Source organism: Blautia sp. SC05B48, assembly GCF_005848555.1.
In the GTDB taxonomy this organism is placed as follows: domain Bacteria; phylum Bacillota; class Clostridia; order Lachnospirales; family Lachnospiraceae; genus Blautia_A.
In genome coordinates this window covers 1035687-1266372 of record NZ_CP040518.1, presented here as the reverse complement: position 1 = coordinate 1266372, position 230686 = coordinate 1035687, and the positions used below count along the sequence as shown (strand labels likewise).

Annotated in this window: 207 protein-coding genes, 1 tRNA gene, 3 rRNA genes, 10 pseudogenes and 1 riboswitch (2 of these 222 only partly in view); of the genes and pseudogenes, 202 read left to right on the top strand and 19 right to left on the bottom strand. The window is 44.2% G+C overall.

What is annotated here, in order from left to right:
- The 20 genes and pseudogenes from EYS05_RS17990 to EYS05_RS05695 all read left to right on the top strand — a co-directional run.
- Window positions 1–401, top strand: a pseudogene (locus tag EYS05_RS17990) (tyrosine-type recombinase/integrase) (it extends 834 nt beyond the left edge of the window).
- A 170-nt stretch (window positions 402–571) separates the two neighbouring features.
- Window positions 572–1051, top strand: a pseudogene (locus EYS05_RS05800) (lysine--tRNA ligase); the annotation flags it as partial.
- A gap of 252 nt (window positions 1052–1303) precedes the next feature.
- On the top strand, window positions 1304–1627 hold the full coding sequence (locus EYS05_RS05790; protein ID WP_004613237.1) for a hypothetical protein: 324 nt from the start codon (window positions 1304–1306) through the stop codon (window positions 1625–1627).
- Between the two features lie 137 nt (window positions 1628–1764).
- A complete protein-coding gene (locus tag EYS05_RS05785; protein ID WP_138276789.1) occupies window positions 1765–2460 on the top strand; it encodes a class I SAM-dependent methyltransferase in 696 nt (231 codons plus the stop codon).
- Between the two features lie 59 nt (window positions 2461–2519).
- Window positions 2520–3029 carry a GNAT family N-acetyltransferase gene (locus EYS05_RS05780; protein ID WP_023924065.1) on the top strand — a complete coding sequence of 170 codons (510 nt, stop codon included), beginning with the start codon at window positions 2520–2522 and terminating at the stop codon, window positions 3027–3029.
- A 37-nt stretch (window positions 3030–3066) separates the two neighbouring features.
- Window positions 3067–3372, top strand: a pseudogene (locus EYS05_RS05775) (class I SAM-dependent methyltransferase); the annotation flags it as partial.
- A 37-nt stretch (window positions 3373–3409) separates the two neighbouring features.
- The gene (locus EYS05_RS05770; protein WP_008981870.1) at window positions 3410–3904 is read left to right on the top strand and encodes an HD domain-containing protein; all 495 of its coding nucleotides are present in this window, start codon (window positions 3410–3412) and stop codon (window positions 3902–3904) included.
- Between the two features lie 110 nt (window positions 3905–4014).
- Window positions 4015–4209 (top strand): GNAT family N-acetyltransferase, encoded by a 195-nt coding sequence (locus EYS05_RS05765; protein WP_138276788.1) that lies wholly within the window; start codon window positions 4015–4017, stop codon window positions 4207–4209.
- A gap of 27 nt (window positions 4210–4236) precedes the next feature.
- Window positions 4237–4680 (top strand): GNAT family N-acetyltransferase, encoded by a 444-nt coding sequence (locus EYS05_RS05760; protein WP_004613236.1) that lies wholly within the window; start codon window positions 4237–4239, stop codon window positions 4678–4680.
- Between the two features lie 192 nt (window positions 4681–4872).
- Window positions 4873–5532: a phosphatase PAP2 family protein gene (locus tag EYS05_RS05755; protein WP_138276787.1), complete on the top strand. Its 660-nt coding sequence runs from the start codon at window positions 4873–4875 to the stop codon at window positions 5530–5532.
- A gap of 22 nt (window positions 5533–5554) precedes the next feature.
- Window positions 5555–6172: a helix-turn-helix domain-containing protein gene (locus EYS05_RS05750; protein WP_138276786.1), complete on the top strand. Its 618-nt coding sequence runs from the start codon at window positions 5555–5557 to the stop codon at window positions 6170–6172.
- Between the two features lie 418 nt (window positions 6173–6590).
- The gene (locus EYS05_RS05740) at window positions 6591–6767 is read left to right on the top strand and encodes a helix-turn-helix domain-containing protein (RefSeq protein ID WP_003864535.1); all 177 of its coding nucleotides are present in this window, start codon (window positions 6591–6593) and stop codon (window positions 6765–6767) included.
- A 120-nt stretch (window positions 6768–6887) separates the two neighbouring features.
- Window positions 6888–7877, top strand: a complete 990-nt coding sequence (locus tag EYS05_RS05735; RefSeq protein WP_138276784.1) for a helix-turn-helix domain-containing protein — start codon at window positions 6888–6890, stop codon at window positions 7875–7877.
- Window position 7878: 1 nt separating this feature from the next.
- Window positions 7879–9269, top strand: a pseudogene (locus EYS05_RS05730) (tyrosine-type recombinase/integrase).
- A gap of 87 nt (window positions 9270–9356) precedes the next feature.
- A complete protein-coding gene (locus tag EYS05_RS05725) occupies window positions 9357–10457 on the top strand; it encodes a Fic family protein (protein WP_195588334.1) in 1101 nt (366 codons plus the stop codon).
- Between the two features lie 736 nt (window positions 10458–11193).
- Window positions 11194–11625: a nucleotidyl transferase AbiEii/AbiGii toxin family protein gene (locus EYS05_RS05720; RefSeq protein ID WP_227752376.1), complete on the top strand. Its 432-nt coding sequence runs from the start codon at window positions 11194–11196 to the stop codon at window positions 11623–11625.
- A 356-nt stretch (window positions 11626–11981) separates the two neighbouring features.
- Complete coding sequence (locus tag EYS05_RS05710; RefSeq protein WP_138276783.1) at window positions 11982–12671, top strand: response regulator transcription factor; 690 nt, start codon at window positions 11982–11984, stop codon at window positions 12669–12671.
- Window positions 12647–13912 carry a sensor histidine kinase gene (locus EYS05_RS05705; RefSeq protein WP_118516084.1) on the top strand — a complete coding sequence of 422 codons (1266 nt, stop codon included), beginning with the start codon at window positions 12647–12649 and terminating at the stop codon, window positions 13910–13912. Before EYS05_RS05710 ends, EYS05_RS05705 begins: the two co-directional genes overlap by 25 nt.
- 177 nt (window positions 13913–14089) lie before the next feature.
- Complete coding sequence (locus EYS05_RS05700) at window positions 14090–14764, top strand: ABC transporter ATP-binding protein (RefSeq protein ID WP_019162957.1); 675 nt, start codon at window positions 14090–14092, stop codon at window positions 14762–14764.
- On the top strand, window positions 14761–17205 hold the full coding sequence (locus tag EYS05_RS05695; RefSeq protein WP_138276782.1) for an FtsX-like permease family protein: 2445 nt from the start codon (window positions 14761–14763) through the stop codon (window positions 17203–17205). Before EYS05_RS05700 ends, EYS05_RS05695 begins: the two co-directional genes overlap by 4 nt.
- A 159-nt stretch (window positions 17206–17364) precedes the next feature.
- Here EYS05_RS05695 and EYS05_RS05690 read toward each other — a convergent pair whose 3' ends face one another.
- Window positions 17365–17601 (bottom strand): DUF6061 family protein, encoded by a 237-nt coding sequence (locus EYS05_RS05690; protein WP_117824044.1) that lies wholly within the window; start codon window positions 17599–17601, stop codon window positions 17365–17367.
- 298 nt (window positions 17602–17899) lie between these two features.
- Here EYS05_RS05690 and EYS05_RS05685 point away from each other — a divergent pair, with 298 nt between their 5' ends.
- Window positions 17900–18598: a transglutaminase-like domain-containing protein gene (locus EYS05_RS05685; RefSeq protein ID WP_138276781.1), complete on the top strand. Its 699-nt coding sequence runs from the start codon at window positions 17900–17902 to the stop codon at window positions 18596–18598.
- Window positions 18599–18736: 138 nt separating this feature from the next.
- On the top strand, window positions 18737–19552 hold the full coding sequence (locus EYS05_RS05680) for a class I SAM-dependent methyltransferase (protein ID WP_118516081.1): 816 nt from the start codon (window positions 18737–18739) through the stop codon (window positions 19550–19552).
- Between the two features lie 8 nt (window positions 19553–19560).
- Here the strand turns inward: EYS05_RS05680 and EYS05_RS05675 are convergent, their stop codons facing one another.
- Together EYS05_RS05675 and EYS05_RS05670 are read right to left on the bottom strand one after the other, a co-directional pair.
- Window positions 19561–20103 carry a TetR/AcrR family transcriptional regulator gene (locus tag EYS05_RS05675; RefSeq protein WP_118516080.1) on the bottom strand — a complete coding sequence of 181 codons (543 nt, stop codon included), beginning with the start codon at window positions 20101–20103 and terminating at the stop codon, window positions 19561–19563.
- Window positions 20090–20728, bottom strand: a complete 639-nt coding sequence (locus EYS05_RS05670; RefSeq protein ID WP_118516079.1) for a DUF3786 domain-containing protein — start codon at window positions 20726–20728, stop codon at window positions 20090–20092. Before EYS05_RS05670 ends, EYS05_RS05675 begins: the two co-directional genes overlap by 14 nt.
- Window positions 20729–21079: 351 nt before the next feature.
- Here EYS05_RS05670 and EYS05_RS05665 point away from each other — a divergent pair, with 351 nt between their 5' ends.
- The 3 genes from EYS05_RS05665 (at window position 21080) to EYS05_RS05655 (ending at window position 22810) form a co-directional block, all read left to right on the top strand.
- Window positions 21080–21454, top strand: a complete 375-nt coding sequence (locus EYS05_RS05665; RefSeq protein ID WP_015526677.1) for a GntR family transcriptional regulator — start codon at window positions 21080–21082, stop codon at window positions 21452–21454.
- 2 nt (window positions 21455–21456) lie between these two features.
- On the top strand, window positions 21457–21915 hold the full coding sequence (locus EYS05_RS05660; RefSeq protein ID WP_243119239.1) for an ATP-binding cassette domain-containing protein: 459 nt from the start codon (window positions 21457–21459) through the stop codon (window positions 21913–21915).
- A gap of 286 nt (window positions 21916–22201) precedes the next feature.
- The gene (locus EYS05_RS05655) at window positions 22202–22810 is read left to right on the top strand and encodes a DUF6664 family protein (protein WP_117802443.1); all 609 of its coding nucleotides are present in this window, start codon (window positions 22202–22204) and stop codon (window positions 22808–22810) included.
- A 52-nt stretch (window positions 22811–22862) separates the two neighbouring features.
- Here the strand turns inward: EYS05_RS05655 and EYS05_RS05650 are convergent, their stop codons facing one another.
- Window positions 22863–23114, bottom strand: a complete 252-nt coding sequence (locus tag EYS05_RS05650; protein WP_015513363.1) for a helix-turn-helix domain-containing protein — start codon at window positions 23112–23114, stop codon at window positions 22863–22865.
- Between the two features lie 132 nt (window positions 23115–23246).
- On the opposite strand from EYS05_RS05650, the gene EYS05_RS05645 reads away from it, so the two are divergent.
- From EYS05_RS05645 to EYS05_RS05490, 32 genes and pseudogenes are all read left to right on the top strand, one after another.
- The gene (locus tag EYS05_RS05645) at window positions 23247–23597 is read left to right on the top strand and encodes a hypothetical protein (protein WP_117802442.1); all 351 of its coding nucleotides are present in this window, start codon (window positions 23247–23249) and stop codon (window positions 23595–23597) included.
- 118 nt (window positions 23598–23715) lie between these two features.
- Complete coding sequence (locus EYS05_RS05640; RefSeq protein ID WP_015513364.1) at window positions 23716–24486, top strand: phospholipase D-like domain-containing protein; 771 nt, start codon at window positions 23716–23718, stop codon at window positions 24484–24486.
- Window positions 24487–24499: 13 nt separating this feature from the next.
- Window positions 24500–25279, top strand: a complete 780-nt coding sequence (locus tag EYS05_RS05635) for a hypothetical protein (RefSeq protein WP_117802441.1) — start codon at window positions 24500–24502, stop codon at window positions 25277–25279.
- A 257-nt stretch (window positions 25280–25536) separates the two neighbouring features.
- Window positions 25537–26445 (top strand): ParM/StbA family protein, encoded by a 909-nt coding sequence (locus EYS05_RS05630; protein WP_158293346.1) that lies wholly within the window; start codon window positions 25537–25539, stop codon window positions 26443–26445.
- Window positions 26433–26726, top strand: a complete 294-nt coding sequence (locus EYS05_RS05625; protein WP_055155764.1) for a hypothetical protein — start codon at window positions 26433–26435, stop codon at window positions 26724–26726. Before EYS05_RS05630 ends, EYS05_RS05625 begins: the two co-directional genes overlap by 13 nt.
- Before the next feature lie 218 nt (window positions 26727–26944).
- On the top strand, window positions 26945–27511 hold the full coding sequence (locus tag EYS05_RS05620) for a hypothetical protein (protein ID WP_117889123.1): 567 nt from the start codon (window positions 26945–26947) through the stop codon (window positions 27509–27511).
- A gap of 81 nt (window positions 27512–27592) precedes the next feature.
- On the top strand, window positions 27593–28894 hold the full coding sequence (gene dcm / locus EYS05_RS05615; RefSeq protein ID WP_305764572.1) for a DNA (cytosine-5-)-methyltransferase: 1302 nt from the start codon (window positions 27593–27595) through the stop codon (window positions 28892–28894).
- A gap of 44 nt (window positions 28895–28938) precedes the next feature.
- On the top strand, window positions 28939–29850 hold the full coding sequence (locus EYS05_RS05610) for an amidoligase family protein (RefSeq protein WP_243119282.1): 912 nt from the start codon (window positions 28939–28941) through the stop codon (window positions 29848–29850).
- Window positions 29851–29935: 85 nt separating this feature from the next.
- Window positions 29936–36265 carry a SpaA isopeptide-forming pilin-related protein gene (locus EYS05_RS05605; protein WP_138276779.1) on the top strand — a complete coding sequence of 2110 codons (6330 nt, stop codon included), beginning with the start codon at window positions 29936–29938 and terminating at the stop codon, window positions 36263–36265.
- 34 nt (window positions 36266–36299) lie between these two features.
- Window positions 36300–36761, top strand: a complete 462-nt coding sequence (locus EYS05_RS05600) for a gamma-glutamylcyclotransferase family protein (RefSeq protein ID WP_006428280.1) — start codon at window positions 36300–36302, stop codon at window positions 36759–36761.
- Complete coding sequence (locus EYS05_RS05595) at window positions 36758–37555, top strand: class B sortase (RefSeq protein WP_055214194.1); 798 nt, start codon at window positions 36758–36760, stop codon at window positions 37553–37555. Before EYS05_RS05600 ends, EYS05_RS05595 begins: the two co-directional genes overlap by 4 nt.
- Window positions 37556–38000: 445 nt before the next feature.
- Entirely contained in the window at window positions 38001–39161 is a 1161-nt protein-coding gene (gene metK, locus EYS05_RS05590; protein WP_138276778.1) for a methionine adenosyltransferase, read from the top strand.
- Window positions 39161–40126, top strand: a complete 966-nt coding sequence (locus EYS05_RS05585; protein WP_117889128.1) for a DUF3991 domain-containing protein — start codon at window positions 39161–39163, stop codon at window positions 40124–40126. The genes metK and EYS05_RS05585 overlap by 1 nt, the downstream gene beginning before the upstream one ends.
- Window positions 40126–40905, top strand: coding sequence for a hypothetical protein (locus EYS05_RS05580; protein ID WP_243119238.1), 780 nt, complete (start codon window positions 40126–40128; stop codon window positions 40903–40905). Before EYS05_RS05585 ends, EYS05_RS05580 begins: the two co-directional genes overlap by 1 nt.
- 66 nt (window positions 40906–40971) lie before the next feature.
- The gene (locus EYS05_RS05575; RefSeq protein WP_227211274.1) at window positions 40972–41784 is read left to right on the top strand and encodes a DNA-methyltransferase; all 813 of its coding nucleotides are present in this window, start codon (window positions 40972–40974) and stop codon (window positions 41782–41784) included.
- Window positions 41785–41932: 148 nt separating this feature from the next.
- Window positions 41933–42256 (top strand): DUF7768 domain-containing protein, encoded by a 324-nt coding sequence (locus EYS05_RS05570; RefSeq protein WP_019162195.1) that lies wholly within the window; start codon window positions 41933–41935, stop codon window positions 42254–42256.
- A gap of 142 nt (window positions 42257–42398) precedes the next feature.
- A complete protein-coding gene (locus EYS05_RS05565; RefSeq protein ID WP_025577043.1) occupies window positions 42399–42776 on the top strand; it encodes a DUF3789 domain-containing protein in 378 nt (125 codons plus the stop codon).
- A 126-nt stretch (window positions 42777–42902) separates the two neighbouring features.
- Entirely contained in the window at window positions 42903–43211 is a 309-nt protein-coding gene (locus tag EYS05_RS05560; RefSeq protein WP_019162193.1) for a plasmid mobilization protein, read from the top strand.
- A gap of 3 nt (window positions 43212–43214) precedes the next feature.
- Entirely contained in the window at window positions 43215–44504 is a 1290-nt protein-coding gene (locus EYS05_RS05555) for a relaxase/mobilization nuclease domain-containing protein (RefSeq protein ID WP_008400045.1), read from the top strand.
- Between the two features lie 5 nt (window positions 44505–44509).
- Window positions 44510–45346: a PcfB family protein gene (locus tag EYS05_RS05550; RefSeq protein ID WP_008400044.1), complete on the top strand. Its 837-nt coding sequence runs from the start codon at window positions 44510–44512 to the stop codon at window positions 45344–45346.
- Window positions 45347–45349: 3 nt separating this feature from the next.
- Window positions 45350–46288: pseudogene (locus EYS05_RS17985) on the top strand (ArdC-like ssDNA-binding domain-containing protein).
- A gap of 96 nt (window positions 46289–46384) precedes the next feature.
- Window positions 46385–46699 (top strand): hypothetical protein, encoded by a 315-nt coding sequence (locus EYS05_RS05540; protein WP_015513376.1) that lies wholly within the window; start codon window positions 46385–46387, stop codon window positions 46697–46699.
- A gap of 30 nt (window positions 46700–46729) precedes the next feature.
- Window positions 46730–46981 (top strand): DUF4314 domain-containing protein, encoded by a 252-nt coding sequence (locus EYS05_RS05535; RefSeq protein ID WP_015513377.1) that lies wholly within the window; start codon window positions 46730–46732, stop codon window positions 46979–46981.
- A 23-nt stretch (window positions 46982–47004) separates the two neighbouring features.
- Window positions 47005–48360 (top strand): VirD4-like conjugal transfer protein, CD1115 family, encoded by a 1356-nt coding sequence (locus EYS05_RS05530; RefSeq protein ID WP_055057445.1) that lies wholly within the window; start codon window positions 47005–47007, stop codon window positions 48358–48360.
- 561 nt (window positions 48361–48921) lie between these two features.
- Window positions 48922–50739 (top strand): reverse transcriptase/maturase family protein, encoded by a 1818-nt coding sequence (locus EYS05_RS05525; RefSeq protein ID WP_055057444.1) that lies wholly within the window; start codon window positions 48922–48924, stop codon window positions 50737–50739.
- Window positions 50740–50846: 107 nt separating this feature from the next.
- Window positions 50847–51138 (top strand): annotated as a pseudogene (locus EYS05_RS05520) (type IV secretory system conjugative DNA transfer family protein); the annotation flags it as partial.
- Window positions 51139–51253: 115 nt separating this feature from the next.
- Window positions 51254–51628 carry a hypothetical protein gene (locus EYS05_RS05515; RefSeq protein WP_006428302.1) on the top strand — a complete coding sequence of 125 codons (375 nt, stop codon included), beginning with the start codon at window positions 51254–51256 and terminating at the stop codon, window positions 51626–51628.
- Window positions 51629–51702: 74 nt separating this feature from the next.
- Window positions 51703–52542: a hypothetical protein gene (locus tag EYS05_RS05510; protein WP_008400038.1), complete on the top strand. Its 840-nt coding sequence runs from the start codon at window positions 51703–51705 to the stop codon at window positions 52540–52542.
- A 12-nt stretch (window positions 52543–52554) separates the two neighbouring features.
- A complete protein-coding gene (locus EYS05_RS05505; protein WP_015513380.1) occupies window positions 52555–52992 on the top strand; it encodes a DUF4313 domain-containing protein in 438 nt (145 codons plus the stop codon).
- An 8-nt stretch (window positions 52993–53000) separates the two neighbouring features.
- Complete coding sequence (locus tag EYS05_RS05500) at window positions 53001–53435, top strand: PrgI family protein (protein WP_117889135.1); 435 nt, start codon at window positions 53001–53003, stop codon at window positions 53433–53435.
- On the top strand, window positions 53428–55758 hold the full coding sequence (locus EYS05_RS05495; protein ID WP_330575611.1) for a VirB4-like conjugal transfer ATPase, CD1110 family: 2331 nt from the start codon (window positions 53428–53430) through the stop codon (window positions 55756–55758). Before EYS05_RS05500 ends, EYS05_RS05495 begins: the two co-directional genes overlap by 8 nt.
- A 31-nt stretch (window positions 55759–55789) precedes the next feature.
- Window positions 55790–57721 carry a lysozyme family protein gene (locus EYS05_RS05490; protein ID WP_138276777.1) on the top strand — a complete coding sequence of 644 codons (1932 nt, stop codon included), beginning with the start codon at window positions 55790–55792 and terminating at the stop codon, window positions 57719–57721.
- A 162-nt stretch (window positions 57722–57883) separates the two neighbouring features.
- On the opposite strand, the gene EYS05_RS05485 is transcribed toward EYS05_RS05490, so the two are convergent.
- On the bottom strand, window positions 57884–58882 hold the full coding sequence (locus EYS05_RS05485) for a helix-turn-helix transcriptional regulator (protein WP_117638850.1): 999 nt from the start codon (window positions 58880–58882) through the stop codon (window positions 57884–57886).
- A 294-nt stretch (window positions 58883–59176) separates the two neighbouring features.
- Here EYS05_RS05485 and EYS05_RS05480 point away from each other — a divergent pair, with 294 nt between their 5' ends.
- The 37 genes and pseudogenes from EYS05_RS05480 to EYS05_RS05305 all read left to right on the top strand — a co-directional run bounded on the left by EYS05_RS05480 (window position 59177) and on the right by EYS05_RS05305 (window position 98289).
- A complete protein-coding gene (locus EYS05_RS05480; RefSeq protein ID WP_015533385.1) occupies window positions 59177–59782 on the top strand; it encodes an MptD family putative ECF transporter S component in 606 nt (201 codons plus the stop codon).
- On the top strand, window positions 59782–60522 hold the full coding sequence (locus tag EYS05_RS05475) for an energy-coupling factor transporter transmembrane component T (RefSeq protein WP_138276776.1): 741 nt from the start codon (window positions 59782–59784) through the stop codon (window positions 60520–60522). The genes EYS05_RS05480 and EYS05_RS05475 overlap by 1 nt, the downstream gene beginning before the upstream one ends.
- Entirely contained in the window at window positions 60522–62015 is a 1494-nt protein-coding gene (locus EYS05_RS05470; RefSeq protein WP_138276775.1) for an ABC transporter ATP-binding protein, read from the top strand. The genes EYS05_RS05475 and EYS05_RS05470 overlap by 1 nt, the downstream gene beginning before the upstream one ends.
- A complete protein-coding gene (locus EYS05_RS05465; RefSeq protein ID WP_059004508.1) occupies window positions 61996–62658 on the top strand; it encodes a hypothetical protein in 663 nt (220 codons plus the stop codon). Before EYS05_RS05470 ends, EYS05_RS05465 begins: the two co-directional genes overlap by 20 nt.
- Window positions 62651–64390 (top strand): ABC transporter ATP-binding protein, encoded by a 1740-nt coding sequence (locus EYS05_RS05460; RefSeq protein WP_138276774.1) that lies wholly within the window; start codon window positions 62651–62653, stop codon window positions 64388–64390. The genes EYS05_RS05465 and EYS05_RS05460 overlap by 8 nt, the downstream gene beginning before the upstream one ends.
- Window positions 64363–66123 (top strand): ABC transporter ATP-binding protein, encoded by a 1761-nt coding sequence (locus EYS05_RS05455; RefSeq protein WP_138276773.1) that lies wholly within the window; start codon window positions 64363–64365, stop codon window positions 66121–66123. Before EYS05_RS05460 ends, EYS05_RS05455 begins: the two co-directional genes overlap by 28 nt.
- Before the next feature lie 145 nt (window positions 66124–66268).
- A complete protein-coding gene (locus EYS05_RS05450) occupies window positions 66269–66988 on the top strand; it encodes a winged helix-turn-helix transcriptional regulator (protein ID WP_138276772.1) in 720 nt (239 codons plus the stop codon).
- Between the two features lie 272 nt (window positions 66989–67260).
- A complete protein-coding gene (locus EYS05_RS18165) occupies window positions 67261–67539 on the top strand; it encodes a hypothetical protein (RefSeq protein WP_306800648.1) in 279 nt (92 codons plus the stop codon).
- Window positions 67514–68803, top strand: a pseudogene (locus EYS05_RS05440) (lysozyme family protein); the annotation flags it as partial. The gene EYS05_RS18165 and the pseudogene EYS05_RS05440, both read left to right, overlap by 26 nt.
- Before the next feature lie 114 nt (window positions 68804–68917).
- A complete protein-coding gene (locus EYS05_RS05435; RefSeq protein WP_138276771.1) occupies window positions 68918–69883 on the top strand; it encodes a helix-turn-helix domain-containing protein in 966 nt (321 codons plus the stop codon).
- Between the two features lie 146 nt (window positions 69884–70029).
- Complete coding sequence (locus tag EYS05_RS05430) at window positions 70030–70632, top strand: MptD family putative ECF transporter S component (RefSeq protein WP_055268004.1); 603 nt, start codon at window positions 70030–70032, stop codon at window positions 70630–70632.
- A gap of 113 nt (window positions 70633–70745) precedes the next feature.
- A complete protein-coding gene (locus tag EYS05_RS05425) occupies window positions 70746–71519 on the top strand; it encodes an energy-coupling factor transporter transmembrane component T family protein (RefSeq protein ID WP_055268006.1) in 774 nt (257 codons plus the stop codon).
- A 2-nt stretch (window positions 71520–71521) separates the two neighbouring features.
- Window positions 71522–72988, top strand: a complete 1467-nt coding sequence (locus EYS05_RS05420; protein ID WP_243119237.1) for an ABC transporter ATP-binding protein — start codon at window positions 71522–71524, stop codon at window positions 72986–72988.
- A 15-nt stretch (window positions 72989–73003) separates the two neighbouring features.
- Window positions 73004–74788 (top strand): ABC transporter ATP-binding protein, encoded by a 1785-nt coding sequence (locus tag EYS05_RS05415; RefSeq protein WP_138276770.1) that lies wholly within the window; start codon window positions 73004–73006, stop codon window positions 74786–74788.
- The gene (locus EYS05_RS05410; protein WP_138276769.1) at window positions 74789–76537 is read left to right on the top strand and encodes an ABC transporter ATP-binding protein; all 1749 of its coding nucleotides are present in this window, start codon (window positions 74789–74791) and stop codon (window positions 76535–76537) included.
- A gap of 18 nt (window positions 76538–76555) precedes the next feature.
- Window positions 76556–76972, top strand: coding sequence for a metal-dependent transcriptional regulator (locus tag EYS05_RS05405; RefSeq protein WP_117802422.1), 417 nt, complete (start codon window positions 76556–76558; stop codon window positions 76970–76972).
- Window positions 76973–77002: 30 nt separating this feature from the next.
- Window positions 77003–77722: a winged helix-turn-helix transcriptional regulator gene (locus tag EYS05_RS05400; protein ID WP_138276768.1), complete on the top strand. Its 720-nt coding sequence runs from the start codon at window positions 77003–77005 to the stop codon at window positions 77720–77722.
- A 272-nt stretch (window positions 77723–77994) separates the two neighbouring features.
- On the top strand, window positions 77995–78435 hold the full coding sequence (locus tag EYS05_RS05395; protein WP_008400020.1) for an ECF-type sigma factor: 441 nt from the start codon (window positions 77995–77997) through the stop codon (window positions 78433–78435).
- A 56-nt stretch (window positions 78436–78491) separates the two neighbouring features.
- Window positions 78492–78986, top strand: coding sequence for a DUF3846 domain-containing protein (locus tag EYS05_RS05390; RefSeq protein ID WP_138276767.1), 495 nt, complete (start codon window positions 78492–78494; stop codon window positions 78984–78986).
- A 525-nt stretch (window positions 78987–79511) separates the two neighbouring features.
- Window positions 79512–79649, top strand: a complete 138-nt coding sequence (locus EYS05_RS17605) for a DUF4240 domain-containing protein (RefSeq protein WP_243119236.1) — start codon at window positions 79512–79514, stop codon at window positions 79647–79649.
- The gene (locus EYS05_RS05385) at window positions 79613–80242 is read left to right on the top strand and encodes a DUF4240 domain-containing protein (protein ID WP_243119234.1); all 630 of its coding nucleotides are present in this window, start codon (window positions 79613–79615) and stop codon (window positions 80240–80242) included. The genes EYS05_RS17605 and EYS05_RS05385 overlap by 37 nt, the downstream gene beginning before the upstream one ends.
- 21 nt (window positions 80243–80263) lie before the next feature.
- Complete coding sequence (locus tag EYS05_RS05380) at window positions 80264–82240, top strand: ATP-dependent DNA helicase (RefSeq protein WP_055155790.1); 1977 nt, start codon at window positions 80264–80266, stop codon at window positions 82238–82240.
- Window positions 82241–82408: 168 nt separating this feature from the next.
- Window positions 82409–83539 carry a tyrosine-type recombinase/integrase gene (locus EYS05_RS05375; protein ID WP_055155791.1) on the top strand — a complete coding sequence of 377 codons (1131 nt, stop codon included), beginning with the start codon at window positions 82409–82411 and terminating at the stop codon, window positions 83537–83539.
- A gap of 6 nt (window positions 83540–83545) precedes the next feature.
- Window positions 83546–85303, top strand: a complete 1758-nt coding sequence (locus EYS05_RS05370; RefSeq protein ID WP_138276766.1) for a tyrosine-type recombinase/integrase — start codon at window positions 83546–83548, stop codon at window positions 85301–85303.
- Window positions 85293–86816, top strand: coding sequence for a tyrosine-type recombinase/integrase (locus EYS05_RS05365; protein ID WP_117802415.1), 1524 nt, complete (start codon window positions 85293–85295; stop codon window positions 86814–86816). Before EYS05_RS05370 ends, EYS05_RS05365 begins: the two co-directional genes overlap by 11 nt.
- Complete coding sequence (locus EYS05_RS05360; protein WP_055155794.1) at window positions 86782–87165, top strand: DUF6262 family protein; 384 nt, start codon at window positions 86782–86784, stop codon at window positions 87163–87165. Before EYS05_RS05365 ends, EYS05_RS05360 begins: the two co-directional genes overlap by 35 nt.
- Window positions 87166–87316: 151 nt before the next feature.
- On the top strand, window positions 87317–88525 hold the full coding sequence (locus EYS05_RS05355) for a hypothetical protein (RefSeq protein WP_055155795.1): 1209 nt from the start codon (window positions 87317–87319) through the stop codon (window positions 88523–88525).
- Between the two features lie 82 nt (window positions 88526–88607).
- Window positions 88608–89012: pseudogene (locus tag EYS05_RS05350) on the top strand (ABC transporter ATP-binding protein); the annotation flags it as partial.
- Window positions 89009–89683, top strand: coding sequence for an ABC-2 transporter permease (locus EYS05_RS05345; protein WP_138276765.1), 675 nt, complete (start codon window positions 89009–89011; stop codon window positions 89681–89683). The pseudogene EYS05_RS05350 and the gene EYS05_RS05345, both read left to right, overlap by 4 nt.
- A 155-nt stretch (window positions 89684–89838) precedes the next feature.
- Complete coding sequence (locus EYS05_RS05340; RefSeq protein ID WP_118626467.1) at window positions 89839–91197, top strand: MATE family efflux transporter; 1359 nt, start codon at window positions 89839–89841, stop codon at window positions 91195–91197.
- A gap of 149 nt (window positions 91198–91346) precedes the next feature.
- A riboswitch (cobalamin riboswitch) is annotated at window positions 91347–91520 on the top strand.
- A 136-nt stretch (window positions 91521–91656) separates the two neighbouring features.
- Window positions 91657–92586, top strand: coding sequence for an ABC transporter permease (locus EYS05_RS05335; protein ID WP_118626465.1), 930 nt, complete (start codon window positions 91657–91659; stop codon window positions 92584–92586).
- 15 nt (window positions 92587–92601) lie between these two features.
- The gene (nikC, locus tag EYS05_RS05330; protein ID WP_243119232.1) at window positions 92602–93465 is read left to right on the top strand and encodes a nickel transporter permease; all 864 of its coding nucleotides are present in this window, start codon (window positions 92602–92604) and stop codon (window positions 93463–93465) included.
- On the top strand, window positions 93446–94237 hold the full coding sequence (locus EYS05_RS05325) for an ABC transporter ATP-binding protein (RefSeq protein ID WP_138276764.1): 792 nt from the start codon (window positions 93446–93448) through the stop codon (window positions 94235–94237). The genes nikC and EYS05_RS05325 overlap by 20 nt, the downstream gene beginning before the upstream one ends.
- 9 nt (window positions 94238–94246) lie before the next feature.
- Complete coding sequence (locus tag EYS05_RS05320) at window positions 94247–95185, top strand: oligopeptide/dipeptide ABC transporter ATP-binding protein (RefSeq protein WP_138276763.1); 939 nt, start codon at window positions 94247–94249, stop codon at window positions 95183–95185.
- A 29-nt stretch (window positions 95186–95214) separates the two neighbouring features.
- Entirely contained in the window at window positions 95215–96783 is a 1569-nt protein-coding gene (locus EYS05_RS05315) for a nickel ABC transporter substrate-binding protein (protein WP_243119230.1), read from the top strand.
- 5 nt (window positions 96784–96788) lie between these two features.
- Entirely contained in the window at window positions 96789–97541 is a 753-nt protein-coding gene (locus tag EYS05_RS05310) for a class I SAM-dependent methyltransferase (protein ID WP_138276761.1), read from the top strand.
- A 1-nt stretch (window position 97542) separates the two neighbouring features.
- Window positions 97543–98289: a class I SAM-dependent methyltransferase gene (locus EYS05_RS05305; RefSeq protein ID WP_138276760.1), complete on the top strand. Its 747-nt coding sequence runs from the start codon at window positions 97543–97545 to the stop codon at window positions 98287–98289.
- Window positions 98290–98300: 11 nt separating this feature from the next.
- On the opposite strand, the gene EYS05_RS05300 is transcribed toward EYS05_RS05305, so the two are convergent.
- Window positions 98301–99074, bottom strand: coding sequence for an alpha/beta hydrolase (locus EYS05_RS05300; protein WP_138276759.1), 774 nt, complete (start codon window positions 99072–99074; stop codon window positions 98301–98303).
- A gap of 171 nt (window positions 99075–99245) precedes the next feature.
- On the opposite strand from EYS05_RS05300, the gene EYS05_RS05295 reads away from it, so the two are divergent.
- The 4 genes from EYS05_RS05295 to EYS05_RS05280 all read left to right on the top strand — a co-directional run bounded on the left by EYS05_RS05295 (window position 99246) and on the right by EYS05_RS05280 (window position 103406).
- Window positions 99246–100121: a NifB/NifX family molybdenum-iron cluster-binding protein gene (locus tag EYS05_RS05295; RefSeq protein WP_138276758.1), complete on the top strand. Its 876-nt coding sequence runs from the start codon at window positions 99246–99248 to the stop codon at window positions 100119–100121.
- An 87-nt stretch (window positions 100122–100208) separates the two neighbouring features.
- Entirely contained in the window at window positions 100209–101591 is a 1383-nt protein-coding gene (locus EYS05_RS05290; protein WP_138276757.1) for a hypothetical protein, read from the top strand.
- 90 nt (window positions 101592–101681) lie between these two features.
- Window positions 101682–102686, top strand: coding sequence for a U32 family peptidase (locus EYS05_RS05285; protein ID WP_138276756.1), 1005 nt, complete (start codon window positions 101682–101684; stop codon window positions 102684–102686).
- A 237-nt stretch (window positions 102687–102923) separates the two neighbouring features.
- Complete coding sequence (locus tag EYS05_RS05280) at window positions 102924–103406, top strand: GNAT family N-acetyltransferase (protein ID WP_021650238.1); 483 nt, start codon at window positions 102924–102926, stop codon at window positions 103404–103406.
- 130 nt (window positions 103407–103536) lie between these two features.
- Here EYS05_RS05280 and EYS05_RS05275 read toward each other — a convergent pair whose 3' ends face one another.
- Window positions 103537–104556: a LacI family DNA-binding transcriptional regulator gene (locus tag EYS05_RS05275; protein ID WP_138276755.1), complete on the bottom strand. Its 1020-nt coding sequence runs from the start codon at window positions 104554–104556 to the stop codon at window positions 103537–103539.
- Window positions 104557–104949: 393 nt separating this feature from the next.
- On the opposite strand from EYS05_RS05275, the gene malQ reads away from it, so the two are divergent.
- The 4 genes from malQ (at window position 104950) to tnpB (ending at window position 108984) form a co-directional block, all read left to right on the top strand.
- Window positions 104950–106458: a 4-alpha-glucanotransferase gene (malQ, locus tag EYS05_RS05270; RefSeq protein WP_118516067.1), complete on the top strand. Its 1509-nt coding sequence runs from the start codon at window positions 104950–104952 to the stop codon at window positions 106456–106458.
- A 276-nt stretch (window positions 106459–106734) separates the two neighbouring features.
- Window positions 106735–107364 (top strand): metal-dependent hydrolase, encoded by a 630-nt coding sequence (locus tag EYS05_RS05265; protein ID WP_138276754.1) that lies wholly within the window; start codon window positions 106735–106737, stop codon window positions 107362–107364.
- A 100-nt stretch (window positions 107365–107464) separates the two neighbouring features.
- A complete protein-coding gene (gene tnpA, locus EYS05_RS05260) occupies window positions 107465–107887 on the top strand; it encodes an IS200/IS605 family transposase (protein WP_059086115.1) in 423 nt (140 codons plus the stop codon).
- On the top strand, window positions 107887–108984 hold the full coding sequence (tnpB, locus tag EYS05_RS05255) for an IS200/IS605 family element RNA-guided endonuclease TnpB (protein ID WP_138276753.1): 1098 nt from the start codon (window positions 107887–107889) through the stop codon (window positions 108982–108984). Before tnpA ends, tnpB begins: the two co-directional genes overlap by 1 nt.
- 319 nt (window positions 108985–109303) lie before the next feature.
- Here tnpB and sstT read toward each other — a convergent pair whose 3' ends face one another.
- Both sstT and EYS05_RS05245 read right to left on the bottom strand, forming a co-directional pair.
- Window positions 109304–110512 carry a serine/threonine transporter SstT gene (gene sstT / locus EYS05_RS05250; protein ID WP_118626443.1) on the bottom strand — a complete coding sequence of 403 codons (1209 nt, stop codon included), beginning with the start codon at window positions 110510–110512 and terminating at the stop codon, window positions 109304–109306.
- Window positions 110513–110748: 236 nt separating this feature from the next.
- On the bottom strand, window positions 110749–112104 hold the full coding sequence (locus tag EYS05_RS05245; RefSeq protein WP_138276752.1) for an MATE family efflux transporter: 1356 nt from the start codon (window positions 112102–112104) through the stop codon (window positions 110749–110751).
- Window positions 112105–112343: 239 nt separating this feature from the next.
- On the opposite strand from EYS05_RS05245, the pseudogene EYS05_RS05240 reads away from it, so the two are divergent.
- Window positions 112344–113498 (top strand): annotated as a pseudogene (locus EYS05_RS05240) (FprA family A-type flavoprotein); the annotation flags it as partial.
- Window positions 113499–113705: 207 nt separating this feature from the next.
- Here EYS05_RS05240 and EYS05_RS05235 read toward each other — a convergent pair.
- Together EYS05_RS05235 and EYS05_RS05230 are read right to left on the bottom strand one after the other, a co-directional pair.
- Window positions 113706–115541, bottom strand: coding sequence for an amylosucrase (locus EYS05_RS05235; protein WP_174235832.1), 1836 nt, complete (start codon window positions 115539–115541; stop codon window positions 113706–113708).
- A 35-nt stretch (window positions 115542–115576) separates the two neighbouring features.
- Entirely contained in the window at window positions 115577–116605 is a 1029-nt protein-coding gene (locus EYS05_RS05230; protein WP_118626437.1) for a LacI family DNA-binding transcriptional regulator, read from the bottom strand.
- A 297-nt stretch (window positions 116606–116902) separates the two neighbouring features.
- Between EYS05_RS05230 and EYS05_RS05225 the strand changes: the two genes are divergently transcribed.
- The 9 genes and pseudogenes from EYS05_RS05225 to queF all read left to right on the top strand — a co-directional run bounded on the left by EYS05_RS05225 (window position 116903) and on the right by queF (window position 126778).
- Window positions 116903–117841 carry an ABC transporter permease gene (locus tag EYS05_RS05225; RefSeq protein ID WP_138276751.1) on the top strand — a complete coding sequence of 313 codons (939 nt, stop codon included), beginning with the start codon at window positions 116903–116905 and terminating at the stop codon, window positions 117839–117841.
- 11 nt (window positions 117842–117852) lie between these two features.
- Window positions 117853–118749: pseudogene (locus EYS05_RS05220) on the top strand (carbohydrate ABC transporter permease).
- A 70-nt stretch (window positions 118750–118819) separates the two neighbouring features.
- Window positions 118820–120451: an ABC transporter substrate-binding protein gene (locus EYS05_RS05215; RefSeq protein WP_442858069.1), complete on the top strand. Its 1632-nt coding sequence runs from the start codon at window positions 118820–118822 to the stop codon at window positions 120449–120451.
- 52 nt (window positions 120452–120503) lie between these two features.
- Window positions 120504–122027 carry a glycoside hydrolase family 32 protein gene (locus tag EYS05_RS05210; RefSeq protein ID WP_138276750.1) on the top strand — a complete coding sequence of 508 codons (1524 nt, stop codon included), beginning with the start codon at window positions 120504–120506 and terminating at the stop codon, window positions 122025–122027.
- 122 nt (window positions 122028–122149) lie between these two features.
- Entirely contained in the window at window positions 122150–123805 is a 1656-nt protein-coding gene (locus EYS05_RS05205; RefSeq protein ID WP_138277685.1) for a YecA family protein, read from the top strand.
- A gap of 586 nt (window positions 123806–124391) precedes the next feature.
- A complete protein-coding gene (queD, locus tag EYS05_RS05200; RefSeq protein WP_021652906.1) occupies window positions 124392–124841 on the top strand; it encodes a 6-carboxytetrahydropterin synthase QueD in 450 nt (149 codons plus the stop codon).
- A complete protein-coding gene (gene queE, locus EYS05_RS05195) occupies window positions 124838–125506 on the top strand; it encodes a putative 7-carboxy-7-deazaguanine synthase QueE (protein WP_138276749.1) in 669 nt (222 codons plus the stop codon). Before queD ends, queE begins: the two co-directional genes overlap by 4 nt.
- 51 nt (window positions 125507–125557) lie before the next feature.
- Window positions 125558–126241 (top strand): 7-cyano-7-deazaguanine synthase QueC, encoded by a 684-nt coding sequence (queC, locus tag EYS05_RS05190; RefSeq protein ID WP_021652908.1) that lies wholly within the window; start codon window positions 125558–125560, stop codon window positions 126239–126241.
- Between the two features lie 42 nt (window positions 126242–126283).
- Complete coding sequence (queF, locus tag EYS05_RS05185; RefSeq protein WP_015526640.1) at window positions 126284–126778, top strand: preQ(1) synthase; 495 nt, start codon at window positions 126284–126286, stop codon at window positions 126776–126778.
- Window positions 126779–126872: 94 nt separating this feature from the next.
- Here the strand turns inward: queF and EYS05_RS05180 are convergent, their stop codons facing one another.
- Window positions 126873–127943 (bottom strand): NAD(P)H-dependent flavin oxidoreductase, encoded by a 1071-nt coding sequence (locus EYS05_RS05180; RefSeq protein WP_138276748.1) that lies wholly within the window; start codon window positions 127941–127943, stop codon window positions 126873–126875.
- Between the two features lie 297 nt (window positions 127944–128240).
- Between EYS05_RS05180 and EYS05_RS05175 the strand changes: the two genes are divergently transcribed.
- Complete coding sequence (locus EYS05_RS05175; protein WP_138276747.1) at window positions 128241–128537, top strand: hypothetical protein; 297 nt, start codon at window positions 128241–128243, stop codon at window positions 128535–128537.
- Here the strand turns inward: EYS05_RS05175 and EYS05_RS05170 are convergent.
- Entirely contained in the window at window positions 128527–128946 is a 420-nt protein-coding gene (locus EYS05_RS05170; protein WP_044962367.1) for a PPC domain-containing DNA-binding protein, read from the bottom strand. The genes EYS05_RS05175 and EYS05_RS05170 overlap by 11 nt on opposite strands.
- Window positions 128947–130360: 1414 nt before the next feature.
- Between EYS05_RS05170 and EYS05_RS05165 the strand changes: the two genes are divergently transcribed.
- The 5 genes from EYS05_RS05165 to EYS05_RS05145 all read left to right on the top strand — a co-directional run bounded on the left by EYS05_RS05165 (window position 130361) and on the right by EYS05_RS05145 (window position 136890).
- Window positions 130361–131890 (top strand): 16S ribosomal RNA (locus EYS05_RS05165).
- 61 nt (window positions 131891–131951) lie between these two features.
- Window positions 131952–132069 (top strand): 5S ribosomal RNA (gene rrf / locus EYS05_RS05160).
- A gap of 326 nt (window positions 132070–132395) precedes the next feature.
- Window positions 132396–135284 (top strand): 23S ribosomal RNA (locus tag EYS05_RS05155).
- Together the 16S, 23S and 5S rRNA genes with 1 tRNA gene alongside form the textbook arrangement of a ribosomal RNA operon.
- A 116-nt stretch (window positions 135285–135400) precedes the next feature.
- Window positions 135401–135471: transfer RNA gene (locus EYS05_RS05150), tRNA-Trp, on the top strand.
- Between the two features lie 333 nt (window positions 135472–135804).
- Window positions 135805–136890 carry an IS701 family transposase gene (locus EYS05_RS05145; protein WP_055290736.1) on the top strand — a complete coding sequence of 362 codons (1086 nt, stop codon included), beginning with the start codon at window positions 135805–135807 and terminating at the stop codon, window positions 136888–136890.
- Window positions 136891–136932: 42 nt separating this feature from the next.
- Here the strand turns inward: EYS05_RS05145 and EYS05_RS05140 are convergent, their stop codons facing one another.
- A complete protein-coding gene (locus EYS05_RS05140; protein ID WP_138276746.1) occupies window positions 136933–137526 on the bottom strand; it encodes a 50S ribosomal protein L25 in 594 nt (197 codons plus the stop codon).
- 648 nt (window positions 137527–138174) lie between these two features.
- On the opposite strand from EYS05_RS05140, the gene EYS05_RS05135 reads away from it, so the two are divergent.
- From EYS05_RS05135 to EYS05_RS04885, 48 genes are all read left to right on the top strand, one after another.
- Window positions 138175–139311, top strand: coding sequence for an ABC transporter ATP-binding protein (locus EYS05_RS05135; RefSeq protein WP_138276745.1), 1137 nt, complete (start codon window positions 138175–138177; stop codon window positions 139309–139311).
- 79 nt (window positions 139312–139390) lie between these two features.
- Window positions 139391–140254 (top strand): carbohydrate ABC transporter permease, encoded by an 864-nt coding sequence (locus tag EYS05_RS05130; protein WP_118625108.1) that lies wholly within the window; start codon window positions 139391–139393, stop codon window positions 140252–140254.
- Entirely contained in the window at window positions 140254–141171 is a 918-nt protein-coding gene (locus tag EYS05_RS05125) for a carbohydrate ABC transporter permease (RefSeq protein ID WP_118515818.1), read from the top strand. The genes EYS05_RS05130 and EYS05_RS05125 overlap by 1 nt, the downstream gene beginning before the upstream one ends.
- A 142-nt stretch (window positions 141172–141313) precedes the next feature.
- Window positions 141314–142675: an ABC transporter substrate-binding protein gene (locus EYS05_RS05120; protein WP_138276744.1), complete on the top strand. Its 1362-nt coding sequence runs from the start codon at window positions 141314–141316 to the stop codon at window positions 142673–142675.
- Window positions 142676–142887: 212 nt separating this feature from the next.
- Window positions 142888–144264: a sugar transferase gene (locus EYS05_RS05115; RefSeq protein ID WP_138276743.1), complete on the top strand. Its 1377-nt coding sequence runs from the start codon at window positions 142888–142890 to the stop codon at window positions 144262–144264.
- Window positions 144265–144346: 82 nt separating this feature from the next.
- Window positions 144347–145090, top strand: coding sequence for a glycosyltransferase family 2 protein (locus tag EYS05_RS05110; protein WP_138276742.1), 744 nt, complete (start codon window positions 144347–144349; stop codon window positions 145088–145090).
- A gap of 114 nt (window positions 145091–145204) precedes the next feature.
- Entirely contained in the window at window positions 145205–146569 is a 1365-nt protein-coding gene (locus EYS05_RS05105) for an acyltransferase family protein (protein ID WP_138276741.1), read from the top strand.
- Window positions 146570–146576: 7 nt separating this feature from the next.
- Window positions 146577–147878, top strand: coding sequence for an adenylyltransferase/cytidyltransferase family protein (locus tag EYS05_RS05100; RefSeq protein WP_118515823.1), 1302 nt, complete (start codon window positions 146577–146579; stop codon window positions 147876–147878).
- A gap of 3 nt (window positions 147879–147881) precedes the next feature.
- On the top strand, window positions 147882–150161 hold the full coding sequence (locus EYS05_RS05095) for a LicD family protein (protein ID WP_138276740.1): 2280 nt from the start codon (window positions 147882–147884) through the stop codon (window positions 150159–150161).
- Window positions 150162–150192: 31 nt separating this feature from the next.
- Window positions 150193–151347: a LicD family protein gene (locus EYS05_RS05090; protein WP_118515825.1), complete on the top strand. Its 1155-nt coding sequence runs from the start codon at window positions 150193–150195 to the stop codon at window positions 151345–151347.
- Entirely contained in the window at window positions 151340–153157 is a 1818-nt protein-coding gene (locus tag EYS05_RS05085) for a thiamine pyrophosphate-binding protein (RefSeq protein WP_138276739.1), read from the top strand. The genes EYS05_RS05090 and EYS05_RS05085 overlap by 8 nt, the downstream gene beginning before the upstream one ends.
- A gap of 1 nt (window position 153158) precedes the next feature.
- Window positions 153159–153896 carry an SDR family NAD(P)-dependent oxidoreductase gene (locus EYS05_RS05080; RefSeq protein ID WP_138276738.1) on the top strand — a complete coding sequence of 246 codons (738 nt, stop codon included), beginning with the start codon at window positions 153159–153161 and terminating at the stop codon, window positions 153894–153896.
- Window positions 153897–154143: 247 nt separating this feature from the next.
- On the top strand, window positions 154144–154293 hold the full coding sequence (gene rpmG / locus EYS05_RS05075; protein WP_044961412.1) for a 50S ribosomal protein L33: 150 nt from the start codon (window positions 154144–154146) through the stop codon (window positions 154291–154293).
- Between the two features lie 25 nt (window positions 154294–154318).
- A complete protein-coding gene (gene secE / locus EYS05_RS05070; protein ID WP_118515828.1) occupies window positions 154319–154525 on the top strand; it encodes a preprotein translocase subunit SecE in 207 nt (68 codons plus the stop codon).
- 15 nt (window positions 154526–154540) lie between these two features.
- Complete coding sequence (gene nusG / locus EYS05_RS05065; RefSeq protein ID WP_138276737.1) at window positions 154541–155062, top strand: transcription termination/antitermination protein NusG; 522 nt, start codon at window positions 154541–154543, stop codon at window positions 155060–155062.
- 68 nt (window positions 155063–155130) lie between these two features.
- The gene (gene rplK, locus EYS05_RS05060; protein ID WP_118515829.1) at window positions 155131–155556 is read left to right on the top strand and encodes a 50S ribosomal protein L11; all 426 of its coding nucleotides are present in this window, start codon (window positions 155131–155133) and stop codon (window positions 155554–155556) included.
- Window positions 155557–155651: 95 nt separating this feature from the next.
- Window positions 155652–156347, top strand: a complete 696-nt coding sequence (gene rplA / locus EYS05_RS05055; RefSeq protein WP_015525334.1) for a 50S ribosomal protein L1 — start codon at window positions 155652–155654, stop codon at window positions 156345–156347.
- Between the two features lie 444 nt (window positions 156348–156791).
- A complete protein-coding gene (locus EYS05_RS05050; RefSeq protein ID WP_138276736.1) occupies window positions 156792–159836 on the top strand; it encodes an SrtB-anchored collagen-binding adhesin in 3045 nt (1014 codons plus the stop codon).
- 12 nt (window positions 159837–159848) lie between these two features.
- The gene (locus tag EYS05_RS05045) at window positions 159849–160031 is read left to right on the top strand and encodes a hypothetical protein (RefSeq protein ID WP_074068281.1); all 183 of its coding nucleotides are present in this window, start codon (window positions 159849–159851) and stop codon (window positions 160029–160031) included.
- Window positions 160032–160074: 43 nt separating this feature from the next.
- Complete coding sequence (locus EYS05_RS05040; RefSeq protein ID WP_008687121.1) at window positions 160075–160401, top strand: YdcP family protein; 327 nt, start codon at window positions 160075–160077, stop codon at window positions 160399–160401.
- Window positions 160402–160416: 15 nt separating this feature from the next.
- Window positions 160417–160800 (top strand): YdcP family protein, encoded by a 384-nt coding sequence (locus EYS05_RS05035; protein WP_008687119.1) that lies wholly within the window; start codon window positions 160417–160419, stop codon window positions 160798–160800.
- 101 nt (window positions 160801–160901) lie between these two features.
- The gene (locus tag EYS05_RS05030; protein ID WP_008687118.1) at window positions 160902–161666 is read left to right on the top strand and encodes an MBL fold metallo-hydrolase; all 765 of its coding nucleotides are present in this window, start codon (window positions 160902–160904) and stop codon (window positions 161664–161666) included.
- A gap of 98 nt (window positions 161667–161764) precedes the next feature.
- Entirely contained in the window at window positions 161765–163159 is a 1395-nt protein-coding gene (locus tag EYS05_RS05025; protein ID WP_008687115.1) for an FtsK/SpoIIIE domain-containing protein, read from the top strand.
- Window positions 163160–163342: 183 nt separating this feature from the next.
- The gene (gene mobT, locus EYS05_RS05020) at window positions 163343–164539 is read left to right on the top strand and encodes a MobT family relaxase (protein ID WP_138276735.1); all 1197 of its coding nucleotides are present in this window, start codon (window positions 163343–163345) and stop codon (window positions 164537–164539) included.
- A gap of 12 nt (window positions 164540–164551) precedes the next feature.
- A complete protein-coding gene (locus tag EYS05_RS05010; RefSeq protein ID WP_002322987.1) occupies window positions 164552–164686 on the top strand; it encodes a DUF3789 domain-containing protein in 135 nt (44 codons plus the stop codon).
- Entirely contained in the window at window positions 164687–164908 is a 222-nt protein-coding gene (locus tag EYS05_RS05005) for a hypothetical protein (RefSeq protein ID WP_002323342.1), read from the top strand.
- A gap of 34 nt (window positions 164909–164942) precedes the next feature.
- Window positions 164943–165584, top strand: a complete 642-nt coding sequence (locus EYS05_RS05000) for an alpha/beta hydrolase (RefSeq protein ID WP_008393975.1) — start codon at window positions 164943–164945, stop codon at window positions 165582–165584.
- A 216-nt stretch (window positions 165585–165800) separates the two neighbouring features.
- The gene (locus EYS05_RS04995; protein WP_002347257.1) at window positions 165801–166043 is read left to right on the top strand and encodes a DUF3781 domain-containing protein; all 243 of its coding nucleotides are present in this window, start codon (window positions 165801–165803) and stop codon (window positions 166041–166043) included.
- Window positions 166040–166510 carry a GyrI-like domain-containing protein gene (locus tag EYS05_RS04990; RefSeq protein ID WP_002347256.1) on the top strand — a complete coding sequence of 157 codons (471 nt, stop codon included), beginning with the start codon at window positions 166040–166042 and terminating at the stop codon, window positions 166508–166510. Before EYS05_RS04995 ends, EYS05_RS04990 begins: the two co-directional genes overlap by 4 nt.
- Window positions 166511–166597: 87 nt before the next feature.
- Window positions 166598–166894 carry a conjugal transfer protein gene (locus tag EYS05_RS04985; RefSeq protein WP_074073962.1) on the top strand — a complete coding sequence of 99 codons (297 nt, stop codon included), beginning with the start codon at window positions 166598–166600 and terminating at the stop codon, window positions 166892–166894.
- Window positions 166813–167316: an antirestriction protein ArdA gene (locus tag EYS05_RS04980; protein ID WP_138276734.1), complete on the top strand. Its 504-nt coding sequence runs from the start codon at window positions 166813–166815 to the stop codon at window positions 167314–167316. The genes EYS05_RS04985 and EYS05_RS04980 overlap by 82 nt, the downstream gene beginning before the upstream one ends.
- A gap of 17 nt (window positions 167317–167333) precedes the next feature.
- Window positions 167334–167837, top strand: a complete 504-nt coding sequence (locus tag EYS05_RS04975) for an antirestriction protein ArdA (RefSeq protein ID WP_002323345.1) — start codon at window positions 167334–167336, stop codon at window positions 167835–167837.
- A gap of 117 nt (window positions 167838–167954) precedes the next feature.
- The gene (locus EYS05_RS04970) at window positions 167955–168353 is read left to right on the top strand and encodes a conjugal transfer protein (RefSeq protein WP_003061368.1); all 399 of its coding nucleotides are present in this window, start codon (window positions 167955–167957) and stop codon (window positions 168351–168353) included.
- Window positions 168331–170781: an ATP-binding protein gene (locus EYS05_RS04965; RefSeq protein ID WP_138276733.1), complete on the top strand. Its 2451-nt coding sequence runs from the start codon at window positions 168331–168333 to the stop codon at window positions 170779–170781. Before EYS05_RS04970 ends, EYS05_RS04965 begins: the two co-directional genes overlap by 23 nt.
- Complete coding sequence (locus EYS05_RS04960; RefSeq protein ID WP_138276732.1) at window positions 170781–172967, top strand: CD3337/EF1877 family mobilome membrane protein; 2187 nt, start codon at window positions 170781–170783, stop codon at window positions 172965–172967. The genes EYS05_RS04965 and EYS05_RS04960 overlap by 1 nt, the downstream gene beginning before the upstream one ends.
- Window positions 172964–173971, top strand: a complete 1008-nt coding sequence (locus EYS05_RS04955) for a bifunctional lytic transglycosylase/C40 family peptidase (protein ID WP_138276731.1) — start codon at window positions 172964–172966, stop codon at window positions 173969–173971. The genes EYS05_RS04960 and EYS05_RS04955 overlap by 4 nt, the downstream gene beginning before the upstream one ends.
- 17 nt (window positions 173972–173988) lie before the next feature.
- Window positions 173989–174891, top strand: coding sequence for a conjugal transfer protein (locus EYS05_RS04950; protein ID WP_119245923.1), 903 nt, complete (start codon window positions 173989–173991; stop codon window positions 174889–174891).
- A gap of 177 nt (window positions 174892–175068) precedes the next feature.
- The gene (locus EYS05_RS04945) at window positions 175069–175926 is read left to right on the top strand and encodes a helix-turn-helix domain-containing protein (RefSeq protein WP_119245922.1); all 858 of its coding nucleotides are present in this window, start codon (window positions 175069–175071) and stop codon (window positions 175924–175926) included.
- Window positions 175919–177292 (top strand): MATE family efflux transporter, encoded by a 1374-nt coding sequence (locus EYS05_RS04940; RefSeq protein ID WP_119245921.1) that lies wholly within the window; start codon window positions 175919–175921, stop codon window positions 177290–177292. The genes EYS05_RS04945 and EYS05_RS04940 overlap by 8 nt, the downstream gene beginning before the upstream one ends.
- A 125-nt stretch (window positions 177293–177417) precedes the next feature.
- Window positions 177418–177792 (top strand): GntR family transcriptional regulator, encoded by a 375-nt coding sequence (locus tag EYS05_RS04935; RefSeq protein WP_009264391.1) that lies wholly within the window; start codon window positions 177418–177420, stop codon window positions 177790–177792.
- Window positions 177793–177796: 4 nt separating this feature from the next.
- Window positions 177797–178651: an ABC transporter ATP-binding protein gene (locus EYS05_RS04930; protein ID WP_119245920.1), complete on the top strand. Its 855-nt coding sequence runs from the start codon at window positions 177797–177799 to the stop codon at window positions 178649–178651.
- Between the two features lies 1 nt (window position 178652).
- Window positions 178653–179261: an ABC-2 transporter permease gene (locus tag EYS05_RS04925; RefSeq protein ID WP_138276730.1), complete on the top strand. Its 609-nt coding sequence runs from the start codon at window positions 178653–178655 to the stop codon at window positions 179259–179261.
- 12 nt (window positions 179262–179273) lie between these two features.
- Window positions 179274–179498, top strand: coding sequence for a hypothetical protein (locus EYS05_RS04920; RefSeq protein WP_119245918.1), 225 nt, complete (start codon window positions 179274–179276; stop codon window positions 179496–179498).
- A gap of 269 nt (window positions 179499–179767) precedes the next feature.
- The gene (locus tag EYS05_RS04915; RefSeq protein WP_119245917.1) at window positions 179768–180187 is read left to right on the top strand and encodes an RNA polymerase sigma factor; all 420 of its coding nucleotides are present in this window, start codon (window positions 179768–179770) and stop codon (window positions 180185–180187) included.
- Between the two features lie 3 nt (window positions 180188–180190).
- The gene (locus EYS05_RS04910; RefSeq protein ID WP_118329581.1) at window positions 180191–180436 is read left to right on the top strand and encodes a helix-turn-helix domain-containing protein; all 246 of its coding nucleotides are present in this window, start codon (window positions 180191–180193) and stop codon (window positions 180434–180436) included.
- A 373-nt stretch (window positions 180437–180809) separates the two neighbouring features.
- Window positions 180810–181013: an excisionase gene (locus EYS05_RS04895; RefSeq protein ID WP_002347229.1), complete on the top strand. Its 204-nt coding sequence runs from the start codon at window positions 180810–180812 to the stop codon at window positions 181011–181013.
- 78 nt (window positions 181014–181091) lie between these two features.
- Window positions 181092–182282, top strand: coding sequence for a site-specific integrase (locus tag EYS05_RS04890; protein WP_138276729.1), 1191 nt, complete (start codon window positions 181092–181094; stop codon window positions 182280–182282).
- 273 nt (window positions 182283–182555) lie between these two features.
- Complete coding sequence (locus EYS05_RS04885) at window positions 182556–183551, top strand: D-alanyl-D-alanine carboxypeptidase family protein (protein ID WP_330575558.1); 996 nt, start codon at window positions 182556–182558, stop codon at window positions 183549–183551.
- Window positions 183552–183570: 19 nt separating this feature from the next.
- On the opposite strand, the gene EYS05_RS04880 is transcribed toward EYS05_RS04885, so the two are convergent.
- The gene (locus tag EYS05_RS04880) at window positions 183571–184293 is read right to left on the bottom strand and encodes a GntR family transcriptional regulator (RefSeq protein WP_158293306.1); all 723 of its coding nucleotides are present in this window, start codon (window positions 184291–184293) and stop codon (window positions 183571–183573) included.
- A gap of 291 nt (window positions 184294–184584) precedes the next feature.
- Here EYS05_RS04880 and EYS05_RS04875 point away from each other — a divergent pair, with 291 nt between their 5' ends.
- The 6 genes from EYS05_RS04875 (at window position 184585) to pflA (ending at window position 192492) form a co-directional block, all read left to right on the top strand.
- On the top strand, window positions 184585–185553 hold the full coding sequence (locus EYS05_RS04875; RefSeq protein ID WP_138276727.1) for an SIS domain-containing protein: 969 nt from the start codon (window positions 184585–184587) through the stop codon (window positions 185551–185553).
- 38 nt (window positions 185554–185591) lie between these two features.
- A complete protein-coding gene (locus EYS05_RS04870) occupies window positions 185592–186449 on the top strand; it encodes a PfkB family carbohydrate kinase (protein WP_138276726.1) in 858 nt (285 codons plus the stop codon).
- Between the two features lie 15 nt (window positions 186450–186464).
- The gene (locus tag EYS05_RS04865) at window positions 186465–187967 is read left to right on the top strand and encodes an ABC transporter permease subunit (protein ID WP_138276725.1); all 1503 of its coding nucleotides are present in this window, start codon (window positions 186465–186467) and stop codon (window positions 187965–187967) included.
- Window positions 187960–188682 carry an amino acid ABC transporter ATP-binding protein gene (locus EYS05_RS04860; RefSeq protein WP_138276724.1) on the top strand — a complete coding sequence of 241 codons (723 nt, stop codon included), beginning with the start codon at window positions 187960–187962 and terminating at the stop codon, window positions 188680–188682. The genes EYS05_RS04865 and EYS05_RS04860 overlap by 8 nt, the downstream gene beginning before the upstream one ends.
- A gap of 790 nt (window positions 188683–189472) precedes the next feature.
- Window positions 189473–191734 carry a formate C-acetyltransferase gene (gene pflB, locus EYS05_RS04855; protein WP_243119227.1) on the top strand — a complete coding sequence of 754 codons (2262 nt, stop codon included), beginning with the start codon at window positions 189473–189475 and terminating at the stop codon, window positions 191732–191734.
- An 8-nt stretch (window positions 191735–191742) separates the two neighbouring features.
- On the top strand, window positions 191743–192492 hold the full coding sequence (pflA, locus tag EYS05_RS04850) for a pyruvate formate-lyase-activating protein (protein ID WP_118515835.1): 750 nt from the start codon (window positions 191743–191745) through the stop codon (window positions 192490–192492).
- Between the two features lie 54 nt (window positions 192493–192546).
- Here pflA and EYS05_RS04845 read toward each other — a convergent pair whose 3' ends face one another.
- The gene (locus tag EYS05_RS04845) at window positions 192547–193287 is read right to left on the bottom strand and encodes a lysophospholipid acyltransferase family protein (protein ID WP_022427300.1); all 741 of its coding nucleotides are present in this window, start codon (window positions 193285–193287) and stop codon (window positions 192547–192549) included.
- Between the two features lie 147 nt (window positions 193288–193434).
- On the opposite strand from EYS05_RS04845, the gene EYS05_RS04840 reads away from it, so the two are divergent.
- From EYS05_RS04840 to EYS05_RS04800, 9 genes are all read left to right on the top strand, one after another.
- The gene (locus EYS05_RS04840; RefSeq protein WP_118515837.1) at window positions 193435–193890 is read left to right on the top strand and encodes a protease complex subunit PrcB family protein; all 456 of its coding nucleotides are present in this window, start codon (window positions 193435–193437) and stop codon (window positions 193888–193890) included.
- A 3-nt stretch (window positions 193891–193893) separates the two neighbouring features.
- Window positions 193894–195462 (top strand): DUF3794 and LysM peptidoglycan-binding domain-containing protein, encoded by a 1569-nt coding sequence (locus tag EYS05_RS04835; protein WP_174235831.1) that lies wholly within the window; start codon window positions 193894–193896, stop codon window positions 195460–195462.
- Window positions 195463–195552: 90 nt separating this feature from the next.
- A complete protein-coding gene (ispE, locus tag EYS05_RS04830) occupies window positions 195553–196434 on the top strand; it encodes a 4-(cytidine 5'-diphospho)-2-C-methyl-D-erythritol kinase (RefSeq protein WP_015525345.1) in 882 nt (293 codons plus the stop codon).
- Window positions 196424–197125: a GntR family transcriptional regulator gene (locus EYS05_RS04825; RefSeq protein ID WP_118515838.1), complete on the top strand. Its 702-nt coding sequence runs from the start codon at window positions 196424–196426 to the stop codon at window positions 197123–197125. The genes ispE and EYS05_RS04825 overlap by 11 nt, the downstream gene beginning before the upstream one ends.
- A gap of 136 nt (window positions 197126–197261) precedes the next feature.
- Window positions 197262–198758, top strand: coding sequence for a spore germination protein (locus EYS05_RS04820; RefSeq protein WP_118515839.1), 1497 nt, complete (start codon window positions 197262–197264; stop codon window positions 198756–198758).
- A gap of 5 nt (window positions 198759–198763) precedes the next feature.
- On the top strand, window positions 198764–200449 hold the full coding sequence (locus EYS05_RS04815; RefSeq protein ID WP_138276722.1) for a GerAB/ArcD/ProY family transporter: 1686 nt from the start codon (window positions 198764–198766) through the stop codon (window positions 200447–200449).
- A 105-nt stretch (window positions 200450–200554) separates the two neighbouring features.
- The gene (locus EYS05_RS04810) at window positions 200555–200794 is read left to right on the top strand and encodes a hypothetical protein (RefSeq protein ID WP_118515840.1); all 240 of its coding nucleotides are present in this window, start codon (window positions 200555–200557) and stop codon (window positions 200792–200794) included.
- Between the two features lie 56 nt (window positions 200795–200850).
- Window positions 200851–201672: a glutamate racemase gene (gene murI / locus EYS05_RS04805; protein WP_138276721.1), complete on the top strand. Its 822-nt coding sequence runs from the start codon at window positions 200851–200853 to the stop codon at window positions 201670–201672.
- Between the two features lie 32 nt (window positions 201673–201704).
- Window positions 201705–202151: a DUF1934 domain-containing protein gene (locus EYS05_RS04800; RefSeq protein WP_021653071.1), complete on the top strand. Its 447-nt coding sequence runs from the start codon at window positions 201705–201707 to the stop codon at window positions 202149–202151.
- 99 nt (window positions 202152–202250) lie between these two features.
- Here the strand turns inward: EYS05_RS04800 and EYS05_RS04795 are convergent, their stop codons facing one another.
- Complete coding sequence (locus EYS05_RS04795; protein ID WP_059086292.1) at window positions 202251–202691, bottom strand: type IV pilin; 441 nt, start codon at window positions 202689–202691, stop codon at window positions 202251–202253.
- 248 nt (window positions 202692–202939) lie between these two features.
- Between EYS05_RS04795 and EYS05_RS04790 the strand changes: the two genes are divergently transcribed.
- The 5 genes from EYS05_RS04790 (at window position 202940) to glgB (ending at window position 211137) form a co-directional block, all read left to right on the top strand.
- Window positions 202940–204424: a polysaccharide deacetylase family protein gene (locus tag EYS05_RS04790; RefSeq protein ID WP_243119225.1), complete on the top strand. Its 1485-nt coding sequence runs from the start codon at window positions 202940–202942 to the stop codon at window positions 204422–204424.
- Between the two features lie 53 nt (window positions 204425–204477).
- Entirely contained in the window at window positions 204478–205968 is a 1491-nt protein-coding gene (locus EYS05_RS04785; RefSeq protein ID WP_138276720.1) for a polysaccharide deacetylase family protein, read from the top strand.
- A 78-nt stretch (window positions 205969–206046) separates the two neighbouring features.
- Window positions 206047–207381, top strand: a complete 1335-nt coding sequence (tig, locus tag EYS05_RS04780; protein ID WP_138276719.1) for a trigger factor — start codon at window positions 206047–206049, stop codon at window positions 207379–207381.
- 263 nt (window positions 207382–207644) lie between these two features.
- Window positions 207645–209039, top strand: a complete 1395-nt coding sequence (locus EYS05_RS04775) for a polysaccharide deacetylase family protein (protein ID WP_118515843.1) — start codon at window positions 207645–207647, stop codon at window positions 209037–209039.
- Between the two features lie 211 nt (window positions 209040–209250).
- On the top strand, window positions 209251–211137 hold the full coding sequence (glgB, locus tag EYS05_RS04770) for a 1,4-alpha-glucan branching protein GlgB (protein ID WP_118515844.1): 1887 nt from the start codon (window positions 209251–209253) through the stop codon (window positions 211135–211137).
- Between the two features lie 149 nt (window positions 211138–211286).
- Here the strand turns inward: glgB and EYS05_RS04765 are convergent, their stop codons facing one another.
- Window positions 211287–212951: a CapA family protein gene (locus EYS05_RS04765; protein ID WP_227752369.1), complete on the bottom strand. Its 1665-nt coding sequence runs from the start codon at window positions 212949–212951 to the stop codon at window positions 211287–211289.
- Between the two features lie 688 nt (window positions 212952–213639).
- On the opposite strand from EYS05_RS04765, the gene EYS05_RS04760 reads away from it, so the two are divergent.
- The 3 genes from EYS05_RS04760 to EYS05_RS04750 are packed head-to-tail and all read left to right on the top strand — an operon-like array spanning window position 213640 to window position 214637.
- Window positions 213640–213870 carry a hypothetical protein gene (locus tag EYS05_RS04760; protein WP_138276718.1) on the top strand — a complete coding sequence of 77 codons (231 nt, stop codon included), beginning with the start codon at window positions 213640–213642 and terminating at the stop codon, window positions 213868–213870.
- A 33-nt stretch (window positions 213871–213903) separates the two neighbouring features.
- The gene (locus EYS05_RS04755; RefSeq protein ID WP_118515845.1) at window positions 213904–214350 is read left to right on the top strand and encodes an acyl-CoA thioesterase; all 447 of its coding nucleotides are present in this window, start codon (window positions 213904–213906) and stop codon (window positions 214348–214350) included.
- 5 nt (window positions 214351–214355) lie between these two features.
- Window positions 214356–214637, top strand: coding sequence for a hypothetical protein (locus EYS05_RS04750; RefSeq protein ID WP_015525365.1), 282 nt, complete (start codon window positions 214356–214358; stop codon window positions 214635–214637).
- Here EYS05_RS04750 and EYS05_RS04745 read toward each other — a convergent pair.
- Complete coding sequence (locus EYS05_RS04745) at window positions 214607–216418, bottom strand: DUF885 domain-containing protein (protein ID WP_243119223.1); 1812 nt, start codon at window positions 216416–216418, stop codon at window positions 214607–214609. The two genes, EYS05_RS04750 and EYS05_RS04745, sit on opposite strands and share 31 nt — an antisense overlap.
- A gap of 168 nt (window positions 216419–216586) precedes the next feature.
- Here EYS05_RS04745 and trxB point away from each other — a divergent pair, with 168 nt between their 5' ends.
- From trxB to EYS05_RS04680, 13 genes are all read left to right on the top strand, one after another.
- Window positions 216587–217525: a thioredoxin-disulfide reductase gene (trxB, locus tag EYS05_RS04740; RefSeq protein WP_138276717.1), complete on the top strand. Its 939-nt coding sequence runs from the start codon at window positions 216587–216589 to the stop codon at window positions 217523–217525.
- Window positions 217512–218549 (top strand): LacI family DNA-binding transcriptional regulator, encoded by a 1038-nt coding sequence (locus EYS05_RS04735; RefSeq protein WP_227574146.1) that lies wholly within the window; start codon window positions 217512–217514, stop codon window positions 218547–218549. Before trxB ends, EYS05_RS04735 begins: the two co-directional genes overlap by 14 nt.
- A gap of 420 nt (window positions 218550–218969) precedes the next feature.
- A complete protein-coding gene (locus EYS05_RS04730) occupies window positions 218970–220001 on the top strand; it encodes a PTS mannose/fructose/sorbose transporter subunit IIAB (RefSeq protein ID WP_138276716.1) in 1032 nt (343 codons plus the stop codon).
- Between the two features lie 50 nt (window positions 220002–220051).
- Entirely contained in the window at window positions 220052–220867 is an 816-nt protein-coding gene (locus EYS05_RS04725; RefSeq protein ID WP_118062547.1) for a PTS mannose/fructose/sorbose/N-acetylgalactosamine transporter subunit IIC, read from the top strand.
- A complete protein-coding gene (locus EYS05_RS04720) occupies window positions 220864–221694 on the top strand; it encodes a PTS system mannose/fructose/sorbose family transporter subunit IID (RefSeq protein WP_138276715.1) in 831 nt (276 codons plus the stop codon). The genes EYS05_RS04725 and EYS05_RS04720 overlap by 4 nt, the downstream gene beginning before the upstream one ends.
- Before the next feature lie 191 nt (window positions 221695–221885).
- Window positions 221886–223565 carry a glycoside hydrolase family 13 protein gene (locus EYS05_RS04715; protein ID WP_138276714.1) on the top strand — a complete coding sequence of 560 codons (1680 nt, stop codon included), beginning with the start codon at window positions 221886–221888 and terminating at the stop codon, window positions 223563–223565.
- A gap of 145 nt (window positions 223566–223710) precedes the next feature.
- Window positions 223711–224553 carry a Cof-type HAD-IIB family hydrolase gene (locus EYS05_RS04710; protein WP_138276713.1) on the top strand — a complete coding sequence of 281 codons (843 nt, stop codon included), beginning with the start codon at window positions 223711–223713 and terminating at the stop codon, window positions 224551–224553.
- 178 nt (window positions 224554–224731) lie between these two features.
- Window positions 224732–225589 carry a YitT family protein gene (locus EYS05_RS04705; protein ID WP_118515853.1) on the top strand — a complete coding sequence of 286 codons (858 nt, stop codon included), beginning with the start codon at window positions 224732–224734 and terminating at the stop codon, window positions 225587–225589.
- A 738-nt stretch (window positions 225590–226327) separates the two neighbouring features.
- On the top strand, window positions 226328–227017 hold the full coding sequence (locus EYS05_RS04700) for a C40 family peptidase (RefSeq protein WP_138276712.1): 690 nt from the start codon (window positions 226328–226330) through the stop codon (window positions 227015–227017).
- Window positions 227018–227326: 309 nt separating this feature from the next.
- Window positions 227327–228640: a M28 family metallopeptidase gene (locus EYS05_RS04695; protein WP_138276711.1), complete on the top strand. Its 1314-nt coding sequence runs from the start codon at window positions 227327–227329 to the stop codon at window positions 228638–228640.
- Between the two features lie 177 nt (window positions 228641–228817).
- Window positions 228818–229579 (top strand): DeoR/GlpR family DNA-binding transcription regulator, encoded by a 762-nt coding sequence (locus EYS05_RS04690; protein ID WP_138276710.1) that lies wholly within the window; start codon window positions 228818–228820, stop codon window positions 229577–229579.
- Between the two features lie 28 nt (window positions 229580–229607).
- Entirely contained in the window at window positions 229608–230354 is a 747-nt protein-coding gene (locus tag EYS05_RS04685) for a copper homeostasis protein CutC (protein ID WP_021977199.1), read from the top strand.
- Window positions 230354–230686: the 5' portion of a transglutaminase domain-containing protein gene (locus tag EYS05_RS04680; protein ID WP_138276709.1), read on the top strand. 2151 nt of this gene lie beyond the right edge of the window; only the first 333 of its 2484 coding nucleotides appear in the window; its start codon is at window positions 230354–230356; its stop codon lies off the right edge, out of view. The genes EYS05_RS04685 and EYS05_RS04680 overlap by 1 nt, the downstream gene beginning before the upstream one ends.

The window sequence follows — 230686 nt, the reverse complement described above, 5'->3', positions numbered from 1 at the left end:
CTTTCGAAATGATCTGGGAAGAGCAGAAAGAAAATGGCTGGACAGATGCAGAGATTGACGGGATGACAGGCTTTGTCTTCTGTAACCGTTATGGAAATGTAATGAATGCTCAGTCAGTCAATCGGGCAATCAAGAGAATATCTTCTGCTTATAATGCGGCGGAAGAAGTAGAAGCTAAGAAAGAGCATCGGGAGCCGGTGCTGTTGCCGAACTTTTCAGCGCATAGTTTGAGACACACATTCTGTACAAGGCTTTGTGAAAGAGAAACCAACCTGAAGGTTATCCAGTCGATCATGGGGCATAAGGATATCCAGACCACTATGGATATCTATGCAGAGGCGACAGAGGAGAAAAAACAGGAAACATTTGAACATTTGGCTGCAACAATGGATGTATTTTAAGAAGGGCTTATGAACCTTTCCATCTGACAACAGAAAGAACCAAATGACATCAAATTGACAACAGATATGATTTGACGATGATTCATCATGAACGGTGATGAAGAGAAGACAATTTAATAGGAATAGCTCAGCGAAGAATCACGAAGAGGAATGAAGAAAAATCAAAAAAATTCCCGACAATGAAGTCCTTAGATGGTGTAAATAAGAAAAATGATGTAAATAATACAGCTTCTGAAGCACCTGAAAAAAATGTAAAAACTGAGTCTGAAAAGATTGATTTTTCTAAGGTAAAGGTAGAGCCTTTATTTGAGGAATTTGTTGATTTTGATACATTCAGCAAGTCAGATTTCCGTGCAGTAAAGGTTAAAGAGTGTGTTGCAGTACCGAAGTCAAAGAAATTGTTACAGTTTACTCTTGATGACGGAACAGACACAGACAGAACCATTTTAAGCGGTATTCATAGCTTTTATGAGCCGGAAGAACTGGTTGGAAAGACTCTTATTGCTATCACAAATCTTCCACCGAGAGCTATGATGGGCATTGACTCTTGCGGTATGCTCCTCAGTGCTATCCACGAAGAAGAAGGCGAAGAAAAGCTCCATCTTCTGATGGTTGATGACCACATTCCAGCAGGTGCAAAGCTCTATTAAGATGATGTAAAGATGTACCGTTTTACCGAATAGACGGGACGTACTTCATTTGATAAAAAACTAAAAAAACAGCGATTTACATCAAACTTACATCAATTGATGCAGAAATCGGTGCAAGCAAGAAAAAATCGCATAATTAGTGCAATGAGTGGGCAATTCCAATCGGAGTTGCCCATTTTTAAAATGAATGGAAATGCAAATAGGAATTTATCAGAAAATGAGGAATAGTTGAAATGGAGGCGCTATAATAACATGAAGATTGAAGGGAACCAGAAAGAACTGGATGCAATGGTAGAATTTCATAAGGGAAACCGTGTCGAGGGACTGAGACTGCAAGAAGAATTTGCAGCGGAATTTCGTAAGGAGTATAAAGACAAAGATCACTGTCCTTGCCTGAAAGCCTGTCGTTATCACGGAAACTGTAAGGAATGTGTAGCAATCCACAGAGCGCATCAGGAACATGTTCCTAATTGTATGCGACCATTGATTAATAAAAAATTGAAATTGATGTCAGAATTAACAGAGCATACCTTGGCAAATGAAATAGAAGCTCCACATGAGATTTTAAGAAAATAGGCAAGTCAAATTTTCAGTTTGGAGAATTGAGAAAATCGCCGTTTGTGATAACAGATGAAATATTGGAACATCATTATCACGCATTTCAGGAGCCATGGGGCGAAGGAGAAAAAGTAATTTTGCAGAAAGAGGATATTATGCAGTATTCAAAGGAAGAAAGTAAAACAATCTGGAATCAAAACGCTGAATTTTGGGATTGTGCAATGGGGGATGAATCAAATGATTTTCACAGAGAAGTTGTCCGCCCCAAAGTAACAGAGCTTCTAAATCCTGATCCAACAGACTATATTTTAGATATTGCCTGTGGAAATGGAAATTATTCTGCATATCTTGCAGAAAAAGCTGTCTCTGTTTTGGCTTTTGATTATAGTGAGAAAATGGTGGAACTGGCAAAAAAGCGCCAAAAACGGTATGCTGATCACATTGAGTTTTGTGTAGCAGACGCCACGAATGAAACAAGTCTGATGGCATTAAAAAGAAATAAGCCGTTTACAAAAGCAGTCTCCAATATGGCGGTCATGGATATTACCGATATTAAGCCGCTTTTTACCTCTGTTTATAAATTGCTTGAGGATAACGGAGTATTTGTATTTGCGACACAGCACCCCTGTTTTGTAACGCTTACAGAAAAATATATGACGCCGCACAGCTATTACGATATTGCGATTGAAGGACAGCCTCAAAAACAATGTTATTATCATCGTTCTTTACAGGATATTTTTAATCTGTGTTTTGATACCGGATTTGTCATAGACGGATTTTACGAAGAATGCTATTTTAATAAAGAAATCCCGGATATTATCATTGTCAGAGCCATAAAAATTGAGAGGTAGATAGTAGATTTGCCATTTCCTGTAATTGTAAAAAGCTTAAAACTATGTAGGTATCTATTTTGATTATAAGACAAGAAAGACCAGAAGATTATGATACGGTATATCATGTTGTAAAAGAAGCATTTGAAAATGCTGAATATACAGATGGAAATGAACAGAACTTAGTTGCTGCGTTAAGAAAAAGCAAATCGTTTATTCCGGAACTTTCTCTTGTTGCTGTCGAGGACGAAAAAATTGTAGGACATATTCTTTTTACAAAAGCAGTTGTTCAAGGGGTTGAGGTTCTTGCGCTTGCCCCTCTTTCTGTATTACCCGATTATCAGAACAGGGGAATCAGATTATCTTTGATGAAAGAAGGACACAGTATAGCACATAAATTGGGATATGAATATTCAGTTGTTTTGGGACATTCCAAATACTATCCAAAGGCAGGATATATTCCGGCAAGTGAGTGTGGAATAAAAGCGCCATTTGAAGTTGACGATGAAAGTTTTATGGCACTTAATCTTAACGGAAGTCAAAACAAATTAAATGGAGTTATTGAGTACGACAAGGCTTTTGGGATATGATGTAAAAAATTAGAAGTTGGGAAGGTAAAACATAGATCCTGTTTTTACTGCCTATGGAACACAAGACTGGCATTATAACAAAAAAGGAGAAATACTGCATTTTCCGGTGGATAATTATTATTATGAGGGCAAACGGACAGCTGTGTTTTTGGGAGAAAAGGTTACAAAATATCATAGAACACTGACCACATATCTAAATACACTGCTTTCAAATGGTTTTATAATAAATCATATTGTGGAGCCGCAGCCGCCGGAATACATGATGGATATTCCGGGGATGCAGGATGAAATGCGCCGTCCCATGATGCTGATTGTATCGGCGAACAAAAAAGTGGATAGATAGAACTAAAACACCTATAAGGTATAAATGGAGGTAATTTATGTTTAAAGAAAAAATTATTATAGAGATGAAAGAAGTATTCAAAGAAATTCCTTTTGGCATAGAGCATACTCTCAAAGTTTTAAAAAATGCAGAAGATATAATGAAAGGAGAAAATATCGGAGAGGAAGAAAAAGAATTCATCAGTATTATTGCTATACTACATGATATTGGTGCGGTTGAAGCACAAAAAAAATACGGTTCTATTGATGGTGTCTATCAAGAAAAGGAAGGACCAGAAGTAGCGAAAGAAATATTAAAAAAGGTAGGCTATAACAAAAATATTGATAGAATATGCTTTATAATAGGCAACCATCATACTCCATCTAAAATTGATGGACTTGATTTTCAAATACAATGGGAAGCTGATTTGCTTGAAAATTTAACGGTTATGGATAAAGAAAAAGAACAGGAAAAGATAAAAAAGTGTATAGATGAAAACTTTAAAACAAACACAGGAAAAAGGATAGCTTATAATCGCTTTATTTTAGATTAGTAGTAGATTATTACAGTTATGTATTTTATATCGCAAAGAAAAAATAGTAGTTAAGTTTAACCCTAGGGTTAAATGATGAATATGTTGAGGGCATTTTTGTTTCTGGTGAAATGCAATCGCAGGGTCTAGGTAAAATTCTGCTGAATTATGCAAAGGATAAAATGAATAAGTTGTACTTGAACGTATACCAAAAGAACGCACGGGCAATATCTTTTTATAAGAGAGAAGGATTTGAGATTCAGCATAGTGGCTTAGATGAGGCTACCGAAGAAAAAGATTATGTAATGACATGGCAACACAAATAGAAATTCAAGTTTGACGGAGTAATAAATATGAAAATCCGAGAAGTGAATGAGAATAAAAAGCAATTTATAGCATTATTGTTATTAGCTGATGAGCAGGAAAATATGATTGATCACTATCTTGAAAAAGGTACTATGTATGTACTTGAAGATGGTAATGTAAAAGCTGAATGTGTCGTTACTGATGAAGATAATGGAATACTTGAAATTAAAAATATTGCAGTTGATCCTCAGAATCAAGGACAGGGATATGGAAAAGCATTGATTGACTTCCTTTCAAGTAAATATGCAGATGAATATTCTATTTTGCAGGTTGGAACAGGTGACAGCCCGTTGACCGTACCGTTTTATGAAAAATGCGGATTTGTCCGATCTCACAATATTCCGAATTTCTTTACGGACAATTATGACCACCCAATTTATGAGTGTGGTGTACAGTTAATAGATATGGTATATTTGCAAAGATGTTTATAACTTCCAGTTTTTGAAACTGAGAAATCGGAATTTGTAGGAATAGATATTCTGGAAAATATAGTGAAAACTGCGCATTTGCGGGGATGATACGAATCGTGTCACACATGTGAAAGAGCGATTCTTTCGTCATTTTACGTTTTTTGATAAGGTGAAACTGTCGAAAAGACAAACCAATTATAGAAAGGACGTAGAATGATGAAAAAAAGTGGAAAACAGGTTTTATTATTTGGAGGAATACTTATTGTAGCGTTTGCAGTATGGACAGCTTTGATCCAGATGGTAGACGTGCAGCCGCTGGGTCAGAACGGAACCAATATTGGATTTGCAACATTCAATTGCTGGTTTCATCGTTTGGCAGGTGTCAATATGACAATTTATACGATTACCGATTGGATGGGACTTATTCCTTTAGTTGTATGCCTGATTTTTGCAGGTATTGGAGTGGTTCAGTTAATAAAGAGAAGAAGTCTCTTCAAAGTGGATCCAGATATCATTATCCTTGGAGTTTACTATGTTGTCGTGATACTGGCATATTTGATTTTTGAAATGATCTCAATCAATTACAGACCGATTTTAATCAATGGAGTTATGGAGGCTTCTTATCCTTCTTCAACGACATTACTGGTATTGTGTGTGATGCCGACTTTGATTGAACAGATTCAGCGTAGACTGTCAAGCATTGCAGTGAAAAGAATCGTTACGATTCTGGCAATCGCTTTTTCGGCATTCATGGTTATCGGCAGATTGATTTCCGGAGTACATTGGGTTACGGATATTGTGGGCGGCGTATTGTTAAGTGCCGGATTATTTACTGTCTATAAGGCGGTAGTTATGCTGTCAATAAAAAAATGATATAAAAAAGGGGGTGCAGGAAGTGGAATTCCATGAAAAGCTTCAGGAATTAAGAAAGAGCCGAGGTTTGACACAAGAAGAGCTGGCCGAGGCTTTATTTGTCTCCAGAACTGCAATTTCAAAATGGGAATCTGGAAGAGGGTATCCAAGCATAGATTCATTAAAGGAAATATCCAGATATTTCTCTGTGTCCATTGATGAGTTGTTATCTGGAAATCAGTTGGTTTTGATTGCGGAAAAAGAAAACAAGTCAAACCTAGGCGGTCTATGTGACTTGTTATTTGGATTTGCCGATTTGCTTTCTTTGATGCTTATTTTTCTTCCATTGTATCCCAAACCGGTTGGCGGATATATCTATTCGGTCAATCTTATTGAGTATGTAGATAAAGAAATTTGGATTTGTACGACATATTGGGGTCTTTTTATCGCATTAACGATTGTTGGAATTGTGAAGATTTTAATGGTCAATTTCAAATTTGAAAAGGGAAAAAAGGCGATTACTTTTTTATCTGTTGGGCTTAGTATTATTACTGTTTTGTTTTTGTCGATTGCGAGAGAAGCATATGCAGTAACAGTGGCTTTTCTGTTGTTACTTATAAAAGGGGGGCTACTTTATAAACGAGCCGCAGCAGGCCGATAAGGGGTTGGGCCATACAACTTCAAGTTTGTTGAATTAAAAATGAAATAAAGTTCCAGTAATCATAGAGTGTATGGATTCAATTCCATATGCTCTTTTTCTTTACTGAAAAATCTAATATTACGAGTTTCTTACGAGTGGTATTTAAAAAACTCGCAAGAAGACTCAGTTCAATGATTCTATCGAGATATTTTGCTCTCGTGACTGTTTTCATATAGTCACCCACTTTCAGAAATTGAAGTTTTTTCATTTTTTCGAAAGTGGAAACTATGTAAAGGCAACCCGATTCTTTACTGAATTTCAAGAAAAATGTAGAAATTTCAAAAAGATTGCTTTTGACCACTGTAAAACATGCTCTGAGCGTTTCGTTATATGAAGGGATAATTTTTCTTTCATATTTCAAAGAAAAGAGGATAAAGAAATGTCAGAGAAAAGATGTTATACAGTTCAGGAGTTACAGGAAATCTTAGGAGTCAGCAGACCTACTATTTATAACCTTTTGAAGAAAAAGGAATTCCGGTGGATCCAGTTGGATGGCGGAAAGTATCGCATCTCTAAGAAGAGTTTCGATGACTGGCTCGATAACTTGGAACAGTAAAAAACAGGGTGTTGATCAGGCAGATTTTGTCTGCAATCGACATCCTAAATTTTTATCTGGATTTGAGATATGATATAAGAAAAAACACTAACACTAAAAAAGACAGGAAGTGAAGAATAAATGGCAACAGCAATTATGAAACAAAAAGAAGTTCCGGAAACGGACGATGTTGAAGAAATCATTTCGAAGATATCAGAAGAAAGTCCTTATAAACGGCGTCCAACACAAAAGAGGACCTGGATGACCGTGCCGGAAATGGGAAAGCTACTGGGATTAAAAAAGACAGATCGATACTGGCTGGTGCATAAAAATGTTTTTGAATCAAAAGAGATTGCCGGAAAGATACGAATCAATATTGCCAGCTTTGAAAAATGGTACGCCAATCAGATTAAATACTATAAAGTTACCGGAGAAGAACCGGGGAAAGAATTGAAATCCTGGTCCTATTCTGTTAAGGAAGTCGAGGATCTGTTGGGTGTTGATGAATATCTTGTTTATGATTTACTCAAGAAAAATCAAATGGAAGCTGTTATTGTCGATTACTGGAAACGTATACCAAAAGAATCTTTTCAGAATTGGTATAAAAGCCAGTCCCGGTATCGGACAAAGGAAGACAGAGAAAAGGACGCTCTTCTGGAAGATGCAACTATTACGATGCCAGAGATGGCACAGCTGCTAGGAACAACCAGAAGCTCAGTATATACAATTCTTGATAATCCGAAGTATAGTCATTTTTTTGAATTCATTGTGATTGCAGAAAAGAAAAGGATCACAAAAGAGAGTTTTCAAAAATTCCTGAAAGGTCAGGATCGGTATAAGCTGGATCCATCGAATGATTATGAAGAACTTGCACAGGAACAAAATATTGCTCTGGCTAATTACCGGCGGAAGAAATTATCACAGACCGGAATACGAGGAAGCAATGGAAATATAAAGTATCTTACTTTTGATGAAGCTTCCTATCTGGCAAAGGTCAGCAGAAGCATGATCAACAAGTGGGCGGATACAGGAAAGTTCACAGTAATAAAAGTTGGCAGTCGAGTTAGAATCCGTCGGGATGAATTTGAGGACTGGATGGAGCAAAGAGATTTGGAAAGGAGTATGCAATAATATGGCATCAATAAGAGAACGAAACGGAAAATTTAATGTAATCTATTCTTATACGAATGAAAAAGGTGAGAGGAAACAGAAATGGGAAACCTATGAAACGAAAGCCGAAGCAAAGAGAAGAAAAAAAGAAATTGAATATAAAAAGAGATGGGATCATTTGTCGTTCGTAAATGCAAAACACTGGATGAGCTTATTACAGAGTATGTTGCACTTTATGGAAAAGAAAACTGGGCGCTTTCTACATATGAAGGAAATGTCTCTCTTATCAATAACTATATTCTTCCAATTATTGGTGATACGAAACTTTCAGAGATCAATACCCGATTCATCGAAAGATATTATCAGAGTCTTTTGAAGAGACGTGCAGTTATCAATCCATTAAATAAAACCAGTCGAAATGAATTTGTATCGTCCAGTACGGTCAGGGATGTTAATAAGCTGCTCAGGAACTGTTTCGAACAGGCAGTGAAATGGGAGTTGATGGAGAAGAATCCTTGCACCCATGCGACTGTACCAAAACATAAATCACAAAAAAGAGACATCTGGACAGCGGATACATTGATGTATGCGCTCAGTGTCTGTGAAGATGAACGATTAAAGCTCGCAATTAATCTATCTTTCTCATGTTCTCTGCGACTTGGTGAGCTGCTTGGTCTTACCTGGGATTGTGTAGATATTTCTCATGAGGCAATTGAAGAAAACCGTGCATATGTCTTCATCAACAAAGAATCACAGCGTATAAGAAAAGAATCTTTAAATGCATTGGATGGAAAAGATGTGTTGTTGGTATTTCCGACAAATCATAGGAAGAATTCTACGGTCCGTATTCTGAAAACACCGAAGACAGAAAGCAATGTGCGTAAAATATTCTTACCGAAGAGTGTTGCTAATATGCTGGTAGACTGGAAAGCTGAGCAAGATGAAATGAAAGAAATTCTTGGTGATGAATATATGGACTATAACCTGGTTATGGCAAGTACCTTTGGGCTTCCTCTCGGAGATGGAGCAATCCGTGGTCCTTTAAAAAAACTGATCGAGGACTATAATCTCCCACCGGTTGTATTTCACAGTTTCCGTCATAGCAGCGTTACTTATAAGCTGAAACTGAATGGTGGGGACATCAAAGCGGTACAGGGTGATTCCGGCCATGCTCAGGTCAATATGGTTACGGATGTGTACTCTCATATTCTGGATGATGACCGAAGGAAAAATGCAGAGCTTTTTGAAGAAGCATTTTATGAGAAGAAGAATCTGGATCCACAGATGCATGTACAGCAGGAAAATAATAATGCAACTGTTGCTGATGAAGTCGATCCTGAACTTTTGGCAAAAGTGTTGGCAAATCCAGAGATGCGGGCATTACTCAATTCGCTGGCGAAGACAATGAAGTAATGAAAAATAGTGAAAAAATAGTGTAATTTTAGTGGAAAAACAATTCATAAAACGATATAATATATGGATGAAATGGAGGTGGATCATGTGATTAAGGTTACGTTAACAAATGAAATTTTAAAAAAAATATCGGAAATAGACGAAAAGCGTTTTTCTCTTAGTACGATAGAAATGCCACCTGTTATAAAAAACAGACTTAGAAAAAACTCTAAGAAAAAAAGTTCCTATGCTTCTAATAAGATTGAAGGAAATCCATTAACTGAAAAACAGGCAAATGAGGCTATTGATAGTGATCCTCACAAACATTTTTTAAAGCCAGAACAGGAAGTTCGTAATTACTTTTTGGCTTTAAATTTTTTAGAAGAAAAACTGAAAAAGAAAGAAGCTTTTTCAAAAGAAATGATTTTAGAAGTGCAGGCAATGGTTGAAAAAGGTGCGTCAAAAGAAAAGATAGGCTTAAGAGGCCCTATGCCACCTGGAATGTTATTCGCAGTATATGATTCCGAAACAGGCGCAGCGGAATATATTCCACCAGAGTATATTGATATTCCAGACTTGTTGGATGAACTTGTTGAATATGTAAATACTACAGATGATCATCCGCTGATTATTGCTGCTGTAGTTCATTATCAATTGGTTACCATTCATCCTTTTGAAGATGGAAATGGAAGAACCGCCAGATTAATGTCAGGCTATATTCTTGATTATTATGGATATGGTTTTAATGGAATAGGTTCTCTGGAAGAATATTTTGCCTATGATCCAGATGAGTATTATGCATCACTGCAAATGGGGTTACCGGCGTTATATTATTCAGGAAGAGAAAACCCTCCTCATCCGGAAATTTGGATCAATTATTTTTTGCGGATGATGGAATTGTATTCTAAAAAGGTATATGAATTATCAAAAACATCCGAAAACGACGAGTTAGATGGAAGTCTATCTTATTTAAATGCAAAAGAAAAAGAATTCTTAGCATTTCTGTTAAAAAAGCGATTATATGAGTTTACACCAATTGAAGTCAGCAAAATGCTAGGTGTAACCAACAAAACGATTATTAATCGATGTGCAAAGCTGGTAAATAATGGTTTGTTAATTCCAATCATTGTAAAGACAAGAGTCCGATCTTATCGGTTAAGTGATTTTTCAAAGACAAATGCGAAAAAGATTTTGAAAAAAATATCGTAATAAAATATAAAATTTGCCAGTCAAAAACGCATGGACAAACCGTCTCGTATGCGTTATATTATTTATAGACAAGAAAATATCTTGTGCTTTCGATAGGAAGTTTAATTGAATACTGTTTACCATGATCGAACGTACGAAGCATGGTGGTCATATAACAGATGTCGATGGTAATATCAAGGCATTCCCCAATTATTAGCTGAAGCAAACAATCAGCTAACTTTCAGAGCTTTACAGAGCTTGACAGAGGGGGTATTCAGAATAACTCAAATTGAATCGGAAACAGTTTTTAATAGTGTCCCATATGGGTTTATCTTACCTCAGATTGACAGAGAGTGACAATAGGTTGGAGCTCTCCTAAGCGAGGGGTCGGAGGTTCAAATCCTCTTATGGACGGGCTTCAAAGCGTTCGAAAATGTTAGCTGGATTAGCTGACAACGAACGCTTTTCTTATTTTCTAATCACGTTCGTGACATGAAATTCCATTCAAAATGCTCCATTTCCAGCTAACACAATCCGATTTTTGTTAGCTGACAGCTAATCAAAATCACTGGTTTGCAAACATGGTCTTTCAAGAGTCCAGTTAACATTTGGGTTCCGCTCTGTTGTCACCCCTTATTTGGGGATGTAAATCAGAGAAAAGGCGGGAAAAGAAACAATCTCTCTGAAATCTGCAAACATTAATTAGCTGAAACAGTATACAATTCTATTAGCTACCATAAAAGGCACTAATGTCAGTGTGGAGGATGTAATCACACCAAGAGAAATCAAGTACAAATTTAATCTTATGCTTGAAGATCGCACAATCGAGGTATGGGCATATAATCTGGAAACGGTATTGGCTGAAAAACTGGAAACTGTTATTAGCCGAAACGTTACAAATACACGAATGAGAGATTTTTATGATATTTATATTTTACAAAAGTTGTATGGAGAACAACTCAAAAAGCAAGTTTTATGGAATGCACTTGTGGCAACTGCAAGAAAACGTGGAACATTGGAGCAGATAAACTCTGGGGATAGAAGAGAAATATTTGATGAAATAGAAATAAGTTCTGTTATGGAAAATTTATGGAAAACATATCAAAAAAATTATTCTTACGCTGCTGATATTTCATGGCATACAATTATGAAATCAATTTGTACACTATATGGAAGTATGTTAAAATGAAAGAAATTAAGTTAAAAGGGGAATAAGAAATATCCTTACAAGCGTAGTCGGAATTTCTATAAAATATGAAGCAGGGAATCATCAGGATTCTTTGCCTGTTTATATTGCAAGGAGTTATGATTTTCACACAGCATATATTGGAAACAGACGCTGTATAATGCTTACTCCGACAGAAGAACTTGCCACACTTCCGGCATTGAAAAAGCAAAAGCATATTTGACGACTCCTTTCAGAGGATAACAGTGCTGACGATAGTTTCATTGTTTTATCTTTTGGAGATACAAACGATGAGAGAATTGAAGAAGCAGTACTCTGATATTAAATATATATAGTTAATAAAGAGAGGTGCATATGCTATGCCAGGTATACTCGTGGTTGAAGATGATGAAAATTTAAATCGTGGAATTACATTCTCACTGAAAAAATCCGGATATGAGGTTTTTTCAGCAGAATCAATGAAAAAAGCGAAAAGAATTGCAAGTGATAATAATGTGGATGTTACCATTTGTGATGTGAATCTTCCGGATGGGAATGGACTGGAATTTGTAAGGTGGATGAGATGCAATTATAATACATATATTATTTGTCTTACAGCACTAGATCAGGAGATGGATCAGGTCATGGGATATGAAGCAGGGGCAGATGATTATATTACAAAGCCGTTTAGTCTTTCGGTACTTCTTTTGAAAATAGAAGCACATTTCCGCCGCAGACAGGAGAAAACGGAAGCCGGAAAGATGATTTCGGGAGATATCGTATTTATTGCAGGAGAAATGAAAGTCCTGATAAAGAGTTGTGAAATCAGTCTGACAAAAACGGAGTTGAAAATGCTGACTTTTTTTCTTCAGAATCCGAAACAGATTCTTTCAAAAACACAAATATTGGAAAATGTGTTTGATCTGGAAGGGGATTTTGTGGATGAAAATACAATCGCTGTCAATATCAGAAGACTCCGTGAGAAAATCGAAGACAATCCGGCTGCACCGGTCTATATAAAGAATATCAGAGGTCTTGGGTATATATGGAATCAGGAGGTAAGGCAGTGACAAAGAGATATCGCAAGAAGATTACAGTAGTGCTCTCCTTGGTATTACCTGTCATATTATTGTTTGCAATATTAAATTGCTTTACCACGTATGTGTTTTATGAAGATTATAAATATAAAATGAATCTTATGACAGAAATTGCAGCAAAGGAAAAATTTTCCGGGCTGGATGCTGTTTCGGAATTGCTTAAGGATAAGGATATTGAAACCAACGAACAGGGAAGGCGATTATTGGAGCAATATGGATACTGGGGAAATAAAGGGAATGTGTTTTATTCGCAATTCCGGCATCAGGTTATGGTGACCGGTGCTGTAAGCACTGTGATATGCGTGCTTCTTTTGATTATTTTATTTTATTGGAAGAAGACAGAAGATGCGTGTCATCAGAAAATTTTAGACCAGTTAGAAGAAATTCTGATCAGATTCCGTGAAAATAAATTTGATGATTTACTGAAAACGGAAAATCTCGCTGAACTGGAAAAATTGAATGACCAGCTTGAAGCAATCGGACATCATATTCAGTTGCTAAAGGAAGAAGCACGGGAAGAAAAAGAGAGCACGAAAGAAATGGTTTCTGATATCTCTCACCAGTTAAAGACACCGGTTGCAGCTTTGGATACATGTTTTAGTGTGCTGATGCAGAATGACTTAAGTGCCACAGAACAGGAGGAGTTTCGTATTCGTTGTCGGAGTGCTTTGGATGGACTGGAGACATTATTGCAGTCGCTTCTTGAAATATCCAAGATGGAAACCGGACTGATTCAGATTAATAAGAAAAAACTTCCGCTTATGGATACTGTCATATCTGCTGTGAACCGTACTTATCCAAAAGCGGATGAGAAAGAAATTGAATTCGTTTTTGACTATGCAAAAGAGCTGGAAACATGCATGGTTGTGCAGGATAAAAGGTGGCTTGGTGAAGCTTTTATCAATGTTCTGGATAATGCGGTCAAGTACAGTCCGGGTGGTTCAAAAATATTTATCCGGTTACAAAAAAGAAACGATCTTGTAAGAATGGAAATTGAGGATCAGGGAATCGGTATTCCGCAGAATGAGTATCACAAAATTTTTCAACGATTTTACAGAGGGGGTTCCAGGGAGGTCAGGGAAGAGAGTGGCACGGGAATCGGACTTTTTCTATCGAGAGAAATTATCGAAAAACACGGAGGTATGATCACGGTAATCTCCGGCAAAAAGAAAAAAGGAAGCACGTTTGTGATTCAATTACCATATGTTGGTTAAATTTTAAGTGGGCAGAAATCTTACAATTCTGTAAGACTTCTGCTCGTTTTTTGAAAGTGAAATGAAAGATTATCCTGATACAATTTGGATGTAGGTTGAAAAATGACCAAATATATAAACAGGCAAAGAAAGCGTGCTGAAAAGGTACGCTTTACAGAATTGAAAAGGAGGCAACACATGAGTGTGATATTAGAAACCAAGCAGCTTTGTAAGTTTTATGGCGCAGGTGAGAATCAGGTCAAAGCGGTCAATCAGGTGGACATTCAGATTGAGCAGGGAGAATTTGTCGCAATTGTTGGAAAGTCAGGTTCCGGTAAAAGTACATTACTTCATATGCTTGGAGGGCTTGATACCCCGACAAAAGGCAGAGTTACTTTAGCGGGGAAAGATTTATACAGGATGAAGGAAGATGCCCTTGCTGTTTTCCGCAGAAGAAAAATCGGATTTGTTTTTCAGGCATTTAATCTGGTTTCATCTGTTAATGTCTGGGAAAATATTGTACTGCCACTGGGGCTGGATGGAAGAAAAGTGGATGAAGCGTATGTAAATGATATTATTGCAACTCTGGGGATTGAAAACCGGATTTATAATCTGCCAAATCAGTTATCCGGAGGACAGCAGCAGAGAGTAGCAATTGCAAGAGCACTGGTGAATCGTCCGGAAATTATATTTGCGGATGAGCCGACAGGCAATCTTGATTCTAAGACCAGTGATGAGGTAATCGCTCTGCTTAAGATGACAGCAAAAAAATATGGACAGACAATTGTAATGATTACCCATGATGACGAAATTGCACAGGTCGCTGACCGTATTCTGGTGATTGAGGACGGACAGGTGGTGGATTTCAGATGAAGACAATAAGCAGGATTGCATATAGCAATGACAAAAGGAACAGGACAAGAAGTATACTGATCATGATGGCAATCTGTCTGACCACGATGCTGCTTGTTATTATCAGTACTGTGGGAAATGGGGTAATTCATTTACAGAAAAGTCAGGCGGCAGGATCATATGGAAGCAATTATGGTCTGTTTGTTTCCGCAGACGGATCGCAGTTAAAAGAAGTAAACCGCCGTGCGGAAATAGATGCTACAGGCACTATGTGCACCGAAGGTATCATAAAAGGCAATGAAAAAGGCGGGTTTGTCTGCATGGATGAGACTGCTAGAAAAATGCTTCCTTATAATAAAGAATATGAGTTGAAGGAAGGAAAGTATCCGGAAAAAATGCAGGAAATTGCCGCAGGAAGAGCATTTTTTCGTGCAATGGGGTATGGTGATGTAAAGATCGGAGATACGGTTACACTGGATTACCGCGCAGGGATGCAGTCAGAATATAAGCCGGAAGAATTTGTTGTCAGCGGAATCCTATATGATCGGGATGAGTATACCATCGAGGCATCTTATGTTGCTTTCGGGTCACAGGAGTTTTATGATGAGCACGTCGCAGAGAATGACAGACAGTATAATATTTATTTTACTTTAAATGATTCTGCAAATGTATCTATGAATAATATTGATTCGGTTATAAAGCAGATTGCAGCAGCTTGTGGGATCGAAGAAAAAAACGTTATAGTCAATGATCTCTATTTGCAATGGGTCTTGCAGCCGAGTTATGAAACGATTGCGGTATGCGGGGTTTTGATTCTTGCAATTGTACTTTTCTCTGTTGTGGTCATTTATAATATTTTTCAGGTCGGTATTGCCAACAAGATACAGGAGTATGGAAAAATCAAGGCTCTGGGAGCGACAAAAAAGCAGATGAAACAACTGATCTTTAGAGAGGGCATTTTTTTGACAATTTTTTCAATACCGGTTGGATTGCTTTTTGGCTTTCTGATTGCAAAATGCGGTTTTAACTGGCTGGTAGAACAGGGGAACCTTGTATCAACCGGAACTGACTCTATGGGAGTCCAAAATCAGCAGGTGTCACTGTTTTCCCTGCCTGTTATGCTTCTCTGTATTTTCGTATCATTTCTTACCGTTGCTTTGGCACTGCGTAAACCAATGAAAATTGTTTCACGGATTTCACCTATCGAAGCAACACGGTATTTAGAAAATGCAGAAACACAAAAAAAAGGAAAACGAAATGGCAGAAAAAATGTTACCGTGTTTTCTATGGCAATGGCAAATATAACGGGTAATCCAAAAAGAACCATTGGTACCATCCTCACACTGGGGCTTTCCTGCGCATTGTTTGTGATTATCTCTAATTATGTGGGAAATATTGACACGGAGCATGAAGCACGTCGTTACATAAATCATGGACAATTTGAACTGCAGCTTGACTATTCTGATGAGTATGATGAAAAATATCCGGAGAATAATCTGGATACGATTCTGACGGATAATCTATTGAATGATTCGCTGATTGAAGAAATCAAAAGCATTCCAGGAGTGACAGATGTCATGACGAGAGAGATTGTCTCTGTAAATCTGAACGGAACAAGATTTCCGGCTGATATTGTGAGTAAAAATGATTTTGATTTTATGCGCCAGGACGGGGATATTGGCTCTATGGACTATGATCAGGCGGTAAAGAATGGTGATATTTTCTTTGGCTGGTCAACGTGGATGGAACAAGATGGATATGCTCCGGATGAATCCATTGCATTTGACTTTGAGAATGGAAGTGGAACCTATACCTATCAGGGAAAGATTGCAGGATCCTTTGCAAGTGCGGACACTTATCTTGTCATTCCGGAAGGTGTATACCGTTCCATGAATCCGAGAGGAACAGCCTATGGCTATCTGTGGGTGGACTGTGATAAAAAAGATGTGGCATCTGTAGAACAAAGTCTGAATACTTTGATTTCTAATACTTCGCATATAAAAATGGATACCTATCATGCGCAGTTACAATATGCAGAAGTCGCAGCCCGCATGATGAAGCTTGGCTGTTATCTGTTTATGGCGGTTGTAGGACTCATCGGTTTTATGAATATGGCAAACACCATGATTATGAATATTACGACAAAAAAGCAGGAATATGGTGTATTGCAGGCTGTGGGTATGACAAATAAACAATTAAATTTATGCCTGCAGTTACAGGGACTGATTTTTACGGTTGGCACCATATGCGTAGCTTTGATCATTGGTCTGCCGCTCGGCTATGCACTTTTTTCCTATGCAAAACATAATGGAATATTTGGAATGAATATCTATCATGTTCCAATTACACCAATTCTTGCTATGATTTTGCTGGTCAGCCTTTTGCAGATTGTGCTTTCCTGCGTTTTAAGCAGTAATCTGAAAAAGGAAACGCTGGTAGAAAGAATAAGGTATCAGGGATAGCAAGTATTGCTGGGATATCCTCAGTATCATAACAGGAATTAAAAGCATTTGGTTTCAAAAAGTTTTGTACTTTTGACAAAATGCAACCGATTTTTCATCAATTATAATAAATTTGATTAAGCAGCCTGTGTGTAATGAAGCATACAGGCTGCTTGCATTTTATAACTCTAATGAATCTTCTGTATCTACCCACATCTGTAAATTGCCCTCAAGATATAATCTCGCATATTCAAGTGGTTCATCGACTGCAAGTGAAGTCAATGCACAGTCTGATCCGGGTGTGGTTTTTAGATCCTTTTCGGCTTCCCAGCAGTCAATGCGAAGCATATAGCCAACATTTGTATAAATGTCAATGCTGTTTCGTTGTGGATTGTATTCTGCAAATATTGTTCTCATCGTATCCCATCTCCTTATCATTTAATCAATCATTAGTAGCAAAAATTAAGAAGCATTTCAATCAGTCCACCATGTCACTTTTATTTTATGTTATACTGTTTTATATAATTTTTTTGCCCTTATCAGAGTTCATAAACACTGACGGGACGATATAACACAAGGGAAAAAATAAGGGAAAGCTCACCTGCGACAAATCCAGTGTTTTCAATGGTTTGCGGAGAATTTAATAACAAAATATAACAGTTATTAAATCTCTTAAAACAGGTGAAATCTCAATCGGAAGTTGTGAAGGTGCATTATGGACAAATATTTAAAAGAAACAAAAATGTTAGATTATTCCAACGAAAACATACAGCTGTTAATTCGGGAAAGAAGATGGAAAAGTATAAATGAATTTGAACGCTTAAAATCGATTTATGATTTTGTTAGGGATGAAATATTGTTTGGATATAATATTGATGATAATGTTCCTGCATCAAAGGTTTTGGCAGATGGTTATGGACAATGTAATACAAAAGGAACATTGTTTATGGCAATACTAAGGGCATGCAATATTCCTTGCAGGGTACATGGATTCACCATTGATAAAAAATTACAAAAGGGAGCAATGACAGGGGTTGTCTATAAAAATGCACCACAAAATGTATTTCATAGTTGGGTTGAAGTTTACTTTGAGGATAGATGGTATGAGTTAGAGGCGTTTATTCTTGATAAAAAGTATTTACAAAAATTACAGAAAAAAAATAGTGATTGTAAAGGTGCATTTTGTGGTTACGGTGTAGCCGTAAAAGACTTCAAAAATCCAATTATAGATTTTGATAGAAATAATACATATATTCAGAGTGAAGGAATTAATCAAGATTTTGGAGTCTATGATTCGCCTGATGACTTGCTAAAAGTACACCATCAAGAAATGTCTGCGATAAAAGCATTTTTATATAAACACTTTGGCAGGCATTTAATGAACCGAAACGTCAAAAAAATTAGAAATTGCTAAATTTCAGTTTAAGAAGTTTATGGGGAGAAAGTTTATGGGGCCTGTTTCCAAGACACGTCAATTTGAATTGTTTATTTTCATAAAATGTGTTACAATCAAGTTAGTCGAAACTAATTATATTGCAAAAAAGGTAAATGTATGAGTGAAAGAATAAAACCTACTATCAGTGGCAGTGCTGAGACAATGCTCCAGAGCTTTTATGCCAGAGCCCAATATTCCAAAAGTAAACATAATAAATTCTATGATGCAAAGGCGGTAGAATTAGTCGACAAAATTGATTATGATTTTTCTACAGCGGCTAGGGATTCTACGATGGGGAAAGGGGTAATTGCCAGAACGGTAGTTTTTGATGAATTAGTAAAGAATTTTATAGAGAAAAATCCTGATTGTACGGTGGTTAATATTGCCTGTGGTCTGGATACGAGATTTTATCGTATGGATAATGGTAAAATCACCTGGTACAATCTGGACCTGCCAGAAACGATAGCAATCCGCAATCAGATTTTCGAGGAATCAGGACGTGTTTCTACGATAGGAATTTCTGCACTTGATCCTGCATGGTCAAAAGAAGTAAAAGTGCGGGGGAAAATGCTTTTTATCATTGAAGGATTATCAATGTATCTGACAGCAGAGGAAAACGGTAAGATATTAAAAATAATAAAGGACAACTTTGATAATGCCTGTATTCTTATGGAATGTCTGGCAAAGGCATGGATAAAGAAAGAAGGAATAGAAAAATCCATACAGCAAACAGGCTCAAAATTTGTCTTCGGTGCAGATCATTTTGAAGACCTTGGGAATATGACAACAGGGTATCATAAAATAAAAGATGATAATATTCTTCGTGGCATGGAGTTATTTTCATCTGCATACAGACTTTTGGCGTTATTACCGATTGCAAAAAAGGTTACGCAGAAGATTCTGATATTTGAAAAGGACGAACAAAGCATGTGAAAGAGTCTTTATACGTTTTTTCTTGCATTTTTCAAATAAGAAGTATTGTCGCTGATTCGTCCAAGAAGAAAATATCCCTGATAGATAGAAAGCATGCGCTGAGAAAGATTTTTTGCATGATCTGGAGACAATCCGGAGTATAACAATACTTCCTGAAAAATCTGCTCAAATTTTTTCAGTCCTTCCATAAATACAGATGCAACTGCAGGCTTGCCAAGTGCTGTTTCCATGCCCATCACCGCATACGGGCAGCCTGCAAATGTTTGTCCATTTGTCCTTTCAGATAAAAAATCAAAGATTTCTTCAATAAAACTTTCCCAGTCATTTCCCTGAGAACTATTTTGAAATTGTTCCAGCAAGATTTGTTGATAGTATTCCGTTACCGCTGTTGCCAGGTCATCCTTGCTTTTGAAATAAAAATAAAAAGATCCTTTTGGAAGGTCTGTTTGTTTGAGAATTTCGCTGATTCCAGTAGCAGAATACCCATTTTTCCAAAATAATTCAGCAGCACACTCGATCAGGCGTTGTCTGGATTCTTCACCCTTTTTCAATTCGCATTTCTTCCTTCAGTCTGGAAAACAGATGTGTAAGTGCAAACATAAGCGTTTCATAATGCATGTAATCTAAAGTATTTCTATCCGCAAGAATTTGAAGACTTGCCGGGAATTCGTCATCAGCTTCCCAGAAACGAATGATAATCGGCAAAAAAGGAAAAAGATTTAATTTAAAAGCAACATCTCCTTTTTCCAGTTCCTTTCCGGAAAGTGATATACAGGCATTACGCAATTCAACGGTTTTTCCGTTAAAAAAGTCAGCGGTATTCTGGAAAAATCCTCTGTTCGGTGAGAGATTTCCTGTTCGGACAGAGGAAAGGCTGTTTATATTTACAAATTCATGTGACAGATGGCATCTATCCTTTGAATAACATAAAACATCATAAATAGTCATTGCTTCATTATGATTGGCTTCATGAACTGTTTCAAAATCATTATCTGACCACTGAACATTTCCCGTTTTTCGGTTAATACGATAGGTACGGTTAATAAAAGTAATATATAACCAGTCAGAATTGTAATGTAATGAATATTTATGTATCATTGTAGCTTGATCATATTGCAGGAAAACATGTGCTGTAGAAATTTTTGTTTTATCATAATTAGTGAGAGCTTTTGTCATATATCCCTCCAAGAATATTTTGTTGCAGTTATTTACAAAATAGACTAATCGGTCTATAAAGTCAATTCATTTTGCGTAACAAATAAAAATTAATGATCATGAAAAGTAAGTGTCTAAGACTTCCCATACCTTCTGATGGTAGATGACAAAATCCCGGCAGGTGCAAAGCTGTACTAAAATTAAATTATTGATATACATGACAACAAAAGCACTTCTTAGAGTTTTTTGATCTGAGAGGTGCTTTTTTTCGTGTTAAAAAATATATCCCAGCAGTCAACTACTGCAAAACAGTATATAACAGTTGACAACAGTACTACACTGTTATATACTGTTTACAACAGGAGGGAACATATGAAGATTATAATCAATAATACATCGATGGTACCAATTTATGAACAGATCATGGAGCAGATCAAGGCGCAGATCATCTCCGGAGAATTAAAAGAAAATGATATATTGCCGTCCGTGAGAACAATGGCAAAGGAACTGAAGATCAGTGCACTTACTGTGAAGAAAGCATATGACAATCTGGAAGCAGAGGGCATGACAGTCACAGTTCATGGAAAAGGAACATATGTAGCGGCTTCGAATACACAGCTGATGGAAGAAGAGCGCAGGAAAGAGGTTGAGGCGGATCTGGAAGCAGCGATTCAGAAGGGAAGGCGCTGCGGAATGAAGGAGGAAGAGATCCGTTCATTGTTTGAACTCATCATGGAGGATGAATGATTATGTTAGAGATCAAAGGAGTAAAGAAAAGCTACGGTGAATTTCAGTTAGACTGTTCGTTAAATGTAGAAAAAGGAAGAATTACTGGTCTGGTTGGAGAGAACGGAGCCGGTAAGAGTACTTTATTCAAGGCGGTGCTCGGACTCATTTCTTATGATGCCGGCGAGATAAAGATCCTGGGAAAAATACCGGAAGAGTTAAGTGAAAAAGAGAAAGAAGAGCTGGGAGTCGTCCTGGCAGAAGCTGGATTTACCGGATATTTGAAAGGAAAAGATATTGAGGCAGTCCTTGCCAAATTGTATCCGAAGTTTGAAGCAGAAAAATTTCATCAGATGTGTGAGGAATATCAGATTCCGTTGAATAAATTTATAAAAGAGTACTCAACAGGAATGAAAGCAAAGCTGAATCTGATCGTTGCATTGACACATCAGGCAGAATTCCTGATGCTGGATGTAAAATGAGGTATAGATGGTAGGCGTGTATGGAGTGTATACAGTTTGCTTTTAGAGGAAAATAGGTACATGATACACAGATAATGGAAAAGAATGTGTATTCAGTTGAATATAGAAATAAGTAGTAGGTATGAAAGAATAAGATTCTTCCATGCCTTTTTTTATTATAAAGAAAGGATAGGTTGCACAGTATCCGCCCGGTCATTTTAGTAGATCTGCTGAATAGCTTTCTCCCGGAAGTGTGGTATAGTCTTGTGCTTGGAACAGGGAAACGACACAGAAAGGAGAAAACGATATGTCAGTACAGCCAGATATCATCTGGAACGAGCAATGTCTGGGGATACGGATAGGAGAACAGGTATGTATCTATCTGAAAAAGCATAATGCGGAATACCAGAGACTGCAAAAGAAAATACTGGAACTTATAGAGAAGTATCCAGTGATAGAAACATTTATGGAAGCGGCTCAGTCAATCAGTCTGACAGCAGACGAACATCAGGCACTGCACCAATATTTCCAACTGGAGAACGGAAAGGAAATGATAGAAGAAGAATATCATTTCTATATGGGACAGGCACAGATGATTTCGTATGGTGCCATGCTTGGAAAAATCAAAAAAGCAGTGTCAGGAAAGGACGAAAGTGATACAAAGAAATTACTGGAACTGCTAATGGATACCTGGATTGATGAGGTAGAAAATGAACTGAAAGAAAATGCAGTGTACCAGAAAATGCTCGAAAAAATATCAAAATATGAAGATCAGGTTCAGGCAATGGGACTTGAAAAAGAAAAACGAAAAATGATAGATGCATACGTTACGAAAGTAAATGAGAGATGGATTCTATATGCGGAATCCTTGTATCAGGCTGGTATGCAGAAAATCCTGGAATTACTGAATCTGTAAAAGAGACGGATAAAATGGGGAAGCACGAAAGACACTTCCCCATTTGTCACTTCTATTCATCTTTGCCATCAATGAGAAATATGTATGAAACCTGAAAGATTTCAGCAATGGCTTTTAATTCAAGATCAGTGACATAACGCTTGTTTGTTTCGATTCTGGTGATTACATTTTTATCCATATCGTAACCAGCTAACTGGAGTTTATAGGCAAGATCACGCTGAGACATATTGTGGGTCTTGCGAAGTTCAATCAATCGCTGGCTAATCAGATTCTTCTCACCAGACTGTGTCCTTGGCTTTGGCATCTTAAATCTCTTCCTCTCTGGTAAACAGATGGTTTGTCTCACTTTTTGCACCATCTGTATTGATTTTAACGATTGGACAAGGTAGAATCGGTTGTAAAAGTGAGACAAGGACAGAAGAGAAGGGAGAAATATATGGAGCAGGCAAAAATAGAACAGCTTGCATTTTTATATTTATGCAGCGAGCATGATAAAAGGTTATTGCTGAAAAAAGAAAAAATGCCGTTAGCTGATTTTGACAGGTTGACCTACTTGATTTACCATTTAGGTTTTAAGGAATATCATATAAAAGTATGGATGGAATTTGCTGGGGACTTCCAAAAGGAATGGGATTGCCTGGAAGCACTTCAGGAAACAGGTGGGCGTGTTGGAAACATAGATAGTACAGAATCAGAAGTTAAACTCCATGAGATGTGGATTCAGGATTTTTGCAAAAGCACACCAAAAGAGATCGGAGAGTGGATACAAGACCTAGATTATAAATAAAAAATATGATATCATTAGTGGTAGAAATCGAATTTTGTTAGGAAATGACACAATAATGAGTAGTGATAAAGAAATTGCTCATAGCATTGCGATATATATAAAGCTATAGGGGGATGTTATGACAGAACAGCAGTATAAGGATTTATTGATAGCAACAGCAAAGATGAGTGATTATGAGCATAAAGATGAGGTGGTGGAGGCGCTTAAAGTTGCTTCTGTTTCATTTCAAAAGGAATGGGCTTTTACATATCATTTGCCTGATCATCGTCAAGAGTATATTATTATTAGCGTTGTTCCAGATAAATTAATTGTCTTGAAAGAACATGAAGATTTTGTTGATGATTTGTGCAAACAGGTTTATGAACCAAACGATTATAATGAGTATAGCGGATTGGTATTAAAACCCGGAATACTTAATATTGCACCAGAAGAAGTAAGCCAAGAGATACTTTTTGATGATATACAAAATCGGATAATTGATGAAATTCGAGAAGCAAAGTTCTCAATTTGGATAGCAATGGCATGGTTCACCAATAAAAAAATATTTGATGAATTATTGAAAAAAAGAAATGAAGGGTTAGATGTAAAAATTATTATTGATAATAATCGTGTTAATAAGGAGAAACCTTCGTTCACTTTGGAAGATCACTTTGAGGTTTATCGGGTGGATGTGATGTCAGAGCGGTACAAAAATATAATGCATAGGAAGTTTTGTGTGATCGATTTAGAAGTTGCAATGCACGGTACTTTCAATTGGACAAACGCTGCAAACTATAATAAGGAACATTGGGATGTAGATCATAATAGAGAAACAGCAAAAACATTTGCAGAAGAATTTGTGAAAATGAGAAGAGATGCTGAATTGTCGATGTTGTGGCTTGATTTTTGAATGGAGTATGTTCATGGATTTAAAAGAATTTTATTTTCAAAATATAAAGGAATCCGAATACCATTATCGTTTTCTGGAATCTGTTAAAAAGGTAAATTATACATATAATATTTTTTATGGTGAAGAAGAAACTCAGAATTATCAATTTGAGATTTATGATGTTGAAGAAGCAATAACGAAATTTAAAGAACTGTGTCAGCCAGATGTTGATTTTTCAGGTGAAAATAAATGTTGGTTTTATCTAATAACATATTATCTACATATGCTCGGTTATGAGATAAAAGAGTTTCCTAGAATACTAGCAAGACCCCCTGTTGATCCAACAGACTTTACATATAGAGATATTAGAAATCGAATTATTGCTCTAGGTGGAGATGATAATGGAACTGTTCGTTATGCGACTAGAAGAACCTTTGTAGCAGATCTGACATTTGAGCAAAAGTCTTGTAATATTGAAGTGAACGATTCTATAAATCAGAAATTTATTGAAATTTCTACTAGACAGGCATCTTTCAATAGTATGCATATAGATGAAAAAATTGCTGAGATTGCAAACCTTATTGAAAACCTGTTGAAACAAGATGGAAAATTTATCACACCAGAATATGAAGATGTATGTTGTGGCTTCATTGACGATACGATAGTAAAGAATTATAGAAAGAAAATGCAGTGCTTTAGACATTGCACAGATGAAGCAATAGAGGAAAGAAAGACATACTCCGAAGAACAAAAAAAATTCCTTGTTGATTATGGACTTACAATGGTAAAAGCTATTCATGAATTGGTGAAATAAAGAATAGTAACATAGGCAGCTAGTAGGAACATTTTAAAGCAGTATTTATGTGCTACAAGAACAGAAATAGAGAATCCAAGTTATAAATTAATTAAAAGTGATAGCATACAGTTATGCATATTTGTTTGTAAATATACATAACTGTATTTTTTATTACGGGCAGGGCTCTTCGGGGTTCTGCCCTTTTTCTCTTTTTCCAGACCGAAAGACCACCTGCTGGAAAAGAACAAAGAAAACCAGAAAGGATGTGGTGACTTATCATTATAGGAATTGACCATGGATATTATGCCATCAAAACTCCCCATGTGTGCTTCCCGACAGGATTGACCGGGTATGATTACGAGCCGTACACCATGCAGAATGTCCTGCAGTACAATGGGAAATTTTATGTGTGTGGAACCGGGCGGCAGACGCTGGTGAGAAGCAAGACTTCCAATGACAATTATTATCTTTTGACAATGGCAGCTATTGCTCAGGAAATCCGCTATCGCCGGGGAGAGAGGAAAACAGATGTGGTTCTGGCAGCCGGCCTCCCACTGGCAAGTTTTGGCAGGGAGAAAAAAGGTTTCCGGGAATATCTGTTTCGGAAAGAGCAGCCTCTGCGTTTCCGGTACGAGGATGAGAGCTATGAGATCCGGATTCAGGATGTAAAACTGTTCCCACAGGGATACTCTGCCCTGGCTCTTCACCCGGAATGTGTTCGGGATGAGCCTTCTGTTCTTCTCGCAGATATCGGTGGCTGGACCGTAGACCTGATGCGGCTGGACAACAGTGTTCCAAATGCCGCTACCTGCCGCAGCCTGGAACTTGGTGTGATCCGGTGTGTGGATGAGATCACCGAGCAGGTACGCAGAAATACCGGACTGTCTGTAACGGATATTCAGATCGAACGTGTTCTGAACGGCCAGAGCTGCAGCATGGACCCGGCCGCAAAAGAAATCATTGTCCGGCAGGGAAGACTCTACACGGAGAAAATACTGTCTGCAATTATGGAAGCCGGGTTCGATCTGAAGGCAATTCCGTCCGTGATCATGGGCGGCGGAGCCAGCATTCTGAAACGGCACGTGACACCGCAGGACAGGCTGTGTCGGCAGATTTACCTGACAGACATACACGCCAATGCTTCCGGCTATGAGCGGATTGTGGGGCAGATGTGCGCGAAGTAAAGAGACCCGTTTTCTCGTTCCGCCTGAACCTTGATAACCCAGATCACAAAAAGGCATGGGAGATCCTGCAAAGTGTTCCAGATGGACAGAAGAGCAGCTATCTGGTTCAGGTGATTTTAAAAGATCAGGAAAACAACCAGCTGGAGAAAAGCATCCGGCAGGCAATCCGGGAAGAACTGGCAGGTGTTTCCATTTCTGGCTCCGGGGAGAGGGTTTCAAAAAAGGAAGAAATCCCGTCCCAGATGCTGGATTTTCTCTCCGGGCTTGAGGATGCATTCTGAAAAAGTCAAGTCTTTCCTGGTGATAAAATAGCCAAATTTCAAGCAGTCAAATTAGTATAAATCACGGATTTTTGAAAGGGGTGATGCCTATTGAATGTTATTGGATCTGCATCCTTTGGGAGCTTTTGAGAGCCTCATATTCGTTGGGTATTGTGAATAGCTTTCTGTCATGTTTTAGGGTATGTTGTATGTAGAAAAAAGAAAGGAGAACGAACACAATGGAGATGAAAAACATATGCGGAAAAATTCCGGTAGAGCTGCATGAAAAGCTAAAACTGGAAGTCGAAGAGTTAGGAATCAGCATACCAAAATACCTTGAAATGGTAATCGAAGAACACATGACAAGAAAAGGAGAAAAGACGAACATGGCAGATTTAAGAACAGTAGCAGTACAGGTAACCGAGGATTTATTTTCCAGACTGAAAGCAGTCCTCGCCAGGAATGGCATGAAACAGAAAGACTTCTTAATCGGGCTTATCGAAGATGTAATCGAAAAAGAAGAAGCCAAATGGAAAGCAGAGTCAGAGGAAGCCGAAGAAACAGAAATGGAAGATCCTGAGACTGCGAAATCAGAACCGGATGAAGAGTCAGCAGAACCTGAAGCAGAAGAGCCTGAGACAGAAGCACTGGAAGCTGAAACAGACGGAGAAATGACAGAACCGGACGAACCTGAAGCAGATGAAGAGCCGACAGAGCCAGAAAACGAAGAGCCAGCGGAAGCAGAACCAACAGAACTGGAAACCGAAGAAGCAGAAGAATCTGAGCCAGAGGAAGCGGAATCATAAGAATAGACATCACAAAACAGAAACCAAGAGACGGAAACGGTGCAGAGAAATCTGCACTGTTTTTTTCGCAGCGAAGGGAGGCTGATAGCCGGAACAATTCGATTTTTTGACCTGTTCAGTGGAATCGGAGGATTCCGAGAAGGACTGCACAGGGCAGGGGGCTTCACCTGTGTCGGACACTGTGAAGCAGATGCATATGCAGACCACAACTACCGGGTGCTGTTTGATACGGAAGGAGAGTGGTTCTGCAATGACGCTAGAAATATTGAAACAGAACGAATGCCGGACTTTGATCTTTTATGCGCGGGATTTCCTTGCCAGGCATTCTCCATCGCTGGACGAAGGGAAGGATTTGCCGATGCAAGAGGAACCCTTTTCTTCGAAGTTGCCAGATTGGTTGCAGACAAACGACCTGCGTATTTTCTCCTTGAAAACGTACCCGGTTTGCTTTCGCATGACAAAGGGCGGACGTTTCACACCATCCTCAGTACGCTATCTGAACTGGGGTATCATGTCGAATGGAAGGTGCTTAACAGCAAGGATTTCGGAGTCCCACAGTCAAGGAAACGGGTGTATATTGTCGGATATCTTGATGGAAGATGTGCCGGAAAAATATTACCTTTCCCAAAAGCAAATGGAACAGCTCTTATACAAGTCCATGCTGGCAAACAGGGAGAAAGAGTCTACGCAGAAGAAGGATTGAGCTGCACGTTGACCAGCGGGGCTGGTGGTATGGGCGGCAAGACCGGATTATACGAAGTCGGTATCCCAATCAAGGAAAACACCCGAAAAGGATACAAGATGGCTTATGAGGGTGACAGCATTGATCTCGGATATCCGGGCATCAACAGCCGCAGGGGAAGAGTCGGGCATGAGATCGCCCATACTCTGACGACCATAAACCAGCAGGGGACACTGCATTTTGTAGATATTTCCCCTCCGCCGCTGGTAACAGAGGTTGCAAGATGTCTGAATACCAGACAGGATTCCAGCATCCATAACCACAGGGGCGAAAGCTCCGGGGTGCTGGTGGAAGAAACGCCAAGGGCAGTGCTGACACCAGCCAGGGAAAAAGTCCGGCAGAATGGAAGAAGAATGAAAGAACCGGAAGAGCCAATGTTCACCATTACGGCAACTGACCGTCATGGAGTGATTTACCATGGCAGAATCCGCAGGCTGACGCCAAGGGAGTGTCTGCGGCTACAGGGATACCGAGATGGTCAGATTTCCAAGATGGAAAAAGAAACATCGGATAACCAGCTTTACAAGCAGGCCGGGAACGGTGTCACCGTCAATGTCATCGAAGCAATAGGCAGAAACCTGAAAGCTGTGGATGAAGAGATCCGAAGCAGCTCACCTGTTCCAGAAGCGAAGGGTGGGTGAAGCAGATCGACTTAAAAGACCAGTATTTTGGTACAGAGATTGAGATGACAGGCATCAGCCGTTACAACGCGGCTGCCGCTGTTGGAAGAATGTTCGGAACAGAGCCATATCATATCCGTTCTTACGATTCCTGGTGTGTAAAAGATTCAGATGGAAAAACGTGGAAATTTTCAAGGGACAGCAGTATCGACTGTGAAAGGCTGGCAAATGGTACTGTAATAGATGCCGATGGAGATTATTCGACAGAAATGGTATCCCCGAAATTGGAATATTCGGAAATGGGGAAACTCCAGGAAGTGGTGCGGTGTGTCAAAAACGCAGGTGCTTTTGTCAATTCATCCTGTGGCATGCATGTCCATGTGGACGCATCCAATCATACACCAAGGAGTCTGAAAAATGCACTGACGATCATGTATTGCAAAGAGGATATTCTGTTCAAAGCCTTAAATGTACAGACGAGAAGGGAAGATGAGTATTGCCAGAAAGTCCGTCCTATGGTATTGGAGAAGATCCGCCGGATGCCAAACAGCACCATCACGATGGAAAAATTCAAAAGGGCATGGTATGAGGGAAATGACGGAAGCTCCGAGCATTACAACTGGACAAGGTATTATGCCTTAAACTTACATGCTGTTTTTTCCAAGGGAACACTGGAATGGCGTTGTTTTGAAAGCACCCTCCATGCAGGAAAAGTCCGGTCAAACATTACGCTGGCACTTGCCATATCCGCACAGGCGGTCAACCAGTCCTGTACCCATGCCAAAAAGACGGAGATCGGGGATAACCCGGCATTTACGTTTCGTACCTTTTTGCTCCGCCTCGGACTAATCGGGGACGAATACAAAAATGTGCGAAAGCATCTGCTTGCTAACCTGGACGGCGATAAAGCATGGCGGTATGACAAAAGCACCTATGCCTGTCTGCAGAAGCCAGGACGGACAGAGGGCGCAAGATAACAGAATAACGAGAACAGACAGGCCGGGTGGGAACATCCGGCTGTTCTTATGAGAAATGAAGAAAAATAAGAAAGAGGTAGAAAACATGAAGAGCAAATATCGATTCAGGCGGATCCTTTCAGGGGTGATGGCGGCAGTCACCATCTTATCCACGGTCATTTCACCGTTGACCGTTTATGCTTCGGAAGAGCCGAAAACGGCAGAACCGCCAGCTTATGAATCCGTAAAGGATCTGCTGGATGAAGAGGAAGTGGTAAAAGCCAACGATCTGGAGCTGGAAGTCGGACAGGAGTTTGATGTTTCCAGTGACCGCACGAATCTGGAAATCAAGGACGAAAGCAAAGTCAAAGTGACATTCCAGAAAGCAGAGAGCGACGCCGGGGAGAGTTTCAGCACCGGCCATGCAGACACTTACCATGCCGTTTATTATGTGCAGCCAGTCAACCAGAACCACCCGGTTTATCAGATTGGGAGAAACCTGATCGTAAAAGAGCCTGTGGCAGCGTCTCAGAGTGAACCACAGACAGAACAGGCAGTTACAGAAGAGGATACAGGTTCTGATGATGAGGAAGCTGCCTCGCAGGAAGAAACTGAGACAGAGCCTGTAGAGACAGAAATTGTTGAGCCGGAGACAGCTGAATCTGAAACAGAAGAACCGGAAGAAACAGAACCCGAATTTCAGGACGGACTTTCCGAATCCGAGTTTGATGCTGCATTAGAGGAATCTGAAACGGAAAATACAACCGATGAAGAATCCGGGCTGACACTCAGCGATGTTCTGGAGCAGGCAGGGGAACAGGATATTGACCTGATGGCAATGGAAGATGGGGAAACCGTTTCATTCACCGCAGTCAATACCAGTACAAGAGCAACACAGGACGTAGATGTGACAAGAGGGGCTGCATACTATTATGCAGACTACGGTCTGGGTTCCTACGTAACTTATAAATATACCGTAAAATTTGGAAACGTGTCTGCAACTGCCTACTGTGTGCAGCCATCCAAGGCAGGACCTGGGGATGGTGTCTATAAGATCACCAAACTGGGTGACAGCAAAGCACTGGCAAAAGTATGCTACTACGGCACAAAAGCATCCGGCGAAAATGGATTTTTCTCAGAGAAACATCCTGATTTTTCCGCTGGAAAACAGTTTATCATTGTCCATCTGGCTGCGTCTTATGCCAATAACAGTAGTGACGCTTTTTCCGGTACGAATGCAACTGGACAGGCTCTGGCAATGGAACTCTACAATTATTGCATGAGCCAGCCGGAGATACCGGAAGTGGACATGAGTTTCTCCAATGCAGATGTTACCGCATATATCAGCGGCAACAGCCAGAGAACAGAAGAGATCACCTTCAAGGCATCCGAACTGCAGATCATCACCATGAAGCTGCCGTCCGGTGTCAAACTGCATAATGTGACAACGGGAAAAACAAGCAGTGCAGGTGCATCCGTGGAGATCTGCGGCGGTACCAAATTCTACTTATCTGCACCGCTGACACAGGCAGTGGATGTCAAAGGGGAATGGTCTGTCACCATGAAGGGAAGCATCATCAAAGATTATTCCGCTTATAAGATCACAACCGGAAGCGAGACACAGGACCTTGCCCTGGTATTTGGCGAGGGTGTGACCGATGAGAAATATGTAGATTTTAAAGTATCATGGGTAAAACAGGCAACTCTGGAGATCGTAAAGAAAGACCGTAAGAGCAACAAAGCCATCGCAGGTGCAGTTTATGGCGTTTACAGTGACAAGGATGGAAAGAACCTGATCACAAAGATGCCGGCCACAGATGCCAACGGAGCTTCCAGCGTTACGATCACCAAAACACAGGATACCGTATACCTGAAAGAAATCTCCGTACCAAACGGATATCTGCTGGATACCAAAGCCTACGATGTGAAACTGGTCATCGGGGATACCGTAAAACAGACCGTTACCGATGCAGAGCAGATGGCAAGCCTGACCGTTTACAAATTAGGCGAAGTCCTGACCGGAGCAAAGGTGACCGATGATGGTGTTTCCTTTGTTTATACAGAGCAGAAACAAAAAGGCGCGGTTTACAACGTTTATGCTGCAGAGGACATTGTATCCGCAGACGGAACAATCATCTACAAAAAAGATGCACTGGTTAAAGCCGGACTCACCACCGGGGATGACGGAAGTGCCACACTGGACAAGCTATATCTGGGGAAATATGTGGTAAAAGAAATGCAGGCACCACAAAATCTGGTATGCACTGGTGAAAGCCAGGAGATCACCCTTTCCTATGCCGGAAGTAATGTGGAAAAGGTCATGGGAAGCGTGACATTCAAAAATGACCGCCAGAAAGCAAGCGTGAGTGTATACAAACAGGATAAAGAAACCAGGAAATATCTTCCGGGCGGCACTTATGGTCTGTATGCCGGAAATGACATCAAAGCAGCGGACGGAACCATTGTGGTCAAGAAAGATACTCTCATTGAGAAAGCAGTGACCGGAACAGACGGAAAAGCCGTATATCAGGCAGACCTGCCGATCGCCAACAGCTACTACATGAAAGAGCTGGGTGCACCAGCTGGATATGTGAGAAACGGCGAGGATGTGTACTCCTTTACCTTCCAGTACACCACAGACAAAGAGGCAACGGTTTCTTTCAACCATACGTTCCAGAATGAGCGGATCAATGCGAAGATCAAACTGGTAAAAGAGGATTCCGAAACCGGAAAGACCGCACAGGGAGATGCAACACTTGAGGGTGCTGTTTACGGATTGTATGCCCGTGAAGATATCGTACATCCAGATGGACAGACAGGTGTTCTTTACCCGGCAGGAACACAGATTGTAACCCTGACTACGGATACAGAGGGAAATGCAGAAGTCGCAGACCTCTATCTCGGAAAGTATTACGTTAAAGAACTGACTCCGCCTGTCGGATATCTGGCAGACACGGAAGAACATGATCTGGAGTGCAATGACGAGGGAGATCTGGTTCACACGGTAGAACGTACCGCAACTTCTCTGGAAGATGTGATCAAACAGCCGTTTCAGGTCATCAAAGCAGCCAACAACGGAAAGACCGATGCCGATCTGTTAAAAGGTGTGGGATTCCGTGCTTACCTGGAGAGCAGCCTGAAGAAAAATAAGGACGGCTCCTATGATTTTGCATCTGCTACCCCGGTCGTGCTGACCGCAGACGGACAGACAGAAATGTTCACAGATGAGCGTGGATATGCATGCTCCATTCCGCTTGCATACGGAACCTACATTGTAAGAGAAACCACCACACCGCACAACTTCAAACCAGTCGATGACTTTAAGGTTGTGATCTCGGAAAACAATCCGGATCAGCCGCAGGTATGGCGTGTGCTTCTGGACGAAGAGTTTGAAGCAAAATTAAAAATCGTCAAAAAAGATGACGAGACAAAGAAATCTGTTCTGGTTCCGAATACTGAATTTAAGGTATACGATCTGGATAACAAGAAATATGTAGAACAAGTGACTACTTATCCATCCACTACGGTACATAAATCCTATTTTACGGATGAAAACGGATACTTGATCCTGCCACAGAATCTGGCTTGTGGAAATTACCGCATCGAAGAGGTGACTGCACCAGATGGATATACCCACAGCACCAATACCGTGGAAATCAAGGTAGACAGTGATACCGCATACCAGGAAGATCCGGTCAGCGGTGACCTGATCATCGAGGTGGATTTTGAGAACCACCCAGCTAAGGGCAGACTGACCATCCGCAAAGAAGGCGAAGTAGTCAAAGGTTTTGATAAAGATTTTACTTATGAGGAAGCCAGCCTTGCAGGAGCCGTGTTTGAAGTTTACGCCTCCGAGGATATCTATACTGCAGACCATCAGACAGATGAGAACGGCAACCGTTATCTGGAATATGCCAAGGACACACTGGTGGCAACGGTAACGACCGATGAAACCGGAAGTGCCGTAATCGAGAATCTTCCGCTCGGAAAATACCGTGTAGAAGAGAAAAAAGCACCGGAAGGATACACCTGGAATGCCAAAGGAGAAGAGGTAACCTTTACCTATGCCGGACAGGATACCCTGGTTGTAGACGAAGAAGTGACATTTACCAATGAACGCCAGAAGGTAAGCATCACCGTGGAAAAACAGGATGCAGAAATCGGAAGCGTGGTAGCTGGAGCCGTCTTTGGTCTTTATAATAAGAATGAGATCAAATCCGGTGACAATGTAATCGTGAAAGCGGACACCTTATTACAGGAGATTACAAGCGATGAAAAGGGACAGGCACACTTCACCCTGGACCTGCCGCTTGGAACTTATTATGTAAAAGAAATTTCTGCACCGGACGGTTTTGTATCCTCTGATGAGGTACTGGAATTTGATGCCACCTATCAGGGACAAGACATCCAGACCATTAAACTGAAATCGATTAAGAAGAACCAGCCGACGACCATCGAGGTGACAAAATCCGATCTGACCACAGGCGTGGAGTTGAACGGAGCATCCCTTTCTGTTCTGGATGAGGATGGAAACGTGATCGACAGCTGGACTTCCGTAAAGGATGAGCCTCATGTGATCAAATATCTGACTGTTGGAAAAACCTATATCCTCCGTGAATCCCTTGCACCGCTTGGTTATTTAAAGACTACGGATGTGAAATTCACCATCGAGGATACCGCAGAAATACAGAAAGTGGAAATGCAGGACCATGTACCGAAAGCACTGCTGATCGTAAACAAGAAGGGCGAATTCCTCGATAAGATCACCCTGCTGGATAACGTCAAAGGTGTTGTGGAACATTTCTTTGAGTACATTACAGGAAGCCTGACAGATGTTACCTTCGAAATCCGTGCTGCCGAAGATATCAAAGCAGCTGATGGCGTAAGCCCGGACTATTATTCCAAGGATGAACTGGTAGCAACTGTAACTACCGATGCAAACGGTGTTGCAGAAGTATCTGACCTTCCGGTTGGAAAATATTATGTCAAAGAGGTAGGCACAGCATATGGTTATATCCTGGATGAAGAACCACGATATGTAGATCTTTCCTACCGCGATCAGGATACCCCGGTTGTCGTATACGATGAGGACTGGCAGAACAACCGCCAGAAGGTGAAAGTGAACGTCCTGAAGAAAGAAAAGGATACCGACCGTGTATTAAAAGGCGGCATCTTTGGATTGTACACTAGGAACGACATCCTGTCCGCATCTGGAAAGGTGCTGATGGAAGCAGATACCCTGATCGAGTTAAAAACAACAGATGTAGATGGAAAGATTTCCTTTATTGCAGACCTGCCGATTGACGGAACCTATTATGTGAAGGAGCTGTATGCACCGGATGGATTTGTCACCACCGGAGAAGAACAGGAATTTGTTTTTGAGTACCAGGGAGACAAAGAAGCAGAAGTGTCCTATGAGTTCGTATTTGAAGATGAGCCGACAACCGTGGAACTTTCCAAAACCGATCTGACCACAGGCGAGGAACTGCCGGGAGCCAGATTACAGCTGACGGATGAAAACGGGGCTGTTGTTGAGGAATGGACATCCACCAAGGAGCCGCACATCATCAAAGAACTGGTTGTAGGAAAATCGTACACCCTGACAGAAACCAAGCCGGCCGATGGATATGCCACTGCGGAAAGCATCACATTCACCGTGGAGAATACTGTAGAGATCCAGAAACAGGTAATGGAAGATGATGTGACCAAAGTGGAGATCAGCAAAACGGATATTACCGGAGATACTGAGATTGAAGGAGCCAAACTGACCATCACAGATGAAAATGGCAATATCGTAGAAACCTGGACTTCCGGTAAAGAGCCGCATTATATCGAAAAACTTCCAATCGGTAAATACACCCTGAAAGAAGAGCAGGCTCCAAACGGTTATGTCGTTTCGGAAGAGATCACCTTCGAGGTGGCAGACACCGCAGAGATCCAGAAGGTAGCCATGAAAGATGATACCGCAAAGGGACGTCTGATCATTGAGAAAACGGACAAGGATACCGGAGCTGCACTGAAAGGTGCGGAATTTGAATTGAGGGATGCCGATGGCAAAGTGGTAGAAACCCTGACCACTGATGAAAACGGTCATGCAACCAGCGGACTGCTTGCAATCGGAACTTATAAGGATGGCAAATTTGATAAGGCAGCCACTTATTATCTGGTTGAGACCAAAGCACCGGAAGGATATCAGCTGGATGAGACCAAGCATGAAGTGACATTTACTTATGTAGATGACAAAACCCCAGTGATTGAAGTCATCCAGAAAGTGACGAACGAGAAGCTTCCGGAGGACACCCCGTCTGTAAGTAACCCGAAAACAGGCGATGACATCAACCTCTGGATTCCGGCCCTGTGCCTGATCCTTTCCACAGGCGGTCTGATCGGCATGGGTGTGGCATCCAGAAGAAAGAAGAAAAAAGGGGGCAGATAGGCTGAAACAATTATATTTTGCGTATGGAAGCAACATGGATCTGGACCAGATGGCATATCGGTGCCCAAAGGCGGAGGTGGTAGAAACCGTCCGCCTGGAGGGGTATCGGCTGACCTTTGCAGCCGCAGGAAGCGGTCTTGCCACCATCTTCCCGGAAGAGGGAAGCCATGTGGACGGCGTCCTCTGGTCACTGACTGGGGACTGCGAAAAGAGCCTGGATCTTTATGAAGGCTATCCTGATTTTTACGACAAACAGGAAATCACCGTCAAGAATAAAGGCGGAAGAGAGATCAAAGCCATTGTCTATATCATGACAAAAGATTACATGCAGAACTTTAATCCGCCCGGACGGTCGTACCTGACCGGAATCTTAAAGGGCTGCAGGCAGAATCAGATTCCAACAGAACCAATCCTGAAAGCAGCAAGGAAACCGCCTGTGCCGGGACAGACACAGAAGAGTCAGCCAAAGAAGAGAAAAGCCGGACAGGAACGATGAAAATCGTGAAAAAACTTTTTCAAGCGGTATGTCTTGCTGCTCTTTTCTTAAGTGCCGGATTTCTGATTTACCACATGGTATATCTTCCAATGGAAAACAAAAAGCTGGTGGCAGAGCTGAAAGGGAATTTCCCGGAGCCGGAAGCTCCGGGAGCCTCAGGCTCTGAAAAGAAAGACCAACCAGCTGGAAGAAAATGCCCGGTGGCTACGGTAGACCTTGTTACTCTTCGGAAACAATACCTGGATGTGCAGGGATGGCTGACGATACCAGATACAGGAATCGATTACCCGGTGCTTCAGTCCGAACAGGAGAATGGGGAGTTTTACCTGAAACGGAATTACAAAAAGGAATATGACATCAACGGAAGCCTGTTTTTACAGGCAGACTGCAAAGTGTCTGAAAGTCGGAACCTTATCATTTACGGTCACAACATGAACAGTGGGGCAATGTTCGGAAATCTGGACTTCTATGCAGATGAAACATATTATCAGGAGCATCCCTTTGCTTATCTTCAGACAGAGGATAGCATTCAGGAATATCGAATTGTCACGGTGCTGAAAGCAGACAGGAATTTGTTCCCGTTCCAGCAGAAACTTCCAGATGTGGCGGCAGTGCAGGAGTACTTAAAAGCAGCTAAGCAGAGGGAAGTGTTCGAAACCGGAGATGATTACCTGAAGTGTATATACGATAAGGTTTTGACGCTCGTCACGTGTTCATATGAATGGAGCGGTGCCAGGAACATCGTCCTGGCGGTGCCGGTTTCCGGGGCAGTGTGGAGTCAGAAGTGTTCGTAAGTACCCGAAAAGTGCAGAAAATGAGACAAATAATGACCGCACGGGCAGGGATGTGTTCAAAACAGGGGAGTATATAAAGGGTGTATGCCAGGTGTATTCAGATGGAAAATGTGTTCAAAAGTGGAAACTTTGGTAAATACTCTACGGAATATCAGCGAATGCTCTAACAAAAAGTGTCTGAAAGCCCCCAAAAAGTGTAGAAAATGAGACAAATGATGACCGCACAGACTGGGAAGTGTTCAAAACAGGGGGATTATGTAAGGGTGTGTGTTGGTAGTATTCAGGTGGAAAAAAGTGTCTGAACGTACTAGAAAAGTGCAGAATGTGAGACAGCTCATAATCCAGATCCGGCAGGAAGTGTTCCAAAAAGGAGTGCTTTCTGCTGGATCTATTTAGTTTATAACGAGCAGCGAGTTTTGACTCGTTGGAAAGGATGGTAATAATTATGAAACGATTTTATACAGCAGAATCCGTAACGGAAGGACATCCGGATAAGCTCTGCGACTTAATTGCAGACAGTATTCTGGATGCGTGTCTGAAAGAGGACGAAAATTCCAAGGTGGCCTGCGAAGTGCTGGCTACTAAAGGGAACATCATTGTGGCAGGAGAGATCACCAGCCGATATGAGCCACAGGTGTTTGAAATCGTCAGAAAGGTGTTGGAGAGTGCAGGCTATGAAGCAGATGGAATCCATATGGATGCCCTCATCCACAAACAGAGTCCGGATATCGCCGGGGCAGTGGAACGTTCCAGAGAACGCAGGACAGGAACTGTTTCTGTTCAGAGCGGACTTGCCAATGGAGCCGGGGATCAGGGAATCATGGTGGGATACGCCTGCGATGATACGCCGCAGCTTATGCCGATGCCAGTGGTTCTGGCGAACCGCATTGTAAGAGAACTGTCTGCAAGCCGTAGAAGCGGATATATCATGGGAATCCTGCCGGACGGAAAAGCACAGGTGACCGTGGAATACGAAGATGACAGACCTGTCCGTCTGGATACGGTCGTTGTGTCCTGTCAGCATGAAAAGGAAAAATCCCTTCGGAAGCTGGAGCATGAGATCCGGGAGAAAGTGCTGCGCCCGGCACTCCGCATGCTGCCGCCGGATGAGGATACCAAGATCCTGATTAATCCATCGGGCAGATTTGTGTGCGGAGGTCTGGATGCAGACACCGGACTGACCGGAAGGAAGCTGATGGTGGATACCTACGGTGGTCTGGTACCGCATGGCGGCGGTGCATTTTCCGGGAAGGACTGTTCCAAAGTTGACCGATCCGGGGCGTATATGGCTCGTTACATCGCCAAAAACATGGTGGCTGCCGGACTTGCCAGCCGATGTCAGGTATCCCTTGCCTATGCCATCGGAGTTGCCCAGCCAGTCATGGTGCAGGTGGATACCTTTGGAACCGGAAAGATTTGTGCGGATGACTGCCTCGCCGCTGCGATTCCTCTGGTGTTTGGGCTTACCCCAAGCCAGATTAGTGACACCCTGCACCTGGAGCGGCCGATCTACCGACAGAGTGCCGTGTTCGGGCATTTTGGAAGAAAGGAATTCCCGTGGGAGAAAACGGATAAGGCAGAGCAGCTCCGGGATACCGTGATGTAATGCCGTGGATTCCGGAAGAAGAGATCAAACGGGCAAGGGAAATCACCGCCATTGAGTACCTGAAGAAATACCAGCCGAACCGCCTGAAAAAATCTTCAGTCAGAAATGAATGGGAGCTGACAGACCACGATAGCTTTAAAATCAACGAGCTCACCAGCCAGTGGCACTGGAAATCCAGAGATATCGGGGGAACCAGTGCCTTAAATTTCCTGATCCATGTAGATGGGTGTTCCTTTCTGGAGGCAGTGCAAATGCTGAAAGATGAGTATCCCACCTACATCCCTCCGCCTGTGGAGACAAAGCCCAAAAAGCTGTTTGTCCTGCCGCCAGCCAGCCCGGACTGCCGCAGGGTGTTCCGATATCTGAAAGAGCGCGGAATCAGTGGAGAGGTCTTACAGCAGTGTGTTCATCTGGGAATCCTCTATGAGAGCCTGCCCTATCACAATGCTGTGTTCGTAGGCCGGGACGAAAATCAGGTGGCAAGATATGCTTTCCTGCGTGGGATTTACGATGCCAGCGGAAAGGCTTTTAAGATGGAACAGGCTGGAAGCGAAAAGGCATACGCTTTTTGTGTTCCGGCACAAACAGGATGCAGACGGGTTGCCGTTTATGAAGCCTGTGTGGATGTGCTGGCGCACATGACACTGGAACAGGGAAGCCGGGATAAGTACCGTCTGGAGCTTGGCGGGATCAGTGCACCAAAAGAAGGGCAGAGCCAGCGGAGTATGAAAAAGCCGCAGGCACTGGAACATTTTCTGTCCCAGCACCCGGAGATTACCGAGATTGAAGTATGTACCGACAATGACTTTGCCGGACGGTGGGCGTGTGAACATATCCGAAAAGCCTACGAGGGAAGCTATCGGATCATCGAGAACCTGCCGGAGATCGAAGGGGCAGACTGGGCAGATATGGCAAAGATGGCTGCCCGAACACCGGAGAAACGGCAGAGAAAGGAAGTGAGGTGATGCCTATCAAAGAAAAAATAGAAGTGGAAATGCTGTCCCCTCTGATGGCAGAGTTTATCCCGGACTATTCAGATATTGTGGATCTGGATGATGCGGAACCATTGGAAGGACCTGACCTGGTGCAGTATCAGCCATCTATAGCAGAAAAGGTTGACGAGATCAACCGGCTCGGTATGCCTGACAACCAGCCATGCAACCTGATTGATTATTTTGACCGAAATAAGGACATTATGGAAAAAGTGGAACGCATTACAATGGCGGTAAAAGAACAGGATGGTGTTTTATATGGCTGTGCAAACTTGACACTCCGGGAGAATCTGACACCAGAGGAATACCGTGTGGTGGGGCAGTATCTGAGAGGCCAGTACAGCGATGGCTGGGGAGAAAGTCTGGAACAACGGGAGATCAAGGTAGACGGCGGTGAATTATACTTACATTTCTATGTCGGTGCCGGCTCGGATTTCCAGATACAGGTGAAAGCACCAGAAAACGAGATGCAGGAACAGCAGCCGAAACCAAATCCGTCCCGTCCGAAGCTGAAGCTCTTAGGGCATGACGGAAATATTTTCTCAATCCTTGGGGATGCCTCAAGATTGCTCAGATGTGCCGGGATGTCCGAACAGGCCAACGAGATGGCAGACCGTGTCCACAAGAGTGGCAATTATTATGAAGCACTGGGAATCATCAGCGAATATGTGGAAACCGAACTGTCGGATCACCGTGAACAGCGCAGAACACCGAGAAAAGAAGTACCAAAAAAAGAGGATACCTGCCGATGAGCAGTTCCATAGATAGAAGCACTTCCAGAGAAATCTGGGAAATAAGCAAGAGGAAGGATGATGCCTATGGGAAATACCCTGAAACTTGAAGATCTTTTAAAACCGGACTGTCTGCCGGATGAGTCTGCCGGAGGGGAGAACTGGCGTATCTTGCATGGGGATACCTTAAAGCTGGTAAAAGGATTCCAGCCGGGGATTTTTGATGCAGTCGTGACCGATCCGCCCTATGCGTCCGGGGGAACCAAGCAGAATGAACGCAACCGCACCACCAACCAGAAGTATAGTAGCATGAAAGCAGAGAATGCCCTTCCGGACTTTGATGGGGATAACAAGGATCAGCGTTCCTGGACCCACTGGATGGCAGAATGGCTGTACGATGTGCGGAAAGCCTGCAAGAGAGGGGCTCCGATCTGCCTTTTTATTGACTGGAGACAGTACCCGTCTATCACCGATGCCCTTCAGTGGGCAGGCTGGATCTGGAGAGGAACTGCAGTCTGGGACAAAGGAAATTCCCGTCCGCAAAAAGGCAGGTTTCGCCAGCAGGCAGAATACATCGTGTGGGGAAGCAACGGTCCGATGCCAATCAACCGCCCGGTGTCCTGTCTTCCGGGTGTGTTCCGTTATGGGAATCCCCAGAACCGCATCCATGTGACAGAAAAGCCGCTCCAGCTGATGAAGGATGTCATCCAGATCTGCGAGCCGGGCGGCCTGATCTTAGACCCGTTTGCCGGAGCTGGCACGACCATCCTTGCGGCGACAGAGTCGGGCTATCAGGCAGTCGGCATCGAAGTGACGGATGCATATTATAAGCTGGGAAGCGACCGTGTCCGTATCGCACTGGAAGCCGGGGCAGAAGCAGAGAATAAAGAACCACAGTAACCGGATGTCTGGCAGACATCTGAAAAAGAGAAGAAAAGAATCCAGATGTCCACAAGACATCCACAGAGCGGAATGCTTTGTGGGTGTTTCTTTTTGGAAAAACGCCGGGCAGAGGAAACCTGTCCGGCCAGGAAAGGAGATGGTCGTATTGGAACAGGCACTTGCTTATGTCTGCTGTTCTGCAGAAGAAGGAAAGACCAAAGTACAGCGGTACTGCCGGAAGATCTACGAACTGGGATATGTGCCGATCTGCCCGCAGTACAGCTTTTCCCCATTCCTTGATGACGGGGATGCAGAGGATATGCAGGCCATGCGGAGAATGTCCCACCAGATATTAAGGCGGTGCAGGATGGTGGTTGTCTGCGGAAAAGAGACCACCGGGACGATGAACACGGAGATCAGCATGGCTGACAGACTCCATATCATCTGTACCACACTGGATGGGTTGAGCAAAATCAAGGAAAATGAATGATTCAGAAAAACGACTGGTTCAGAGGGGACGAAACCGGATGCGACTGGTTTTGCAAGCATAGCGTTTGGATATCCAAACGCACTTTGGGGAGAACCCCAATCCCCCATACCGAGCCGTAAACAGACGAAAGGAGAACGAAAAAATGTTGGGATTTATACTTGGCACAATGACCGGAGGAGTAATGGGCGTTTTTGCAATGTGTCTTTTCATAGCTGGAAAACGTGAGGATGAGGCACTGGAGCGGTGCCGGATGAAACCAAAGGAGATCATTGACCACGGCGTGTGCATCTGTTTTGTAAACAGCCAGGGAGAGGAACTGTTCCGTCTGGCAGACGGGGAAAGCCTTGTGCAGAATGCCCCAAATGGAGAGCGGAACGTATCCACCTGCCACTATCTGGATGCCGATTCTGCTATGATTGATGGGAAAAAATGGAACCTCCTGGAATTCGCAAAAGAGATGGAAAAGAGAGGGATCATGTTCGCCCCGATGGAGCTGTGCCAGGTATCGGAAAGGGGGTGAGGCCCATATGAAGAAAAAGATCATTGCTGCAGCGGTAGCCATCGGCGTCCTGGCAGGTTTCCTGATCTGGAAAAATCGTGAAATGTAATGACGCAACCAATAACCCGTTGGAAAGCAGGTGAAGAGATGAGAAAAAGGAACCATGTGATACCAGTCCGCCTCAATGCAAAAGAGCTGCGTTTTCTGGAAGAGCAGGTAGAAAAAAGCGGCCTGTCCCGTGAGGAATACATCCGTTCCATTGTCATGGGTGGCGAAGTCCGGGCAAGACCCTGTGAGCATCATACGGAGCTTTTGCGGAAAATATCCGGTCTGTGCAACAACGCCAATCAGCTTGCCCATGTAGCCAACGGCTGTGGGATGGCCGGGGAAGAGAGTATCCGGGAAATGCTCCGCATGACGAAAGAGACATGGAGGCTGGTCAAAGAGGAATGGTAGCCGATGGCATACACCAGTATCATCCCGGTCAGCCGTCTGGACAATTCTATCACGTACATCCGAAACAAGGATAAGACCACCAAGAAAGGGCAGAGTGCCGGCTCTCTGGAAGAAGCCATCGATTACGCCATGAATCGGGACAAGACGGAGCGTTCCGTTTTTGAGGATGCCATCGGCTGCGTCTGTGAGACTGCCTATCAAGATATGGTAGCTACGAAGAAACGATACCACAAGATGGACGGAGTACAGGGGTACCATCTGGTGCAGAGCTTTGTCAAAGGGGAAGTCACCCCGGAGCTTGCTCACCAGATCGGCATGGAAATGGCAGAAAGGCTCCTTCAGGGAAAATACGAAGCAGTCATCACCACCCATCTGAATACGGAGCATTACCACAACCACATCGTGTTTAATTCCGTGAGCATGGAAGATGGGAAAAAGTACCACAGCAACAGCAGGAGTTACTATGAGGATGTGCGGAAAGCTTCGGATGCCTTATGCCTGAAATACGGCTTATCTGTCATCGAACCGAAAAACGGCAAAGGGAAATCCTATGCACAGTGGATGGCAGAACAGGACGGAAAGCCGACCTGGAGAACCTCGATCCGTCTGGACATCCGGGATGCTGTGGCAGAGAGCTTCACATGGAAACAGTTTCTGGAACAGATGAAGCAGAGGGGATACCAGTGGAAGCTGAACCGGAAGTACATTGCATTAAAAGCACCGGGGATGGAACGGTATATCCGTCTGCGGAGCCTTGGGAAGCATTACTCGGAAGAGAGCATCCGGCAGTGGATCTTGCAGCCCAAGAGCAGGATACCTGCTGGAAAAGAAGGAGATTCCAGATTCCCGAAAAAGAAGTTAAAAGGGATACAGGCCCTGTACTATTCCTATCTGTACCAGATGGGTGCACTAAAGCAGAAGCCGAAAAGGATCTCCCCGGTGCTCCGGGCAGACATCCGAAAACTGGATGCCAGGATCGAGCAGATGGAATTTCTACAGAAGCATCAGATTACTAGCCGTGAAGAGCTACTCGCCTACCGCACATCGTTGGAAGAGAGGGTACAGGCACTCACGAAAGAGCGGAAGCGGCTCTACCGGAGCGAACCGGACAGTGTCAGGATCGGTCAGATCACCGAAGAACTGAAGCCGCTTCGAAAGGATATCCGCATTTGTATCCGGATCGAACAGCAGTCCCAGGAGATGGAAGAAAAGATGCGTCTGGCAGAGCAGATCCAGAGACAGGAAGAAGAACAGACGGAGAAAAACAGAAAACCGAGAACAGAAAGCAGGTGAACAACATGAATTATGGAGGCGATGCGGCGGACCAGATCGTCCGGTATTCCCTAGACGGCGTGGACCACGGGCTCAGGCTTTCGGGTACGCTGGCAAAGCATCTGGCGGTATTTGTTGCCGCCGTATTAAAAGACCAGAAGAAAACGAGGGGCAAGACCAGAATGGTGCGGATGTTAAAGGAGAACAAGCCATTGAAGTTCTTCACTGTGCCATCTGACCGCCTGCGTGAATTCTGCAGTGAGGGCAGGAAACGAGGACTGCTCTATGTGATCATCCGGGATAAAAAGAACCCGGAGATGAGCGAGGTCATGGTCTTTGCCGATGATGCAGCCAAAGTCAACCGTGTCATGGATAAGATGAACCTTGATTTTGTAAGGAGCGAAGTCGGGGAAGCTGTCCATGAGGTAACCGCCGGAATGGAAGCACCGGAAACCGAAGCAGTACAGGAAACTGTGCAGATGCCGGAGGGCGAGGTGCAGTTTGAAATCAGCGATCTGGACGAAGCATTCCAGGTCGGTGACATGGACTTTTCTGAAGAGGAAAAGAACCAGAATCATCCCGAAAAGGAGTTTTCCGAACCGGAAAATTTTATCCCGGTGCAGGAAGAGGGGGAAGAGAATCTGTCCGGCTCTTCCTTGCACAGCAGAAATATTTCTACCGGGCAGGAAAAAGGGACTGATGCAGGGCAGAGGGAACAGGAGCGTCCCAGTGTCCGCCGGGAGCTGGAGAACATCAAACGGGAGAAAGCAGAGGAATCCCAGAAGCGGAGCCGGGAAAAGAACCGTGGACCAAGGAAAACGCAGAAGAAAGCAAGAAAGAAACGAAAGGTGAAAGCGAGGTAGGAGATGGACCTGACAAAATTTTTAGGGCAGGACTCGCAGGAGCAGTCCGCCCAGCGGTTATCGAAAGAAGAATATGCCGCACAGAAAAAGCAGGAGAGGGAAGAAATCTGGGGTATGATCGATGGAAAGGCACAGGAGGTCTTCCAGAATGGGGACTCCTTAAAAGGATTCCTTGATTTTATGGGACAGTGCAAGCCGCAGAGGACAGACAACCTGTTCCTGCTTTATGCACAGAATCCGGAGATCCGGCAGGTCAAGACCTTTGAAAAATGGAAGGAAGAAGGCAAGGTAGTCAAGACCGGAAGCAAGGGATACAACTTCATTGTCGGACAGGAATATGAAAAGGACGGTGTCATCCAGCAGGGGTACTCCATCCAGAAAGCCTATGACATCAGCCAGATCCGTACCAAGTAGCCAGAAGAGGCAGAGCCAAAGCCGATGGACCAGCTGATGGAAGCACTGCTGACCGACAGCGAGGTACGGATTCAGATCGCAGACAATCTGCCGGATAAGGTACAGGCACAGTACATCCCGAATAAGCGGACGATCTATGTCCGAAATGGCATGAGCGAAAATGCAACGTTCCATTCCATCAGCCGGGAGCTGGCCTGTGCATCCCTTGACCATCACGATGGAAGCTACAGCCGGGCAGGGGTATCGGCACAGGCCTATTGTGCGGCGTATGTGACAGCACAGAAATACGGCGTGGATGTCTCCGGTTTTTCCTTTGACAAGGTATGCCAGATGCAGGCATTCGGACAGAAAGATCCGAAAGAACTCCGCTCCTTTATCCAGGATGTAAAGAGTGCAGCCTATTCCATTGGCAAGCAGGTAGACCGCAACCTTGGCAAAAGCGAGCAGGAATTTATGACCGATGAATTTGCCATCCCGGAGGAAAAAACGGAGAAACCTGCCAAGAGTAAAAAGTCTCCGGAACGCTGATAAAAAGGGGCTTTTCCGGCTCTTTTGCAGTAGCTTTCCGGGAGGAAGTGTGGTATGTTGTGGTTGAGAAAAAAGAGGAAAAAAGGAGGCTCGCCTATGACAAGAATGCGATATGTAAAGATGGACCGGATCATGAACCACATGCTGATCCATGCACTCCGGGAAGTGTTCCGGCAGGAAAAAGAACAGGGGCTTCCGGTGGATACCACACGGGATCTGGTTCTGAAGCTGGCAGAGCAGGAAGAGGGAAAGCTCTACCTGACAGAAGCCGAACACAGCAAATCCGTGGAAGCCTTAAACCAGCTCCGGGACACATACCTGAAAAACGGACGCTATTCCGATGGGATCGACAGCGTCCTGTTAAAGATCATGAAATCCAGATACCGCCCATACCGTGGAAGGGGAAGATGAAGAAAGGATGTGGTACAAATATACAGAAATATGACACAAGAAAGAATAGAAGCCATGCGGAGAAGATATCCGCCGGGAACCGAGGTCACGCTTAACAGCATGGAGGGGGAGAGCCACATGCCACCCGGCTTAAAAGGTAAGGTGGATATGGTAGACGATGCAGGGCAGATCCACGTAAACTGGGAGAATGGAAGCAGCCTTGCCCTCGTTCCGGGAGTGGACAGCTTCCACATTACGGACCTGCCAAGAGCAGAGAGGCCCAAACAGCAGCCATCCCGGTAACAAACAGCCGGAAGTCAGACTGGGTGATTTGGCTTGCCGGACTGCCTGTCATCTGGTGGGTAGCAATCCTGCTTGCGGATGCCATCCAGCCGGGCAGGAATCTTTTCGAGCTGATGGAGGTTCTCACAGAAAAGCTGAACCATCCCTTCCAGTTTCATTATACGGAATACACCATCAAGTCGATGCTGGTCTGCACGTTACTTTACGCAGCCGGGATCGGCATTTTTTATTCCAGTCAGAAGAACTACCGCAGAGGGGAAGAACATGGCTCTGCCAGATGGGGCGATGCCCGGCAGATCTGTAAGAAATATAGCCAGAAGCCGTACTCCCAGAACATCCTGCTGACACAGAACTTCCGCATCAGCCTGGACACCCACAAGCACCGCAGATGTCTTAACATTCTCGTGGTGGGAGGCTCCGGTGCAGGAAAATCCAGAGGCTTTGCTCTGCCGAACATCATGCAGTGCTGCTGTTCGATGGTCATCACCGATCCGAAAGCCGAACTGCTTCGAAAGACAGGCGGCCTGCTGGAAAAGAAGGGATATGAGGTGCGTGTTTTTGACCTTATCAATCCCGACACATCTTTTTGTTACAATCCGTTCGAGTACGTCCATGATGACAAAGACGTACTCCGTCTCATTTCCAATCTGATACAAAACACCACACCCAAAGGTTCCCAGTCCTCCGATCCATTCTGGGAGAAGAGCGAGACAGCACTGCTTCAGGCACTGATGCTGTACCTGCTTCACGAAGCTCCGCCGGAAGAACAGAACTTTGCCATGATTATGGAGATGTTAGGTTCTGCCCAGGTAAAGGAAGAGGACGAGGATTACGAATCACCTCTGGATATTTTGTTTGATCGTCTGGAGATGCGGGACCCGGACAGCATTGCCGTCAAGCAGTATCACATTTACAAGCAGGCGGCAGGAAAGACCGCCAAGTCCATCCTGATCAGTGTAGGTGTCCGGCTGGCAGCCTTCAATCTGCCGCAGATCGCCAAGCTGACCAATACTGATGAACTGGATCTTTCCAGTATGGGAGAAAGAAAAGTTGCCCTTTTCTGCTGTATCCCGGATGCAGACACCTCTTTGAATTATCTGGTAGGCATGATCTACAGCCAGCTTTTCCAGACGCTTTATTACATGGCGGACCGTGTGCATGGCGGTGCCCTCCCGGTTCCGGTCAACTGCATCATGGATGAGTTTCCAAACGTATCCCTGCCAAATGAGTTTGAGAAGATCCTGGCAACCTGCCGTTCCCGTTCCATTTACTGCAGCATCATCATCCAGAACATGAGCCAGCTAAAGGCTCTGTTCAAGGACTCCTGGGAAAGTCTGGTGGGCAACTGCGTGCGCCCAGAAGTCGCCAGCGCATTATAAATTCGGCGGCGTGGTATTTATGGAATACTGCCTTTAGCAAGCAGTAGGTAAAAGTATCAAGTGATGAAAAATCACAGCCTATTATTCTACAACTTATCCGAGAGGGGAAACCCGAAGGGGAGTGTAGCATGTTGTCGCTTTTGTCAATGGATAAAAGCCTGAATGATAAGGTACTAATCCTGTGTATCTGAAAATTCAAGAATAAAAATTCGTGTATGAGGTACAAAGCTAAACTGCCTGAACGATAGCCAGAGTGGGGGAATCCGCACTCCGCATACGAAAAGGATTGAAACGTATGCTATTCCATGTTGGTTTCATTTCGCAGTTATGAAAGCAAGCGATACTCATGGAAGGACAACCGCAAGACAGCGGGTAAATGGCGAAAGTCGGTGCCGACAACACGAAACGCTAATTCCATAAATACTAACTGGGGATGACCTAAACCTGGTAACGGGCATGGTCACACAGCTCCCATAGTAGTCTGAGACGTTAATGACGTTCACATGGCGAAGGGGAGCAGCTTATTTACTAATACGATATGAAAGGACGGTGCGAGAGGCATTGAGAAATCCAATCCAAGTATTAAGTAGTTTGACGGAAAAGTCAAAGAATGAATCTTACAGGTTTCAAAGATTATATCGGAATCTGTACAATCCAGAGTTCTATTGGCTTGCATATAAAAACATATATGCAAACACAGGCAGTATGACTGCCGGTGCAGATGGAACTACTATTGATGGCATGAGTGACGAAAGAATCCAAAGGATTATTGAATCCATGCGAGATAAAAGTTACCTGCCAAAACCTGCACGCAGGGAATATATTGCTAAGAAAAACAGTAATAAAAAGCGTCCGTTGGGAATCCAGTCGGGCAATGACAAACTGGTGCAGGAAGTAGTGAAGATGATTTTAGAAAGCATTTATGAGCCTGTGTTTAAGAAAACATCTCATGGGTTCAGACCAAACAAAAGCTGTCAGACAGCATTATACCAGATACAGAAAACCTTTACGGGAACGAACTGGTTTGTTGAGGGCGATATACACGCCTGCTTCGACAGTTTTAATCACCACACAATCATCAGATTGCTGAGAAAACGTATTGATGATGAAATGTTTCTACAACTCATCTGGAAATTTCTAAAAGCAGGCTATATGGAGCAATGGACGTACAATCGGACATACAGCGGAGTACCGCAGGGTTCAGGTGTCAGTCCAGTGCTTGCAAATGTGTACCTTCACGAATTAGATAAATTTATGGAGGAATATGCACAGAAATATAACCGAGGAAAGAAGAAACAAATGAACTCCGACTACAAGAAAGTTGTCAAAAAGGCATCCTATTATAGATGTATGGGCAAAAAGAAGTGGGCGGATTTATCTCCAGAAGAACGCTGGGAACGCAATAAACATTTGAAAATGCTTGAAAAGCAAACACGACAGCTAACTCCGACCGAACCTTTGGATGAGACGTATAAACGGATTCAGTACACCCGATACGCTGATGATTTCATCATTGGAGTAATTGGGAGCAAAGCGGACGCAGAACAGATGAAAGCTGACGTCGGCAGATTTCTCAGGGAAGAACTGGATTTGGAAATGTCCGAAACCAAAACCAAAGTTACGCATACAGGAGACAGAGCCAGATTTTTAGGCTATGACATTACGGTATCCAGAAGTCAGGATTTAAAGAAATCCGCAGGAGGATACAAAATCAGAAGCAATGCAGGAGTGGTGAAATTACTTGTACCCAGAGAAAAATGGGTGGGAAAGTTACTGGAATATCATGCAATCAAAATCAAGATTAACGAAAACGGAAAAGAAAGATTTGTAGCCCTACACAGAGGAAAACTGGTAAATCAAAGCGATATAGAGATTCTGGCAAGATATAATGCGGAAGTTCGTGGACTTTACAACTATTATGCCATAGCAAATGATTCCTTCAAGATAGGCAGATTTGCCAATCTTATGAAGTACAGTATGTACAAGACATTTGCCTGTAAGTATAAAACAAATGTTCACGAAATCAAGCGCAGATATTGTGTTGGAGGTCTGTTTACAATCGCATACGATACCAGAGCAGGAAGGAAAATCACGACCTTTTACAGAGACGGGTTTAAGCGAAAAGAATCAGCTACGAAGTTTGACAATGTGAGCGAACTTCCGCAGTTCTCAAAATACGCTAAAACCAACACTCTGAAACAGAGAGTGGAACGCCATACCTGTGAACTTTGTGGAAAGGATTGCAGAAATCTGGAAATCCATCAAGTAAAGAAACTAAAAGACTTAAAGGGCAATGCGGAGTGGGTACTCCTTATGCGCAAAAGGAGACGGAAAACTCTTGTGGTATGCCCTGAATGTCATAAACTGATTCATTCTTAATACCGTAAATATAATAAGCGGAAAGCCGTATACATCGAGAGGTGTACGTGCGGTTTGGGAGGGAGGGGACGCAAGTCCTGCAAAGGATGAGCTGAACCTTACCTCATGATGAGTTTTTGTACCTGGGCGGCAATGAAAAAGAGACACACAAATATGTATCAGAATTACTGGGGAAAGAAACCATAGACACCAACACCTACGGGCAGACCAAAGGAAAATCCGGTAGCTACTCCACCAACTTCCAGCAGAGCGGAAGGGAGCTGTTACAGCCGGATGAAGTCCGTATGCTGGATAACCAGAATGCACTTCTGTTTATCCGCGGGGAGCGGCCCATACTGGATGCCAAGTATGACCTGATGAAGCATCCCAACATCCGGTATACCGAGGACGGAGGTGCCGGCCCGTTCAATTATGCGAAAGCACCGCTGGCGCATGACGATTTTACATTTGACGAAACAAGATATGACGATTACGAACTGCTTCTGGATGAGGACATCATCGGGGAGCTTTTTTGATGGGAGGAATGCCAATGAATTTACTGAAAAATAAGAAACACACAGAAATCAGGAAAGAGACCGCACCGCTGAAGATGAAGAGAGGGCAGAAGAAACTGTTTGCTCTGTATGCAGTTACGGTACTGTCGATCTGCATTGGGGCGACCTGCGTTTATGCCGCAGGCGATCCGCTGACCGTAGTCAATAACCTATCCACGTTTATCTTTTCCCTGATCCGCGCCATTGGCCTGATCCTGCTGGGATTTGGTATCGTGCAGGTCGGTCTGTCCTTAAAGAGCCACGATCCAAGCCAGAGGGCAAACGGATTTCTGACACTGGCAGGCGGTATCATCATTACCTTTGCAAAAGAGATCCTGGACCTGATCATGGGATAGGAGAAGAATCCAGAAGGGGAGCCATGCGAAATGCCGGCTCCCTGCTCACTTTTGAGGATGGGAGGTGAAACTGTTTGAGTGATAACTGGATCGTACAGAATCTAAATTCTGCCTTGCAGACCTGGAGCGACAAGCTGGCTGAGATCTGGACACTGCTGACGCAAAGCCCGGAGAATTTCAAGGGCGGGGCGATCTGGAGCGTGATGACGAACATCAACGGTGGACTGAAAGCCATCGGGTACGGCCTGTTGGTTCTGTTCTTTGCGGCGGGGCTTGTGAAAACCTGTGGGAGCTTCACGGATATGAAAAAGCCGGAACATGTAGTGAAAGCCTTTATCCGTTTTGCACTGGCACAGGGAGCCGTCATGTCCGGCATGGAGCTTTTGACCGCGATCTTTTCCATTGTGCAGGGCATCGTAACAAATATCATGTCCCACTCCGGGATGGCGGGTGGAACTGTAACGGAGCTGCCCTCGGAGATCGTGGACAAGATCGAAGCGGTGGGGATGCTGGAATCTATCCCTTTGTGGATCGTAACTTTATTAGGAAGCCTGCTGATTACGGTATTGTCATTTGTCATGATTCTGACTGTATACGGGAGAATGTTTAAGCTGTATATGTACACAGCCATCGCACCGATTCCATTGGCAACCTTTGCCGGGGAGCCAACCCAGTCTGTAGGAAAGAACTTTATCCGTTCCTACGCCGGGGTATGTCTGGAAGGAGCCATCATCGCACTGGCCTGCATCATCTTTTCGGTGTTTGCATCAAGTCCGCCGGCCATCGGGGACACCAGCCTGTCCGCCGTGACCATTGTCTGGAATTACGTCGGGGAACTGGTATTTAACCTGCTGGTACTGGTCGGGGCAGTCAAGGCATCCGACCGTATCGTAAAAGAAATCATGGGATTATAGGAGGCGAAAAAAATGGAAGAACCAAAGACACTGAGCTACGACTGGCAGTATGGCCGGGAGGAATTATTTCTCAGGGTAGACAGTTACATGAGCGATGACAATCTCTATATCGGGCTTTACCATATGGAAGATGGATACCCGGAAAGCTTTGCAGACCTTACGGTAAACCTGCCTTTTGCTCCGCTGGGCGGTATCAATGAAGCCTATATCGACCACAATTTCAGCAAAGAAAAGCTTCGTTTTATAAAGCAGCATAAGCTGGGAACGATACAGCCGGATACCGCATCCTCCGGTTACTGCATCTTCCAGAGGGTTGCATTCGACCTGAAAAAACTGGCAGAGCTTGATCCGGAAGGAACAAAAAGATTTATGGAAAGAAATGGCATCCGGCAAAGGGATGTACCAAAACAGAAACAAAAGAAAAAACAGAGATTACAAAGAGAAAGGTAGAAAACAACATGGAAGTGAAAATGAATAAAGAAATCCGAGACTATCAGGAGTCAATGTTCTGGGGCTTAAGCTTCCGGCAGTGCTTATTTTCGGTACTGGCGATCCTGGCAGCCCTTGGAATCTATTTTGTCACCCGGAAATATGCCGGGGAACAGGTAACCGGATGGCTGTGCGTACTTGGGGCGGCTCCCTTTGCAGCCTGCGGCTTTTTCCGTTACCACGGCATGACGGCAGAACAGTTCGCATGGGCAGTCATCAAATCCGAACTGCTGTACCCGAAACGGCTGGTATTCAAATCAGAGAACCTGTACTTTTCCTGCATGGAAGAGAGCCTGCGGCTGGGTGAAAAGATGATGGGAAACGGAGCGGAGCTTCTGGTGAAGAAGCGGACGAAACAGAAGAAACCAAAGAAGCTAGGAGGAAGGGGTGATGCCTTTGATTAAAACCCTGAGTCAGACACTGAAACAGGACAAAGAAAAATTCAAAGTACCGGGGTCTGTCCAGCAGGCGATCCCGATCCGCAAGATCTGGCCGGACGGTATTTTTCAGGTGGAGAGCAAGTATTCCCGGACATTCCGGTTTACGGATATCAACTATTCCATTGCCAGCAAAGCGGATAAGACAGAGATGTTCCTGGACTACTCTGAACTTTTAAATGCACTGGATTCCGGCTGTACGGCGAAGATTACCCTGAACAACCGTAAGATCAACAAGGAAGAGTTTGAGCAGTCCCTGCTGATTCCAATGAAAGGAGATGGACTGGACGAGTACCGGAAAGAGTATAACGATATGCTCCTTTCCAAGATCTCCGGTACCAACAACAGCATTTACCAGGAACGCTATCTGACCGTCAGCGTCCACAAGAAGAACATCGATGAAGCCAGGACATACTTCGCCCGTGTGGGAACGGATATCATCACCCATCTGGCCAAGCTGTCCTCCATCGGGGAAGAGCTGGATGCAGAACAGAGGCTCCAGATTTTCCGGGACTTTTTCAAGGCAGACGTTCCGCAGAGCTTTCCGTTTGACATGAAAGCCTTTGCGAAAAATGGACACAGCTTCAAGGACTGGATCTGCCCGGACACGATGGAGTTCCACAACGACCATTTCAAGCTGGGCGAGCAGTACGGCAGAGTCCTTTTTATGGAAGATTACGCCAGCTATGTGAAAGACGAGATGATCTCCGAACTGTGCAGCCTTGGCAGGAATCTGATGCTGTCTATTGACATCATCCCGGTACCAACAGATGAAGCAGTGCGTGAGATCCAGAACCGACTGCTGGGCGTAGAGACCAACGTAACGAACTGGCAGAGACGCCAGAATGCAAACAATAATTTTTCCGCCGTGGTTCCCTATGATATGGAGCTTCAGAGAAAAGAAACCAAGGAGATGCTGGACGACTTGACTACCAGGGACCAGAGGATGATGTTCGGTATCCTGACAATGGTACATATGGCAGAAAGCAAGAAACAACTGGATTCTGATACGGAAACCCTGTATTCCATTGCAAGAAAACACCTCTGCCAGATGGCAACCCTGAAATGGCAACAGGTCGATGGACTGAATACCGTCCTGCCGTATGGTCTGCGGAAGATCGATGCGGTGCGTACCCTTACCACAGAGTCCACTGCCGTCTTGATTCCGTTCCATACACAGGAGATCATGCAGCCGGGCGGCATTTATTATGGGCAGAATGCAGTCAGCAAAAATATGCTGGTGGCAGACCGAAGAAAGCTGTTAAATGGAAATTCCTTCCGACTGGGAGTCAGCGGTTCTGGAAAAAGTTTCTCGGCAAAAGAAGAGATCGTAGACCTTGCCCTTTCCACGGAAGATGACATCCTCATCCTTGATCCGGAGTCCGAGTTTGCTTCACTGGTGGAAGCCTTAAACGGCGAGGTCATCCGGATTTCGGCAACCTCCGATACCCATCTGAATGCACTGGACATGGACTCCGCCTATGGCAATGACCGTAACCCTCTGATTGAAAAGTCAGAATTTATCCTATCCCTCTTTGAGCAGCTTGTAGGAGCCGGAAACCTTTCAGCAAAGGAGAAATCCATCCTTGACCGCTGTACCGCAGATGTGTACCGGGATTATATGAGGGGTGGATACCAAGGGCAGGTGCCGACCTTGAAGGATCTGTACCGACAGCTCATGCTCCAGCCGGAGGAAGAAGCCAGAGGGCTGGCATTGTCTTCGGAACTGTTTATTAACGGAAGCCTGAACACCTTTGCCCAGGAAACCAATGTCAATACGAAGAGCCGTATCATCGACTATGACATCCGGGAGCTGGGCGAACAGCTGATGCCCCTTGGAATGTTGGTCACACTGGATTCCATTTTTAACCGTGTGATCCAGAACTGGAAGAAGGGGAAAACGACATGGATCTTTGCGGATGAGTTTTATCTGCTGTTCCGCTATGAATACAGTGCAGACTTTTTCTACCGCCTGTACAAGCGTATCCGTAAGTATTCGGGATTTGTGACCGGGCTTACACAGAACGTGGAAGAACTTCTGAAATCCGATACCGCCCGCCTGATGCTGGCAAACAGTGAATTCCTAATCCTTTTGAATCAGGCAACCACCGACCGGGACGAGCTTGCGGCACTTCTGAATATCTCGGATAACCAGTTATCCTACATCACCAATGTGGGTGCCGGACACGGTCTGATCCGCTGCTCCGGGAATCTGGTGCCGTTTGAAAATTCGTTCCCAAGAAATACAAAGCTGTACCGTCTGATGACGACCAAGCCGGGCGAAGCGTAAGAGCAGTACAGATCGGGACTGGAGGTGAGAGATGAAGGATATCAAAACCAAAGAAGTCACAACAAAACCAAAGACTAAAAATCCTGCCTCCAGAATCCCGAAGGAGCTGATGCGGACGGCCATACTGGAGAGCAAGGAAAAGTCCCAGACCATTGCAAATGCCAGGGATAATGACATGGGGGAACAGTCCCCATCCGAGTATGCCAGTGGAAAAGTCGCATCCGCAGAGGAATGGGCTGCCAGAAAGACTGGCAGAACTGTAACCAGAGCCGGAAAGACAGCAGCACAGACTTCCTACGAGAAGATCAAACAGAGAGCCGCTGGCAAAAAAGAAGCGGAGAAAGAAACCGCCAGAGGAACAGGGGACACACAGACCGCCAATCCTGCCAGCCGGGAAGCTCAGGAAGCACAGATCCGGGAAGTACAGATCCAGGAAGCCCAGCGGCAAAAGGTGGTTTCAGATGCCGTAAAAACGAAAGAGCAGAAGATCCGGGCTGCCAGGGAGACACCAAGAATCCAGAACAGACAGGAAATAGCAGAAATGAAGCAGCTCTCCATCCGAGAACAGAGCCAGAAGAAGGAAGCAAAAGATACAGTAAGGCAGACCGCCATCCGACAGAAACAGCCGGAAACCATTCGGATTAAAGAAAAACCAAGGAAACAGCCGGAGCCGAAAACCATACAGAAGCGTATCATCAAGACGGCTCCCCAGTCTGCGAAGATCAGCGTCCAGCCAGAGCAGAAGCTCCGTGCGGCCAGCTCCAACGCCCTGACAGCCCGGATGCAGAAGCAGATGGAACGAAGGGCAGCGAAGCAGGCGGCGAAGAAAGCTGCCATGCAGACGTCCAATAACGTCCGCCGGATGCAGAAAACGGCAAGGGCAGGGCAGAATACCTTCAAGGCAGCCAAAGCCGCCGTGGAAGCGGCAGCGAAAACCGTGCAGTCCATGATGGCTGCACTGGGAGCCGCCGGAGCAGTTATCGTTCTTTTATTGGTTATCATGGTCGGAATCATTGGCGGTGCGGCATTTTCAGGAAGCTCAGAGAGCAACGAAGCATTGAGTCAGGAAGTCCTTTCCTATACAACAGCTATCCAGAAATATGCCAACCAGTACGGAATCCCCGAATACGTTTCCGTGATACAGGCGATCATGATGCAGGAATCCGGCGGCCGGGGAACCGATCCCATGCAGAGCAGTGAGTGCCCATACAACACCAGGTACTCCAACAGTCCCAATGCCATCCAGGACGCAGATTACTCCATACAGGTAGGAATCCAGTATTATGCAGACTGCCTGAAGGAAGCCGGATGCACCAGTCCACAGGATATGGATAAGCTGAAACTGTCCCTGCAAGGATATAACTACGGCAACGGATACATAACGTGGGCGATACGGAAGTATGGCGGTTACAGTGCCGAAAATGCCCTGCAGTTTTCCAACGAGCAGGCGGCTTCGCACGGATGGAGTGCCTATGGCGACCCAGAGTACGTCCCACATGTCCTGCGGTATTATTCCAGCGGCGGATTGTTTGCCGGCCTGTTTGGAGGCAACGGCCAGATCGTATCGGTGGCACTTACCCAGCTTGGAAATGAGGGAGGCCAGAAGTTCTGGTCGTGGTATGGCTTTGACAGCCATGTGGCATGGTGTGCCTGCTTTGCCAGCTGGTGTGGGGATCAGGCAGGACTCATCGAGAGCGGCAAGATGCCAAAATTCTCCCTGTGCGATGATGGAATCGCATGGTTCCAGAGCAAGGGAAAGTGGAAAAGCCGGGGATATTCCCCAGCACCCGGAACCCTGATCTTTTTTGACTGGAACGGGGACGGAACCTCAGACCATGTGGGAATCGTGGAGAAAACCGAAGGCAGTACCGTATATACCGTGGAAGGAAACTCCAGTAATGCCGTGAACCAGAGAAGCTATAGCATTAATAACGGAACAATCATGGGATATGGTATACTTTGAAAATTAATATGTTGATTTTTAGAGCGTATTCAATAGTTTAGATTACCTTTAAAAACAAATTAGAGAATGAGTATGAATTTTACAATAAAAAGAGGTGCAAACTTAGCGCCTCTTTTTTGTGATAATATAATTAAAAAATTTCTAAAAAAATGGCAAGTGATTCTAATCTTTACGCATATTATAATTATTTTTTCGGTAAATTTCAGGCGATTGATTAAAATAGTTTTTAAAAGCGCTAGAAAATTTACTTGCGTTTTGATACCCTAAATGTTTGGCTATAGATGAAATTGATAATTCATTCTTTTTAAGTAACAGTGAAGCATATTTCATTTTGGATTGTCGAATGTATGTCCCAATAGGAACACCATACATTTTTTTGAATGATTCTCGAAGTTTAGTTTGTCCCATTGCTGCTATTTTGCAAAGCTGCGAGAGTTCTGGTGGGTTTAAAATATTCTGTTCAATAGCCAGACGTACAGATTCCAGCGCCTTTTTCTCTTGTTTGGAAAGAGACTGGTGTTTAGATGCTATCTCCTGTCGCTGTTTATGAAAGTTGCCTGCCACAATAGAAAGCAGTTCACCCACTTTGCTTTCGTAGTAAAGACGGGAGGTTTCGCCAGCAATCAGTTTATCCCGTATCTGCAAAAACAGGGTTCCAATTTCCGGGGTATTATAATCAAAAGCTTTCCAATCATAAACCTCTGCATAGTCAAAATCGTCCGGGGTAAAACGGTCTTGCAGATTTTTCTCTATGTAATCTTCAAACAGCAAAACTGACGCATAGCTGATTGGTATATTGGGTTGATATAATACTCGCCCTTGTGACGGCTTATTTAGATAAAGGTGGATTCCCTCTGTGATGGGTTGGGCTTTCCGCCCATTCTGGATCAGGGTAACACCGCCGGATTCCAAATAATAAATTTTCACCAGCTTTTGATTGATCTCATATTTACGTTCCATTGAGGCGTATGGTATCCAGCTTCCGGTTGACAGGAATAATCCATCTGTCGGTTGAACCTGATAGATATTTCCATAGCCTTGTCTGTTTTGCGGCTGCAAGGTGCAGATTCCATTATGATTATCCTGTCGAAAATGATAATCATGCAGATAAAAAGAAGCATCCCCTAATTCGTGCGCGGCCTGTGTAGAATCGGTCTGCATCCTGCTCACCCCCGTTTCTTATGTAGTCGGAATAATCCGCAGTATCTTTTTTTATGCTCCAAAATGTCGCAAAGGCTGTCAGCAAAACCACAAAAAGCACTGATATATCCGGTTGTTTTTCCACTTTTAACTCCTGTTTTGACCTTTTTTGCCGGATTTGACACAAAAAAAATCACTGAGTAGAATGGCATTACTGGCTGGTTAGCTGACTCTAATCACAGCAATTCTATCACGATTTTGTGCGTAGGTCAATGAGGCTTCTGCCAGCAAATAATAAATAGGAGGACGTTGAAAATGTCTAATTCACAACAAATGAAAAAAGGGCTATCTGTGCGTGATTTGATTACCACCGGCATCCTTGCTGCTTTGTACATGGTATGCGCCATGATTGGCGAAGCTATCTTTGGGTTCTTCCCTGTACTGACTTTCCTTTGCCCGCTGTCTATTGCGCTGCTGTGCGGCCCGGTTTATATGCTGATACTGGCGAAGGTGCCGAAGCATGGCCCAATCATTGTCACCGGTATTTTGGTAGGAGGTGTACTGTTCGTACTCGGTATGTACTGGTCTATGTGTTTGGCATATTGTATTCTCGGCGTTGTGGCCGATCTGCTGGCCGGTTCCGGGAACTTTAGAAACAAAGGGCGTAACCTGTTGTCCTACATGATTTTTGTTCTCAGCCCAGTTTTCTCCTACGGTATGCTTTGGTTTGACCGCGACGCCTATGTGCAATATTTGGTAGAAAAGGGAACAGAACAGACCTATATGGACACAATGGTTTCAACCGCGCAAAACTGGATGCTCCCGGCAATGATTATCGGCGTGTTGATCTGTGCTGCTATCAGCGGTCTTGTAGGCCAGAAACTATTGAAAAAGCATTTTGAAAAGGCCGGAGTAGTGTAATGGAGATGCAACTGCAAACAAAAGACACACTTGCCACATTACATTTAGACCCTCGCACAAAACTATATCTGTTGATCGTCGGAAATGTTGCGTTGTTCCTTGCGCCCTCTTTACTCTATGAGATTGCGCTGGTTGTATGCGTTGTGATTCTCGGCGTCCTTGTAGGAGCAAAGCGGTTTACGGTAAGAATGGCTGCTATCTATGCGGGAATGGTTGTTCTGCATATCATTGGAACAAATTATTTGACAGGGACTTTGCAGATTGCGATTGTAACATTTACCGTATTTATCCGTAAAATCTTTCCTTGTGCCATGCTCGGAGGTATTTTAGTCAGCACGACAAGGGTAAATGAATTTATGGCGACCATGAACCGTATTCATATGCCAAAAGCAATGGTTATTCCTCTGACGGTCATGCTCCGTTATTTTCCTATGGTGCATGAGGACTGGGGCTATATCAGCGATGCCATGCGGATGCGCGATGTAGCTCCAACCGTAAAAAGTCTGCTAACCCATCCGGCCCGAACAGTGGAATGTATCTATGTTCCGATGATGATGTCAGCACTGAAAGTGGCGGATGAATTATCGGCGGCGGCTGTTACAAGGGGGCTGGAAAATCCGAAGCCCCGAACCTGCTTGCAGGAAATCCACTTTAATGTTGCGGATGCTGTATGCTTTATCCTGTTCACTTTGTTTATGTCAGTGTCAATCTGGCTGAAATTGAAAGGGGGTGCAGGCTAATGATCCGTTTTGACAAGGTTTCTTTTACCTATCAGGAATCATTACAAAATGGCGGACTGCGCGATGTTGATTTGACAATCAACAAAGGCGAGTGTGTGCTGTTGTGTGGGCGAAGCGGCTGTGGGAAAACCACATTGACCCGTCTTGTGAATGGACTGATTCCATACTTTTATGCGGGAGAAGTCACCGGCACAACCTATGTTGACGGTAAAGATATACAGGATTATCCCATATACGAAGTGTCCGAGTATGTGGGGTCTGTATTCCAAAATCCACGCTCTCAATTTTTTAATGTAGATACAGACAGTGAAATCTCCTTTGGAATGGAAAATCTGACTTATCCAAGAGAAAAAATGAAAGAACGCATTTCAAAGACAGTTGCGGATTTGGATATAGCCCATCTGACCGGGAGAAGCATATTTGAATTGTCTGGCGGTGAAAAACAAAAGGTGGCGTTTGCGTCCATCTATGCTATGTCTCCGAGTATTTACTTGTTAGATGAACCATCGTCCAATCTGGATATGGATGCTATTGAGGATTTGCGGCGTACACTTGAACTCCTAAAGAAACAAGGCAAGACCATTCTAATTGCAGAACATAGGATTTATTATCTGAGGGAATTAGTTGACCGCATTGCGTATATGGAAAACGGGGCTATATCTGCTGTGTTTTCTCCAAGCCAGTTTCTTTCTATTCCTGAAGAACAGCGGCATAGTATGGGACTTCGCGCTTTAGATTTGTCAAAGGTACAGCCAAGAGCCTTTGCTGAAAATTCTCAAAAGCCGATTTTGGAAGTCAGGAACTTATCCTTGTTCTATAAGAAAAAGCCGGTTCTAGACGATTTGAATTTGAGTGCGGCACCGGGAGAAATCATAGGAATTATCGGCCATAACGGAGCCGGGAAATCTACATTTTCCAGAACACTATGCGGCCTGCACACAAACTGTACGGGACAAATTCTTTGGGATGGTAAAGAACTGAACGCAAAGAGCCGGTTAAAACGCTCCTATATGGTGATGCAGGACGTAAGCTATCAGTTATTTGCCGATACATTGGAAAAGGAATGTGTATTTGGAATTAAGCATCCTGATCTGGATGCAGCAAAACAGGCAATGGAACGGCTGGGTATTTATGAGTACCGTACTCATCATCCCAATACACTTTCCGGGGGGCAGAAGCAGCGTGCAGCCGTGGCGGTCAGTATGGTATGCTGTAAGGATGTTTTAATTTTTGATGAACCAACTAGCGGACTTGATTATGACAGCATGATTCAGGTTGCGGGGTTATTTCAAACGCTTTCCAAAATGGGAAAGGTAATTTTTGTTGTAACCCATGATTACGAATTTTTAGCGGCAGCCTGTACAAGAGTGATTCATTTAGATAACGGAAAACAGCAGGAAGATTACCCACTTTCCCCCGACAATCTGCATCGACTACATGATTTTTTCTTGCGGTCAGAAAGGAGGCAGAACCTTGAGGAGAATGGAAAATGACCTCCTGTTCTTCCATGAGCTGATTGGTAACTGTTCCGTTGAAAAGGATTCAAAGATATATACAATTTCTCCCAAATTTGGGAAAGGCACCATGCAGAGCTTTGAAGTGATGCCTGGTGCTGAAATTGTTTATAGCAATGTTCATATCACAACTCCAATTCAAAAAAATATCCAATGTATAGATCGTTTTATTGAAGTCACCTATTGCTTTCATGGGCGAGTGAATATGCTGTTCAGCGACCAGCCGGAGATGATTATGAGCGACCATTATATTTCTGTTTTCAATGGTGCAAGCCACCTGAAAAGCTGTGATTTTGGAGAAGAACCTTTTGTTGGTGTTTCAGTGGTGGCTTATCTGCCGCAGATCATAAACAGCCTGAATATCATGCTGGGAACAATCGCGTTTGACGAGGACATGGATTTTCAAGGACTTTTTACAGCGGGCGGATGCTTTATAGCACCCGCAACAAAAAGTGTGGAGCATATTTTTACCGAACTGCTCTTGCTGCCGGAACAGTACCGCAATTACCTTATGCGTATTAAAGTCATGGAACTATTGCTATACCTGGTTGGCAAAATGGAGTATCGGACAGATTTTGGAATTTCACTATTCCGCAAGGAGGAGATGAATTGTAATGAGTGATGTAAAAGCCCTGTTTGGACTAATTGATAAGAAAAATAAGCGCCGCCTGATTGGTGCGGTGATCTGTTGCGTCCTGTCTGTTTTGTGCGGCATCCTGCCCTATTTAGGCGTTTGGGGTATTGTGACCTGTTTCCTGGATGAACGGACAGAGAACCTTTTTCAATATGTGTGCCTGATTGCCGTAGCAATCATTTTGAAACATCTGCTGTTTGGAACCGGCACAAAAATCTCTCACAAGGTAGCCTACCAGACATTGGGGGAAACCCGTAAAAAGCTGTTCCGTAAAATTGCCCGTTTACCAATGGGCTATGTGAAAACAACGGCATCCGGGCAGGTCAAAACGATCATTATGGACAATATGGAACAGTTGGAGACATTTTACGCCCATAACATTCCAGAGATTATTTCTGGTCTCGCTGTACCGCTATGTATGGAAATCCTGCTGGCGATATTGGACATTAGGGTAGCCGGTATCATGCTGATTCCGGTCGTTCTGTTTATTCTTGTCGGTATTCTTATGATTATCGTTCAGATGAAAAAAATGGACGAATTTAATCAGGCGTTTGCCGACGTCAGCGTTAAGACGGTGGAATATGTCAACGGTATGAAAGAACTGAAGATATTTGCCGCCGACGAATCCACTTATGGCCGCCTGTCAGAAAGCATCCGCACTTACAGCACCGTTGTAACAGAGTGGTTTCAAAGCTGCTTGAAATATGTTGCTTTCAATCATGCCGACTTAAACAGCAACCTTGTGTTCTTGTTTCCACTTGCTGGTTTGATGTACCTCTCCGGCAGCGTGACAGCGGCCAGCTATATTATGTATCTGTTTATGGGGCTTGCCATGCTGATTCCGTTGGAAACTGTTTCTAATAACTTTGATTATATCGGCATGAACGCTTCTGTTGCAAAAAAGATAGACGAAATTCTGAAGCTGGATGAAATGGCGGATATGATCTCGAAGGCAGAACTTTCCGACCACACGATTGTGTTTGAACACGTTACATTTTCCTATGGGGAAGGACAGCCGGTATTAAAAGATGTCTCATTTACTGTTCCTGATGGAAAAGTAACTGCGCTCGTCGGTGTTTCCGGCAGCGGTAAAAGTACGGCGGCCAGCCTGATCTGCCGGTTTTGGGATATAACCGAGGGACAGATTTGCCTGGGAGGCGTACCGCTGAACCAGATTCCGCTATCCGATCTGATGTCCCAGATCTCCTTTGTGACCCAGAATACGTTCCTGTTCAAAAAGAGTATCCGGGAAAACATTATGATGGGAAACCAAGAGGCCACGGAGGAAGAAATGATGCAGGCAGCAAAGGATGCCGTATGTCACGACTTTATTATGCGGCTTCCAAAGGACTATGACACAGTGATAGACAAGGAAACCAAGTTGAGCGGTGGCGAAAAACAGAGAATCACATTGGCAAGGGCAATTCTGAAAAATGCGCCGATTGTGATTCTTGACGAGGCAACGGCTTACATTGACGCCGACAATGAAGATTTACTGCAAAAGGCGCTGGCTAAATTATCAGAGGGAAAAACCGTACTCGTAATAGCGCACCGTCTTTCCAGTATCAAGGAAGCTGATTCGATTGTGGTTCTGGAACAAGGCAAAGTGATTGATTGCGGCACACATGATGAATTGATAAGACGTTGCTCCCCGTATCAGGATATGTGGGCGGCCTTTGAGCAATCCGATCAATGGAAAATGGGAGGTGTAAACGCATGATTGCTATGATACGGAAATTCTTAGAACTTGCAGGCGAGCGTAAAAAGCAGCTTTATCTTGCGTGGCTGTTTCAGGCGTTGACCTCAATTTGTGAGGGCGCGATATATTTCATGCTGTTCCTTGCGATAAAAGATATTTTGGGCGGTTCGTTTACAAGGGAAAAACTGATACAGTATAGCCTTATGTTTCTGGTTTATACTGTCCTGCATTTTGTTTTTTATTACTTTACGATTGCAAAACAGCGCCCGGTATCTTATGCCATGATGCGGGATGAACGCCTTTCGATTGCGGCAAAAATCAAACAGTTTCCGCTATACTACTTTACAAAAGACAAGATCAGCCAGCTTACATCTTTGTTTACAACTGATTTAAGTTTTGTGGAAATGAATATCATGGAGATTATTGCCGGTTTCGTGTCCAGCATGATCATGACGGTTGTATTTGCTCTGATGCTGCTTAGTGTGGACTGGCGTATGGCGCTTCTTCTGTTTGTGGGAATCATCCCCGGTTATATCCTCTACCAGCAGTTTCAAAAGAGCATGGTTCAACTGGGAGAGCAGAAGAAAAATGCACAGGTGGCAATGATTGATTCCACGCTGGAATATGTACAGGGTATGGAAACGATCAAGGCATACCGGCTGGAACAAACCGGTAAGCTCGTAGAGAATCAGGTGGACGGATATTGTACAGCTTCTGGCCGTTATGAATCGACGCTGACGAATTGGAGTATGGGTTATAAGATCTGCCTGAATCTGGGGCTGTTTTTGAGTTTGGGTGTTGGCATTACAATGGTTCGTTCTGGTTCATTAGCCTCGGCAACCTATTTGTTTTTTGCAATCATGGGTATTATTTTTTACCGTCCGCTGGAAGCTCTGATGGGTTCCTTTGCAATGATGAATCTTGCAAACGCATCGTTGGATAATATAGCGGAAATTAACAACCTGCCGACTGAAAATGAAAAACAGGGAATTACACAGTTTGCCGATACACAAGCCGATGTACGGTTTGAAAATGTATCGTTTAGCTATGATGGAAAGCGTGAAGCAGTTAGTCATGTAAGTTTTTCAGCTAACCCCGGAACGATCACTGCATTGGTTGGTCCTTCTGGAAGCGGCAAATCTACTCTCCTTAATTTGATTCTGGGATTCGTGACGCCGAAAAACGGGCGGATTCTGTTGAATGGGAAAGATGCGGCAACATTAAAGCATAGTGATCTGGTGCGTCATGTGAGTATCGTTTTTCAGGAAGTATATCTTTTTCAGGATACCATGATGAATAATATTCGGATGGGAAACCAGAGCGCAACGGACGAGCAGGTAATAGAGGCGGCAAAAAAGGCTCACTGTCACGAATTTATAGAAAAACTCCCACAGGGTTATCAAACGGTTATCAGCGAGGGCGGTGCAAGCCTTTCCGGTGGTGAGCGTCAGCGTGTCGCTATTGCGAGGGCAATTTTGAAAGATTCCCCGATCATTCTTTTGGATGAGGCGCTTTCCAGTCTGGATGCTGAAAATGCCGTAGCAATACAAAAGGGCATAGAAGAAATGATTAAGGGGAAAACGGTGTTCCTTGTATCACACACTTTGTCCTATATCCAAAATGCAGATCAAATACTTGTTTTATCTGACGGTGTTTTGCAGGGCTGCGGAAAACATGATGAATTATTGCAATCAGTGCCTCTTTATAAAACTATGTGGGAAAAAGAAAAATCCATTAAAAGTTGGAAATTATAGGGCAATATGAATGCCCCACATTTGTACCTGATCACATGCGAATATCAGAGCATGCGGCAAGAAAGTGTGCTTTGCAAAAAATGACAATGCATTTGATGATTTTCCTGTGAAGAAATAGAAAGTGTTGCTTTTTTAAAATAGAAATATGAAAGACACAAAATACAAAATATTAGCATATTTTGACAATCAATCATATCAAAAACTATTCAATGAGGTAAACTCAGATTATGCAGAAAATCTACAAATTTTATTGCATAATTTGAGTTTATTTTCTTATGATGTGCTTATAATAGGAGTGATCATTTATAAAGAGAACATAAGTAATATTATATCTGCTATTAGAAAGATAACGCAGATACCAATTATTATTTTGACGGATACTTCTTCTTTATTGTGTATGTCATGGAAAAAAGAATTAATATACGCTGGTGCAGACTGTGTAATGGATATAAATAGCACTACAGAAGAAGTAGATCTGCAGATTTTTTCATTGGCACGACGAAATAATAAACAAAAAATAACTCAAAAGCAATCCGAAACGATGATTGATAAAGGAAAACTTGTAATGGATCATAAGAAACATAAAGTATTTTGGAATGATGTAGCGTTACATTTAACACGACAAGAATATAATTTTTTATACTTATTAGCAGCGACACCGATGAGAGTATACACGTTTGAACAGATTTACCAGCTTGTCTGGAAAGATTATCCTGTTGGTGATATTAAAAATATCATCTGGTGTCTGGTAAAGCGACTGAGAAAAAAGCTGAATGTTGTTGAAGATGGTGCTGGGAATTGTATCGTCAGTGTCAGGGATATAGGTTACAAATTTGAATTGAATAAAGAAAACGAACAACAGTAAGGCGAATGATCCGTAAAAAGATTATTCGTCTTATTTTATTTATTCTGGAAAGAAGGTGATAAAAACTGACCGTCAATTGACAGTTTTCTGACCGTTAGTTGACAGGTGCATCCGATACACTGTGTCTTTGTAAAGATATGATTACAAAGGAGATCCGTGTTTGCAGGGAGACAGCAGAAATGCCGGACATTCCTGTAGACAGGAAGAACGGACCAGAGCACCGCCATACTCTGATTTGATTTCGCAAAAATTCAGATCGGAGGAAAACATAAGTGGCTTACAATAAAGCAAAAGAAGAATATAGATGGAACCAGTGGAAAGCAGAGGAAGAGAAGATCCTGCGTGAACAGGGCGTGGATGAAGAGACGATCCAGAAGCTTCGGGAGTACGACTGGGACGATTTCAATGCAGAGCGGAGATTCCGGGAACACCAGACCTCGCTTCTGGACTGTATGGAACTGCTCCTGGAAGAAAAAGAAACCAAAGAGTCCCAGCCGGAGAGCGTAGAAGCCCTGCTGGATACCGAAGAATATACAGAGGCGTACTATTAAGACAGCCCCTCCGTCTGCGAAGATCAGCATTCAGCCAGAACAGAAGCTCCGTGTGGTCAGCTCCGACGCCCTGACAGCCCGGATGCAGAAGCAGATGGAACGAAGGGCAGCGAAACAGGCGGCGAAGAAAGCAGCTTTGCAGACTTCCGATGGAGTACGCAGGATACAGAAAACGGCAAGGGCAGGGGAGAATACCTTCAAGGCAGCCAAGGCCGCCGTGGAAGCGGCAGCGAAAACCGTACAGTCCATGATAGCTGCACTGGGAGCCGCCGGAGCGGTCATGGTTCTGCTTCTGGTTATCATAGTCGGAATTATTGGCGGTGCCGCATTTTCGGGAAGCTCAGAGAGCAGCGAAGCACTCAGCCAGGAAGTCCTTTCCTACACATCAACCATCCAGAAATACGCCAATCAGTATGGAATCCCCGAATACGTCTCGGTGATACAGGCGATCATGATGCAGGAATCCGGCGGTCGGGGAACCGATCCCATGCAGAGCAGTGAGTGCCCATACAACACCCGGTACTCCAACAGCCCCAATGCCATCCAGGATGCAGATTACTCCATACAAGTGGGAATCCAATATTATGCGGACTGCCTGAAGGAAGCCGGATGCACTAGTCCCCAGGACATGGACAAGCTGAAACTGTCTCTGCAAGGATATAACTACGGTAACGGATACATAACGTGGGCTCTCCGAAACTATGGGGGCTACAGTGCAGAAAACGCTTTGCAGTTTTCCAATGAACAGGCGGCTTCACATGGCTGGAGTGCCTATGGGGATCCAGAATATGTCCCTCACGTCCTGCGGTATTATTCTAGCGGCGGATTGTTTGCCGGCCTGTTTGGAGGCAACGGCCAGATTGTATCTGTGGCACTTACCCAGCTTGGAAATGAAGGTGGCCAGAAGTTCTGGTCGTGGTATGGATTTGACAGCCATGTAGCATGGTGTGCCTGCTTTGCCAGCTGGTGTGGAGATCAGGCAGGATTAATCGAAAACGGTAAGATGCCGAAGTTCTCTCTGTGTGATGACGGAATCGCATGGTTTCAGAACAAGGGAAAATGGAAGAGCCGAGGATACTCGCCAGAGCCCGGAACCCTAATCTTTTTTGACTGGAACGGAGATGGAACCTCAGACCATGTAGGAATCGTGGAGAAAACCGAGGGCAGTACCGTATACACCGTAGAGGGAAACTCCAGTGATGCCGTGAACCAGAGAAGCTACGATATCAATAACGGAACGATCATGGGATATGGTATACTTTGAAAATTAATATGTTGACTCTTAGAGAGTAGTCAATAGTTTAGATTACCTTGACTAAAAAACAAATATAAAGTATTATGTGATTAGCTTCAACTAACTAGAAAAGGAGGGCGCACAATGACAAACCAATATATGACGAAGCTGTATCACGATCTGCTCTCCAACTCTCCGCAGACAGTGACAATAGATATTCCGGCTGATATGGGAACAGGTCAGATTTCGCAAGTTGTTACAAAGCAAGGAGCTGTTGTATCAGACTGGAAAATGAACTATTTTTCAGATATGAATGTGCAGGGTGTAAGCTGCGAAGATTATATTCAACTTTTATTCTGCTTCAATGATGGCGTATCGTGGAATATTGCAGATGCACGTCAAAGTGTCAGCATCCAGAAAGGCGAATCCTGCATTTATCGGGGACATGGTAAAATGGAATATTTGTGTTATTCTGGGAAGAAAGATTTCCTTTTTAAGAATATAAAAATTCTCATGCCATATTTTCACAAAATTTTGAATGACTACTTTGAAGATAGTGAAATAAACGCTTATGAAAAGAAATTACTGACAGGGATTTCAAAAGTGAGCGTTACCCCGTATATGGAGCACATTTTTGCGGAGGTAAAAGATTTTACGCAATACCGAGGTGGTTTAGGGTATTTATTCTTGGAAAGTAAAGTTTTTGAATTGCTGTCTGTATATTTAAGTGAAGTATTGGAACTCAGTATTCTTTCATCGAACCATATTAGCATTTCCAAAAGTGACAGGGATTCGATTACCGAAGCAAAAAGGATTATTGACAGTCAGCTTGCTTTTGCACCAAGCTGTGAGGAATTGGCGAAAAAGGTAAATATCAGTGTTTCTAAACTGACGAAAGGATTTAATTCTTTATTTGGAACATCGGTTCACGCATATATTATAGATCAAAGACTGGAAAAGGCTGCGGGGCTTCTTTTGGAAAGTGACTTGAACGTAAGTCAGATCGCGATGCTGGTTGGATATTCAAAACCAAGCAACTTTGCGGCTGCGTTCAAAAAGAAATATGGGGTAATACCCAAGAATTATAAAGATGAAAATACGATTGGCTAAACCTAAAAATACCGATTTTGGGTAGAATGAAATCGAGTTTGGGTTGGATGTAACGACGAAAATTGGTACAATTTGCGATGTGGTTAGAGACGATTAACCACATCGCATTTTTTATTTTCCAAATAAAGGGAGGAGGAATAAGTATTATGAAACAAAAGTTAAATGCGAAAGATTTTATTCTCATCGGTGTTTTAACGGCCCTTATGTGGATTATTTGCATGATTATCAGCACCATTATGAGCGTGGCTGGCCCGGTAACAAATGTATTTTACCCATCCGTTGTTGCAATCCCGAATGGTATCGTTATGATGCTTCTACTGGCTAAGGTACCGAAGAAAGGCGTGTTTACCATTTGCGCCGCAATTCAGGCTATCCTGTTTCTGCTGGTGGGTGCTTTCTGGTTCATTCCTATCGGTTTGATAATTGGCGGTGTCATCTGCGATTTCCTGGTTATGAGCCGGAATGAAATTACAATGAAGTCCATGATGACAGCCTATGCGCTGTTCAGTGCTATTTTTGCTTTTAGTGCTATCTGCCCTATCAAATTTCTTCAAAGCGCGTTTGTCGGAGCAATGGAGAAAAACAATATTGCTCCGGAGTACATTCAGGGAATGTTGAACATTACTTCCGTTCCCATGCTGGTAGTCATTGTTGCTGCCGGATTGGTGGGCGGTCTGATTGGTGGCTTTATCGGTCAGAAAGCATTGAAAAAACACTTTATCAAAGCTGGACTTGTTTCAGTAAAATAACAGGATCAGCCCCCTGAAACTTTATCAGGCAATACAGGCAAGCGGGCTGCCTGACTTCAGAGCGTGGGGCTGAGAACAGTCCCGCGCTTTGATTTTTATAGGGAGACATTTGAATGGAAGAAGCACAAATTAAACAAATAATTGAGCGCCAGCCCCTACATGGCTCTGCGCTCCTCGACCCACGTTGCAAGATACTTCTTTTGGTCTGCATTGGTTTTGTCAGTTATTTTCTGGCCGGAGAAGTTGTCAGTCTCGCGCTCATGCTGGTTTATGGGCTGTTTATTGCCTTGGGTAACGGTGGAAAATGGGCTGTCAAAATGATAGTGATCTATATTATTGTTGCTTATCTCAATGCCCTGCTTCGTTATGTCCAAGTTCCGGTTTTAAGTGTGATTATGAGCGTGTTCGGCGTGACGGTCTTAAAATTGATTCCTATCATGATGATGGGACTTTGGATATTGCGAACTACATACATGGATGACTTAATGGTGGCACTTCAACGGATGCGGCTGCCCCAGGCAGTCACAATCCCCCTTGTTGTTATGTTCCGATATATCCCTACTTTACGGATTGAATATCGACAAATCCGAAGCACGATGGATATTCGCGGTATCAGCGATACCGTGTGGAAACGAGTATCCCATCCGTTAGCAACCATAGAATACATTTTGATACCTCTGCTAATGCGGTGCTTGAAAGTTACCGATGAACTGGCTGCATCCGGCACAACACGCGGTCTGGAGTTGGAATGCAAACGATATGCGTTGCGGCCAATCCGTTTTTCGTGGCGGGAAATTGTGGTATCGCTGTTGGGTATCCTCTTTTTGGTCGGGTTGCTGTTTATTGACCAGACTAAAATCGGGGAAATCATTTTATGGAGGGTGTGACGATGATCTCATTTCAGAATTTTAGCTTTCGTTATGAAGAAAGCAAAGACTTTACCCTCCGTGGCATTGATATGACCGTACAGACAGGAGAATTTATTCTTTTGACTGGGCGAAGCGGCTGCGGCAAAACAACCCTGATCCGCTCGCTTAATGGTCTGATTCCGCACTTTTATCCCGGAGAAATCCAAGGCGATCTGCTTATGGATGGCCATTCGCTGCTGGAAATGAAGCCGTCTGAATTGGCAGGACAGGTTGGAACGGTATTCCAAGATCCACGTTCTCAGTTCTTTATGACGGATACCACGCGAGAATTGGCTTTCGGCTGCGAAAACCTCGGACTGCCCCGCGAGGAAACGATTGACCGTATTGCAAAAGCGGCGAAAGAGTTGGAATTGGTAGATTACTTAAACAGAAGTATCTTTGCTTTATCCAGCGGGGAAAAACAACAGATCGCAATCGGTTCTGTCTATGCGCTGGGGCCAAAAGTATATATTTTTGATGAACCATCGGCCAATCTGGACTATGCCGCTACCAAACGGCTGGCAGAAATTATGGGAAAACTGAAACACGCTGGATACACCATTTTTGTGGTAGAGCATCGTTTTTATTATTTGCGCGATCTGATTGACCGAGCCTTTCTGATTCAGAATGGAAAAATTGAGCATGAGTTCAAAAGGGAACAGTTTTGCTCTCTGCCTGAAGAAACACGAATTTCTTATGGCCTGCGGACAGCATACCCGGAACGCGATGCAGAACATTATCAGGAAAAGCCGCACACAAAGGATGAGACACATCGGCTGAATGTTCACAATTTAGGCTTTGCCTACAAGAAGGGGCCGGATATTTTTCAAAATGTCAGCTTTGAAGCTCATGCAGGAGATGTGATCGGTATTCTGGGCCATAACGGAGCTGGAAAAACAACCCTCTTATCTATTTTAACGGGTCTGCTAAAGCAGCAGCGCGGCGAGGTCTGCTTTGACGGAAAAAAACTTACACCACGCCAGCGGCGGTCACTTTCCTATCTTGTCATGCAAGATACGGATTATCAGCTTTTTGCCAGCAGCGTGGAGGAAGAACTATCCCTTGGAATGAGGGACGATTGCAAAGAAAAAGTGGATGAAACACTGAAAGCACTGGAACTATCAGATTACCGGGAACGGCATCCGGCATCCCTTTCAGGAGGTCAAAAGCAACGGGTTACTATCGGTGCGGCAATCGTAAAGGGCAGCCCGGTAATCTACTTTGACGAGCCTACCAGTGGTTTGGACTATGATTCTATGGTGCGTGTCAGCAAACTGATCGAACAGCTTTCAGGCTCTGGTGTGATCGTGTTTGTGGTGTCCCACGATTTTGAGTTTATTGTCCGTACCTGTACGGAGGTGGTTCAGTTGGATGATGACGGGGCTATTCAAAATCAAAGGCTTTCACCAGAAATTTTGAAAACGCTGTCCGAAAAATATTTTACCTGATAGGAGGTTGGAATTATGTTTCAAAAAGTATTTGAGTATGCAGGGCCTCATAAGAAGGGGCTTTATGCAGCAACGGCCATCGTGCTGGTCAGCGTCCTGATGGGTGTCTTGCCCTTTGTGCTGGCTTATCAGGTGATCGCGCCGCTGGTCATGGGTGAATCTATTGAAGCATCCTTTATCATTTTGCGCGTGGTTCTTGTCTTGGCGTGTCTGGTGCTGCAAGCCCTTTTCTATGGCTGGGGGCTGAATCTTTCTCACAAAGCCGCTTACGACACGCTGCTCCGTCTGCGGACGGCACTTCAAAAACGGTTTGAAAAGCTGCCCCTCGGTGTCATTCAGGATAAAGGCACCGGCACAGTCAAAAAGCTGTTCGTGGATGATGTAGACAGTCTGGAAGTTTTGCTAGCTCACTCTATGCCGGAGGGAATTGCAAACCTGATGATCCCTATTGCGGTTTATGTGGCAATGTTCTTTGTGGATTGGAAATTGGCGCTTCTGTCGCTGGCATCCATTCCGATCAGTCTGATTGCCATGATGACGATGTATTCCGTTGGCATGAAGAAAATGGGGCCTTACTACATGGCCGGACAAAAGATGAACAATACCATTATTGAGTACATTAACGGTATGGAAGTTGTCAAGGTATTCAATAAGGACGCAGATTCCTATGAGCGGTTCCGCAAAGATGTATCAGATTATCGGGACTATACTCTGGCGTGGTACAAGGCGGCGTGGCCGTGGATGGCAATTTACAGCAGTCTGCTTCCATGCACCATTATTCTGACTTTGCCTGTTGGCGCATGGTTCGTTCTCTCTGGCTGGTCTACTCTGCCTAATTTGATCTTGGTACTGTGTCTTTCTTTAAGTATTGGTATGCCGCTGCTGAAATCTCTCGGTTTCCTGCCTACCATGCCCCAGCTTAACTATAAAATTTCTGCATTGGAGCAGGTGTTGGATGCGCCGGAGCTCCAGCAGACAGAAGATGCGTTCCACGGGAAAGATGACACCATTACTTATGACCATGTTTCTTTCGCTTATCAGGCCACACAGCCCGGCCCGGATGGAAAGCCTGTTGTAATTGAGGATGAAGTTCTCCATGACATTTCCTTTACGGCAAAAGCTGGACAGAAAACAGCCCTTGTTGGTGAATCTGGCTCCGGCAAGAGTACATTAGCGAAACTGCTGATTCACTATTATGACCCACAGAAAGGCAGTATTTCCATCGGTGGGCAGAAACTATGCGATATGAGTCTTGAAGCACTCAACAGCCGTATCTCCTATGTGGCACAGGATCAATACCTGTTCAATACCTCTCTGCTCGAAAACATTCGGCTTGGTCGGCTGAACGCAACGGATGAAGAAGTGGTGGAGGCCGCAAAGAAAGCTCAGTGTATGGAGTTCCTTGAGAAACTTCCGCAGGGTATTCATTCGATGGCTGGTGATGCAGGAAAAATGCTCTCCGGCGGTCAGCGCCAGCGTATTTCTCTGGCAAGGGCAATCTTAAAGGATGCTCCTATTGTGGTGCTTGACGAGGCAACTGCCTATGCCGATCCTGAAAACGAAGAAAAGATGGAGGCCGCTATTGCAGAGCTTGTAAAAGGTAAGACCCTTGTGGTTATTGCACACAAATTACCAGCCATTATGAACGCAGATCAGATTTGTGTTATGGATCACGGAAAACTGGTTGCAACGGGCAGACATCAAGAGCTGATCCAGTCCTGCCCTGAATATCAAAAGTTGTGGAAAGCGGCACAAGACAGCGCCGAGTGGAAAGTACACACTGCAAAGGAGGGGAAATAAATGTTTGCTTTGTTTTCAAGAATATTGAAACTTTCCGGCCGTTATAAGAGCCGTATTCAGGGCGCATTTGTTTGTGCGTTTCTGGAATCCATTCTGTCCAAAATGCCGATTTTTCTGGCCTTTGTGGTTTTGAGTGGATTTGCAAACAAGACCATTACCGGGCAGACTTGCCTTTATGTGGGACTTGGTCTTGCCGCTATTGTGCTGGTTCAGATGCTCGTCCATTATCTTAGTGACAGCCTGCAAAGTGCAGCGGGATATTTGATGTTCGCTGACAAGCGTATCGAATTGGGCGGCCATCTGCGGAAACTTCCGATGGGATATTTCACTTCCGGCAATATTGGCAAGATCAGTTCTGTCCTCAGTACCGACATGGTGTTCATTGAAGAAGTCGCTATGAGTACGCTGGGAAACATGATGAGCTATCTGCTGTCCTCGCTGGTTTTGCTGGCGTTCATGTTTTATCTGAATTGGCAGCTTGGCTTGATCGCTGCGATAGTTACTATTTTAGCATGGCTGGTATCTAAGGGAATGAACAAAGTTTCCCTACGAGAAGCAGCAGGCCGTCAGGAGCAGAGTGAACGGCTGACCGATGCGGTGCTGTCTTTTGTGGAGGGCATTGGTGTTATTAAGAGCTATAACCTGCTTGGAGAAAAATCCGAAGAACTGTCCGGCAATTTCAAGCGTTCCAGAAATACATCGCTTGACTTTGAACGAAAAATGACCCCGTGGACAATGGGGCTGAATATCCTTTACGGTATTGGTATTGCGGCAATTTTCGGCCTGTCTATTGTGTTGGAACAGAGCGGTGCGCTTTCTTTGGCTTATGTGTTGGGTGTTCTGCTATTTGTATTTGATCTTTTTGGCCCGTTGAAGGCTCTCTATGGAGAAGCATCCAGACTAACCGTTATGAACGCTGCCCTTGATCGTATTGAAGCGGTATTGGATGAACCGGAACTTTCCGACAACGGCAAGCAGCATATTCCGGCTCAGGCACAGCCGGGACAGCCGGAAGTCCTGCTCAACGATGTTACATTTGCTTATCAGGATAAAGAGGTTCTGCATCATATCAGTTTTGCCATGAAGAAAAATTCTATGACAGCGCTGGTTGGACCGTCCGGTAGCGGTAAGTCCACCATTGCAAACTTGCTGGCGCGACTTTGGGATGTAAAATCCGGCAATGTGACGATAAGGGGCGTGGATATTCGCAATGTACCTCTGTCGGAATTGATGGATCAGATCAGCATGGTATTCCAGCGCGTGTATCTGTTTCAGGACACTATTTACAACAATATCATCATGGGAAAGCCGGATGCCACGGAAGAAGAAGTTTATGAGGCGGCCAGAAAAGCCCGCTGCTATGATTTCATTATGGCTTTGCCCGACGGATTCCAGACGGTGGTTGGTGAGGGCGGTGCAACACTTTCCGGCGGCGAAAAACAGCGTATTTCGATTGCCCGCTGTATTCTGAAAGACGCGCCTATTGTCATTTTGGATGAAGCTACCGCAAGTGTAGATACGGACAATGAAAGCTATATTCAGGAGGCTATTTCCGAATTGGTGAAGGGAAAGACCCTGCTTGTAATCGCTCACCGCCTAAATACCATCCAGAACGCCGATCAGATTTTAGTTATAGACAACGGCCAGATTGCACAGCAAGGAACCCATGAGGAACTTTTGAAACAGTCTGGTATCTATCAGGATTTTGTCAATATCCGAAAGAGTGCGGCTGGCTGGAGTCTTGCTTAATGACGAAAGGAGCTGCCTATGAAACTTCATACTGCCGGAGAGGATTATTTGGAGGCCGTGCTTATACTTCAAAAGAAGCTCGGTATGGTGCGTTCCGTGGATGTTGCTCGGTACATGGAGGTTTCAAAACCCAGCGTATGTTACGCAGTAGGAACTTTACGAGAGGGCGGTTTTTTGACAACAGACGAAAACCATTATATACACCTGACCGACCTTGGCCGGGATGTGGCTGAAAAAATTTACGAACGCCATTGCTTTTTTACCTATCAACTTATAGCCGTTGGAGTTAATCCACAAACTGCAGAAGTTGATGCTTGTCGCATGGAACATGCAGTCAGTGATGAAAGTTTTCAAAAACTGAAAGAGCATGCGATGAGAGGGATTGCTGCACAAAAAATTGACAATACATTTGATAATTTTCCTGTGAAGAAATAGAAAATGTTGCTTTGCTAAAATAGATTAAATATGAAAGACACAAAATACAAGATATTAGCATATTTTGACAATCAATCATATCGAAAACTATTCAATGAGATAAACTCAGATTATGCAGAAAATCTACAAATTTTACTGCATAATTTGAGTTTATTTTCTTATGATGTGCTTATAATAGGAGTGATCCTTTATAAAGAGAACATAAGTAATATTATATCTGCTATTAGAAAGATAACGCAGATACCAATTATTATTTTGACGGATACTTCTTCTTTATTGTGTATGTCATGGAAAAAAGAATTAATATACGCTGGTGCAGACTGTGTAATGGATATAAATAGCACTACAGAAGAAGTAGATCTGCAGATTTTTTCATTGTCACGACGAAATAATAAACAAAAAATAACTCAAAAGCAATCCGAAACGATGATTGATAAGGGAAAACTTGTAATGGATCATAAGAAACATAAAGTATTTTGGAATGATGTAGCGTTACATTTAACACGACAAGAATATAATTTTTTATACTTATTAGCAGCGACAACGATGAGAGTATACACGTTTGAACAGATTTACCAGCTTGTCTGGAAAGATTATCCTGTTGGTGATATTAAAAATATCATCTGGTGTCTGGTAAAGCGACTGAGAAAAAAGCTGAATGTTGTTGAAGATGGTGCTGGGAATTGTATCGTCAGTGTCAGGGATATAGGTTACAAATTTGAATTGAATAAAGAAAACGAACAACAGTAAGGCGAATGATCCGTAAAAAGATTATTCGTCTTATTTTATTTATTCTGGAAAGAAGGTGATAAAAACTGACCGTCAATTGACAGTTTCCTGACCGTTAACTGACAGGTGCATCCGATACACTGTGCCTTTGTAAAGATATGATTACAAAGGAGATCCGTGTTTGCAGGGAGACAGCAGAAATGCCGGACATTCCTGTAGACAGGAAGAACGGACCAGAGCACCGCCACACTCCGATTTGATTTCGCAAAAATTCAGATCGGAGGAAAACATAAGTGGCTTACAATAAAGCAAAAGAAGAATATAGATGGAACCAGTGGAAAGCAGAGGAAGAGAAGATCCTGCGTGAACAGGGCGTGGATGAAGAGACGATCCAGAAGCTTCGGGAGTATGACTGGGACGATTTCAATGCAGAGCGGAGATTCCGGGAACACCAGACCTCGCTTCTGGACTGTATGGAACTGCTCCTGGAAGAAAAAGAAACCAAAGAGTCCCAGCCGGAGAGCGTAGAAGCCCTGCTGGATACCGTGGAGAACGAAGAACTGCTTCAGATTCTGTTATCAACTGATAAGAAAACTCTTCAGATGATTGTCCTGAAGATGATGGGATATGCACCAAAAGAGATCAGTCATCACATGGAACTGCCGGAGCAGACGGTTTATACAAGACTGCGGAGATTAAGGGAAAAGATCAAAAAGTCCATGAAATTTGAATAAAACAAAAGGTTCTCATCGGCTGACTATTAGAACGAACAGACAGGAGGATTGATACGATGGATGAGAAAGAAGTGTCCGAAATGCAGGAAGAAATGATGACGGTACTGGTAGTCGAGCCGATGAAGGCCCCCTATGTCAAGCACATCCCAAATGAGCTGGAGGATCTGCAGCAGGCGGTAGGCGGTGACATTGAAATGACCTATCCGTTTGATGATGAAGTTGGAATCCTTTTAAACGGCAATGGAAAATTTGAGGGATTGCCACTGAACCGGGCGTTATATGATGATCATGGACAGGTCTATGATGCGATAGCCGGGACTTTCCTTGTAGTAGGGCTGACAGAAGATGATTTTACTTCGCTGACACCGGAACAGATTGAAAAGTTTAAAGAAAAATACCAGTCACCGGAAATTTTTACTCTGTTTAACGGAGAACTCCATGTGATGAAGATGCCGCCGGAAGAAGAAAAAGAACAGAAAGAAAGCCGGAAGAACGATGCAAAACAAAAGAATCCGGCAAAGAAGAAAAACAGATCCGGGGCTGCAAGATAAAATATTTTTTTGTGAAGTGAATAAAAAAATACACTGCCATCGGCTAGTAAGCAGAGGGACATCCCTCGGCTGTTCTTTGGCAAGTGAATATCGGCACTACAGGTACGTTCCCAACCGTAGAAGCGTGACAGTATGAGCGCCATGATTAAGTATAGGGTAAAGATTCTTAGACTTGGAGCGAGAAAGCATAGCTGTGAATAAGGCGGTGGCAGCCTTTCGCCAGGATCACGGATGGGGGATAATGATACACGTTACCAGCCAGAGAGCGGAAGATGGACTCCGGGTTGTAATCAGAAAGACCCCCAGGACATCTGTGAGCGGCGGCAGGCCAGCCGCCCGCCTGTAGTGTCCCCTTTCCCAGAAGAAATACAGGGATAGTTCCGGGGGTGCGAGGTCAAATGCGGAACAGCAAGATAAAAAAGAAATCAATGAAGAAGTGTGTCGTTGATATCAGATACCATGCGGCTGTAGGAGACTACAGCCGTATTCTTGTGGTATTAACGTCACATCAAGGGGAGAGAACAGATGGAAGAAACAAAAAGAAGTGGAATGAGCAAGGATCAATTCTGGAATCTGATTGAAAAAGCAAAGGAAGTGTGCGGCACCGATCTGGATGCTTCGGCAGTGTGGATCAAGCAGCAGCTCTTCTATATGACACCATGACACCGGAGGATGTCCTCCAATTCCACAATCTTGTTTACAGTTACCGGGATGCGGCTTATAAGTACGGCTTATGGACAGCGGCAGGTATTATGATGGAAGCAGGGTGCAGTGATGACAGTTTTTCCGATTTTCGGATGTGGCTGATCGCCCAGGGAAAAGAAGTTTATCTGAATGCCTTAAAAGATCCGGATTCCCTTTCCGGCGTGACTCCGTATGGGTACTGTAGTTTTGAAGCGTTGGGATACATCTCATCGCAGGTCTACAGTGCCATGAAAGGGAAAAATATCTATCAGGACAGTACGGCAAGAATGCAGATGGAATGTTATGAGCAGGTGATCCGGGATATTGTGTACCATCCCATGATCGAGTATCCGCTAGAATTACCGGAAGCAATGGTGGTATATCCGAAACTCTGTGAATGCCATTTATCCGAGCAGGTAAGGAAAGCTCCTCAGAAAATAAGGACATGGAATGTTTCCCGGACGGATATCCGAAGGATGATGGCAAGAGGGAATGCTGCCATAAAGAAAATGCAGGAACAGGGAAATACACCGGAAGCGACCAGACCCGTCCGTAAGGGTACGGTAAGATAAGCTTTCTGGCAAGGAGAAGTAATGTGTTATAAAAATGAATATCAGAAAAGGGCACATGGCGAAGTGGAACAGATCTTTCGGGAGCTTCTCCCGGAAGCCGGGCTTCATGTAAGGGAAGAACAGATCCGTCTCTGCCATGAAATGCTGGATGCCCTTATGAAAAATGAAATCACGCTCTGTGATGCAGGCGTCGGCATCGGAAAGACCTATGCCTATCTGACAGCCTGCATCCTGATGCGGAAATATAGTGTACTGCATTCCGGTTATTCGGGATGTGACAGGCGGTCTGTAGTGGTATCCACTTCCAGTATCGCCTTACAGAAAGCCATCATAGAGGAATATGTTCCTTTCTTATCGGATGTACTGTTAAAAGCAGATCTGCTTCAGGGAGAATTAAAAGCAGTCGTCCGCAAGGGAAAGGAACATTTTGTATGCGATTACAGGCTGGCCCAGAGATTAGAGGCAGTCCGGGACAAGAATAAAAATCAGGCACAGATGGAGGCATTGAAGTCCCTCCGGCATAACTTTGATTTAGATTCCGTACATAACCTGAGCGGTTTTGACCGCAGGCTGGTGTGCGTACCAAAATTCTGCCCTAGGGAGTGTCCGGGAAAAGTAGAATGCCGTTATCAGAAGCATCTGGATAGTTCCAGGAAAGAGGACATTTTTTTACAGATTTGCAATCACAATTATCTTCTGGCAGATGCCATGCACCGGGCAAATGGGTACCGGCCGCTTCTGGCAGATTACAGGGCTCTGGTTGTGGATGAGGCCCATAAACTCCCGGAAGCCGCCAGCCAGATGTATGGAAGAAGCATTGGAAGGGAAGATGTGCAGGAGATTGCTTACTTTTTAGGCAGAGAGCATAAAGGCACGGATGGAAAACGGCTGATGGAAGGGTTTTCTGCACTTCAGGCGGAGATCCGAAAGCATCGGAAAGATGGCACAGAGGACATGGCTGGAAAAGAAAGTTTTTATTTTCCGCCGGGAGCTGGCACAGCCTTAGCCCAGATGCAGGAAAGGCTTCAGCTTATGATCAAAAGGCTTGCCGGGAATATTCCTTACTGGATCTTTCGGCGGATGGAAGAGATGGAAGAGCTGTTCGGATGGTTTTTAAAGAACGACAAGCGATATATTTTGTTTTTACAGCAGGACAGCCGGGGACATTTAACCTTTATGGCAGTCAACCGGGAGATCCCGAAGTATCTGGATGCGACTTTATGGAGCCGGGGATTTCCGGCGATCTTAACCAGCGGCACCTTAAAAGCCGGGAACGGGTTTGCAAGAACCAGACAGATGACCGGGCTGGAAAAAGAAACGGGCGTCCGGGAGTGTGTGGCAGAATCCCCATTCTGTTACAAAGAGAACTGTCTGCTTTACATCCCGGAGCATTTAAGACCTATGAAAAAGGGAAGCAGGGAAGAGGCCGAGCAGCTTGCCGGGCAGATCCGTGATCTGGTGTGTTCCACTTACGGGCATACGCTGGTACTGTTCACATCTTATACCCTGATGGGAAATGTGCATCAGCTTTTGCGGGATCAGATCCCGTTCCCGATGGTGCAGGTATGGAGAAACTCCCAGGAAGAGATTGCACGGTTTAAGAAGATGGAGAATGCAGTGCTGTTCGCAGCCGGCTCCTGCTGGGAAGGTGTGGACTTTCCGGGGGACATGGTATCGTCTCTCATCATCGTAAAACTGCCATTTTCTGTTCCGGACCCCATCCATGAAGCACAAAAGGAGCAGTACCGATCCCTGGAATCCTACATCCAGACCATCGTAGTCCCGGATATGCAGAAGAAGCTGCGGCAGGGATTCGGCCGGGCAATCCGCACGGAGCAGGACACCTGCGTTGTGTCCATTTTGGATCACCGGACAGCAAAGAAAGGCAGGTATCGGAGTGATGTTCTGGAAGCACTGCCAAAGTGCCAGATGGCAGAACGGATCGAAGAAGTAGAAAATTTTATCCGAAGCCGGAAAGTGGAGCGGTACTATAGCTGAGAACATCCGTGGCGTTATTGGTTCTGCCCAGATCCGGGTAGCAGACAGGACAAAAAGTTTAGTGGTATTTCAGGGGCGGTTTGGAGCGAATTGGTGGTATTGGTGATAGCTTTATTGGCATGAGTTGGGTATACTGTGTATAGCGTTAGAGGAAAGGAGGCAGACAACATGAAGCGATATAAAGTGGAAATGCAGCGAGAAGGTTCCGTAAAATATTTCTTTATACGGGATATGGAAACACTGGAAATTGTGTTGCTGCCAAGCAAGTATCTAATGCATCAGGTGCGGGCAAACCGTTCCCCGAATACTATACGGAGAAATGCATTTGCCCTTGCCTACTACTGGGAATATCTGCTGGAAGAAGAACATGAAGCAGAAGATGTCTATGGAATGGATTACGAAACGCAATATGATTTTTTCGCAGAATATCTGAAATGGCTGAAAGCTGGGAAACATACCGACAATTTGGATAAAGAACCGCAGAATAAAACCTGTAACGCTTACTTAAAAGAAGTGTTCAGGTTTTATTCTTTTTTAGAAGTAGTCAGAAATAACGGTTCCTGCCTGTCGGTATTATCCTATAATCAGCCGATCACAAAGGCAAATGCCATCGGGGTCAGAAGAACCATCCGCTCCCGGTCATTTAAAGGATACTTAAAAGAAGAGGAACGAAACGTCCGGGCAGCCGAACGGAACGAAATCGTAACGATTTTAGAAGCCTGTACAAACTGCAGGGATCAGGTGTTGATCTTACTGACATCGGAACTGGGATTCCGCATCGGTGAAATTTTGGGAATTGATTATACCAAAGACATCGATTACGAAAACCATGAGATCCGGGTAGACTTCCGGGATGATAATGAAAACGATGCAAGAGCAAAAAATGCCGAAGAGCGAAGAGGACGGGTGAGCGATGATACCTTTGAATTCCTGCTTTATTATATCGGGGAATACTGGGACATCCTGCAAAAACAGGAATACCTGTTTATTAACATCAAAGGGGATACCATAGGGAAGCCGTTAAGAGTAGACAGCGTCTACGATATGTTTGAACGCATGGAGAAAAAGACTGGGATCAAGATCACACCGCACATGCTTCGAAGATATTATGCAAATACGAGGTGGGAAGCAGACTGGCCGCTGGAAATGATCAGCCAGGCACTGGGACACAAGCATCTCGATACAACCATACGATATCTGAATGTTTTAGATGACAAGCTGAAAACAGCAAGTCAGGAATTTTACCGCCGATATTCCAAACTTTACGGAGTAGAACAGTTTTTGGAAAGCAGGAGGTGAAGATAGATGCCGGCAAGAAGGGTGTTTGCTTGGGAGCCGGAAGAACAATGGACATCAAGTGAAGAACGGGAAAAGAAGATAGAAGAACTGAGCCGGGAATTAGATGAAAGCATGGACAGCAACTCTGGAAAAGGCTGTCTGAAAGCATACTTGGTAAAAAATGAAGTGTGGCATATAGCAGACATCGATTATGAGCTTAGAGTGGATTATCGGAAATATCTGAAAAGCACTTATTCTGATTCAGCAGTACGCAGTTATTTACGTGGAATGGATAAGGCAAAATTATATGCAATCAGAAAGCATGCCAATACGTTAAAAGGAAAGCAGGAGATAGCAAAGAATACAGATTTAATCCACGAACTGCTCTTTTTACCATATCACCCAAATCCGGCAATCGCAGAAAGATATGACTGCAAAGTTGCCATTGATAAATTAGTTTGGGATTTTCGTGTAAACGGCTCAGAGCTATGCAAGCGTCAGCTTTTAGAAATTATCGAAGATGTCGTACTGCGTGACATAATGCTGAGAGAATGCACAATGCGGTTAAACGGTTTGAAGGTGGTATATCAATTTTGTATGCAGGAACATATTGAGGATTTAAGATATATTACACAGGTACAGGCCGATAAACTTGAAAAATATGCAGATACGGCATATGCAAAAGAGCTTGCACAAAGAGAACTCCGAGAATGTCAGAAATATCTTTTCTGCCATGCCAAGAATATTTTATGGGATTCAACAGTCTGGTATTTGGAAAGACTGCATCTGGAACAATATAGAGTCAACCCATCCAATCCTGTGAAAAAATTTTCCTTTATGGGCATAGAAAAAAGAGAGAACCGGGAAATTTTGCAGGAATACATGAAATACTGTCTGGGTGTTACACATTTGGCAATGAGTGGCATACAAGCCGAATTCTACAGGATTCTGGCATTTGTCATGTGGATGGAAAAAGAAACCGCGATGGAGCTGAAACTTGCATCAGAAACCGAAATAAAAAAATATTTCCAGATAATTGAGTTAAAAGAAGCTTCTTATTTTAATGATATTGTTATAGCAATCTATCAGCTATATGAATATCTGCAGACGAAAGAAATCATAGACAGGATACCATTTCGTTATGAGTATTATTTGAAAAAAGAAATACATTGTCATAATAACCGAAGCGTAGAGATGGAAATATATGAGAGGATTCTGAGAGAATTAAAAAATTTCCCTGAAATTCCAAGATTGATCCTTTTACATTCTATGCTGATTGGACTAAGGATCAGTGAAGTATGCACCCTGAAAGGGGATGCTTATTCCTGGCAGGGAAGAGATGCGTGGATACAGGTTTATCAGATGAAAATGCGAACATACAAAAGAGTACCGATTCCAGATGTTCTTTATAAGATTATGAAAAGATATTTGGAAAAATATCATATTGGAAGTGAGGATTATGTTTTTCAAAACAAACGGGGAGGGGCATATCAGTATGGTTCGTTTAAGTGGCAAATGAAAGAACTGTTTAATAAGAGGCAGGATATTTTCAAAGGGTATGATTTTAAATCACATGATTTCCGCCATACGATAGCGACTCTGTTATATGATGACGAAGTCCCTCTTCAGAGTATCCGGGACTATCTGGGACATGATTATGAAGAGATGACACAGCAGTATGTGGATTTTATGCCAAAGAAAATTTCAGCAGCGAATCAGGAGTTTTTCAGGAAAGGAGAAAACAGCCTGGCATCAGGAATCAAGAAGTGCAAACGTGGAAAATAAATTTTACATAAAAAAATTGGACTCCTATGAGAAAGCAAGTGAAATTTCAAAAATACGAATGGGAACAGAACCTTCGTATGACCTTGATTTACTGCCGTCTGTACAGATGCAGAAAGAAATGAGGAAGTTCCTGAAATACAGAGGACAACAGCTTGGGGCGGAAAAATTTTATACTGAGAGAAGATTTTACCATCATTTATGTAAAATGCTGCAAACCAGAAGAGACAGACCGGAAAGTTTTTTGGACTGGGACAAAGAAAAATGGAAGCAGCAGATGAAAATATGGCTTTTACAGCAGGGATTGCCCCTGACAGAAATTTCAAAATCCCATTGTGGGAATGAAACGGTATCACAGGCAAAGACATTACACTATATTGACCGATTAATAGATTATTTCCTTGATTTAAGAGATGCTGATGTAGATGAGATGACAAAGGATGTCTGGCAACTTGAAAAACTTGATATACAAGTGAAACAGGATCTGACGCGCACGACCAGAATTATAAATTTTAAGGAAATCTCCCAACAGGATCTCAGAGAGGAAGTAAAAAAGGCAATTTATTTTCAACTGAAAACAGAAAGCATCGGTACTGTAAAAAAAGAAATGACTGCCATTCGAAGGTTTTCAAGATATCTGAAGGAAAACAATAAAGAAGTAGATTCCTGCTCAAAGCTGGACAGGAAAATCATGGAAGAGTATTTGATATACATGAAAACAGAAGATACCGGGACAAAAAGATATCGGGCGGAGCTGACGAGACTGCGGGCATTGCTGAATATGGTAGCTGACGTCTATCAATATCCGCAGGTAAAGGATTTAATTTTGAATCGGGATATTCCACCAGATATAAGGGGAGAAATCAAAATTTATTCCGATCAGGAATTAAAGCGATTTAATGCTTTCCTTACGAAAGTGGATGTGCAGACGGCGAGACTTATGCTTATTCATCAAATGCTTGGAACAAGAATGTCAGATACACTGACACTCAGGACAGACTGCCTGATTGAAAAAGACGGTGAAACCATAATACAGATCCACCAAATGAAAACACATTTTTATGAAAAACCGATTAGTCAGGAACTGGCTGCCTTAATAAAGGAAGCGATTCGATACAGAGAAAAGGAGCACGGAAAAGGTAAATACATTTTTACAAGTTTAAGTGATCCTTCAAAACCAATGAAATATGCTACAGTCCAGCAAAAAATTACAGATAAAATATATCAGGAAAATCTCCGAGATGATAAGGGAGAATATTTTGGATTCGGTTCTCACATGTATCGGCATATTTATGGCATGAAGCTTGCCGAGATGCATGTGGATGACTGGACAATCGCAAGACTACTGGGGCATAGAAGCCTGAGAAATGTAAAGTATTACAGAAAGATGAGCAACAAAATACTGGCAGATGATACACGAAAAACAAGAAACCGATTATCTAAGATGGTACTGGAATGTCTGGAAGGATGGGAGGAAGAATATGAACAAATACGATTCGATGATAGCCTGCAATAAAAAAGCCAGTGAAGAAAAAGTAAACAGGGCAGTGACAGAAATCAGGCAGATGCTGACAGAACGGGAAAAAGTGACGGTCCCAAAACTGACAAAGAGGACAGGATTGTCCAGAGGATTCTTTTATAAGAATGAAACGGTCAGAAAAGAAATGGATCGTGCTCTGGAGCAGCAGGCAGGAATGATAGACCCCAAAAGATACATAGGTGACATTGTACTGAAGAATCGGATCAATGTATTAGAAGAACAGATCCGGGAGCTGAAACGTGAAAAAGAGCAAATGGAAAAAGAAAATGTAAGATTGAGAAAAGCCTTAAACAAGAAAGACCTGAACGTATTAAAAACTTTATAATCTGAATTAGAAAATAATCTGCAACGACCGGGAAGAATTTCCCGGTTGTTGTGGTTGGAATATAAAAGTGTAGATAACAAAAGGTGTGCATAAATTGTATTTATGATATACTTATCGATAAGTTAAATTCGAAGAAAGAGGATGATAGAAGATGGAAAATCCGTTTGAATTTCATGAAGAAGATACAATTATTGCATGCGTAGGTGACAATGGGGGAACTACCGATGAGGATATAAGAAATGGGTTCAAGCGTACCGTTGAACTTCTGACGGAATCATTGAAAACAGGTTCCGAAGTTGAAGATCTGTTAGTATATCCTATCGTTTATAACGCCAGACACAGTATTGAGCTATCTTTGAAGATTGTCATAAAAATGTTATGGCGAATAGAGGAAAAGAAAGGGATATGTTATTCTGAGGAAGTCTTAAAGGAAAGAAAAAAAGAATTACACACGCATAGTATTGAATGCCTATATAAATTAGCATGTGATAAGAAGAATATTGACAGAAGAATTCCTGCATATTTTGAGAATATAGAAGATATGATTTACTTTTATTATTTCGATGAAGAGGGGGATGCCTTCAAATATGAACTAAATAAAGAAGATGAACCACATATGATAAAAAACAAAATTTCTCATGTAAGTATTGAATTGTTAGAAACAGAATTTAAGGAAGTAATGAAAAAATTTGATGATTTGATATATTTTCTGGATAATTGTATCTTTGAATATTCGCTAGGAACATTTACCAAGAGCTTGTCGAGAGCAGATATATGGGATATTTCGAAGCGGCTTCCTGTATATGAAGAATGGAGAACAGAGAAATTCAAAGAAGTCAAAGATGAGATTAAGCAAGAATATCATCTCGGAAGTAAAGAATTTTCAGATGCTGTAAATCTAATTAAGGAAAATAGAGAGTTTTCGGTAAATATTGGATGCGAGAAAGTATTCGGGTCAATTACAGAAAATGAATTAAAAGAATACGCTTCATTGGTTAGATACTATTCTGAGAAAAGTAAATCTGACAACAAGGGTAAAGAGATAGGGTTCGATTTACGCAAAATACAAAAGAATGGGGAGATTTTGAAAAAATATTTATCCAGCATTTCTATGAATACATTAAATACACTATTATGTTTTAGTGAGATGAGTAATAGTTTCTTAGCGGTTGAACATTTGGAAGAGGTTCATGATGACATAGTCTCTAAGGCGTTTGACGGAACATATCTCATAAGAAAACTAAAACAAAGAAATATATGTTTAAGAATCTTATATGGAATGAAAAAGTGTGGACAGGTGACTTATGCAAAACAGTTGAGTGCTGCACTGGAACAAGAAGGAGTAGAGCTAACGCTTTGAGAACAATAGTGAACACGATACACTCGTGTCTCTGACGTTAAAGCCAGTGTTTTAGAGGGCTGGGAGAGGGATGCCTAATTTTATGGATGAGCCGACAGCAGGGCTTGATGTCGGAGCGAGGGAGAGGATGCTGGATATTTTAAGAGAGTATATGGAAGAAGAGCCGGAGAGAAGTATCCTGATCAGCTCACATATTTCTTCGGACTTAGAACATCTGTGTGATGACATTTATGTGATTCATCAAGGAAAGATTGTACTTCATGAAGAGATGGATACGATTCTTGAAAAATATGCAGTGTTGAAAGTCAGTGAGGAACAATATCAGGAAGTAGATAAAAGATATCTTTTAAAAGAGAAAAAAGAGATTTTTGGAATTACCTGTCTGACGAATGAGAAGCAGTATTATATAGAAAATTATCCGGGAATCGTAGTGGAGAACGGATCACTCGATCAGGTGATCCTGATGTTGACAGGAGGTGGGAGATGATGAAAGGAATCAGAGGGCTTTTGGAAAAGGATTTTCGATTGTTTTTTCGACAGGGTGGTAATCTTTTTTTGGTGTTAGTGTTTGTAGCATTGTTTTTTATACTTACAGGAAAAAAGGCAGCTGCTTTCATTGCAATGTATATCCCATCTGTTCTGGCGATATATTCAGGTAATACGATCAGTTATGATGAAAATGGCCATGGTTACACATATTTATTTTCTTTACCCGTAAATAAAAAAATATATGTCAGAGAAAAATATATTTTTTCCTTTATCATGACAGCATGTGGATGGTGCATTGGAATGATCTGTGCAGGAATTATGGTGCTCATAAATCCTGAAGAGGTGTTTGATCTGGAAATGCTGGCAATGGAGTTGATCACATTTTTTGTGTTTCAGGCAATTGCGGGAATTATGATCGCGATCAGGATAAGGTTCGAAGGAGAGAAAGGGCGAATTGTGCTGCCAATCGCAATTTTAATTATTTTTGCGATTTGTTATACAATTAGATCTTTTGTGAAGACTAACTTGGGATTAAAAGAAAGTATTCTGCATATGATAGGGGGAATAGGGGATTTTGAAATCGCGATTGCCCTTATTGTGCTAAGTCTGCTTATATGGTTTGCTTCGTATAAGTATAGTATGAGAGCTATGAAGAAGAAAGAGTTTTAGGATAGGCGTGGCAAAAATGCTCCATTAAAAATAATGATTATAAAGATGTAATAGCTACCAAAAATATGAGAAAAACTTTGTGGAAAAATAGGATTGTGTTTCGTAAGAGTCCCTTGTAAAATAGCGGATAAGGATGAAAAGAAAAGGAGACACTTATGGGAACCAATGAAAAAGATATGACTGCCGGATCTCCTGGAAAACTGATCATAACTTTTGCCATACCAATGATGCTTGGAAATATTTTTCAGCAGTTTTATACAATGGCAGACACCATGATTGTCGGACAAGTGGTAGGAGTTGAAGCACTGGCGGCAGTAGGTGCCGGAGATTGGCTGGTATGGCTGGTGTTGGGGATCATGACAGGTATTACACAGGGTTTTTCTATTCTTGTATCTCAGTATTATGGAGCAAGGGAAAAGGAAAATCTGAAATGTGCAGTAGCGAAAAGCTATATCATGACAGCATTACTGTCTGTGGTCGTACTCGCAGTAAGTGAAGGTACAGTTTATCATGTTCTTTTATTTTTACAGACACCGGATAATGTCATTGATCTGACAATGCTATATTTGCGGCTGATCTTTGCAGGAATCCCGATCATAGCTGCTTATAATATATTTGCAGCGATCCTTCGGGCACTTGGAAACAGCAGATCTCCGTTGATCGCAATGACAGTGGCAGCAGTGATCAATGTGGGACTGGATCTGTTATTTGTGGCGGTTTTTGGCTGGGGTATAGCCGGAGCAGCAGTGGCAACCGTTATCGCACAGGGATTTTCAGCCTTGTACTGTTTGATCGTATTACGTAAAATCCCGGATATCCGCCTGGAAAAGAAGGACTTTTACAGGCAGCCCTCTATGAGCCTGCGGCTTTTGGAACTGGGAGTTCCTCTTGCGATACAGAATGTGATCATCTCCGTGGGAGGACTTGTGGTACAGTATGTGATCAATGGATTTGGTTTTCTGTTTGTGGCGGGATTTACGGCATCGAACAAGCTGTATGGGGTTTTGGAGATGGCTGCCGTTTCATATGGATATGCTATTACAACCTATGTAGGCCAGAATCTTGGTGCAAAGAAATATCAGAGGATTCGAAAAGGTGTGCGCAGCGGCACTTATATGGCAGTGCTCACTTCGGCTTTCATTTCCGGTATGATGGTGTTGTTTGGACGTAATGTACTGTCCCTGTTTGTATCCGGTGAACCGGATCAGACCCGACAGGTATTGGATATAGCATATAAGTATTTGTTTATTATGGCTGTTTTTTTGTGGGTGCTGTATCTGCTGTATGTGTATCGTTCCGCTATCCAGGGCCTGGGTAATACTTTGATTCCGCTTGCCAGCGGCATTGCAGAATTTATAATGCGTGTCAGTGTTGCGCTGCTGCTGCCAAAAATGATCGGCGAAGATGGAATATACTATGCAGAGATCTGTGCATGGAGCAGCGCAGCTGTTTTATTATTCGTAAGTTATATGATCATTATACGGAAATATAAAGAAGTCACTGTTCATACATAATGTCATTTACTTGAGGAATCTATAATGATATACAGGCGGAAAATATCCGGGTTTTAATATGAAATGTTCAGATATTTCATATTTGACAGAAAAACTATTTATATAAAAAGAAAAGTATGATATTATGTACTTATTCGTTGCAACTATGAAAATTGAATAGTCAGAAGGGTGTATAAAGTACTTAATAAGGAATCTGGTGAAATGCCAGAACAGCCACCGCTACTGTGACAGGGACGAAAACCAAAATATCACTGGAGAGATCCGGGAAGATGGTAAGTAGGAAGAACTGGAGTCAGGAGACTTGCCTTTTTGACAGAAGAATTCTGATTCGGATGGGATACAGAAGGAATAAGCTCTGCCTGAGGTGGAGGTTTGTTTTTTGTGCTGATATGATGCTGGATCATATCAGCCTTTTTTATTTTAACCGAATAAACAGATGAAAAATGAGGAGAAATGAAAATGGGAAAAGTAATTGCAAAGCGTTTTATATTTATGATTCCGGTAGTTCTGGCGGTTACATTTATTATTTTTATGCTGAGTTTTATATCGGCAGGTGATGCGGCCAGAGTTCTGGCGGAGAAAAAATACGAGCACCCGTCACCGGAGCAGATAGAAGAAGTACGGCATGAGGAAGGACTGGATCAGCCGGTGCTGGTACAATACGGGAAATGGCTGGATCAGGCACTTCATGGCGATTTTGGAAAATCATATTCTACCAGAAAACCGGCTTTTGAGGAATTAAAAAGATATTTTCCACAGACATTTAAACTGGCAGTTACTTCGTTTTTATTGTTGATGATCGTATCAGTCCCTCTCGGAATTTTGTCGGCAATTTATGAAAACAGAGTTCTGGATAAAGTCATTCGCATTTTGTCGTCCCTCAGTGTATCTATGCCGTCTTTCTGGATCGGTCTGATGCTGCTCTATATATTTGGAGTAAAGCTAAAAGTGATTTCCGTGATCGGAGGAGATGCCGGAGGCATCCCGATTCTTGCGGCATTTGCCATGGATATCAGTTTCTTTGGAATTATGACGAGATTGATCCGTACCAATATGATACAGGTGCTGAAGCAGGATTACATACGTGCCAGCAGAGCTAAGGGATTGTCATCTGTAAATGTAATTTTGCGTCATGGTCTGAAAAATATCCTGATTCCTGTGCTGACACGTCTGGTATCAATTGTGATTGGTTTTTTCTGTGGCTCAGCTGTGATAGAAAGTATTTTTTCAATTCAGGGAATCGGAAATCTGGCATTGAAATCCGTGATCTCAAAAGACACTCCGGTGCTGCAATGTTTTATCTTTATTCTGGCTGTTGGCATTGTAGTATTAAATTTTCTTGTGGATATCGCCTATTCTGCGATTGACCGGCGAATCCAGTTAAAGTAAAGGAGAGATCATAGAATGGGAAGCAGAAGAAAGCAGAAAACAGAAAAAAGCATGATCCAGAATCTGTACTGGAAACAGGTATTCCGGTCACCAAAAACAAAAATAGGATTGATGGTGGTCATAATTTTTGTATTGGCAGCTATTTTTGCACCTGTACTGGCGCCACATGATCCACTACTTGTGGATGTTTCGATAAAATTAAAGAATCCGTCGGCGGCATATCCTTTAGGTACTGATCAGCTGGGACGATGTATTTTATCAAGACTTCTCTGGGGCAGCCGGTATTCACTGAGCTATAGCTTTACGGTGCTTCTGATCACCGTATGTGTCGGGGTGCCGATCGGACTGTTTGCCGGATATGTAGGTGGAAAAATCGATTCGATAATTATGAGGATCATTGATGTATTTATGGCTATGCCGGTCTTTATTGTTGCACTTGCCATTGCAGGAACCGTAGGAGCCAGCGGCGCTCATCTGATCCTGTCCTTATCGGTCGTATCCTGGGCAGAATATGCAAGGCTTGCCCGTGCATTGACACTTCAGGAAAAAAATAAAAATTATATGACCGCACTAAAAGCCGGAGGCTGCGGCCACGCAAGGATCATATTCAGACATGTATTGAGAAATATCCTGCCATCTGTGATCGCACTGGCAACAATGGAAATCGGTTCGATCATTCTGTCAATTGCCGGTTTTTCCTTTATCGGCCTTGGTGTGCAGGCACCGACACCGGAATGGGGGATCATGCTTAGTGACAGTAAAAGTTATATCCAGACTTATCCAAGACTGATGTTTTATCCGGGTATACTGATCATGATCATTGTTCTGGCATTTAATTATCTGGGGGAGGGAATACAAAATGGAACAGACAAAAAATGATGTTCTAAAGGTAAAAAGATTACATGTGGAGTTTCAGACCTCTCACGGAATGGTTCATGCAGTAAAAGATGTCAGCCTGGAAGTAAAGCGCGGAAGGATCCATGCCCTGGTGGGAGAAAGCGGAAGCGGCAAGTCAGTTACCTCTCTGACGATCATGAATCTGCTTGCAGGAAATGGAAAGGTGATATCCGGAGATGTGACACTGAACGAAAAGAGTCTTCTGAAGTTATCAGGAAAAGAAAAACGACAGTTATACGGAGACAGGATCGGAATGATCTTTCAGGATCCGACCGCTGCTCTTGACCCGCTTTTTACAGTTGAACAACTGCTTCTGGAAGGACTGAGGAAACATCGCAGAATGAGCAAAAAACAGGCAAGGGAAGCTGCGTTGGAAAGTCTGCGGATGATGAATCTGCGTGATCCGGAAGAACTGATGAAGAAAAAACCTTACGAATTGTCTGGTGGTATGTGCCAACGTGTTATGATCGCCATTGCCATGTCCATGAAACCGGATTATCTGATTGCAGATGAGCCGACGACAGCATTGGATGTAACCGTACAGAAGCAGATCCTGGAAGAAATCTATCAGCTATCCAGGAAAGAAAATCTGGGTGTGTTATTTATTACGCATGATCTGGGTGTGGTGGCAGAGATCGCAGATGATGTTTCGATCATGAAAGACGGCGAAATAGTGGAAAACGGAACAGTTGAAGAGATCTTTTATCATCCGCAGCATTCATATACAAAAAAACTGTTGGATGCAGTTTTATAGGGGAAAAGTATGAGTACGTTACTAAAGACAGAACATTTAAAAAAATATTATGGCAAGAAAAAAATTGTGAAGGCAGTGGATGATGTAAGTCTGGAAATCCACGCAGGATCATCCATGGCCCTGATCGGTGAAAGTGGAAGTGGTAAAACTACATTCGGAAAGCTGATCGCCGGCCTGGAGAAACCTACAGATGGAAAATTCTGGTTTCAGGGACAGGAAATGCAGGATTTGTCTGAAAAGCAGTTTCGTCCATATCGCAAGAATCTTCAGATGGTCTTTCAAAGCAGCAGCGGGGTATTTGATCCCGGTTATACCATTGGAGAAAATATTCTGGAAATTTTGAAATTACATGAAAAATTGCAAGAGGGAGAGTATGAAGAACGGGTAAAAGAAGCTTTGATCCAGACGGGGCTTGATCCGGATATTCGCAACCGTTATGTTGGACAGATTTCAGGAGGTCAGTGTCAGAGAGCTAATATTGCGAGAGCATTGGTATTAAGACCGGAACTTGTGATCTGTGATGAACCGGTATCCAGTCTGGATTATTCCATACGAAAGCAGATCCTGCATCTGTTAAATGAACTGCAGGAAAAATATGAGATGACCTATTTACTGATCACTCACGATCTGTCCAATGTTCCATATCTCTGCAAAGAGGTGGCTATCATGTATCAGGGACGCGTGGTCGAGTTTATCGATCATACGGACAGCTTAAAGGAGACTGCTGTACATCCTTATACAAAAGATCTGTTTGATTCTATTCCGGTAAAAGAACCGAAAATGCGAAGAATCGGATCGCAGGAAAAGAAAATATTTTCAGATACCATTCCGGAACAGGGCTGCCCATATCAGAACCGGTGCATAAGATGTACAAATATATGCAGAGAGCATATACCGGAATTGACAGAAATTGAAACAGGACATTTTGCGGCATGTCATATGCTGTAAAATATAAAACAAACAAAGGAGAGGAAGAAATGAAGAAAAGACGTGTAGCAAAACTGATAGCATTGAGCATGGTGGCGGCAACTTTACTGACAGGTGTCAATGTACAGGCAAAAGAGGAAAAAGTAGTTACGGCAATGACATCCATTGATCTGACTCCTGAACTTTGTGACCCTACAAAAAGTGGTCCGGACTTTCGTCTTTATGAAATGATCTATGATCCACTGGTGCGTTATGGAGAAAATGGAGAAATTAAACCGGCATTGGCAGAATCCTGGGATATCAGCAAAGATGGCACAACCTATACGTTTCATTTAAGAAAAGATGTGAAATTCTCAGACGGTACAGTGTTTAATGCAGACAATGTGATGTGGAATTATAACAGATGGGTGGAACAGGATGTGATTGGTAACTTTTCAGCCAAACTGGAAAATGTTACAAAGGTAGATGATTATACTGTAGAATTTAAGTTTGCAGAACCATGCTATACACTGCTGATCGAATTCAGCTATCCAAGACCATTCCGTTTCACCTGTGAAAGTGCAATGGATGAAGACGGAGAATTTTGTCAGGAAGTGGGTACCGGAATGTGGATGATCGACAGTTATGAAAGCGGTCAGGAGGTTGTCCTGGTACCAAATCCTAATTATTACGGTGAGAAACCAAATATTGATAAAGTAGTTCTGAAACAGGTGGCAGACGGTGATGCCAGAGTGATGGCACTTCAGAGTGGAGAGGCAGATCTGAATCTTCAGGATATTCCATCCGAAAGCTTCAGTATTATCCAGGCAGATAAAAATTTATCGACAGAACAGCAGGTTTCCACACTTTCTTACTATCTGATCGAAAATTATGATACACCGGCGCTTCAGGATATAAACGTACGTCAGGCACTGAATTATGCAACAAATAAAGAAAGCATTGTAAATGATCTGCTGGATGGTTACGGCAATCCGGCAACCGGACTTATGTCTCCGACAGTTCCTTATGTAACAGAAGAAAACAGCAAGGGTTATCCATATGATCCGGATAAAGCAAAGGAACTGTTAAAGGAAGCAGGATATGAGGATACAGACGGAGATGGTATTGTAGAAAAAGACGGAGAACCACTGAGCCTCAGACTGGTATTCCAGACTGAAGAATATGCTTCCTGGAAGTCACTGTGTGAATACCTGAAATCTGAATATGAGAAGGTTGGTGTGGGTGTTGAACTGGTAGAAAAAGAATCTGCAGCTTACTTTGATGAGATCTGGAACACCAGAGACTACGATCTGTGCATTTACCGCAGCTATGAAGACTCCTGGATGCCTCATGGTTTCCTGAAATCAATGTTCTACGCGGAAGATGGAGCAAAGGCAGTAAACTGGTACGATGAGGAGCTGAACAAAGATCTCGGAGAAGTATTAAAAACACAGGATGAAGAAAAACGTACGGAATTATACGATAAGATCCTTACACGTATCAATGATCAGGCAGTAACAGTGCCGCTGTATTATCCGAACCGTGATTATATTTATAATAATACCAGACTGACCAATGTAGAGCTTGCACCGACTGCCTATGAAGGCATTAACTGGGCAACACTGGATGTAGTGGAGTAAAAAAAATGTTTGAAAAAATCGAGAATAAATGGACAGAAGATTCCGGTGATTATGATGATATGATCCAAAAACAATTGAGTAACAAAAGAACGGTATCTCACTGGACAAAAGAATTGAAAAGACTTCTTGGACCTGAGCCCCTTCGTATTTTAGAAGTGGGCTGCGGCCCGGGTTTTATGAGCATCATAGCAGCGCGTCTGGGACATGATGTAAAAGCGATAGATGGTTCATCAGGAATGGTAGAAAAAGCCAGAAGGAATATGCGACAGTATCATCAACAGGTGGAAATCTGTGAGGAAGATGGTGTAACCTTGCCATTGGAACAAGAACAAAGCTATGATGTGATACTTTCCAGAGATGCGGTGTGGACATTATATGATCCGGAAAAAGCTTTCAGACGCTGGAAGGCTGTATTAAAACCAGGTGGAAGGATCATTTATTTTGATGGGGACTATCGTACCATCGAACCCACATTAAAAAATAAGATCCATATGAAAATTGCTGATTTTCTTATTTATGTTACAGAAAGAAAAACATATGGATCTGACGTGAAGGAAAACAGCGGAATTTATGAAAAGCTGCCATTTACATCGCAGAAGCGTCCGGAAGCGGACTTTCAGATATTAAAAAAGGTACGCTTTGCCAGGATTCAGATCAGAGAGAATCGCTGGCTAAACAGACCATGGACGATGGATTTCTGGAAATACGGATATCAGGGGAAAAAATTTATTGTAATAGCCACAAAGAAGGAGAAGTGACATGCAAAACGATAAGATCAAAGAATACTGGGAAGGAGAAGCTGGCATTTACAGCGAAGGGATCAAGGCAGAATTGAAAAGTGAAACAGCAGAAAACTGGAAGAATCTGATTCTGGAGTATGCGCCGGAAAAAGAACATCTGGAAGTACTGGATGTAGGCTGCGGGCCGGGATTTTTTGAAATTATGCTGGGAAAAGAAGGACATCATGTGACCGGGATCGATATTACTGAAAATATGATCCATGAAGCAAAGGAAAATGTAAAGGCAGCAGGTTTATCCGCAGATCTGATGACTATGGACTGCCACAATCTGAATTTCCCGGATGAGACATTTGATATGGTTATCTGCAGAAATATCACATGGACGCTGGATGATCCACAGAAGGCTTACAAGGAGTGGCTGCGTGTACTGAAAAAAGGCGGACGCCTTTTGGTATCGGACGCCTGCTGGTATCTGCATCTTTATGATGAAGAAAAGAAAAAGATTTACGAGGCACATGATGCTGCCATGTGGGAAAAATACGGAAGAGGTATCCATGCTCATGAAGATGCGGAAACAGGGAAAGAGCTCAGCAGTAAGCTGTTTATGAGTGATAAAAAGCGCCCGGCATGGGATCTGGATCACATGATGGAGATCGGCTTTTCCAAAGTGTTTGCCCTGAAGGACATCAGTGATATTTCCAGAACTTCCATGGATCGTGAGCTGAATAAGCTGACACCTCAGTTTTTAGTGGGTGGAGAAAAATAAGCGGGCCGGCGTTAAATAAAACGCTGGACCCGTTCCATTGTAGTTTTTAGAATAAAGATATCCGTCAGTACATCACCGGTTTCCAGAGAATGGTTGGCGTTTTGGGTGAGAAAGAGAGGTACATCTTTCTGCGCTGCCAGTTCCCGGATGGAATCGGTTTCGGCCCAGGGATCTGCGGTGCCGTGGAAGGCGATGCTTCCGGCAAGTGGGAAGGAAAAGGTCTCTGCAAGAGGCGTGAACAGGATGCTTTTTACAGTCAGATTGTGTCGGGAAGCATAGGCAGAGGAGATGACTGTACCAATGCTTTTGGAAATAAACAGAATGCTGCCATAGGAATTCCAGTCGATGCTGCCTAAGGAGCGTTCTGTTTGTTCCAGGGCAAGGTCAAAGGCCTGTTTCATTTTCTTCGGATCACCTTTTACATTTTCCGGGAGGTTGTCATAGGATACCGTGCGGATCTGGTAGCCTTGTTTGCTGGCAAGGCGGCTGGTATAGTACAGAAGCGGCTTGTCGGCAGTGTATCCGATGCCCGGAAAAACAACTGCTAATTTCGGGGCATTTTTGTCTGCTCCGGCTGTATGAGAGGAAACTTTTGCATAGAGCATCTGCAGCTGAAGCTTTTCCTGAAGCTCCTTTAAGGTAATGGAGATCGTACAGGAATCGGATGGAAGATAATCATAATCGGTAACAACGCCGTCCTCTTCCATGGAATAAACAATGTGTGAGGAACCCATGAGTTCCATGTCTTCTTCAATATCTGAAAGTAATTCTTCGTATGATTTCATATTAGTTTAAACCTTCTTATTCAAAAAATCTTTTATTTTTACAGATGCCTCTATTATACTGGTTTCATTGAATAACAGCAAGAGCCGGCAGAGAGAAGTTAAACCTTGCTTTTATCCTGCCTGCACGATATACTAATACAATACATATCTGATTAATGGAGGGTTTTACAAATGAAAATTGCAGCAACATACGATAATGGAAACATTTTTCAGCATTTTGGAAAAACAGAGTTTTTCAAGGTATATGAGGTGGAGGATAACAAGGTTATTTCCAGTGAAGTGATCAGCTCCAATGGCACCGGACATGGTGCACTTGCCGGACTTCTTGCAGATCAGGGGATCAGCGTTCTGATCTGTGGCGGAATCGGCGGCGGCGCTCAGGCAGCACTTGCTGAGGCTGGTGTTGAGTTATGTTCCGGAGCACAGGGTGACGTAGATGCAGCTGTGGATGCTTATCTGAAGGGCGAACTGGTATCCACAGGTGTGAACTGTGATCATCACCATCATGAAGATGGACATTCCTGCGGAAACCATGAGGATGGACACTCCTGCGGCGGTCATGAAGACGGACACTCCTGCGGAGGCTGCGGCGGCGGATGTGGTTCCCAGCCATCTATCACAGGTCCTAATGTCGGAAAAACCTGCCGTACACATTACAGAGGAACCTTTAACGACGGAACACAGTTCGATTCTTCTTATGACCGTGGTGAGCCACTGGAATTCATCTGCGGAGCAGGCCAGATGATCAAAGGCTTTGATGCGGCAGTTGCAAACATGGAGGTTGGCCAGGTGATAGATGTTCATCTGATGCCTGAGGAAGCTTACGGTATGCCGAATCCGGATGCGATTTTTACACTTGAGATCGAACAGCTTCCGGGCGCTGAGGATCTTACTGTAGGACAGCAGGTATACCTCTCCAATCAGTATGGTCAGCCGTTCCCGGTTAAAGTTAACGCAAAAGATGAAAAAACCATTACTTTCGATGCCAATCATGAGATGGCAGGTAAAGAGCTGAATTTCAGAATTGAATTAGTAGAAGTGAAATAAGCAGGAACAGTGGGAGGTGCTGTATGGGAGCATATGGCATCTCCCTTTTTTACCTGAAGGGAGGAAGCTTTCCTGATGAGGATCTCTATGATACCATTTGGATTACTGTCCGGTTTTATGGACAGTAAAGAAATCCGGATCACAGAGCTGGGTGAAGATGGATTTCGGTTTCGCCTGGCAGAGGAATGCCCGGAACCGGAGCAATTTCTGATCTGTTTCTACGATATGAAAAAAGCCGGGTACAGGAGAGTGGAGATCCTGAGGTTTGAGATGAGTGCAGCAGAGGAGCAATATCTGCAGGATCAACAGCCATCTGAAAAGGAAACCGGAAAATATTTTTACAGGGAATATTCTGTGAGAGTGGAACAGAAGGACTATGTACAGGAGGTTCGGCGTCTGGCCGGAGAGTACAACAGATATATCCGTCTGAAGCTGGAGGGAGACGATGGAGAGCTGGCGAAATCACTGACCGGTTATCCTGCAGAGCTGGATGAGATGCACTGCAGGAGTCTGGAAGAACAGAAGAAGCGGTGGTTTTTCAGAGAAAGTGAAAAGGCTTCCGGAAATCCACAGAATACAATGGGTACAGAAGAATTAAGGCTTTTGGATAATGCAGAGTTTGCCCTGGAATTAAACTGCACTTCCCTGTATGAAGAATATCTGCGCCAGCCGCTGCAGGATTTTCTGGCGTCTTACTGGCAGAAGAATTACCTCACTCACAGTTATTTTGCAGGCCGGACACCGGACAGATTTTATATTGGAAATCAGTTCTGCCATAACCTGTTTCCGACAGAAGAGCAGCTTTTTTCTATTATGGATAAAATGTATTCGGAGGGATCGGAGATCACACTGGTATTTTCTTATATCCGGGAATTTATGCTTTTGTCTGTGGGAAAGCTTCTGGAAAAGGTGGATAACTGGTGCTGTATTCATGGGGTGAATGTGGAAATCGTAGTCAATGACTGGGCTATGGTGGAAATGTTCTGTGGAAAAACATCCCGCCTGCGTCCTGTTCTGGGGACATTGCTCAATAAACGAAAAAAGGATCCGCGAATGAAATATAAATCCGGTGATACCTTATTATTTCAGCAAAACAGCCTGAATGCGGGGTTTTATCGAGATTTTCTGGCTGAAGAATTTCATATCCACAGATACGAATGGGAGTCCTGCGGATATCCACAGGAGCTTCCCCCGGGAAAAAACAGTCTGCATCTGCCTTTTTATCAGACAAACACTTCGCAGTATTGTCCATTGTATGCTTTGTGCACCACTGGGGATCGCGGTACACAGCAGCTTGCGGAGCACTGTCCGAAATTCTGTGAAAAATACGCACTGCTTTATCCGGAACATTTACACATGGCAGGGAGGTATAATTCCCTGTTCGGTGTGGATAAAACATTTCCGGAGATACCTGAAATGTGGAAAAATATAAAAGGCACAAAGCCGGATCGCATTGTTGTTAATATATGACAGGTGATGAGCAGGCTGTGAAGGTGGATCGCGAATATCCGTTTGACAAGAATACATTGCGGAAAAAAGGAACAGGACATGGAGAACAGTATGAAAATAACAGCCGGGTTAGGCTCCATAGATGAATATGAACGTTTTGTGCAGGCAGGAGCAGATGAATTTTTCTGTGGCTATGTACCCTTTTCCTGGGCGGAAAAATACGGCACAGTAATGCCGTTAAATCGCAGGGAGGTTCTCTGCTGTAATGTTCAGCTTGGAGCATACAGTGAGCTGGAAATTCTTTCCCGGATGGTGAAAAAATATAAAAAGCCGGTGCATCTCACCTTCAATTCCCTGTATTATCTTCCGGAACAGTATCCGGAGATCGGAGATATCATAGAAAAGTGCATGGGAATTGGATTTCGAAGCTATATCATTGCAGATCCGGCGCTTCTTGTTTATCTGAAAAACAGGGGGATTTCCTGTGAGATCCATCTCAGCGGAGAGACGGGGGAAGTGAACAGTGAAATGCTGAAGATGTTCCGGCGCTTTCCTCTGAAGAGATTGATCTTTCATCGGAAAAACACGTTCCGGGATATGCAGTCTGTTATTGCATCTCAGAGAGAAGTGGAAAAACAGGCTGGGATCCGACCGGAGGCGGGAATGCAGTTCGAGGCCTTTGTGCTGAATGAAATGTGCCAGTTTACGGGAGCATTCTGTAATTCTCTTCACTGTGATGAGATGGGATATCTTTGCAGGGTGTCCTATTGGCTTGGAACTGTACGGAATGGTGATGCTGTTCCGGAAAAAATAATGGCTCTTCAGGAGCAGGCGTGGGATCAGGAACCGGATCTGAAAGCATATGATGAATCCGGATATCTTTGTGGTGAGACAGGCTGTGGACTGTGTGCACTGTATCAGCTGAAGCAGGCAGGGATCACGCATCTGAAGCTGGTTGGCCGGGGAAACTATGTGGATCACATGGAAAAAGATATCCGGAATTTGCGAAAAGCGTTGGAAATCCTGGACGCTGCAGAAAATGAGAGGGAATTTAAATATACGTTAAAACGGACAGTGTTTCCGGCGGGGTGTAGCGAAAGATGTTATTATCAGTAACAAAAAGAGAAGCTTTTTTGAGTTGGAATAAATGATAAATGGGATGAAAACCAGAATCAGGAAAAGACATGGTGCAGATTGCAGATTTGACGGTCCTGGGAAAAAGCTATTTCCGGATTATTTGGGATCAATGGCGTGTGTCCTTCCTGAGTTCAGAGATCATTACATTTGCTGTGATCCTGATACTGGCGAGATCCGGGCGGAAAAAGAATGTATTTTCAGGAGAAAGGATATAAAATGAATTTCGAGCGTGTAAAAAGAGAAGAAGCAGATACAGTTCTGAAGCTGTACCGTTCATTGCTGGGGACGCCCTATTGTGTGTGGACAGAGGAGTATCCTTCAGAAAAAGAAGTGGAATTTGATCTTTCCAGAGATGCGCTGTTCTGTATGCGGGACGATGCGGGAAATATCGCAGGTGTGATCTCCATTGATGATGATCCAAATGTGGAATGCCTCACATGCTGGTCAGAAACCATGGTGCCGTCAGCGGAGGTCTCCCGGGTGGGAGTATGTCAGGAATTCCAGAATCAGGGGATTGCCGGGAAACTTCTTAAGGGTGTGATGGAAGAGCTGAAGAAGCGGGGCTATAAAGCTGTACATCTTCTTGTTGCGAAGGACAATGTAAAAGCACTCCGTTCTTATGATAAGCTGAATTTTGAGAACGTGGGAGAGTGTGAACTCTGGGGACATATGTACTGGTGTTATGAGAAAGCATTATAAAAAGTATTATAAAAAATGAAAAACAGGTATCTTTTTGCCGGGTGGTAGATCGACCACCAATGTCAGATCGATAAGTGGTGGTCAATACACAGTCAGCAGAGAAGATACCTGTTTTTTGTTTGAAAGCAGATCAGATCCTCCGGCAGCTGTCCCTTTCGATCAGCTGGTGAGGTACAATGATCTTTGTGGCCGGAAGGCTCGGATTTTCGATATGACTGATCATCTGCGTGGCTGCTTCCATTCCAAGCTGCCCGGAGTTAATATCAATGGAGGTCAGCTGAGGCGAAGTCAGTCTGGCAAAAAGTGAGTTGTTAAAGGAAAGAATGGACAGATCCTCCGGTATGGAGATATCTGCTTCCATACAGATCCGCTCCAGGGAAAGCGCCAGAATATCATCACTGACAAGCATAGCTGTAGGGCGCTCCTCACTTAAAAGCAGCTTTCGAAGCTCCTGAAACTCATTCTGGGAAGCGGCAGGAACCTCTATACAGTATTCGGGCTGTACGGTTAATCCGTGGCTGATCAGCGCAGTCATGTAGCCGGTTTTGCGGTCTGCGGAAAAGACCAGGGAATTATCTACACCCAGATAAGCGATCTTCCGGTGGCCCAGAGCATAAAGATACTCCGTTGCCTCCTGTCCGGCCAGAAGGTTGTCATTATCGATATAGATTGTATGATTGGTGTATTGTGCCGGTTTTCCGATCAGGATATAGAGAAGTCCTTCACTGAAAAGAAAATCAATAACAGAATCATTCACACGGGAATAAAGAACAATAAATCCGTCAACCTTACCGCTTCTGGACATGGAACGTACTGCGTTAAGGATCTCTTCTTCATTCTGACCGGTAACAATGGTGCTGATATACTGATGTGCGTTACAGTAGTGGCTGATCCCCCGGATCGTCTCAAGGTAAAAGGAATTCTCGTATGTCTCCTTTGGGGATGGAGGCAGGATGATACCGATGGAGCGGGAAATCTGTGCTGCCAGGTTGCTGGCCTGGAAATTCGGCTCATAGCCAAGCTCCGCCATGGCTCTGCGTACACGTTCCTTGGTTTCTTTACTGATAGATGGATTATTTTTGCAGGTTCTGGAAACGGTGGACGGGGACACCCCGGCCAGAGCTGCCACATCTTTGATGGTTACTGCCATAAATTTGCCTCCTCACGGATATGCCGGATCAAAGCGGAAGTATGCCTCTGATCCGGCTTTTTTATCTCAGTCTGATAGAGATATTGTAGTTCATAACAAGGATACTGTCAAACATATTGCACGGAAAATTGCATGAAATTGCGTAAAAACAGATGCACAGAAAATCAGGTAGTGAGATGCAGACAGATTCTGTTTGACATAATGAAAAACTGCACAAAATCAGGATGTAAAAATTGTAAGAAAGGTAGAAAAGACAAAAACGCATTGCACTTCATGCAAAATGGACGTATAATTTACGCAAACGGTTGCGTAGATTATATGAATATGCATCCGTGAGAGGATAATAGATAAGATGCTCTGAGATGCAGGGCTCAACATAAGGAGAGAAAAGATATGGATAAAAGAGCAGCCGGCATTCTGATGCCGATCACAAGCCTGCCGTCAGAGTACGGCATCGGATGTTTTTCAAAGAGTGCCTATGATTTTGTGGACTGGCTGAAGGAAGCGGGACAGAGCTACTGGCAGATCCTTCCGCTGGGACCTACCAGTTACGGAGATTCTCCGTACCAGTCCTTCTCCACCTTTGCGGGAAATCCGTATTTTATCAGCCTGAAGGCACTGGTGGAGGAAGGTGTCCTTACAAAGGAGGAATGTGATAAGGTCAGCTGGGGAAGAAGAGCAGACAGCGTAGACTATGAAAAAATCTACAAAGGCCGTTACAAGCTTCTCCGCAAAGCTTATGAAAACAGCAACATCAGTGAGAATCCGGATTATCAGAAATTTGTTGCAGAAAACAGCTGGTGGCTTTCCGACTATGCACTTTTTATGGCAGTAAAGGATCAGTTCGGCGGTGTTGAGTGGACAAAATGGGCAGAGGATATCCGCCTTCGCTGGGCAAATGCCATGGACTACTATCGCAGAGAATTATATTTTGATATTGAATTCCAGCAGTATATGCAGTTTAAATTCTATGAGCAGTGGATGAAACTGAAAAAATATGCCAACGAAAAAGGCATCCAGATCATCGGAGATATCCCGATCTATGTAGCTATGGACAGTGCAGATACCTGGGCTCATCCGGAGCTTTTCCAGCTGGATGAGGAGAATGTGCCGGTGGCTGTAGCCGGATGCCCGCCGGACGGATTTTCCGCAACAGGACAGCTCTGGGGAAATCCACTGTATCGCTGGGATTATCACAGAAATACAGGATATCAGTGGTGGATCTCCAGACTGAGCTACGTATTCCGCCTTTATGATGTGGTAAGAATTGATCATTTCCGTGGCTTTGACGAGTATTTTTCCATTCCATATGGTGCGGAAAATGCCATTGGCGGTCACTGGGAAAAAGGTCCCGGGATTGATCTGTTCCGCAAAGTGGAGCAGGCCCTTGGCTGGAAGCAGGTCATTGCGGAGGATCTTGGCTATGTGACAGATTCCGTGCGTCAGCTTGTCCATGACAGTGGATTCCCGGGAATGAAGGTCCTGGAGTTTGCGTTTGATTCCAGAGATTCCGGCTGTGCCAACGATTATCTTCCGCACAATTATCCGGAGAACAGTGTGGCATATACAGGAACCCATGATAATGAGACCATCGCCGGATGGTGGAAGAGTATTATGGCAAAAGAGCGTAAGCTTGCCAGGGATTATCTCTGTGATAACTACACACCGGATAAGGAGCTGCATAAATGCTTTATCAGCCTGGTTATGAGAAGCAGTGCAAAGCTCTGTGTGATCCCTATGCAGGATTATATGGGCCTGGATAACAGCTGCAGAATGAACCAGCCTTCCACAGTAGGAAAGAACTGGAAGTGGAGGATCCGTAAAAGGGAGCTGACTGTGAAGCTTCAGAAAGAGATCCATGGTATTGCACTTCGCTATGGACGTATGAACTGGTCTGATTAACTGGTACGTTTGTGAGGTATATTCCAGTTAAACGGGACGTGTATGAGAGTAGGGAGAATTTTGATAGAATAGTGTTTTCTTGTGTGATATAATGCTGTTTCGTGGAGGCAGCTGTCAGTAAAAGGTAAGGCTGACAGCTGCCTTATTGTATTTTCAGATCTGCGGTAAATGATAAAGTGATACATTTATATATGCAGAAGATCAGAAGGGAGTGTCTGATCTGCAGCAGTGGATAATCCTGAATAACGGAAGATTTTTTACAATAAGGGGAGAATTATGACAGGAAAAACACACGCAGCAGTCGGACTCGGAACAGTGCTGGCAGTTACACAGCCCTCTACGGTTTCCGGTCTGGTACTTGCGGCAGGAACAGGAATGCTTGGAGCACTGATCAGCGACATTGATGTAGGAACTTCCAAATCCCATAAGGATGCGGACCGGATCACGCTGATCGCGGTTCTGCTTGTAGCAGCAGAGATCGCATTGAATTATTTTTATGATTTTTCCATCTGGGAAAAGATCCGCAATAACCAGGCTATGGCGCCGGTTGCCATGGGAGTTATTATTTTTATTGCAGTCTGTGCCTTTGGAAAAAATCAGCCACACCGGTCTTTTATGCATTCGATCATGGCTATGGCTATTTTGAGTGCAGCCATATCCATGGTGTCAGTGCAGCTGGTATTTTACTTTGTGGTTGGATTTGCATCACATCTGGTGCTGGACTGCTTTAACCGGAAACGGGTACGGATCCTGTATCCGCTGCCGGGAGGCATTGCACTGGATTTCTGTAAGGCAGGAGGCTTTGTGGATTCCCTGCTTTTTAAGCTTGGATCCGTAGCTGTGATCTTTGAGATCGTATATCTGGCTGTGCAGATGGGAGAGAGCTGGAAGCTTTTTCGAATGTAGAGGATGTTTTATGTACCGATTACGGATAATTTTATGCAAGTAATTGAAGATGGACAAAATAGTAATTGTATTAACTAATAAACTATAGTATAATACAAATATGAACACAACATATAAATCAAACAACAATGTCGTCTATTCCTGTAAATACCATGTAGTATGGTGTCCAAAGTATAGACGAAAAGTATTAATTAATGGTGTGGACGTCCGGCTGAAGGAGCTGCTCACAGAGTATGCTGCAAATCTTTCTGTAGACATTCTGGAAATGGAGATCATGCCAGACCATGTTCATATGCTTTTGGAAGTAGATCCTCAGTTTGGCATCCACAAAGCTGTAAAGTCATTTAAAGGCTATACGTCCAGAATTTTAAGACAGGAATTTCCCTATCTTAAAACGAAAATGCCGACTCTCTGGACAAACAGCTATTTTGTATCGACGGTGGGCGGTGCTCCGCTGGAAACAGTAAAACAGTATATTGAAAACCAGAAAACATCGCAGAGACAAAAGGATAAGATGGGATAATGCAAAAAGGAATTAAATTCAGGATCTACCCGAACAGAGAACAGAAAAACTTCATCCATCAGACCCTGGGATGCTGCCGGTTCATCTACAACCGGGGACTTGCCATGCGTAAGGAAGGCTATGAAAATGGGGAAAAGATCGGCTATTCCCAGACTTCCGCCATGCTGACTGAACTGAAAAAGCAAGAGGAGTTTGCCTTTCTGAAAGCAGCAGATTCCATTGCATTACAGCAGTCTTTGCGGGATCTCGACCGGGGATTTGTGAATTTCTTTGAGAAACGGGCTTCCTATCCAACCTTCAAAAGTAAACATAACCGGTTCCAGTCATACAGAACGGTAAATCAAAAAGATAATATTCGTATTGTGGGAAGATATATCAAACTTCCGAAACTTGGATTTGTTAAAATACGGCAGTCGATGGAAGTGGAAAAGATTAATCACGTGATCATTGAGCACACACCGGCTGGAAAATATTTTGCGGTTTTAAATGTTGATTTTGAACCGGAACCACGCTCAAATGCTGGCGGAACGATAGGGATTGATGTCGGAATCAAAGCGTTCTACTCCGACAGTAATGGAAATACGGTATCAAATTCCAGATATCTGGAACGCTCAATGCGAAAACTCATAAGAGAACAGCGCAGGCTTTCCCGAAAACAAAAAGATTCCCATAACCGCGAGAAGCAGCGGATCAGGGTGGCAAGAGTGTATGAGAAAGTAACCAATCAGCGGAATGATTTCCTGCAGAAACAGTCAACGATGCTGGTGCGCGAAAACCAAACCATCTGTATTGAAGATCTGAATGTTAAGGGGATGATCCGGAATCATAAACTGTCAAGATCGATAGCGAGTGTTTCCTGGGCAAAATTTTTTGAAATGCTGGAATATAAAGCTGGCTGGTATGGAAATGAAATTCACAGAGTACCAACGATGTATCCGAGCAGTCAGACCTGTAGCTGTTGTGGCTACAGAGATCCACGGATAAAAAATCTGGGCATTCGTATCTGGGAGTGTCCCAAATGCCATGCGGTTCATGACCGGGATACGAATGCAAGTATCAATATTCTGAAAAAAGGACTGCAGATGCAGTCTGCATAAAGATAAAAACTGTACCGTAGGGCATACGGGAACAGTATAAATATAGCTTGTGGACACTGTGTAAGACATTGCAGTACCGTAAGGTGTTTGCCAATGTAGTAGTGGGAGAAGCAAGAATCCCCCTGCTTTAGCTGTGGGGAGTGTCAAATGGGGCAGATATTGCAGGAACTGAGGGTTAAGCCAAAAAAGAAGCAGATTTTCCAAATACGGAAGATCTGCTCTTTTTAACCGAATCAAGGGAGTCCCCTGCTTCAATTACGAATATCTGCCTGACTCAGATGCGGATCATGGATATCCGCCTGACGGTTTATAAGTGTGATCATTTATTCTTTCTGATCCTGCAGGCGCATGCTGTATAAAGTACGTCTGTGGAAGAGTTCAGTGCTGTCTCACAGGAATCCTGGATAACACCTACGATGAAACCGACACCAACTACCTGCATGGCAACATCATTGGGGATTCCGAAAAGGCTGCAGGCCATCGGGATCAGAAGAAGAGAACCGCCGGCAACGCCGGAAGCACCAGCCGCACTTGCAGCAGCCAGGATGCAGAGGATCAGAGCGGTCGGGAAGTCTACGCTGATACCAAGTGTATGTGCAGCAGCCAGAGCCATGATGGAAATAGTGATCGCTGCACCACCCATGTTGATGGTCGCACCAAGAGGGATGGAGATGGAGTAGGTATCCTCATCAAGTCCGAGATCCTTGCACAGCTCCATGTTTACCGGAATGTTGGCGGCAGAGCTTCTTGTGAAGAAGGCTGTGATACCACTGTCCTTCAGACAGCGCAGAACCAGCGGATACGGATTCTGGCGTGTGCAGATGAAAGTAACGATCGGGTTGATCACCAGTGCAACAAAGAGCATGGTTCCCACCAGTACACAGATCAGACGGCCATAGCTTAACAGTACGCCAAGTCCCTGCTCGGAGATGGTTGTGAAGATCAGGCCCATGATACCAAATGGAGCAAGGCTGATGATCCATCTTACGGCTGTGGAAGTTGCATCGGAAATGTTTTCGATGACAGTCTTGGTAGTTTCGCTTGCGGCCTTCAGTGCGATACCGAAGATGATAGCCCATGCAAGGATACCGATATAGTTGGCGTTGACAAGTGCGTCAACCGGGTTGGAAACAATGTTCATCAGAAGGTTTTTGAGGACCTCTGCAACACCGCTTGGCGGAGTGACGTCGGAAGTATTTGTATTTTCGGAAAAAGTCAGCATGATCGGGAACAGGCGGCTGGAGATCACAGCTGCCAGTGCTGAGAGTACATTTCCCAGAAGATAAAGTACAACAACAAGTTTCATGTTTGTTTTCTGGCCTTTTCCCATGTGGCACAGAGAGCTCATTACCAGGAAGAACACCAGAAGCGGAGCAATTCCACGGAGAGCGCCGACGAACAGATCACCGAGAATGGAGATCACAGATGCCTTGGGAATCGCAAGTCCGAGAATGATACCAACGATCAGACCGCAGATGATACGCTTGATCAGGTTGATGCTGTTCCATTTTTGAATCAGGTTTTTCATAACTAGTTTCCTCTTTCCTATTGTGTGGGTGTGCTGAAAAATGCTGAGCCGCAAAGCAACGATCCGGTGTAAAGGGCTGATCGTTCTAAACTGCTACTACTGCATCATGTAAAAGCACAACAGGATAATTATATACAATCATGTCCGCCTTGTAAAGACAAATGTACATAAAACACGAAAAAGATATAAAAAAAGCGCCAGATCAATGCTTCGTCTGGCGCTATATATTTGAAGTTTCAGGCCCGGATTTTCCGGAAGCTTACAGCAAAGAACAGAACCTCCGCAAAGCCTGTAATTCCCCATGAGAAAATATACAGGAGATAAAGCGAAGAAATGGTCTGGAAGTGTGCGAACACCGTATAGAACCAGATGACACGGAATACACAGGATCCCAGAATAATGATGATGGTCGGTGGGATACTTTTTCCGATGCCACGGGAAGCGGCGATGCTGCAATCCATAAAACAGCTGAAGGCATAGCTGAAGCCCATGATCCGGATCCTTTCCATGCCGGCATCAATGACGGCCGGTTCTGTGGCAAACAGTGACAAAAACTGCGGACCGAAAACAAGAAGCAGTCCACCAAGGATCGCGCCTGCGATGAAGGCATATGTAAGACTGATCCCATAAGTCTTCAGCATACGTTTTTTATTTCCGGCACCCCAGTTCTGACCGATGAAGCTTGCGCATGCAGTATAGAAGGCGAACATGACGTTGTAGATCAGGGAGTCTGCATTTGCAGCGGCAGCATTTCCGGAAACTGTGACTGCATCGAAGGAGTTGACGCCGGCCTGTACGAACAGATTTGCAATGGCAAAAATTCCGTTCTGCAGACCTGTGGGAATACCAAGAAGCAGTACTGCTTTACAGGCCTTTGGGTGAAGACGGAGCTTATGCAGGGATACCCTGCATTCGTCTTTTCTCCGGAGGAGGTGGATCATTACCAGAGCAGCGGATATATACAGGGCGATCGCGCTGGCAGTTGCCACACCTGCGGCGGCCATATGACAGACGATAACGAAAAACAGGTTCAGAAGAACGTTGATCACTCCGGCAATGGAAAGATAGATCAGTGGTCGCTTCGTATCGCCTCGGGCACTTAATACGCCGTTACCGAAATTGTATACAGCCATGGCCGGCATACCCAGAGCATAAATCTTCATATATAAAACAGCCTGCTCCATCAGTTCCGGTTTCGTATTCATCATGGACAGCATCTGTCCGGAAAACAGAAGACAGACGACACAGACCAGAAGTCCTGCAATGGCACAGAGAAGAAGAGATGTATGGATCGTTTCTTCGGTACCCTTTCTGTTTTCGGCACCAAGCTCGTGTGCTACACGAACATTGACTCCGGCGCCCATGCCGATCAGGATTCCGGTAAATAAAGTGACCAGCAGAGTTGTGGAACCAACTGCTCCAAGTGCCATATAATCTGCAAATCGCCCCACAACCGCAACATCACTTAAGTTAAAAAGAACCTCCAACACCTGTGACCCCATCAGGGGAAGGCTGAAAAGGAGGAGATTTTTCCAGAGAGAGCCGGAGGTCATCTCAATGGAATGCGTTTTCTTTTTTTCATTTTCACACATAGTTTACCTCATAAAAAATTATAAAAAAATCCTTCATCCAAGGTATACAATACTATGTTGAAATAGGTTTGTAAAGAGGGGAAAATGGCTCTTTCACCAGGCGCAGAGGTTTGTTTTTATTTATAGATTCTACATTGATTTCAGTACGAACAATGATATAATAAATGAGAGCAATAAGAAAGTATTTTCAGAAATATTGGAAAAATAAAATACAGCAGACTAAGGAGGAAACCAATACAATGAAAATCGGAAATGATATTTATTATGTAGGCGTAAACGATCATCAGGTAGACCTGTTCGAGGGACAGTATGTAGTACCAAATGGAATGTCCTACAACTCCTATGTGATCAAAGATGAGAAGATCGCAGTTATGGACACTGTAGATGCCGGCTTCACAGAAGAGTGGCTGGGAAAAGTTGCAGAAGTTCTGGATGGTGCGAAACCGGATTATCTTGTAGTTCAGCATATGGAGCCGGACCATGCAGCAAATATTGAGAATTTCATGAAAGCATACCCGGATACAACTGTTGTTGCCAACACAAAGACCTTTACCATGATGGAGAATTTCTTCCGTGGAATGAACCTGGAGGGAAAGAAGCTGGTGGTAGCCAACGGTGACACCCTGACACTTGGAAAACATGTCCTTACCTTCGTATTTGCACCGATGGTTCACTGGCCGGAGGTCATGGTTACATATGACAGCACAGACAAGGTGCTGTTTTCTGCTGATGGCTTCGGCAAATTCGGAGCTCTCGATGTAGAAGAGGACTGGGACCGCGAAGCACGTCGCTACTATATCGGAATCGTCGGAAAATACGGTCCGCAGGTACAGAAGCTTCTCAAGGCAGCAGCAACTCTTGATATCCAGACCATCTGCCCACTTCACGGACCGATCCTTACCGAAAATCTTGGACATTATCTGGAGAAATATGATATCTGGTCTTCTTATAAAGTAGAGAGCGAAGGCGTAATGATCGCCTACACATCTGTATACGGACATACAAAGAAAGCAGCAGAGCTTCTTGCACAGAAGCTGGAAGAAAAGGGCTGCCCGAAGGTTGTTGTCTGCGATCTTGCAAGAGAAGACATGGCAGAGGCAGTGGAAGACGCTTTCCGCTACGGCAAGCTGGTACTGGCCAGCATTACATACAACGGAGAAGCATTCCCGTTTATGCGTACATTCATTGAGAACCTGACAGAACGTAATTACCAGAACCGCACCATCGGCCTCATTGAGAACGGAAGCTGGGCACCGACTGCAGCCAAAGTCATGAAAGGAATGTTCGAGAAGAGCAAAAATATCACATGGCTTGAGAACAATGTAAAGATCATGTCCTCCCTCAGCGATGAGAATGTGGCAGAGATCGATGCAATGGCAGAGGAGCTCTGCAAGTAATTTCTGAATGTCAGAACAGCTTATAGAAAATAAAGATATTACATAATAAAAAGGCGTGGACCCGGATTGACAGGTTCGTTCATTTACTGAGTTGTTAATGAACGAAATATATCGATCCGTAAGTCCGCGTCTTTTTTATTTACAAGAATAACAAATTAAAGGTAAGTCAGTGATCTCATGATCCTGGAAACTGCCACAGGATGATTATATCCTCTTACACCACATAAATCCATAAGCCGGAAGCTCTACGTCCTTAAGTTCCAGTGTCTGTCCGGTAATAAGATCGCGGAAGGTTCCTTCCTCCTGCATCCAGGCAGTTTTTTCGCTGTCACTGAAGTTGAAGATTCCGATAAAACGTTCCGTCCCTTTCTGGCGGAGGATGCAGAGAATACTGTCATCATGAACATCGTATGTATACACGTCACAGTCCTTATCAAAAACAGATTCCTGGCTGCGGATCTGTTCCATGCGGTCCAGAGTCTGGAAGATCTGTCCCTCAACGGAGGCTTTGGATTTTCTTTTTCCGGCAAGCTCCCACTGGAAAGCACCACGGTGGATATAGCGGGAATCTGCTGCCTTATCAGGATCCTCTTTATAGGAATAATCATTGAGACGTCCGATTTCATCGGAGCTGTAAAGCATCGGGATCCCGGACTGGGTAAGCATATATGCGTGAAGCATCAGATCCTCACGGATACCCCTTTTCAGCTTCTCGTCATCTTTTTCAAAAAGGGCAGCCTCGATCCCGCACATGGAAGCAGTAGTTCCGCAGAAACGGGCATCCTGAGTTACAGGGTCATCATTATAGAGCTCTCCGCGGCTGTCGCTTCCCGGATGCTTTCCTGTAAAGAAAACATTCAGGTAACGCTTATGGGAGGGCTCATCCATGCCCCATTCTTTCAGGGTGGCGAAATCAAGTCCCCAGCCGATATCGTCATGACAGCGGAGATAATTCAGGAAGGTGTACTGCTTCGGAAGGCTGTTTACAATATCCATCTGTTTTTTCAGAAGGCGGATATCACGGGTGGCAATACTGTTCCAGGTTGTAGCCATGGTTGTTACATTGTAAAGCATATGGCACTCAGGTTTTTCTACAGTTCCGAAATAAGGAACAACCTTCTCCGGCTCCATAACAACCTCACCCAGAAGTACAACACTTGGGCAGACGATCTCAGCGATCATACGCATCATACGAACGATCGTATGTACCTGCTTCAGGTTACGGCAGGGAGTTCCCAGTTCCTTCCAGATATACGGAACCGCATCAATACGGATCACGTCCATTCCCTGGTTTGCAAGGAACAGGAAGTTGTACATCATCTCATTGAAAACACGTGGATTGCAATAGTTCAGATCCCACTGGTACGGATAAAAGGTAGTCATGACATAGTGACCGATATCTGGAAGCCAGGTAAAGTTTCCCGGAGCAGTGGTTGGGAATACCTGTGGTACGGTCTTTTCGTACTCGTCCGGGATCTCACGGTTATTGTAGAAGAAGTAGCGGCTCATATATTCGCCGTCACCCTGGCGTGCTTTTCTGGCCCACTCATGATCCTCGGAAGTGTGGTTCATAACAAAATCCATACACAGATTCATTCCGTTTTTGTGGCATTTATCTGCAAGGGCAGCCAGATCCTCCATGGTACCAAGGTCCGGGCGGACTTTGCGGAAATCGGCTACTGCGTAACCACCGTCGGAGCGGCCCTTCGGGGTATCCAGGAACGGCATCAGATGCAGGCAGTTCACGTTGCATTCCTTTAAGTATGGAAGCTTGTCAGAGACTCCCTTGATGTTGCCGGCAAAATTGTCAATGTAGAGCATCATGCCCAGCATATCCTTCTGGCGGAACCAGTCCGGATTTTTTTCTCTTTCGAGGTCACGGTTTTTGAGAGCGCGGCGGCGTGCTGTAAAATACTGGTACATCTGGTCGCAGAGCTCTGCAAACATATCGTCATTGTGATAAAGCTCTGTGTACAGCCATCGAAGCTCGTCGTGATGATGGTTTAAACGTTTCTGAAAAATTTCCTGATCTTTTTTCATGATTTCCTCCCTGAATAGATATTTATGTAAGTATTTTACTCTCCTGTTGTCTGTCGTCGTATCAGAACAGGAGTGATCTTTTTGTGAATCGGTTTTTGAAGCGGTGCCGGTTTTCTTTTCTTCATTTCGTTCATCTGTTCCACAAGCAGTTCCATGGTAGTCTGTGCGATCACATCAATCTGCTGTCCAATAGTAGTGATCGGAATGATGGACTCCGCAGCAATGGGTGAATTATCGAATCCGATGATCTGATATTCATCCGGCAGACAGTTGTATTTCTGGAAGATCAGATTGAGAAATATATTTGCGTAAGTATCATTGGATAAAAATATGCCTTTTTTCTGACCGGAATATTTACTGTCAATATCCTGAAAGATCACACGCATCTGTTCAAAAAGCTCCTGATAGGAATCGCCGGAAACAGTAAGGTTCAGTTCATAAGGAACATGATATTCCCGACATGTTTCCTCAAAGGCACGGATACGGTCATAAGCCGGAATATTCTCAGGTACATGGACATTGATGTGGATCAGTACATCACACTGATTACGTATCAGCAGAGAAGTAGCCTGCATGCCGCCCATGTAATTGTCTGTTGTAACGCTGCATATACGTTCCGCTTCCCGTTCAATGGCGATCACAGGAATATTATAGGAAGCCAGTTTTTCAGAGGAAAGAGTATGGCTGAGAACAATAAGTCCTTCAATCTTATAAGCCATCAGCTCGTCCAGATACTGCATTTCTTTCTCCGGGCCGCCATCACTGACAAAAACCAGAAATTTGTAATGATAGTCGGAGTAACTTCGAAGAAGCTGTGTCAGCATTTCGGAATAATAATGAAGATAAAGGTTCGGGACAATAATCCCTACAAATTCGCTTTTCCCATTGGCAAGAACCCTGGCAAGCTTGTTTTTTCTGTAGCCGAGCTCATCAAGGGCTTTTGCGATCTTTTCCTGATTTTCCAGAGTCAGAGAATTCGGATGATTGAAATATCTCGAGATCGTGGTCTTGGAAAAACCCGTGTATTCTGCAATATCGGCAAATGTTACCTGTTTTTTAGCCATAAAAAAATATTCTCCTTTTAACAGCAGAAAGTTATGATACGGAATGCAGATGCAATCATATAAGAGAAATCTGCAGACCGTACAGGATGATTGGATTGATATAATTAAGTATAACAATACAGACGTTAAATAGCAATAAAAAAATAACCAGTTAAGTTACCGGTTACTTTTTTTGAATAAATTAACAAAAAAGGTTGACAGAAGCTATGGCATATAGTAGTATCAAATTATAAAGTAACCGGTTACTTTACCGGTTACTAAACAAGGACGAAAGAACAAAAAAGGGAGGAAAAGAGAATGAAAAAAGGTTCTGCGAAAGCTGTTCCGGCAGGAAAAAGAACTGCCGCAGAAAAGCTTCAGTATGTGAAAAAGAACTGGCAGCTGTATGTGTTTTTTCTGCTGCCTGCACTTCTTCTGACGATCATCTTCAAATACGTGCCCATGGGTGGCGTACTGATCGCTTTTGAGGACTACAATGTCATTGATGGTGTATTTGGAAGCAAATGGGTAGGACTGGAATACTTCCGGAGATTTCTGGCATCACCGGATTTTATGAATTATCTTGTGAACACTCTGAAACTGAGTATTTACGGACTGCTGTGGGGATTTCCGATTCCGATCATCCTGGCACTTCTTCTGAATCAGATCAGGAAAGCCGGGATCAGGAAAAAAATTCAGCTTCTGATCTATGCGCCGAATTTTATTTCCGTTATCGTACTCTGTGGTATGGTTCGTATGTTTCTTTCACCGGTAGGCCCGATGAATAAACTGATCGGTTCTGATGCCAACTGGATGACCATGCCGTCGGCATTCCGTACGATTTACATAGCCAGCGGAATCTGGCAGACAGCCGGATGGGCGTCCATTATGTATACAGCAGCACTTGCCAATGCAAGTAAGGATCTGGAAGAGGCAGCAGTGGTGGATGGAGCAAATATCCTGCAGCAGATCTGGTATGTACAGCTTCCGGCTATTAAAAACATCATTGTGATCCAGTTTATTCTTCAGGCCGGAAATATTATGAGTATTGGTTTTGAAAAAGCATATGCACTGCAGACAGATATGAACCTCCCTGCATCTGAGATTCTTTCTACTTATGTATACAGAATCGGTCTTCTGAATGGAGACTATGGATATTCTACAGCAGTGGGGCTGTTTAATTCAGTGATCAATGTAATTCTTTTGATCTTTGTGAACTGGGTAGTCAAGAAACTGAATGACGGAGAGGGATTATAGGAGGTGCTGTTATGGCAAAAGCAAAGAAAAAGAAATATTCGGCATCTGACAAAGCCATTTTAGGAATCGGATACGTACTTCTGGGTGCATTTGTACTTTCCATTCTGGTTCCGCTTTTATATGTTGTGATCGCATCTTTTATGGATCCGAATGTGCTGAACAGCCAGGGGATCAGCCTTGATGTGCGGAAGTGGACGATCGATGCGTACCGCAGAGTTCTTGAAAATAATATGATCTGGAGAGGCTTTGCAAACTCATTTTTTTATTCCCTGGTGTTTACCATTATTTCAGTTCTGGTAACTCTGCTGGCAGCATATCCCATGTCCAAGAAAGAATTTGTGGGAAGAAATTTCTTCAATGTTATTTTTCTCATCACTATGTTTTTCGGTGGAGGAATGATCCCGACTTTTATCCTGATCAATCAGCTGCATCTGGTAAATACAATCTGGGCAATCCTGCTTCCGGGTGCGTTTAATGTCTGGAACATGATCCTTGCCAGAACCTATTATCAGTCTATCCCCAAGGAGCTCAGAGAGGCATCTGCTATTGACGGTGCCACGGAAATTGAGCATTTTTTCAAGATTATGATGCCGGTATGCAAACCGATCATCGCAGTACTTGCACTGTGGTCCTTTGTAGGAATGTGGAACAGTTATTTTGATGCTATGATTTATTTGAATGATGCGAAACTGCAGCCATTGTAGCTGGTACTTCGTTCCATCCTTGTACAGAATACACCGCAGCCCGGAATGATCGCAGATATCCAGAGTACTGCACAGATGGCAAAGGTAGCGGAACTTCTGAAATATGCTACGATCATTGTATCAAGTTTACCGCTTCTGATCATGTATCCATTCTTCCAGAAATATTTTGACCAGGGCATTATGGTTGGTTCTGTAAAAGGCTGATGACAGGAGGTTGATAATGATGAAAAAAAGAATGAAGGCATTATTGGCAATCGGGCTTTCTGCAATTATAATGGTATGCAGTGCCGGATGTGGAAACGGAAAAGAACACATGAAAGCAGAAACAGATCCGGATATCCCGGTGGAAGATGTGGCCTTTCCTCTGAAAGAAAAAGCAGAGCTGTCTTTTATTACCAGTGCACCTGCAACATCTACACAGGAACCTAATGAAAGAACGATTTTTAAAAGACTGGAAAAGCAGACCAATGTCCACATTGACTGGACCTGTTTTGTATCGGATCAGTTTGATGACAAAAAAAATCTGGCGCTGGCACAGTTCGGAAATCTTCCGGATGGACTTTTTAACGCAGGGATGAGTGATTATGATCTTCTTCGTTATGCCAAACAGGGAATCATTATTCCGGTAGAAAATCTTATTGATAAATACATGCCGAATCTTCAGGCTGTATTTGAAAAATACCCGGAATACAGAACAATGTGTACAGCACCGGATGGACATATTTATTCTTTCCCATGGATCGAACAGCTTGGTGAGGGAAAAGAGGCTATTCAGGCAATTGGAGATATTCCCTACATTAATAAAAAATGGCTGGATTATCTGAAGCTGGAGGTTCCGAATACAACTGAGGAACTGGAACAGGTTCTGATCGCTTTTCGTGATAATGCAGATAAACTGGAACAGGAATTTGATATTGAGGGTGATGTGATCCCGATGTCCTTTATTATCAATAACGGTGATCAGGATCCGGCAATTCTGCTCAACGGATTTGGAGAAGGATATGGTGACACCGGTGATCATTTTGCAGTAAAAGATGATGGAACTGTTATTTATACAACTGTACAGGAAGGTTATAAGGAAGGCATCCAGTGGCTTCATCAGCTGGTAGAAGAAAATCTGGTGGATCCGGAGGCTTTTACCCAGGAATGGTCAACTTATGTTGCAAAAGGTAAGAACCACAGATATGGTCTGTGTTTTACCTGGGATATTGCAAATATTGATAACAATGAAGATTATGTAATGCTCCCGGCGCTGGCCGGTCCGGATGGTCTTGTAAATATCACAAGACAGAATAACAGTGAAACCAGTGGCTTTGACAGAGGACGCTGCGTTCTGACTACAAGCTGTCGGAATACGGCACTGGCAGCAGCCTGGATCGATCAGATGTATGCACCGATCCAGTCTCCGCAGAATAACTGGGGTACTTACGGGGAAAAAGATTCATTTAATATCTTTGAGATGTCCGAGAATGCAGAAGGTGGTCAGATGCTGAAGCATATGGATCTGGGAGATGCATCTCCGGTAGAGGTTCGTGAAGCACAGTCTGTAAACGGACCGTTGGCAATACTTAACGAGTATTACGATGTATATGTAACAGAGCCGGCAGATGCAAAATGGCGTCTCGACAATATGCACGAAACATATCTTAAGGATATGAACAGTGAATATGTGTATCCGAATGTATTTATGAGTATTGATGATACCAATAAGGTATCTCAGTACGACACAGATATCAAGAAGTATGCGGAACAGAAAAAAGCAGACTGGATCCTGAATGGCGGCATCGATAAAGAATGGGATTCCTATCTGAAAAAGATGGAGCAGTATGGACTGTCTGATTATCTGGCGATCAAACAGAAATATTTTGACCAGTATCAGAAGTCTCTTGGTGAGACAGAGAAATAAAAACAGAAAAAGATACCGGTCAGAAACATAAAAAAGAAAGAGAGAGCAGAGTATGAGTGAAAAACTTGAAAAAGCACGTCTTTATGAAATAGAGGAAGCAAAAAATATCCCACAGGAAGAGAAACCGGCCTTTCATGTATCTGCACCGGTTGGCTGGATCAATGATCCCAATGGATTTTCTGTTTTTAAAGGAAAGGTACATCTTTTTTACCAGTATCATCCTTACAGCCGTGACTGGGGCCCTATGCATTGGGGCCACAGTGTGACAGAGGATATGATCAGATGGGAGCAGCTTCCAGCAGCGCTTGCACCGGATCAGGAATATGATCGAGAGGGATGCTTTTCCGGAAGTGCTATTGAAGTGGATGGAAAACAGGCTTTGATCTACACAGGAGTTACAACAGAAAAGCTGCCTGATGGAAAAGAAGAAATCCGGCAGAACCAGTGCCTTGCCTGGGGTGATGGAAAAGATTATGTAAAAGCAGAGAAAAATCCGGTAGTCACCGGTGATATGCTTCCGGAAAAATGCAGCAGAGTTGATTTCCGTGATCCGAAGATATGGGAAGATAACGGAACGTACTATATGCTCGTAGGATGCCGCAGCGAAGAAATTCCGGGGCAGGTAGTTCTGTTTTCCGGTAAAAATCTGAAAGAATGGAAATTTGAAACAATTCTTGCGGAAAACAAAACAGGAGAGATCGGTGTGATGTGGGAATGTCCGGATTTCTTTTCACTGGGCGAGAAGCATGTGCTGATCTGTTCACCGCAGCATATGAGGGCCCGGGGCTATGAATTCCACAATGGACATAATGCCGTGTATTTTGTTGGATCCTATGATCCTGAGAAACATGTATTCCGGGAAGAGAAACCGGTTAGTCTGGATTATGGACTTGATTTTTATGCACCGCAGACTACTTTGCTTCCAGATGGCCGGAGAGTGATGATCGCCTGGATGAAATCCTGGGATAGCTGTGTGATCAAGGAGAAGCAGAGATGGCAGGGAATGATGACGCTTCCGAGAGAACTGGAATATCGTGACGGAAAGATCTGGCAGAAGCCGGTCCGGGAAATTGAGAATTATCGGAAAAACCGTTGCTGTTATGAGAATGTAAATGTGGGTGAGAGCTTAAGCCTTGAAGGCGTCCGTGGCCGAATGATCGATCTGATCGTGGAACTGCAGAACGCAGATGGTATCGTGGATGGAAGCAGGAACTCCGGAAATCCAGATCAGGAAGCATTAGGTGTGTACAATGAGTTCCAGATCGAGCTTGCACGCAATGAAGAATATACAACGGTCTTTACCTATGATCGAAAAAGACAGATACTGGAGATCGACAGAACCTGGAGCGGGGTGCAGCGTGATGTTGTATGTACAAGAAAGCTCCAGATCACAGATGGCAGACAAAATCTGAAGCTTCGTTTTATCCTGGATCGAAACTCCATAGAGCTTTTTATCAATGATGGAAGCAAAACTGCGACTACCGTGATCCCAACACCAGTGGAAGCAGATGAGATCCTGTTTCACAGTGACGGAAATGCTGTGATCCAGGTTGAGAAATATGATATTGTGTTGTAGAAGCCTCTCAAATATTGACAATTTCCCTGTTTTTGTATAACATAGGGGAAGTTGCTTACGCCGGGTCAGGAGCTGTGTATGTCTCCTGATCCGGCATATATTTACAGGAGAGGAACACAGGAATGTTTTATCAGTTAAAAATCACAAGAAAAGGAACGAAACCGCCGGTATGGAGACGTTGTACTGTTGCGGCTGACGTTACATTTGCAAATATGGCAGCCATGCTTGAAAAACTGGTTCAGTATCCGTCAGGCAGCCTATATGAGATTGAATTTTTTCAGAAAAAAGTACAGATCCGTGAGAATGGTGACGGAGAAGCAAAGAATAATTTCACATTATTAAATGCAGGCGAGACAGAGACTGCAGAGCTTATGGATTCCGAGAAATGGTTTACTTTCCGTCAGTATGGTGCGGATAAGGAAGCTCCGGAATACAGAGTTGACATTGAGAAGAAAGACGAGGGAACAGCAGAAGCTCCTTCTATTGTAAAAGAGGTAAAGGGTGAGGATGATCCGTACTGGACAGAGGCACCGGAGCTGGAATGCACTGCAGCAGTTGAGACAGAGGCGGAAACAGTCAAAGCATCTGAGGACATTGCTGCAACAGTAGCAGCGGTAGAGGCAGCTGCCAGAGCTGCAAAAGCAGATGAGGCAGCCACAGGCAGCAGAAGAAATCCTACAGTAAAAGATTTCCTTATGTCCTATCGTAAAGAAGACCTTCTCAGCATTGCAGGTGAGCTTGGACTTCACTGCAAGGGAATGGAACAGGAAGGGATTGCCGCAAAGGTTGCCGCAGAGGTTCTTAAACCGGAGGTTATGAAAGCAAGCTTCCTCGTAGCAGACGATCAGGAAGTACTGGCTTTTGAGGCAGCTATTCAGAGAAAATGCTTCCATGTTGCAGAGCATGAGTGGAGTACTTTGGAGTGGCTGAACGATATGGGCTATCTTGTTTCCTACAGTGATGATTACGCAGAAGTTCCGGCAGAGGTTGCAGCTGTTTACGACCAGATCAACACACCGGAGTTCCGGACACTTCGCAGCCAGGTAAACTGGCTGAAGGATTGTCTTGTCATGGTAAGCTATCTGTATGTATCTGCACCGGCAAAGACTGTATATGAGATGTTCAGGCAGAGAAAAGGCTTTGACATCGGATATGACAGGTTCATCGAGCTGTATCATACCATTCCGGAGAAGGCCTGCATCTGTGAGCTTGCGGAGGATCAGCTGATCCTGAAATCCGCACTGGTTAATAACATCTACAAGGATATCGAGAGACGTCAGGGTGGACGGAAATTCTATATTCCGTCCGTAGATGAGATCCTGGATTATTCCGAAAACGGTTATCCGACAAAATCTGCTTCTTACCAGAGACTGGGCAGATTCCTGCTGGACGAGATGAAGGTTTCTGATGCGGTGAAGGATCAGGTACTGTTCTTTATTTACAAAGAATGCTCCATGGATGGCAGAATGTCAGCGATCATGGAAAACCTGAACCAGAAGGGGATCCAGTTTAACGATGAGCAGCTTGAGAAATTTACAAAGCTGATCATGGAGGCAAACAATAACACAAGAATGCTGGAATTCCGCGGTTACACACCGAATGAGATTTCAGGAGCAGTATGGCCGTTTGCCACAGGCAAGCCGCACACTGCAATGCCGAACAGCTTTGTGCCGACAGCAATGCCGATGCAGCCGGCATCTGCAAGAAAAATCTATCCGAACGATCCGTGTCCGTGCGGAAGCGGTAAGAAATATAAGAAGTGCTGCGGAAGAAGATAGTTCTGCAGAAAATTCACTGTAATTCCGGAGCTGAAAGTTCCCATAGATCGTTGCGGAGCGACTGCGCTCATGAGTGAGCAGCAAACGCGGATGATCTAGTACAGCGTTTTCGAAATAACTATACCACTCACTTGTCTGTGAATCCGATTGCACAGGTATAAAAGCCTCGGCGTAGCCCGCTACGCCTGCGTTTTTATACCTGCACACTCGAATCCACATCCTACGCGATTGGTATAGTTATTTACGAAACGCTGTACTGGTCCGATTTATCGTTTGATGCAGTATCTCCGGAAATACCATACAAATTAAATATAAGACAGTTCGTTTGTACCATCCTGTCTATAAATAAAACCAGGGCTGAAGAAGATGTGAGAATCAGGGCAGACTCGTGGCGGGTCTGCCTTTTTTTACTTTAACCGAATCAAGCAGTTATTCGGTTTAAAGCTGCGCAGCGAATGCGGATCGCGAATATCCGCCTGACATGCAGATCACAGAAGAATCACGGCCGGGAATCCTGCTTGCAGGATCCTTTCTTATTTATGGAAATATTCGGGTGGTGTGACAGATCCAGAAGGAGGAAAAATTTATGTATCAGTTAAAAACAGAAGCAGATTTCGATTCCGCACATTTTTTGTCCGGTTACACCGGGAAGTGTTCCAACATCCATGGCCATCGCTGGCATGTGGAGATTGAGATCGAAAGCCGGAAGCTGGAGAAAAACGGCCAGGAGCGCGGGATGTTGGTAGATTTCGGAGATTTGAAAAAGGATCTTCGGGAGCTGGCAGATTCCATGGATCACACGCTGATCTATGAAGAAAATACATTACGTCCGAAAACCCTGGAAGCACTGGATGAAGAAGGATTTCATCTGGTGAAGGTTCCCTTTCGTCCTACAGCAGAGAATTTTTCAGAGTATTTTTTCAGAAAAATGGAAGAAAAGGGCTATCCTGTAAAAAGAGCTGTTGTTTACGAAACACCAAATAACTGTGCAGCTTACCGGGAAACGGAAGAAGAAACGGAGGCGGTATGGCTATGAGTACCTATCAGGTTGTCGAGAAATTTGTCAGCATCAACGGAGAGAGCAGACGGGCAGGAGAGCTTGCCGCTTTTATCCGGTTTAAGGGTTGCAATCTTCAGTGCAGCTATTGTGATACCAGCTGGGCAAATGAGCCGGGATGTGAGAGTGAAAGGCTGACAGAAGAAGAGATCCTTTCCTGGATCCGTGAAACAGGCGTAAAAAATGTGACACTTACAGGCGGGGAACCACTTTTGCGGAAAGGGATGGAGGAGCTGATCGAGGCAATCCTGGAGGATCCATCCCAGCGGGTGGAGATTGAGACCAATGGAAGCGTGGATCTGAAGCCTTATCATATATTAAAAAAACGTCCGTCTTTTACCATGGATTATAAAGCACCGGACAGCGGCATGGAAAAAGAGATGCTCCTTTCCAATCTGGAGCTTCTGGGCAGTGAGGATACGCTGAAATTCGTGGTCAGCAGCCGCAGAGATATGGAAAAAGCCCTGGAAATCCTAGAAAAGTACAGGCTGGTCGGAAAAACGGCAGTTTATTTCAGCCCTGTATTTGGCAGGATCCAGCCGGTGGAGATCGTGGATTTCCTTATGAAAAAAAAGCTTAACGATGTAAAGCTTCAGATCCAGCTTCATAAGGTGATCTGGGACCCGCAGAAGCGGGGAGTATGACAGGAAAACATATCACAATATAACAGAAATACCGCAGAAAAGGAGAACGCTATGAAAGCACTTGTACTTGCAAGCGGCGGTGTGGATTCCACCACCTGCCTGGGGCTTGCCGTAAACAAATATGGAAAAGAGAATGTAATTGCATTAACAGTAGCTTACGGACAGAAGCACACAAAAGAAATCGAGGCTGCCAGAAAAACAGCAGAATATTACGGAGTGGAACATCTTTATCTGGATCTGGAGCCGATCTTCCGGTACAGTGACTGCTCGCTTCTGAAGCATTCAGACAGAGAAATCCCTCACGAAAGCTATGCAGAGCAGCTGAAGGAAACCGACGGCTCACCGGTTTCAACCTATGTGCCGTTCCGGAACGGATTGTTTCTTTCCTCGGCAGCAAGTATTGCGCTGTCAAAAAACTGCAGTGTGATCTATTACGGAGCACATGCGGATGATGCTGCCGGAAATGCGTATCCGGACTGCAGCAGTGCATTTCACAATGCGATCAACGAGGCGATCTATCAGGGAAGCGGCGGCCAGCTGAAGGTTGAGGCGCCTTTTGTCAGCTGCACAAAGGCAGAGGTCGTAAAAACCGGTCTGGAACTGAATGTTCCTTATGAACTGACCTGGAGCTGTTACGAAGGCGGCGAAAAGCCCTGCGGTGTGTGCGGAACCTGTATTGACAGAGCAGAAGCATTCCGTCTCAATGGAGTGAAGGACCCGGCACTTGACAGATAGATCGGATTATAAATATCCGCCTGACCATAGAAAGGAAAAAATATGAGCAGAGAAAACCTGGAAAAAGAAGGGATCACCCTTCTTGGAAATCAGAAAGTAAAATATCCGGACAATTATGCTCCGGAGGTACTGGAAACATTTTTGAACAAGCACCCGGACAACGATTACTTTGTAAAATTTAACTGCCCGGAATTTACAAGCCTTTGTCCCATTACCGGACAGCCGGATTTCGCAACGATCACGATATCCTACGTACCCGGTGAAAAAATGGTGGAGAGCAAATCGCTGAAGCTGTATCTTTTCAGCTTCCGCAATCACGGAGATTTTCATGAGGATTGTGTGAACATCATTATGAAGGATCTGATCCGTCTTATGGATCCGAAATACATTGAGGTCTGGGGAAAATTTACTCCGAGAGGCGGCATTTCCATTGATCCCTACTGCAATTATGGAAAAGCTGGAACCAGATGGGAGGAGATTGCCTGGAAACGCCTGACAGAGCATGACATGTACCCGGAAAAGATCGATAACCGGTAGAAAAACAGAAGTCCCTGTTTTCACTGCGAAAAGCAATGAAAGCAGGGGCTTTTTGTGTAGTGCGCCTGACAGCGCAGGTTTATCTTTATGACAGTCAGATGCATTCCGATTCTGTGCCAAACAGATCAGCGATCACATCGTGCACGGTTTCGATCTTATCTGCCATATAGGCCTTTGCTCCGCAGAACAGCAGGCCGTTTTCCACGTCGCCCTTTACGGCGGCGATCAGCTTGTCAGTAATGCAGTAAGGGATCTCGCCGGGAGAACATTTGGCAAGGCAGCGGTGGCAGGGACTGTGCGGAATTTTTTCACCGGCCATGACGTGCTGCATGAAGGGATTCATAATGGCACGACCTGGCATACCTACCGGGCTTTTTACAATGGCGATGTCGTCCTTTGTGGTGTGGATCAGGGATTCTTTCAGCCGGATGTCTGCGTCACATTCTTCCGTTGGGATAAAACGGGTGGCAACCTGAACGCCGTCCACACCAAGATCAAAGACATGCTTTACATCCTCGTGAGTAGCGATGCCGCCGGCAGCTACTACTGGGATTTCCGTGCCGAATTTTGCGGCATAGCCTTTTACGGTCTGGACGATCTTTCGGATTTCATTGTCGTAGGCTTCCGGTGTATAGGAATCCAGCTCTTCCTTGTGGAAGCCCAGATGACCGCCTGCCTGGGGACCTTCGATCACCACAAGGTCTGCAGTGCGCTTGTACTTTCTTTCCCAGTATTTCAGGATAACCTTTGCAGATTTGTCCGTTGATACAATGGGGGCGATCTTTGTTTTGCTTCCGCTGACAAGAGCAGGGAGCTCTGTAGGAAGTCCTGCACCGGAGATGATCAGGTCAGCGCCGGCATGGACAGCGGCTTTTACATGAGATGCGTACTCCTTCAGTGCAACCATGATGTTGTAGCCGATGATACCGTCAGGAGAAATCCTGCGTGCTTTTTTCATCTCGGACAGGATAGCCCGCTGGTTGGCTTCTTCGGTATTCCGGTCGAAATCCTTTTCCCGGTAGCCGATCTGAGCGGTGGAAATGATTCCAATCCCGCCTTCCTTTGCAACGGTGCCTGCCAGACGGCCAAGGCTGATACCAACGCCCATTCCACCCTGGATCAGGGGAAATCTCGTAAGTTTATCACCGATTTTTAAATTCTTCATAATGATCAGATCCTCACATTCATTTGCTTTCGTTAAATAATTTTAGTGTAAAATAGTTTTATTATCAAAGTATACCATAACAGGGGGATTTGTCAATGTAAATGTCGGTGAATCAGGGAAGTCCCCTGCTTCAATTGCGAACATCCGTCGGACCAGATTTTGTTAAAATCCACTTTGTTGACAGAACAGAAAATATCAGGCAAATTCAGAGTGATATCAGCTTTACAGAAAACTGTAAAGTGAATTAGAGGAAAAGGGAGGAACAGGTATGCGAAAAAAGACGAGTACCATCATGGCTTGGCTGCTTGCGGCGTCCGTGACAGTCACATTTCTGTCAGCGGAACCGTGACGGCCTATGCACAGGAGGAAATGCCGCTGGCGGAAGCCGGAACCGTGACAGAGAGTGCGGAAGAGTTTGGCGACAGCAGTGACAGCATTGCAGATGTTGCGGAAGAGGGCAATATTGAAGCTAAAGAAAAGGGTGAGCTGACAGCATTATGCTGTGTAGTTTCACCCTTTTTATGTGTGATGAAATTTTTAAACTGTAAAGCAGTAGACTGTGTCCGGAATCCCTCTGGCAAAATCAGAATTTAAACAGATTCAGACCGATCTCCTGACTGAACTCACGGCCGATCTCTCCGTCGATCACCTGGATCTGGATCTCGGCAGTAGCGCTGATGATGGCACGGTTCAGATGACCGCCGTGTACATGGCCTTCCTCGTCACCGGCTGCGATATGGAGATGAAGATAAACGTCACCGTCTTTGCGGGTAACGGTACCGGTAAGTGATACGATCTCAAACGCTCCCTGGAACTGAATAGAGTGGTATTCCTTTGTCACTGTGTTGTATACGCCTGCAGTGAAATCATTGATGGCGCCAAGGCCTGTGACCTGTGCAAGGCGGATATTCTCTTTTTTTGCAACCTTGCCGATCTCCTCCAGGATCTCTTCCTTCGGATCAAGACGAAGATAGATCGTGTTTCCAAAACGTCTGTATTCCATGATAAAAACCTCCCTTTGTGTGATATTTGCCATAAACAGCGGCGGATATTTTTATCCGCTTGTCAATAAGTATAATACATTTTAATTTTTTACGGAAGGCCAGGGAAAGAGAATGCCGGAGTCTCATGTCTGTGCGAGAGATTTTTTTTGACGTCTGCTCTTAGCATTGGAGGTAGGCGGGGATACGTTTGAGGTTTCGTTAGGGGGATGTGGTTGAGGGACGCCAGAGGAAGGAGGCATCGCTCCGGGAGTGGATGCAGTCGGGGGTGTTTTTGAGGTTTTGAGAGGGGGATGTGGTTGAGGAACGCCAGAGGAAGGTGGCATCGCTCCGGGCAGGGACTCCGTCGGGGGATACTACTAGGGCTCCGTGAGACGGCTAAAAGCATTGCGGCAGGGCCAGAACTCGCCTGCGGCTCAGACAGCAGACCCTGCCGCAATAACGCCGTCTCCCGCAGCCCAAGTAGTAATCACCCCTCCTCCGCAGCAGCCCGGCCCGATGCCACCTTCCTCTGGCTGACGCTTCCAACCGACAGGAAAAAACATGCGGGGGATGGAGGCGGACTGGGCGTCCTGTCCTGAAATATCAGACTGGTATAGAATATTCCTATAAGTATCGAAGAATACAGGGACCAGATCGGCACAGCGTACCACTATAAGTACCGAAGAATACAGAAACCAGATCGGCACAACGTTCCATTCTGAGTACCGCAGCATACAGACAAAAGTCAACAACGCAGCGCACACAACAACGAAGAACTACTTCCGTGCCCAAGAGGGTGGGGGTGCAGGGGGAGGGCCTTCGGGCTACGGAACTCTGAGATGGCCTTCCCCCTGCATATTCCCGCATTGAAAATGCGACCGGCGTAGCGCCATCCAGCGAAGAGTCTTATTATAAAAAACAACACATATAAAATAATAAACAGGAAGATAATAGCATAATGGATGAATGATAGCAGAAAAGAAATTGTCCTATAAAAATAAATTTCCAGGAAAATCTAAAAAAATTGAAATTTATGGTTGACAAGCATAACTCCCAGTGGTATTATAACTGAGCTGTCGCAAATAATTGTTTTCAAAAAACAAACAATTAAAAAGAATTTCAGAAAAATGAAATTCATAGTTGACAAAAGACAGAAGATATGATAAAGTATCCAAGTCGTCAACGAAACGACAACAAAATCTTAACTCAAAAATGTTTGAAAAAAACTTAAAAAAGTGCTTGACAAACAAAAAGAGATGAGATAAAATAAACGGGCTGTCTGAGAGACAGACACAACAAACCTTGATAACTAAACAGTGAAACACATACGATTCTCGAAAATTTCTTTACATTTAAAGAACGGTTTAAACAAACCAAAAACAGTAAAAACGAGAGATAGCCAAACGGTTGTCTTGAGTAAACGAATCAAACATTTTATCAGAGAGTTTGATCCTGGCTCAGGATGAACGCTGGCGGCGTGCTTAACACATGCAAGTCGAACGGGAAACCTTTTATTGAAGCTTCGGCAGATTTAGATTGTTTCTAGTGGCGGACGGGTGAGTAACGCGTGGGTAACCTGCCTTATACAGGGGGATAACAGTCAGAAATGACTGCTAATACCGCATAAGCGCACAGAGCTGCATGGCTCGGTGTGAAAAACTCCGGTGGTATAAGATGGACCCGCGTTGGATTAGCTAGTTGGTGAGGTAACGGCCCACCAAGGCGACGATCCATAGCCGGCCTGAGAGGGTGAACGGCCACATTGGGACTGAGACACGGCCCAGACTCCTACGGGAGGCAGCAGTGGGGAATATTGCACAATGGGGGAAACCCTGATGCAGCGACGCCGCGTGAAGGAAGAAGTATCTCGGTATGTAAACTTCTATCAGCAGGGAAGAAAATGACGGTACCTGACTAAGAAGCCCCGGCTAACTACGTGCCAGCAGCCGCGGTAATACGTAGGGGGCAAGCGTTATCCGGATTTACTGGGTGTAAAGGGAGCGTAGACGGATGGACAAGTCTGATGTGAAAGGCTGGGGCTCAACCCCGGGACTGCATTGGAAACTGCCCGTCTTGAGTGCCGGAGAGGTAAGCGGAATTCCTAGTGTAGCGGTGAAATGCGTAGATATTAGGAGGAACACCAGTGGCGAAGGCGGCTTACTGGACGGTAACTGACGTTGAGGCTCGAAAGCGTGGGGAGCAAACAGGATTAGATACCCTGGTAGTCCACGCGGTAAACGATGAATGCTAGGTGTCGGGAAGCAAAGCTTTTCGGTGCCGCCGCAAACGCATTAAGCATTCCACCTGGGGAGTACGTTCGCAAGAATGAAACTCAAAGGAATTGACGGGGACCCGCACAAGCGGTGGAGCATGTGGTTTAATTCGAAGCAACGCGAAGAACCTTACCAAGTCTTGACATCCCTCTGACGGATTCTTAACCGAGTCTTTCCTTCGGGACAGAGGAGACAGGTGGTGCATGGTTGTCGTCAGCTCGTGTCGTGAGATGTTGGGTTAAGTCCCGCAACGAGCGCAACCCCTATCCTCAGTAGCCAGCATTTAAGGTGGGCACTCTGGGGAGACTGCCAGGGATAACCTGGAGGAAGGCGGGGATGACGTCAAATCATCATGCCCCTTATGATTTGGGCTACACACGTGCTACAATGGCGTAAACAAAGGGAAGCGAACCCGCGAGGGTGGGCAAATCCCAAAAATAACGTCCCAGTTCGGACTGTAGTCTGCAACCCGACTACACGAAGCTGGAATCGCTAGTAATCGCGGATCAGAATGCCGCGGTGAATACGTTCCCGGGTCTTGTACACACCGCCCGTCACACCATGGGAGTCAGTAACGCCCGAAGTCAGTGACCTAACCGCAAGGAAGGAGCTGCCGAAGGCGGGACCGATGACTGGGGTGAAGTCGTAACAAGGTAGCCGTATCGGAAGGTGCGGCTGGATCACCTCCTTTCTAAGGAAAAAAGTAGAGAAACAAGATGTGTTTTACTGTTTAGCTATCAAGCTAAGATATTTCTGGTGCCGATGCGGTTGGGGGACACACCCGTTCCCATCCCGAACACGACGGTTAAGACCCAATCGGCCGATGGTACTGCACTGGAGACGGTGTGGGAGAGCAGGTGGGCGCCAGATCAAAAAAAGAAAAGCAGGAGAGATCCTGATGAGGATAGATGCTGGCTTTACCAGTGATTTAAGAAGAAAAGATATTTTCTTTTTAAATGGCTGATAAAACATCAGTCAGCATTGTACCTTGAAAACTGCATACATGAAATTTGATTAAGTTAATCAAATATCCTTAAACGTAAAGTATTAAGAAATTAATGCAAAACGCAAAGATAGGAAGACATCGATTTATCTGTTATTGAACAGAGTAATCAAACACCGTTGTAAAACGCGAGAGCGTGATACAACAGAGAATCAAGAGACCGCATCACCTACGCTAGGGTGATGAAGCGAAAGGTCAAGCAATAAGGGCACAGGGCGGATGCCTTGGCACTAAGAGCCGATGAAAGACGTGATAAGCTGCGAAAAGCTTCGGGGAGGAGCAAATATCCCGTGATCCGGAGATGTCTGAATGGGGAAACCCGCATGAGCAGACCTCATGCATCCATACGCCAATCCATAACGTATGGAAGGGAACCCGGGGAACTGAAACATCTAAGTACCCGGAGGAAAAGAAAGAAACATCGATTCCGTAAGTAGCGGCGAGCGAACGCGGAGGAGCCTAAACCGGTGTGCGTGCATGCCGGGGTCATGGACTGCATTTAAGATTCAGCGAAGTTAACAGAACGGTTTTGGGAAAGCCGGCCACAGAGGGTGAAAGCCCCGTACGTGAAAGCAGAGCTGACTGAGCAGGATCCGGAGTACCACGAGACACGAGGAACCTTGTGGGAAGTAAGGGGGACCACCCCCTAAGGCTAAATACTACTTAGTGACCGATAGCGCATAGTACTGTGAAGGAAAGGTGAAAAGGACCCCGGGAGGGGAGTGAAAGAGAACCTGAAACCCTGTGTCTACAAGCTGTGGGAGTACTTTATATGTACGACCGCGTACTTTTTGTAGAACGGTCCGGCGAGTTACGCTTACTGGCAAGGTTAAGTCCTCAAGGGATGGAGCCGTAGGGAAACCAAGTCTTAACAGGGCCAGAGTCAGTAGGAGTAGACCCGAAACCGGGTGATCTATCCATGTCCAGGTTGAAGCTGCCGTAAGAGGTAGTGGAGGACCGAACCCACATCCGTTGAAAAGGGTGGGGATGAGGTGTGGATAGGGGAGAAATTCCAATCGAACCCGGAGATAGCTGGTTCTCCTCGAAATAGCTTTAGGGCTAGCCTCGGTGTGAGTCTTGCGGAGGTAGAGCACTGAATTTCCTAGGGGGCGTCAAAGCCTACCGAAGAATATCAAACTCCGAATGCCGTGTAGATATCACCGGGAGTCAGACTGCACGAGATAAGTTGGGCGGTCAAAAGGGAAAGAGCCCAGACCTACAGTTAAGGTCCCAAAGTGCGCGTTAAGTGGAAAAGGATGTGGGATTTCGAAGACAACCAGGATGTTGGCTCAGAAGCAGCCATACATTCAAAGAGTGCGTAATAGCTCACTGGTCGAGAGGTCCTGCGCCGAAAATGTCCGGGGCTGAAACGCGCCACCGAAACTAAGGAATCTAGTAATAGATTGGTAGAGGAGCATTGCATGCGGGAAGAAGCAGTACCGAAAGGAGCTGTGGACTGCATGGAAGAGAGAATGCCGGAATGAGTAGCGAGATAGAGGTGGGAATCCTCTAGGCCGAATATCCAAGGTTTCCAGGGTAAAGCTGATCTGCCCTGGGTGAGTCGGGACCTAAGGTGAGGGCGAGAGCCGTAGCCGATGGACAACAGGTTGATATTCCTGTACTGCAGTATGACAGAACTGTGGGGACACGTAAGGAGAGCGGGAGCCGGGAATGGAAAGCCCGGTACAAGCGAGGTACCAGTATGGTAGGAAAATCCGCCATGCAATGGGAAGACGTGATGTGGAGCGAAGATTAGTAGCGAAGCCCGTGAGCCATGCGTCAAGAAAAGCCGCTATCGTTCATATTGTACCCGTACCGTAAACCGACACAGGTGGATGAGGAGAGAATCCTAAGGCCGGCGGAAGAAGTATTGCCAAGGAACTCGGCAAAATGGCCCCGTAACTTAGGGAGAAGGGGTGCCTGCGAGAGCAGGCCGCAGAGAATAGGCTCAAGCAACTGTTTAGCAAAAACACAGGTCTATGCGAAACCGAAAGGTGAGGTATATGGGCTGACGCCTGCCCGGTGCTGGAAGGTTAAGAGGAGAGGTTAGCAGCAATGCGAAGCTTTGAATTTAAGCCCCAGTAAACGGCGGCCGTAACTATAACGGTCCTAAGGTAGCGAAATTCCTTGTCGGGTAAGTTCCGACCCGCACGAAAGGCGTAATGATTTGAGCGCTGTCTCGGCAATACATCCGGTGAAATTGAAGTGCCAGTGAAGATGCTGGCTACCCGCGCCAGGACGGAAAGACCCCATGGAGCTTTACTCCAGTTTGGCACTGGGGTCCGGTGTTGCATGTACAGGATAGGTGGGAGGCTGAGAAACGGTAACGTCAGTTGCCGCGGAGCCGCTGTTGGGATACCACCCTTGTGATATTGGGCTTCTAACCAGCCGCCGTAATCCGGCGGTGGGACAATGCCAGGCGGGGAGTTTGACTGGGGCGGTCGCCTCCGAAAGGGTATCGGAGGCGCCCAAAGGTTCCCTCAGAATGGACGGAAACCATTCGAAGAGTGCAAAGGCAGAAGGGAGCTTGACTGCGACACCGACGGGTGGAGCAGGTACGAAAGTAGGGCTTAGTGATCCGGTGGTATTAAGTGGGAATGCCATCGCTCAACGGATAAAAGCTACCCTGGGGATAACAGGCTTATCACTCCCAAGAGTTCACATCGACGGAGTGGTTTGGCACCTCGATGTCGGCTCATCGCATCCTGGGGCTGTAGTAGGTCCCAAGGGTTGGGCTGTTCGCCCATTAAAGCGGTACGCGAGCTGGGTTCAGAACGTCGTGAGACAGTTCGGTCCCTATCCGGCGTGGGCGCAGGATATCTGAGAGGAGCTGTCCTTAGTACGAGAGGACCGGGATGGACGGACCGCTGGTGGACCGGTTGGCTTGCCAAAGCCATGGCCGGGTAGCCAAGTCCGGAAGGGATAAACGCTGAAGGCATCTAAGCGTGAAGCCCCCTCAAGATGAGATATCCCATTCTTAGTGAAGTAAACCCCCTTGAAGACGACGAGGTAGATAGGGCAGAGGTGGAAGTGTGGTAACACATGGAGCTGACTGTTACTAATCGGGTGAGGGCTTGACCAAGAAACGCAGGTTAAGAATTGATTCAAGAGTTTGATTAACGATCAACAAGCATGTATGTAGTTTTGAGAGTACAATGTAAAAGAATTTGTGGCCAACAGCCACTTTTTCTTGTATATAGGGGATTGGTCAAATGGTATGATAGGGGTCTCCAAAACCTTTGGTGGGAGTTCGATTCTCTCATCCCCTGTTTTAAGAAACGTTGAAAGATCTTATAAATTAAGATTTTCAGCGTTTTTTTGTTGTAAATAACAAAAAGACAGGGGATTGCCTGGTGGCAATCCCCTGAAATATTTCATAAGAAAAATTATAAACTATAAATGAGCAAGTTCGTGATTTTGCATAAAAGAAAGACACCTCGATTCCATGTGTTGTATAATGAAAGTGCCAAAACAAACATTTGCAACATTTACGAAAGAAGGTGTCTCTCGCAAATACTATACATCATTCCTCATTCATATACAACCAGTTTAAAAAATTAAACTTATGCAAATTTTATTCGAACCGAGTAATAAACCATCTTATGAGTATCCTAATCAGTATTTTCATTTCAGGATATCATGGAAAAACCACGGACTTTGCTAAAAACAGTTCCTGCCACAGAACTACGATTGCCCATTTCCTCAATTCCGGAAAATGGGATGATTCCTTACTTTCAGATACGTTAAAATGCTCTGTCATTGAGATTATTTATTCAGAAGCAGCACGCACCGGAAAACCTGTTCTCTGTATTGTGGACGATACGATTGCTTCAAAGACAAAGCCTTCGTCACAGGCTTTACATCCGATTGAAGATGCGTATTTTCACCAATCCCATTTAAAGGGAAAACCGGATTACGGGCATCAGGCAGTTGCTGTTATGCTTTCCTGCAATGGCATTGTTCTGAACTATGCTTTTGTAATGTACAATAAGTCAATTTCCAAGATTGACATTGTACAAAGCATTGCAAAGGAGCTGCCTGTTCCACCGGTAATGTCCTATTTTCTTTGCGACTGCTGGTATGTTTCTGAAAAGATAATCAATACCTTTGCACAGAGAGGGTTCCATACCATCGGTGCTTTGAAAACAAACCGTTTGCTGTATCCATCGGGAATGAAAAAGAAACTTCGTGAACTGGCCGCCGAATTGTCTGTTACACATCGTGAATTTGACCTTGTGACAGTCAAAAAACGAAACTATTATGTGTACCGGTACGAGGGAAACCTCAACGGCATAGAAAATGCGGTAGTTCTTTTGAGTTATCCGGAAAAAGCATTTGGTAATCCCAAAGCATTGCGTGCTTTCATCAGTACAAACGCAGCCCTGTCTACACAGGAGATTCTTTCCTGGTATGTGTGTCGATGGCCGATTGAAGTATTTTTCCGCCAGTGTAAGGATAAACTGGCACTGGACAGCTATCAGATACGCTCTGCACAGGGAATCAAAAGGTACTGGCTACTTATGTCACTGGCACATTTCATGTGTGCAGTGGGTACTGGTAGGTTCTGTTCGTTTGAAACTGGATATCACGAAATCTGTGATACCATTCAGCTGGAAAAGTATCGTTATCTTTTTCAATGCGCAAAGGAAAGCAATGATTTTGATTCATTTATGAAATTCGCAGTGTAGTTTTGTGCAATTTTTCAAATTTGCTCATTTATAGTTATAAAATTACTTCGCTTCAGCTTCAGCGCCTTCAGCGTCCTCATCCTCTTCCGGAGCTGCCTCATACTCACCGATATGAACAACAACTGCATCCTCAGGTGTAACGAAGTGAACCTGTTTGCCTTCCGGGATCGGGAGGTCTTTTACATGGATGTCACGGACGTCTGCAGGATAGCCGTTGAAGTCGATGACGATGGTGTCAAGAAGGTTGGCCGGATCTGCTTTGTAGTGGATCTCTTCCATTTCCTGCTCAACGATACCCTGAACCATGTCGGTGTGCTCCAGTTTGACAGCGACAGTTGTGGAAACCTTCTCACCGGCTACCAGTGCCTGGAAATCCAGAGCCATCAGCTGTTTTTCAATTGGATTATAATCAATGTTCTTTACCAGGGCATCAACCTTCTTGCCTTCGATGTCCAGGTAAACCTGTGTACCTTCTTTATTTGCTTTAATGAATTTGGCTGCCTCGGCACCGTCAAACTGAAGTGCTACAGGCTCTTTCATTTCTTTTCCGCTAAGAATTCCTGTGACGTAACCCTCACGTCTTAATTTTTTAGCTTTTACATTCGGGTTTCTTTTCTCTGCTTTCAATGTGATCATGTCAAATTCCTCCTCCTGATGCATGGATTCCGGTAATGTTGCTGTTCGCGCTGTTCGCAGTAACACGAATTCTGCATTTCTTTTCTGACTGGGATTATTATAGCACTTCTCGGACGAGGTGGCTAACAAAAAGTTAGAAAATTTAAGAACAATATTTTGTATTGTTTGACTTATATACAAAACTTCAAGGGTAAAATTAGACAAAAACAAAGCATATATTTGAGATTTTACAGAAAAAATTAAAACAACATAAAAAATTGCACAAATCAAGTGATCATAAAAGCCTGAAAGTTGTCATTTATCTGGAAGAGAGGCAAGTATTAAATATAAATATTCTATTTTTATTTGATTCAGATATGCGAGGAGACGGGAAATATCCATATTGCTGACATATTGGAGAGAGCTGTTGTGATCAATGTAATAAAAATTGGAAGATATGATGCAGGACAGAGATGACGGCGAAAGAAGGTGGCAACATAACGCGATGGGTATTTTACTCTGGAGAAAGAATTTAACGGAATTGCATATAATTTCTGAAACAATTTAACATACAATTCACAAATCTTTATCTCAACCACGATATCTGAACAGCCGGAAAAGTTCTATACTACAAACCATGCGAGCGAGAGAAGAGAAAGGAGATAAGTAATGTCAGAAATTGCACTCAGAAATGTATGTAAGCAATTTGATTCAGAGCATTACGGTGTGAAGGATTTTAACCTTGATATACATGACAAAGAGTTTGTGATCTTTGTAGGTCCGTCCGGATGTGGAAAATCTACTACTTTGCGTATCATCGCAGGTCTGGAGGAGATTACAGACGGTGAGCTGTGGATCGACGGTGAGTTTTCCAATTATCTGGAACCAAAGGAGCGTGGAATGTCCATGGTTTTCCAGAACTATGCTTTATATCCCAATATGACAGTTTACGGAAATATGGCATATGCCCTGAAGATCCGTAAGCTTCCGAAGGATGAGATCGACAGAAAGGTCCACGAGGTGGCAAAGATCCTGGAGATCGAGCAGCTTCTTGACCGGAAGCCGGCAGCTCTTTCCGGCGGTCAGAAACAGCGAGTTGCCATCGGAAGTGCAATTATCCGGAAGCCGAAAGCCTTTCTCATGGATGAGCCCCTTTCCAACCTGGATGCAAAGCTTCGTGCCCAGATGCGTGTGGAGCTTGTAAAATTACATAAACAGCTGGATACCACTATTATTTATGTAACACATGACCAGACAGAGGCCATGACTCTTGGGACTAAGATCGTGGTCATGAAGGATGGTCTGATCCAGCAGGTGGGAGCACCTCAGAGTATTTATGACAATCCGGTAAATCTTTTCGTGGCAGGCTTCCTTGGTTCTCCGTCTATGAACTTTTTCCGGTGTACGGTAAAAGCAGAAGAAAATAATCGCACGGCTCTTCTTCTGGATGATGCCAAAACTGTGAAAAAGGTTTATCTGGACGGAACCAGAGGAAAACAGATCGCAGACAGATATAATGGCAGACACGTGATCCTTGGAATCCGTCCGGAGGATATCTACGAGCTTGCTGAGGCGAAAAAGCTTGGTATTGAAAATAAAAGCGTAGATGTAGATGAGCCTGTAGTAAACCGCGAGATGCTGGGAGCGGAAGTGATCCTCTATTTTGATGAGCAGGGCAAAACCCTGGCAGTCCGCTTAAGTCCGGAAAATCAGACACAGGTAGGGGAGAAGGTTTCTCTGTATTTTGATATGGAGAAGGCCCATGTGTTTGATCCGGAGACAGAAGAAAATATTTTTGTGTTATGAATTTATGTCACGGAAGAGCTTGAGTGCAGGCAGATCAGCCTGTAGATAGAATCTGATTATGCAAGGAGGAGAAATAGTTATGGGAAATAACAGCAAAAGCAAGATCACACCGTACTTATATCTGGTGCCTTGTATGCTTATTTTTGGAATTTTTCTGTTTTATCCGTTTGTGAAAACAATTTATTTAAGTCTTTACAAGACCAACAAGATGGGACAGGCAAAGCTGTACGTTGGTCTGGGGAACTATAAAGAACTGCTTCAGTCAGCATCCTTTATCAACAGTCTGAAGGTGACGCTGATCTTTGTGCTGATCGTTGTGGTCGGCGGCATGCTTCTTGGTCTGATCGCAGCAGTGCTTTGCAACAAGGCGTTTCCGGGAATCCGGGTGTTCAGTACATCTTATGCTCTGCCAATGGCTATTGCATCCAGTTCTGCGGCAATGATCTTCCAGATCATGCTCCACCCGGCAGTAGGTATTGTGAACAAACTTACCGGCCTGGATATCAACTGGCTGAACGATCCGAATACTGCTCTGATCTGCGTAGCCATTCTTACTGCGTGGCTTAACAGCGGGATCAATTTTCTGTATTTTTCCGCAGGACTCGGAAATATTGATGAGACCATTTATGAGAGAGCTTCTGTGGATGGAGCCAGCAGCGTGCAGCAGTTTTTCAGCCTGACGCTTCCGGGACTTTCCCCGATCATGTTTTACACACTGGTGGTAAATATCATACAGGCATTTCAGTCCTTTGGACAGATCAAGATCCTGACGGAGGGTGGTCCTAATGAGTCTACCAATGTTATTGTTTATTCCATTTACAGGGATGCGTTTTTTAACTATCGCTTCGGAAGTGCGGCAGCCCAGTCTGTTATCCTGTTTGTGATCATCATGATCATCACACTGATCATGTTCCGTATTGAGAAGAAGGGAGTGAATTACTGATGAGCCAGATAGAAAATATGGCAGTCCCGGCAGTGGGAAACATGTCAAAAGAGGAGCTTCTGGAGCTGAAAAAAGCCATGAATGCAAAAGCTCTTGCAAAAAGAAGGACAAGAACAGCACTCCGTGTTACAGCAAATGTTGTGTTTGCAGTTCTGATCCTGCTTCCATTGCTTTATGCCATCAGTATTGCACTGATGCCTTCCGGTGAATTGTTTACAACAGAGTTGAATCTCTTTCCCAAGAATCCGACCTTTTCCAACTTTATCAATGCATTCCGCACCGTTCCGCTTCTCCGATTCATATTGAATTCCTTTATCATGGCGGGATGCATTACCATCGGACAGATCATTACCTGTTCTCTTGCTGCTTTTGCGTTTTCTTTCCTGGAATTCAAAGGAAAAGGTATTCTCTTCATGGTTGTGATGGCAACCATGATGGTTCCGGGAGAGGCAACGATCATTTCCAATTACCTTACTGTATCAGGCTGGGGAATGCTGGATACCTATCAGGTACTGATCGTGCCTTACCTTACATCCGCAATGGGAATTTTCCTGTTCCGTCAGTTTTACATGACTTTCCCGATCTCACTGTACGAATCGGCAAAGCTTGACGGCTGCAGCAATCTGAAATTTATCGTAAGGATCCTGCTTCCGCTGACAAAATCCGCTATCGGAGCTATGGCAGTGTATACCTTCATCAATGCATGGAATATGTACATGTGGCCGTTGCTTGTAACAGGCTCCAACAATATGAGAACGGTTCAGATCGGTATCAGTATGCTGGACAGTGTGGATTCACAGTCCATCACCCTGATGATCGCAGGCGTTGTTATGATCATCATTCCGTCCATTTCTATCTTTATCATTGGACAGAAACAGCTGATCAGAGGAATGTTTTCGGGCGCAGTCAAGGGCTGATATCGGAGCAGGCAGCAACCCTGCAGCATCCTGCTGTAAGGGAAAAAATATTGCAAAAAGATACTGCAAAGTCGTAAGACAAGCAGTTCATCTTATATAAAAAAATGAAAAAAGAGAAAATTTTCAAGAGGAGAAAAAAGTTATGAAGAAAAAAATCATCGCAGCTTTCCTTACCACAGCAATGACCATCGGTTCTCTTTCCGGAGTAACTGTATTCGCCGCAGATGCCGGTACAGATGAAATAGTGGAAATGGCAGATGCTTCTGATGTAGACGGAACTACCATTACCTTCTGGCATTCCATGGGTGGTGTCAATGGTGAGGCAATCGATACACTGGTAAAAAAATTCAATGATGAGAATAAATACGGAATTACCGTAGATGCTCAGTATCAGGGTGAATATGATGACTCCCTGAATAAGCTGAAAAGTGCACAGATCGGAAACATGGGTGCGGATCTTGTACAGGTATATGAGATCGGAACAAGATTCATGATCGATTCCGGATGGATCGTGCCTATGCAGCAGATGATCGATGCGGACAGCTACGATGTATCTGAGATCGAGCCGAACCTGGCTGCATACTACACCATCGACAATGAGCTGTACTCCATGCCGTTCAACTCTTCCACACCGATCATGTATTACAACAAGGACATGTTTGACAAAGCAGGAATCACAGAAATTCCGGACAGCCTGGAGGGCATCGGTGAGATCGGACAGGATCTTCTGGACAAAGGCGGCGCAGGCGAGGTCATGTCTCTTGGAATCTATGGATGGTTCTTCGAGCAGTTTATCGGAAAGCAGGGCCTTGAGTATGCAAACAACGGAAACGGACGTAAAGAGGCTGCAACAGCAGTTGCTTTTGATGAAAACAGTGCTGCAAAGAATATCCTTACAGCATGGAAGGATCTTAACGACAAGGGCTTCGCACCGGTCGTAGGAAAAGGCGGCGATGCAGGTCTGGCAGATTTCTCCGCAGGAAAATCTGCGATCACACTTGGCTCCACAGCTTCCCTGAAACAGATCCTTCAGGATGTAAACGGAAAATTTGAGGTTGGTACTGCATACTTTCCGAAGATCAAATCCAGCGATGAGGGTGGTGTTTCCATCGGAGGTGCATCTCTCTGGGCACTGAACAACAACGATCCGAAAAAGCTTCGTGCAACATGGGAATTCGTAAAATTCCTGATCTCTCCGGAGTCTCAGGCTTACTGGAACGCACAGACCGGATACTTCCCTGTAACTGTAAAGGCTCAGGACGAGCAGGTATTCAAGGATAATGTTGCAAAATACCCGCAGTTCCAGACAGCAATCGACCAGCTTCATGATTCTTCCGCAGACTATGCAGGTGCTCTGTTAAGTGTATTCCCTGAGGCAAGAGCTACAGTAGAGTCTGAGATCGAGAGCATGCTCAACGGAAAAGAGGATGTGGATACAGCTGTGAAAAACATGGCAGATTCCATCAACAAATCCATCGAAGAGTATAATCTGGTGAATGAATAATTCGAAAAGGCGTGGAAACTGAAAAAGAAAAATAAATATATACAGCCAAAAATCCCCGGGTAAACTCCTGGGGATTTTTGCTACAGTCACGGAAAAAAACATCCTGACAGGAAAATATCAGGAGAAAAATCAGAGGAATCTCTGGACGTAAGAGTATATATTGGCTATAATAATGAAGTTAATATCTACTCCTCAGGAAGGAAGAAAAATCTGTGAATAGAAGTAAAAGAGAAGATTATAAGAGATTTGTGGTATTTTGCCTCGCAAGTCTGATCGTGATCGCACAGGCAGCGATCTTTGCTTATGTATGGTATGATTTTTACAGTGACCTGATCCTGAAGCCATTCTGGAGAAAAGGTAACTGGGTAATGATCCTGATCTATGCGCTGATCTATCTGATGTTTGCCAAGCTTTACGGAGGTCTGAAGGTAGGCTATCTGAAGAGGATCGATGTATTTTATTCACTGACGCTGGCAACGATCTGTACCAATGTTGTGACGTATTTTCAGATCACACTGATCAACAGATGGTTTATGTCGGTCAGACCGGTGATCGAAATGACCGGAGTCCAGCTTATTGTGACGGTACTGTGGATCTGGGGTTCCAGGTATATTTACTCCAGACTGTACGGAGCCAGAAGGCTGCTGGTGATCTACGGAGACCGTGATCCCGGTGATGTGATCCACAAGATGAACACCCGAAAGGATAAATACGATATCAGCGGTAAGGTTCATATCCGTGAGGGCGAAGAGAAAATCCATGCCATGATGGAAGATTATGAAGGCGTGATCATCTGGGATCTTCCATCCCAGATCCGAAACAGGTATCTGAAATACTGTTTTTCTCATTCCATCCGCTGCTATATGAGTCCGAAGATTTCCGATATCATCCTGCTTGGAACAGACAGGATCCATCTGTTTGATACGCCGCTTCTGATGTGCAGGAATCAGGGACTTTCCATGGAGCAGCGTGCAGCCAAGAGAGTTCTGGATATCATTGTTTCCGGACTTGGGATCATCGTATCCTCACCCATCATGCTGATCATTGCCATTGCGGTGAAGGTTTATGACGGCGGTCCGGTATTTTATCTCCAGGATCGTCTTACCTATCAGGGAAAGGAGTTCCGCATCCGGAAATTCCGAAGCATGTGTGTGGATTCCGAGAAGAACGGGGCACGTCTTGCGTCCAAGCATGATTCCCGTATCACACCGGTAGGACATGTTCTGCGTAACCTGCATCTGGATGAGCTTCCCCAGCTGTTTAACGTTTTTATGGGTGATATGTCTCTGGTAGGTCCACGTCCGGAACGAGATGTGATCATGCAGGAATATGAGCAGGAAATCCCGGAATTCCACTATCGTCTTAAGGTAAAAGCCGGACTGACCGGTTATGCTCAGGTATATGGCAAATATAACACCACACCGTATGATAAGCTGAAGCTGGATCTGTTTTATATTGAAAATTATTCATTCCTTCTGGATATCAAGCTTCTGTTTATGACTGTAAAGATCTTTTTCCAGAAAGAAGTTTCCGAGGGCGTGGATGATAATCAGAAGAACGCTCTTAAGGATTCCGAAGACAAAAAATAAGCAACGAAACGAAATGCGTGTCAGGCTGCGGCAGATCATCCTGACGCGCATTTTGTGGATAGAGAGGACGGAGGTTGTTTTTATGGAAAAACCGTTGGTTTCCGTAGTGATGCCCGTATATAACGGGGAAAGATATATTGGAAAAGCGATCGAATCAGCACTGGGACAGGAGGTTCCGGTAGAAGTGCTGGTCATTGATGATTGTTCTGCAGACGGCACGGAGCTTGCTGTGATGAAATATATGGACAGCGGAAAGATCCGTTATATCCGAAATGAACAGAATATGGGTGCTGCCCGTTCCAGAAACCGGGGCGTGAAGGAAGCCCGGGGAAAATATATCGCATTTCTGGATGCGGATGACTGGTGGGAAAAGGGCAAGCTGAAAGCCCAGACTGAGGTTATGGAACAGACCGGCTGTGCAATCTGCTCCACCGGAAGAGAATTGATGACGCCGGATGGCCGCACTACCGGCAAATATATTCCAGTAAAGGAACGGATCACATACAGGGAGCTTCTGAAGCATAACAGCATCAACTGTTCTTCCGTATTGCTGCGCAGAGAAGATGCACTTGCGTTTCCAATGGAGCATGATGACAGCCATGAAGATTACATTACCTGGCTCCGGATATTGGGAAAGGGAGGATTTGCAGCAGGGATCAACAGACCTTACCTGAAATACCGGCTCAGTGAAGAGGGAAAATCCAGAAACAAGCTGAAGTCTGCGGCAATGACTTATCAGGTGTATCGGTACGTGGGATATGGTCCGCTGAAGAGTCTGTTTTTCTTTGTTTCCTATGCGTTCCACGGGATATGGAAATACCGTTGAAAAATTCTGGAAGAGGTGAATAATTCTGACATATATTAATTTTTTATTTCCAAATTCATAAATATATGTTATTATTTATTCATACTTTTATCAAATATTACAAGGTGGAAACAAATGAAACAGAGAACGGATAGCCAGGGAGTCCCGTATTCTTACCTGGTCGATAATATTAAAGTAGTACTGATCTTTCTTGTCGTATTTAATCATCTGATCGCATTTCAGCTGGTCAAGGTGGACATGGTGGTGCGTTATGTATGGTATGGGATCACCATTTTTCACATGCCTGCTTTTATTTTTATATCCGGATATCTTTCCAAGAAGCCACAGGATGTACTGAAGAATGTGAAGAATCTGCTGATCCCTTATATTCTTGGATACAGTCTGACCTGGTATGCGTATATCTGGACCGGCAGAAGCATGGATTATGAACTGCTCCGTCCGTCCGGAACAGTTATGTGGTATGTGCTGGCACTGTTTATCTACAGGCTGACTATCGAAGCACTTGGCAAGATACGTTTTATCGTGCCTCTGAGCATTATTTTTGCATTGTGGGCAGGAACAAGACCGGAATTTACGACCTATCTTTCAAGCTCCAGGATCGTTGTATTTTTTCCGCTTTTTGTGGCAGGCTATTTGTGGAAGAGTGATTACACAGATGTAGTCCGTAAATTCAAGGGCAAATGGATCCTGATCCTGGTTTCAGCCCTGCTTTTGTATGCAGTTCCGAATTTTATGATCGCCAATGAGATTCCGGTAGATATTTTCCGCGGGAATCATACGTATCAGTTATCGGGAATGGATGATATCACGGGAATGCTGATCCGCCTTCTGATGTATCTGGTATCTTTTGTGCTGGTTCTGACGTTTCTGGCACTGATCCCGGATGTGAAGCTGCCGGTTACCTTTATCGGAAGAAATACCATGGGGATCTATTTTTTCCATTATCCGATCATGATCGTACTCAACGGTCTGCTTCTTCTCAGCATCCCGCAGATGCTGAATGTCTGGGTGCTTTTCGGAGTATCCTGGGTGCTTGTGCTGATCCTTGGAAGCAAGCCGGTATCTTTCCTCTACGGAGGAGTACTGAACCTGCTTACATTTATTCTGTTCAAACGTGAGAAGCAGGTGCAGGATGAAGGACTTGAGGATGAATATGATGAAGATGACCGTTATGAGATCATACTGAAAAGAAAGAAAGCCATTGAGGAGCTTGCGGCAACTCTGGACGAGGAGGATGCGCGGAAGGTAAAGGATGATGTGGCGGCTGTACTGGAACGTGAGACAGAAGAACAGGAAGAGATCCGTGACGAGGATTTCTTTGTAGATGAGAATCTTGAGATGGAGGACGGCATGGATGATGCCGGAGCTCCACAGGAATTTGAGCAGCTCCAGGACCTGGATGATATATTAGAGATTACAGAACCGCAGGGGGAAATGGAAGTGCTTTTGAAAAATAAAGAAGAGAAAGCGCAGGATTAAATTAATAATGAAAAAAGTCATTACTTACGGTACCTTTGATCTGTTCCACCAGGGACATTACAATATTCTGAAAAGGGCCAGGGAGCTGGGGGATTACCTTATTGTGGGTGTCACCAGTGAAAGCTATGATATCGAACGTGGCAAGCTGAATGTACAGGACAGCCTTCTGAAGCGTATCGAAAATGTCCGCAAGACGGGTTTTGCGGATGAGATCATTGTAGAGGAATATCAGGGGCAGAAGCTAAATGACATTACAAAATACAATATCGATCTTCTGGTAGTCGGTTCGGATTGGCGTGGCAAATTTGATTATCTGAAGAATTACTGTGAGGTCGTTTATCTGGAACGTACCAAAAATATTTCCAGTACCAAGCTCAGAAGTGAGGGTATGATCTACAGCATGGGCATTGTTACGGATGATGCAGAGGACAACGAAATGGTGATGGAGTCCAAGTACGTCAGCGGACTGCATGTAGAAAGTGTGTATTCCGAGGACGTTTTTGTTGCGAGAGAATTCTGTGACAGATACGAACTTGACTCTTATGGTACAGATTACGGACAGTTTCTGGAAGGACTGGATATCGTTTATATCCGATCCGGTCTGAAAAACAGGGCAGATTATATCCGAAAGGCACTGGAATGTGATAAATATGTGATCAGTGACACGCCTATGGCTCTGGAACCGGAAGAGATAAGAGAGCTGTTTGCACTGGCAAAGGCACATCAGGTTGTTCTGGTAGAGAAGCTTACCATGGTCTATCTGCGTGCTTTTACGCAGCTTGTCTGGCTGACACATGGAGCGCTTGTGGGAGATGTGGTAGCTGTAAAATGCGCGATTTCTCAGGATGATTTTGAGGGCGGAAAGAATTTCAGCGAAACAGTCAGCCAGGCGCTTTGTGCATGTATCAAGCTTCTCGGTAAGGATTATCTGGATGTGAAGACCAATGCGGTGAAGAGCAGTGACGGCAGCTTTATTTATAATACGATCACGATGAAGTATCTCCGGGCACTGGCGACCATTGAGATCGGAACAACGGTGGATGTGGAAAACGAGCTTGTGATCATCGGGACCAGGGGCCGTATCACCGTACCCGGTGACTGGTGGAATACCGGATATTTTGAAGCCAAAATAGAAGGTCAGGAATTCCTGAAACGCTACAGCTTTAATTTTGAGGGAAATGGTCTTCGTTATCTGCTTCAGGAGCTGGTCATCATGATCCGTGACAGACGGACAGAATGTACGAGAATTTTTTATGAAGAATCAGAAACTCTGGCTGAGCTTTTGAAAATAATTAATCAAAGAGGTTGACAGATGACAGAAAAACAGAAGCTTCTTTTGCAGCTCTTCCGGGAGGTTGATGCGATCTGCAAAAAGCATGATCTTAGATATGTAATGGCCGGAGGTACTCTGATCGGTGTTCTTCGAAATGAAGGCTTTATCCCATGGGACGATGATGTGGATATCTACATGCCCAAAAGTGACTGGGATAAATTTGTAGAAATATGTCAGAACGAGATGCCGCCGAACCGGGCGATTTATTGTGCAGAAGTGGACCGTAATTATACCAACGGTTTTCCGCGCTACGGAAGTACGGATACCTGTGCGATCCACAAGCATCAGATCATAGGAGACGACAAAGCTGGTGAGATCATTGACGTACTGACTCTGGATCCCATTCCGGATGATGACCGTGAGTATGAGAAATATCGGGACCATATGATGATCTATACGGAACTTCTGAATATCAGCATGGTCGTGGGAACCAGATGGGAAATTTCTCCCTGGCGATATCTGTACTGGCTTTTCCGCTATACCTTCTGCGGAAAGGACAGAACCTTAAAGAAATTGGAGAAGATCATGTTTTCCTATAAAGAAGAGGAGTGCAGCCGCTATGCCATGCGATGGGGAGGCTGCCCGTTTCTTTTTGACAAGGATATGATGTTCCCTGTAAAATATATGGACTTCGAGGGCGAAAAGGTTATGATCCCTCACAGGACCAGTGATTATCTGATCTGGCATTACGGGGACGAATGGTCCTATATACCGCCTCATGGGGAAAGGGAATCTCATGAGTCTGTTGATGTTCCGGGCACCGGCTATCAGGAGGTGCGAGATGAATATATGCCAAGGATCGACAAAAAACGTATCCGCAGACAGATGCTTTTCCGCAAATTCTACTGCCTTTTAATGGCAAAGGGAGACCATAAACAGGATGACAGACGAAGAAGGATCAAAGCCGGTGTTGTAGCCCGGGATGTGTCTGCCCGGCTGATGAGATCCGAAAAAACAGCGGAGACCCTGCTGAATGAGAGAAGATATGATGTGCTTGGTGAGATCTTTGAGGAGTATTACCGTGTACAGCTCAGCATGGAGTTTATTGGGCGTGAGGATTTTAACGGGATCCGTCCGTTCTATCATCCAATCCTGATCCCGCTGGAGGATGAGGCTTTTCAGGCGGCTATGCTGACACTGATCTATCAGGAGCGTGTTTCCAAGGCATACCGTATGTACGAGGTACGCAGGAAGATGGATCATCTTACTCCAGAAATGGAGCAGACAGTGGAGGATATCCGCCGTTTCCGAAAAGCAGCCAGCCACTATGAATTTAAAGAAATGCAGGAAGCAGAGGCGATCGTGGATGATCTTCTCAGAAAATATCCGGATGTTCCGGGATTTCTGAAATTTAAATGCCGGTTTGTGATGGAGCGCCTGGAAGGACCGCAGAATGCTTCGGAAGCGGAGAAATTTCTGTCTTACTGCCTGAGAGCATTTCCCCAGGATGGATATTTTATGAAATATAAGGGCGATCTTCTCTGGAAAAAGGGCCTCCGGAACGAAGCAATGGCAGAGTATCTGAAAGCCAGAGAATGCACCAATAACGGCATTGTGCAGCTGGAACTTGATAAATTCCTGAAAAAACAGAAGTCCCAGGCGATCCGGGACTGTCGGGATCTGCTTGGAAGCCAGAGAAGATCAGAAGCGCTCTCTCTGATGGAATTCTGGAGCAGACTGATGCCGGAGGACGAGGAGATCAGAGGCGTTTTTTATCTTGCAAAGGTATCTTCCGTCCGTACAAAAGGGGAACTGGAAGAGCTGGTGAGAGAGCTTTGCAAAGAGCTTGGGACCACCGGCGATTCTCCAAGGGAGGGAACCCTTGAGGAGCCAGTGTACAAAGAGGCACTTACCTGTGCATGGCAGAGATTTGGCTATCCCAAAGCACTGGCAGAGGGCCGTACCAGGATCCTGTGCAGTGAGGAAGAGGGCGAGATGGAATATCTGGCAGAGGAGATCCGCAGCCTTCTGGTCCACAAGGAATGGCAGGGAGAGGTATACAAGCTTCTGGGAGATATCCGGAAGAAACAGGGGCGTACCCGGGAAGCTTTCGAAAATTATTTCATGGCACTGGATCATGAGATGCATCCCTATATAAAAAATGAGCTTTCCAGGATCTTCCTGGAGGATCTTTACGATGGGAGCCGGCGGACCAGATTTTTCGCAAAGAAAGCTGACGTGACAGAATTTCTGAACAGCTGGCTGGAGAAGTATAAAAGTCAGGAAGAACTTCAGAAGCTTCTGAAGCGGATCCTGTAATGACAGATCAACAGAAACGAGGCAGAGTGTATTGAACAGAGAACAGCAGAAAGTACTGGAACTTCTAAAAGAAATAGATACCATATGCAGAAAAAATAAGATCACATATTATCTTTCTCCGTATCTTACCCTCTGTGCGGTAACGGAGCGTCCTTTTCCCATGAATCCGGCAAGCAATGATATTTATATGAAGACCGGTGATATGGCCAGATTTAAAAATATCTTTGATGAAGAACCGGAGCTGCGCAGAGCTCTGGAATCTATGGAGAATAACAGCCGGTTCCCCGGATTTTTTCTGCGTTATACAGATAAAGATACGTTGTTTTATAAGCTGGACGAGTACGGAAAATACAAACATCCGGGACTGGGGATCAATATCCTTCCGCTGCAGTGTGAATATGGCCCAAAGGGAAAATATCTCTGGAACCGTATGCGCGAAGATGGATGGAAAAGGATCTACGGAAAAAAAGGCGAGTGGCGAAACCGGCGTGAGCTGGGATGTATCTGGATGGTGCGAGTCCTTTCCCTGTGCGGACGAGGCTGGCTGGCAAAGAGCATATTCCGGGATCTGCTCCGGCAGCCGCAGGATGGCGCAAAAACCTATGTACTCCGATATTTTGACCAGAATCTTTATTTTCCTGCGCATATTTTTGAAAATCCCGGGGAGGCAATGCTTGGAGGAGAATCCTTTATGGTCCCGGGAAATACAGACAGCTATCTCACCCGGGCCTACGGCAAAAATTATCGAAATAAGTCAATGGAAAATTATGTTCCCGGCTCGCTGGTGGTGTGCAGCACACTGATCCCATGCGAGGAATTTCTGCAGCAGTCAAAGGAGCTGAAGAAATTTGCTTCTGTCAGGAAGAAAAGGGAAAAGCGCAGGCAGTTTGGAATGAATTACCGGGAATATCTTGCACAATGCTGGGATTATGCCAAATTCTGCGGGGAAAAATATACCTGTGCACTGGCTTATCGCAAAAAGCTCAGCTATATCCGGAATCTCTTCAAAAATGAAGATTATGTGGAACTGGAAAAAGCATTTGCAGGATATACCAGGATGAATGATCGCTGTCTGAAATATGAAGAAGCATTTGAAACAGATCCGGAGGTTTTTGACCTGTATCTTAAGTATCTGGAAAAAACAGGAAGGATCTCGTATATGGAGAAGGTAAAAAAATATGTCTAAGGTCAAACTTACAGATTATGTTGTGGAGTTTTTGCAGAAAAAAGGGATCCATGATTTTTTTGGATATCAGGGAACCATGATCGCACATCTGGTAGATTCCATTGAGAAGAATCCCCATGTAAGAAGTCATTCCAGCTATCATGAGCAGGGAGCTGCTTTTGCTGCCTGCGGTTATGCTCAGGCAAAGAATGCCTGCGGCTGTGCCTATGCCACCAGCGGTCCGGGAGCTGCTAATCTGCTTTCCGGTGTGGCAGATGCGTATTTCGATTCTCTTCCGGTGATCTTTATCACCGGACAGCTGAATACCTATGAATATTCCGGTATTACAGGCCTTCGTCAGCAGGGCTTTCAGGAGATCGATATGGTTTCCATGGCAAAGCCGGTAACCAAGTACGCGGTGCAGGTCCGTGATCCGAAAAATATCGTCCGTGAACTGAATCTTGCATGGCAGATCGCTAATACAGGACGGAAGGGGCCGGTTCTTATCGATCTTCCCATGAACGTGCAGAGAGGCGAGGTGGAAGATCCGGTTTATGATATGGAATTTTCCGAGGAAGAGATCGAGACAGCTGTATATGGAAAAAATGATCCGGAAAACGGGGCAGCCTTTTACAGGGATGCAGTTGCAAAGGCGGATTCTTCTGATGGAGCAGAGGCGGCAGAATATATTCTGAATAAGATCAGGACTGCAAAACGGCCGGTATTTATGATCGGTCACGGAGCTTCCGGAGAAGCAGAAAAAATGCTCACAGATCTCGCACGCGCCCATCACATTCCGGTGATCACAAGCGTACTTGCCCGGTCTGCACTGAGCTTTGATGATCCTCTGAACTTCGGGTGCATCGGCGGTGCCTACGGACACCGGTATGCAAATATGATCGCCAATGCAAAAAGCGACCTTCTGCTCTGCTTTGGAATTTCCCTGTGTACCCGTCAGATTGGTACTAAGGTTCATGAGTTTGCGAAGAATGCAGAAATCATCCGTGTGGATATTGATCCTTATAATCTTCAAAGAGAGATCCATGAGGAAAGAGAAGGTGAGAAATGCTTTTGCGTCAGCGCAGAGACTGTGGTGCGTAAGCTGACAGATCAGCAGGCACAGATCGGTTCCTATGAGGAATGGCTTGCTGTCTGCCAGAAGATCCGTAAGGAACTCTGGAAAGTGGACGATGAGACACCGCAGCGCTATCCGAACCGCATGATCGCATACTTGAGTGATCAGCTTTCCGATACCGGAGCTGTTGCTGTGGATGTGGGACAGCATATGGTCTGGAGCTATCAGTCCTTCCATAATCAGCAGGGGCAGAAGACCCTTTTTTCCGGCGGACATGGTGCTATGGGATATGCACTTCCGGCGGCTATCGGAGCTTATTATGCTACCGGTAAGCCGGTGGCATGTATCTGCGGAGACGGAGCCTTCCAGATGAATATCCAGGAACTGCAGTGGGTGAAGCGCGAGAATATCCCGGTGAAGATGATCGTAATGAATAATGAGGCGCTGGGAATGATCCGTCATCTTCAGAGAGATTATTTTGACTGTGTATATGCGGATACCTCCGATGGCAGCGGATTCTCGTCCTGCGATTTTACAGATGTGGCGCAGGCCTACGGAATTCCTGCAAAGCGCATCCAGGGAGAAGACGTGGAAAAATATGCCGGTGGATTCCTGGAGCAGAATGGACCGGAACTTCTGGAGATCATGCTGGAGCATGGAACCTACGCATACCCGAAAACCTGTCTGGGTGAGCCGATCCACAATCAGCAGCCTTATATACCGAAACCGATATTTGATGAACTGATGGAGCTGTAAAATGGGAAAAATAACTGTGATCACAGGCGGTACCTCCGGAATCGGAAGAGGGATCGCCGAAAAGATCCTGACAGAGTCAGCAAAGGCTGACAGGATCTTCGTAACATATGGACATGATGAGAAGAAGGCACTGTCGTTTCAGGAGAGCCTTCCTGAGGAAAAAAGATCTCAGGTGACTTTGATAAAGGCAGATATGTCTTCCTATGAAGAGATGATGGTTTTTGTGGAGGAGCTGAAAAAGCAGACAGACCATATTGACTGGCTTGTAAGCAATGCCGGAATCAGCACCTACGCAAAATATGAAGACTACAGCTTTGAGGAGTGGACACGGATCGTAAACACCAATCTTTCCGTACCTGTATTTATGGTCAAAGAGCTGAGATCCATGATGGTGGAGGGTGGCAGTGTGCTTTTTACCGGTTCCTATGCAGGACAGCAGGCGTATTCTTCCTCCCTTGTATATGGAGTCACCAAGGCAGCCATCCATTTCCTGACCAGATCCCTGGTAAAGGAATTTGAGCCAAAGGGCATCACAGTCAACGCTATTGCACCTGGCTTCATCGAAACTCCGTGGCACAGCGCCCGCACCCAGGAGAGCTACGACCGTATCAACCGGAAGATCGCACTCCACAGGTTTGGAACTGTGGAGGAAGTGGCGGATATGGCTTATGCAGTGCTGTCTAACGGATATATGAACGGCAGTGTAGTGGATATCCACGGTGGTTATGACTACTTTTAACAGAAGTCGAAAGTGCGCAGGAAGACAGAAGAAGACATGGTGTGCCTGCGCATAAGGTGCTTCTTATGTCTTTCTTTATCTTTCTTTATATTTAAGCGAAAAAGGCTTGACTTGTACCTATGCTCTGTGATAAAATTGACGAGCGACATGGAAGTTAGGTCTTTTTTTTATGCCCGAAAATGACGACGGATATACGTTCCGGGCGGCGCAAAAGACCATGCAAATGAAAACACTGGAGGTGGAAGTTGTGCGCGTTAAGATTACATTAGCATGTACCGAGTGCAAGCAGCGTAACTACAATATGACGAAGGAGAAAAAGAACCATCCTGAGAGAATGGAGACCAAGAAATATTGTAAGTTCTGTCATACACACACTCTGCACAAGGAAACAAAGTAATCACAGAGATTTGTGAGGTTATGCTATGGAAAAACAGAAATCTGCGGATAAGCCGCAGAAGAAAAGTTGGTTTCAGGGACTTCAGTCAGAATTTGAGAAGATTGTCTGGACAGACCGTCCCACACTGGCAAAGCAGACTGTTGTGGTCGTGATCATCACGATCATCCTGGCAGTGGTTATCAGTGTAATGGATTCCGGAATTCTGGAATGCATTAATTTCTTAATGAAGTAAGGACAAGGTGATTATATGTCAGAAGCAGCAAAATGGTACGTTGTCCATACCTATTCCGGGTATGAGAACAAGGTAAAAGCCAACATTGAAAAGACGATCGAGAACAGACACCTGGAAGACCAGATCCTGGAGGTACGTGTCCCGCTGCAGGATGTAGTGGAGATGAAGAACGGAACCTTAAGACAGGTTCAGAAAAAGATGTTTCCAGGCTATGTGCTTCTCAATATGGTGATGAATGACGATACCTGGTATGTTGTCCGTAATACCCGCGGTGTTACAGGATTCGTAGGACCGGGATCAAAGCCTGTGCCTCTTACAGAAGAGGAAATGATGCCGCTTGGTATCCAGAAACCGGATATCGAAGTGGACTTCGCAGAGGGCGACATGGTAGTCGTTACCGGTGGTGCATGGAAAGATACCGCAGGTGTGATCACAGGTATCAACATGCAGAAACAGACGGTAACGATCAATGTTGAGCTTTTCGGTCGTGAAACACCGGTAGAAATAAGTTTCACAGAAATCAAAAAAGCTGAGTAATTCAAAAACAAGGTAACAGCAAGTGGGAGGGACACACCCCCGCCAATACCACATAGGAGGTGCCGAAAATGGCAAAGAAAGTAACAGGATATATCAAATTACAGATTCCGGCTGGTAAAGCAACTCCAGCACCACCTGTAGGTCCGGCTCTTGGACAGCACGGTGTAAACATCGTACAGTTTACTAAGGAGTTCAACGCAAGAACAGCTGATCAGGGAGATCTTATCATCCCGGTTGTTATCACTGTTTACGCTGACAGAAGTTTCAGCTTCATAACCAAGACTCCGCCGGCAGCAGTTCTTCTTAAGAAAGCTGCAAACATCAAATCTGGTTCCGGTGTACCGAACAAGACCAAAGTAGCTAAAGTTACTAAGGCACAGATTCAGGAGATCGCTGAGCTGAAGATGAAAGACCTCAATGCAGCATCCATCGAGGCTGCTATGAGCATGATCGCCGGTACAGCAAGAAGTATGGGAATCGAAGTCGTAGACTAATAAATACCGAAGCTTAAGTTCGGGGTTCCCGTAGAAAAAGTGAAATTTTCAAGTGGGAGGGCTTTTCCCCGCAAATACCACAGGAGGTTATAGAAATGAAACGAGGAAAGAAATATGTGGAAGCTGCGAAAGCAGTAGACCGCGCAACATTATATGATGCACCAGAGGCTATCAGCCTTGTTAAAAAAGCAGCTGTAGCTAAGTTCGACGAGACCATCGAAGTTCACATCCGTACAGGCTGCGATGGACGTCACGCAGATCAGCAGATCCGTGGAGCAGTTGTTCTGCCACACGGAACAGGAAAAAAAGTTCGTGTACTTGTATTTGCTAAAGATGCTAAGGCAGAAGAGGCAAAGGCAGCAGGAGCAGACTTCGTAGGAGCTGAGGACCTCATTCCGAAGATCCAGAACGAGGGATGGCTTGACTTTGACGTTGTAGTTGCAACACCGGATATGATGGGCGTTGTAGGTCGTCTTGGTCGTGTACTTGGACCGAAAGGTTTAATGCCAAACCCGAAAGCTGGTACTGTAACAATGGACGTAACAAAAGCTGTTAACGACATTAAAGCAGGTAAGATCGAGTATCGTCTTGACAAATCCAACATCATCCATGTTCCGATCGGAAAGGCTTCCTTTACCGAGGAGCAGTTAAGCGACAACTTCCAGACGCTTATGGGAGCTATCACAAAGGCTAGACCTAGCACACTGAAAGGTCAGTATCTGAAGAGCGTTACAATCGCTCCGACAATGGGACCTGGTGTTAAGCTTAACCCGATTAAATTAGCTCAGTAATAAATTTTAAATACCCTGTACAGAGAAAACTTTGTACAGGGTGTTTTTTTATACATTTATACACCTTGATTTTTGGGGACAAAAATCCTACAATAAGGCACAAACAGAGTTGTAACAGACTGAAAGCTCATCAGAGCTTTTTCATATAGATTTTACAGAAAAAACACAATAAAAATCTGATTATCCGCTAAAATACAGTATCTATCAGCATTTTCAAGGAAACAAACTCATCAATTTACTACTTATTTACTACCAACGAATGAGCCTTGATACGCAAGTTTTCCTAGATATGCAAAGATATGGTACAGCACATCAGTATTGAAACAAGAAAAAATTGAATATTTCATAGACTATGGAACGCCTAAAATGACGTTCCTTTTCTATTTTCAGCCGTTCTTATTGGACGGCTATTTTATTACCCAAAATGAAAGGAGCATTAGATTTATGAAAAAGATATTAAAACGATTGTGTACGGGCTTCTTAGCTCTTGCAACTGTCGTTACTGCTTTACCGACTACACCCGTTCATGCAGAAAGTAAGCAATACTGGACGGAAAGTGCAGAGCGTGTCGGTATCATTGAAAAAGTAATGAATGACGGTTCTATTGGTTCTACATTCAATGAGGGCATGATGAAAGTTGAGGGCGAAACTGCCTATTGTATCGACATCAATACAGATTTTAAGAATGGCTACAAGACCAGAGCTGACGCAAGCTCACGCATGAGTGCCGACCAGATTTCAGATGTGGCGTTATCCTTAGAATATGTCAAACAGTATGGCGAAGCCCACAAGGAACTGAACTACAAACAAGTTTATCTATTGGAACAATGTGTAGTCTGGCAGAGATTGAGCGTACATCTCGGCTGGCAATGTGATAACGTGCGAGCTTCTTATGATGAAATTCCAAAGGCAACGCAGGACGAAGTTTTCTCTGGTGCAAGAGCCTTTGTCAAAGAAAATAAAGGACGCTATGAATGTGGAGGTTATATCTACTCTGGCGAGGGACAGGAATTAGGGCAATTCTGGGCGAAGTTGAATGTCGGAAATGCTACACTTCAAAAGACTTCCAGTAATACCGGCATTACAGACGGTAACGAAAATTACTCTATTGCTGGTGCAACATACGGTGTCTTTGCTGATAAGGACTGCACAAAACAGCTTGCCACCCTTACGACTGATAAAAACGGAAATACAGATGTTGTAGAGGTAAAAGCAGGCACAATCTATATCAAGGAATTATCCGCACCAGCAGGATATAAGGTAGATAAAACTGTATATTCCTTAAAGGTTGAAGCTGGAAAGACAGCGACTTTGAAAGTATCTGATACGCCAAAAGTAACGGACACTTTGATTGAGCTTTTCAAGATTGACATGGAAACACAGAAAAACAATCCGCAAGGGAACGCTTCTCTAGCAGGCGCGGAATTTACATGGAAGTATTATGCTGGCTTCTATAATAAAGACAATCTCCCTGCCGAAGCTACTCGTACATGGGTTACAAAGACAATCGCTGAAACAGACAGCGACGGGACAGCCCACTACATTACAAAATTAGCGGACGCATACAAGGTATCTGGCGACAGCTTCTATATGCAGGACAGCAAAGCGGTTCTTCCACTTGGGACGCTAACCGTTGAGGAAACAAAAGCTCCAAACGGCTACTTGTTAGAGGGTGCATATATGCAGGCTGGCGATAAGTCCGAACAGATAAAAGGCTTATATGTAACACAGATTACCGAGGACGGCGACCTTGCCGTATTATCTGGAAGTAACCAGTTTTCCGTATCAGACAAGGTTATCCGTGGCGGTGTCAAAATTCAGAAACGAGATTTAGAAACGGGCGATACCAAACCACAAGGAAGTGCCACTTTGAAAGATACTGCCTTTGACATCATTTCCTTAAATGATAATGCGGTATTGGTTGAGGGCAAGCTCTACAAGAAAAATGAAGTCGTAAAGACTATTCATACAAACCTTGAGGGTGTCGCTTCCACTTCTGCTGACCTTTTACCTTATGGAAATTTCAGTATCGCTGAAAGTGAAGCTCCAAACGGATATTTGACAGACGGTGCAAAACCGATTGATTTTGCAATCACAGAAAACGGAAAAATCGTGGACTTAATCGACGAAGCCCATTCTATCTATAATCAGATTAAGCGTGGAGATATTGAGGGTGTAAAAATCGGTGCAGGCACACACAAGCGTCTTGCTGATGTTCCCTTTAGGATCACAAGCAAGACGACGGGCGAAAATCATGTAGTGGTAACTGATGATAACGGGCAATTCTCTACTTCTGCTGACTGGGCTTCTCATAAGCACAATACAAACGCAGGAAAGACCAGCGAGGATGGTGTGTGGTTTGGAACTTCTGAACCAGACGACAGCAAAGGTGCGTTACCTTACGATACTTACATCATTGAAGAATTACGCTCTGATAGTAACAAAGGCTTTGAACTTATCCCACCTTTTGAAATCGTGGTATCAAGAAATAATCTTGTGATTGATTTAGGAACGCTGACTGATGAATACGAAAAAGAAATTTCTATCCATACCACAGCGACCAGCAAAGACGGCGAAAAGACTATCCTTGCAGGAAAAGAGGTAACAATCGTTGATACTGTCAAATTAGACGGACTTACAAAAGGCACAAAGTACCAGCTCAAAGGCTGGCAGATGTTAAAAGAAAAAAATACAGAGCTTATCATTAACGGAAAGCGTGTGGAAAATGATTATACCTTTGTCGCTAATGACGAAGAAATGAAAGTGGAAATTTCCTATACATTCAATGCGTCTGCTTTAGGTGGCAAGAACCTTGTTACCTTTGAGGAATTATATGATTTAAGCAATCCAGACGAACCCGTGAAAGTTGCGGAACATAAAGACATTGAGGACGACGGGCAGACCGTACTTATCACAGAGCGTATCATCAAAATTCATACGACTGCTACCGGTAAGGACGGCAATAAAGAACTTGAAGCAGGAAAAGACGTTACAATCATTGATACCGTAACCTTAGAGGGCTTAGAAGTCGGCACAAAATATCAGTTAAAGGGCTGGCAGATGTTGAAAGAAGAAAATGCAGAGCTTCTTATCAATGGAAAGCGTGTGGAAAGTGATTATACGTTTACCGCTGACAGCGAAGCTATGAAAGTGGAAGTTGCCTTTACCTTTGACGCTACTTCCCTTGACGGCAAACAGCTTGTAACTTTTGAGGAATTATACGATTTAAGCAATCCAGACGAGCCGAAGAAAGTTACCGAGCATAAGGATATTGAGGATAAGGGACAGACGATTACCTTTAAGGAAAAGCCAGAAGAACCAGAGAAACCCGAAACACCACCGACACCAGAAAAGCCTAACAGACCTAGCGACAGTCCCAAAACGGGCGACAGTACAAATGTAATGGCATTTGTCGTGATGTTGCTTGCGTCTGCTGGTGGACTGGCTGGAACATATCTTTACAAACGCCGTAAAATGAAGAAATCATAAGGTGGTAACGGTATGAGGAAAGAAAAATCACGCTCTCCGCCGAAGCTGTCAAATGGCAGACTTCCGCTTATTCTGGCTTGTCTGCCAACAACCTGCAAGAACACGGATAGTCAAGGGTGCGTAAGCATTGATTTTACCCTTTACTATCTGGGGGATTGCTGGTACTTCCCAAACCGCCAGAATAAGAAATCATAATCAATTAACTTATCAAAAATAGAAAGAAACGAGGTAAAACACTATGGAAATGAAATATGTCGTGCCAGATATGGCACAGTCTTTTGGAACTCTTGAATTTGCAGGGGAAAGCGAGCCTATCTTTGAAAGAGATAAAAACAATCGCAAGGTCATAGCCAGACGAAGCTATAACCTTTATTCTGACATACAGAAAGGCGAAAATGTTGTGGTGGAAATTCCTGTGCAGGCTGGCGAAAAGCATTTCAAGTATGAGCAGAAAGTAAAACTTGTCAATCCGAAGTTATACGGCAGAGGTTACGCAATCGGGGATATGGGACATACCGATTATGTATTAGTTGCTGATGATATTGTAGCAGTTGAAGAAAAGTAAAGGAGTGGAAAATTTATGAGATTATCAAACGGGTTTGTTATTGACAAAGAGAAAACATTTGGAGAATTAAAATTTACAGCGGTACGTGATGTGTTCTTGCAGAATGAGGACGGGACACCGAGTACCCAGCTTAAAAAGCGTATCTATGATTTGAAGTGCAGTCTGCACGGTGGAATTATCCCCGTGTCTGTACCGCCAGAAGTACCGTTAAGGGAATTTCCTTACAATGCAGTTGTGGAGCTTGTCAATCCAGTAGCCGATACGGTATCAAGAAAAACCTATACGGGTGCAGATGTGGACTGGTATGTAAAGGCAGAGGATATTGTATTGAAGAATAAAAGCAACCAGAACGCAGGCAATACACAGAACCATACACCGCAGGGACAACCGAAAAAATAGACTTGCTGAATAGATTTTCGTTGTAGAGGATATACGGAACTGTTATAATATGGGTATGAAGAAAGCGACAAATTAAAATTTTTAGGGAGTGAGAATAGTATATGGACAGTTGGTTTACCGTCGAACAAATAGACCAAGATACATTCGTCATCAGCGAATACAAACACTGGGAAGAAACACATTGTTATCTATTGTGTGGGACAAAAAGAGCCATTCTGATTGATACAGGTTTAGGTGTTTCCAACATCAGAGAGGTTATTGATGGATTGACGAAACTGCCCGTTACAGTAATCACTACTCATGTTCATTGGGATCATATCGGTGGACATAAATATTTTCGGTCTATTGCAGTTCATGAAGCAGAAAAAGAATGGCTATCGGTCAAATTCCCTATACCTTTGCAAGTGGTAAAAAACAATATTATGTGCAATCCATGTGATTTCCCCTCGGATTTTAAGGTAGAGAAATATCAGATTTTTCAAGGGGTTCCGCAAATGATTTTACATGATGAAGATTGTATTGACTTAGGGAACAGAAAGTTGGTAGTTATTCACACGCCCGGTCATTCTCCCGGACATTGTTGTTTCTATGAAGCGGATAGAAAATATCTGTATTCCGGCGATTTGATATATAGCGGTTGCCTTGATGCTTTTTATCCATCAACAAACCCACAAGAATTTTGGAAGTCTGTTAGAAAAATTCAATCTTTAAAGATAAGTCGAATTTTGCCAGGACATCATCATTTATCTATTCCAGTTACTATAATTGACAAGATAGAGACAGCTTTTCACAACTTGTCAAATGAAGGGAAATTAAAACAAGGGAATGGTATATTCAGCTATGAGGGGTTTCAAATCCATATCTGAAATGCAATCTTAGTTTTACAATTTTATATCCCTACACACAAAGCAGTTAGTCTTAGGATTGACTGCTTTTTTCATACCCAGAAAGGAGTGATTGATTTATGCGTATGATTTGGAACAAAGGACACCGTATCAGAGCCAGCGACAAGCACCTTGTTTATCATTTTTCCATAGAGACGCTTCTGTTTGTGTTCGTGGCAGTTCTCCTGCTACTGAATAGCAAACAGCTCATGCGTACCGACTGGGAGCATTTCAGCTTGTTAGAAAACGGCTTGACGCTTTCCCCTTACAACTTCATAACCATATTGATAGCGACTGGTGTTTGTGCATTGGTCGCTTTTGGGTATTACCGCTTCTGTTACGACAGTTTCAAGAAGCTACTGCACCGTCAAAAGCTGGCAAGAATGATACTGGAAAATAAGTGGTATGAAGCCGATACCGTACAAGATAGCGGTTTTTTTACTGACCTGCAAAGCAGATCAAGGGAAAAAATCGTCTGGTTTCCAAAGATTTATTATCAAATGGAAAAAGGACTTCTTCATATCCGCTGTGAAATTACGCTGGGAAAATATCAAGACCAGCTTTTACGGTTGGAGGATAAGTTGGAAAGTGGCTTGTATTGTGAGCTGACAGACAAGACCCTGCATGACGGTTATATCGAATATACCCTACTTTATGATATGATAGCGAACCGCATTACCATTGATGAAGTACGGGCAGAGAACGGCTGTCTTAGACTGATGAAAAATCTTGTCTGGGAATATGACGCACTTCCACACGCCCTTATCGCTGGTGGAACGGGTGGCGGTAAAACTTATTTTCTGCTGACGCTCATTGAAGCCCTACTGCATACCAACGCTGTCCTTTACATCTTAGACCCGAAAAATGCGGACTTAGCAGACTTAGGAACAGTCATGGGAAATGTGTATCATACCAAAGAAGAAATGATTGATTGTGTCAATGCCTTTTATGAGGGCATGGTACAACGAAGCGAGGAAATGAAGCGACACCCGAACTATAAGACGGGCGAAAACTATGCCTATCTGGGACTGCCACCCTGCTTTCTTATCTTTGATGAATATGTAGCATTTTTTGAAATGCTGGGGACGAAAGAAAGTGTGAGCTTACTTAGCCAGTTAAAGAAAATCGTTATGTTAGGACGACAAGCAGGTTATTTCCTTATCGTTGCCTGCCAGCGTCCAGACGCAAAGTATTTCTCGGACGGTATCAGAGATAACTTCAATTTCCGTGTGGGCTTGGGGCGTATCAGCGAATTAGGTTACGGTATGCTGTTCGGTTCAGATGTGAAAAAACAGTTTTTTCAGAAGCGTATCAAGGGGCGTGGCTATTGTGATGTGGGAACAAGCGTTATCAGTGAGTTTTACACGCCTTTAGTCCCGAAAGGACATGATTTTTTGCAGACTATCGGCTCTCTTGCACAAGCAAGGCAGGACGGGACGGCGACGTGCGAAGCGAAAGGCGACGGCACGGACTAGCCGTTGCTGGTGTGGCGTAAGCCACGCCAGCAGGTAAAACCCCTCGGTATCTAACAGAGGGGTACGTTTGCAAATAGACAATAGACAAAAAACATAGGAAACATAAGGCTTCTGACATGGTTTTCTAGTAAAAATCGACTGTGAAGTCGCCTTAAAAAACTTCACACTTTACAGATTGGGGGTATGGTTCTGAATGAAGAACAATGGATAAAAGAATTACGGGAGAAACGGATTGCTTACGGTATCTCACAAGGCAGGCTGGCGGTGGCTTCGGGTATCACAAGGGAATATCTCAACAAGATAGAAAGTGGAAAAATGAAGCCGTCAAAGGAACTTCTGGAAACTCTGCATAAAGAACTGGCAAGGTTCAATCCAGAAGCACCGCTTACCATGCTGTTTGATTATGTGAAAATTCGTTTTTCCACGCTGGATATACAGCACATCATCAAAGATATATTAAAACTGAATATCAATTATATGCTCCATGAAGATTACGGACATTACAGTTATGCGGAGCATTATTCTTTAGGGGACATCTTTATCTATACGTCGGCTGACGAAGAAAAAGGTGTCCTTTTAGAATTAAAGGGGCGTGGTTGCCGACAGTTTGAAAGTTACCTGCTGGCACAGCAACGAAGCTGGTATGACTTCCTCATGGACGCATTGGTAGACGGTGGCGTGATGAAGCGTATCGACCTTGCTATCAACGACCATACGGGCATTTTGGATATTCCAGAGCTTGCGGAAAAATGCAGGAAACGGGAATATATCGGAAAGTCCAGAAGCTATAAGTTTTACCAGTCGGGCGAGCTTATCAAGCACAGAGAGGACGACAGAGAATATATGGGACGTACCCTTTATCTTGGGTCGCTGAAATCAGATGTGTATTTTTGTATCTATGAAAAGGACTATGAGCAGTATGTCAAGTTAGGGACACCTCTGGAAGAAGCCGACATTATCAACCGTTTTGAGATACGGCTTAGAAATGAACGTGCCTATTATGCAGTACGAGATTTGCTGACCTATTATGACGCAGAGCAGACCGCCTTTTCTATCATCAACCAGTATGTGCGGTTTGTTGATGAAGAACCCGACAAGCGAAAAAATGACTGGAAACTCAATGACCGCTGGGCTTGGTTTATCGGCGATAACAGACAGAGCTTGAAGCTGACGACAAAGCCAGAGCCTTACACCTTAGACCGTACATTACGTTGGGTACAAAGGCAGGTAGCACCGACCTTGAAAATGCTGAAAAAGATTGATAAAGGAAATGGGACAGACTACATGGAAACAATCGAACAGCAGGCAAAGCTTACAGAGAAGCATGAAATGATAATCAAACAGCAGACGACCCCTGCAAAAGATTTGATAGAAAGTTAGGAGTGATAAAAAATGTGGGTATTATTAAAAGACTTCCTGCTGGTATCTATGGGAATGGGTATCGGCGTAGTCTTGATGTGTATTTTGAATGTCGGCAAAGAAGCTGACTGTGAAATGAAACAATTAAAAGAAAGTGAGGACAATTAAATGAATTTCGGACAAAATTTATATCAATGGTTTTTATCAAACGCACAGAGCTTAGTGCTTATGGCGATTGTGGTTATCGGTATCTACTTAGGGTTCAAGCGTGAGTTTTCCAAACTTATCGGTTTCTTGGTAGTTGCCTTGATTGCTGTCGGCTTGGTATTCAATGCTGGCGGTGTGAAAGATGTACTGTTAGAGCTGTTCAATAAGATTATCGGTGCATAAAATTTTATTGTGGTGCTGATATGAGAATGGTATAATGTGGATATATAAAATTCTGATTTATGGGGGCGTTATTTTGAAGAAAGCAATGATATATGTTCATGGTAAAGGTGGAAGTTATCTTGAAGCTGAACAGTTCAAAAATATTTGTTTAGACTTTGATGTTTTTGGAGTAGATTATAATGACTATTTCCCGTGGATTGTAAAAAATAAAATTATGGAAGTCTACGATAAAATATCTGAAAAATATGACTACATATATGTACTTGCTAATAGTATCGGAGCTTATTTTACAATGCACACATTACAGAATTTCAAGATTGAAAAAGCATTATTCATATCGCCTATACTTGATATGGAACAACTTATAGTAGATATGATGAGCTGGGCGAATGTGTCTGAAAAGGAACTTTCTGAAAGAAAAGAAATACCAACTGATTTTGGAGAAACATTATCGTGGGAATATCTATGTTTTGTTCGGGCAAACCCGATAAATTGGAAAACGCCTACTGAAATTTTGTATGCTGAACATGATAATCTTACATCACGTCAAACGGTAGATAAATTTATTGATAGACATTGTGCAAATCTTACCGTTATGAATGACGGAGAACATTGGTTTCATACTGACGAACAGATTTTCTTTAGAGATAATTGGCTAAGAAAAGTTATACAATAGAATTTAGATTTTATATCCACACACAAAGCAGTTAGTTTTAGGATTGACTGCTTTTTTCTTATCAAAATTTCAGATTGGAGTGATGAAATGGTGTCTGTTAGAGCTGTTCAATAAGATTATCGGTGCATAAAATTTTATTGTGGTGCTGATATGAGAATGATATAATTGGGATATGAAATATACAAATAAATCTGTTGAAAAATGAGGTGTCAAAATATGGCAAATGAATTACTGGAAAACTTGGATAGACTTCATACAACTGAACTTGGCGTTATTAGAATTAAAAAGAACTTATCTTTGAATGTAGAAAACGTGATTGAATGGTGCAAAGAAAAAATCAGTCTTTCTAATGCAGAAATTATAAGAAAAGGGAAAAACTGGTACATAACGATTGATAATTGTATCATTACAATAAATGCGTACAGTTATACCATTATCACTGCTCACAAAGTAAAATGATGAATTATTCTATAAGAGAATTAGACGCATTTTCAGTTATTGGGCAGGAAGTAGAGCTTACGAATTACCAAAAAAGGAATATTCAGATTAGTACGCAGTTTTGGAGAAAGTTTAACAGTAATTTGAAGAAATCATATCTTTCACAATCGGGAAATTGGGTAAAATATGCTTTTATGGAACGGAGAAATGGAAAACTTTATTATTTCTGTTCTATACCAAAGCGAACTATTATTCCAGACAACTTTCTGTATAAAGAAATACCGTCTTATAAATATTTGGTCATGGAGCATATCGGTGCTATGGAAAAAATATATGAAACTTATGGAAAAATTTATCAGGAAATTATTCCTAATACACCATATACCCCTATAAAAAATATTATCCTGCACTTTGAAAAATATGATTACCGTTTCCATTGGAATAGAGATAATTCAGTTATTGAAATTTGGATACCTATTCAAGATTAAAAACAATTTTATATCCCTACACACAAAGCAGTTAGTCTTAGGATTGACTGCTTTTTTCTTACCAAAATTTCAGATTGGAGTGATGAAATGAGCGATATTTTTAAGGATATGCAGGCAAAAGTCGGCTGTGATTATCTTTCCGACCTGCCCTCTTACAAGCGTAAGGTGTGGCATGAAATGAAACGGCTGAACCTTGCTGACTATGAAGAAAGACAGTTAGAAGATTTTTCAAAGTATGTGTTTGGTATGTCGTACCAGACCATAAAAGATGTGATGAAACAACAGAAAGGACGTGAGGAACAATGCAGGAAACAAGGGTGCTGGTGGAAACGAAAGGAACAACTGGCGAAGAAACAACATCATACTGGTTCGACCTGCCGATAGATGTTGCAGAGTTTGAAGAAAAGCTAGGTATCGGTGCAGAAAGTGGGGATTACCGCATTATCGAAAAGGTGTTGCCTTATGCTGATGAAGTTCACGAACATACAAGCGTGTATCAGCTTAACGAATTAGATTTTATGTACCGCCAGCTTTCAAGTGATATGCAGGAAGAATATGTATCACTACTTACTATATATGAAAATTTAGAAGCACTTTATATTTGCAGGAACGTGATTATGGTTTATCCAGACTGTAAAAGCATGATAGATGTTGCAAAACAAAAGCTGATGAATGACCCGACATTTAAGCATTTATCCGAGGACTGTCAAGAATACTATTTTGACTTTGAAGCCTACGCTTCTCACTTGCAGGAACACGGGAAATTTTTAGTAACGGAACACGGTATCTTTGAACTGCCAGAGTAGGAAATGAGGTGGTGCTTATGATTGATGATATGGCGGTTTATATTGCTAATCTTGGTAAATACAATGAGGGCTATTTAGTCGGTGCTTGGTTCACATTTCCCATTGACGAGGAAGATGTAAAAGAAAAAATCGGCTTGAATGAACAGTATGAGGAATACGCAATCCATGATACCGATAACTTCCCCATTGCGATTGGCGAGTATGTTTCCATTGAAGAACTCAATGAGATGTATGAAATGATAGAGGAACTTCCCGACTATATCGTAGAATGTCTGGACGAATTTATCAGCCACTACGGGACGCTGGAAGAAGTCGTGGAACACAAGGACGATATTTATTATTATCCCGACTGTGAAACCATGACAGACGTTGCCTACTACTATATAGACGAATTGCAGGCACTTGGGGATATTCCACCCAGCTTACAGAACTACATTGACTATGAAGCCTACGGACGAGATTTGGATATGGGCGGTTGCTTTATTGAAACAAGCCGAGGTATGTGCGAGATACCATATTAACGCTGGAAGATCAGCAACAAGCATGGTTGCTACTGACAGCGTATTTCTCTTTAAGGGACAGTCTGAAACATGGCTGTCCTTTTCTCATTTAGAACTTACGAAAGGAGCTGAAAGAACTTGAAAAAGATTAAATCTTATACGGGTATCTGGAACGTGGAAAAAGTCTTGTATGCAATCAATGACTTTAACTTACCCTTTCCCGTTACCTTTACACAGATTACATGGTTTGTGATTACAGAATTTATCATCATTCTGTTTGGGGATATTCCCCCACTTTCCATGATTGAGGGAGCATTTCTCAAATATTTTGGTATTCCCGTTGCTCTCACTTGGTTTATGTCGCAGAAAACCTTTGACGGAAAGAAGCCGTACAGCTTTTTGAAATCACAGATAACCTATGCCCTGCGACCGAAAATCACTTATGCAGGAAAAGCCGTAAAACTGCATAAGCAGATACTCAATGAAACAATCACGGCAGTAAGGAGTGTGAACTATGTTCCCGATAAAATATATTGACAACAACCTTGTCTGGAACAAGGACAATGAGGTGTTCGCTTACTATGAGCTGATACCGTACAACTATTCTTTTCTATCCGCAGAGCAGAAATTTATCGTGCATGACAGCTTTCGCCAGCTTATCGCACAGTCCCGTGAGGGAAAAATTCATGCCTTGCAGATTGCCACAGAAAGCTCAATCCGAAGTCAGCAGGAGCAGTCAAAAAAGCTGGTAACGGGAAAATTAAAGGAAGTTGCCTGCCAGAAGATAGACGAGCAGACCGAAGCGTTAGTATCTATGATTGGGGACAATCAAGTGGACTACCGCTTTTTTCTTGGCTTTAAGCTCATGGTTACGGAAGAACAGCTCAATCTGAAGAACATGAAAAAATCGGCGTGGCTGACATTTACGGAATTTCTCCATGAAGTGAACCACACGCTGATGAATGACTTTGTTTCCATGCCGAATGATGAAATCAACCGTTACATGAAAATGGAAAAGTTACTGGAAAATAAAATCTCAAGGCGTTTCAAAGTGCGTCGCTTGGAAATCCATGATTTTGGCTATCTCATGGAACATCTTTACGGCAGGGACGGTATCGCCTATGAAGATTATGAGTACCAGCTACCAAAGAAGAAATTGAATAAAGAAACGCTGATAAAACACTATGACCTTATCCGTCCGACAAGGTGTGTGATTGAGGAAAGCCAGCGGTATTTACGATTGGAACATGAGGACAAGGAAAGCTATGTGTCCTATTTTACCGTCAATGCGATTGTAGGCGAGCTTGATTTTCCCTCAAGTGAAATCTTCTATTTCCAGCAACAGCAATTCACATTCCCCGTTGATACTTCCATGAATGTAGAAATCGTGGAGAACCGAAAAGCATTAACGACAGTAAGAAATAAGAAAAAGGAATTGAAAGACCTTGACAATCACGCCTATCAAGCAGGAAGTGAAACCAGTTCAAATGTGGTGGACGCTTTAGACAGCGTGGACGAGCTGGAAACAGACTTAGACCAGAGCAAAGAAAGTATGTATAAGTTAAGCTATGTCATACGGGTGTCTGCACCCGATCTTGACGAGCTGAAACGCCGTTGTGATGAAGTCAAGGACTTTTACGACGACCTCAATGTAAAGCTGGTGCGTCCTGCTGGGGATATGCTGGGGCTTCATTCTGAATTTTTACCAGCCAGCAAGCGATATATCAATGACTATGTGCAGTATGTAAAATCAGACTTCTTGGCAGGGCTTGGCTTTGGTGCGACACAGCAGTTAGGGGAAACTACGGGTATCTATATGGGATATTCCGTTGATACGGGAAGAAATGTGTACCTGCAACCGTCTTTAGCTTCGCAAGGCGTAAAAGGCACAGTTACAAATGCCCTTGCTTCTGCTTTTGTCGGTTCGCTTGGCGGTGGAAAGTCGTTCTGCAACAATCTACTTGTATATTATGCGGTGCTGTTTGGCGGTCAAGCAGTCATTTTAGACCCCAAAGCCGAGAGAGGCAACTGGAAAGAAACACTTCCAGAAATCGCCCATGAAATCAATATCGTAAATCTTACCAGCGACAAGGACAATGCAGGACTTCTTGACCCGTTTGTGATTATGAAGAATGTAAAAGACGCTGAAAGTCTGGCAATCGACATCTTAACATTTTTAACGGGTATTTCCTCTAGGGACGGCGAAAAATTCCCCGTGTTACGAAAAGCGGTGCGTTCCGTTACCCAGAGCGACAGTCGGGGCTTGCTCCATGTGATAGACGAGCTACGCCGTGAAGATACACCCATATCAAGAAATATCGCAGACCATATCGACAGTTTCACGGACTACGATTTTGCACACCTGCTGTTTTCAGACGGTACGGTGGAAAATGCTATCAGTCTGGATAACCAGCTCAATATCATTCAAGTAGCGGACTTAGTATTGCCAGATAAGGACACGACCTTTGAGGAATACACGACTATTGAATTATTGTCGGTGTCTATGCTGATTGTGATTAGTACCTTTGCATTAGATTTTATCCATTCCGACAGAAGTATTTTTAAGATTGTCGATTTGGACGAAGCGTGGGCGTTCTTAAATGTGGCACAAGGCGAAACCTTATCAAATAAGCTGGTGCGTGCTGGACGAGCTATGCAGGCAGGCGTTTATTTCGTTACACAATCTTCTGGGGACGTGTCAAAGGAAAGTCTGAAAAACAATATCGGCTTGAAGTTTGCATTTCGTAGTACGGACATCAACGAGATAAAGCAGACCTTAGAATTTTTCGGTATCGACAAGGACGACGAAAACAACCAGAAACGCTTGCGTGATTTGGAGAACGGACAATGCTTATTGCAGGACTTATACGGGCGTGTCGGTGTGGTGCAGATACACCCAGTCTTTGAAGAACTGCTACACGCCTTTGATACCAGACCGCCCGTACAGAGAAATGAGGTGGAGTGATGAAAGAAAAGATAAAAGGTGCGTTCACAAAAAAGAAGATTTTCCACTTTCTCAAAATGGCTCTGTTCGTGGTGGCACTCTCCCTTATCCTGCTTTCACTTCTGGGGACGGTGGCTCATGCGACGGGGCTTGTGGACGATACCATAAACACAGAAAATCTTTACTCAAAATATCCGCTTTCCAACTACCAGCTTGATTTTTATGTAGATAATAGCTGGTCGTGGCTTCCGTGGAACTGGCTGGACGGGATTGGAAAATCAGTACAGTACGGGCTTTACTGCATTACCAACTTTGTCTGGACGATAAGCCTTTATTTAAGCAATGCCACGGGCTATGTGGTGCAGGAAGCCTACAAACTTGATTTTATTAACGATATGGCAGACAGTATCGGAAAGAGCATACAGACCCTTGCAGGTGTTACCGAGAATGGCTTTTCCAGCTCTGGCTTCTATGTTGGTTTCCTGCTTCTCATTATCTTAGTGGTGGGACTTTATGTTGCATATACGGGACTTATCAAACGGGAAACCAGCAAGGCACTTCACGCCGTTATCAACTTTGTGGTGGTGTTCGTATTATCGGCTTCATTTATTGCCTATGCTCCCGATTACATCAAGAAGATAAATGAATTTTCATCAGACATCAGTACCGCTTCACTTGACTTGGGAACAAAAATCATGCTCCCTAACTCTGACAGCGAGGGCAAGGATAGCGTGGACTTGATACGGGACAGCTTATTTTCTATTCAAGTGGAACAGCCGTGGCTCTTACTTCAATTCGGTAACAGCAACGCAGAGGAAATCGGGACAAACCGTGTAGAAGCTCTTGTATCGGCAAGTCCAGAGGACGAGGACGGAAAGACCAGAGAGGAAGTCGTGAAAACAGAAATCGAGGACAACGACAACAACAATCTGACGATACCGCAGGTCGTGAACCGCTTGGGTATGGTGTTCTTCCTACTGTTCTTCAACTTAGGTATCACGATATTTGTATTCTTGCTTACGGGCATGATGTTATTCAGCCAGATACTTTTTATCATTTTCGCTATGTTCCTGCCGATTAGTTTCCTGCTCTCTATGATACCGAGCTATGAAAGCATGGCAAAGCAGGCAATCGTAAGGGTATTTAATACCATAATGACACGGGCAGGAATAACGCTCATTGTAACGGTGGCGTTCAGCATTTCCAGTATGTTTTATAACATCTCCACGGACTATCCATTTTTTATGGTAGCGTTCTTGCAGATAGTATGTTTCGCTGGTATTTATATGAAGCTGGGCGATTTAATGAGTATGTTCTCTTTGAACGCTAACGACAGTCAAAGCATGGGACGCAGGATATTCCGCAGACCATATCTATACTTGGCACATAGGGCTAGGCGTATGGAAAGACGGCTTGCTGGTGCGGTTACTGCTGGCGGTGTCGCTGGTGCGGTGGCAGGTAGCACGATTTCAAACAGAAAACCGACAAGGAACACAGCTACAAAAGACAGTCGGGGTAATACATCTTCCAGCATGGGACAACGTGCAGGCTCAAAGGTGGGTGCTGTTTTAGATACAAAAAATAAAGTGAAAGACAAGGCAAATGCTGTCAAAGAAAATATCAAGGATATGCCAACACAGACCGCTTATGCGGTGTATTCCGCAAAGGAAAAGGCAAAGTCCAGCGTGTCCGACTTTAAGCGTGGCATGGTGCAGGAACAGCAGTCCAGACAGACGGGACGTTTGGAAAAGCAGGAACAGCATAGACAGAATATCGCTGACAAACGTATGGAGCTTCAAAAGGCACAAGAAGCAAGGCAGGCACAGCGAAAGGCTGACGGATCAGCGACAACGGGAGCTACCCGTCCCCATGAGCGACCAGCCACAGCTTCAAAGACGAGTGCGGAAAAAATGCAGGAAATCAAACGTCCTGCTACAGCGACCACTTCAAAAGCAAGTGAGCCAGTCAAGGCAAATGTTATCAAAGAGCGTCCGTTATCTTCTGGTGCTTCTGATAAGAAAGCGACCCAACCTGCACAGCCAGTACATAGGCAGAATGTAGAAAAAGTGGTATCGCAGGAAACACGCCAGAATTACACAAAAGACCACAGGACAAAGGTTCAGCAGACGCAGAGCGTCCAAAAGAACCAGCAGACAACAGAGAAAACTCGTAACCTTGTGATGAAGAAAGGACAGAAGAAAAAATGAAACTGAAACATATCGCTATCATTGGCACTCTGTTTCCTATCCTCTTTTCTCTGGTGCTTTTCTTTGGTGTCTTGATTAGTGCGGACAGCGACGATGAGAACAGCAATTTTTCTTCTGGCATTACGGGTATGAACTTATCCGCAGAAGTCTTGAAACATCAGCCTATGGTAGAAAAGTACGCCAGAGAATACGGTATTTCCGAGTATGTCAATGTGCTATTGGCTATCATTCAAGTAGAAAGTGGCGGTACGGCAGAAGATGTTATGCAGAGTTCGGAAAGTCTTGGTTTACCGCCTAATTCCTTAGATACGGAAAGCTCAATCAAGCAGGGGTGTAAGTATTTTGCGTCCCTGCTTTCTTCCTGCAAAAATCAAGGTATCGACGATTTGAATGTAGCGATACAGTCTTATAACTATGGCGGTGGCTATGTGGGATATGTGGCAGGAAAAGGAAAGAAACACACCTTTAATCTTGCAGAGAGCTTCGCCCGTGAAAAATCGGGTGGAAAGAAAGTAACCTACACCAACCCGATAGCCGTTGCGAAGAACGGGGGCTGGCGGTATGGTTACGGAAATATGTTCTACGTCGAATTAGTCAATCAATATCTGACCGTGGCACATTTTGATAATGCGACGGCACAAGCGATTATGAATGAAGCGTTGAAATATCAAGGCTGGAAGTATGTGTATGGTGGCAGTAACCCGAACACTTCCTTTGATTGTAGCGGACTTGTGCAATGGTGCTATGGAAAAGCTGGTATCTCCTTACCGAGAACAGCACAAATGCAGTATGACGCTACCCAACATCTTCCGCTTTCGCAGGCAAAGGCTGGGGACTTGGTATTTTTCCATTCTACCTATAACGCTGGTTCGCATGTAACCCACGTCGGCATTTATGTAGGAAATAATCAGATGTACCATGCAGGCGACCCGATAGGATATGCAGACCTAAGTAGTAGTTACTGGCAACAGCACTTAATCGGTGCAGGACGAGTAAAACAATAGAAAGGACTTGAAAAAATATGTTTAAGAAGAATAAGAAATCGACTGAAAATGTCAAAGAAAAAAAGGTGCGTACTGTCAAGGTAGGCACACATAAGAAAACCGTGATTGCGTTGTGGGTGGTGCTTATCGCAAGCGTGAGCTTTGGGGTGTATAAGAATTTTACCGCTATCGACCAGCACACGACCCATGAAAAAGAAATCATAGAGCTTCGCTTGCATGACACCAACGGGATTGAAAATTTCGTGAAGAATTTTGCAAAGTCCTACTACACATGGAGTAACAGCAAAGAAGCGATTGAAGCAAGGACGCAGGCAATCAACGGCTATCTGACAAAAGAATTGCAGGACTTGAATATAGATACCATTAGAACCGATATACCGACCAGTTCCACAGTTACAGATGTGCTTGTATGGAATATCGAGCAATCGGGAACAGATACTTTTTCTGCTACCTACGAAGTAGATCAGCAGATAAAAGAGGGAGAACAGACAAGGAATGTCAAGGCAACCTATACCGTAAAAGTCCATGTGGACGCTGACGGGGATATGGTAATCGTTCATAATCCTACCCTTGCACCAGCAATCGAGAAATCAGACTATGAGCCAAAGACACCAGAAGCAGACGCAAGTGTAGACGCTGATACCGTCAATGACGCTACCGCATTTTTGGAAACATTCTTTAAGCTGTACCCGACAGCTACGGAAAAAGAGCTTGCTTACTATGTAACTGGAAATGTGCTTGAACCTATCGGCAGGGACTACCTTTATTCTGAATTGGTAAACCCTATCTTTACAAAGGACGGGGACAATGTGAAAGTCAAGGTTGCCGTAAAATTCCTTGATAATCAGACAAAGGCTACGCAGGTATCGCAGTATGAACTTGTGCTACATAAAGATAGTAATTGGAAGATTGTTGGATAATTCAAAAAAGTAGTTTGCATGTCATAGAAATATGATTTGCAAACTACATTTTCATCGAATTATGTTCACAAATAGTTCTGAATACGCTAAAATAGTAATTCATGCAAAAACCGCAATATATATTAAAACTTGAAGAAAACTATTTATTATAATCTAAGCTGAAAGGAGGGTGCTGTAATGGTCAATAAGGTTGAAAACATTATAATGGTCATCAATTACATAGAAAACAATCTCACAGAAAAGCTGAACTTATCCTCTATTGCAATGGGTGTTGGATATTCAAAATATCATTTGCATAGAATGTTTGTCGAAACTGTTGGATTGTCTATACATGACTATGTACAACGCAGACAATTAACAGAGTCTGCAAAACTTTTAGTGTTTTCTGATAAATCTATTCTTGAAATCTCGCTTATTGCTGGTTATGAAAGTCAGCAGGCATTTACAAATATTTTTAAGCAGATGTATAAGAAAACGCCTAACGAATATCGAATGAATGAAGAATTTTATCCGTTACAGCTTAGATTTGATTTGATACAGACAGTTAAACAAAAATTATCACAACAAGAAATGGAAGAAAATATCAGATTTGCTACAACAACAGATATACCTGCCTGCCTAGAACTAGCTTATTTAGTAATAGACGGTTTTCCAAATTTGAATGAGAATGAGTACTTAATAGAATTAGAAAAAGGTATTTTAGAGCAAAGAGTGTTGATTTTAAGTGATAATGATATTGCCATTGCTTTGATGTCTATTAACTATCATACGGGAAGTATTGATTTTTTTGGAGTACACCCTTTATATCGTAAATGTGGTATTACAAAAATGTTTTTAGATAAGGTTATGAATGAACTTTTAATAGATAAAAACATTTCTGTAACAACATTCCGTGAGGGCGACAAAGCTGATACAGGGTATCGTAAGGCTTACAAAGAATTAGGCTTTGCAGAAGCAGAATTATTAGTTGAATTTGGTTATCCTACACAAAAATTAGTATTATTTTCAAAAAATGGGGGTAGTACAAATGAATAGTAATCCTCTTGCAAAAGATTTTAATACTGGGTCTTTATTAAAATTTGCTTTCCCGACCATATCCATGATGTTATTTATGGGGCTTTACACAATTGTAGATACCATATTTGTATCACGATTTGTCAATACAAATGCTTTATCAGCAATCAATATTGTTTGTCCCGTTATCAATTTAATAGTAGGATTGGGAACAATGATAGCTACGGGTGGTAGTGCCATAGTTGCAAGAAAAATGGGGGCAGGAGAACCCAAACGAGCAAAACAGGATTTTACACTACTTATTTTATTTGGTTTTATTTTGGGAGTAGTAATTTTCATTCTAGGAATTATCTTTATTGACGAAATTATATATGCTCTTGGAGCTGATAAGATTTTATTTCCATATTGTAAAGACTATTTAACTATTATTTTACTGTTTACACCTGCAAGTATGTTGCAGGTACTATTTCAAAATTTATTTGTAACAGCAGGAAAACCAACTTTAGGACTTGTTCTTTCTGTAAGTGCTGGTGTAATGAATATCGTATTTGATTATCTTTTCATGGCTATATTTGGCATGGGGATTGCCGGTGCAGGATTGGGAACTGGAATTGGTTATTTGATACCAGCAATTACGGGGCTAATTGTCTTTTGTAAAAAATCGGGAACATTGTCTTTTGTAAAACCTATTATAGACATTAAAGTACTTGGAGAAAGTTGTATAAATGGTTCATCAGAAATGGTTAGTCAGCTTTCAACGGCAATTACTACATTCTTTTTCAATCGCACAATGATGAATTTATTAGGTGTAAATGGTGTGGCTTCTATTACCATAATTATATATACACAATTTTTGCTTACAACATTATTTATTGGTTTTTCAATGGGTGTTGCCCCAGTTATTAGCTATAATTTTGGAGCAAACAATTATTACGGATTAAAGAAAATATATAAAATCTGTATTTCTTTCATTTTTGTAGGTTCATTATTTATTTTTGCGTTATCCTTTATAAATGGAAATAGTTTGGTACGTTTATTTACTGGGACAAATGAAGCGGTATATAAAATTGCAATAAACGGATTTATGATATTTGTATTTAGTTTTCTTTTTTCGGGCTTCAATATATTTTCATCTGCAATTTTTACTGCATTATCTAACGGTAAGCTATCTGCTTTGATTTCTTTTTTAAGGACATTCGGCTTTATAATGATAGGCTTGTTGGTAATGCCTCAGTTCATTGAGATAACAGGTGTATGGTTGGCTGTTCCCGTTGCTGAAATATTAACACTATGTATTTCATTATATTTGAATTTTCGTCTTTGGTGTTCGTGGAACAATCAGAATAACAGTTATGAAAAAATACAGAACTGGAAGATTGTAGGATAAATGATAATTAGGCTTGTAAGCAAAGTTTTTGAATGTTTACAAGCCTAAATTCATTGACAATCGTATCATATAATATTATACTGTACTTGTATTAGCAATACAGTATAAGACAAGGCGGTGATATAGTGGATATTTTTATCAATAATCATGCCAGCATACCGATTTATGAACAAATTTCTTCACAAATAAAGGCAATGATTATCAATGGAGATTTAAAAGCAGGCGAAGCACTTCCCTCTATAAGAGGATTAGCAAAATCCTTGCATATTAGTGTTTTAACGGTTCAAAAATCTTATGATGTACTTCAAAAGGACGGTTTTATTGAAACAACCGCAGGAAAAGGTTGCTTTGTATCCGTTCAAAATCAAGATTTCTATTTGGAAGAACAGCAAAAGAAAATAGAAAATTATTTTACAGAAGCGATTGAAATTGCAAAGGTAAGCGGAATAAAGCTGGATAAATTACAATCTTTACTTGCACTATTATATGAGGAGGAATGATATTATGGGAAAATATGCTTTAGAGCTTAACGGGGTAACAAAACAATACAAAGATTTCAAACTCGATAGTATTTCCTTTACTGTCCCTCAAGGAAGTATCGTTGGATTGATTGGAGAAAATGGAGCTGGAAAAAGCACAACAATTAACGCTATTTTAGGTTTGATTGTTACTGAACAAGGCAAAATTTCTGTATTCAATGGGAAAGATGTCAGCGCCGAAACAAAAGAACATATCGGTGTTGTATTTGATGGAAGTAATTATCCCGACAATTTAACACCCAAAAAGCTAGGAAAAGTTTTTCAAAATATTTATGCTGAATGGAATAATAAAAAGTATTTTGAGCTATTAAATAAGTTTGAACTTCCTATCAACAAAAAACTAAAAGAATTTTCAAAAGGAATGAACATGAAGTATTCCATAGCGGTTGCTTTATCTCATAACTCAAAATTACTTATTCTTGACGAAGCAACAAGTGGACTTGACCCTATAATTCGAGATGATATTTTAGAAATGTTTTTAGATTTTATTCAAGATGAAGAACATTCAATTTTGGTTTCATCTCACATTACTAGTGATTTAGAAAAAATTGCTGATTATATAGTGTTCATACATGGGGGAAAAGTATTATTCTCAAAACCCAAAGATGAATTATTGGAAAACTATGGAATAATAAAATGCAATTCAACACAATTTAATGAAATAGATAAATCGGATATTATCTCATATAGAAAACTAGATTATGAGTATCAAGTATTAGTTTCTAATAGACGGCAAGTAGAACAAAAATATCCTAAGACTATGATTGTTCCAGCGAGTATAGATGAAATTATGCTTATGTATGTAAAGGGGGATAAATAAAATGAAAGGATTACTCTTAAAAGATTTTTATACGATTAAATCATCAATCATAAGCTTACTAATCACATTTATGGTCATAGGCTTTGGAATATCATTCTTTGTAGTGCCACAAGTTTTGATTATTATAGCCACGATTGTGCTTGGTATGAGTGTTACAACTATATTTAATATTGACAAAAAATCAGGGTGTTTGAAAACATCAATTACATTTCCAACTAAAAAAAGTTCGATTATTAGTTGCAAATATCTTATGTATAGTTTTGTATCTATTATTGGAGTATTTTTTGGTATAGGTTTTAGTACGGCTATTTCATTGATAATCAAAGATACAAACTTTAACTTTTTGCCAACTTTTATATATTTAAGTGTAATAATGACATTTTTTTCTGGCAGTATTTTACTTCCTTGCTTTTATTTATTAGATGAAGAAAAAAGTATGATTGGAGCAATGGTTTCATATCCTCTTGGGGCTGGTTTTGTTTTTGTTATGACTAAATTGATTGGAAATAACATTTTATCAATGACAATCAGTACTGTGCTTTCACTTATTTTATTTATAGTATCTTGGTATTTTCTTTCTAAATATGTAGAAAAGAATGATATACAATAGGAGCAAATTATTATGTTAGGACTAAAAAAACGTGATATAAAAAAAGCATTGAAAGCTGGTGCAAAAGCTGGCGGTGTATCATTGGCTGATGTTCGGGCGGATATAGAAGCGACGATTGATGAAGCTATGAACAGCACTGACCCTGATGTGCAGGCAAATTTCAAAAAGTATTTTGGCAATAAACGCCCTACGCCAGAAGAATATATTTATAAGATTACGAAAAAGACAGTAAAATAAGTGCTTTAAAGGGGGCTTGTATTATGGAACGCTTTAAGTACACTCTTACAAATTCAGATACAACCTAACAGCATTACCTTTACAACTGAATATGAAATAGCTTTAGAAGCTCGTACAGACTATATGTTTTGTGCGGGCTTTTTTTGTACCCAAAAAATTTTTTCAACTTTTTTCGGTTTCAACTTAACAAATCACACCTTGCTGTACAGATATGGTGCGGAAAGAGGGATAAACACTTTTCAAGTCATAGCTGGAAAGGGGGTGAGATTATGAAACCGTCTGATTTCCAGAAAACAATACAATGCCAGTTTGAAAGTAAATTGAAGAAAGTTGTCAAAGGCATTGTAAAGAATTACCAAAAAGAGTTGAAGCGAAGAAAAAAGAATGAAATTCCATTCTGTGAACTTCCAGAGATTATTGTTGAGAAATTTACTGTCTGGGACGATTACGAAACCGACTATACTATTTTCAATGTTTGTGGCAATGATATTCGTGTTTATGACGATGAACTTGCAGAAGCCTTGAAAAAGCTGTCTGACCGTAACCGAGAAAATTTACTGATGTACTATTTCTTGGAAATGAACAACGAAGAAATTGCCAGAGTACAAAACATTTCCAGAAGTGGAGTTTTTCAAAATCGGTACAACTCATTGGAACTTATGAAAAAAATACTCAAGGAGGAAAAGTAGAAAATGAAACGCACGTTTAAGAAACCGTCTTTTTATCTGATTTCATCAGCTACGGACGGGGACGCAAAAGCGATTGAAAAGATACTTGCATTTTATGACCCATACATATCAAAATGCTGTCTGCGTCCACTCTATGATGAATACGGCAACGTCTATATTGCTGTGGATATGGAGTTAAAAGGACGTATCAGAGAAGCATTGATAAAAATGATGTTAGATTTCGATATTCCTTTAGAAATCGAAGAATAAGCAGTTTTCAGCGGAGTTTGATTTGACACCCCTCTTTCCTGCTCCGCTACTATTTTGAAAATGAGAGCTTTTATGAGCTTTCGCCACGGTTCTTTGAAAATTGAATAAAGCAGACAGATACGTTTGTGAGGTAGCAAGCCACGGGGACTGTACGCCACGACCTTTCCAAAAGAAAGCGAGCGACCCACGCAGTGATCCGAGAGCGACCGTTGGAAAAGTCGCTTTGCCACGACCTACCCTCACAGAATAATGATACGTCCGCATGGTGCGGTTCTGCCCACAAGAATGGGAATAGTTGAGATACTAACGGAGCTTTCCAAAGCCGTCTGTCTGCTTGTAAAAAATGGCACACAGTAAAGGGGGTGCATAGATTATGAACAATACTGATGTGCCTATCTGGGAAAAATATACGCTGACGATTGAAGAAGCGTCCAAATACTTCCGTATTGGCGAAAAGAAATTGCGTAAATTAGCTGAAGAAAATCTTGACGCTGGCTGGGTTATCGTGAACGGTAATCGTATTCAGATAAAGAGAAAACAATTTGAAAAAATCATAGATACATTGGACGAAATCTAATGTCATTGAGCCGTGAATATGGTATAATAAAGTATAGCGTATCACGGCTCATTCCATGACGGAAAGGAGCTTTACACTATGTCTAATGTAAAACGAAAAGACAGTAAAAATCGCAATTTGCGTAATGGAGAGAGCCAGCGAAAAGACGGAAGATACGTTTATAAATATACCGATATATACGGAAAGCCACAATTTATCTATTCTTGGAAACTTGTACCGACAGACAAGACACCTGCTGGAAAGCGTGATGATATTTCATTGAGGGAAAAAGAAGCACAGATAAAAAAAGACCTTAACGACGGTATCGACACAGTCGGCGGTAAAATGACAGTCTGCCAGCTCTACGACAAGAAAAACAGCCAAAGAAAGAACATCAAAAGGGCTACTGAAAAGGGACGACAGTATCTTATGAATGCTCTGAAAAATGACCCATTGGGTATGAGGGCGATTGATACTGTGAAGCAGTCGGACGCTAAAGAATGGGCTATCAGAATGAGTGAAAAAGGATATTCCTATAAAACGATTGATAACTATAAGCGTTCCTTGAAAGCGTCATTTTATATGGCGATACAAGACGACTGTATCAGAAAGAACCCGTTTGAATTTAAGCTAAGTGATGTTCTGGAAGATGATACGGAGCAGAAAGTTATTCTTACACCAGAGCAGGAAGAACGCCTGCTTGCCTTTATGGAAACGGACAAGATTTACAGTAAGTATTATGATGAGGTTGTACTTCTTCTGGAAACGGGACTTCGTATTTCTGAATTTTGCGGACTGACGACGCATATTGATATGCAGAACAGAATACTCAATATAGACCACCAGCTATTGAAAGATAGCGAAATCGGCTACTATATTGAAACGCCAAAGACCAAAAACGGAAAACGAGAACTTCCATTGACAGAACGGGCTTATCAAGCAATCCAAAGAATACTAAAGAACAGAGGAAAGGCACAACCGCTGATTGTAGGTGGTTACAGCAATTTCCTATTCTTGAACCGTGAGGGCTTGCCTAAAATTGCAGGAAACTATGAGGGCATGGTGCGAGGACTGATTAAGAAGTATAACAAGTATCACACGGACAAGTTACCGAACATCACACCACATTCATTCCGACATACTTATTGTACGAATATGGCAAACAGAGGAATGAACCCAAACACTCTGCAATATCTCATGGGACACGCTAACATAACCATGACACTTGGTTATTACGCACACGGTACATTTCAATCTGCAAAAGCAGAGCTGGAAAGACTGGCTTGTTAATATCGGAACTTATATTTACTACTCATTTACTACTTTTGGTTGCATTTTCATGCTGGTAAATGCCAGCTTATGCAAGGTATCTTCCAAAAAGAAAATACCGATAAAGCCCTAAAATACGGGATATATCGGCATTTACCAACTTATGAAAAGATAATCAGAAATTTAGTAAGTTTTTGACATAAAAAATAATAATCATGTTAATATAAAAAAGATGGGGAAAACGTTTCTGTAAGTTTTTCTTACAGATGAATTTGTCTGAACAGGGAGTATAAATTGAGATCAAAAAAGCGTAGAGCGAAGAAAATAAAAAAACAGGTAAACAAAATAAAAATGATACTCTGCCTGGTGGTAGAGGCTATCGTGATCCTGACACTTGTAGTGATCATCGGCTGGAACAAAGGGGTAGGTGACTGGATGGAGTCTCTGCAGAGACCGGTTGTCCGTAAGCTTGAGATGAGCGGTATCAACAGTCCCTACGCAGTGCTGATGCAGGTAAAAGGCGGAAAGATCATCGGAAATATGAAGGGCGATGAGAAGATCTATCCGGCTTCCATGACGAAGATCATGACGGTGCTCGTGGCTATTGAGAACCTGGATGATCTGGATCAGGAGATCACACTGACCCAGGAAATGTTCCAGGGGCTTTATGAGCAGGATGCCACCCAGGCAGGATTTCAGCCCGGTGAGACCGTGCGGGCCATCGATCTTCTTTATGGTGCCATGCTGCCATCCGGTGCGGAGTGCTGTATCGCACTGGCAGATACTGTAGGCGGTTCCAGGGATGGATTTGTAGAGCTGATGAATAAGAAGGCACAGAGGATTGGAATGAATGGTACGCATTTCTGTGATACTACAGGGCTTCATGATCCGGATCATTACAGTACGGTGAGAGATATTGCGGTGCTGCTCAGGTATGCGCTTCGGAACGATACGTTCAGAGAGATCATTGAGAGTCCACGGCATTCCACAGGAGTGACGAATATCCATCCCAGCGGGATTACATATTACAGTACCATGTTCAAAAATCTTTCTGACCCTTCCGTTACCGGCGGCAAGATCCTGGGTGGCAAGACAGGATATACCAGCGAGGCGGGTCTGTGTCTTGCAAGCTTTGCAGAGGTCTACGACAGGGAATACATACTGGTAACGGCAGGCGCATCGGGAAATACCGGAAGCCCGCTCCATGTGGAGGATGCGGTGAAGATCTATAACCGCCTTGGAAAGGCTATTGAGGCACAGATGACAGGCAGTGATGGATCGGAGTCCTGAATAAACTGTATTTGATTCTTCAAAATGAAATCGTATAGCGGGAACCTGCAATGTATTCACGGCTGATGTAAAGCGGACTTCCATCAGGAGCTTCCATATAGGAATCCAGGATCAGCACAGGATCACCGGAAGACAGACGCAAAGTTTTTGCCATATCCGGAGAGGCTGCAGTAACAGAAATGGTGCTGCGGCTGGACTCCGCGATCGTACAGCAGTAGGTATTTTTTATATATTCAAAAAAAGAACCGTTTTCTACAGCGTTCGGATCAAAATCCGGGAAAAGCCGTGTGGGGAGCCAGGTGTGAACATCAATAACCGGAATACTGTCAGCCAGAAGAAGACGTTCCAGGAAAAAAACTTCTTCATTGGGAGCAAGCTGCAGAAAATCAGAGGTTACGGTGTTCGCATTTTTTTTGCAGAAGGACAGTACGTGAGATTTCGGAATACGGTCATTCTGACGGCAGGATTCGGAAAAGCTCATATTTTTCTGGGATTCAAATTTACGGAAGATCATAGGAGACTTTACGAAAGTTCCCTTGCCCTGATGCTTGATCAGATACCCTTGTGTACAAAGCTCCTCCACTGTACGTCGGACAGTGATCCTGCTGACCTGGTAAAGCTCTGCAAGCTCCGGCTCTGTCGGGATTTTTTCCCCGGGCTTGTAGGTACCGTTTTTGATCTGGCTGGTAATAATATCCATAAGCTGTTTGTAAAGCGGCTGGATTGAATTTTTATTTAACATGAAAATATCCTTTCTGAGATTGTTCATAAACGATATTTTACTATAGTGCGGATATATTTGTCCAGTAAGAGACAAACCTTTGCAGTGCGGAGGAATGTGTATAGGATGAATAATTAATCATAAATTATGAATATACTCTTTACTATAACGTTATAATATGTTATATTTTTTAAAAAGATAAAATGCAAAAATTTAAGAGAAAGAAAATCATCTGAAAATTCGAAAAAACCTGTATTTTCAATGGATTCAGAGGATTATCAGACGAATTTCCACGAAAACCGGAGGATGAAAATGGACGCAGTAAAAATCGTAAATAAGATCAGTGAAGAGCATGGAACAATCAAAAATGTGTATTTTCTTGCATGCGGAGGATCTCTTGTAGATTTGTACCCGGGATACTATTTCCTGCGTGCGGAGTCAGCAGTGATGGATGCACAGTGGATCCCTGCAAGAGAGTTTGCACTGACACCGCCTAAGAAGCTTGGAAAAGACAGCCTTTTGATCATCTGTTCTCACAGCGGAAAGACCAAAGAATGCCTGGAAGCGGCGAAAGTAGGAATGAATGCAGGTGCAGCAGTTGTGACTATGACACATGCACCGGGATCTGCCTGCGATACAGATGAGTGGATATCTATTGTATATGACTGGGCACCGGGAGTGAAAGAGGCAGAGAAGCCGCAGGGAATCGTACTTCGTATTCTTAATGAGCTGATGAAAATACAGGAGCCGGGATATGTTCTTTATGACAAAATCGCAGAAGGATTTGATAAGATCGATGAGATTATTGCAGCAGCAGTGAAGGATCAGCAGAATGCGGCATGGCTTTTTGCAGAAAAATATTCAGAGGAACCGAACCTCTATATCATGGCATCCGGAGCCTCCTATTCTCAGGCATATGGCTTTGCGATCTGCTCACTTCAGGAAATGCAGTGGATGGACTGCGGTTATCTGAACAGTGCGGAATATTTCCATGGACCGTTTGAGGTAACGGATGAGGATCATCTGTATATTCTTATGATGAGCAGGGGCAGAAACCGTATGATGGATGAGCGTGTGCTGACTTTCCTTGAAAAATACGGAAAAAAATACGAAGTGATCGATGCAGACAAACTTGGCATGGCAGCTATTGACGACAGCTGCGTGGAATATTTTACACCAATGCTTTTCTATACCATGACAACTGTTTACCGCACTGCACTGCAGGATAAACGCCGTCATCCGCTGGATATGAGAAGATATATGGGCGTTGTGGAATACTAAAAACGCTGCCTGTGCCTGTGCACAGAGAAAGGGGAAAAATGAGCAGATACAGTACAAAACTCCTTGGGTTCGGAGACAATGTTGTGGATATCTATGATCACCTAAAAACCATGTATCCAGGCGGCAACTGTGTAAATGTCAGTGTCTACGGTAAAATGGCCGGATGTGAAAAAACAGCGTATATGGGATATTTCGGAGATGACGACAGAGCAGATCTGATCATGGATACACTGGAAAGAATCGGCGTGGAAACTGTGAAATGTAAACAGCTTCACGGTGAAAACGGTTATTCCAGGATCACATTAAAAGACGGAGACCGTGAGTTCCTGGATTTTAATGATGGTGGTATCCGTGGAAAAACACCGTATATCCTTGATCGTTTTGATCTGGAATATATGAAAGGCTTCGATGTGGTACACAGTGGAAATTACTCTTTTACAGAGAGTGAGCTCCACAAGATCAAAGAAGCCGGAATCCCGGTCTCCTTCGATTTTTCCGATGATTCCACAGAAGAATATTATGAAAAAACGGCACCGTATGTTACATATGCTTTTTGCTCTTTTGATGGAACCGATGAGGAGGCAGAAGAACATCTGAAAAAGCTCACCTCCATGGGACCGGAACTTGCCATGGCTTCCAGAGGTGCGAAAGGCTGTATTCTCTATGATGGGGAGAAATTTTTTGCCCAGGAAGCAGCTCCGCTTGAGAAAGTGAAGGATACTCTCGGTGCAGGAGATTCCCTGATCGCGTCTTTCCTTACTGGCTTTATTGGAAGAACTAAAGCTGGTATGGATAAGGAAACCGCGATCTGTGAAAGTCTTGAAGAGGCAGCAGCTTTTGCAGCAGGCATCTGTGGTATGGAAGGTGCTTTTGGCTACGGAAAAAAATATGAATAGCAGGAGGGGAAAATAATGGGACGCAATGGAAAAAGCAGAGCTCTTATCTGTTTTGTACTGTGCATGATCATGGCTCTGCCGGTGTATTTCAGCAGTGCAGTGGCAGTAAAAGCGGCAGAACAGCAGACCATCATCATAGGAACGAATGCAGAGTATTCACCGTTTGAATACCTGGACGATGATGGAAATATTACAGGTTTTGATTACGATCTTCTGGAGGCGATAGCCAAGGAAGAAAATGTAAAGCTGGTATGGAAGGATATGCCTTTCGATTCCCTGATGGGTTCCATGGAGGCCGGAGATGTGCAGGTGATCGCTGCCGGAATCGGACCTACTGAGGATCGTAAAAAAAGCGTTGATTTTTCCGATGTTTACTACACCGGTACACAGTGCATCATCAGCCGTAAGGATAATCCGATCAAGGATTTTGAGGAGATGTCCGGAAAAACAGTTGCAGTTCTGGAGGGTGCACAGAGTGATATGATCGCATCCGGCGAGACTACTGATTACGGTGAAGTTAAGGATGCCAAAGTAAAAAGATTTAAAAACGCTTCCAGTGCAGTCATGGAGCTGAAAAACGGTGGAGCAGATGCAGTTCTGATCGACAATATCATGGCTGAGATCTACTGTAAACAGAATTCAGATCTGCAGTATGAGTCTGTGCCAAGCACAGCAGAGGACACGGTTTTCTGTATTGAAAAAGGAAACACAGAGCTTGTCCAGATCATCAATGACGGGCTTGCAAAAGTTAAAAAATCAGGAAAATATGATGATCTTTATCAGAAGTATTTTGTGGACACACTTGAAAACAGTGAGGATGTGACAGATGTAGCAGCAACAGATGGTTTTCTGGGACTTTTAAGCTTTATTTTCCTTCAGGATAACCGCTGGAAGTTTTATATTAACGGTCTTGGAATTACACTGATCGTTTCTCTTTTGTCTGTGATCGTAGGTATCCTGATCGGTCTTGTGGTGGCGCTGGTACGTCTCGGAGCTGCGAAAAAAGGCAGAAGAACCATTCTTTCTACGATAGCAGATATTTATGTTGATGTGATCCGCGGAACACCGTCAGTTCTTCAGCTGATGATCATTTATTTTGCTGTGTTCCACAGCAGACTTGGATATGTGGCAGCAGTGGTCAGCTTCGGTATCAACAGCGGTGCGTATGTTTCTGAGGTTATCCGCGGAGGTATTTTGGCTGTAGACAAAGGTCAGAGTGAGGCAGGACGTTCTCTGGGACTTGGGTACAAAGATACCATGCGTTTTATTATCATTCCGCAGGCTGTAAAAACTATCCTTCCGGCAATGGGTAATGAGTTTATCCAGCTGATCAAGGAGACTTCTATTTTGGGCTATGTGGGTATCATGGATCTGACAAAGGCGGCAAGCTATGTTTCTTCCCGTACTTATCAGATGTTCATACCGCTGATCGTTGCAGGTATCATGTACTATCTGATCGTGAAGTGCCTGAGCCTTCTGCTGAAGAGATTTGAAAGGAGACTGAGAGAAAGTGATTGATGTTAAAAATCTGAAAAAATCCTTCGGGGATGTACACGTATTAAAGGGAATCACAACTCATGTAAACAAGGGTGAGTGTATCTGCATCATCGGTCCGTCCGGCTCCGGAAAATCTACTTTTCTGCGCTGCCTGAATCTTCTGGAAAAACCGGAGGAAGGCGAGATCACTGTAAACGGACAGCAGCTCCTGGATCCGAAGCTGAATGTAGATAAATTCAGGGAAAATGTGGGAATGGTTTTTCAGCATTTTAATCTGTTCCCCAATATGACAGTATTAAAAAATATCACTCTTGCGCCGGTACGTCTTGGCAAATGGAATGCGACAGAGGCTGACCAGAAGGCAAGAGATCTTTTGAAAAGAGTCGGGCTTGAAGAAAAAGCCGATGTTTATCCCGGAAAGCTTTCTGGCGGACAGAAGCAGAGGGTCGCTATCGCCAGAGCACTGGCTATGAATCCCCAGGTGCTTCTGTTCGACGAACCAACGTCAGCTCTTGATCCTGAGATGGTCGGAGAGGTTCTTGAGGTTATGAAAGAGCTTGCAAAAGAAGGCATGACCATGCTGGTGGTTACCCACGAGATGGGATTTGCAAGGGAGGTCAGCGACAGAGTGCTCTTTATGGATGATGGGGTGATTCTTGAGGATAGAAATCCGAAAGAACTTTTTAGTAATCCTCGGGAGGAAAGGACGAAGGAGTTTCTTTCCAAAGTATTGTAGGTTTTTTATGAAAAAAGTTCTGCTTTGAAAAAGCGGGGAAATTCGTGGGGAGGGGAGGCACTCGGAGTTGCGAAGCCCGTTTCCCCTCCCCACACCCCACCCCTCCGGGCACGCCGTTGTGCTACGCCTTGGAGCGTGTTAATTTATCGGCTTAGTCCTGTATGCTGCTGTATCGGTGGTGTCAGGCTGAGCCGATTTTTTTGTTCCGCCGGACGGGAAAGCGGCCCGCTCAGCGGGCCTGTTCCCTGGGATATGGCAAATAGGAGGAGTTTGGTGTTACGTTTCCACACATCCATCGGCACAGCTGTACATGGCCAATACAGCAGCATACAGGCATTTGCCAATACATTGTAACATACCACAACGCAGAACAGCGACGTGCCCGGAAAGGGGGAGCGCGAGGGGGAAAAGCGGGCTTCGTAACTCCGAGCGCCTTTCCCCCTCGCAAACCTGCCCACTGCTCAAGTGTCCCCCTGAAAGGGAAACGCCCACTGCTCAAGTGTCCCCCTGAAAGGGAAACGCCCACTGCCCAAGTGTCCCCTAAAAAGAAAAACGCCCTCCGCGCAGGAGCGTACGTCAGACGCCCGACAGTGTACAATATCTGGTACAATTTTCTCATTAATTTTGTCAATAGTACATTCCCTTGTATATTATAAAGAACATACATCCAATCTGTTGACTTTGAAATCTGAATCTGTTATCTTATGGTCGTCATGAGAAATGTTATATATTACTAACTGCGCGGACAGTGAACGAAATATTGAGACAACAGGAAAGGATGTGTAACAAATTGGCAAAAGTTGATTTTGAACAGTGGAATGGTTTTAAGGGTGACCGTTGGAAAGAGAAGATCGATGTTCGTAATTTCATCAGCATGAACTATACACCATACGACGGAGATGCTTCCTTCCTGGAAGAGCCAACAGAGGCAACAGACAAACTCTGGGGCAAACTTCAGGAGCTTCAGAAAGAAGAGCGTGCTAAAGGCGGCGTTCTTGATATGGAGACAGAGGTAGTAACAGGAATTACAGCATACGGTCCTGGATATATCGATGCGGAGCTCAAAGATCTGGAGCAGGTTGTAGGTCTTCAGACAGACAAACCTCTGAAACGTGCTTTCATGCCATACGGCGGAATCAAAATGGCAGAGCAGGCATGCGAGACTTACGGATATCACGTAAGCGACAAGATCAAAGATGTTTTTAACAACTATGAGTTCAAAACACACAATCAGGGTGTATTCGATATCTACACACCGGAGATGAAGAGAGCACGTCACAACAAGATCCTTACAGGACTTCCGGATACTTACGGACGTGGACGTATCGTAGGTGATTACAGACGAGTTGCTCTTTACGGAATTGATTACCTGATTGCAGGCAAAGAGAAAGACTTCGCAGCATGCGACCGTCAGGGTATGAGACGTTATGACTTCCAGCTTCGTGAGGAGATCGCTGATCAGATCCGTGCTCTGAAGAAGATGAAAGAAATGGCTCAGATCTATGGCTTTGATATTTCCCAGCCAGCTAAGAATGCAAAGGAAGCATTCCAGTGGCTGTACTTCGGATATCTTGCAGCAATCAAGACTCAGAACGGAGCTGCAATGAGTGTCGGACGTATCTCCACATTCCTTGATATCTATATTGAGAGAGACCTTGAGAACGGAACTCTTACAGAGAAAGAGGCACAGGAGCTTGTTGACCATATCGTAATGAAATTCCGTATGGTTAAATTCGCTCGTATCCCGTCTTACAACCAGCTCTTCTCCGGTGACCCGGTATGGGCAACTCTGGAAGTAGCAGGTATGGGACAGGATGGACGTTCTATGGTAACAAAGAACGATTATCGTTTCCTTCATACACTTGAGGATATGGGACCGGCTCCAGAGCCGAACCTTACAGTTCTCTACTCTTCAAGACTGCCTGAGAACTTCAAGAAATATGCGGCAGACATCTCTGTTACAACAAGTTCCATCCAGTATGAGAACGATGATGTTATGCGTCCGGTATGGGGCGATGACTACAGCATCTGCTGCTGTGTATCTGCTACAGAGACCGGTAAAGAGATGCAGTTCTTCGGTGCTCGTGCTAACCTTGCAAAATGCCTTCTTTACGCGATCAACGGTGGTGTTGATGAGAAGACAAAGCAGCAGGTAGGACCGCAGTACCAGCCGATCACTTCCGAGTACCTTGACTATGACGAAGTAATCGCAAAATATGATCAGATGATGGACTGGCTTGCACATCTGTATGTTGGAACACTGAACATGATCCACTACATGCATGATAAATACTACTATGAGGCAGCTGAGATGGCACTTATCGATACAAAGGTTGACCGTTCCTTTGCAACAGGTATCGCCGGATTCTCACACGTAGTAGATTCCCTTTCCGCTATCAAATATGCAAAAGTAAAAGCGATCCGTGACGAGGACGGAATCACAACAGACTTCCAGGTTGAGGGTGACTTCCCACGTTATGGTAACGATGATGACAGAGCAGACGAGATCGCAACAACTCTGCTTTCCACATTCCTTGAGAAGCTGAAACACATCCATACCTATCGTGATTCAAAGCCAACCACATCCATCCTTACCATCACATCCAACGTTGTTTATGGTAAAGCTACAGGATCTCTTCCGGACGGAAGAAAAGCCGGCGAGCCTCTGGCACCGGGAGCAAACCCGTCTTACGGCGCAGAGCAGAACGGACTTCTTGCTTCCCTGAACTCTGTTGCAAAGCTTGACTATGAGGATGCCCTTGACGGAATCTCCAATACTCAGACTATCAACCCGGATGCCCTTGGTCATTCTGAGGAAGAGCGTACAGAGAACCTTGTAAATGTACTTGACGGATACTTTGACCGTGGTGCACATCACCTCAATGTAAACGTATTCGGTAAAGAGAAACTTATCGATGCTATGGAGCATCCGGAAAAAGAGGAGTATGCAAACTTCACGATCCGTGTTTCCGGATACGCTGTTAAGTTCATCGACCTTACAAGAGAGCAGCAGCTTGACGTTATCGCAAGAACCTGCCACGAAAGGATGTAATAAAAAATATGGACGACCAGAAAAAAGTCACTGGCTACGTCCACTCACTGGAGAGCTTCGGCTCTGTTGACGGACCAGGAGTCCGGTATGTGATCTTTTTGAGCGGCTGCGCCATGCGCTGTCAGTTCTGCCACAATCCGGACACCTGGCAAATGAAAACAGGAACGGAGTACACAGCAGATGAGCTGCTTGAAAAAGCCTGTCGATACCGCTCTTACTGGGGAAGTAAGGGCGGTATTACTGTGAGTGGAGGCGAGCCACTGTTACAGATCGATTTTCTCACTGAACTGTTCAGAAAAGCAAAAAAACTTGGGATCCACACAACACTTGATACCAGCGGCAACCCTTACACAGAAGAGGGGGCGTGGTATGAAAAATGGGAAGAGCTGATGAAATACACAGATCTTGTCATGCTGGATATCAAGCACATTGATGAGGAACAGCATAAGATCCTCACAGGATGTACCAATAAAAATATCCTTGCCATGGCCCGGAAGCTTTCCGATATGGGCGTATCCATGTGGATCCGTCACGTACTGGTTCCGGAACGCAATGACCGGGATGACTATCTCCACCGACTGGCTGACTTTATTGCAACACTGAAGACAGTTGAGAGAGTGGAGGTTCTTCCATATCACACACTCGGAACCTTTAAATGGGAAAATCTGCATATTGATTATCCGCTGAAAGGAATCAATCCGCCAACGAAAGAACGGATCGAAAATGCGGAAAAAATCCTGGGAGCAGGTACACAGTAATAAAAAACCATATCTTATGTCGAAAAACAGACATAGATATGGTTTTTTTGATGTTCATACCAGTTCTTTATTTTTGATCAGCATTTCTTTGATGATATCCTGTGTATAGGAACCTAAGCGGCGCTGAGTATCCCGGTCAAGCTCTGAAGGAATAATAGGCTTGCCATATTCGATCACTACGTGTGTAGGTGTCATCTTCGGGAAATTGGCCTCCCAGATGTTGGCAGAGTTGCTGATCGCAATAGGAATGATCGGACTTTTGGCTCTGGTCGCGATCTTGAAGCTGCCGTCATGGAAAGGCAGCATTTCTGTTTCATCAGCATTCTTATTTCTGGTTCCTTCCGGGAAGATACATACGGAAATGCCGGATTTTACATAGTCTGCGGCCTGAAGGATCGTTTTCAGACCCTGCTTGATATCCTCTCTGTCGAGAAAGAGACAGTAGAGATTGCGCATCCAGTTGGAGAGCAGCGGATAATGCTCCATTTCCTTCTTGGCAACATAGCCGGTGCGGATCGGACAGCGGCTGTAGGTGAGCAGGATGTCGAAATAGCTCCGGTGGTTTGCTACATAGAGAACAGCCTGATCCTTTGGAACGTTTTCTTCGCCGATGACGGTGACTTTGGCGCCTGTGATCCACAGGATGAATTTGAATATGGCCTGTACCATGCGCAGAGAGCTGATATCCTTAGTCATGGGAGAAAATTTCCCGATGATCCATTCTACAAGGAGAACCGGAATGGTCAGCACCAGATAGGCGATCACCACGATACAGACAAGTATGAATCGAATCATGTCTTTTGTCCTTTCTGTTATAGATACTTGCGGAGTGTTCCGCAGCAAGATGGTATTTTTATATTATACGAAGAAAATCCGATAGTTGCAATAAATCTTTCCCTGCTCACATAGAATAAATACTGAATAATGCAGGTGGCTTATATTATGAAAAAAGCAGTATTTCTGCGGATCGTGCTGACAGCTGCCGTGCTGGCGCTGCTGCTTTCCGGGTGTCGCTTTGTCCGGGTGGAGGAAGAAGAACGAAAACCGGTAGATTACACCATTGTGGAACGCCGGGATATCCCGGAGGAGCTTTCCAGGCTTATGGAAGAAAAAAAGGAAAAGGAATTTCAGCTGAGTTATGAAACCGGAGATGATCTTTACCTGGCCAAAGGGTACGGACGGCAGATGAGTGGCGGATACAGCATCCAGGTAGAGGAGCTTGGAGAATCCTCGAATGGGATATTTTTTGTTACAAAACTTCTTGGACCGAAGGATCTTAAGGAGGCAGGAGTTCCGTCTTATCCCTGCATTGTGATAAAAACCCGGAAACAGGAAAAGCCGGTAACGTTCCGGGAAAGCAGCAGTCCGGTGAACAAAGAGTCGGAGAAAGGGGAATAGACTGTGGAATTAAAAAAAGAAAGCATGCAGATATTAAAGGAAAAAAGCAGGGCAAAAAGTCAGATCACTTTTGATGAGGATTTTAATGTACCGGATGCAAAACCGGATGCAGGAAGACTGATCCAGAATAAGGGCAGGATCATTATGGATGATGTCCGTCTTACTGACGGGAAAGGTATTCTTACGGGAAATCTGCAGGTGGATATCCTTTATGTGGGGGAAGAAAGCGGGATCGTCAGCAGTCTAACTGTAAAACTTCCATTTGAGGAAACCTTGAACCTGAAGAACATCATAAACGGGGATAAAATGTGTCTGAAGTGGGAAATTGAAGATCTTACGATCCGCCTGATCCATTCCAGAAAGCTCAATATCAAAGCTTTGGTTACTTTTTGTGCGACTGTGGATGAAACGGAACAGATCCGCCTGCCGGTGGCGCTGGATGCAGAAGAGGTATCCGTCAGAAAAAAAACAGTCCGTTTTCTGGGACTTACCGTACATAAAAAAGATACACTCCGGATCAAGGATGAGTATACCATTGCCTCCAACCGTCCGGATATCGCCAGCCTGATCTGGTATACTATGGATGTACGGGGACTGGATCTGAAGCCGGAGGAAAATGTGGTAAAGGCAAGGGGAGAGCTGTCCGTTTTTGTGCTGTACGGAGCTGAAGATACAGAAGCCCCGGTGCAATGGCTGGAATATTCGCTGCCTTTTTCCGGGGAAGTGGAATGTCCGGACTGCACGGAGGAACTGATTCCGCTGATCGAAGCTTCGGTGATGCATCAGAGTCTGGAGGCCAAACCGGATGTCGATGGGGAAGAACGGATCCTTGTTTCGGATGTGGTGCTGGAGCTGGATATGAAATTTTTCAGGGAAGAGGAATATGATCTCATTACCGATGTGTATACACCGATCCGTGAATGCGTTCCGGAAGGGAAGAATGAGGTACTGGAACGGCTTCTGGTACGTAATTTTTCCAGATGCAGGATCAGTGACAGGATCCAGGTAAAGGAGACTCAGGGAAAAGTCCTCCAGCTGTGTCACAGTCAGGGAAAAGTGAAGATCGATAAGACCAGGATCGTAGAGAATGGTGTGCAGGCAGATGGCGTGGTCATGCTGAAGATCCTGTACATTATTGGAAATGATGATATGCCGTTTTATTCCATGGAGGCAATGATACCGTTTTCCCATATGGTTGAGGCAAGAGGGATCCGACAGGACAGCTGTTATCAGTTAAAAGCAAAGCTGGAGCAGCTTTCCGCAGCCATGGCAGATGGAAATGAGATCGAGATCCGGGCAACTGTAGGACTGGAGCTTCTGGCAGTTGCCAGAGAACCGGTATTTATTATTGAGAAAGTAGAGGAAAAACCACTGGATATGAAAAAACTCCAGGCCATGCCGGGAATCCTGGTTTATATGGTAAAACCGGGAGATGAATTGTGGGATATCGCAAGGAAATATCACACATCTGTACAGGAGATCCGGACGATCAATGCTCTCAAGGAAAATCAGGAACCATCTCCGGGAACTCCGCTTCTTGTTGTGAAAAAAGTGGAAGGTCAGATCAAATAAAAAGTGGAATATTTTGCTGTTGAAAAGAATGTAAAAATCATATAAAATACATGTATAAATACTGTATACAAAGTACAAATGGAGGGGCTTATGCGTTTAAAAGCAATGGCAAAGATCAATCTCGGACTTGATGTTCTGGGAAAGAGAGAGGACGGTTATCATGAGGTACGCATGATCATGCAGACCATCCGTATGTATGATATCCTGGATATCAGAAAGACCAGACGGCCGGGGATCGTACTGACGACCAATCTTCCGTTTATCCCCACAGATCAGAGAAATCTTGTATATAAAGCAGCACAGATGCTGATGGAGGAGTTCGATGTTGAAGAGGGACTTTCCATCAAGCTTCGTAAATTTATCCCGGTGGCAGCAGGCATGGCAGGAGGCAGCTCCGATGCAGCGGCTGCATTTGTGGGTGTGAACCGGATGTTCCATTTAGGGCTTACAGAAGAACAGCTGATGGAACGAGCAGTAAAGGTCGGAGCAGATGTTCCGTATTGTATCATGCGGGGAACAGCTCTTGCGGAGGGAATCGGAGAGAAGCTGACCAGACTTCCGGAAGTTCCGAAATGCTATGTTCTGATAGGAAAACCGGGGATCAATGTTTCCACAAAAACAGCCTATGAGAATCTGAATCTGGAAGGGATCGGCAAACATCCGGACATCGATGGACTCATCGGAGCTATCAGAAATAATGATCTGTATGCCATGGCATCCAGAATGGAGAATGTATTTGAACCGGGGATCATCCGACAGTATCCGGTGATCGGCAATATCAAGAACCTTATGGAAGAAAAAGGTGCGCTGAAAGCCGTGATGAGCGGGAGCGGTCCTACTGTGTTTGGAATCTTTGATAACAGGGATAAGATGGCCGCGGCAGCCAGAAGCCTCAGAAAGAGTGGGCTTGCAAAGACTGTATTTGCCACGGATATTTACAATAGAGATGGAGGAGTTACAAATGACAAGTGATTTTTCTGTGGATATGAATGAATATCTGCCGCTTCGGGATGTTGTTTTTAATACCTTGCGGCAGGCGATCCTGAAGGGAGAGCTGAAGCCGGGCGAAAGACTTCTGGAGATCGCCCTTGCAGAGCGTCTTGGTGTGAGCAGAACACCGGTGCGTGAGGCTATGCGTAAGCTGGAGCAGGAAGGTCTTGTAGTGATGATCCCACGCAGAGGTGCACAGGTAGCCAGCATCACAGAGAAGGATCTGAACGATGTTCTGGAGGTGCGTATCGCCCTCGAAAATGTTGCCATAGAAAAAGCGTGCAAGCTGATCACAGAGGAGGAGCTGGGAAGGCTCTGGGTGGCAGCCAAGGAATTTGAAAAAACAAAAGCAGAGGGAAATCTGGTCCGTCTGGCGGAAACTGATGTGGCTTTCCACGAGATCATATACCAGGCTTCTGATAATAAGCGTCTGAACCAGGTCCTGAATAATCTCCGTGAGCAGATGTATCGCTATCGTGTAGAGTATCTGAAGGAGGAGCAGACAAGAAATCTTCTGGTCAGTGAGCATGAAGAGCTGGTAAAAGCCATCCGTGAAGGAGATGTGCAAAAGGCGCAGGATATTTCTTTCCATCATCTGGAAAATCAGCGAAAAGCGATCATCCGTACTATCCGCGCGGAGAATGAAGCCAAAGAAGCCGAAAAAAAAGAATAAGAACCGGATATGCGGGAATATTAAGAGAGATGTCATTGTGGCATCTCTTTTTTTTAACCGAATCAGGTAAGTTTCCTGTTTCAATTGCGAAAAGCAATAAGCAGTGGGGGAACTTGCTATAAAGGATGGTGGCTTTATGGAAACAAGGAAGATATCGATATCGCTTCATGAAAATGAATCGTATATCCGGAAACAGTGTGAAAACTGCGATGATATCCTGATCAGGCCCATGCGCCTTGGTGAGGGACATAAGGCGGACTGTCTGATGGTCTATATTGAGGTGGCGGTTTCCAACATGATGCTGGATGATTCTGCTATCGGAAAAATGATCAATCATTTCTGGGAGATCCCGGAGGAAAAGATCCGGGAATTTATCCGCCGGAACAGCCTTGGAATTGCAGATGTGAAGGAGCTGTCTTCCATGGAGGAGGTATTTGGTGCCATTCTTTCGGGAAATGCAGTTTTCTTTCTGGATGGATACGACAAAGCAATGAAAATTTCCAGTAAAGGATATCCGGGGCTGCCTGTATCAGAGGTGAAAACGGAAAAGGTCCTCAGAGGCTCCAAGGAGGGGTTCTGTGACAGTGTAAAAATCAATGCGGCCCTTGTGAGAAAGCGGATCCGGGATACCAGGCTGAAGGTGGAGCAGAGCAGCATCGGTGTACGCTCCAATACGGTGGTACAGCTTCTTTATGTGGAGGATCTGGTCCATGAGGAGCTTCTGACTGCTGTGAAAGAGCGTCTGGAATCTTTTGCAGTGGACGGGATCCTGGACAGCGGGATGCTGGAACAGTTGACAGAAGAAGCCTGGTATTCTCCCTTTCCTCAGTTTCAGACAACGGAGCGGCCGGATCGGGCTGCCCAGGAGCTGCTGAATGGAAAAGCAGTTCTGCTCTGCGACAATTCGCCGGTGGCACTGGTGGTTCCCGGAGCATTCAACAGTTTTATGGAAAGCAGTGAAGACTGGTACAATCGTTTTGAGATGGCATCCTTCCTGCGGGTTCTCCGGTATCTAGCCATGGCTGTGGCAACGCTGCTCCCCGGACTTTATCTGGCTGTAATACGGTTTCATACACAGATCCTTCCGGCGAATCTGATCCTTTCCTTTGCACAGGCAAGAGAGGGTGTTCCATTTTCCAGTGTAGTGGAGCTGGTGTTCCTGGAACTGTCATTTGAGTTGATACGGGAGGCTGGTGTGCGGATCCCGGGAGCTCTTGGAAATGCCATTGGGATCGTGGGAGGACTGATCATCGGACAGGCAGCAGTGGAGGCCAATCTTGTCAGCCCGGTGGTAGTGATCATCGTGGCACTGACAGCACTGGGATCACTGGCTATACCTAATGAGGAATTTGCTTCTGCATTCCGGCTTCTGAAGTACGCTTTTCTGTTTCTGGGAGGGTTTCTGGGTATCTTCGGAATCGTGTTGGGACTGTATCTTACCGTGGCGCATCTGTCAGGACTCTTAAGCTTCGGTGTCCCATATCTGGTACCTTTTGTAGAGAAGAACAGTGAGACGGAAACAGGTGGAAGGATTTTGCGACAGCCCTTCCGGAAGCGGAAATTCCGGCCGCTGTATGCCAGAAATGCCCAGAAACGCAGGCTTCGGACAAGGCCATGGAGCCGGAAAGGATAAAGGTTATGAGATTTGCGGAGAATAACAGGATTTCCCACAGGCAGCTTTTTCGGCAGATCATACTGGTGTTTCCGGCGCCGTTTCTGCTGTGCCTGTTTAAGAATGGAGCGATGTTGGGCATCAGTGCCATGGCAGGGACAGCTGCTGCGGCCGTAGTGCTCTCTTTTTATGTGATCTGGTTGATACGTCTGACACCTGCGTATGGGGAGCTTTCCAAAAGGACAGGAGATTTTACTGTACAATTTATCGGACTGTTCTTTTTAATATATGTGATCGCAAGTTCGGCATTTCTTTCGGATCTTCTGGGGGAGGTGATCCCGGAAAGTCTGATCAGCGGGATTTCCGGAAAATGGCTGTCTCTTCTTGCAGTTGCAGTCTGCAGTCTGGGAACGCATCGCGGAATGCAGAGAAGAGGGCGGATCGCTGAGGTGTCCGGAAGGGTTTTTCTGGCAGGGATTCTTCTTCTGATGCTTTTATGTGCAGGGCAGGGAAAAACAGAGTACTTTATGGAAGTGATGAAAGATCCGGAAACAGGATTTACAGGAGAGCGATGGCTCCGTGATCTGTATACACTTTTGTGTGCTTTTTCAGGAGCAGGACTTCTTCCCTTCGGGTTGGAGTATGCAAAAAAACAGGGAAGTGCCAGAAAACCTGTGATCCTGGCTTTTCTTACAGTTTGCGGGATCATTTTTGGAATGCAGCTCCTTCTTCCGGCGGTCTTTGGAGGTGCACGCCTTAAAAACGAGATCTGTCCGGTACTGCCTCTTCTGGAAGGTGCGGATCTTCCGGGAAACGTACTGGCGAGATTTGATGTGATATGGATGGGATTTCTGGTATTCGGACTTTTGTTTTCTCTGGGAAGTTTGTTTCATTACGGAAATCAGATCGCAGAAAAAACCGGATTCGGGACCGGTCGGTACTGGATCCCGGCAGCAGGCTGGCTGTTTTCCCTGTATGAGAGAAACGGGATGGGGATCCGGGAGTATTATGGCTGGTATCTGGGGTACATCTTTGTGCCGTTTCTGCTTGTGATACAGCTTTTTCTCAGTACGGAAAACCGGGGAAGACGGAAGAAAAAAATAACTGTGGCAGGACTTGTCCTGGTCATCACTTTGACGGGATCAGGCTGTGCGGCAGTAGAACCGGAAAAAAGAGCTTATCCGCTGGCACTGGGGGCCGGTGTTTCAGAGAATGGCTTTGTGCTGAAATATGCAATGCCGGATATGAGTACAGCTACCGGACAGGAAAAACCGGACGAAGATCCGATTTCTGTGCTGACTCTTTCCGGCCGGGACTTTCAGGAGATCGAGGCAGTCTACAACCGGTCTCAGGAAAAATTTCTGGATCTGGGTCATCTTGAAGTGCTGATCCTGGATGAACAGATCCTGGAAGAGGGAGCCCGGGAAGCACTGATCGGATATCTGAAGCAGGAAGAGCATATCGGAGAGGATGTCTACGTGTTCCGGACGAATATGCTGGGAGATGTTTTTCAATGGAAAGGAGCCCGGAAAAGCTCCATAGGGGAATACCTTCAGGGAATCCAGGAGAACCGCACATCCGGGCAGCAGAAGAAGGGTGTGACTCTGCGGGAGGTATATCATCAGTTTTGTCAGGATGGAACGCTGCCCTGGCTTCCGGAGGTATGGGTGGAAGGTGAGCTTCTGGAAGTGGATTACGGCAGTAATGAATAGATAAGAGCCGGACTGTTAATAATACAGATGATGATCAGTACGATAAATCGTACAGTATATCCCTGGATAAGATCATCAGAAGATTTTTGACAGGAGGGCTTACTCATGGAGCATATAAAAACGAAGAAGCATGTATTAAAAAAAGCAGGAGGGATCCTTCTGCTCATGGCAGTGATCCTTGCAGGGAGTACCTGGGAGAGAAGAACTGCCGGTGATCGGCAGCCACAGTTTTATGCCTGGTGGGGAACGATCTATCCGGAATTCTGTTTTGAAAAAGCAGAGGACAACGGGGAAAATAAGCCGGTGAAGATATCCTTCTGGCTTGCGCAAGCCCTGGATTGGTGATACAATATTTCAACGGACCAATCACGTTCGATTAATTATTTCAGGAGATAAGATCAATGAATATAGACAGAAACGCACCTGTGGGTGTGTTTGATTCCGGTATCGGAGGACTGACAGTAGCCCGGGAGATTATGCGCAATCTCCCATCGGAAAAAATCGTATATTTCGGAGACACAGCCAGAGTTCCCTATGGAAGCAAATCCAGAGAAACGGTGATCCGTTATTCCCGCCAGATTATTCATTTTCTGCAGGAACAGAAGGTGAAGGCCATTGTGGTGGCCTGTAATACAGCCAGTGCGTTTGCTCTGGATGCGGTGAAGGATGAACTGGATATCCCGATCCTTGGAGTGATCGAGGCCGGTGCCAGAGTTGCTGCCCATGAAACCAGAAATAAACGGGTGGGCATTATCGGAACGGTGGGCACGGTAGGAAGCGGTATCCATGCCTCTTATCTGAAGGAACTGGATCCGGAGATCACCGTGATCGGAAAAGCGTGCCCGCTGTTTGTTCCGCTGGTAGAAGAAGGCTGGTATCATGATCCGGTCACCGAGGAGGTTGCCAGAAGATATCTGAAGGAGCTGCAAGAGCAGGAGATCGATACACTGATCCTCGGATGTACGCATTATCCCCTTTTAAGATCTACCATCCGCAAGATCATGGGTGAGGAGGTCTGCCTTGTGAATCCTGCATATGAGACGGCGCTGGAGCTTAAAAAGCTGCTCTCCAGACTGGATCTTGCCAGCAATGAGGTAGCACAGGAGGAATTTCCGTATCGCTTTTATGTAAGTGATCTTGCAGAGAAGTTTAAGGATTTTGCCAATTCCATCCTGCCGTATAACGTAGAAAAAACACAGAAGATCGATATCGAAAAATATTAAACAGATCTGTACATAAATGATAGGAGAAAAGAATGCAGAAAGAAGTTTTGATCCATGTAAGAGGGCTTCAGATGATGGATGCACAGGGGGATCAGGAACCTATAGAGATCATTGTTCCGGGACAGTATTATTTCCGCAATGGTTCTCATTATCTCAGATATGAGGAACTGCTGGATGAAACAGCAGAACCCACCATCAATTACATAAAAGTATCCGGAAAGGGTCTGGAAGTCAGCAAGAAGGGGCTTGTCAATGTACACATGGTATTTGAACAGGGCAAAAAAAACATGACCTATTATACTACCCCTTACGGAACACTTCAGATGGGAATCTCAGCTACGAATCTGGAGCTGACGGAAAGCGAAGAGAACCTTCAGATCAAAGCAGATTATGCGCTGGATATGAATGAAGAACATGTGGCAGACTGCTATCTGGCGATCCAGGTACAGCCAAGAGACTGCAAGGATTTTGTTTTATAGATCCTGCAGAAAATAAAAGATATATAATTACACTACATAAGAAAAGCCGTCATGCATCAGGGGAATTCCTGAAAGCATGGCGGCTGTTTTGGATTCTGATCATTTACGGAATCTTGCGAGGAAGCCTTTTTTCTTCTTCTGTGGTGCTTCGAGAGAACCACGGATTCCTTTTACGCCAACGATGTAAAGACCGCTGACTTCAGCTTTGATCTCTTTTTTGACCGGGATCAGATCAAAAACTTTTTCATCTGCAATAAGGATGCTGATCTTCGGACCGACTTTGGCTTTTACGATCGGAAGCTTGGACCGGCGCATAAGCTTAGGTGTCTGGTCGATGACCATCTGTGGAAGTCCGGAATCTTTCAGTGGCATCCGTTTTTTATCGATGACCAGCATGGAAACTGTCTGCTTGTTAGCCTGGATCTGAGCCTGCTGTTCGTCCTGTTTTTTCTGAGCTTTTTTTCCGAAGAAATAGAGTGCGATCACTGCTGCGATCAGAATAACGAGGATGACCAGAAGAACGATGGTAACTGTACTCATTTGAGAATCCCCCTGTATATATATTTGTTTCGCAATCGGTTACATTACGCAAACAACATTTTAGCATTGTTTCGTCAAAAAGGCAATTAAAAAAGTGAAAAAGACAGGTGGAACGGTGGAAATTTCAGCAGTTACCAGTTATAATGATTACGATGCAGTTCATCTGTGTATGCTGCAGAGATTACAGGACATAACTATCTTTGAGCTAACATATGTAATGGATAAACCAGAGATGGAGGAAATATTATATGAAAGAGAAAACGCCCGGGAGAACCCGACCGGAAATGGGAACTCCTGAGTACGAAGAATGGCGGAAAGAGGTATTGAAACGCCGCAGAAAGCGCCAGCTGAAGGAACGCAGAAAACGTCTGGTTATCATAACAGTGGCAATGATCGTCGCAGTCGGGGCATCAGTAGGGGTCGGTGCGCTAAAGGGCAGAAGTGAGAAGGCTTTAAAAGAGAAGACGGTTTCTTCTGACAAACAGAAAGAACAGACCGTTTCCGGAGAAAAAGCTTCAGAAGCAGGTACTGAAAATACAGAGACCGTTTCCAAAGATACTCTCGCAGAGGCAGAGCTTCTGGCCAGTCAGTATAACTATGACAAAGCTATCGATCTTCTGAAAAAGGCTCCGTCCTATGATTCTGATAAGAAGATGCAGGCGGCTGCAAAAAAATACGAAGACGTAAAAGCAACCTGTACGGCATGGCCCCTTGAAAAGGTGACACATGTTTTTTATCATATTCTGATCAAAGATCCATCCAAAGCGTTTGACGGAGATTACAAAGAAGCAGATTATAATCAGGTCATGACAACCATTGATGAGTTTAACAAGATCACGCAGATCATGTATGACAAGGGCTATGTGATGGTAAGCATCAAGGACATGGCAAAGGCAGATGACAACGGGAACATCACGGAGGGAGAAATCCTTCTTCCGCCCGGGAAAACGCCGTTTGTCCTCTCGCAAGATGATGTATGCTATTATCATTACATGGACGGTGACGGCTATGCCACGAAGCTGATCGTGGATGATAAAGGAAAGATCCGCAATGAATATGTGGAAGATGACGGAAGCGTATCCGTGGGAGATTACGACATGGTTCCGCTGATCGATCGCTTTGTGGAAAAGCATCCGGATTTTTCATATCGCGGTGCAAAAGGAATCCTGGCGCTTACCGGATACAACGGGATCCTGGGATACCGTACCGACGAAAGCTATGAGACCCGTCCGGCAGATCTGGATGAAAATAAAGTACAGTGGCTGGATGCACATCCGGATTTCAGCCTGGAAAAAGAACGGGCAGCCGCAAAAAAGGTTGCCGATGCCATGAAGGCAGAAGGCTGGGAATTTGCAAGCCATACCTGGGGACATCAGAATGTGGGACAGGTCACACTGGAGAAGCTTCAGGCAGATACCGAACGTTTCAAGAAAAATGTAGATCCGCTGATCGGGGGAACGGATGTTATCATTTTTGCTTTTGGAACTGACATTACCAATGACCAGGAGTATTCCGGGGATAAATTCGAATATCTGAAGGGGCAGGGATATAATTATTACTGCAACGTGGATTCCAGCCAGTATTATGTACAGATCAGGGATCGGTACTTCCGTCAGGGAAGACGGAATCTGGATGGATACCGTATGTATTATAACCCGGAACTGTTATCCGATCTTTTTGACGTAAAAGATGTTTTTGATCCGGCAAGACCGACACCGGTACCACCGATGTAACGGTCATATCCGGAGATACGAGGGGACTTTTAGAAAGGGGCATATATATTATCATGAAGAAAAAAATTGCAGGTGTACTGACAACAGTACTTGCGGCGTCACTTCTTGTGGGCGGAAACCATCCGGTCACTGTTCAGGTGGACAATATGATCTCCGGGACACAGGACGATGAGGATACACAGTCTGATGAAGCGGAAGCAGAAGCCGAAGAAGAACAGTCCGAAGAAGCCAAAGTAGCAGCGGATCCGGAGGACCAGCCAGCAGCTACCGAGACACCGAAGGAAGAAAAAAAGGCAGAAAAAGAAACACAGAAAAGGGAAGCTGCCGAGAACAGCTCCGACAGTACTTCCTCAGACGAAAAAACACTTCTAAAAAAAGCCAAAAAACTGGCACAGCAGTATGATTACACCGGCGCGATCTCCGTGCTGAAAAATAACTGGAAATTTGCCACCAGTGACAAGATGCAGGAAGCAGCAGCAGCCTACATGAAAAAAAGAGATGCCTGTGTGGAATATCCACTTGAGAATATCACTCATGTATTTTTTCATTCCCTGATCGTGAATACCTCACTGGCCTTTGACGGAGATTCCGATGAGGCCGGATATAATCAGATGATGACCACAGTCAGCGAATTCAAAAAAATGATCCAGATCATGTATGATAAGGGTTACGTACTGGTGAGTCCTCATGATATGGCTGTGATCAATGATGACGGAACCATGAGCAAAGGAAAGATCATGCTGCCGGAAGGCAAGATCCCTTTTGTTCTTTCAGAGGATGATGTCAGCTACTATCATTATATGGACGGAGACGGATTTGCCACAAAACTGGTGATCGACGACAACGGAGATATCAAATGCGAGTATAAGAAGGCAGACGGTACAGTTGTGACCGGAGATTACGATGTGGTGCCGATCCTGGATTCCTTTATCAAAGAACATCCGGATTTTTCCTATCATGGAAGAAAGGGTATCCTGGCAATGACCGGTTATAATGGCGTTCTGGGTTACCGTACAGATGGGGCATACAAGACTAAGAAGAATCTTCAGGATGACCAGAAGGCGTTTCTCAAGGCCAATCCGGATTTTGACTATGATAAAGAAGTAAAAGCAGCCAAAAAAGTGGCGAAGGCCATGAAAAAGGACGGCTGGGAATTTGCAAGCCATACCTGGGGTCACAGAAACGCCACAAGCTCCACAGCAGCGGAGTTGAAGACCGATAATAAAAAATGGGAAAAATATGTGGCACCCATCCTCGGAAAAACCGATATGATCATTTTTGCTTTTGGTGCGGATATTGGCGACTGGGAAGGATACACCTCGGATAATGAGAAGTATGAGTATTACAAAAGCCGTGGCTACCGCTATTTCTGCAATGTAGATTCCAGTCAGTATTTTGTGCAGATCACAAGTGAATATTTCCGTCAGGGAAGACGGAATCTGGATGGATACAGAATGTATTACAATCCGGATATGCTCAGTGACCTGTTTGATGTATCGGAGGTGTGGGATTCTTCCAGACCGACACCGGTACCGGAAATGTAAGACAGCAAACACATTTTACAAATCTGTATAAAAAAAGATTATAATCGAACCGACAGTACTTGATGAAGGGAGTAGGTTATGAAGAAAAAAGCATATCTCATGGTTCTTGCACTGTGTGCGGCACTGGCGATCACTGCATGTGGCACATCAACAGACCAGAAAGATGACAAAAAACCTGCAGCAGAAGCGCAGGATACAACAGATAAAGAAGATTCCGGATCTGCAGATTCCAAAGAGTCAGAAGAAACGGATTCCAATAAAGACAGTGAAGAGGCAGCCTCCGGAGACACAAGGCTTGTTTCCGTGGATGATGTGAGTAAATATGTGACTATCGGAGAATATAAGGGGCTGACTCTTGATAATACAGTAGAAGCCGTAACCGATGATATGGTTGACGGAAGGATCAAGGAGGAACTGCAGAACAAGGCTGAGGAAGTAACGGAAGGCAGCGTTCAGAACGGAGACGTAGTTACCATCAATTATGTGGGAACCAAGGACGGTGTGGCTTTTGACGGCGGCACCGCAAATAATTATGAGCTGACCATAGGCTCCGGAACGTTTATCGACGGATTTGAGGACGGGATCATCGGAATGAAAAAAGGTGAGACCAAGGATCTCGATCTGACTTTCCCGGAGGAATACTCTTCGGAAGAACTGGCCGGACAGGAAGTGGTATTTAAGGTCACTCTGCAGAGCTTTAAGCGTGCGCCGGAGCTTACAGATACCTGGGTAGCCAAGAACACAGACTGCAAGAGTGTGGATGATTACAAGAAGGAAATCCGTACTACACTGGAGGATGAAGCGAAGACAAGTGCACAGAACACATTGCGTGAAACTGCATGGAACACAGTGCTATCAGCATCTGAAGTGAAGGAATATCCACAGGAGGATCTGGATACGGCAAAGACGGAGTTTCGCAGTCTGTATGAGAATTATGCAAAACAGGGTGCTATGACGCTGGAGGATTTTGTAAAAGCTCAGGGAATCTCCATGGATGATTTTGAGGAGCAGAGCGGTCAGTATGCGGAGTTTAAAGTAAAGCAGAATCTGATCGTACAGGGGATCATGGATGCGGAGAATATGACACTTGAAGATAAAAAATCTCTCAGTATCCAGGATGAACTGATCAAAGCATACAGTGTGAAGGATCTGGCTGCGTTGGTAGATAAATACGGACAGGCAGCAGTGGATGAATCCATCGGACTTCTCAGAGTGGAAGATTTTATCCTGGACAATGCAACGGTTGAGGAGAAGGTTTCTGCCGGTGATACCCAGGGAGTAAACGGAGATGATCCTTCCTCGGACGGAAGCAGTGCGGAAGGTACCGTGGATGAAGAGCTGGAAGCGGCAGAGGCTACAGATATGGTGCCGGAAGACGGCGAGGCGGATCAGAATGCAGCGGGTCAGGAGTGATCTGACAGTATCAGCAGCTAAAAGAGTGTGGTGCCCGGAATATGTTCCGGGTGCCATTTTTTTACAAAAGGACAGGGGAAAATTAAGGTTACCGTTCACTGGTAATATTCCGCGAGGTGTGTTACTGAGAACGGAGTGAACAGTAATAAATTAAGAGATTCTTTCGGGAATTCCCATTGTATTTAAGCATTAAATGCGGTATGATTAAAGACAGACGTTAAATATCAAAGAAAGATATAAGTATATAAATGGGGATGTAAAAAATGGACAAAAGAGTTTTGCGTGAGAGGATGCGCAGAAAACAGCAGCAGTTAAGACGGCGGCGGATGATGAAGCGGATAACCTGTGTAGTTGCGGCGATTCTTCTGTTGGTTTTTGTTGTTCGAGGGGTAATTCTTCCCATCGTCAACCATGCAGGCGGCGGAAACAATAAAGATGCGGAGACAGTAAATGTCCAGGCAAATACCGCCGGAGCTTCCACAGACAGCAGTACGAAGGACGGTACGGCATCGACGGATACGGCTGCTTCGGATACAGACAGCGCGGATTCCGGTACGGATGCAACGGTGATGCCGGTAAAGGGCAGTGCAGCAGGTGAAAGGCTTTCTGTTATGACTCCGGGATGGCATGAGGATTCCACAGGAAAGTGGTATCAGAATCCGGATGGTACATATTATGTAAATGGTTTTGCGGATATTGACGGAACAACATACAGCTTTGATAAAAAGGGATACATGCAGACCGGATGGGTGGAAAAAGGTGTGAAGGATTATTATTTTAATGAGGATGGTTCTTATGATCCTTCCAAGAAGCGTCCGATGATCGCTCTGACCTTTGATGATGGTCCTGGAGAGTATACAGAGACACTTCTTGATACTGTTGAGAAATACAATATCCATGTTACGTTCTTTATGCTGGGACAGAATATGGAGGGCCGTGAATCTACCATACAGCGAATGGTAAAGCTTGGCTGCGAGATCGGTAACCATACTTGGGATCATCCGGAACAGACGCTGCCGAATATGGACCTTGATTCTGTTTTGCAGGAGTTCCAGAAGACCGATGATGCACTGGTAAAAGCCTGTGGGCAGGCATCAACTGTATGTCGTGCACCGTATGGCGCGATCACAGATGAGCAGATAAGTGCAGTTGGCAAGCCTTTCTTCATGTGGTCTACAGATTCTCTGGACTGGAAGCTGATGGATGCGGATGCAGATTATAATCAGATCATGAATGATTCTTCTTTGGGAGATGGTTCCGTCATCCTGATGCATGATATTCATGAACCATCTGTGAAGTGTGCCACAGAGAAACTAATCCCGGCACTGATCGACCAGGGATATAAGCTTGTAACAGTCAGCGAGCTTGCAGAAGCGAAGGATGTTACGTTACAGAGTGCTTCCTATTCTGACTTCTGGGACAGCTCTCTTCAGGCTGGTCGTGTTGCAGGATATGCAGGAAATTCCAGCGATTCAGAGGATTCCTCTGATGAGGGCTCCGATGGAAGCGATTCTTCTGACGGATCTGATGTCAGTGACGGATCTTCCAACGAAGATGACTACTCCGATGGCTCTGACGAAAGTGATTATTCTGATGGATCTTCCGATGATGGAAGCTATGATGACGGTTCCTATGACGATGGAAGCGGAGAATATTAAAAAATAACAGGAGAGACCTGAATGACAAGATGTGCGTCATTCGGGTCTCTTTTTTGACTTTATCTGACATTGTCGGATAATAGACACATATTAGCCGGAGAGGGTTTTTCCTTGACTGAAAATATAGGGATTGGTATAATTATAGAATAAAAAACTCCACTTAAAATTGGGGAATGGACGGTGGCAGAACTATAAAGGGAGGTACCTGAAAATGGGAAAGAAATTACAATTTACGGAGCTTGACCAGTATCTTTTCGGTCAGGGCACGAATTATGATATTTACAGGAAGCTGGGAGCACATCCAGACACGCAGAACCGGAAAAAAGGGGTTTATTTTGCAGTGTGGGCACCTAATGCACAGGCGGTTTCTGTTGTAGGTGAATTCAACGAATGGGATACGGAGAAGAATCCCATGAAAAAAGTTGGACCCATTGGCGTTTATGAGACATTTGTACCGGGAGCGAAGATCGGACAGCTGTATAAATTTTACATTACAGGTGCACATGGTGAGGAGCTTTACAAGGCAGACCCATATGCCAATGCCGCTGAAATGCGTCCCGGAACCGCCTCTCGTATTACAGATATCACCAACTACAAATGGAAAGATGATACCTGGATGAAAAATCGTGAGAACTTTGACCCGGACACAAGTGCCATGTCTATCTATGAGGTGCATCCGGGATCCTGGATGAAGCATCCGCAGACAGCAGAGGATGAGGATGGTTTCTATTCCTACAGAGAACTGGCGCCGAAGCTTGCCCAGTATGTCAAAAAAATGGGATACACCCATGTGGAGCTTATGGGTATCGCAGAGCATCCTTTTGACGGTTCCTGGGGCTATCAGGTAACCGGCTATTACGCACCGACTTCCCGCTACGGAACACCGCAGGATTTCAAATATCTGGTGGATTATCTCCATCGTCAGAAGATCGGTATCATTCTTGACTGGGTACCGGCACATTTTCCGAAGGATGCACACGGACTGGCTAACTTTGACGGAACTGCTGTATATGAGCATGCAGATCCGAGACAGGGTGAGCATCCGGACTGGGGAACCAAGATCTACAATTACGGACGTCCGGAGGTGAAGAACTTCCTGATCGCAAATGCTCTTTACTGGGTAGAGGAATGCCACGTTGATGGTCTTCGTGTAGATGCGGTTGCATCCATGCTCTACCTGGATTACGGTAAGAAAGACGGTGAGTGGGTCGCCAATAAATACGGCGGAAACAAGAATCTGGAGGCTATTGAATTTTTTAAGCATCTGAATACCGTTGTTCTCGGAAGAAATCATGGAACTGTCATGATCGCAGAGGAATCTACCGCATGGCCGATGGTAACAGGCAAGGCAGAAGACGACGGGCTTGGATTCTCCCTGAAGTGGAATATGGGCTGGATGAACGACTTTCTGGAATACATGAAGCTGGATCCATATTTCCGTAAATTTAATCATAATAAGATGACATTTTCTATGACTTATGCATACAGTGAGAAATATGTTCTGGTCCTGTCTCATGATGAGGTAGTACATCTGAAGTGTTCTATGCTGGAGAAGATGCCTGGGGAGCTGGATGATAAATTTAAGAACCTGAAGGCCGGATATACTTTTATGTTCGGGCATCCGGGTAAGAAGCTTCTGTTTATGGGACAGGATTTCGGACAGCTGCGTGAGTGGAGTGAGGCCAGAGAGCTTGACTGGTATCTTCTTGGCGAGGAAAATCATCAGAAGCTGCAGCAGTATGTCAGTGATCTTCTGCATATCTACCGCAAATATCCGGCACTTTACGGTGCAGATAATGATCCATCTGCATTTGAGTGGATCAATGCCAACGATGGCGACAGAAGTATCTTCAGCTTTGTGAGAAAATCTCCTACAAGACGTAATAATATTCTGGTAGTATGCAACTTTACACCGGTAGCACGTCCGGATTACCGTGTAGGCGTTCCGAAGAAAAAACAGTACAAACTGATCATGGATGAGCAGGGGCTTCTTCCGAAGGGCAAGGTATTTAAAGCCGAAAAGAAAAATTGTGATAACCGGGAATTTTCTTTTGCATATCCGTTGGAAGCTTATGGAGTTGGTATATTTACATACTGATATTCTGTACAGTGAAATCTTTGAAAGAAAATATAAAAGATAAAATAAAAATACCGGAGATCTGTGTGCCTTTGAAGTGTTCACTTCAGAGGTGCCGGATCTCCGGTATTTTATGAATCAGGGTATAGACTGGTCACGAAAGGTTATCACTATTCTTCGCTATCATCGTAAGAACCATCATCGTAAGAACCGTCATCGTAGGAACCGTCATCGTAGGAACCATCATCATAGGAACCATCATCGTAGGAACCGTCATCATAGGAACCATCATCGTAGGAACCGTCATCCGAGGAGTCGTCTGTGCTGCCTGAGTTATTATCAGCAGAGTTAAAGTCTTCGGAAGTGATGTCAATGCCTTTATCTGCGTAATATTTTTCTGCTGTGATGGAGTCGGTATCTTCTACGATATTTCCGGATGCATCGATCATGTTCAGGTCTGTGTCAATGGTCACATCCAGGAGGTTGGTTCCTGTGGATGGAGTGACATTCATGGACATGATCTCGTTGAACTTCTTTTTCAGATTGTCAAGAGTGAATACACCGGAACCAATGTATGACTGTACACCATTCTGAGATGCAAGTTCTTCTGTGTAATCGGAAAGCATATATGGTCCGAATTCACCGGCATCGCTGTTGTAATGCATGACCAGAGGTTCCACTGTAGGAGTCAGGATCTCAATTGAGGTCTTGCCGTTCTGTACGGTTTTCTGAATGGTGAATTTTGCCATTCCGCCGAGAAGTTCTTCCAGCTTCTGTTGGGTGGATACGAAATTTCCCAGAGAGTAGAAGACTACAGTTTCATTGCCTTTGTCATCAGTAAGACGGCCATATGGTTGGAGTACATGTGGATGTCCGCCGATTATGACATTTACGCCTTGCTCCATAAGGTAGGCTGCCCACTGTTTTTCATATTCGTTTGGCATGGTTTCGCCTTCGGTACCCCAGTGTGCTACAAAGATGATACAGTCGGCCTGCTTTTTTGCTTTCTGGATCATGGCTGTGATCTTGTCTTTGCGGATCATGTCGATCATGTAGTCTTTTCCTTCAATGCCGCCTACGTTTGTACCGTAGGTGTAATCCAGAAATGCAATCTTGATACCGTTTATTTCGCGGATCTTTACGGTGTCGGCATCTTCCTGGGAATCGTGGATTCCCAGAAGTGTGACATCCGGATATTTGGTTTTCCAGAAGTTCAGTGTGTCTGTGAGGAAGCCCTCTCCGAAGTCATCAATGTGGTTGTTGGCGGATTCTACTACGTTGAATCCGGCTTTTATAATGGCGTCTCCTACTTCTGTGGGTGTTGCAAAGGATGGGTAGGAGCTTACGCTGTCATGGTCGGTTGTGAAGACGGTTTCCTGATCGATCATTTTGATGTCTGCGTCCTTGATGGCGTCCTGGATGTGGGTGTAGATCTTGTCGTAGTTCCAGTTGCCGTCAGAGGATGCGCCTGCGTCGATGAGACTCTGGTGATAGAGGTTGTCGCCTACTGCGATGACGGAGGCGGTGGTAGTTTCGGCAGTGGTGTCGGCTGCTTCCTGATCGGCTTTGGTTTTGGCTGCCGCGGCTTTTTTCTGTGCGTCTATGGCTGGTTTGCGGATGAGGCGGTAGTCCAGCTGATTGAAGAAGAGGACTAGGATCGCAAGGACGATGACGGATGCCATAAGACTTACGCGGGCGTTGCTGCGTTCGCGGAAGTTCAGGGGAATGTTGTCCTTGGGGTTGCGCCGGGGTTCTCTGAGGGGATCCGGGGTGGAGCTTTTTTTGAAGACTCCTTTGAGGGAGTCGGGGATGTTGATGTTGGGTGGAAATTTCATTTATGTTTTACCTTGTCTTTCTTTGGATTCTGAATGCGATTGATTGGTGATTGCATTCATGAGTGTTTGGTGTAGTGGAATGTGAATGCCACTTTGTTGTTTGATTTTTTGTTGTGTGGTTGTATTATAGCAGATTTTTATTTTGGTGGGAAGAGGGGGTGGGGATTGAACGTACGCCTGAGCCGGGGATGCTGCCTGGTCTGCGGCTTCGTCGGGGGCCAGCCAAGAATCAGCTCCTCTCCTGCAGAGGCAGACCAGGCAGCATCCCCGGCTCGGGCTGTGAGGTTCAGGACGGTAGGGTGGTAGGGCGGTAGGTTTATTTGGAGTGGTAGGTTGAGTGGTTTTCCGGTAGGGGATGGGGCATCAGAGCTGCGCTGGATGCCTGGGGCGAAAGGCTGAGTTTCCTTGTGGCCTGACGGAGTGGATGGGCTGAGGCGCTTCGCTGTCGGCCTGGTAGTGATGGGGTTGGTATATCTTATAAGATCTTTTTGTCTGTATGGACATTTCCGGAGCTTTGGATTCTGAAGCGTTTTCCATTTTTGTTACTGTGTATTTTGTGAAAAGCTGGTTTATGGTGTTTTCATGTTTTGTTTGTGTGGTATAATTCGTATATACCAGTAGGAGTGTTAATGACCAATAATACTATATTTGAAGATGTTTTTCGGACGATGATGGAGTAGATGAAATTATGGGTGGAAAGGTTTTACAGCTGGAATCGGAACGCTTGCTTGAGCTGGGAGAAGCACGTGGGAAAATTATTGGAAAAGCGGAAGGAAAGGCAGAAGGTGAGGCCATTGGGGAAGCACGAGTGAGAATGCTGATCAATCGTCTGATCGCAGATGGCCGGATGGATGAGATTGGAAGAATAATAGACAGTGCGGAGGCGTGCAGGGAGTTGTATAAAGAGTATGGTTTGTGAGAAATAAAGAAGATATTTTGTTACTGGTGGCAAATGTCAGATTTTTACAGAAGAGAGGATACAGACATGGGTGTTTACAGGCGTAAGGCACAGTATCATGAGACGGATCAGATGGGGATCATCCATCATTCCAATTATGTGAAATGGATGGAAGAGGCCCGGATCGATTTCATGAAGGAGTTGGGCTTTGGTTATGGTGAGGTGGAGAAGCGGGGAATTGTTTCTCCGGTTGCAGGGGTTTCGGTTTCTTATAAGAAGCCGGTGCTTTTTGATGATGTAGTGGAGATTTCAGTTTCGGTGAAGAAGTACAGTGGTGTGGTTCTGGAGCTGGCTTATGAGTTTTTTAATGTGACCAGAAGTGAGGTTTGTACAGAAGCTTCCTCGAAGCATTGTTTTACCAGGAATGGGGAGCTGGTTTCTCTGAAAAAGGAGATTCCGGAACTGGATGTGCTGTTCAGAAGCTGTGTGAAGGGGGATTGAGTTTGATGGAAGTTGTGGAGATGCTTGATAATCTGAAGGAAAAGGCCCGCAGGGACCCGGCGCTTCGGGAGATGTTGCTTGCTACCCGCAGGGAGAAAGAGCCGCTGGCTGCTTTCTGTAAGAAGTGCCGGGAGCTTGGGGTTCCGGTTTATGAGATGGATCTGATCGCAGCTGGTGAGGAATTTTATGCAGCGATGAAGAGGAGTACCAATGGTGGTGGAGAGAATTCTCCGATGCTTGAGGGTGAGGATGATTTTTATGAATTGTTTTTTGCCGGGTTGGAATAAAAAATGGAATTCAATTCCGCATCAATATACTTCTCCAGCACCGGGAACTGTACACCACCGATCTTCAGTACCTGGCTGTGGAAAGCTTTCAGATCAAAGTCCTGGCCAAGGCGGTTCTGTTCGGAAGTGCGTAAGTCCAGAAGGCTTAAGTAGCCCCAGTAGTATTTCAGATAATTTCCCGGGGTTTCCAGGATATACTGGTAGATCTCGGAGACAACGGCGCTGTCTTCGATACCAAAGGCTTTCAGAAAGCTGGCAGCTTCGGCCTGAGTCCAGCCGTTGTAATGGATCTCAATGTCCAGAAGGGAGTACATGCATAAATTGATGCTTCGGTTCAGCCAGGAGATCCTGGCAAGCTCTGTGGCAGAAGGATCCTGAATATAATCGGCGGCGTACTGGTAGGCATAGGGTTCAATGTAGGTGGCCCATCCTTCCGCAAAGCCGGAGGTGCAGAGAAGATTTCGGATGTTGGAGGAATTTTGGCGCTGGAAGGTGACAGTCTGGTAAAGATGCCCCGGGAATCCTTCATGTGCCAGTGTGGTAAAAAGCTCCAGACCCTGGTAACTGGCAGCCGGATTTATGTAGATCACATTGGGGGTTCCGGTATCCACAGGTGGGGTGAGATAAAAGGCGGGGCTTAGATATTCTTTCATGGAATCGTGGACTGTGCGGAGCTCAAAGGTGACATCTGTGAGAGGTGGGAAGTCTGTTTGGATCTTCTGCTGTAAGGCATTCAGCATCCGGGCAGGCTTCATTTTTTTGAAAGTGATTCCCCGGCTGAGAGTAGTCAGAAGCTCTGGGTTTTGTCGAAGCATGGTTCCTGCGATGCCGATCTCGTCGGAAAGCTGTCTGGAGAGTCGTTTTTCCATTTGCTTTACAGGAACGTAAGAGCCGGTCTGACTCTGAAGAAGATAGAGATAGTAGGCTTTTCCTCCCTTGAAATAAGTCAGGCCACGAGTGTTTTTTCCTGTGCCGCGTAAAGCTTCCAGACCGGTCATAAGTTCCTGATAGGCTGGGATGACTTCTGTTTTCATAAGATTTTGGTGAGTCAGGATCAGAGCGTTCTGCTCTGACACGGAAAGCTTTCCGTATTCGGAGAGTTTTTTCTGAAAGATATTCAGCATATAGCTGTTGTCGGGGTTTCGGATAAAAGAACTGCATTGTGCCAGGATCCGGTCCAGCGTGGTATCACTCATAAAAAAACCAGCTTCGGATTTCTTTTTCTCAAATTCCAGGATACTCCGAAAGTATGGGCGGATGGTGGTGAGAAGAGTGAGATAGTCGGTGATATCACGTTCTTCATAAAAGGCATATTCCGCCAGAAGCACCGGAAGCTGAGCCTGAATACCAAGACTTGGACCAAGGGGTTCCTGAAGCAGATAATTGTCACCCAGTGATTTTTCTGTGTGGTAATAGAGGAGCATGGAGTCCAGTGTCAGTTGATTTTCCGTGGAAAGACGGCTGTAGCGGAAGGATTTCAGTTTTTTTTCGTACTGGCTGCAGATCTGGTATGTATTTTTCATATCTGTGGGGATAGTGCCAAGAGAAGCTTTTTTTCGCCGGATGCCCTGTTTTCCCGGATGTGCCAGGGTATAATGGAGGGTAAGGGTGCTGCCGGAAACTTCATTTTGAAAAACTTTTCTGGAAAAAGCTTCGAATTTTCCGTTTTCTGTGATCCCGTGAGCGGAAAAATAACCGGCAGTAAGGCCGGTGAGAAGTGCCAGGATAAGAAGCAGAGTGATGAAAATAGGAGATTTATTTTTCCTGATTTTAAGAGACATACGACAGTCTTTCGTTACTGTTTACAGACATATGCCATGTGGAGAGTGCTGATGGTCTCGAAGCAAACAGTAACGTCCTTTCAGAGTGGCGCTTTGTTCTATCATATTGGAAAATTACGGAATCTATGATATTATGTGAGCGGAAATATACAAAAATGGAGAAATAACATGAGTGATATTTATGATCTTGCAATTTTAGGCGGAGGCCCGGCAGGGATCACGGCGGCGATCTATGCGTCCAGGGCCAGGTTAAATACCATATGGATCGATAAAAACTTTGCACCGGGCGGCCAGGTCACAGCTACCTATGAGGTGGATAATTATCCGGGAATGCCGGGGATGTCGGGCATGGATCTCGGAGAAGCCTTCGGGGAGCATGCCCGGAAGCTGGGATTGGAACCGCAGCGAGAGAAGATCCTTTCCCTGGAAAATATTTCCGGAGAGATCAAGACGATTCGTACAAAAAAGCATGAATATCAGGCGAAAGCCCTGATCCTTGCATTTGGGGCAGAGCACCGGAAGCTGGATATCCCGGGAGAGGATGATCTGAGCGGCCTTGGTGTTTCCTACTGCGCTACCTGTGACGGAGCTTTTTATAAGGATCGGACCGCAGTGGTAGTGGGGGGAGGAAACGTGGCAGCAGAGGATGCAGTTTTTCTTTCCGGCCTCTGTGAAAGGGTATATCTTGTTCATCGCCGTGATGCGCTTCGAGCAGATCAGGCACTTCAGGAGAAAGTCTTTGCCTGTGAGAATATAGAAATGGTGTGGGACAGTGTTCCCCTTGAGATCCTGGGACAGGATGAAGTGACCGGTCTTAAGATCCGTAATATAAAAACAAATGAAGAGAGGGAATTGACCGCAGAAGGTGTTTTCATTGCTGTGGGGATCGTTCCTAATACGACACTTGTAAAGGACCAGCTCAAGCTGGATGAAAATGGATATATATGTGCAGGAGAAGAGGGTGTTACCAGCGCACCTGGGGTTTTTGCAGCGGGGGATATTCGTACCAAGGCACTTCGCCAGATAGTAACTGCTGTTTCAGACGGAGCCAATGCAGTGGCTTCCGCACAGAAATATCTCTGGAGGAAAGATAATGGCAACGATTAAGGAAATCGCGCAAAGAGCAGGCGTGAGTACAACAACTGTTTCCAACGTCATACATGGAAAAACAAAAAAAGTATCTCCTGCCAATATTCAGAAGATCGAGAATCTTATCCGGGAGATGGGGTATGTCCAGAAAATGGGACTGAGAGTTCTGAATAAAGAAAAATCCCAGCTGATCGCAGTTGTGATCAATTATCATAAAGACTTCAAGGATTCTATCATCGGAGATCCTTTTTATGGAAAGATCATCGGTTTTATCGAGAAATACGTGCAGGAACTGGGATATTATCTGATGCTGTATTCTGCAAAGGATACAGATAAGATATTCCAGATGGTCATGGGTTGGGATGTAGATGGTGTTATTGCCATTTCCTTCAGCAAAAGCAACTGCGAAAAAATCTATCAGCTGATCAACAAACCGATCGTTTCTATTGATGCATACGGTGAGCTTGATGCAGGCCAGGAAAACCATGTCCTGAATATCGGACTGGACGACGAAAGTGGCGGCTATCTCATGACAAAATATCTTCTGGAATGCGGCTATGAGCATATCCAGGTTTGTGCAGGCCGTGATAATGGTGTGGATCATCTTCGTTACATGGGCGCTCAGCGGGCGGCGAAGGATTTTGCAAAGAAAAAGCAGAAGGTGCAGTTTACTGCTCTTGGAATGAACTACGCCAAACGAAAAGAAAGCTATGCGTGGCTGCTCCAGCGGAAAAAACCAAAGGCCGCACTGTTTTTCCTGTCGGACCTCTATGCATTGGAGGCTATCAGCTTTTTCAGCAGTCGTGGAGTAAAGATTCCGGAGGAGATCGGAATTGCAGGATACGATAACATCAGCTATGCGGAATTTTCCGTGCCTCGTCTGACTACTATCAGCCAGAATGTGGAGCAGAAGGCGTCTCTTGCAGTGGAAATTCTAATGGAACGGATCAATGGAGTGGAAAAAGAGCGTGAAAATGAGATCATGCTTCCGGTCACGCTGATCCCCAGGAGATCTGTACAGCCGCAGCATGAGGAAAAGTAAGTCTGCAGAGAATGTACCTGATCTGATCAGGGGGTAGATACGAGAAGTCACTGCAGAACTGTGAAAAATAGAAAATCGGGACTTTCAATATAGTAAGAGTACAGAGAATCTGAGATATAAAGATATCAAAAGCCGAAATATACGGGAACTGTCAGTGTCTGACAGTCAGAGTATTTTCGGCTTTTTGTAAATTTACCTGAAATCGTAAAAGAGTTATCCTGTGTAGGTCCGTGCTGAAGATGTGGATAATAAGCATTTGCTGTTCTATGTGAAACCTGCACAAAACCATGATTTTGAACTTGTTGCAATAATAGGTTATGTACATAACCTATTTACACAGCCTAACTTTGATGCTATAGTGTGAACATAAAGGTTAGGTACATAACCAAAGGGAAAAAGTACAGAAGGAGTGAATACCAGATGAAACAGATTCTGATCGCCACACATGGAAAAATGGCCTCCGGCATTCGTTATACAGCAGAGCTGATCGTTGGAAAAATGGATGAGATCACAACCATCGACGCATATGTGACACCGGAAGACAATGTGGAGAAAAAGTTTGAAGAATATTTCGCACAGCATGAAAACGACAGGATTTTCGTTTTCACAGATCTGATGGGAGGAAGCGTAAATCAGAAGCTTCTGGGATACAGCCAGAAAGAAAATGTCACACTGATCACAGGAACCAACCTTCCGGTCCTGATGCAGGTCATGATGGCAGATGACGATGTGACAGAGGAGGAGATCCAGGAGTTCATCGATGATGCCAGAGAAGAGCTTCAGATGGTAGACCTTGGCGGTGGAAAGAAATCCACATCTGAAAAAAATGCTGAAGAAGATACTGCACAGGGTATCGAAAATACTGCGCAGATTTCAGAAGGTGCTGCATCGTATGCAAAAAAATCCGCACCGAAAAAAGCTCTGGCTCCCCAGTCCTATGACAATTCCACAGCAAAGATCACCGCACTTCGTGTAGATGACCGTCTGATCCACGGACAGGTTGCCATGACCTGGACCAAACAGCTGGCTGTACAGGGAATCGTGGTAGCTAACGACGAGGCAGCTAACGATAACACCCAGAAGATGGCATTGAAAATGGCCGTACCGGGCGGAATCAAATCGCTGATCAAACCGGTGGATGAAGCCATTCGTATTTTAAACAATCCGAAGGCATCCAGGATGCGTATTCTGGTTCTGACAAGAACGGTAAAGGATGCTCTGAAGATAAGACAAAGTGTTGGTGAGATCGGATTCCTCAATGTAGGAAATACGGGACGTTTTGATGGAATCGATGTTTCCGAGAAGCTTGTCCTGACCCCGACTATCATGCTGACAAAAGCAGAACAGCAGGCACTGAAAGAGCTGGTGGCTCTTGATCCGAAGGCCTGTATGCAGCAGGTACCCAATGATGAGCAGAAGCTTGTGAAGGATGTACTGGACAAGCTTGACTGACATCCACTGAATAAATAAAACGTAGCACAAAAAAGGGAGGAAAGAAAAAAATGTTAAATGCATTTCTTGTAGCACTTGCCGTATTTATCTGTGTCGGCGGTGCAGAGCTGATCGGATTTACCATGCTGAACCGTCCGATCGTCATCGGACCGCTGGTAGGTCTGTTGCTTGGAGATCTTCATACAGGAGTTATCATCGGAGCTTCATTGGAAGCTGTATTCATGGGAGTTGTAAATATCGGCGGTGCTTCTGCGGCAGAGCCCGGAATCGCCACAGCTGTAGGAACTGCTTTTGCCATCATGCTTGGCAAAGGCTCTGAGGTTGCCCTGACACTGGCACTTCCTATCGGTATCCTTGGTCTTCAGATCAAAACAGTTCTTTATATCTTTATTGTAGGTATGTTTGCAAAAACCTTTGACCGCCTGGCAGCAGAAGGAAAAGAAAAACAGATCGTTGCTCTTCACTATGGGCTCTGGGCTGTAAACTGGTTTTTATATTCTCTGTTTGCATTCTTCGGGATCCTGTTCGGATCTGACGCAGTCAGCGCACTTCTGGATGCCATCCCGGATGTTGTTATGAATGGTCTGACAGTTTGCGGCGGACTTCTTCCGGCAGTAGGTATGGCAATGCTGATGAAGATGCTCTGGGACAACAAGATCTGTATGTTTTATTTCCTGGGCTTTGTTCTTGCAGCATACTTAAAGCTTCCGCTGATCGCCCTTGCCGTGATCGGTGTGATCATTGCCATTTCCATTGGTATGAACGATTACAAGCTGAACCAGCTTGCGGCACAGAGAGTGGCAGCTTCACCAGCCGGTGGTTCTGACGAATATCTTGATGAAGAAGAGGAGGAATTTTTCTCATGAGTAATTTAACGAAATCCATTCCTGCAGATGAAAGAAAAATGCTGAGAAAAGCGTTCTGGCGTTCCTTCACTCTGTATGCGGCAGTAAGCCCGGCAAAACAGGGAGCTTCCGGTTTCTGTTATTCCCTGATGCCGTTTATCAACAAATTTTACAAAAACGATGAGGAGGGCAAAAAAGCAGCCCTCACAAGAAGTATGTCCTATTTCAATACAACCATCACCTGTTCCACTTTCATTATGGGTCTTGTAGCTTCCATGGAGAAGAAAAACAGCGAGCAGAAGGATTTTGATGCAAGCTCTATCAATGCAGTCAAATCCTCTCTGATGGGACCTCTGGCCGGCATCGGTGATTCCATTTTCTGGGGCGTTCTCCGTGTGATCGCGGCCGGGATCGCAGTAGGTCTTGGTGCATCCGGAAACGTTCTGGCACCGATCGTGTTCCTGCTTCTTTTCAACATTCCGTCTATTCTTGTGAAATATTATGGAACATTCCTGGGCTACAAGCTTGGTTCCGAATACATCCAGAAGGTTTATGCAAGCGGTCTTATGAATATCCTGACAAAGGCTGCCAGCATAGTAGGTCTGATCATGGTCGGCGGCATGACTGCCAGCATGGTAACCTTTAATTCTACTTATGAGCTTACCATGAAGGGGGAATCTGTTCTGAACCTCCAGAACATGCTGGACCAGATTTTTATCGGCATCGTTCCTCTTGGACTGACTCTTCTGTGCTACTATCTGCTGAAAAAGAAAAATATCAGCATCACAGTTCTGATCATCGGTGTTATCATCCTTAGTATCATTCTCTCTCTTCTTGGAATTGCATAAACCTTAAGGATAAAGATCAGAACTATGAAAAGGCGGACCTCGGGTGGTCCGCCTATAAAAAACCTGAAAAAAGTTATATTGAAATAACTGATCGTAAAAAGGGCAGTTGAAGAGTATCTGACGGGATATAAATAAGCGGCAAATACGGATTATAAATATCTGCTCAATGCAAAATAAAGGAGACATAAGAAATGAAAGATTGGTGGAAGAATTCCGTTGTATATCAGATTTATCCAAGAAGCTTTAAGGACTCCAACGGAGATGGCTTCGGCGATCTCAGGGGTATTATTGAAAAGCTCCCCTACCTTCAGAACCTTGGGATCGATGTGATCTGGCTTAGTCCTGTTTTTGACTCCCCACAGGACGACAACGGTTACGATATCAGTGATTACCGGAAGATCTACGCAGGTTTCGGAAGTAACGAGGACATGGATGAGCTGATCCAAAAAGCTCATGAGCATGGTATCAAGATCGTTCTGGATCTTGTTGTCAACCATACTTCCGATGAGCATGCATGGTTTGTGGAAAGCCGGAAGTCAAAAGACAGCAAATACAGTGATTATTATATCTGGAAGGATCCGAAAGCAGACGGCAGTGAGCCGAACAACTGGGGTTCCAGCTTCTGTGGAAGTGCCTGGGAATATGATGAAGAGCGCGGCCAGTATTACCTTCATTTTTACAGCAGAAAACAGCCGGATCTCAATTGGGAAAATGAAACCGTCCGTAAGGAAATCTATGATCTGATGAAATTCTGGATGGACAAAGGTGCTGACGGATGGCGCATGGATGTGATCGCATCTATCTCCAAGGATCAGTCCTTCCCGGATTACCCGAAAACGGATGGCCGCAAGTATTATACAGGAAAATATCACAGCAACGGACCAAGACTTCATGAGTTTATCCATGAGATGAACCGGGAGGTGCTTTCAAAATATGACTGTATGACGGTAGGTGAGGCGCCGGGCTCCACACCGGAGGTTGCAAGACTGTTTACAGATCCGGAGCGTGAGGAACTGAATATGATCTTCACATTTGAGCATATGAACATCGACCGTATTCCGGGCTCTGTAAACCGCAAGTGGGAATTGAAGCCTTTTGATCTCCGTGATTTGAAACGTGTTATGAGTGAGTGGCAGAACAAGCTTTATAACAAGGGCTGGAATGCTCTGTATTTTGAAAATCATGACCAGCCACGTGTGATCTCCAGATGGGGAAATGACACTACTTACCGCGAGGAATGTGCAAAGGCTTATGCTACCGTTCTCCATGGTATGCAGGGAACTCCTTATGTATATCAGGGAGAGGAGATCGGTATGACAAACGTGCAGTTCCCGCTGGAGGAGTACGAGGATATAGAGGTTCGTAATGCATATCAGGATCTTGTCGTTAAGAACAAAACCATTTCTGAGGATGATTTCCGCAAGGCAGTATGGAACAAGAGTCGTGACAATGCCAGGGTTCCGATGCAGTGGGATGACAGCGAAAATGCAGGATTTACGACCGGTAAGCCATGGTTCCGCCTTTCTGATCGTTACCAGGAGATCAATGTAAAAAAAGCTCTGGAAAAAAATGATTCCGTGTTTTATTATTATAAGGATCTGATCTGTCTTCGTCATGAGGAAGAGCTTCTTACAGAAGGTGACTATCAGCTCCTTCTTCCGGAAGACGAGAAGATCTTTGCATATTTAAGAACTTCCGACAAAGAGCAGTGGATCGTGGTGGCAAACCTTTCTGAGGACACGGTAAGTACAGAAGGTCTTGTGAAATATGTGTCTGATAAAGAGGATATTAAGATTGCAAACTATAAGGACAGAACAGGAATCAAAGCGGACTTAAGACCGTACGAGGCGTTTATGATGAGAATCCGGTAATTCCTGAGCTGTTGTATATGTAGTAAAGTGGAAGAATACAGAGAGCAGGTATGAGTATTTGTGCGTATCTGTACTGTCAAAGGATATCCGGGTGCAGTGCAGATGCGCTTTTTGCCTGTGGGGAAAAGACAAACAGGAGGAAATTATGGAAAAATATATCATTGCAGTGGATATGGATGGAACTCTTCTGAACAGTGAAAATAAGATTTCCGAGAGGAACAAAAATGTTCTGCAGCGTCTGATCGATGACGGACATTATGTGGTGCCGGCAACCGGAAGGACCAGAGAGCTGATTCCCCAGGAGTTTTCTGTGCTCCGGGGTGTGAAATGGGGAATCGTGGAAAACGGCTGTGTTGTCTGGGATTACGATAAAAATGAGATGATCTGGCGAAAAACCATGCCAAAAGGAATGGTAAGAAAAATCCTGAAAGAGGTGGAAAACAGCGGTACAAAAGGCTGGATTGCAGAGGCTTATGCAAACGGAATCGCCTATTCTGATGCGGACGCCAGAGATTATGTGGCATCTGTAGCGGATAAAGATCTGCTGGAAAAAACTTTTGTAGATTATTTTCTCAGCAGACATGAATATGTTAAGGATTTTTATCATCAGAAAGATATTCTGGATCAGGCAGAGAAGATCAATATTTATTTTGATGATATGGAGACCAGCAGGGCACTTCGTGAAAAATGGAAGGATCTGGATGATGTGGCAGTGACTACTTCCATCAGCGGCAATGCGGAGTTTAATGCAGCAGGCGTGGACAAGGGTGTGGGTCTTGCCATGCTTCGCACAAAGCTTGGTATTGACCGGATGCATGTGATCGCTTTCGGAGATAATGAGAATGATCTGGAAATGCTGGAGGGAGCAGGTATCGGTGTTGCTATGGGCAATTCCAAACAGTATGTAAAGGATGCTGCTAATGAGGTGACCGGAGATAATGATCATGATGGTGTGGCGGAATTTCTGGAGAGGTTTTTCGGGTTGTAAGCTGTGGTTGATCGTGATCGTTGATATAAGGGACAGGGAAATGTATTTTTCTCTGTCTTTTTTTATTTCCATTTTTGGTGATATAAGGTATGATAAACGAAGAGGATACGGGGATTGCCGGTTTTGACCGGTAGTTACCGGTGAAAATTATTTGAGGAGATCAGGAGGATAATTTTTAATGAAAAATCTGATACCAAAGCGTGTGATGGAGTATATCATTATCACATTTGCCGTTGTTCTGATGGATGTGGGGATTTATGTGTTTAAGTTTCCGAATAATTTTTCCTTTGGTGGTGTTTCGGGTATGGCAGTTGTGTTTTCGCATTTTATTCCGATGACGTCTGCGCAGATCAACCTGGTGATCAATCTGATTTTGCTGATGATCGGGTTTATTGTTCTTGGCCGGGATTTTGGAGTGAAGACGGCTTATGTTACGGTTGTTTCTTCTTTGCTTCTGAATGTGTTTGAGAAGGTTTTTCCTATGGACAGAGCGCTGACGGGGAATATTATGCTAGAGCTTTGCTTTGCGATCATTTTGCCGGCGTTGGCTGCGGCGCTGCTGTTTTTTGAGAATGCTTCGGGTGGTGGCACGGATATTGTGGCGATGATCATTAAGAAGTATTCTACGATGAATATTTCGGGTGCGTTGTTTGCGGTGGATTGTGTGATCGTTGTTGTTTCGTTTATGGTGTTTGATCTTACTACGGGGCTTTGTTCTGTACTGGGGCTTATAGCTAAGACGTTGCTGATCGATAAGTCTATTGAGAGGATGAAGCTGAATAAGTATTTTACGATCATTTCCAGTAAACCGGATGAGATCTGTGAGTTTATTATGAATGGGTTGGATCGGAGTGCTACGGTTTATCATGGGGAGGGTGTTTATTCGCATAAGGATAAGAAGATTATTCTGACGGTTGTTGATGTGAGGCAGGCGGTGCTGCTGCAGAGGTTTATTGATGAGGTGGATCCGCAGGCGTTTTTGATGGTTACTAAGAGTAGTGAGGTTATTGGGAAGGGGTTTATGAGTTATATTTGATGCAATCGTATGGGATTGTATGCTGATCGCAGGCGATCGTGTATGATTGTAAGCTGATGGAAATGAGGAGAGCGTTCTTTGTGGGCTGGATGGGCTGCGGGAGCGCTCTTTCTTTGTGGTGGATGGTGGATGACGGACGCCTGGGAGACGGGTGCCGGTTTGCTCCGGGCTTCGTCGGGGGCTGCTTCTAGGTTGCCGGAATTCTGCTAAAACCGTTTTTAAAAAGTCCGAACTCGCGGCTTGCTGCCGCTCAGACAGCGAACTTTTTAAAAACAACGCAGATTTCCGCCAGCCAAGAATCAGCTCCCCTCCTGCAGAGTCGTAGCAAACCGGCACCCGTCTCCCAGGCTGTTCGGTTCCGGGCGGGAGATAGTGGTGGGGGTGTGGGGCGACTGGCGGAAGTGGGGATTGATGAGGGTTGGAGGATTGAGTGGATTCCCGGGAGTTGGATGAGCCATCAACGCTGCGCTGGATGGCTGGGAGGAAAGGCTGAGTTTCCTGTGGTCTGAAGGTGAGGGATGAGCCATCGTCGCTGCGCTGGATGGCTGATTGGTGTGTGAAGGTTTTGTGAAAGGGTTTGACAGGTGGGGGTTTTTATGGTAGGATACACACTTGCGTAACAAAATTAATAAAATTGTAACAAATTAGTGAGCGAGGAGCGTGGCGAAGTGGATTGCGAATGTCTGCCTGAATGGGTGGGTGCTGCTGCGTGGTTTTCTGAGAGGAGTTTTATTGTTTATGTTTTATAAGAAAGTTGCTGCTGTTGTTCTGAGTGTTGTTCTTGTGGGTGTGGTTCCTTCTGTTATTTTTGCGGATGTGGATGGTGTCAGTGTTGTGTCTGATGGGGATGTGGAGGAGCTTTCTATTGAGGATGATTTCTCGGATGATGCGGATTCTATTTCTGCTTTTGCCAGCGCTCTGGCGGATAAGACGGTTTCTGAGGTTCAGGGGTATCAGGAGGCGAAGGCTGAGGCTGAGGTGATCGCACAGGAGAGGCTTGAGGCTGAAGCGGCTGCTGAGGCTGCGCGTAAGGCGGAAGAGGAGCGTAAGGCTGCTGAGGAGGCGCGTCTGGAGAAGCGGCAGGGGATTGTGGATTTTGCGCTGCAGTTTGTGGGGAATCCTTATGTTTATGGTGGTACGAGTCTGACTAACGGGGCAGATTGTTCCGGATTTGTGATGTCCGTGTTTGCGGAGTTTGGGTATGAGCTTCCTCGTGTTGCTGCGGCTCAGTGTGCGGCTTCTGAGAAGAAGAGTGTTGCGGATATTGGGGCTGGTGATCTGGTTTTTTATGGTGATGGCGGCATTGATCATGTGGCTCTTTATATTGGTGATGGCAAGATCGTTCACGCCAGTACAGCGGCTACAGGGATCAAGGTTTCCGACTATGATTACCGGGCTCCGGCTGCGGTTGGTTCGTTTGTGGCTTAGGATATAGATATAAATGATTTACTGATATGAAATATAAACTGTCTGAGGAGATTTTCTGGCCGGATAGGCTGAAAAATAGCTGCAGGCAGTTTTTTTGCAGAAAAATAGTGTATAATCTGGTACAGCGAATATTAAGTAACCGCCATATTGACTTGTCTGATTTTTCATCTGCTGCGTTGTCGTCAATCGTCGTAGCCACCGCTACGCCTCATTCCTCCGCCTTGCAGATGAAGAAATCATCTTGCGTCAATATAGCAGAAACTTAATTTTCGCTGTACTACTCAGAAAAATTCAGAAAGGTTGTGGGGTATGAATACAAAAGAGTTCAGCGGCAGGCGGCAGATGGAGTTTCTGGCCGGGTTTGATTTTGTCAGAGAAGCGGGTACTGCGGGGGAAGTGAAGGCGGCGAAGATGATCCGGGATACTTTGGACAGCTTCGGAGCGAAGAATTGGATGGAGGAGTTTGATTTCTGGGGCTTTCGGATCAACAGAGCAGTGCTTAAGGTTATGGAGCCTTATCAGAAGGAGTATGTGGTGACCGGGTATGGAAGATGTGGAAATACTGGAGAAGAAGGTCTGAAAGCCCCTTTTTTGTATGTAGAGAACGGGGATGCTGTCAGCCTTTCCCGTGCGAAGGGCAAGATCGTTATGGTGAATGGCCGGGTGAGTGGTGATGTGTATCAGAGACTGGTGAGCGCCGGAGCTGTTGGTTTTATCAGTGTGGAGGGTTCTCCGCTGGATGAAGGAGTGGACAGGGTTCCCTGTCAGCGCAGCCTGCCGACGATCTTTCCGGGGGATGCAGCAGAAGAGACAGAAGGATTGTCGGAGTCTGCAGAGGATATTCACAAGATGCAGGAAAAATATAGTGGCAGGATTCCGGGGGCGAATCTTCATTATAAGGATGCAGTGGAGCTGGTGACGGAGGGTGCAGCTGTGGTGTGCCTGACTGTAGAACAGGAAGTGACAGCATGTACATCCCGAAATGTAGTGTCAAGGATTGAGGGAACGGATAAGAAAGATGAGATCTTAACGATCACTGCGCATTATGATTCGGTGCCGGAGGGACCGGGGGCCTATGATAATATGTCCGGGGCGGCGATTATCATGGAGCTTTGCAGATATTTTCAGCAGTACAGACCGCGCAGGACTATGGAGTTTGTGTGGTTTGGTGCTGAGGAGAAGGGCTTGCTGGGCAGCCGGGATTACATCAGAGTTCATGAGAGCGAGCTTGGAGCGCATCGTTTTAATATGAATGTAGATCTGGCCGGGCAGCTGATCGGAGGAAATGTTCTGGGAGTGACGGGAGAGACTTCAGTTTGTGATAAGCTTCTTGAGGTTGCTGACGGAGCAGGGATCGGAGCGTCTGTCAAGAATCAGATCTGGGGAAGTGATTCCAATTCTTTTGCATGGAAGGGAATTCCGGCCATGACTCTGAACCGGGATGGTTTTGGCATGCATACCCGTTATGATACTATTGATCTGCTGTCTGCCTGGTCGCTGGAGAGAAGTGCGATCCTTCTGGGATGCATTGCGGATGCGCTTGGGAATGCGGAGGTTTTCCCGTTTGAGAGAAAGATGCCGGAGAAATTTATCAGAGAGCTGGATGAATATATGTGCAGATGATTTGATCAAAATACGCTAAAACAATAAAAAATAATACTAAATAATTGACAGTAAGATGCCGAACTGTTATACTGAAATCACAGGCTTTCCAGGGACCAATGCGCCGGATATTGTTTTGCGGAGCATTGATTCCTGGAACTTTTATCACAGAAAAATCAGGAATGAGGAGATAGGATCATGTTTACAGAAGAACGACAGAATGCAATAGAGAAATGTCTCCGTGAAAAAGGAAAAGTCAGAGTCAAAGAATTAAGTGAGATGTTTCAGGTTACGGAGGACTGTATCCGCAAGGATCTCAAGATCCTTGAAAATGCAGGCAGATTAAAGAGGACTTACGGCGGAGCGATCCTGTCACAGGAGTATCCTCTGGAGAGAAACGTAGTAGACAGGCGTATGTACAATCTTGATAAGAAGAAAGTGATTGCTGCGAAAGCCTTCAAGCTGATCAAAAATAACGAAACGATCTTTCTGGATGTTTCCACTACAAATATAGAGCTGGCAAGGCTTATCGCTTCGTCGGGCATGCATGTTGTGGTTATCAGCAATATGATCGATATCCTGCAGATCCTTGCTGCGAATCCGTCCATCACGGCCATAGGCACAGGGGGAACTATGTACCGTTCGGTGAATGGATTTATGGGAGCTGCGGCTATTGAGGTGATCAAGCAGTACAGCTTTGACCGGGCATTTTTGGGAAGCTGTGGCGTGGATATGACAGATCTTGCAGTTACCACATCCGGAGTGGAGGATGGGCTGACCAAGAAGGCGGCAGTGCAGAGCAGCAGACATAAATATGTGGTTATGGAGAGAGAGAAGTTTTATTTTAACGAATCTTATAAATATACACATTTTGATGATATCAGTGGGATCATTACCGATGAATTTCCGGATGATACCATTGTGAATACATTGAGGAATGCCGGAGTGAAATTACTCTGAGCAGACGGTAACAAAGGGGGATTTTTACATGAAAGACTACATTCTGGAAACCTGTGTGGATTCTGTGGAATCCGCCATGGCAGCAGCCGAGGGTGGTGCGGATAGACTGGAGCTTTGCAGCAATCTGATCATCGGGGGGACAACTCCCGGCCCATGGCTTTTTGAGGAAATAAGGAAGCGTTCAGATATCAGGATCCATGCGCTGATCCGTCCGCGGTTTGGAGATTTCTGTTATACAGATGCGGAATTTTCCATGATAAGGAATGCGGTAAAGGATTTCCGCAAAATGGGAGCGGAGGGTGTTGTGGTAGGTATCCTGAAACCGGATGGCACCTTGAATATGGAACAGATGAAAGAACTGATGGATGCTGCGGGAGATATGTCTGTTACGCTGCACAGGGCTTTTGATGTGTGTGCAGATCCGATCGAGGCTATGGAACAGGCGATCTCGCTGGGAATCGATACTATCCTTACCTCCGGACAGAAGAATACCTGCCTTCAGGGCGCGGAGCTTCTGAAGGAACTGGAAACCAGGAGCCGGGGGCGTATTACCATCCAGGCGGGGAGTGGCGTCGGTGCGGAAGTGATCCGCCAGCTTTATCCCCTTACCGGGATCAAGGCTTATCATATGAGCGGCAAGGTTGTAACGGACAGTGCGATGCAGTTTCGCAAGGAAGGTGTCAATATGGGACTTCCGACATTCAGTGAATATGAGATATGGCGTACAGATATTGAAAATGTTCGTGCTGCAAAGAAAGTTCTGGAGGAATTATAATGGCTGAGGGGAAGATTTTTCTGAAAGGAAACCGTGATCGGATCGAAAAAAAATATCGGGAGCAGGTGATGGGGTTACCGCAGGCTTTTGCGGATATTGATAAAAAGCTTGCAGAATGCACAGACGAAGTGGCTCTGGCGTGCAAATATTTATATGCGTTCATGCCGTACAGTGATATCGGAAATTACGCGTTTGAAGTATTTCTGGATTATGCGGAGAATGGCGTACATTTATGGAAGGAAAACTCCGGGGTGGCAGAGCTGCCGGAAGAGATCTTTTTGAATTATGTGCTGTTTCACAGAGTAAATGAGGAGGAGATCGCACCCTGCCGT

Coding starts and splice junctions, on each gene's coding strand:
- EYS05_RS05790 (WP_004613237.1), top strand. CDS start 1,304: ATGAAGATTGAAGGGAACCAGAAAGAACTGGATGCAATGGTAGAATTT.
- EYS05_RS05785 (WP_138276789.1), top strand. CDS start 1,765: ATGCAGTATTCAAAGGAAGAAAGTAAAACAATCTGGAATCAAAACGCT.
- EYS05_RS05770 (WP_008981870.1), top strand. CDS start 3,410: ATGTTTAAAGAAAAAATTATTATAGAGATGAAAGAAGTATTCAAAGAA.
- EYS05_RS05765 (WP_138276788.1), top strand. CDS start 4,015: ATGCAATCGCAGGGTCTAGGTAAAATTCTGCTGAATTATGCAAAGGAT.
- EYS05_RS05760 (WP_004613236.1), top strand. CDS start 4,237: ATGAAAATCCGAGAAGTGAATGAGAATAAAAAGCAATTTATAGCATTA.
- EYS05_RS05755 (WP_138276787.1), top strand. CDS start 4,873: ATGATGAAAAAAAGTGGAAAACAGGTTTTATTATTTGGAGGAATACTT.
- EYS05_RS05740 (WP_003864535.1), top strand. CDS start 6,591: ATGTCAGAGAAAAGATGTTATACAGTTCAGGAGTTACAGGAAATCTTA.
- EYS05_RS05735 (WP_138276784.1), top strand. CDS start 6,888: ATGGCAACAGCAATTATGAAACAAAAAGAAGTTCCGGAAACGGACGAT.
- EYS05_RS05710 (WP_138276783.1), top strand. CDS start 11,982: ATGCCAGGTATACTCGTGGTTGAAGATGATGAAAATTTAAATCGTGGA.
- EYS05_RS05705 (WP_118516084.1), top strand. CDS start 12,647: ATGGAATCAGGAGGTAAGGCAGTGACAAAGAGATATCGCAAGAAGATT.
- EYS05_RS05700 (WP_019162957.1), top strand. CDS start 14,090: ATGAGTGTGATATTAGAAACCAAGCAGCTTTGTAAGTTTTATGGCGCA.
- EYS05_RS05695 (WP_138276782.1), top strand. CDS start 14,761: ATGAAGACAATAAGCAGGATTGCATATAGCAATGACAAAAGGAACAGG.
- EYS05_RS05690 (WP_117824044.1), bottom strand. CDS start 17,601: ATGAGAACAATATTTGCAGAATACAATCCACAACGAAACAGCATTGAC.
- EYS05_RS05685 (WP_138276781.1), top strand. CDS start 17,900: ATGGACAAATATTTAAAAGAAACAAAAATGTTAGATTATTCCAACGAA.
- EYS05_RS05680 (WP_118516081.1), top strand. CDS start 18,737: ATGAGTGAAAGAATAAAACCTACTATCAGTGGCAGTGCTGAGACAATG.
- EYS05_RS05670 (WP_118516079.1), bottom strand. CDS start 20,728: ATGACAAAAGCTCTCACTAATTATGATAAAACAAAAATTTCTACAGCA.
- EYS05_RS05665 (WP_015526677.1), top strand. CDS start 21,080: ATGAAGATTATAATCAATAATACATCGATGGTACCAATTTATGAACAG.
- EYS05_RS05660 (WP_243119239.1), top strand. CDS start 21,457: ATGTTAGAGATCAAAGGAGTAAAGAAAAGCTACGGTGAATTTCAGTTA.
- EYS05_RS05655 (WP_117802443.1), top strand. CDS start 22,202: ATGTCAGTACAGCCAGATATCATCTGGAACGAGCAATGTCTGGGGATA.
- EYS05_RS05650 (WP_015513363.1), bottom strand. CDS start 23,114: ATGCCAAAGCCAAGGACACAGTCTGGTGAGAAGAATCTGATTAGCCAG.
- EYS05_RS05645 (WP_117802442.1), top strand. CDS start 23,247: ATGGAGCAGGCAAAAATAGAACAGCTTGCATTTTTATATTTATGCAGC.
- EYS05_RS05640 (WP_015513364.1), top strand. CDS start 23,716: ATGACAGAACAGCAGTATAAGGATTTATTGATAGCAACAGCAAAGATG.
- EYS05_RS05635 (WP_117802441.1), top strand. CDS start 24,500: ATGGATTTAAAAGAATTTTATTTTCAAAATATAAAGGAATCCGAATAC.
- EYS05_RS05620 (WP_117889123.1), top strand. CDS start 26,945: ATGGAGATGAAAAACATATGCGGAAAAATTCCGGTAGAGCTGCATGAA.
- EYS05_RS05610 (WP_243119282.1), top strand. CDS start 28,939: ATGACAGGCATCAGCCGTTACAACGCGGCTGCCGCTGTTGGAAGAATG.
- EYS05_RS05605 (WP_138276779.1), top strand. CDS start 29,936: ATGAAGAGCAAATATCGATTCAGGCGGATCCTTTCAGGGGTGATGGCG.
- EYS05_RS05600 (WP_006428280.1), top strand. CDS start 36,300: ATGGATCTGGACCAGATGGCATATCGGTGCCCAAAGGCGGAGGTGGTA.
- EYS05_RS05595 (WP_055214194.1), top strand. CDS start 36,758: ATGAAAATCGTGAAAAAACTTTTTCAAGCGGTATGTCTTGCTGCTCTT.
- metK (WP_138276778.1), top strand. CDS start 38,001: ATGAAACGATTTTATACAGCAGAATCCGTAACGGAAGGACATCCGGAT.
- EYS05_RS05585 (WP_117889128.1), top strand. CDS start 39,161: ATGCCGTGGATTCCGGAAGAAGAGATCAAACGGGCAAGGGAAATCACC.
- EYS05_RS05580 (WP_243119238.1), top strand. CDS start 40,126: ATGCCTATCAAAGAAAAAATAGAAGTGGAAATGCTGTCCCCTCTGATG.
- EYS05_RS05575 (WP_227211274.1), top strand. CDS start 40,972: ATGGGAAATACCCTGAAACTTGAAGATCTTTTAAAACCGGACTGTCTG.
- EYS05_RS05565 (WP_025577043.1), top strand. CDS start 42,399: ATGTTGGGATTTATACTTGGCACAATGACCGGAGGAGTAATGGGCGTT.
- EYS05_RS05560 (WP_019162193.1), top strand. CDS start 42,903: ATGAGAAAAAGGAACCATGTGATACCAGTCCGCCTCAATGCAAAAGAG.
- EYS05_RS05555 (WP_008400045.1), top strand. CDS start 43,215: ATGGCATACACCAGTATCATCCCGGTCAGCCGTCTGGACAATTCTATC.
- EYS05_RS05550 (WP_008400044.1), top strand. CDS start 44,510: ATGAATTATGGAGGCGATGCGGCGGACCAGATCGTCCGGTATTCCCTA.
- EYS05_RS05540 (WP_015513376.1), top strand. CDS start 46,385: ATGACAAGAATGCGATATGTAAAGATGGACCGGATCATGAACCACATG.
- EYS05_RS05535 (WP_015513377.1), top strand. CDS start 46,730: ATGACACAAGAAAGAATAGAAGCCATGCGGAGAAGATATCCGCCGGGA.
- EYS05_RS05515 (WP_006428302.1), top strand. CDS start 51,254: ATGGGAGGAATGCCAATGAATTTACTGAAAAATAAGAAACACACAGAA.
- EYS05_RS05505 (WP_015513380.1), top strand. CDS start 52,555: ATGGAAGAACCAAAGACACTGAGCTACGACTGGCAGTATGGCCGGGAG.
- EYS05_RS05500 (WP_117889135.1), top strand. CDS start 53,001: ATGGAAGTGAAAATGAATAAAGAAATCCGAGACTATCAGGAGTCAATG.
- EYS05_RS05490 (WP_138276777.1), top strand. CDS start 55,790: ATGAAGGATATCAAAACCAAAGAAGTCACAACAAAACCAAAGACTAAA.
- EYS05_RS05485 (WP_117638850.1), bottom strand. CDS start 58,882: ATGCAGACCGATTCTACACAGGCCGCGCACGAATTAGGGGATGCTTCT.
- EYS05_RS05480 (WP_015533385.1), top strand. CDS start 59,177: ATGTCTAATTCACAACAAATGAAAAAAGGGCTATCTGTGCGTGATTTG.
- EYS05_RS05475 (WP_138276776.1), top strand. CDS start 59,782: ATGGAGATGCAACTGCAAACAAAAGACACACTTGCCACATTACATTTA.
- EYS05_RS05470 (WP_138276775.1), top strand. CDS start 60,522: ATGATCCGTTTTGACAAGGTTTCTTTTACCTATCAGGAATCATTACAA.
- EYS05_RS05460 (WP_138276774.1), top strand. CDS start 62,651: ATGAGTGATGTAAAAGCCCTGTTTGGACTAATTGATAAGAAAAATAAG.
- EYS05_RS05455 (WP_138276773.1), top strand. CDS start 64,363: ATGGAAAATGGGAGGTGTAAACGCATGATTGCTATGATACGGAAATTC.
- EYS05_RS05450 (WP_138276772.1), top strand. CDS start 66,269: ATGAAAGACACAAAATACAAAATATTAGCATATTTTGACAATCAATCA.
- EYS05_RS05435 (WP_138276771.1), top strand. CDS start 68,918: ATGACAAACCAATATATGACGAAGCTGTATCACGATCTGCTCTCCAAC.
- EYS05_RS05430 (WP_055268004.1), top strand. CDS start 70,030: ATGAAACAAAAGTTAAATGCGAAAGATTTTATTCTCATCGGTGTTTTA.
- EYS05_RS05425 (WP_055268006.1), top strand. CDS start 70,746: ATGGAAGAAGCACAAATTAAACAAATAATTGAGCGCCAGCCCCTACAT.
- EYS05_RS05420 (WP_243119237.1), top strand. CDS start 71,522: ATGATCTCATTTCAGAATTTTAGCTTTCGTTATGAAGAAAGCAAAGAC.
- EYS05_RS05415 (WP_138276770.1), top strand. CDS start 73,004: ATGTTTCAAAAAGTATTTGAGTATGCAGGGCCTCATAAGAAGGGGCTT.
- EYS05_RS05410 (WP_138276769.1), top strand. CDS start 74,789: ATGTTTGCTTTGTTTTCAAGAATATTGAAACTTTCCGGCCGTTATAAG.
- EYS05_RS05405 (WP_117802422.1), top strand. CDS start 76,556: ATGAAACTTCATACTGCCGGAGAGGATTATTTGGAGGCCGTGCTTATA.
- EYS05_RS05400 (WP_138276768.1), top strand. CDS start 77,003: ATGAAAGACACAAAATACAAGATATTAGCATATTTTGACAATCAATCA.
- EYS05_RS05390 (WP_138276767.1), top strand. CDS start 78,492: ATGGATGAGAAAGAAGTGTCCGAAATGCAGGAAGAAATGATGACGGTA.
- EYS05_RS17605 (WP_243119236.1), top strand. CDS start 79,512: ATGGAAGAAACAAAAAGAAGTGGAATGAGCAAGGATCAATTCTGGAAT.
- EYS05_RS05380 (WP_055155790.1), top strand. CDS start 80,264: ATGTGTTATAAAAATGAATATCAGAAAAGGGCACATGGCGAAGTGGAA.
- EYS05_RS05375 (WP_055155791.1), top strand. CDS start 82,409: ATGAAGCGATATAAAGTGGAAATGCAGCGAGAAGGTTCCGTAAAATAT.
- EYS05_RS05370 (WP_138276766.1), top strand. CDS start 83,546: ATGCCGGCAAGAAGGGTGTTTGCTTGGGAGCCGGAAGAACAATGGACA.
- EYS05_RS05360 (WP_055155794.1), top strand. CDS start 86,782: ATGAACAAATACGATTCGATGATAGCCTGCAATAAAAAAGCCAGTGAA.
- EYS05_RS05355 (WP_055155795.1), top strand. CDS start 87,317: ATGGAAAATCCGTTTGAATTTCATGAAGAAGATACAATTATTGCATGC.
- EYS05_RS05345 (WP_138276765.1), top strand. CDS start 89,009: ATGATGAAAGGAATCAGAGGGCTTTTGGAAAAGGATTTTCGATTGTTT.
- EYS05_RS05340 (WP_118626467.1), top strand. CDS start 89,839: ATGGGAACCAATGAAAAAGATATGACTGCCGGATCTCCTGGAAAACTG.
- EYS05_RS05335 (WP_118626465.1), top strand. CDS start 91,657: ATGGGAAAAGTAATTGCAAAGCGTTTTATATTTATGATTCCGGTAGTT.
- nikC (WP_243119232.1), top strand. CDS start 92,602: ATGGGAAGCAGAAGAAAGCAGAAAACAGAAAAAAGCATGATCCAGAAT.
- EYS05_RS05325 (WP_138276764.1), top strand. CDS start 93,446: ATGGAACAGACAAAAAATGATGTTCTAAAGGTAAAAAGATTACATGTG.
- EYS05_RS05320 (WP_138276763.1), top strand. CDS start 94,247: ATGAGTACGTTACTAAAGACAGAACATTTAAAAAAATATTATGGCAAG.
- EYS05_RS05315 (WP_243119230.1), top strand. CDS start 95,215: ATGAAGAAAAGACGTGTAGCAAAACTGATAGCATTGAGCATGGTGGCG.
- EYS05_RS05310 (WP_138276761.1), top strand. CDS start 96,789: ATGTTTGAAAAAATCGAGAATAAATGGACAGAAGATTCCGGTGATTAT.
- EYS05_RS05305 (WP_138276760.1), top strand. CDS start 97,543: ATGCAAAACGATAAGATCAAAGAATACTGGGAAGGAGAAGCTGGCATT.
- EYS05_RS05300 (WP_138276759.1), bottom strand. CDS start 99,074: ATGAAATCATACGAAGAATTACTTTCAGATATTGAAGAAGACATGGAA.
- EYS05_RS05295 (WP_138276758.1), top strand. CDS start 99,246: ATGAAAATTGCAGCAACATACGATAATGGAAACATTTTTCAGCATTTT.
- EYS05_RS05290 (WP_138276757.1), top strand. CDS start 100,209: ATGATACCATTTGGATTACTGTCCGGTTTTATGGACAGTAAAGAAATC.
- EYS05_RS05285 (WP_138276756.1), top strand. CDS start 101,682: ATGAAAATAACAGCCGGGTTAGGCTCCATAGATGAATATGAACGTTTT.
- EYS05_RS05280 (WP_021650238.1), top strand. CDS start 102,924: ATGAATTTCGAGCGTGTAAAAAGAGAAGAAGCAGATACAGTTCTGAAG.
- EYS05_RS05275 (WP_138276755.1), bottom strand. CDS start 104,556: ATGGCAGTAACCATCAAAGATGTGGCAGCTCTGGCCGGGGTGTCCCCG.
- malQ (WP_118516067.1), top strand. CDS start 104,950: ATGGATAAAAGAGCAGCCGGCATTCTGATGCCGATCACAAGCCTGCCG.
- EYS05_RS05265 (WP_138276754.1), top strand. CDS start 106,735: ATGACAGGAAAAACACACGCAGCAGTCGGACTCGGAACAGTGCTGGCA.
- tnpA (WP_059086115.1), top strand. CDS start 107,465: ATGAACACAACATATAAATCAAACAACAATGTCGTCTATTCCTGTAAA.
- tnpB (WP_138276753.1), top strand. CDS start 107,887: ATGCAAAAAGGAATTAAATTCAGGATCTACCCGAACAGAGAACAGAAA.
- sstT (WP_118626443.1), bottom strand. CDS start 110,512: ATGAAAAACCTGATTCAAAAATGGAACAGCATCAACCTGATCAAGCGT.
- EYS05_RS05245 (WP_138276752.1), bottom strand. CDS start 112,104: ATGTGTGAAAATGAAAAAAAGAAAACGCATTCCATTGAGATGACCTCC.
- EYS05_RS05235 (WP_174235832.1), bottom strand. CDS start 115,541: ATGAAAAAAGATCAGGAAATTTTTCAGAAACGTTTAAACCATCATCAC.
- EYS05_RS05230 (WP_118626437.1), bottom strand. CDS start 116,605: ATGGCTAAAAAACAGGTAACATTTGCCGATATTGCAGAATACACGGGT.
- EYS05_RS05225 (WP_138276751.1), top strand. CDS start 116,903: ATGAAAAAAGGTTCTGCGAAAGCTGTTCCGGCAGGAAAAAGAACTGCC.
- EYS05_RS05215 (WP_442858069.1), top strand. CDS start 118,820: ATGGTATGCAGTGCCGGATGTGGAAACGGAAAAGAACACATGAAAGCA.
- EYS05_RS05210 (WP_138276750.1), top strand. CDS start 120,504: ATGAGTGAAAAACTTGAAAAAGCACGTCTTTATGAAATAGAGGAAGCA.
- EYS05_RS05205 (WP_138277685.1), top strand. CDS start 122,150: ATGTTTTATCAGTTAAAAATCACAAGAAAAGGAACGAAACCGCCGGTA.
- queD (WP_021652906.1), top strand. CDS start 124,392: ATGTATCAGTTAAAAACAGAAGCAGATTTCGATTCCGCACATTTTTTG.
- queE (WP_138276749.1), top strand. CDS start 124,838: ATGAGTACCTATCAGGTTGTCGAGAAATTTGTCAGCATCAACGGAGAG.
- queC (WP_021652908.1), top strand. CDS start 125,558: ATGAAAGCACTTGTACTTGCAAGCGGCGGTGTGGATTCCACCACCTGC.
- queF (WP_015526640.1), top strand. CDS start 126,284: ATGAGCAGAGAAAACCTGGAAAAAGAAGGGATCACCCTTCTTGGAAAT.
- EYS05_RS05180 (WP_138276748.1), bottom strand. CDS start 127,943: ATGAAGAATTTAAAAATCGGTGATAAACTTACGAGATTTCCCCTGATC.
- EYS05_RS05170 (WP_044962367.1), bottom strand. CDS start 128,946: ATGGAATACAGACGTTTTGGAAACACGATCTATCTTCGTCTTGATCCG.
- EYS05_RS05145 (WP_055290736.1), top strand. CDS start 135,805: ATGAGTATCCTAATCAGTATTTTCATTTCAGGATATCATGGAAAAACC.
- EYS05_RS05140 (WP_138276746.1), bottom strand. CDS start 137,526: ATGATCACATTGAAAGCAGAGAAAAGAAACCCGAATGTAAAAGCTAAA.
- EYS05_RS05135 (WP_138276745.1), top strand. CDS start 138,175: ATGTCAGAAATTGCACTCAGAAATGTATGTAAGCAATTTGATTCAGAG.
- EYS05_RS05130 (WP_118625108.1), top strand. CDS start 139,391: ATGGGAAATAACAGCAAAAGCAAGATCACACCGTACTTATATCTGGTG.
- EYS05_RS05125 (WP_118515818.1), top strand. CDS start 140,254: ATGAGCCAGATAGAAAATATGGCAGTCCCGGCAGTGGGAAACATGTCA.
- EYS05_RS05120 (WP_138276744.1), top strand. CDS start 141,314: ATGAAGAAAAAAATCATCGCAGCTTTCCTTACCACAGCAATGACCATC.
- EYS05_RS05110 (WP_138276742.1), top strand. CDS start 144,347: ATGGAAAAACCGTTGGTTTCCGTAGTGATGCCCGTATATAACGGGGAA.
- EYS05_RS05105 (WP_138276741.1), top strand. CDS start 145,205: ATGAAACAGAGAACGGATAGCCAGGGAGTCCCGTATTCTTACCTGGTC.
- EYS05_RS05100 (WP_118515823.1), top strand. CDS start 146,577: ATGAAAAAAGTCATTACTTACGGTACCTTTGATCTGTTCCACCAGGGA.
- EYS05_RS05095 (WP_138276740.1), top strand. CDS start 147,882: ATGACAGAAAAACAGAAGCTTCTTTTGCAGCTCTTCCGGGAGGTTGAT.
- EYS05_RS05085 (WP_138276739.1), top strand. CDS start 151,340: ATGTCTAAGGTCAAACTTACAGATTATGTTGTGGAGTTTTTGCAGAAA.
- EYS05_RS05080 (WP_138276738.1), top strand. CDS start 153,159: ATGGGAAAAATAACTGTGATCACAGGCGGTACCTCCGGAATCGGAAGA.
- secE (WP_118515828.1), top strand. CDS start 154,319: ATGGAAAAACAGAAATCTGCGGATAAGCCGCAGAAGAAAAGTTGGTTT.
- nusG (WP_138276737.1), top strand. CDS start 154,541: ATGTCAGAAGCAGCAAAATGGTACGTTGTCCATACCTATTCCGGGTAT.
- rplK (WP_118515829.1), top strand. CDS start 155,131: ATGGCAAAGAAAGTAACAGGATATATCAAATTACAGATTCCGGCTGGT.
- rplA (WP_015525334.1), top strand. CDS start 155,652: ATGAAACGAGGAAAGAAATATGTGGAAGCTGCGAAAGCAGTAGACCGC.
- EYS05_RS05050 (WP_138276736.1), top strand. CDS start 156,792: ATGAAAAAGATATTAAAACGATTGTGTACGGGCTTCTTAGCTCTTGCA.
- EYS05_RS05045 (WP_074068281.1), top strand. CDS start 159,849: ATGAGGAAAGAAAAATCACGCTCTCCGCCGAAGCTGTCAAATGGCAGA.
- EYS05_RS05040 (WP_008687121.1), top strand. CDS start 160,075: ATGGAAATGAAATATGTCGTGCCAGATATGGCACAGTCTTTTGGAACT.
- EYS05_RS05035 (WP_008687119.1), top strand. CDS start 160,417: ATGAGATTATCAAACGGGTTTGTTATTGACAAAGAGAAAACATTTGGA.
- EYS05_RS05030 (WP_008687118.1), top strand. CDS start 160,902: ATGGACAGTTGGTTTACCGTCGAACAAATAGACCAAGATACATTCGTC.
- EYS05_RS05025 (WP_008687115.1), top strand. CDS start 161,765: ATGCGTATGATTTGGAACAAAGGACACCGTATCAGAGCCAGCGACAAG.
- mobT (WP_138276735.1), top strand. CDS start 163,343: ATGGTTCTGAATGAAGAACAATGGATAAAAGAATTACGGGAGAAACGG.
- EYS05_RS05010 (WP_002322987.1), top strand. CDS start 164,552: ATGTGGGTATTATTAAAAGACTTCCTGCTGGTATCTATGGGAATGGGT.
- EYS05_RS05005 (WP_002323342.1), top strand. CDS start 164,687: ATGAATTTCGGACAAAATTTATATCAATGGTTTTTATCAAACGCACAG.
- EYS05_RS05000 (WP_008393975.1), top strand. CDS start 164,943: ATGTGGATATATAAAATTCTGATTTATGGGGGCGTTATTTTGAAGAAA.
- EYS05_RS04995 (WP_002347257.1), top strand. CDS start 165,801: ATGGCAAATGAATTACTGGAAAACTTGGATAGACTTCATACAACTGAA.
- EYS05_RS04990 (WP_002347256.1), top strand. CDS start 166,040: ATGATGAATTATTCTATAAGAGAATTAGACGCATTTTCAGTTATTGGG.
- EYS05_RS04985 (WP_074073962.1), top strand. CDS start 166,598: ATGAGCGATATTTTTAAGGATATGCAGGCAAAAGTCGGCTGTGATTAT.
- EYS05_RS04980 (WP_138276734.1), top strand. CDS start 166,813: ATGCAGGAAACAAGGGTGCTGGTGGAAACGAAAGGAACAACTGGCGAA.
- EYS05_RS04975 (WP_002323345.1), top strand. CDS start 167,334: ATGATTGATGATATGGCGGTTTATATTGCTAATCTTGGTAAATACAAT.
- EYS05_RS04965 (WP_138276733.1), top strand. CDS start 168,331: ATGTTCCCGATAAAATATATTGACAACAACCTTGTCTGGAACAAGGAC.
- EYS05_RS04960 (WP_138276732.1), top strand. CDS start 170,781: ATGAAAGAAAAGATAAAAGGTGCGTTCACAAAAAAGAAGATTTTCCAC.
- EYS05_RS04955 (WP_138276731.1), top strand. CDS start 172,964: ATGAAACTGAAACATATCGCTATCATTGGCACTCTGTTTCCTATCCTC.
- EYS05_RS04950 (WP_119245923.1), top strand. CDS start 173,989: ATGTTTAAGAAGAATAAGAAATCGACTGAAAATGTCAAAGAAAAAAAG.
- EYS05_RS04945 (WP_119245922.1), top strand. CDS start 175,069: ATGGTCAATAAGGTTGAAAACATTATAATGGTCATCAATTACATAGAA.
- EYS05_RS04940 (WP_119245921.1), top strand. CDS start 175,919: ATGAATAGTAATCCTCTTGCAAAAGATTTTAATACTGGGTCTTTATTA.
- EYS05_RS04930 (WP_119245920.1), top strand. CDS start 177,797: ATGGGAAAATATGCTTTAGAGCTTAACGGGGTAACAAAACAATACAAA.
- EYS05_RS04925 (WP_138276730.1), top strand. CDS start 178,653: ATGAAAGGATTACTCTTAAAAGATTTTTATACGATTAAATCATCAATC.
- EYS05_RS04920 (WP_119245918.1), top strand. CDS start 179,274: ATGTTAGGACTAAAAAAACGTGATATAAAAAAAGCATTGAAAGCTGGT.
- EYS05_RS04915 (WP_119245917.1), top strand. CDS start 179,768: ATGAAACCGTCTGATTTCCAGAAAACAATACAATGCCAGTTTGAAAGT.
- EYS05_RS04910 (WP_118329581.1), top strand. CDS start 180,191: ATGAAACGCACGTTTAAGAAACCGTCTTTTTATCTGATTTCATCAGCT.
- EYS05_RS04895 (WP_002347229.1), top strand. CDS start 180,810: ATGAACAATACTGATGTGCCTATCTGGGAAAAATATACGCTGACGATT.
- EYS05_RS04890 (WP_138276729.1), top strand. CDS start 181,092: ATGTCTAATGTAAAACGAAAAGACAGTAAAAATCGCAATTTGCGTAAT.
- EYS05_RS04880 (WP_158293306.1), bottom strand. CDS start 184,293: ATGTTAAATAAAAATTCAATCCAGCCGCTTTACAAACAGCTTATGGAT.
- EYS05_RS04875 (WP_138276727.1), top strand. CDS start 184,585: ATGGACGCAGTAAAAATCGTAAATAAGATCAGTGAAGAGCATGGAACA.
- EYS05_RS04870 (WP_138276726.1), top strand. CDS start 185,592: ATGAGCAGATACAGTACAAAACTCCTTGGGTTCGGAGACAATGTTGTG.
- EYS05_RS04865 (WP_138276725.1), top strand. CDS start 186,465: ATGGGACGCAATGGAAAAAGCAGAGCTCTTATCTGTTTTGTACTGTGC.
- pflA (WP_118515835.1), top strand. CDS start 191,743: ATGGACGACCAGAAAAAAGTCACTGGCTACGTCCACTCACTGGAGAGC.
- EYS05_RS04845 (WP_022427300.1), bottom strand. CDS start 193,287: ATGATTCGATTCATACTTGTCTGTATCGTGGTGATCGCCTATCTGGTG.
- EYS05_RS04840 (WP_118515837.1), top strand. CDS start 193,435: ATGAAAAAAGCAGTATTTCTGCGGATCGTGCTGACAGCTGCCGTGCTG.
- ispE (WP_015525345.1), top strand. CDS start 195,553: ATGCGTTTAAAAGCAATGGCAAAGATCAATCTCGGACTTGATGTTCTG.
- EYS05_RS04825 (WP_118515838.1), top strand. CDS start 196,424: ATGACAAGTGATTTTTCTGTGGATATGAATGAATATCTGCCGCTTCGG.
- EYS05_RS04820 (WP_118515839.1), top strand. CDS start 197,262: ATGGAAACAAGGAAGATATCGATATCGCTTCATGAAAATGAATCGTAT.
- EYS05_RS04815 (WP_138276722.1), top strand. CDS start 198,764: ATGAGATTTGCGGAGAATAACAGGATTTCCCACAGGCAGCTTTTTCGG.
- EYS05_RS04810 (WP_118515840.1), top strand. CDS start 200,555: ATGGAGCATATAAAAACGAAGAAGCATGTATTAAAAAAAGCAGGAGGG.
- murI (WP_138276721.1), top strand. CDS start 200,851: ATGAATATAGACAGAAACGCACCTGTGGGTGTGTTTGATTCCGGTATC.
- EYS05_RS04800 (WP_021653071.1), top strand. CDS start 201,705: ATGCAGAAAGAAGTTTTGATCCATGTAAGAGGGCTTCAGATGATGGAT.
- EYS05_RS04795 (WP_059086292.1), bottom strand. CDS start 202,691: ATGAGTACAGTTACCATCGTTCTTCTGGTCATCCTCGTTATTCTGATC.
- EYS05_RS04790 (WP_243119225.1), top strand. CDS start 202,940: ATGAAAGAGAAAACGCCCGGGAGAACCCGACCGGAAATGGGAACTCCT.
- EYS05_RS04785 (WP_138276720.1), top strand. CDS start 204,478: ATGAAGAAAAAAATTGCAGGTGTACTGACAACAGTACTTGCGGCGTCA.
- tig (WP_138276719.1), top strand. CDS start 206,047: ATGAAGAAAAAAGCATATCTCATGGTTCTTGCACTGTGTGCGGCACTG.
- EYS05_RS04775 (WP_118515843.1), top strand. CDS start 207,645: ATGGACAAAAGAGTTTTGCGTGAGAGGATGCGCAGAAAACAGCAGCAG.
- glgB (WP_118515844.1), top strand. CDS start 209,251: ATGGGAAAGAAATTACAATTTACGGAGCTTGACCAGTATCTTTTCGGT.
- EYS05_RS04765 (WP_227752369.1), bottom strand. CDS start 212,951: ATGAAATTTCCACCCAACATCAACATCCCCGACTCCCTCAAAGGAGTC.
- EYS05_RS04760 (WP_138276718.1), top strand. CDS start 213,640: ATGGGTGGAAAGGTTTTACAGCTGGAATCGGAACGCTTGCTTGAGCTG.
- EYS05_RS04755 (WP_118515845.1), top strand. CDS start 213,904: ATGTCAGATTTTTACAGAAGAGAGGATACAGACATGGGTGTTTACAGG.
- EYS05_RS04750 (WP_015525365.1), top strand. CDS start 214,356: ATGGAAGTTGTGGAGATGCTTGATAATCTGAAGGAAAAGGCCCGCAGG.
- EYS05_RS04745 (WP_243119223.1), bottom strand. CDS start 216,418: ATGTCTCTTAAAATCAGGAAAAATAAATCTCCTATTTTCATCACTCTG.
- trxB (WP_138276717.1), top strand. CDS start 216,587: ATGAGTGATATTTATGATCTTGCAATTTTAGGCGGAGGCCCGGCAGGG.
- EYS05_RS04735 (WP_227574146.1), top strand. CDS start 217,512: ATGGCAACGATTAAGGAAATCGCGCAAAGAGCAGGCGTGAGTACAACA.
- EYS05_RS04730 (WP_138276716.1), top strand. CDS start 218,970: ATGAAACAGATTCTGATCGCCACACATGGAAAAATGGCCTCCGGCATT.
- EYS05_RS04725 (WP_118062547.1), top strand. CDS start 220,052: ATGTTAAATGCATTTCTTGTAGCACTTGCCGTATTTATCTGTGTCGGC.
- EYS05_RS04720 (WP_138276715.1), top strand. CDS start 220,864: ATGAGTAATTTAACGAAATCCATTCCTGCAGATGAAAGAAAAATGCTG.
- EYS05_RS04715 (WP_138276714.1), top strand. CDS start 221,886: ATGAAAGATTGGTGGAAGAATTCCGTTGTATATCAGATTTATCCAAGA.
- EYS05_RS04710 (WP_138276713.1), top strand. CDS start 223,711: ATGGAAAAATATATCATTGCAGTGGATATGGATGGAACTCTTCTGAAC.
- EYS05_RS04705 (WP_118515853.1), top strand. CDS start 224,732: ATGAAAAATCTGATACCAAAGCGTGTGATGGAGTATATCATTATCACA.
- EYS05_RS04700 (WP_138276712.1), top strand. CDS start 226,328: ATGTTTTATAAGAAAGTTGCTGCTGTTGTTCTGAGTGTTGTTCTTGTG.
- EYS05_RS04695 (WP_138276711.1), top strand. CDS start 227,327: ATGAATACAAAAGAGTTCAGCGGCAGGCGGCAGATGGAGTTTCTGGCC.
- EYS05_RS04690 (WP_138276710.1), top strand. CDS start 228,818: ATGTTTACAGAAGAACGACAGAATGCAATAGAGAAATGTCTCCGTGAA.
- EYS05_RS04685 (WP_021977199.1), top strand. CDS start 229,608: ATGAAAGACTACATTCTGGAAACCTGTGTGGATTCTGTGGAATCCGCC.